This window comes from Catenovulum adriaticum (assembly GCF_026725475.1).
Classification (GTDB): Bacteria; Pseudomonadota; Gammaproteobacteria; order Enterobacterales; family Alteromonadaceae; genus Catenovulum; species Catenovulum adriaticum.
The window spans coordinates 2,536,720-2,767,405 of the sequence record NZ_CP109965.1 but is presented as its reverse complement, the minus strand read 5'-3'; the positions used below and the strand labels follow the sequence as shown (position 1 = coordinate 2,767,405).

Annotated in this window: 216 protein-coding genes, 5 tRNA genes, 2 other RNA genes and 1 riboswitch (2 of these 224 running past the window's edge); of the genes, 144 read left to right on the top strand and 79 right to left on the bottom strand. The window is 38.4% G+C overall.

Going from position 1 to position 230,686, the window contains the following annotated elements:
- The 14 genes from OLW01_RS12185 to OLW01_RS12120 form a co-directional block, all read left to right on the top strand.
- Positions 1-145, top strand: the 3' portion of a protein-coding gene (locus tag OLW01_RS12185) for a DUF3034 family protein (RefSeq protein WP_268074187.1). It extends 725 nt beyond the left edge of the window; 145 of the gene's 870 nt are visible here — the last part of the coding sequence; its start codon lies beyond the left edge, outside the window; the stop codon is at positions 143-145.
- Positions 99-581, top strand: a complete 483-nt coding sequence (locus OLW01_RS12180; RefSeq protein WP_268074186.1) for a group I truncated hemoglobin — start codon at positions 99-101, stop codon at positions 579-581. The genes OLW01_RS12185 and OLW01_RS12180 overlap by 47 nt, the downstream gene beginning before the upstream one ends.
- Positions 582-763: 182 nt before the next feature.
- Positions 764-1,921, top strand: coding sequence for an XrtA/PEP-CTERM system-associated ATPase (locus OLW01_RS12175; RefSeq protein ID WP_268074185.1), 1,158 nt, complete (start codon positions 764-766; stop codon positions 1,919-1,921).
- Positions 1,922-1,934: 13 nt separating this feature from the next.
- Positions 1,935-2,702 carry an HAD-IIA family hydrolase gene (locus OLW01_RS12170; protein ID WP_268074184.1) on the top strand — a complete coding sequence of 256 codons (768 nt, stop codon included), beginning with the start codon at positions 1,935-1,937 and terminating at the stop codon, positions 2,700-2,702.
- Between the two features lie 78 nt (positions 2,703-2,780).
- The gene (locus OLW01_RS12165) at positions 2,781-3,245 is read left to right on the top strand and encodes a hypothetical protein (protein ID WP_268074183.1); all 465 of its coding nucleotides are present in this window, start codon (positions 2,781-2,783) and stop codon (positions 3,243-3,245) included.
- A 90-nt stretch (positions 3,246-3,335) separates the two neighbouring features.
- Positions 3,336-4,259, top strand: a complete 924-nt coding sequence (gene ylqF, locus OLW01_RS12160; RefSeq protein ID WP_268074182.1) for a ribosome biogenesis GTPase YlqF — start codon at positions 3,336-3,338, stop codon at positions 4,257-4,259.
- A gap of 165 nt (positions 4,260-4,424) precedes the next feature.
- Positions 4,425-4,500, top strand: a tRNA-Phe gene (locus OLW01_RS12155).
- A 120-nt stretch (positions 4,501-4,620) separates the two neighbouring features.
- A tRNA-Thr gene (locus tag OLW01_RS12150) sits at positions 4,621-4,696 on the top strand.
- Positions 4,697-4,750: 54 nt separating this feature from the next.
- Positions 4,751-4,826, top strand: a tRNA-Phe gene (locus tag OLW01_RS12145).
- A 448-nt stretch (positions 4,827-5,274) separates the two neighbouring features.
- Positions 5,275-5,350: transfer RNA gene (locus OLW01_RS12140), tRNA-Thr, on the top strand.
- 215 nt (positions 5,351-5,565) lie between these two features.
- Positions 5,566-5,651: transfer RNA gene (locus tag OLW01_RS12135), tRNA-Leu, on the top strand.
- A 189-nt stretch (positions 5,652-5,840) separates the two neighbouring features.
- Entirely contained in the window at positions 5,841-6,518 is a 678-nt protein-coding gene (imuA, locus tag OLW01_RS12130; RefSeq protein ID WP_268074181.1) for a translesion DNA synthesis-associated protein ImuA, read from the top strand.
- Between the two features lie 13 nt (positions 6,519-6,531).
- On the top strand, positions 6,532-7,935 hold the full coding sequence (locus OLW01_RS12125) for a Y-family DNA polymerase (protein WP_268074180.1): 1,404 nt from the start codon (positions 6,532-6,534) through the stop codon (positions 7,933-7,935).
- 11 nt (positions 7,936-7,946) lie between these two features.
- Positions 7,947-11,027: an error-prone DNA polymerase gene (locus OLW01_RS12120; protein WP_268076229.1), complete on the top strand. Its 3,081-nt coding sequence runs from the start codon at positions 7,947-7,949 to the stop codon at positions 11,025-11,027.
- A gap of 125 nt (positions 11,028-11,152) precedes the next feature.
- On the opposite strand, the gene OLW01_RS12115 is transcribed toward OLW01_RS12120, so the two are convergent.
- Positions 11,153-12,448: an NCS2 family permease gene (locus tag OLW01_RS12115; RefSeq protein WP_268074179.1), complete on the bottom strand. Its 1,296-nt coding sequence runs from the start codon at positions 12,446-12,448 to the stop codon at positions 11,153-11,155.
- Between the two features lie 125 nt (positions 12,449-12,573).
- On the opposite strand from OLW01_RS12115, the gene OLW01_RS12110 reads away from it, so the two are divergent.
- The 5 genes from OLW01_RS12110 (at position 12,574) to OLW01_RS12090 (ending at position 17,070) form a co-directional block, all read left to right on the top strand.
- Positions 12,574-13,137, top strand: a complete 564-nt coding sequence (locus OLW01_RS12110; RefSeq protein ID WP_268074178.1) for a phosphoribosyltransferase — start codon at positions 12,574-12,576, stop codon at positions 13,135-13,137.
- Between the two features lie 222 nt (positions 13,138-13,359).
- Positions 13,360-14,067, top strand: a complete 708-nt coding sequence (locus OLW01_RS12105; RefSeq protein ID WP_428980162.1) for a spondin domain-containing protein — start codon at positions 13,360-13,362, stop codon at positions 14,065-14,067.
- Between the two features lie 12 nt (positions 14,068-14,079).
- Positions 14,080-14,799: a spondin domain-containing protein gene (locus OLW01_RS12100; RefSeq protein WP_268074177.1), complete on the top strand. Its 720-nt coding sequence runs from the start codon at positions 14,080-14,082 to the stop codon at positions 14,797-14,799.
- 74 nt (positions 14,800-14,873) lie between these two features.
- Positions 14,874-15,566: a response regulator transcription factor gene (locus OLW01_RS12095; RefSeq protein ID WP_268074176.1), complete on the top strand. Its 693-nt coding sequence runs from the start codon at positions 14,874-14,876 to the stop codon at positions 15,564-15,566.
- A 43-nt stretch (positions 15,567-15,609) separates the two neighbouring features.
- Complete coding sequence (locus OLW01_RS12090) at positions 15,610-17,070, top strand: sensor histidine kinase (RefSeq protein WP_268074175.1); 1,461 nt, start codon at positions 15,610-15,612, stop codon at positions 17,068-17,070.
- 12 nt (positions 17,071-17,082) lie between these two features.
- Here the strand turns inward: OLW01_RS12090 and rsmE are convergent, their stop codons facing one another.
- The 6 genes from rsmE to OLW01_RS12060 all read right to left on the bottom strand — a co-directional run bounded on the left by rsmE (position 17,083) and on the right by OLW01_RS12060 (position 23,300).
- Positions 17,083-17,814 carry a 16S rRNA (uracil(1498)-N(3))-methyltransferase gene (gene rsmE, locus OLW01_RS12085; RefSeq protein WP_268074174.1) on the bottom strand — a complete coding sequence of 244 codons (732 nt, stop codon included), beginning with the start codon at positions 17,812-17,814 and terminating at the stop codon, positions 17,083-17,085.
- A gap of 15 nt (positions 17,815-17,829) precedes the next feature.
- On the bottom strand, positions 17,830-18,489 hold the full coding sequence (locus tag OLW01_RS12080) for a 2OG-Fe(II) oxygenase (protein ID WP_268074173.1): 660 nt from the start codon (positions 18,487-18,489) through the stop codon (positions 17,830-17,832).
- A 327-nt stretch (positions 18,490-18,816) separates the two neighbouring features.
- Positions 18,817-20,106 carry a glutamate-1-semialdehyde 2,1-aminomutase gene (gene hemL / locus OLW01_RS12075; RefSeq protein ID WP_268074172.1) on the bottom strand — a complete coding sequence of 430 codons (1,290 nt, stop codon included), beginning with the start codon at positions 20,104-20,106 and terminating at the stop codon, positions 18,817-18,819.
- Positions 20,107-20,108: 2 nt separating this feature from the next.
- Positions 20,109-21,131 carry an aspartate carbamoyltransferase gene (locus tag OLW01_RS12070; RefSeq protein ID WP_268074171.1) on the bottom strand — a complete coding sequence of 341 codons (1,023 nt, stop codon included), beginning with the start codon at positions 21,129-21,131 and terminating at the stop codon, positions 20,109-20,111.
- 34 nt (positions 21,132-21,165) lie between these two features.
- The gene (locus OLW01_RS12065; RefSeq protein WP_428980188.1) at positions 21,166-21,597 is read right to left on the bottom strand and encodes a CopD family protein; all 432 of its coding nucleotides are present in this window, start codon (positions 21,595-21,597) and stop codon (positions 21,166-21,168) included.
- Positions 21,594-23,300 carry a chloride channel protein gene (locus OLW01_RS12060; RefSeq protein ID WP_268074169.1) on the bottom strand — a complete coding sequence of 569 codons (1,707 nt, stop codon included), beginning with the start codon at positions 23,298-23,300 and terminating at the stop codon, positions 21,594-21,596. Before OLW01_RS12060 ends, OLW01_RS12065 begins: the two co-directional genes overlap by 4 nt.
- An 84-nt stretch (positions 23,301-23,384) precedes the next feature.
- Between OLW01_RS12060 and OLW01_RS12055 the strand changes: the two genes are divergently transcribed.
- A complete protein-coding gene (locus OLW01_RS12055; RefSeq protein WP_268074168.1) occupies positions 23,385-24,113 on the top strand; it encodes a DUF6776 family protein in 729 nt (242 codons plus the stop codon).
- A gap of 67 nt (positions 24,114-24,180) precedes the next feature.
- A complete protein-coding gene (erpA, locus tag OLW01_RS12050) occupies positions 24,181-24,516 on the top strand; it encodes an iron-sulfur cluster insertion protein ErpA (RefSeq protein WP_268076227.1) in 336 nt (111 codons plus the stop codon).
- Positions 24,517-24,541: 25 nt separating this feature from the next.
- On the opposite strand, the gene OLW01_RS12045 is transcribed toward erpA, so the two are convergent.
- Positions 24,542-25,048 carry a TlpA family protein disulfide reductase gene (locus OLW01_RS12045; RefSeq protein ID WP_268074167.1) on the bottom strand — a complete coding sequence of 169 codons (507 nt, stop codon included), beginning with the start codon at positions 25,046-25,048 and terminating at the stop codon, positions 24,542-24,544.
- A gap of 198 nt (positions 25,049-25,246) precedes the next feature.
- Between OLW01_RS12045 and OLW01_RS12040 the strand changes: the two genes are divergently transcribed.
- Positions 25,247-25,792, top strand: a complete 546-nt coding sequence (locus OLW01_RS12040) for a 1,2-dihydroxy-3-keto-5-methylthiopentene dioxygenase (RefSeq protein ID WP_268074166.1) — start codon at positions 25,247-25,249, stop codon at positions 25,790-25,792.
- A gap of 810 nt (positions 25,793-26,602) precedes the next feature.
- Here the strand turns inward: OLW01_RS12040 and folA are convergent.
- From folA to rplU, 4 genes are all read right to left on the bottom strand, one after another.
- The gene (folA, locus tag OLW01_RS12035; protein WP_268074165.1) at positions 26,603-27,112 is read right to left on the bottom strand and encodes a type 3 dihydrofolate reductase; all 510 of its coding nucleotides are present in this window, start codon (positions 27,110-27,112) and stop codon (positions 26,603-26,605) included.
- Positions 27,113-27,135: 23 nt separating this feature from the next.
- Complete coding sequence (gene cgtA / locus OLW01_RS12030) at positions 27,136-28,305, bottom strand: Obg family GTPase CgtA (RefSeq protein ID WP_268074164.1); 1,170 nt, start codon at positions 28,303-28,305, stop codon at positions 27,136-27,138.
- A 161-nt stretch (positions 28,306-28,466) separates the two neighbouring features.
- Positions 28,467-28,724 carry a 50S ribosomal protein L27 gene (rpmA, locus tag OLW01_RS12025; RefSeq protein ID WP_268074163.1) on the bottom strand — a complete coding sequence of 86 codons (258 nt, stop codon included), beginning with the start codon at positions 28,722-28,724 and terminating at the stop codon, positions 28,467-28,469.
- A gap of 19 nt (positions 28,725-28,743) precedes the next feature.
- Positions 28,744-29,055, bottom strand: a complete 312-nt coding sequence (rplU, locus tag OLW01_RS12020; RefSeq protein WP_268074162.1) for a 50S ribosomal protein L21 — start codon at positions 29,053-29,055, stop codon at positions 28,744-28,746.
- 439 nt (positions 29,056-29,494) lie between these two features.
- Here rplU and ispB point away from each other — a divergent pair, with 439 nt between their 5' ends.
- Positions 29,495-30,466, top strand: coding sequence for an octaprenyl diphosphate synthase (gene ispB, locus OLW01_RS12015; protein ID WP_268074161.1), 972 nt, complete (start codon positions 29,495-29,497; stop codon positions 30,464-30,466).
- A gap of 117 nt (positions 30,467-30,583) precedes the next feature.
- On the opposite strand, the gene mdh is transcribed toward ispB, so the two are convergent.
- From mdh to OLW01_RS12000, 3 genes are all read right to left on the bottom strand, one after another.
- Positions 30,584-31,522, bottom strand: coding sequence for a malate dehydrogenase (gene mdh / locus OLW01_RS12010; RefSeq protein ID WP_268074160.1), 939 nt, complete (start codon positions 31,520-31,522; stop codon positions 30,584-30,586).
- Positions 31,523-31,869: 347 nt separating this feature from the next.
- On the bottom strand, positions 31,870-32,385 hold the full coding sequence (locus OLW01_RS12005; RefSeq protein WP_268076226.1) for a MarR family winged helix-turn-helix transcriptional regulator: 516 nt from the start codon (positions 32,383-32,385) through the stop codon (positions 31,870-31,872).
- A 44-nt stretch (positions 32,386-32,429) separates the two neighbouring features.
- Positions 32,430-32,894 (bottom strand): chemotaxis protein CheW, encoded by a 465-nt coding sequence (locus OLW01_RS12000; protein ID WP_268074159.1) that lies wholly within the window; start codon positions 32,892-32,894, stop codon positions 32,430-32,432.
- A gap of 114 nt (positions 32,895-33,008) precedes the next feature.
- Here OLW01_RS12000 and ectA point away from each other — a divergent pair, with 114 nt between their 5' ends.
- From ectA to OLW01_RS11955, 9 genes are all read left to right on the top strand, one after another.
- The gene (gene ectA, locus OLW01_RS11995; RefSeq protein WP_268074158.1) at positions 33,009-33,551 is read left to right on the top strand and encodes a diaminobutyrate acetyltransferase; all 543 of its coding nucleotides are present in this window, start codon (positions 33,009-33,011) and stop codon (positions 33,549-33,551) included.
- 26 nt (positions 33,552-33,577) lie between these two features.
- Entirely contained in the window at positions 33,578-34,849 is a 1,272-nt protein-coding gene (gene ectB / locus OLW01_RS11990; protein ID WP_268074157.1) for a diaminobutyrate--2-oxoglutarate transaminase, read from the top strand.
- Between the two features lie 11 nt (positions 34,850-34,860).
- Positions 34,861-35,262, top strand: a complete 402-nt coding sequence (locus OLW01_RS11985; RefSeq protein WP_268074156.1) for an ectoine synthase — start codon at positions 34,861-34,863, stop codon at positions 35,260-35,262.
- Between the two features lie 96 nt (positions 35,263-35,358).
- The gene (locus OLW01_RS11980; protein ID WP_268074155.1) at positions 35,359-36,819 is read left to right on the top strand and encodes an aspartate kinase; all 1,461 of its coding nucleotides are present in this window, start codon (positions 35,359-35,361) and stop codon (positions 36,817-36,819) included.
- Positions 36,797-37,462 (top strand): class I SAM-dependent methyltransferase, encoded by a 666-nt coding sequence (locus tag OLW01_RS11975; RefSeq protein ID WP_268074154.1) that lies wholly within the window; start codon positions 36,797-36,799, stop codon positions 37,460-37,462. Before OLW01_RS11980 ends, OLW01_RS11975 begins: the two co-directional genes overlap by 23 nt.
- Complete coding sequence (locus OLW01_RS11970; RefSeq protein WP_268074153.1) at positions 37,456-38,859, top strand: sodium/proline symporter; 1,404 nt, start codon at positions 37,456-37,458, stop codon at positions 38,857-38,859. Before OLW01_RS11975 ends, OLW01_RS11970 begins: the two co-directional genes overlap by 7 nt.
- A gap of 16 nt (positions 38,860-38,875) precedes the next feature.
- Positions 38,876-39,811 carry a TPR end-of-group domain-containing protein gene (locus OLW01_RS11965; RefSeq protein ID WP_268074152.1) on the top strand — a complete coding sequence of 312 codons (936 nt, stop codon included), beginning with the start codon at positions 38,876-38,878 and terminating at the stop codon, positions 39,809-39,811.
- A gap of 58 nt (positions 39,812-39,869) precedes the next feature.
- On the top strand, positions 39,870-40,073 hold the full coding sequence (locus tag OLW01_RS11960) for a hypothetical protein (RefSeq protein WP_268074151.1): 204 nt from the start codon (positions 39,870-39,872) through the stop codon (positions 40,071-40,073).
- A gap of 213 nt (positions 40,074-40,286) precedes the next feature.
- Positions 40,287-40,448 carry a DUF2789 family protein gene (locus OLW01_RS11955; RefSeq protein ID WP_326498601.1) on the top strand — a complete coding sequence of 54 codons (162 nt, stop codon included), beginning with the start codon at positions 40,287-40,289 and terminating at the stop codon, positions 40,446-40,448.
- A gap of 77 nt (positions 40,449-40,525) precedes the next feature.
- On the opposite strand, the gene hslO is transcribed toward OLW01_RS11955, so the two are convergent.
- The gene (gene hslO / locus OLW01_RS11950) at positions 40,526-41,410 is read right to left on the bottom strand and encodes an Hsp33 family molecular chaperone HslO (protein ID WP_268074150.1); all 885 of its coding nucleotides are present in this window, start codon (positions 41,408-41,410) and stop codon (positions 40,526-40,528) included.
- Entirely contained in the window at positions 41,407-41,823 is a 417-nt protein-coding gene (hslR, locus tag OLW01_RS11945) for a ribosome-associated heat shock protein Hsp15 (protein ID WP_268074149.1), read from the bottom strand. Before hslR ends, hslO begins: the two co-directional genes overlap by 4 nt.
- A gap of 224 nt (positions 41,824-42,047) precedes the next feature.
- On the opposite strand from hslR, the gene gspC reads away from it, so the two are divergent.
- The 13 genes from gspC to sugE all read left to right on the top strand — a co-directional run bounded on the left by gspC (position 42,048) and on the right by sugE (position 54,025).
- Positions 42,048-42,947, top strand: a complete 900-nt coding sequence (gene gspC, locus OLW01_RS11940; protein WP_268074148.1) for a type II secretion system protein GspC — start codon at positions 42,048-42,050, stop codon at positions 42,945-42,947.
- Between the two features lie 35 nt (positions 42,948-42,982).
- Positions 42,983-45,130, top strand: coding sequence for a type II secretion system secretin GspD (gspD, locus tag OLW01_RS11935; protein ID WP_268074147.1), 2,148 nt, complete (start codon positions 42,983-42,985; stop codon positions 45,128-45,130).
- 93 nt (positions 45,131-45,223) lie between these two features.
- Complete coding sequence (gspE, locus tag OLW01_RS11930) at positions 45,224-46,702, top strand: type II secretion system ATPase GspE (RefSeq protein ID WP_268076224.1); 1,479 nt, start codon at positions 45,224-45,226, stop codon at positions 46,700-46,702.
- 6 nt (positions 46,703-46,708) lie between these two features.
- Positions 46,709-47,935 carry a type II secretion system inner membrane protein GspF gene (gspF, locus tag OLW01_RS11925; protein WP_268074146.1) on the top strand — a complete coding sequence of 409 codons (1,227 nt, stop codon included), beginning with the start codon at positions 46,709-46,711 and terminating at the stop codon, positions 47,933-47,935.
- 3 nt (positions 47,936-47,938) lie between these two features.
- Positions 47,939-48,373, top strand: coding sequence for a type II secretion system major pseudopilin GspG (gene gspG / locus OLW01_RS11920; protein WP_268074145.1), 435 nt, complete (start codon positions 47,939-47,941; stop codon positions 48,371-48,373).
- 15 nt (positions 48,374-48,388) lie between these two features.
- Positions 48,389-48,982: a type II secretion system minor pseudopilin GspH gene (gene gspH, locus OLW01_RS11915; protein ID WP_268074144.1), complete on the top strand. Its 594-nt coding sequence runs from the start codon at positions 48,389-48,391 to the stop codon at positions 48,980-48,982.
- The gene (gene gspI / locus OLW01_RS11910) at positions 48,982-49,359 is read left to right on the top strand and encodes a type II secretion system minor pseudopilin GspI (RefSeq protein ID WP_268074143.1); all 378 of its coding nucleotides are present in this window, start codon (positions 48,982-48,984) and stop codon (positions 49,357-49,359) included. Before gspH ends, gspI begins: the two co-directional genes overlap by 1 nt.
- The gene (gene gspJ / locus OLW01_RS11905; RefSeq protein WP_268074142.1) at positions 49,359-50,006 is read left to right on the top strand and encodes a type II secretion system minor pseudopilin GspJ; all 648 of its coding nucleotides are present in this window, start codon (positions 49,359-49,361) and stop codon (positions 50,004-50,006) included. The genes gspI and gspJ overlap by 1 nt, the downstream gene beginning before the upstream one ends.
- On the top strand, positions 50,003-51,064 hold the full coding sequence (gene gspK / locus OLW01_RS11900; RefSeq protein WP_268074141.1) for a type II secretion system minor pseudopilin GspK: 1,062 nt from the start codon (positions 50,003-50,005) through the stop codon (positions 51,062-51,064). Before gspJ ends, gspK begins: the two co-directional genes overlap by 4 nt.
- Before the next feature lie 2 nt (positions 51,065-51,066).
- Positions 51,067-52,287, top strand: coding sequence for a type II secretion system protein GspL (gene gspL / locus OLW01_RS11895; protein ID WP_268074140.1), 1,221 nt, complete (start codon positions 51,067-51,069; stop codon positions 52,285-52,287).
- On the top strand, positions 52,284-52,748 hold the full coding sequence (locus tag OLW01_RS11890) for a type II secretion system protein M (protein ID WP_268074139.1): 465 nt from the start codon (positions 52,284-52,286) through the stop codon (positions 52,746-52,748). The genes gspL and OLW01_RS11890 overlap by 4 nt, the downstream gene beginning before the upstream one ends.
- Positions 52,748-53,503, top strand: a complete 756-nt coding sequence (locus OLW01_RS11885) for a type II secretion system protein N (protein ID WP_268074138.1) — start codon at positions 52,748-52,750, stop codon at positions 53,501-53,503. The genes OLW01_RS11890 and OLW01_RS11885 overlap by 1 nt, the downstream gene beginning before the upstream one ends.
- 207 nt (positions 53,504-53,710) lie before the next feature.
- Positions 53,711-54,025 carry a quaternary ammonium compound efflux SMR transporter SugE gene (gene sugE / locus OLW01_RS11880; RefSeq protein ID WP_268074137.1) on the top strand — a complete coding sequence of 105 codons (315 nt, stop codon included), beginning with the start codon at positions 53,711-53,713 and terminating at the stop codon, positions 54,023-54,025.
- 74 nt (positions 54,026-54,099) lie between these two features.
- Here the strand turns inward: sugE and OLW01_RS11875 are convergent, their stop codons facing one another.
- Positions 54,100-56,529, bottom strand: a complete 2,430-nt coding sequence (locus OLW01_RS11875) for a phosphoketolase family protein (protein WP_268074136.1) — start codon at positions 56,527-56,529, stop codon at positions 54,100-54,102.
- Positions 56,530-56,819: 290 nt separating this feature from the next.
- On the opposite strand from OLW01_RS11875, the gene OLW01_RS11870 reads away from it, so the two are divergent.
- Positions 56,820-57,020, top strand: coding sequence for a CsbD family protein (locus OLW01_RS11870; RefSeq protein WP_268074135.1), 201 nt, complete (start codon positions 56,820-56,822; stop codon positions 57,018-57,020).
- 424 nt (positions 57,021-57,444) lie between these two features.
- On the top strand, positions 57,445-58,950 hold the full coding sequence (locus OLW01_RS11865; protein ID WP_268074134.1) for an MFS transporter: 1,506 nt from the start codon (positions 57,445-57,447) through the stop codon (positions 58,948-58,950).
- Positions 58,951-59,040: 90 nt separating this feature from the next.
- On the opposite strand, the gene OLW01_RS11860 is transcribed toward OLW01_RS11865, so the two are convergent.
- Positions 59,041-60,384 (bottom strand): sigma-54 interaction domain-containing protein, encoded by a 1,344-nt coding sequence (locus OLW01_RS11860; RefSeq protein ID WP_268074133.1) that lies wholly within the window; start codon positions 60,382-60,384, stop codon positions 59,041-59,043.
- A gap of 209 nt (positions 60,385-60,593) precedes the next feature.
- Here OLW01_RS11860 and OLW01_RS11855 point away from each other — a divergent pair, with 209 nt between their 5' ends.
- The 5 genes from OLW01_RS11855 (at position 60,594) to OLW01_RS11835 (ending at position 63,105) form a co-directional block, all read left to right on the top strand.
- The gene (locus OLW01_RS11855) at positions 60,594-61,100 is read left to right on the top strand and encodes a hypothetical protein (RefSeq protein ID WP_268074132.1); all 507 of its coding nucleotides are present in this window, start codon (positions 60,594-60,596) and stop codon (positions 61,098-61,100) included.
- A 255-nt stretch (positions 61,101-61,355) separates the two neighbouring features.
- Positions 61,356-61,691: a DUF883 domain-containing protein gene (locus OLW01_RS11850; protein WP_268074131.1), complete on the top strand. Its 336-nt coding sequence runs from the start codon at positions 61,356-61,358 to the stop codon at positions 61,689-61,691.
- 24 nt (positions 61,692-61,715) lie between these two features.
- The gene (locus OLW01_RS11845) at positions 61,716-62,126 is read left to right on the top strand and encodes a hypothetical protein (RefSeq protein WP_268074130.1); all 411 of its coding nucleotides are present in this window, start codon (positions 61,716-61,718) and stop codon (positions 62,124-62,126) included.
- A 79-nt stretch (positions 62,127-62,205) separates the two neighbouring features.
- Positions 62,206-62,478, top strand: a complete 273-nt coding sequence (locus tag OLW01_RS11840; RefSeq protein ID WP_268074129.1) for a hypothetical protein — start codon at positions 62,206-62,208, stop codon at positions 62,476-62,478.
- Positions 62,479-62,574: 96 nt separating this feature from the next.
- Complete coding sequence (locus OLW01_RS11835; protein ID WP_268074128.1) at positions 62,575-63,105, top strand: NUDIX hydrolase; 531 nt, start codon at positions 62,575-62,577, stop codon at positions 63,103-63,105.
- 51 nt (positions 63,106-63,156) lie between these two features.
- On the opposite strand, the gene OLW01_RS11830 is transcribed toward OLW01_RS11835, so the two are convergent.
- On the bottom strand, positions 63,157-63,768 hold the full coding sequence (locus OLW01_RS11830; RefSeq protein WP_268074127.1) for an outer membrane beta-barrel protein: 612 nt from the start codon (positions 63,766-63,768) through the stop codon (positions 63,157-63,159).
- Between the two features lie 315 nt (positions 63,769-64,083).
- Between OLW01_RS11830 and hrpB the strand changes: the two genes are divergently transcribed.
- The 9 genes from hrpB (at position 64,084) to OLW01_RS11785 (ending at position 78,606) form a co-directional block, all read left to right on the top strand.
- A complete protein-coding gene (gene hrpB, locus OLW01_RS11825) occupies positions 64,084-66,597 on the top strand; it encodes an ATP-dependent helicase HrpB (RefSeq protein ID WP_268074125.1) in 2,514 nt (837 codons plus the stop codon).
- Positions 66,598-68,922, top strand: a complete 2,325-nt coding sequence (mrcB, locus tag OLW01_RS11820; RefSeq protein WP_268074124.1) for a penicillin-binding protein 1B — start codon at positions 66,598-66,600, stop codon at positions 68,920-68,922.
- A 386-nt stretch (positions 68,923-69,308) separates the two neighbouring features.
- Positions 69,309-70,571, top strand: a complete 1,263-nt coding sequence (locus tag OLW01_RS11815) for a sensor domain-containing diguanylate cyclase (protein WP_268074123.1) — start codon at positions 69,309-69,311, stop codon at positions 70,569-70,571.
- A gap of 154 nt (positions 70,572-70,725) precedes the next feature.
- Positions 70,726-71,430 carry a pseudouridine synthase gene (locus tag OLW01_RS11810; protein WP_268074122.1) on the top strand — a complete coding sequence of 235 codons (705 nt, stop codon included), beginning with the start codon at positions 70,726-70,728 and terminating at the stop codon, positions 71,428-71,430.
- Between the two features lie 23 nt (positions 71,431-71,453).
- Positions 71,454-72,113: a dUTP diphosphatase gene (locus OLW01_RS11805; RefSeq protein ID WP_268074121.1), complete on the top strand. Its 660-nt coding sequence runs from the start codon at positions 71,454-71,456 to the stop codon at positions 72,111-72,113.
- 104 nt (positions 72,114-72,217) lie between these two features.
- On the top strand, positions 72,218-74,164 hold the full coding sequence (locus OLW01_RS11800; protein WP_268074119.1) for a metallophosphoesterase family protein: 1,947 nt from the start codon (positions 72,218-72,220) through the stop codon (positions 74,162-74,164).
- A 139-nt stretch (positions 74,165-74,303) separates the two neighbouring features.
- Complete coding sequence (locus OLW01_RS11795; RefSeq protein WP_268076223.1) at positions 74,304-75,359, top strand: PepSY-associated TM helix domain-containing protein; 1,056 nt, start codon at positions 74,304-74,306, stop codon at positions 75,357-75,359.
- Positions 75,360-75,455: 96 nt separating this feature from the next.
- Positions 75,456-77,549, top strand: a complete 2,094-nt coding sequence (locus OLW01_RS11790; RefSeq protein ID WP_268076222.1) for a TonB-dependent receptor — start codon at positions 75,456-75,458, stop codon at positions 77,547-77,549.
- 307 nt (positions 77,550-77,856) lie between these two features.
- On the top strand, positions 77,857-78,606 hold the full coding sequence (locus OLW01_RS11785; protein WP_268074118.1) for a DUF5020 family protein: 750 nt from the start codon (positions 77,857-77,859) through the stop codon (positions 78,604-78,606).
- A gap of 50 nt (positions 78,607-78,656) precedes the next feature.
- Here the strand turns inward: OLW01_RS11785 and yrfG are convergent, their stop codons facing one another.
- Positions 78,657-79,328 carry a GMP/IMP nucleotidase gene (gene yrfG, locus OLW01_RS11780; RefSeq protein ID WP_268074116.1) on the bottom strand — a complete coding sequence of 224 codons (672 nt, stop codon included), beginning with the start codon at positions 79,326-79,328 and terminating at the stop codon, positions 78,657-78,659.
- A 45-nt stretch (positions 79,329-79,373) separates the two neighbouring features.
- On the opposite strand from yrfG, the gene nudE reads away from it, so the two are divergent.
- The 5 genes from nudE (at position 79,374) to OLW01_RS11755 (ending at position 82,603) form a co-directional block, all read left to right on the top strand.
- Positions 79,374-79,967 (top strand): ADP compounds hydrolase NudE, encoded by a 594-nt coding sequence (gene nudE, locus OLW01_RS11775; RefSeq protein ID WP_268074114.1) that lies wholly within the window; start codon positions 79,374-79,376, stop codon positions 79,965-79,967.
- A complete protein-coding gene (gene cysQ / locus OLW01_RS11770; protein ID WP_268074112.1) occupies positions 79,948-80,778 on the top strand; it encodes a 3'(2'),5'-bisphosphate nucleotidase CysQ in 831 nt (276 codons plus the stop codon). Before nudE ends, cysQ begins: the two co-directional genes overlap by 20 nt.
- On the top strand, positions 80,779-81,357 hold the full coding sequence (locus OLW01_RS11765; protein ID WP_268074111.1) for a YceI family protein: 579 nt from the start codon (positions 80,779-80,781) through the stop codon (positions 81,355-81,357).
- A 65-nt stretch (positions 81,358-81,422) separates the two neighbouring features.
- Positions 81,423-81,752, top strand: a complete 330-nt coding sequence (gene glpE / locus OLW01_RS11760; RefSeq protein WP_268074110.1) for a thiosulfate sulfurtransferase GlpE — start codon at positions 81,423-81,425, stop codon at positions 81,750-81,752.
- A gap of 8 nt (positions 81,753-81,760) precedes the next feature.
- Positions 81,761-82,603, top strand: a complete 843-nt coding sequence (locus tag OLW01_RS11755) for a rhomboid family intramembrane serine protease (protein ID WP_268074109.1) — start codon at positions 81,761-81,763, stop codon at positions 82,601-82,603.
- 90 nt (positions 82,604-82,693) lie between these two features.
- Here OLW01_RS11755 and OLW01_RS11750 read toward each other — a convergent pair whose 3' ends face one another.
- The gene (locus OLW01_RS11750) at positions 82,694-83,083 is read right to left on the bottom strand and encodes a flagellar basal body-associated protein FliL (protein WP_268074108.1); all 390 of its coding nucleotides are present in this window, start codon (positions 83,081-83,083) and stop codon (positions 82,694-82,696) included.
- Between the two features lie 171 nt (positions 83,084-83,254).
- On the opposite strand from OLW01_RS11750, the gene OLW01_RS11745 reads away from it, so the two are divergent.
- Entirely contained in the window at positions 83,255-83,794 is a 540-nt protein-coding gene (locus OLW01_RS11745) for a chorismate--pyruvate lyase family protein (protein ID WP_268074107.1), read from the top strand.
- Positions 83,787-84,668, top strand: a complete 882-nt coding sequence (gene ubiA / locus OLW01_RS11740) for a 4-hydroxybenzoate octaprenyltransferase (protein WP_268074106.1) — start codon at positions 83,787-83,789, stop codon at positions 84,666-84,668. Before OLW01_RS11745 ends, ubiA begins: the two co-directional genes overlap by 8 nt.
- A 118-nt stretch (positions 84,669-84,786) precedes the next feature.
- Here ubiA and yacG read toward each other — a convergent pair whose 3' ends face one another.
- The 7 genes from yacG to OLW01_RS18430 form a co-directional block, all read right to left on the bottom strand.
- A complete protein-coding gene (gene yacG, locus OLW01_RS11735) occupies positions 84,787-85,011 on the bottom strand; it encodes a DNA gyrase inhibitor YacG (RefSeq protein ID WP_268074105.1) in 225 nt (74 codons plus the stop codon).
- A 59-nt stretch (positions 85,012-85,070) separates the two neighbouring features.
- Positions 85,071-85,817 carry a cell division protein ZapD gene (gene zapD, locus OLW01_RS11730; protein WP_268074104.1) on the bottom strand — a complete coding sequence of 249 codons (747 nt, stop codon included), beginning with the start codon at positions 85,815-85,817 and terminating at the stop codon, positions 85,071-85,073.
- A gap of 87 nt (positions 85,818-85,904) precedes the next feature.
- Complete coding sequence (gene coaE / locus OLW01_RS11725) at positions 85,905-86,504, bottom strand: dephospho-CoA kinase (RefSeq protein ID WP_268074103.1); 600 nt, start codon at positions 86,502-86,504, stop codon at positions 85,905-85,907.
- Positions 86,501-87,433, bottom strand: coding sequence for a prepilin peptidase (locus OLW01_RS11720; protein WP_268074102.1), 933 nt, complete (start codon positions 87,431-87,433; stop codon positions 86,501-86,503). The genes coaE and OLW01_RS11720 overlap by 4 nt, the downstream gene beginning before the upstream one ends.
- Positions 87,433-88,680: a type II secretion system F family protein gene (locus tag OLW01_RS11715; RefSeq protein ID WP_326498582.1), complete on the bottom strand. Its 1,248-nt coding sequence runs from the start codon at positions 88,678-88,680 to the stop codon at positions 87,433-87,435. The genes OLW01_RS11720 and OLW01_RS11715 overlap by 1 nt, the downstream gene beginning before the upstream one ends.
- A 29-nt stretch (positions 88,681-88,709) precedes the next feature.
- Positions 88,710-90,407: a type IV-A pilus assembly ATPase PilB gene (pilB, locus tag OLW01_RS11710; protein ID WP_268074100.1), complete on the bottom strand. Its 1,698-nt coding sequence runs from the start codon at positions 90,405-90,407 to the stop codon at positions 88,710-88,712.
- Positions 90,408-90,828: 421 nt separating this feature from the next.
- Positions 90,829-91,248, bottom strand: coding sequence for a pilin (locus OLW01_RS18430; RefSeq protein ID WP_326498581.1), 420 nt, complete (start codon positions 91,246-91,248; stop codon positions 90,829-90,831).
- A 342-nt stretch (positions 91,249-91,590) separates the two neighbouring features.
- A riboswitch (molybdenum cofactor riboswitch) is annotated at positions 91,591-91,766 on the top strand.
- On the opposite strand from OLW01_RS18430, the gene moaA reads away from it, so the two are divergent.
- The 6 genes from moaA to OLW01_RS11675 all read left to right on the top strand — a co-directional run bounded on the left by moaA (position 91,754) and on the right by OLW01_RS11675 (position 95,425).
- Entirely contained in the window at positions 91,754-92,728 is a 975-nt protein-coding gene (gene moaA, locus OLW01_RS11700) for a GTP 3',8-cyclase MoaA (protein WP_268074099.1), read from the top strand. It overlaps the preceding riboswitch by 13 nt.
- The gene (mobA, locus tag OLW01_RS11695) at positions 92,729-93,358 is read left to right on the top strand and encodes a molybdenum cofactor guanylyltransferase (RefSeq protein ID WP_268074097.1); all 630 of its coding nucleotides are present in this window, start codon (positions 92,729-92,731) and stop codon (positions 93,356-93,358) included.
- Between the two features lie 136 nt (positions 93,359-93,494).
- On the top strand, positions 93,495-94,043 hold the full coding sequence (moaB, locus tag OLW01_RS11690) for a molybdenum cofactor biosynthesis protein B (protein ID WP_268074095.1): 549 nt from the start codon (positions 93,495-93,497) through the stop codon (positions 94,041-94,043).
- A 4-nt stretch (positions 94,044-94,047) separates the two neighbouring features.
- Positions 94,048-94,551 (top strand): cyclic pyranopterin monophosphate synthase MoaC, encoded by a 504-nt coding sequence (moaC, locus tag OLW01_RS11685; RefSeq protein ID WP_268074093.1) that lies wholly within the window; start codon positions 94,048-94,050, stop codon positions 94,549-94,551.
- 16 nt (positions 94,552-94,567) lie between these two features.
- Complete coding sequence (gene moaD, locus OLW01_RS11680) at positions 94,568-94,813, top strand: molybdopterin converting factor subunit 1 (protein WP_268074092.1); 246 nt, start codon at positions 94,568-94,570, stop codon at positions 94,811-94,813.
- A 105-nt stretch (positions 94,814-94,918) separates the two neighbouring features.
- Positions 94,919-95,425 carry an REP-associated tyrosine transposase gene (locus OLW01_RS11675; protein ID WP_268074091.1) on the top strand — a complete coding sequence of 169 codons (507 nt, stop codon included), beginning with the start codon at positions 94,919-94,921 and terminating at the stop codon, positions 95,423-95,425.
- Between the two features lie 329 nt (positions 95,426-95,754).
- On the opposite strand, the gene OLW01_RS11670 is transcribed toward OLW01_RS11675, so the two are convergent.
- Positions 95,755-96,720 (bottom strand): hypothetical protein, encoded by a 966-nt coding sequence (locus OLW01_RS11670; RefSeq protein WP_268074089.1) that lies wholly within the window; start codon positions 96,718-96,720, stop codon positions 95,755-95,757.
- A gap of 161 nt (positions 96,721-96,881) precedes the next feature.
- Here OLW01_RS11670 and OLW01_RS11665 point away from each other — a divergent pair, with 161 nt between their 5' ends.
- Complete coding sequence (locus OLW01_RS11665) at positions 96,882-97,484, top strand: HAD family hydrolase (protein WP_268074088.1); 603 nt, start codon at positions 96,882-96,884, stop codon at positions 97,482-97,484.
- A gap of 141 nt (positions 97,485-97,625) precedes the next feature.
- Here the strand turns inward: OLW01_RS11665 and OLW01_RS11660 are convergent, their stop codons facing one another.
- From OLW01_RS11660 to ppa, 5 genes are all read right to left on the bottom strand, one after another.
- Positions 97,626-98,597, bottom strand: a complete 972-nt coding sequence (locus OLW01_RS11660) for a DUF2333 family protein (protein WP_268074087.1) — start codon at positions 98,595-98,597, stop codon at positions 97,626-97,628.
- A gap of 13 nt (positions 98,598-98,610) precedes the next feature.
- The gene (locus OLW01_RS11655; protein ID WP_268074086.1) at positions 98,611-99,093 is read right to left on the bottom strand and encodes a copper chaperone PCu(A)C; all 483 of its coding nucleotides are present in this window, start codon (positions 99,091-99,093) and stop codon (positions 98,611-98,613) included.
- Positions 99,094-99,109: 16 nt separating this feature from the next.
- Entirely contained in the window at positions 99,110-100,741 is a 1,632-nt protein-coding gene (locus OLW01_RS11650) for a methyl-accepting chemotaxis protein (protein ID WP_268074085.1), read from the bottom strand.
- A 191-nt stretch (positions 100,742-100,932) separates the two neighbouring features.
- A complete protein-coding gene (locus OLW01_RS11645; protein ID WP_268074083.1) occupies positions 100,933-101,766 on the bottom strand; it encodes an HAD family acid phosphatase in 834 nt (277 codons plus the stop codon).
- Positions 101,767-102,200: 434 nt separating this feature from the next.
- Entirely contained in the window at positions 102,201-102,728 is a 528-nt protein-coding gene (ppa, locus tag OLW01_RS11640; protein WP_268074082.1) for an inorganic diphosphatase, read from the bottom strand.
- A gap of 129 nt (positions 102,729-102,857) precedes the next feature.
- Here ppa and purU point away from each other — a divergent pair, with 129 nt between their 5' ends.
- The 8 genes from purU (at position 102,858) to OLW01_RS11600 (ending at position 117,608) form a co-directional block, all read left to right on the top strand.
- A complete protein-coding gene (gene purU / locus OLW01_RS11635; RefSeq protein ID WP_268076221.1) occupies positions 102,858-103,712 on the top strand; it encodes a formyltetrahydrofolate deformylase in 855 nt (284 codons plus the stop codon).
- 132 nt (positions 103,713-103,844) lie between these two features.
- The gene (locus tag OLW01_RS11630) at positions 103,845-104,129 is read left to right on the top strand and encodes a putative quinol monooxygenase (protein ID WP_268074081.1); all 285 of its coding nucleotides are present in this window, start codon (positions 103,845-103,847) and stop codon (positions 104,127-104,129) included.
- 23 nt (positions 104,130-104,152) lie between these two features.
- Entirely contained in the window at positions 104,153-104,968 is an 816-nt protein-coding gene (locus OLW01_RS11625; protein ID WP_268074080.1) for an NAD-dependent epimerase/dehydratase family protein, read from the top strand.
- A 146-nt stretch (positions 104,969-105,114) separates the two neighbouring features.
- Positions 105,115-105,888, top strand: a complete 774-nt coding sequence (xdp1, locus tag OLW01_RS11620) for an exosortase-dependent surface protein XDP1 (protein ID WP_268074079.1) — start codon at positions 105,115-105,117, stop codon at positions 105,886-105,888.
- Between the two features lie 116 nt (positions 105,889-106,004).
- Positions 106,005-108,800, top strand: coding sequence for an XrtA/PEP-CTERM system TPR-repeat protein PrsT (gene prsT / locus OLW01_RS11615; protein ID WP_268074078.1), 2,796 nt, complete (start codon positions 106,005-106,007; stop codon positions 108,798-108,800).
- A 114-nt stretch (positions 108,801-108,914) separates the two neighbouring features.
- The gene (locus tag OLW01_RS11610; protein ID WP_268074077.1) at positions 108,915-115,817 is read left to right on the top strand and encodes a glycoside hydrolase family 30 protein; all 6,903 of its coding nucleotides are present in this window, start codon (positions 108,915-108,917) and stop codon (positions 115,815-115,817) included.
- A gap of 178 nt (positions 115,818-115,995) precedes the next feature.
- Positions 115,996-116,724, top strand: a complete 729-nt coding sequence (locus OLW01_RS11605; protein ID WP_268074076.1) for a glutathione peroxidase — start codon at positions 115,996-115,998, stop codon at positions 116,722-116,724.
- A gap of 104 nt (positions 116,725-116,828) precedes the next feature.
- Entirely contained in the window at positions 116,829-117,608 is a 780-nt protein-coding gene (locus OLW01_RS11600; protein WP_268074075.1) for a PhzF family phenazine biosynthesis protein, read from the top strand.
- 69 nt (positions 117,609-117,677) lie between these two features.
- On the opposite strand, the gene folD is transcribed toward OLW01_RS11600, so the two are convergent.
- Positions 117,678-118,532 carry a bifunctional methylenetetrahydrofolate dehydrogenase/methenyltetrahydrofolate cyclohydrolase FolD gene (gene folD, locus OLW01_RS11595; protein ID WP_268074074.1) on the bottom strand — a complete coding sequence of 285 codons (855 nt, stop codon included), beginning with the start codon at positions 118,530-118,532 and terminating at the stop codon, positions 117,678-117,680.
- A 71-nt stretch (positions 118,533-118,603) separates the two neighbouring features.
- Positions 118,604-121,225, bottom strand: coding sequence for a DNA mismatch repair protein MutS (gene mutS, locus OLW01_RS11590; protein ID WP_268074073.1), 2,622 nt, complete (start codon positions 121,223-121,225; stop codon positions 118,604-118,606).
- A gap of 25 nt (positions 121,226-121,250) precedes the next feature.
- Between mutS and OLW01_RS11585 the strand changes: the two genes are divergently transcribed.
- Complete coding sequence (locus OLW01_RS11585) at positions 121,251-121,739, top strand: CinA family protein (RefSeq protein WP_268074072.1); 489 nt, start codon at positions 121,251-121,253, stop codon at positions 121,737-121,739.
- 100 nt (positions 121,740-121,839) lie between these two features.
- Positions 121,840-122,886, top strand: coding sequence for a recombinase RecA (recA, locus tag OLW01_RS11580; protein WP_268074071.1), 1,047 nt, complete (start codon positions 121,840-121,842; stop codon positions 122,884-122,886).
- Positions 122,887-123,027: 141 nt separating this feature from the next.
- Here the strand turns inward: recA and OLW01_RS11575 are convergent, their stop codons facing one another.
- On the bottom strand, positions 123,028-123,570 hold the full coding sequence (locus OLW01_RS11575; RefSeq protein WP_268074070.1) for a carboxymuconolactone decarboxylase family protein: 543 nt from the start codon (positions 123,568-123,570) through the stop codon (positions 123,028-123,030).
- 131 nt (positions 123,571-123,701) lie between these two features.
- Between OLW01_RS11575 and OLW01_RS11570 the strand changes: the two genes are divergently transcribed.
- Positions 123,702-124,289, top strand: coding sequence for a TetR/AcrR family transcriptional regulator (locus OLW01_RS11570; protein ID WP_268074069.1), 588 nt, complete (start codon positions 123,702-123,704; stop codon positions 124,287-124,289).
- Between the two features lie 21 nt (positions 124,290-124,310).
- Here OLW01_RS11570 and ssrS read toward each other — a convergent pair.
- A non-coding RNA gene (gene ssrS, locus OLW01_RS11565) (6S RNA) lies at positions 124,311-124,492 on the bottom strand.
- A gap of 356 nt (positions 124,493-124,848) precedes the next feature.
- Between ssrS and OLW01_RS11560 the strand changes: the two genes are divergently transcribed.
- Genes OLW01_RS11560 through OLW01_RS11545 form a run of 4 tightly spaced genes read left to right on the top strand, consistent with a single transcriptional unit; the run spans position 124,849 to position 129,240 of the window.
- Positions 124,849-125,427 (top strand): UPF0149 family protein, encoded by a 579-nt coding sequence (locus OLW01_RS11560; protein ID WP_268074068.1) that lies wholly within the window; start codon positions 124,849-124,851, stop codon positions 125,425-125,427.
- A 21-nt stretch (positions 125,428-125,448) separates the two neighbouring features.
- Positions 125,449-126,795 (top strand): Xaa-Pro aminopeptidase, encoded by a 1,347-nt coding sequence (gene pepP / locus OLW01_RS11555; protein ID WP_268074067.1) that lies wholly within the window; start codon positions 125,449-125,451, stop codon positions 126,793-126,795.
- 15 nt (positions 126,796-126,810) lie between these two features.
- Positions 126,811-128,028 carry a 2-octaprenyl-6-methoxyphenyl hydroxylase gene (ubiH, locus tag OLW01_RS11550; protein ID WP_268074066.1) on the top strand — a complete coding sequence of 406 codons (1,218 nt, stop codon included), beginning with the start codon at positions 126,811-126,813 and terminating at the stop codon, positions 128,026-128,028.
- A 6-nt stretch (positions 128,029-128,034) separates the two neighbouring features.
- A complete protein-coding gene (locus OLW01_RS11545) occupies positions 128,035-129,240 on the top strand; it encodes an FAD-dependent oxidoreductase (protein WP_268074065.1) in 1,206 nt (401 codons plus the stop codon).
- A gap of 87 nt (positions 129,241-129,327) precedes the next feature.
- Here OLW01_RS11545 and OLW01_RS11540 read toward each other — a convergent pair whose 3' ends face one another.
- Positions 129,328-129,939, bottom strand: coding sequence for a TIGR04211 family SH3 domain-containing protein (locus OLW01_RS11540; protein WP_268074064.1), 612 nt, complete (start codon positions 129,937-129,939; stop codon positions 129,328-129,330).
- 319 nt (positions 129,940-130,258) lie between these two features.
- On the opposite strand from OLW01_RS11540, the gene OLW01_RS11535 reads away from it, so the two are divergent.
- Positions 130,259-131,791, top strand: a complete 1,533-nt coding sequence (locus OLW01_RS11535) for a CYTH and CHAD domain-containing protein (protein WP_268074063.1) — start codon at positions 130,259-130,261, stop codon at positions 131,789-131,791.
- Positions 131,792-131,875: 84 nt separating this feature from the next.
- Here OLW01_RS11535 and OLW01_RS11530 read toward each other — a convergent pair whose 3' ends face one another.
- Positions 131,876-132,313 (bottom strand): transcriptional repressor, encoded by a 438-nt coding sequence (locus OLW01_RS11530; RefSeq protein WP_268074062.1) that lies wholly within the window; start codon positions 132,311-132,313, stop codon positions 131,876-131,878.
- Between the two features lie 375 nt (positions 132,314-132,688).
- Here OLW01_RS11530 and OLW01_RS11525 point away from each other — a divergent pair, with 375 nt between their 5' ends.
- From OLW01_RS11525 to OLW01_RS11460, 14 genes are all read left to right on the top strand, one after another.
- Positions 132,689-134,302 (top strand): hypothetical protein, encoded by a 1,614-nt coding sequence (locus OLW01_RS11525; protein ID WP_268074061.1) that lies wholly within the window; start codon positions 132,689-132,691, stop codon positions 134,300-134,302.
- A gap of 70 nt (positions 134,303-134,372) precedes the next feature.
- Positions 134,373-137,063, top strand: a complete 2,691-nt coding sequence (locus tag OLW01_RS11520) for a TonB-dependent receptor plug domain-containing protein (protein WP_268074060.1) — start codon at positions 134,373-134,375, stop codon at positions 137,061-137,063.
- A gap of 320 nt (positions 137,064-137,383) precedes the next feature.
- A complete protein-coding gene (locus tag OLW01_RS11515) occupies positions 137,384-138,148 on the top strand; it encodes a DUF3450 domain-containing protein (RefSeq protein ID WP_268074059.1) in 765 nt (254 codons plus the stop codon).
- A gap of 11 nt (positions 138,149-138,159) precedes the next feature.
- Entirely contained in the window at positions 138,160-139,536 is a 1,377-nt protein-coding gene (locus OLW01_RS11510; protein ID WP_428980161.1) for a MotA/TolQ/ExbB proton channel family protein, read from the top strand.
- 2 nt (positions 139,537-139,538) lie between these two features.
- Positions 139,539-140,066, top strand: coding sequence for a MotA/TolQ/ExbB proton channel family protein (locus OLW01_RS11505; RefSeq protein WP_428980160.1), 528 nt, complete (start codon positions 139,539-139,541; stop codon positions 140,064-140,066).
- 78 nt (positions 140,067-140,144) lie between these two features.
- Positions 140,145-140,552: an ExbD/TolR family protein gene (locus OLW01_RS11500; RefSeq protein ID WP_268074058.1), complete on the top strand. Its 408-nt coding sequence runs from the start codon at positions 140,145-140,147 to the stop codon at positions 140,550-140,552.
- 5 nt (positions 140,553-140,557) lie between these two features.
- Positions 140,558-141,163 carry an energy transducer TonB gene (locus OLW01_RS11495; protein ID WP_268074057.1) on the top strand — a complete coding sequence of 202 codons (606 nt, stop codon included), beginning with the start codon at positions 140,558-140,560 and terminating at the stop codon, positions 141,161-141,163.
- 11 nt (positions 141,164-141,174) lie between these two features.
- Positions 141,175-142,467, top strand: coding sequence for a tetratricopeptide repeat protein (locus OLW01_RS11490; protein ID WP_268074056.1), 1,293 nt, complete (start codon positions 141,175-141,177; stop codon positions 142,465-142,467).
- Between the two features lie 175 nt (positions 142,468-142,642).
- The gene (locus OLW01_RS11485) at positions 142,643-144,124 is read left to right on the top strand and encodes an FMN-binding glutamate synthase family protein (protein ID WP_268074055.1); all 1,482 of its coding nucleotides are present in this window, start codon (positions 142,643-142,645) and stop codon (positions 144,122-144,124) included.
- Between the two features lie 189 nt (positions 144,125-144,313).
- Entirely contained in the window at positions 144,314-145,942 is a 1,629-nt protein-coding gene (locus OLW01_RS11480) for a BCCT family transporter (RefSeq protein WP_268074054.1), read from the top strand.
- A gap of 5 nt (positions 145,943-145,947) precedes the next feature.
- Positions 145,948-147,810, top strand: a complete 1,863-nt coding sequence (locus tag OLW01_RS11475) for a DUF294 nucleotidyltransferase-like domain-containing protein (protein ID WP_268074053.1) — start codon at positions 145,948-145,950, stop codon at positions 147,808-147,810.
- 5 nt (positions 147,811-147,815) lie between these two features.
- Entirely contained in the window at positions 147,816-148,544 is a 729-nt protein-coding gene (locus tag OLW01_RS11470) for a 3'-5' exonuclease (RefSeq protein ID WP_268074052.1), read from the top strand.
- A 49-nt stretch (positions 148,545-148,593) separates the two neighbouring features.
- Positions 148,594-149,211: a DUF502 domain-containing protein gene (locus OLW01_RS11465; protein ID WP_268074051.1), complete on the top strand. Its 618-nt coding sequence runs from the start codon at positions 148,594-148,596 to the stop codon at positions 149,209-149,211.
- A 97-nt stretch (positions 149,212-149,308) separates the two neighbouring features.
- A complete protein-coding gene (locus OLW01_RS11460; RefSeq protein ID WP_268074050.1) occupies positions 149,309-150,244 on the top strand; it encodes a formate/nitrite transporter family protein in 936 nt (311 codons plus the stop codon).
- Positions 150,245-150,362: 118 nt separating this feature from the next.
- On the opposite strand, the gene OLW01_RS11455 is transcribed toward OLW01_RS11460, so the two are convergent.
- The 4 genes from OLW01_RS11455 to OLW01_RS11440 form a co-directional block, all read right to left on the bottom strand.
- Positions 150,363-150,644 (bottom strand): type II toxin-antitoxin system RelE/ParE family toxin, encoded by a 282-nt coding sequence (locus OLW01_RS11455; protein WP_268074049.1) that lies wholly within the window; start codon positions 150,642-150,644, stop codon positions 150,363-150,365.
- Positions 150,631-150,852 (bottom strand): TA system antitoxin ParD family protein, encoded by a 222-nt coding sequence (locus OLW01_RS11450; RefSeq protein ID WP_268074048.1) that lies wholly within the window; start codon positions 150,850-150,852, stop codon positions 150,631-150,633. The genes OLW01_RS11455 and OLW01_RS11450 overlap by 14 nt, the downstream gene beginning before the upstream one ends.
- A 486-nt stretch (positions 150,853-151,338) precedes the next feature.
- On the bottom strand, positions 151,339-151,614 hold the full coding sequence (locus tag OLW01_RS11445) for a helix-turn-helix domain-containing protein (RefSeq protein WP_268074047.1): 276 nt from the start codon (positions 151,612-151,614) through the stop codon (positions 151,339-151,341).
- Complete coding sequence (locus OLW01_RS11440) at positions 151,611-152,963, bottom strand: type II toxin-antitoxin system HipA family toxin (protein ID WP_268074046.1); 1,353 nt, start codon at positions 152,961-152,963, stop codon at positions 151,611-151,613. Before OLW01_RS11440 ends, OLW01_RS11445 begins: the two co-directional genes overlap by 4 nt.
- 1,266 nt (positions 152,964-154,229) lie before the next feature.
- Here OLW01_RS11440 and abiEi point away from each other — a divergent pair.
- The 8 genes from abiEi (at position 154,230) to OLW01_RS11400 (ending at position 163,093) form a co-directional block, all read left to right on the top strand.
- The gene (gene abiEi, locus OLW01_RS11435; RefSeq protein ID WP_268074045.1) at positions 154,230-154,754 is read left to right on the top strand and encodes a type IV toxin-antitoxin system AbiEi family antitoxin; all 525 of its coding nucleotides are present in this window, start codon (positions 154,230-154,232) and stop codon (positions 154,752-154,754) included.
- 14 nt (positions 154,755-154,768) lie between these two features.
- Positions 154,769-155,659 (top strand): nucleotidyl transferase AbiEii/AbiGii toxin family protein, encoded by an 891-nt coding sequence (locus OLW01_RS11430; protein ID WP_268074044.1) that lies wholly within the window; start codon positions 154,769-154,771, stop codon positions 155,657-155,659.
- A gap of 79 nt (positions 155,660-155,738) precedes the next feature.
- Entirely contained in the window at positions 155,739-156,986 is a 1,248-nt protein-coding gene (locus OLW01_RS11425) for an N-6 DNA methylase (protein ID WP_268074043.1), read from the top strand.
- Complete coding sequence (locus tag OLW01_RS11420; protein WP_268074042.1) at positions 156,986-158,806, top strand: restriction endonuclease subunit S; 1,821 nt, start codon at positions 156,986-156,988, stop codon at positions 158,804-158,806. The genes OLW01_RS11425 and OLW01_RS11420 overlap by 1 nt, the downstream gene beginning before the upstream one ends.
- A 12-nt stretch (positions 158,807-158,818) precedes the next feature.
- Positions 158,819-159,520, top strand: a complete 702-nt coding sequence (locus OLW01_RS11415) for a DUF3800 domain-containing protein (protein ID WP_268074041.1) — start codon at positions 158,819-158,821, stop codon at positions 159,518-159,520.
- Entirely contained in the window at positions 159,517-160,005 is a 489-nt protein-coding gene (locus tag OLW01_RS11410) for a hypothetical protein (protein WP_268074040.1), read from the top strand. Before OLW01_RS11415 ends, OLW01_RS11410 begins: the two co-directional genes overlap by 4 nt.
- Before the next feature lie 173 nt (positions 160,006-160,178).
- Positions 160,179-161,651 (top strand): KAP family P-loop NTPase fold protein, encoded by a 1,473-nt coding sequence (locus OLW01_RS11405; RefSeq protein ID WP_268074039.1) that lies wholly within the window; start codon positions 160,179-160,181, stop codon positions 161,649-161,651.
- Between the two features lie 2 nt (positions 161,652-161,653).
- A complete protein-coding gene (locus tag OLW01_RS11400; RefSeq protein WP_268074038.1) occupies positions 161,654-163,093 on the top strand; it encodes a GIY-YIG nuclease family protein in 1,440 nt (479 codons plus the stop codon).
- Between the two features lie 200 nt (positions 163,094-163,293).
- Here OLW01_RS11400 and OLW01_RS11395 read toward each other — a convergent pair whose 3' ends face one another.
- The 4 genes from OLW01_RS11395 to OLW01_RS11380 all read right to left on the bottom strand — a co-directional run bounded on the left by OLW01_RS11395 (position 163,294) and on the right by OLW01_RS11380 (position 166,041).
- The gene (locus OLW01_RS11395) at positions 163,294-163,731 is read right to left on the bottom strand and encodes a helix-turn-helix domain-containing protein (protein ID WP_268074037.1); all 438 of its coding nucleotides are present in this window, start codon (positions 163,729-163,731) and stop codon (positions 163,294-163,296) included.
- A 126-nt stretch (positions 163,732-163,857) separates the two neighbouring features.
- The gene (locus OLW01_RS11390; RefSeq protein WP_268074036.1) at positions 163,858-164,274 is read right to left on the bottom strand and encodes a hypothetical protein; all 417 of its coding nucleotides are present in this window, start codon (positions 164,272-164,274) and stop codon (positions 163,858-163,860) included.
- An 11-nt stretch (positions 164,275-164,285) separates the two neighbouring features.
- On the bottom strand, positions 164,286-164,534 hold the full coding sequence (locus tag OLW01_RS11385; RefSeq protein WP_268074035.1) for a helix-turn-helix transcriptional regulator: 249 nt from the start codon (positions 164,532-164,534) through the stop codon (positions 164,286-164,288).
- A gap of 268 nt (positions 164,535-164,802) precedes the next feature.
- Entirely contained in the window at positions 164,803-166,041 is a 1,239-nt protein-coding gene (locus OLW01_RS11380) for an integrase domain-containing protein (protein ID WP_268076218.1), read from the bottom strand.
- A gap of 542 nt (positions 166,042-166,583) precedes the next feature.
- Between OLW01_RS11380 and OLW01_RS11375 the strand changes: the two genes are divergently transcribed.
- Both OLW01_RS11375 and OLW01_RS11370 read left to right on the top strand, forming a co-directional pair.
- On the top strand, positions 166,584-167,126 hold the full coding sequence (locus OLW01_RS11375; protein WP_268074034.1) for a recombinase family protein: 543 nt from the start codon (positions 166,584-166,586) through the stop codon (positions 167,124-167,126).
- An 11-nt stretch (positions 167,127-167,137) separates the two neighbouring features.
- Positions 167,138-167,503: an antiterminator Q family protein gene (locus OLW01_RS11370; RefSeq protein WP_268074033.1), complete on the top strand. Its 366-nt coding sequence runs from the start codon at positions 167,138-167,140 to the stop codon at positions 167,501-167,503.
- Here the strand turns inward: OLW01_RS11370 and OLW01_RS11365 are convergent.
- The 13 genes from OLW01_RS11365 to xisR all read right to left on the bottom strand — a co-directional run bounded on the left by OLW01_RS11365 (position 167,480) and on the right by xisR (position 179,669).
- Positions 167,480-167,632, bottom strand: coding sequence for a hypothetical protein (locus OLW01_RS11365; RefSeq protein ID WP_268074032.1), 153 nt, complete (start codon positions 167,630-167,632; stop codon positions 167,480-167,482). The genes OLW01_RS11370 and OLW01_RS11365 overlap by 24 nt on opposite strands.
- A gap of 1,252 nt (positions 167,633-168,884) precedes the next feature.
- A complete protein-coding gene (locus OLW01_RS11360; protein ID WP_268074031.1) occupies positions 168,885-171,770 on the bottom strand; it encodes a DUF927 domain-containing protein in 2,886 nt (961 codons plus the stop codon).
- A gap of 75 nt (positions 171,771-171,845) precedes the next feature.
- Positions 171,846-172,193, bottom strand: a complete 348-nt coding sequence (locus OLW01_RS11355) for a hypothetical protein (protein WP_268074030.1) — start codon at positions 172,191-172,193, stop codon at positions 171,846-171,848.
- A 3-nt stretch (positions 172,194-172,196) separates the two neighbouring features.
- Positions 172,197-172,838, bottom strand: coding sequence for a hypothetical protein (locus OLW01_RS11350; RefSeq protein WP_268074029.1), 642 nt, complete (start codon positions 172,836-172,838; stop codon positions 172,197-172,199).
- A 12-nt stretch (positions 172,839-172,850) separates the two neighbouring features.
- Positions 172,851-173,147: a helix-turn-helix transcriptional regulator gene (locus OLW01_RS11345; protein WP_268074028.1), complete on the bottom strand. Its 297-nt coding sequence runs from the start codon at positions 173,145-173,147 to the stop codon at positions 172,851-172,853.
- A 112-nt stretch (positions 173,148-173,259) separates the two neighbouring features.
- On the bottom strand, positions 173,260-174,156 hold the full coding sequence (locus OLW01_RS11340; RefSeq protein ID WP_268074027.1) for a DUF6387 family protein: 897 nt from the start codon (positions 174,154-174,156) through the stop codon (positions 173,260-173,262).
- A complete protein-coding gene (locus OLW01_RS11335; protein WP_268074026.1) occupies positions 174,149-174,298 on the bottom strand; it encodes a hypothetical protein in 150 nt (49 codons plus the stop codon). The genes OLW01_RS11340 and OLW01_RS11335 overlap by 8 nt, the downstream gene beginning before the upstream one ends.
- 18 nt (positions 174,299-174,316) lie before the next feature.
- Positions 174,317-175,564, bottom strand: a complete 1,248-nt coding sequence (locus OLW01_RS11330; RefSeq protein WP_268074025.1) for an integrase domain-containing protein — start codon at positions 175,562-175,564, stop codon at positions 174,317-174,319.
- Positions 175,565-175,792: 228 nt separating this feature from the next.
- Positions 175,793-176,659 (bottom strand): hypothetical protein, encoded by an 867-nt coding sequence (locus tag OLW01_RS11325; RefSeq protein WP_268074024.1) that lies wholly within the window; start codon positions 176,657-176,659, stop codon positions 175,793-175,795.
- Between the two features lie 12 nt (positions 176,660-176,671).
- The gene (locus OLW01_RS11320; protein WP_268074023.1) at positions 176,672-177,280 is read right to left on the bottom strand and encodes a hypothetical protein; all 609 of its coding nucleotides are present in this window, start codon (positions 177,278-177,280) and stop codon (positions 176,672-176,674) included.
- A 2-nt stretch (positions 177,281-177,282) separates the two neighbouring features.
- Positions 177,283-178,140 carry a TIGR04255 family protein gene (locus tag OLW01_RS11315; protein WP_268074022.1) on the bottom strand — a complete coding sequence of 286 codons (858 nt, stop codon included), beginning with the start codon at positions 178,138-178,140 and terminating at the stop codon, positions 177,283-177,285.
- 233 nt (positions 178,141-178,373) lie between these two features.
- Positions 178,374-179,474 (bottom strand): tyrosine-type recombinase/integrase, encoded by a 1,101-nt coding sequence (locus tag OLW01_RS11310; protein WP_268074021.1) that lies wholly within the window; start codon positions 179,472-179,474, stop codon positions 178,374-178,376.
- Between the two features lie 12 nt (positions 179,475-179,486).
- Positions 179,487-179,669 carry an excisionase family protein gene (gene xisR, locus OLW01_RS11305; protein ID WP_268074020.1) on the bottom strand — a complete coding sequence of 61 codons (183 nt, stop codon included), beginning with the start codon at positions 179,667-179,669 and terminating at the stop codon, positions 179,487-179,489.
- A gap of 103 nt (positions 179,670-179,772) precedes the next feature.
- Here xisR and OLW01_RS11300 point away from each other — a divergent pair, with 103 nt between their 5' ends.
- Complete coding sequence (locus tag OLW01_RS11300; protein ID WP_268074019.1) at positions 179,773-180,810, top strand: hypothetical protein; 1,038 nt, start codon at positions 179,773-179,775, stop codon at positions 180,808-180,810.
- Here OLW01_RS11300 and OLW01_RS11295 read toward each other — a convergent pair.
- The 4 genes from OLW01_RS11295 to OLW01_RS11280 form a co-directional block, all read right to left on the bottom strand.
- A complete protein-coding gene (locus OLW01_RS11295) occupies positions 180,807-181,181 on the bottom strand; it encodes a hypothetical protein (protein ID WP_268074018.1) in 375 nt (124 codons plus the stop codon). The two genes, OLW01_RS11300 and OLW01_RS11295, sit on opposite strands and share 4 nt — an antisense overlap.
- A gap of 93 nt (positions 181,182-181,274) precedes the next feature.
- Positions 181,275-182,825 carry a replication endonuclease gene (locus OLW01_RS11290; protein ID WP_268074017.1) on the bottom strand — a complete coding sequence of 517 codons (1,551 nt, stop codon included), beginning with the start codon at positions 182,823-182,825 and terminating at the stop codon, positions 181,275-181,277.
- Positions 182,826-183,118: 293 nt separating this feature from the next.
- Positions 183,119-183,485: a transfer-messenger RNA gene (gene ssrA, locus OLW01_RS11285) on the bottom strand.
- A gap of 79 nt (positions 183,486-183,564) precedes the next feature.
- Complete coding sequence (locus tag OLW01_RS11280; protein ID WP_268074016.1) at positions 183,565-185,874, bottom strand: reprolysin-like metallopeptidase; 2,310 nt, start codon at positions 185,872-185,874, stop codon at positions 183,565-183,567.
- A gap of 291 nt (positions 185,875-186,165) precedes the next feature.
- On the opposite strand from OLW01_RS11280, the gene OLW01_RS11275 reads away from it, so the two are divergent.
- On the top strand, positions 186,166-188,382 hold the full coding sequence (locus OLW01_RS11275; RefSeq protein ID WP_268074015.1) for a YgiQ family radical SAM protein: 2,217 nt from the start codon (positions 186,166-186,168) through the stop codon (positions 188,380-188,382).
- A 91-nt stretch (positions 188,383-188,473) separates the two neighbouring features.
- Here OLW01_RS11275 and OLW01_RS11270 read toward each other — a convergent pair whose 3' ends face one another.
- The 3 genes from OLW01_RS11270 to OLW01_RS11260 form a co-directional block, all read right to left on the bottom strand.
- Entirely contained in the window at positions 188,474-190,579 is a 2,106-nt protein-coding gene (locus OLW01_RS11270; RefSeq protein WP_268074014.1) for a TonB-dependent receptor plug domain-containing protein, read from the bottom strand.
- Between the two features lie 113 nt (positions 190,580-190,692).
- Positions 190,693-190,857 (bottom strand): DUF2496 domain-containing protein, encoded by a 165-nt coding sequence (locus tag OLW01_RS11265; RefSeq protein WP_268074013.1) that lies wholly within the window; start codon positions 190,855-190,857, stop codon positions 190,693-190,695.
- A gap of 184 nt (positions 190,858-191,041) precedes the next feature.
- A complete protein-coding gene (locus OLW01_RS11260) occupies positions 191,042-191,338 on the bottom strand; it encodes a late competence development ComFB family protein (protein ID WP_268074012.1) in 297 nt (98 codons plus the stop codon).
- Between the two features lie 109 nt (positions 191,339-191,447).
- Here OLW01_RS11260 and OLW01_RS11255 point away from each other — a divergent pair, with 109 nt between their 5' ends.
- Positions 191,448-192,095, top strand: coding sequence for a sigma-70 family RNA polymerase sigma factor (locus tag OLW01_RS11255; protein WP_268074011.1), 648 nt, complete (start codon positions 191,448-191,450; stop codon positions 192,093-192,095).
- On the top strand, positions 192,092-192,763 hold the full coding sequence (locus tag OLW01_RS11250) for a ChrR family anti-sigma-E factor (protein ID WP_268074010.1): 672 nt from the start codon (positions 192,092-192,094) through the stop codon (positions 192,761-192,763). Before OLW01_RS11255 ends, OLW01_RS11250 begins: the two co-directional genes overlap by 4 nt.
- Before the next feature lie 205 nt (positions 192,764-192,968).
- Here OLW01_RS11250 and OLW01_RS11245 read toward each other — a convergent pair whose 3' ends face one another.
- A complete protein-coding gene (locus OLW01_RS11245; protein ID WP_326498579.1) occupies positions 192,969-194,210 on the bottom strand; it encodes a cystathionine gamma-synthase family protein in 1,242 nt (413 codons plus the stop codon).
- A 53-nt stretch (positions 194,211-194,263) separates the two neighbouring features.
- Here OLW01_RS11245 and OLW01_RS11240 point away from each other — a divergent pair, with 53 nt between their 5' ends.
- The gene (locus OLW01_RS11240) at positions 194,264-194,689 is read left to right on the top strand and encodes an OsmC family protein (RefSeq protein ID WP_268074009.1); all 426 of its coding nucleotides are present in this window, start codon (positions 194,264-194,266) and stop codon (positions 194,687-194,689) included.
- Here the strand turns inward: OLW01_RS11240 and OLW01_RS11235 are convergent.
- Complete coding sequence (locus tag OLW01_RS11235; RefSeq protein WP_268074008.1) at positions 194,686-194,949, bottom strand: DUF1289 domain-containing protein; 264 nt, start codon at positions 194,947-194,949, stop codon at positions 194,686-194,688. The two genes, OLW01_RS11240 and OLW01_RS11235, sit on opposite strands and share 4 nt — an antisense overlap.
- Positions 194,950-195,259: 310 nt before the next feature.
- On the opposite strand from OLW01_RS11235, the gene OLW01_RS11230 reads away from it, so the two are divergent.
- The 6 genes from OLW01_RS11230 to OLW01_RS11205 all read left to right on the top strand — a co-directional run bounded on the left by OLW01_RS11230 (position 195,260) and on the right by OLW01_RS11205 (position 201,051).
- Positions 195,260-195,733: a chemotaxis protein CheX gene (locus tag OLW01_RS11230; RefSeq protein WP_268074007.1), complete on the top strand. Its 474-nt coding sequence runs from the start codon at positions 195,260-195,262 to the stop codon at positions 195,731-195,733.
- A gap of 4 nt (positions 195,734-195,737) precedes the next feature.
- Positions 195,738-196,157 carry a secondary thiamine-phosphate synthase enzyme YjbQ gene (locus OLW01_RS11225; RefSeq protein WP_268074006.1) on the top strand — a complete coding sequence of 140 codons (420 nt, stop codon included), beginning with the start codon at positions 195,738-195,740 and terminating at the stop codon, positions 196,155-196,157.
- A 237-nt stretch (positions 196,158-196,394) separates the two neighbouring features.
- Positions 196,395-197,882, top strand: coding sequence for a methyl-accepting chemotaxis protein (locus OLW01_RS11220; protein WP_268074005.1), 1,488 nt, complete (start codon positions 196,395-196,397; stop codon positions 197,880-197,882).
- A 256-nt stretch (positions 197,883-198,138) separates the two neighbouring features.
- Entirely contained in the window at positions 198,139-199,149 is a 1,011-nt protein-coding gene (gene trpS / locus OLW01_RS11215; protein WP_268074004.1) for a tryptophan--tRNA ligase, read from the top strand.
- 128 nt (positions 199,150-199,277) lie between these two features.
- On the top strand, positions 199,278-200,609 hold the full coding sequence (locus tag OLW01_RS11210) for a hypothetical protein (RefSeq protein WP_268074003.1): 1,332 nt from the start codon (positions 199,278-199,280) through the stop codon (positions 200,607-200,609).
- A gap of 1 nt (position 200,610) precedes the next feature.
- Complete coding sequence (locus OLW01_RS11205) at positions 200,611-201,051, top strand: type 2 periplasmic-binding domain-containing protein (RefSeq protein WP_268074002.1); 441 nt, start codon at positions 200,611-200,613, stop codon at positions 201,049-201,051.
- A gap of 201 nt (positions 201,052-201,252) precedes the next feature.
- Here the strand turns inward: OLW01_RS11205 and OLW01_RS11200 are convergent, their stop codons facing one another.
- The gene (locus OLW01_RS11200) at positions 201,253-202,809 is read right to left on the bottom strand and encodes a GGDEF domain-containing protein (protein ID WP_268074001.1); all 1,557 of its coding nucleotides are present in this window, start codon (positions 202,807-202,809) and stop codon (positions 201,253-201,255) included.
- Between the two features lie 251 nt (positions 202,810-203,060).
- On the opposite strand from OLW01_RS11200, the gene OLW01_RS11195 reads away from it, so the two are divergent.
- The 4 genes from OLW01_RS11195 to OLW01_RS11180 all read left to right on the top strand — a co-directional run bounded on the left by OLW01_RS11195 (position 203,061) and on the right by OLW01_RS11180 (position 208,784).
- Entirely contained in the window at positions 203,061-204,911 is a 1,851-nt protein-coding gene (locus tag OLW01_RS11195; RefSeq protein ID WP_268074000.1) for an extracellular solute-binding protein, read from the top strand.
- 127 nt (positions 204,912-205,038) lie between these two features.
- The gene (locus tag OLW01_RS11190) at positions 205,039-206,136 is read left to right on the top strand and encodes a microcin C ABC transporter permease YejB (protein WP_268073999.1); all 1,098 of its coding nucleotides are present in this window, start codon (positions 205,039-205,041) and stop codon (positions 206,134-206,136) included.
- An 8-nt stretch (positions 206,137-206,144) separates the two neighbouring features.
- Positions 206,145-207,182, top strand: coding sequence for an ABC transporter permease (locus tag OLW01_RS11185; RefSeq protein ID WP_268073998.1), 1,038 nt, complete (start codon positions 206,145-206,147; stop codon positions 207,180-207,182).
- 9 nt (positions 207,183-207,191) lie between these two features.
- Positions 207,192-208,784, top strand: coding sequence for an ABC transporter ATP-binding protein (locus OLW01_RS11180; RefSeq protein ID WP_268073997.1), 1,593 nt, complete (start codon positions 207,192-207,194; stop codon positions 208,782-208,784).
- On the opposite strand, the gene OLW01_RS11175 is transcribed toward OLW01_RS11180, so the two are convergent.
- The 4 genes from OLW01_RS11175 to zigA are packed head-to-tail and all read right to left on the bottom strand — an operon-like array spanning position 208,762 to position 211,427.
- On the bottom strand, positions 208,762-208,905 hold the full coding sequence (locus OLW01_RS11175; RefSeq protein WP_268073996.1) for a hypothetical protein: 144 nt from the start codon (positions 208,903-208,905) through the stop codon (positions 208,762-208,764). The two genes, OLW01_RS11180 and OLW01_RS11175, sit on opposite strands and share 23 nt — an antisense overlap.
- A gap of 5 nt (positions 208,906-208,910) precedes the next feature.
- Positions 208,911-209,495 carry a DUF2796 domain-containing protein gene (locus OLW01_RS11170; protein ID WP_268073995.1) on the bottom strand — a complete coding sequence of 195 codons (585 nt, stop codon included), beginning with the start codon at positions 209,493-209,495 and terminating at the stop codon, positions 208,911-208,913.
- Between the two features lie 19 nt (positions 209,496-209,514).
- On the bottom strand, positions 209,515-210,201 hold the full coding sequence (locus OLW01_RS11165) for a DUF1826 domain-containing protein (RefSeq protein WP_268073994.1): 687 nt from the start codon (positions 210,199-210,201) through the stop codon (positions 209,515-209,517).
- Positions 210,198-211,427, bottom strand: coding sequence for a zinc metallochaperone GTPase ZigA (gene zigA, locus OLW01_RS11160; RefSeq protein WP_268073993.1), 1,230 nt, complete (start codon positions 211,425-211,427; stop codon positions 210,198-210,200). Before zigA ends, OLW01_RS11165 begins: the two co-directional genes overlap by 4 nt.
- Before the next feature lie 281 nt (positions 211,428-211,708).
- On the opposite strand from zigA, the gene OLW01_RS11155 reads away from it, so the two are divergent.
- Both OLW01_RS11155 and OLW01_RS11150 read left to right on the top strand, forming a co-directional pair.
- A complete protein-coding gene (locus tag OLW01_RS11155; RefSeq protein WP_268073992.1) occupies positions 211,709-212,281 on the top strand; it encodes an anthranilate synthase component II in 573 nt (190 codons plus the stop codon).
- An 83-nt stretch (positions 212,282-212,364) separates the two neighbouring features.
- Positions 212,365-213,543, top strand: coding sequence for an HDOD domain-containing protein (locus OLW01_RS11150; protein ID WP_268073991.1), 1,179 nt, complete (start codon positions 212,365-212,367; stop codon positions 213,541-213,543).
- 17 nt (positions 213,544-213,560) lie between these two features.
- On the opposite strand, the gene mutH is transcribed toward OLW01_RS11150, so the two are convergent.
- Together mutH and OLW01_RS11140 are read right to left on the bottom strand one after the other, a co-directional pair.
- A complete protein-coding gene (gene mutH / locus OLW01_RS11145) occupies positions 213,561-214,244 on the bottom strand; it encodes a DNA mismatch repair endonuclease MutH (RefSeq protein ID WP_268073990.1) in 684 nt (227 codons plus the stop codon).
- A gap of 13 nt (positions 214,245-214,257) precedes the next feature.
- Positions 214,258-215,127, bottom strand: a complete 870-nt coding sequence (locus tag OLW01_RS11140) for a putative RNA methyltransferase (protein ID WP_268073989.1) — start codon at positions 215,125-215,127, stop codon at positions 214,258-214,260.
- 297 nt (positions 215,128-215,424) lie between these two features.
- Between OLW01_RS11140 and OLW01_RS11135 the strand changes: the two genes are divergently transcribed.
- The 11 genes from OLW01_RS11135 (at position 215,425) to OLW01_RS11085 (ending at position 229,365) form a co-directional block, all read left to right on the top strand.
- The gene (locus tag OLW01_RS11135; RefSeq protein WP_268073988.1) at positions 215,425-216,138 is read left to right on the top strand and encodes a SapC family protein; all 714 of its coding nucleotides are present in this window, start codon (positions 215,425-215,427) and stop codon (positions 216,136-216,138) included.
- Positions 216,139-216,308: 170 nt separating this feature from the next.
- Complete coding sequence (locus OLW01_RS11130) at positions 216,309-216,851, top strand: SprT-like domain-containing protein (protein ID WP_268073987.1); 543 nt, start codon at positions 216,309-216,311, stop codon at positions 216,849-216,851.
- Positions 216,852-217,094: 243 nt separating this feature from the next.
- The gene (metK, locus tag OLW01_RS11125) at positions 217,095-218,246 is read left to right on the top strand and encodes a methionine adenosyltransferase (protein ID WP_268073986.1); all 1,152 of its coding nucleotides are present in this window, start codon (positions 217,095-217,097) and stop codon (positions 218,244-218,246) included.
- A gap of 244 nt (positions 218,247-218,490) precedes the next feature.
- The gene (locus OLW01_RS11120; RefSeq protein ID WP_268073985.1) at positions 218,491-219,204 is read left to right on the top strand and encodes a hypothetical protein; all 714 of its coding nucleotides are present in this window, start codon (positions 218,491-218,493) and stop codon (positions 219,202-219,204) included.
- Between the two features lie 284 nt (positions 219,205-219,488).
- A complete protein-coding gene (locus OLW01_RS11115; protein ID WP_268073984.1) occupies positions 219,489-220,697 on the top strand; it encodes a pyridoxal-phosphate-dependent aminotransferase family protein in 1,209 nt (402 codons plus the stop codon).
- A 195-nt stretch (positions 220,698-220,892) separates the two neighbouring features.
- Positions 220,893-221,657 (top strand): pyruvate dehydrogenase complex transcriptional repressor PdhR, encoded by a 765-nt coding sequence (gene pdhR / locus OLW01_RS11110; RefSeq protein WP_268073983.1) that lies wholly within the window; start codon positions 220,893-220,895, stop codon positions 221,655-221,657.
- A 62-nt stretch (positions 221,658-221,719) separates the two neighbouring features.
- Positions 221,720-224,389 (top strand): pyruvate dehydrogenase (acetyl-transferring), homodimeric type, encoded by a 2,670-nt coding sequence (gene aceE / locus OLW01_RS11105; protein ID WP_268073982.1) that lies wholly within the window; start codon positions 221,720-221,722, stop codon positions 224,387-224,389.
- A gap of 16 nt (positions 224,390-224,405) precedes the next feature.
- The gene (aceF, locus tag OLW01_RS11100) at positions 224,406-226,358 is read left to right on the top strand and encodes a pyruvate dehydrogenase complex dihydrolipoyllysine-residue acetyltransferase (protein ID WP_268073981.1); all 1,953 of its coding nucleotides are present in this window, start codon (positions 224,406-224,408) and stop codon (positions 226,356-226,358) included.
- 76 nt (positions 226,359-226,434) lie between these two features.
- Positions 226,435-227,868, top strand: a complete 1,434-nt coding sequence (gene lpdA / locus OLW01_RS11095; protein ID WP_268073980.1) for a dihydrolipoyl dehydrogenase — start codon at positions 226,435-226,437, stop codon at positions 227,866-227,868.
- Between the two features lie 351 nt (positions 227,869-228,219).
- Positions 228,220-228,582 (top strand): antitoxin Xre-like helix-turn-helix domain-containing protein, encoded by a 363-nt coding sequence (locus tag OLW01_RS11090; protein WP_268073979.1) that lies wholly within the window; start codon positions 228,220-228,222, stop codon positions 228,580-228,582.
- A gap of 24 nt (positions 228,583-228,606) precedes the next feature.
- A complete protein-coding gene (locus OLW01_RS11085) occupies positions 228,607-229,365 on the top strand; it encodes an RES family NAD+ phosphorylase (RefSeq protein WP_268073978.1) in 759 nt (252 codons plus the stop codon).
- A 121-nt stretch (positions 229,366-229,486) separates the two neighbouring features.
- On the opposite strand, the gene OLW01_RS11080 is transcribed toward OLW01_RS11085, so the two are convergent.
- Complete coding sequence (locus OLW01_RS11080; protein ID WP_268073977.1) at positions 229,487-230,443, bottom strand: HPP family protein; 957 nt, start codon at positions 230,441-230,443, stop codon at positions 229,487-229,489.
- A gap of 78 nt (positions 230,444-230,521) precedes the next feature.
- Here OLW01_RS11080 and OLW01_RS11075 point away from each other — a divergent pair, with 78 nt between their 5' ends.
- Positions 230,522-230,686 carry the start of a LysR family transcriptional regulator gene (locus tag OLW01_RS11075; RefSeq protein WP_268073976.1) on the top strand. Its footprint extends 723 nt past the window's final position, so only the first 165 of its 888 coding nucleotides appear in the window; its start codon is at positions 230,522-230,524; its stop codon lies off the right edge, out of view.

The following is a 230,686-nucleotide window of genomic DNA, read 5'->3' as shown; positions in this document are numbered from 1 at the left end:
AGAAGACGATTGGAAAGATATATTTATTAGCTACACGCCAAACAAACATTTTAATTTTACATTGGCTTGGGCTAGCCTTGGCAATATCGCTGTTGCAGATGATCAACAAGGTATTTATTTATCAACAACTGGCTACTTATGGTGAGCGTAATTTTATGATGAAGATGATAAAATATTTAACTTTGACTTTAATTTTATTGCTGACTTCATGTGCAAGCCAGCCAGACCAAACGATTTATCAGCAATTGGGTGGTAAAGAGAAAATAACTGAAATTGTACAAAACTTTATTTATGAAATTGAATTTAATGAAACTATTTTTGAATATTTTAAAGATTCAGACATCCAAAGGTTTCATGATAAATTAATTGAACATATTTGTGTTCATACTGGTGGTCCATGCGAATATACTGGCGATCCTATGGATAAAGTACATACCGGCATGCACATTAGTGAAGCTGATTTTAATTTAACCGTTGATTTATTAATTGATGCGATGACAAAAGCGGATGTTCCTCATCCACTACAAAATAAAGTACTAGCAATATTTGCCCCAATGCGAGGTGAAATGATTTATCGCTAGTCCTTTTTAAGTATTCAATTGTTAGCTCGTCTGCTAACGTTAGGCGAGCTGCAGATTGAGCTAACATTTATGTTGTTAGTATTTATTCCAATTGTAGAGCATAAATAACCTATCGCATTTTTTACCAATAATTTGTAAGATGACGAAATAATAAAAGACTACTTAACTTTAAGAGCACCTTTATGTACGAAGCTTTTTATGGATTAAAAGAAAAGCCGTTTCACCTAACACCTGATCCTCATTTTTTCTTTGCCAGTAAATTACACACTAGAGCCTTATCTTACTTAAAATATGGGATTACCCAAGGTGAAGGTTTTATTGTGATAACAGGCGCGATAGGCACAGGTAAAACAACGATTGCAAATAGCATGTTAGCTGAAATTGATGAGCAAGAGGTTAAAGCGATTCAAATTGTGACGCCTAAATTAAATCCTGATGATTTAATTATCGTCACAGCGGAGAAGCTTGGTTTAAGTACAGAGCATAAAACCAAAGGTCAAATATTACAGCAAATTGAAAAAGAGCTAATTCGTTTAGTTGAAACAGGCCATCGAGCACTATTGATCGTGGATGAAGCGCAAAATTTGCCGGTAGAGTCAGTTGAAGAGTTGCGGATGTTATCTAACTTTCAAACTAACGGAAAACCGCTTCTTCAAAGTTTTTTATTGGGTCAACCAGAGTTAAGAAGCTTATTACAGCTACCTAATATGGAGCAGTTTAGGCAACGTATTGTGGCCTCTTGTGACTTAAAAGCCCTTTCAAGTGCAGAAACTCACGAGTATATTCATTTTAGGGTCAATGCCGCGAGTGAAACTGAATCTCCCGTTAAGCTTATTTCTGATGAAGGGATAGATAAAATTTTTCAATTAAGCCAAGGTATTCCAAGACGAATTAATACGATTTCAGACCGTGTTTTGCTGTATGGCTTTTTAGAAGACAAAAAGTACCTTGAAGCAGACGATGTGCAAGTTGTTATAGACGAAATCAAGCAAGAATCTGTAGAACAAGCTGATGCTCAGGCGAGTGGCGAGAAGCAAGAGACTAAAGTTGAAAAAGATTACGCTAAACAAGAAACGTTATTAGAAGATCTAACACCACCGTCAGCTCAAACGAAAGAAAATCAATCAGGTATACCGTCTGATATTTTAGAAGATGTCACGCATTTGCGTAATATGCTACAAGAGATGCGCTACACTTTAGAAACCTCAATTGAATATAAATTAAAAGTGAGCCGTTATATTGATAATGCAATCAACCGTAAGCTTAAACAATTAAAGCAGGTTTCAAATGCGGACGGTGAAGAAAGTAAAGCCGAAGCCAAACAAGATGTAGGCGAATAAAAAAGGTGTCGTAATGAAAAATATTATTTCAGATATGGATGGCGTTTTATACCGAGGTAAAGAATTAATTCCTGGTGCAAAAGAATTTGTTCAGCGACTTATTCAATCCAATACTAATTTTTTGTTTTTAACTAACAACTCAGAACAAACCCCGATTGACTTAGTTCGAAAACTTGAAGGTTTAGGCGTTGAAGGTTTAGAAGAAAAACATTTTATAACCTCAGCAATGGCAACAGCGCAATTTTTACATGCTCAAAAACCGGGCGCTAAAGTATTTGTTGTTGGCGGCGGAGGTATGGTTAGCGAATTATATAAGCTAGGGTTTTCAATTACCGATTCAGATCCAGACTATGTAGTAGTAGGCAAAACCACTTCATTTAATTATAGTATGATGAAAACAGCAGTGCGTTTAATTTTAAATGGTGCTCAGTTTATTGGGACAAACCCTGACATTGTTGATCCAGGCGAAAAAGGCTTTGAGCCTGCCAGCGGTGCAATTTTAGCTTCAATCGAAGTGGCAACGGGTAAAAAGCCTTATGTCGTTGGTAAGCCAAACCCGTTAATGATGCTGATCGCGAAAAATCAATTAGGTGTGCATTCTAAAGATACCGTGATGATAGGCGATCGTATGGATACTGACATTATTGGAGGCATGGAATCTGGCATGGATACAATTTTAGTGATGTCTGGGGTGAGCAACGCCAACACGATTTCACAATTTCCTTATCGTCCGACTCATGTATTTGAAAACGTGGGAGAGATTGATTTAGAAAAACTATAAGTAATACGTTTATCTGTGATTAATGATAAAAACTGCTAAAATTATTTTTAATATTGTTACATATGTAGATGTGAGCTGATGAAACAAGCCTTTAAAAAATATACGTTGGCGGGCACTGCCTTATACACTTTAGGTTTATTTATTGTGTTATTCGCTTATAAATCAGGCGTGTTTGAATTAAATATCATGCATTATTATTTATATGCGGGTGTATTGCTTGGTTTGATTGCTTACATGTTATCAAATAAATTTAGCGAGCAATTTCCAATTGAAAAGCTAGTAGCACGCGATGGCAATGTTTTAGTTGCGCAAAGTGCTTCTGGCTTTATTAATTATTCATCTACAGCGGTGCCAATTAGCCAAATTCGTGCGATCACCTTAGCTCATGGTTATATGCACATTGAACTAAAAAATGCAGAGCAGGGCGCTAAGCCCCTAGAGTTTTTTTCTGAAATTAGCAAAACAGAACAGCAAACCCACCTTTTTAAATTATTAAACGCAAGTGAGCTTAATAAAATTCAATTAAGTTTGTTAGCAGAGTAATCAAAATTTTATATCCTTAAATCAGTTAGGTATAATTGTCGCCTAAAGCTTTGTTGTATTTAACGAGCTTGCAAAATAAGTGGATAAAACATGGCAATTAACTGGTACCCGGGTCACATGCATAAGGCCCAGCGCGAAATAAGAAAAATATTAGGTGAAGTTGATCTTTTTATTGAAGTATTAGATGCCAGAATACCTTACAGCAGCGAAAACCCCATGATAGCTCAAATACGAGGTGATAAGCCTTGTATTAAAATTTTAAATAAATGCGATTTAGCCGATCCCGCAACAACTGAACTCTGGTTAGATTATTTTAGACAAAGCAAAAATACGGATGCTATCGCAGTTAGCGCTAAAACCCCAGCAAGTTTACGTAACATTATTGAGCTATGTAAAACCATGGCGCCTAATCGTAATCAACCTGGTAAACCAGTTAGGGCGCTTATTGCTGGCATTCCTAATGTTGGCAAATCAACCACGATCAATATTTTAGCAAATCGAATCATTGCAAAAACGGGTAATGAACCAGCAGTGACTAAAAGCCAGCAAAGAATCAATATAGGCGATGGTGTCATCTTATACGATACCCCTGGGATGTTATGGCCTAAAGTAGAAAATGAGAACTCAGGCTATCGCTTAGCCATTACAGGCGCAATTAAAGAAACGGCTTTTGATTTAGATGATATTGCAACTTATGCTGCAGAGTATTTAACTGAAGCTTATCCTCAAGCGCTTAAAGAAAGATATAAACTAGATGAGTTTGCGGATAATGGTTATGACACCTTAGAACTGATTGGTAGAAAGCGAGGTTGTTTACGAGCGGGTGGCAGAGTCGAGATGAATAAAGCGGCAAAAATACTACTTACAGAACTCAGAGACATGCAAATTGCACCAATAACCATGGAAACACCAACCATGTGTATAGCAGAACAAAAAGAAGTAGACGCCCGTTTAGCTGAAAAAGCAGAAAAGGATTCAGAGCGTAAAAAGAAGTTTAAGAAAAAACGTCGCTAGGTGGTTAATAAATAGACTTAAAGCACTAATTTAGGTGCTTTATTCATCAATTCATAAAATATTTGTTTTTTAATGAAAAAAAATTAAGAAACGGGTTGACTTAGACCCTCAAAATCCGTTTAATACACGCCCGCAGCAGAGATGAACTGCAGCAAAGATAGATGCGCCCAGATAGCTCAGTCGGTAGAGCAGGGGATTGAAAATCCCCGTGTCGGTGGTTCGATTCCGCCTCTGGGCACCATTTTTTGGTTTTGAAAATCCTACGTTTGTTGGATTAGGTCAATTCCACTTATGTGCTCTATTTTTAGATTTAATATCTAAATGTAAAAAATCATCAAAGTACCTTGCACAATTTATATGTGCCGACTTAGCTCAGTTGGTAGAGCAACTGACTTGTAATCAGTAGGTCGCCAGTTCGATTCCGGCAGTCGGCACCATTTTAAATTGAGTTTGAGTCACTTATTCCAGAGAAACAAAACTGGAACCTGTATGCCCAGATAGCTCAGTCGGTAGAGCAGGGGATTGAAAATCCCCGTGTCGGTGGTTCGATTCCGCCTCTGGGCACCATTTTTGGTTTTGAAAATCCCATGTTTGTTGGATTAGGTCAATTCCGCTTATGGGCACCATTTTTGGTTTTGAAAATCCCATGTTTGTTGGATTAGGTCAATTCCGCTTATGGGCACCATTTTTGGTTTTGAAAATCCCTCGTTTGTTGGATTAGGTCAATTCCGTTTATGGGCACCATTTTTGGTTTTGAAAATCCCTCGTTTGTTGGATTAGGTCAATTCTGCTTATGGACACCATTTTTGGTTTTGAAAATCCCATGTTTGTTGGATTAGGTCAATTCTGCTTATGGACACCATTTTTGGTTTTGAAAATCTATTTTTATTAGATTTAATAAATGCCATTAATGAATACCGTTTATCCCTCCAATAAATGGTTTAACTTTTCCTTTGATTGATATTAACATCAAACGAAATGCTAATTTTTTAGCAAAATTTCATTGTTTTAGTGTGCCGACTTAGCTCAGTTGGTAGAGCAACTGACTTGTAATCAGTAGGTCGCCAGTTCGATTCCGGCAGTCGGCACCATTTAAACAATAAGCTTACAATAAAAAGTGCATCTGTAATCAGTATCTCATTTTAGGTAAGCAGTTCGGCTCACACAGTCGGCACCATTTAAACAATAAGCTTACAATAAAAAGTGCATCTGTAATCAGTATCTCATTTTAGGTAAGCAGTTCGGTTATTTATAGCCGGAAATGAAAATAAAACTGAATCCACATCAGTTTAATGTAATTAGTGTCGCCCGGGTGGTGGAATTGGTAGACACAAGGGATTTAAAATCCCTCGCTCATAGAGCGTGCCGGTTCAAGTCCGGCTCCGGGCACCATTTCTTAGTTGTTTTATTGATTATCCCCTCTTAAATTTTTCGTTACGATTTAAATCTAAGTTTTCTTTTATTTCCAATCATTTACCTTTTAAAACTGAATTAATTTTCGGTTTGATGGTTTTTTATCGCTTCCTTCAGATTGCATTCAACTATTTATTAATTATACTGTGTTTATATACAGGTGTGATTATGAATAATATTATTGAACTGCTTCAGCGCCAACAGCTGATTTTTAATGCGAGTACTCAACGCCAAACTCAAAATGTAACAGAAACAGGTTACGGGGAGCTTGATCACGCTTTGAATGGTGGCTTAACTCAAATTGGTGTCATTGAATTATTAAGCCAAACAGCAATTGGTGAATTAAGGCTATTGATGCCTTCGTTATATTCAGACTCAACGAGACTCTTAGTTTTAGTTTCACCGCCAGCTCATGTAAATGCACAAATGTTTTCAGCGCAGGGGATAAAGTTAAAGAATATTTTGGTTATCCAACCTGATAATTTTAAAGATTCGCTTTGGGCTGTAGAACAATGTTTATCCAGCGGCAGTTGCCATAGCGTTTTGTTTTGGCCAGAAAATGAATTAGCAATACATCAAATTAAACGCTTTCAACTTGCCTGCGAAAAAGGCCAATGTCGCCATATATTATTTAGAGCAGAAAGACTTGAGCGTATTTCACTACCGTTGGAGCTCAGTTTATCTTTATACGCGCAATCATCAGGCTTATTAGCTAAAGTTAATAAGCGAAAATGTGGCTGGCCGAGTAAAGCGTTTAATATTGATATGTCGTCTCGGTGGCCTGAATTAATACAGCCAAGTCGGCCAAAAAATATTTTAACTTTTCCTGCCGCTACATCGGCTTAAGCAGAGGAATGTGATGCGTCTTTGGTTATATTTACACTTTCCGGCTTTACAGTTGAATACCTTATTGACTGAGTTAAAAGAACAGCCTATTGCGATTGTTCAAGGACAAAAAAATCAATTAGTGCAATTAAATCAAGCTGCTCAAAATGCAGGGCTTAAAAAAGGCATGGGCTTAGGTTCCGCAGCGGCTTTGTGTCGTGAATTAAAAGTTTATCCATATGATGATGAAAAACAAAAAAAAGAGCTGATTCAAATTGCTCAATGGCTTTATTGGGTCACCGCTGATATTAGTTTAAGCCCACCAAATGGTTTATTACTTAAAGTCAGCGCTATGCTTGAGTTATATAAAAGTCCTGAACATTACTGGCAAGTTATCCATAAGCATTTAAATAAAATAATTAAGAATTATCAGTATGCTACGGCTGATTCTCCATATGGCGCAAAATTATTAGCTCAGCATAACTTCAATAAAATATTAACTGACAAATTTAAAATTACCCAGCAGCTTAACCAATACTTTTTGAAGCAAACTGAGTTATCTAGCAAAACCATAGAAAGCTTAAACCGAGTAGGGATTTTACGAGTTAGAGATTTATTAAATATGCCTTTGGCTGAGCTAGCTAAACGATTTGATGCGGAATTATTAACTTATATCGGTCGTTTAACGGGGCAATTAACCACGCCGGTTGATTTTTATCATCCGCCTGAAACTTTTCAATATCATCTCTCGTTATTATTTGAGTTAAGCCATTTATCTTATTTGTTTAAACCCTTGTTGAAAATTTATCAGCTATTAGAGCAATTTTTAAAAATAAGAGGCAAGCAAACTCATCAAATTGAGATAGAACTGATACTTCGAGATGCAGATAATATGCAAATTCACGTGGGTTCAGCTCAGGGTGAATATAAGGCCGATAAGTGGTTAGAGCTGAGCCAGCTTACCTTTGAATCTCTCAAGTTAGCGTCGCCTGTGATTGAAATTAGTGTCAAAGCTGATCAGTTATCAGATTTGATAGCAACAGAGCATGATATGTTCGCAGCACATCAACCCGAATGTACCGCAGAGGAATTAGTGGAGCGCTTGCAAGCCAAGCTGGGCAAAACACAAGTGAGGGGTGTTAAACTGATTAATGATCATCGTCCAGAAAAAGCCAGTCAATGGTGTTTTCCATTGACTCAAACCGATAATGACATTACTCAACTGCCTAAAATTAGGCCAAGTTTTATTTTACCTGTGCCTCAGGTTTTAACTGAACAGGTCACCGTTTTACATGGCCCTGAACGGATTAATGCTGGCTGGTGGGATAATCAAGCGATTTGCCGAGATTATTACATAGCTCGCAGTGTTCAAGGCCGTTGGCTGTGGATTTTTAAAACACGCCAGCAAAAATGGTTTGTTCATGGTTTATTTTGTTAATAGGTCATCAAATGCACTATGCCGAGCTATTTTGCCAAAGTAACTTTTCATTTTTAACCGGCGCATCTCATCCGCAAGAGCTGGTTTTGCAAGCTTCTTTTTTAAATTATAGCGCCTTAGCGATTACAGATGAATGTTCTGTTGCCGGAATTGTCAAAGCGCATACAGCAATCAAGCAACACAAATTAGGCATTAAATTAATTATCGGCAGCTTGTTTAAATTAACCCCAAGTTTTGAATTTATTTTATTGTGCCCAAACCGGCAAGCTTATGCTGAATTATGCCGTATTATTAGTAATGCTCGCAGACGAAGTGAAAAAGGTGAATACCAGCTAGAGCAATGGGATTTAATGTCAGTAAAGCACTGCCTGTGCATTTGGCTGCCTGATAAAAAACCAGAGCAACAAGCAGAAAATGAAAACCGAGCACGTTGGCTACTACAATATCATTCATCACGACTTTGGATTGGCTGTCAACGACATTTAGTTCACGATGAAAAATATAGCCTTCAATACAGTTCCGCTTTAGCGGAGCGCTGGAATATCCCTGTAGTGGCGTGTGGTGGCGTATTAATGCATACCGCAAACCGCCTGCCTTTACAGCACACATTAACGTCAATTAAGCGACTTGTTCCGGTTGAACAGTTAGGGCATCAATTGCTGTCTAACTCAGAGCGTTGCTTACGTTCACTCAATAAGCTGGAAAAGTTATACCCATCAGATTGGCTTGCTGAATCAGTAAAAATAGCCGAACTTTGCCAGTTTAATTTATCTGAACTGAGCTATGAATACCCTACTGAATTAGTACCTTCTGGGTATTCACCAATGGCGTATTTAAAAAGCTTGGTTGAACAAGGCTGTAAAAGGCGTTTTCCGATGGGGGTGAGCGAATCAATTCAAGAGACAATTAATAAAGAGTTAGAGCTGATAGCAACACTTAACTATCCTTATTATTTTTTAACCATTCATGATGTTGTTAAATTTGCTCAGCAAAAAGGCATTTTATATCAAGGACGAGGCTCGGCCGCCAACTCAATAGTTTGTTATTGCCTTGAAATTACGTCGGTCGATCCTCGTCAGATATCGGTTTTATTTGAACGTTTTATTAGTAAAGAACGTAATGAACCGCCGGATATTGATGTTGATTTTGAACACGAAAGGCGCGAAGAAGTGATCCAATATATTTATCAAAAATATGGACGAAAACGGACAGCTATCGCCGCGACTGTTATTACTTTTAGACTTAAAAGTGCAATTAGAGAGGTGGGAAAAGCTTTATCGATTGAAACGGCACAACTTGAGTTTTTTATTAAAAATATTAACCGGCGAACTAAACAAGTTAGCTGGCAAAGCCAAATAATTGAACTTGGTTTACAGCCAGATTCAAACAAAGGACGCCAGTTTATTGAATTGGTTGAGGCTATTTTGGGTTTTCCGCGTCATTTATCTCAACATGTAGGGGGCTTTGTTATATCTGCCGGACCCTTGTATGAATTAGTCCCTGTTGAAAATGCTTCAATGGCAGAACGTACTGTTATTCAGTGGGATAAAGACGATTTAGAATCTTTGGGTTTATTAAAAGTTGATATATTGGCTCTGGGCATGCTCACTGCAATTCAAAAATCTTTTACTTTGATTAAAGCGCATTACGGCCAGCAGTTAAGCATTGCGGACATAACTCGAATGCAAGATGATAAACAGGTTTATCAAATGATTCAAAAAGCGGACACTGTGGGCGTGTTTCAAATTGAATCGCGCGCGCAAATGAGCATGTTACCTAGGCTTAAACCTAAAACTTATTATGACTTGGTGATTCAAATCGCTATCGTGCGTCCTGGCCCTATTCAGGGTGATATGGTGCACCCGTTTTTAAAGCGCCGAGATGGACATGAAAAAATAGAATATCCATCACCAGACGTTAAAGCTGTATTAGAACGCACCTTAGGTGTACCAATTTTTCAGGAGCAGGTTATTAAACTGGCTATGGTCGCAGCAGGTTTTAGTGGTGGCGAAGCAGACCATTTAAGACGAGCTATGGCCAGTTGGAAAAAAACTGGTGAGCTTTTGCAATTTAAACACAAATTGATTGATGGCATGCTTGCTCGTGGTTACCAACAAGCTTTTGCTGAACGAATATTTGAGCAAATCTGTGGTTTTGGCGAATATGGTTTTCCTGAAAGCCATTCGGCTTCATTTGCCGTTTTAGCTTATGTTTCGGCTTGGCTTAAGTATTATTATCCTGCCATATTTTATACCGCGTTATTAAATAGCTTGCCTATGGGGTTTTATAGCGCATCACAATTGGTGCAAGATGCTAAACGCCATCAAATTAATATTTTGCCAGTGTGTCTGAATGCTTCACAGGCAGAGCATAGTCTGGAATCTGAGCATAACAAGCTGGCAATTCGTTTAGGACTAAATAAAATAAAAGGGCTGTCAGCGACAGCGATTAAAACCTTGTTATCAAACCGACCAGCATCTGGTTACCAAACTTTGGCTCATCTTAAACAGCTTGAAATCAACCATAAAGATCTCCAACAACTTGCGAGCGCTAATGCTTTAAATTGTTTATCTGGTAATCGTTATCAAAGCCGGTGGGCGCTTATGAATCAGGATGATAACTTGCCTTTATTCGCCCAGGTCAACGAGCGTAACCATTTTGCTATTACGCCTTCTGAATTGGATGACTTAACAGAAGATTATGCCGCTACAGGTTTAACATTAGCAAAACACCCAATTCAATTATTAGATGAAGCAGGCTTGCTTAAACCTTTTACTCGTATGCAAGCACTTACTAATAAACCACATCAATCTTTAGTGACTGTGGTTGGCGTAGTAACAGGTAAGCAAGCACCAGGCACAGCGGGTGGGGTTACTTTTATTACCTTAGAGGATGACACAGGCAATATTAACTTGGTAGTGTGGGCTGGTACCGCCAATGCTCAAAAGAAAATTTTTATGAGCGCAAAAATTTTAATGGTGAAGGGGATTGTTGAGAAAGAAGGTGAAGTACTACATGTGATCGCGGGTAAATTAATTGATATGACGGATACTTTGTCTAAGTTACAAACTGAATCTAGGGAATTTCGTTAATGTTAATATAGAGCGTTTCATTAATATTAAGCCGACATCTTAAGAGATAGTAAAGTGACGACATTCAAAAACCTAATAAGCAAACATGACAGCTCCGGTTAAAGCTGTCATGTTCGCCAAGTTGATTAACTCATATGATAAATGCTGAGTGCAATCGCTAAAAACCACATAAATAAATTAACTTGTTTCCATTGGCCTGTAAGTACTTTAATCGCGACATAAGAAATAATACCAAGCGTAATACCGTGTGCGATCGAAAAAGTAAATGGCATTGCAATGACGGTTAAAAACGCAGGCACAGACTCATCAATTTTAAGCCAGTCTACATCTTTGGCACCAAGCATCATTAACGCACCCACAACAATTAAAGCCGGAGCTGTGGCTAGTGCAGGTACTGCAATAAAAATAGGCGTTAAAAATAGAGAGACTAAAAATAATAGGCCAACCACTATTGCTGTCATGCCGCTACGCCCGCCAGATTGAATCCCTGATGCTGACTCAACATAGGTAGTTACAGTGCTGGTGCCTAACAATGAACCAGCTGTTGTACCAACAGCATCGGCCATAAAAGCTTTTTCAGCGCCCGGTAATTCACCTTTTTTATCGAGTAAGCCAGCCGCTCGGCCAGTGCCAATTAAAGTACCTGCGGTATCAAATATATCTACAAATAAAAACGCGATTACTACCGTTAAAAACGCCCCAGTAAATACTTGGCTAAAATCAACGGCTAATAAAGTTTCTTTTGGGAAGCTAGGGATTGTTAAAAATTTATCTGGCGCGTCTGCTAAGCCCGTTACCCACGCAATAAGCGTTAATGCAATAATGCTGATAAGCAGTGCTGCCTTATAACCTTTGTGCATTAAAGCGGCGGTTAAAATAATGCCAAACAATGACAACAAAACAGCAGGATTATGCAAATCACCCATGGTGACAAACGTGGCTGCATGATCAACGGTTAAACCTGCGTTTTTAAAGCCAATAATAGATAAAAATAAACCTATGCCCACCATAGTCGCTATTTTTAATGTACTGGGAATTGCATTGATCATTTTTGAACGGAAACTAGTGGCGGCCAGCGCAATAAAAATTAAACCTTCAACAAAAACAGCAGCAAGTGCAACTTGCCAACTCACTCCCATACCTTGCACAACACCAAAAGTAAAATAAGCGTTTAATCCCATACCTGGGGCAAGTGCAAATGGAAATTTAGCATAAGCCCCCATTATCAAGCAGGCCACACCAGCAGCCATTGCAGTGGCAACCGCTACATCTTGTGCAGGCATACCACTAATACTAAGGAGTTGAGGGTTAATGAACAAAATATACGCCATGGTTAAAAATGTAGTAACCCCAGCTCTAATCTCAGTTGAAAGATTGGTATTTAGTTTTTCAAAATTAAAATAGTGAGCGATTTGCTCCATAACTTAACCTTTATAAATTAATATAGGGCGTGCCCTAGTTTGATCTTAAATGTTTCAGATATATTAAAGCGTTAATATAGACTATAATTGTGCCATTTAAACAACCCAAATGGTCTACTTATTTTATGCCAAAGAAATATTATATTGGTGCAGACGAATTATTGCACGACTCATTTAAGCTTGGTTTAGAAGTTTTTAAAAGCGACTTTAAACCTGACTACATTGTTGCAGTATGGCGAGGCGGTACCCCAGTAGGTATCGCTTTACAAGAAATCTTGCATGTTTGTGGTGTTACTGCCGATCATATTGCAATTAGAACCTCGTCATATGAAGGCATAGAGCAACGTGGACGCGAAGTGAGAGTACACGGATTAGACTATTTAGTAAAAACAATTAATGCCGAAGACTCGCTATTAATTGTCGATGATGTGTTTGATACAGGGCTAAGTGTGAAAGCCATTTTAGATGAATTAAAGCGAAAATGCCGCCGAAATACGCCTGAAGACATTCGTATTGCAACGCCTTGGTTTAAGCCAGAAAATAATAAAACGGCATTAACGCCTCATTATTTTTTGCATAAATCAGATCAGTGGTTAGTGTTTCCACATGAATTTGACGGTTTAACGCATGATGAAATCGTTGAAAATAAACCTGCCATTAAAAAGCTATTTGATGAGTACGGTATTTAACATTCAATCACAGTAAAGCAACTCTTGAACGGGTTGCTTTATGTTTTTTGGTGATTCGCTATTTTTACACTTCTCTATTTTGTTTTTAACCAATATCAGTTATTTATTCTTCTATTTTAGTCTTGTGATACTTTTATGAGAATTTAAGTATTTTGCTAGGACATCTTTGTTCCAAACTAAGCTCACTGAATATTTTTGTGAACCCATAAAGGAACCAAGACAATGAAATTGACTAATACATTTAAAAAATCTTTTATCGCACTTTCAACTACCTCTATTTTAATGACAGGCGCTGCTGTATCGGCAGAACTAGACATCAAATTTGTTAATACCACTCAGGGAATGGCACTGACCCCTATTTTGGTAGCTGCTCATGATGCTAATACTGCGTTGTTTCGAGTTGGGGAAACGGCTTCTGCAGCACTAGAAACTATGGCTGAAGGTGGCGATATTAGCCCATTAAAAACAGAGTTAGAGGCTGTGGGGGCTGTTAGTTTAGATTTAACTTCAGCTCCAACGCTAGCAGGCACAACTCATATGGGGAGTTTGGATACAGGTACAAATATGTATTTGTCTTTAACTGCTATGTTATTGCCAACTAATGATGGCTTTGTGGGTTTAGATAGTTGGAAAATTCCTTCACAAGCTGGCACTTATACGTTGATGCTAAATGCTTATGATGCAGGAACAGAAGTGAATAACGAATTAATTGTTCCAGGTGCTGCTGATGAGCTTGGTATACCTGGAAACCCAACTGGTATGGGCGGCGTTAACGGCAGTGGTGCAAGTTCAAGTGAAGGTAATGCTAATATTCATATCCATCCGGGTAATCTAGGCGATACTAATGCAGAAGGTGGTTTTTCTGATGTAGATAGCCGTGTTCATCGTTGGTTGAACCCTGTTGCCAAATTAGTTATTACGGTTAAATAAGAGGGCACTAAGATGAATATTATCAATCATAAATTAGCTCGAAATCCGTTAAAACTGTTGGGCGCAGCAATACTTGTCACTGGCGTTTCTGCCTGTGACATTGATTTAGATGGTGATCATTCACCGGATAAACCGCAGCAGAAAATGTTTGAAGTCACTTTAACTAATTTAACTCAAAGCCAGCCATTTTCACCGCCTGCTTTAGTTTTACATTCACAAAATGAAATGCTTTGGCATTTAGGTGAACCTGCTTCTGTTGAGCTTGAAATGCTAGCCGAAGGAGGCAATGCCCAGCCATTAGCTGATTTAGCCGTTATTAACAAAAGCCATGTTAAAGATACGCCCGTTGGCCCTGCTGGTTCAGTCAGCTGGACATTTGAACTTGAATATCACTCTGATAATACTTTGAGTTTGGCCACTATGTTAGTAAATACGAATGATGCTTTTACTGGACTAACTGGGGTTAACATTGCTGCATTTGAGATAGGAGAAACGCACGAAAAGTGGGTACCTGCTTACGATTCAGGTACTGAATATAATGATGAATCTGCTATTCCTGGGCCAGCGGCGGTGACAGCCTCCGGTTTTGACGCTTCGCGTAATACAGATGTAAATCGGGTTTATATGCACTCCGGCGTGTTAACTATGCATGAGCTTAGTAGCTCTGTACTTTCACCTGAACATAAATTTGATAATCCGGTGGCTAAAATAATCATAAAACGTATGCAATAAAAAGTACTTACGCCCGCTCTTATATAGATAAACCCTTTGGCAAAGCCATTTTACAACGGATAAGGGCGGGTGGCATGAGTGCAAAAATATTACTGGTGGAAGATAATCAAGATATCTCGAATATTATTTCGATTAATCTATCAATATTAGATCATAAAATTGATGCGTTTGATGATGGTTCTCAAGCTTACAAGCGATTAAACCAAGGTTATGATCTAGCCATTTTAGATATTATGTTACCGGGAACCGACGGTTTAAAACTTTGCAAAAGATTAAGGCAGTTGCAGCCAGAAATTCCGATTATTATGTTAACGGCCAAAAGTAGTGAATTAGATATAGTAACTGGTTTAGAAAACGGTGCGGACGATTATTTAACTAAACCTTTTTCAGTATTAGAGCTACAAGCCCGAGTTAAAGCGCATTTACGGCGCGCTCACGCTAATACTCAGCAGCATAACCAAGTTAAAACCGTATTAACTTTTAACGAATTATCAATTGACCCTAATTTATTTCAAGCGACTGTATCTGGGCAATTAATTGACACAACTGCAAAAGAGTTTGAGTTACTCTATTTTTTGGCAAGCCAAGTTAAGCGTGTATTTACCCGAGAGCAACTGTTAGCAGACATTTGGGGTGTGCAACACCAAGGCTGTGCGCATACCGTTAATTCCACTATGAATCGTTTAAGAGCTAAATTAGAGCCAGATCCAGCTAATCCCATATGGCTAAAAACCGTTTGGGGTATTGGCTACAAATTTAGCGGGTAAAACCTAATTAAGAGCAAGTTAACTTGCTATATAGGAAAATGCTATGTTTCGTTCACTATCTAACCAATTAACGTTTATTGTTGGTAGTTTATTTTTAATATCAGCGATTGCGTTAACTCAGTGGTATTTTTATAGCAGTGAACGTTTTGCTCATGAAGTTGAACAAAAGTTGCATCGCCAATTAGCAGAGCACATAGTGCATGATGATATTAATTTGAACCAAGGCATAATCGACTCTACTCATTTAGAGCATGCCTTTCACACTAAAATGCTATTAGGCTCTGGATGGGAGTTTTATGCGCTTGATCCTCATGGTCAGGTATTAGCTTATTCTGCGCCCGCGGGAGTCGTTAAATTGAGCTCAGTTGATCTAGCTCCGATTAAACAGCTTATATCTGGTAATAATTTGCCCGTGTATGGCGATGATCCACGAAACCCTCAGCTTCAAAAAATATTTTCAGCGGCTGAAATACATAATCAACAAGGGGAAGTGACAGGGTATTTATATGTCATTATTGGCGGTCAAAAATTAGATACTTTGGTCGCTAAATTAGAGTCCAGCCAAGTACTTAAAGATAACTTATTACTGCTAGCATTTACGCTGGTTTTTGCCTTATTAGTGATGGGGTTTATTGTTAAAACAATTACTAAACCTATCGTTAAACTAAATAAACGAACGCAAGCTTATGTTAATCAGGATTTTGAAAATTTAAAAACAGATCAACAGCCATTATGTGCAGCTAAAGAAATACAAGATTTGGAGCAAAGTTTTATCTTAGCAGCGCAACATATTAAATCTCAGCTTTCAAAAATTAAAACCACAGATGAATTAAGACGTGAGCTTTTATCGCACATATCACACGATTTTAATACACCATTAGCTGGCTTAAGTGGCTATTTAGAAACCTGGCTAATTAGCCCTGACGCTCAACGAAGCGATGAACTTATTAAAATGGCACTCAAAAATGCAAACCAAATGAATCATCTGGTTGAGCAATTGTTTGAGTTATCCCGTTTGAAAAACGGAGACATTCAATTTACGCCTGAACCCGTTAATGTTGTTGAATTAACTTATGATGTTATCCAACGTTTAAAGCTACAAGCAGAGCAACAAGGAGTTAGTTTACAAGTTGAAAGTGAGCATTCTGGGCTGACTGTTTATGCTGATATTGGCAAGTTAGAGCGAATTTTAGTGAACTTAATTGATAATGCTATTCGACACACAGAGCAAGCTGGGCAAGTTAAAATTAAAATTCAGGATAAACAAGATAAAGTGGGTTTGAGCGTTGAAGACACCGGAAAAGGGATTCCAGAAGCAGAGTTAAAGCGAATCTTTGAGCCTAAATTTCAAGCCAGCAATAGCGAAAAAACAGTTCAAAACCATGGTTTAGGGCTAGCTATTGTTCAGCATTTATTAAAAATGCATCACAGTGAAATAAAAGTCAGTAGCCAAACTAATATAGGCAGTCAGTTTAGATTTGAGCTGCCAGTCGGAATGAGGTGACCATTCAATGACTTACCCTAAATCGCCATAATAACTTTGTAATAAGGCGATTGCCGATAAGCCTGCTGTTTCCGTTCGCAAAACGCGAGGGCCCATTAATACATCAATAAAGTGGTGCTCTCGCGCTTGATTGATTTCATCATCACTTAATCCACCTTCAGGGCCAATTAATAATTGAACTTGTGATGAGGGCAGGGTGAGGCCAGAAATACCATGTTTAGCATAAGGGTGTAAATTAACACGAACGCCATCAAAGCTTTGATTAAGCCAACTAGACAGTTGAATAACAGGGTTCACTTTAGGAACAAAAGCCCGGCCAGATTGTTCACAAGCTGAAATCGCTATTTTTTGCCATTGCTCTACTTTTTTAGCCATTCGTTCAGCATTGAGTTTAACACCACAGCGCTCACTAATAAGAGGGGTGATTTCAGTGACACCTAATTCGACTGATTTTTGAATAGTAAAATCCATCCGGTCACCTCGTGAAATAACTTGTCCAAGGTGAAGTTTAAGCGATGATTCGCTTTCATTGGGTGTCTTATCGTGCAAGGTCACACTAACTTGTTTTTTGCTTATTTGAGATATTTCAGCCGAATAATCATAACCATCACCATTAAAAATACTGACTTTTTGGCCTATTTGAGCTCGTAATACTCTGGCTAAATGGTTACTGGCATCTGCTGATAAGTTGATGTCAGTTTGAGGTGTTAAAGTATCTGGATGGTAAATTCTGCTAATTCTCATAATGTTGTTGCTGCTTTATTTTGGTGGATCAATTTGATTGTTTATTGAGTTATTAACTCTAAACCAGCCGGCTATGCTAAAGCGAGTTTTATCTGCGGGTAGCACTTCATGGGGAAATTCTTCACTTAAAAATATGACCATTCGACCTAGCTCTGGACTCACTCGTTTAATTTCTTGCATTTGGTTAATTGGATCGTAGATCACTAACTCTCCACCAAATTCACTTTGCCAGTTTGGGTTTAGATAATAAACGGTCGATAAAACTCTGTTGGTATTACCTTTAAATGAATCTAAGTGTTTTTTGTAAAAATCACCGGGTTGATATTGTGCAAAATGGCTTTCATAGCTAAATAACCCTAACAACAATTGACGATTAAGCATAATACGCAGGTTTTCCATGTGGCTTAACCATGCTTTTTCAACTGTACTTTGGCTTGCCTCAATCCATTTTACTTGATCGCGACGAACAAAGTTATTAACCGTTTGCTGTTGCTCTCGTCCAACCCCTGCGGTTTGCAGATCGGTGCGTGGTAGCTCGATTACATGTTTAACTAACGCGGTTTCAAGCTCAATTGGTAGTGCATGCTCAATGATAGCGTAGCCTTGAGTGCGCAAGTCATCAGCGAGTGCTAGGTAGTTGGTTTGTTCAAAAAAGCTATTTGCAGTGAGTTGCATTCAGGTGTCATTTACAAAGGTATTAGTGAGCGCATTGTATGCGTAAGTTGGGCGATACACCACAAAAAATAATGCTCAATTTATTAATAATTGAGCATTAAATACTTGATAAAAGCTTAGGGTTTGTTGATGTTTAGTTAGAACCCTTTGGGCAGCGTTTGTTTGGCATTTCTACTGTGTTGTCCCACACGGATGTGGGGTAAAGTGGCTTTGCAGGAGCGTAAAGTCTTTATAACTCATTTATGTAGCCCACTACACGTCAATCGCTATGCCTTGTATAAACACTAAACACACTGCTGAAAAATTGTACCCAAAAGATAAATATACCTAGGCTAATGCTTGAAACGCTTTGCCAGCAGCTTCAATAGTGGCATCTATATCGGCTTGTGTATGCGCGGTAGATGTAAACCCTGCTTCAAAAGCAGATGGAGCTAAATATACACCTTGCTCTAACATTAGATGATAGAATTTTCTGAATTTTTCAGCATCGCATTGGGTTGCTTGTTGAAAATTTTCTACTTTACTCGCGTCAGTGAAAAAGAAACCAAACATACCGCCGATTTGGTTTGTCGTTAAACTCACGCCGGCTTTTTTAGCTTGAGTAGTAAAACCTTCACAAAGCTGTTTAGCTTGTGTGGTAATGGTTTGGTAAATTTCATCTGCGTTATTTTTTAACAACGTTAATGCGGCAATACCCGCTGCCATTGCGATAGGATTTCCAGACAAGGTACCCGCTTGATAAACTGGACCGGTTGGCGCTATATGGCTCATTATTTCAGCTTTACCACCGAATGCTCCAACAGGCATACCGCCGCCAATTACTTTACCTAAAGTGGTTAAATCAGGTGTAATATCATAATAAGCTTGCACACCGCCTAAAGCGACTCTAAAACCTGTCATCACTTCGTCAAAAATAAGAACCGCGCCGTTTTGGTCACAAATATCTCGCAAGCCTTGTAAAAAACCTTCACTAGGTGGAATACAATTCATATTTCCGGCAACTGGTTCAACAATAATACAGGCTATATCATCACCGAATTCCGTAAACATCTGTTTGACTGAGTCTAAATTATTAAATTCGGCGGTTAGTGTATGTTTAGCAAAATCTTCTGGGATACCTGGCGAGTTAGGTACACCTAACGTGAGTGCACCTGACCCCGCTTTTACTAATAAGCTATCAGCGTGCCCGTGATAGCAACCTTCAAATTTTAATAATTTGTCACGTCCGGTAAAACCTCGGGCTAATCTAATTGCGGTCATGGTGGCTTCTGTTCCTGAGTTCACCATGCGCACACTTTCCATACTCGGCACTATCGACTTTACAAGCTCTGCCATTTGAGTTTCGGCTGCAGTGGGCGCGCCATAGCTTAAACCTTTGTCTACTGCATCGTGCACGGCTGCTCGAATATCAGGATGATTATGACCTAAAATCATAGGTCCCCAAGAACCAACGTAATCAATGTAACGTTTGCCATCGACATCAAATAAGTAAGCGCCATTAGCTCGTTCAATAAAAACAGGGTCACCGCCGACGCCATTGAATGCACGGACAGGTGAGTTAACGCCACCTGGAATATGAAGTTGGGCTTGTTTAAATAATTCTGTTGATTTTGACATAGTTAAATTACCGTCTCGCTTTTGTTACTGTACCAATGTACTGACTTGTCGTATTTTGTAATGATATCTTGTACCCCTAAGGTTGTTGCAAATAGCGCCATTCTTACTAGAACGCCATTATCGGCTTGTCTAAAAATAGCTAAATTAGGGTTTAAATTAAGATCATTATCTAACTCGTTTGCATCTGCTCTGGAGTCACGTGGTAATGGATGCATAATAACCGTATTCGATTTGCAATGTTGGGTATAAATGGCTTGGTTTAACCTAAATCTTCCACGGTATAAATTGGCTTCTTCAGAGGAGGCAAACCTTTCTTCTTGAATTCGGGTTTGATAAACAATATCTGCGTCTAAATGGCCTTCTAGTTGCTCAGTAATAACACATTGGTGTCCAGCGTTTTCAACTAAGGCGATGATTTCAGCCGGCATGCTAAGTTCTTTAGGTGAGATAAGGGTTAGTTTTAAATTTTTATATAAACTTAATAATTTAGATAACGAGTGAACTGTTCTACCATGCTTTAAGTCGCCCACCATAGCGATATGCATTCCGTCTATACCAGCTTGGTGAGCATGGCGTTCTTTTTGAATGGTATATAAATCAAGTAAAGCTTGGGTTGGATGCTCGTTAGCGCCATCGCCCCCGTTTATTACCGGGACTCGGCTACCCATAGCAAACTCGGCCACTGATCCTGCATCAGGATGGCGCATTGCAATTACATCGCTATAACTACTTAATACGCGAGCTGTATCGTATAAAGATTCACCCTTAGCTAACGCAGATGAACTTAAGCCTGTTGTTTCTCGGACATGGCCGCCTAATAAATTAAAGGCTGTCCCAAAGCTAACACGGGTTCGAGTGCTAGGCTCAAAAAATAAGTTACCCAATATGGCGCCATCTAATACAGCGGTGCGTTTTTCGCGGTGGGCATAAGGCTGCATGATGTCAGCAATCCTAAATAAATATTCAATGCTTTCGCGATCAAATTGTTTGACCGAGAGAATATTTGAACCTTCAAATTTGAACATGGGTAACACCTATTCGTTAAAATAATGATGAACTTTAAAATGGTTTTACAACAGCTAAGATAATAATCGCAAATAGTAAAATAACTGGAAATTCATTAAACCAGCGATAAAAAGTGGCGCTGCGTTTGTTTTTGTCGTGCTTAAAACCGGCTAATAATTTAAAGCAATATGCGTGGTAAATATATAAAATGAAAACCAAACTTAATTTGGCATGTAACCAACCGCTTTGCTTAAACCACTCTGTTGGGTACTGAGCAATTAACGCTATACCTAAGATTGTGGTTAAAATGGCAAATGGGGTAATAAAAAATAATAGGCGTCGTTCCATTACTTTCAATTGCTGATGCACGGCATTTTCTTTACTTTGTGTATGATAAATTAAAAGTCTTGGAAAATAAAAAATACCGGCAAACCAAGAAACCATAAAGGCAATATGGAAAGCTTTAAGCCAAAGTAATAACATTATTCAAACTCCTTAAAATGTCCGTTTGTGAGTCTTAAACGAAGTTGATGCCAGCTGAGTACGCCAATAATATTATCTAGCTCTTCTTCAAAAATATAGACAGAGCCTTGACGTTTTTGCTGTAAAATTTCATAAGGTTCGGCCAGCGTATACCTTGATTCAACACCTTGAAGTTCTTCTAACCGATAAGGAACTGCATTATTCGGATCGAGCGATACATCATAGCTAACCCGCATAAATGCACAGCCATCTTGGTTTTGCTGTTTTAAAATGACAGGGTGTTTACCGGCTCTGTCTAATGCATTTTTAATCGTTTCTTCATCATCTGTTGTCACTAAGATAAATTGCTTATCCATAGCAGCTTGAACCCCAGTTTTTTGTAAAATGTCATATGTTGGCGGGATATGATAATCGAGTTTTTGTAATTCAAGTTGGAGTAAAAATAAAGAACGGTTTCTAAACAACTGATAAGAGATAACATAAGCTGACACAACCACTACCATAGCAGGTGCTATCACTTCAGGATTATAAGTCATTTCAAGTGCTGTTACTAAAGCCGCTAACGGGGCATTTAAACAAGCCGCCATTAACGCAGCTAAGCCTAATACACCATAGGTATCAGAGTATTCACCTATGTTACCGATAAAGATTGAAGCTATTAATGCCAGCAAAGTGCCAACCATCATCCCCAAGCCTAATATTGGCCCTATAATACCACCGGGCACACCTAAGCCTATAGCAAATAAGGTTAATGCCGCTTTAGCAATAAAAATAGTCATTAATAATTGAGCGTTATCTATATTCGCTTGAGCCACATAAATAGCGCCTAACCCAGTCCCTAAAGCTTGGGGAACTAAATAACCAATAATTGCAGTGATAAGGGCAGCTAATAATAGCCGAACTAGCATATTTACACTTCTAAATGAGCGAATTATTTCTAATAACTGTCGATTAAAAGCGAATGACAAGCAACCAATTAACAAGCCCATAAAGACTAAATAGGGATAGTGTTGAATGCCTAATACGTTAATTTCTAATCCACCTAAGTCATGGGCATGCCCAAAAACTAAGCGGTTAGCGAGGGCACCAGTAACAGATGCCAACATCACAGGCACGAAAATATGGGTTTTGTATTCTCTGAGTACAACTTCCATAACGAAAATAACAGCTGCCAGTGGGGTATTAAACGAAGCTGAAATAGCAGCAGCCATACCGCATGCAGATAAAGTTCTGACCGAGTTGTAAGGAAGTTTAAGCCAAGCCGCAAAATAGCTGGCAGCGCCAGCCCCTAAATGAACTGCCGGACCTTCTCGACCAACAGAAAAACCACTGCCCATTGCCATTATGCCACCAAAAAATTGATTTATGGTGTTACGAATTGGCATCATCCCGTAGAATATTTTTAGCCGGTAAATGACGAATGGAATCCCTAGACGAAAATGTTTAAACTGGGTGAATATACCGACAAGTGCAATAATGCCCGCGCCAATAAAAGGTAAGATAAATCGAATGTGGGGCTCTAGGCTGGTGAAGTCATCCGGAACGTCAAGGTATAACATTTGAATGTTATCCAGACACCAACGGAATAGAATGATAAAAGCAGAAGCACATAGACCTGCTAGCAATCCTAAAATACTCAATTGAATTGAAATTTTTGGATAAGCGAGTTGGGCTCTGAGTCGTTTTAGGTGTTTTTCTATAGGCATCAAAGGCTAATCATTGTCATAAATTAAAACCATGTGTTCACGCTTTAATTAGTGTATCACAATGCAAACAGAAGAATCAGTGCTTTGAAAAAACAAGTAATTAATAATTTTGAATTTATTCTCAAACCTAATTTAAAATTTTATACCTCAATAACCGGTCTAGCAATATTGATAATATCGTTTTTAGCTGGTTTTAGTATTGCTAAATGGTTAGATCAGCAAAAACTCAAGCAAGTTTCAGGTTTGCATCAAAAGATCGAAGCGAGAGACAATCAAATTTACAAATTAGAGCAGCAATTAAACTTTGTGCGGGTCGATTTAGAAGTTGGAAAACTAAGTCTGCAACAAATTCAACAAGACTTACAAATTGCTCAGCAAGAAAACAATAAGTTTAAAGAGCTGTTGAGTTTTTACCAAAATATTATGGCTCCCGAGCTGGCAGCAGGAGGGGTCACTATTGATCGTTTAATCATTGAGCCAACCTTAGTTGAAGATCAATTTCGTTATAAGGTCGTACTCATCCAAACCGCTCAACGCAAAAAATATGTAAAAGGCTATATTAAAATGTCATTAAACGGCATTCAACGTCAGCAACCCCAATCTTTTGAATTAAAGCAGCTATCAATTGAAGAAAATGATTTTAATTTTAACTTTAAATATTTTCAGATATTAACAGGAGTCTTTGTATTGCCTGACGAGTTTACGCCTGAACGAATTGAGCTAGAAGTAACCTTACCTAAACGTTCTGGACAGGCATTTAGCCAAACTCATCAAAACTTTGAATGGCAACCAGAACGAACAGATGCTGAATAAGTAGTTGAACGTTTTAGTCAGGTATTAGATAATAGACGCCAGTTTCCAACGATGAGGTAGATGAGTGATGGATGCAATTCCACTTAACTTTACAGATACAGCTGCTAAACAAGTAAAGCAGCTAATAGAAGAGGAAGAAAATCCGAATCTTAAATTCCGTGTTTATATTACTGGCGGCGGTTGTTCGGGCTTTCAGTACGGCTTTACCTTTGATGAAAAGGTAAACGAAGGCGATATGCTAATTGAAAAAGAAGGCGTATCTTTAGTCGTTGATGCGATGAGTTTACAATATTTAGTTGGCGGTGAAGTCGATTATATGTCTGGTTTAGAAGGTTCTCGCTTTTTTGTGACTAATCCTAATGCATCTTCAACTTGTGGTTGTGGTGCAAGTTTCTCTGTTTAAATGATAAATGCAGCACAAGCTGCATTTATTTTTTTGTTAAATCCCCAAGTATTTTTGTTAGTTTATTCTGCTGGTTTTGATTAAAGCCTAGTAATCTGACAACCTCTTTGCCTTGTTTATCTATAATAAGTAGAGTTGGTAAAGCGGATACTGCAAAAGCTGTTTGTAAATGCCCATTAGGATCAAAAAATACCTGAGTGTGAGATAAATTTAACTGGCTTAAAAAATCTTGCGCTTGTGTTTTATCTGTATCTAAATTCACGGCTAACCAGTCAAACTTTGAAATAGGCAGTGTTTTAAATTTTTGGTGGTAATAGGGTAATGATTCCAAACAAGGCTGACACCAACTGGCCCAAAAATCTATAATTAAATAATCGCTTTCAAAATCATTGAGTGAATTTTTGTCAAAATTACTGTCAAACTTAAGTTGCTCAACAGTAGCTTGTGCGTCTGGGGCATGTATGTATCGGCTGGCCAAAAATCCTAAGGCCATAGCGACGAATGAAATAACGATAAACCACTTTTTTTTCATTTAACTTTCCATATTGGCGAATATAGCTATATTGTCGTTTTATCCGTAGTATAGTCATAATCTAGGCAGAACTATATAAGCTCAGAGTTTTTAGATAATCAAGTGTTAATCCATTAATTAACCGAAAATTGATTCATCATTATATAATTATAATTAGCCAATTTTGTTTTAGAAATTTGATTTTTACATGAGGAGCGAATGAGCCGATTAACCATTCATTCAGATACTAACCCACAAATGCCTTTGTTAGATACTCAAAATTTAGCGCAAATTCAAGCTGAGCTGCTAAAAATATCGGTTCAATTTGAGCGCTGGCATTTAGATAAAGATTTGCCAGAAAATGCTGACAATAGCGCCATCATTCAAGCTTATCAAAATGAAATTAATGAGTTGATTAAAGAGCGCGGCTATCAATCTTACGATATAGTTACAATGAATCCGGACAAACCAAACAAAAAAGAATTCAGACAAAAATTCTTATCAGAACATATTCATATTGAAGATGAAATTCGTTTTTTTGTTCGCGGGCAAGGCTTATTTGTTTTACATATTGGCGGTAAAATTTTCTCAATTTTGTGTCAAAAAGATGATCTTATTTCGGTGCCTGCTAATACTAAACATTGGTTTGACATGGGGCCTAACCCCGCATTTACAGTGATTAGAATTTTTGACAACCCAGCGGGCTGGGTGGCTAAGTATACAGGAAGCATGATCGCTGATCAGTTCCCTAAACTAGAAAACTAAAATAATAGGGTTTGCTAACCAGCTGTTAATTAAATCAGAAAATGATTACAAGAGAAGGGAACGGTGGCGACCTCGGCCGCCACCCAATACTTATCATCTAACCCTGATGAAGACATGCCTTGTCGTTGGTATCCCTAAAGCACCTTGCGGTGTGTCCTAAGCATTTTTATTATTGTATTTTGCATCCAGCGGGAATCCACCCCTAAGGTCCTTAAACTCATCCAGAGTTACCCTGTTTCCTTGGTGATCTCCATTTCAATCGCTCCTGCGAAAGCTTTCCATAAACCGTCCTGGTAAATCCTATTCCTTATCCTTCCTTGAGTCCTATTGCTTTTCCTATTACAGCTCCATGCTATTTATATCCGTATGTGGTTATCCTTATTTCATCCTGAAGTTAATATCCTTGAGTCCATTTTCCATGTCCTTTGCCATTTCCCTGCTTCCGTGTCGCTCATTATCCTATTCAGATCCATCTCCGTAAGCGACAAGGTAATAGTAGTTGAGAATACAAACTTTAGATATGAGCGAGATTCAATTAAAAATATGACACTAAATTGTCACGTTAAATTATATTTATAAATGCTTTAAAATCATAATGTTAAGATTTTTTTTCTAAAAGTGTGAACTTTTTTTAAGCCTAATCTTAGAGCTACTGTGGGAAATGTCTTACATTTAAATAGCGTTTATCTGCTAACAGCAAATAAATCGCCGTTGTTCTGGTTGTGTTTAGCTGAATTTTTTAGATAACTTAAGATATTTTAGGTAATTTGCTTTATTAATCAGAATTATTTGTGGGTGTAGCGGCTTTATTTAACAAGCCGCTATTTTTTGATAGGTAATAAATTGGTGGGCTAATTTGTTTTTTTCATCAACTTCCCCAAGGGTACGCTCGACTTCTTGCCAGCTATTTTTGTCTATCTCTGGAAAGTAAGCATCACCTTCAATTTTGGTGTTTACTTCAGTTATATATAGGCGATCAGCAAGAGGCAAAAATAATTTGTAGATAACACCGCCACCAATGACCATTATTTCATTAGTATTACTATTTTTTAGCTCTGCCTGAGCTGCTTGTATTGCTTCATCGACCGTATTAACTAGCATAACGTCTGGATGCGGAGACTCTTTACCTTTACTCATGATAATATTGAGTCTGCCGGGTAATGGGCGGCCGATAGATTCAAACGTTTTACGGCCCATAATAATGGGCTTACCTAAAGTTGTTTGTTTAAAAAATTTAAAGTCGGCCGGTAAATGCCATAGCATTTGGTTATTTTTTCCAATGACATATTCAGGTGTCATTGCGGCTATCATAGATATCATCTCAGTTAGCACCTTATCTTTATTTATTTTTGATAGACAACTTCTGGACCGTCTTCATCATCTTCTTCGTCCCAGTCATCATCCCAATCGTCTAGATCTTCAGCTTCGCCTAGTACGCTATCATGGTAACTCTGCCATTTAAATTCAACTTGCTGCTCAGTTTTTTGCTCATCTAAATTAGGCTGCGGGTTAGCGACTAACCAATCACCAAGCGCTTTCATTAAATCGGCTGTACCATTTCGTTCAGCAGCTGAGATAGCAAATGTAGGGCCTTGCCAATCAAGGGCATCAAGAATTGCATCCATTTGTGCTTGAGCATCTTCTTCTAGCATCAAATCAATTTTGTTAAAAACTAACCAGCGTGGTTTTTCTGCTAATTCTGGACTGTATTTTTGTAACTCTTCTAAAATAGAAAAAGCATTTTCGACTGGGTCAGAGCCATCAAAAGGTTCAATATCAATCAAATGAATTAGAACTTGGCAGCGCTCCAAATGTTTTAAAAATCGAATACCTAAGCCAGCACCATCTGCCGCACCTTCGATAAGCCCAGGAATATCGGCGATGACAAAACTGTTGCCTTCACCTTGTCTTACAACACCTAAATTTGGTACTAAAGTAGTAAATGGATAATTAGCGATTTTAGGTTTTGCAGCTGAAACACTTGAAATAAGCGTAGACTTACCGGCATTGGGCAAACCGAGTAAACCGACATCTGCCAATAACATGAGTTCAAGTTTTAACGGACGGACTTCACCTGGCGTACCATCTGTTTTTTGGCGAGGCGCTCTATTTACACTACTTTTAAAACGAGTATTGCCTAAACCGTGGTAGCCACCTTTTGCGACTAATACTTTTTGTTGATGGCGTAAAACCTCGCCAATGACTTCGCCTGTATCTGCATCTGTTGCTCGTGTACCAACGGGAACTTTTAAGTATTTATCTTCACCGCGGCGACCAGTACAATTTTTACTTTTTCCATTTTCGCCACGTTGCCCGGCATGGAATCGTTCAAATCGGTAATCGATTAAGGTGTTTAACCCTTCATCGGCGATTAAATAAACGTCACCGCCATCCCCGCCATCCCCGCCATCAGGGCCGCCGTTTGGCACATATTTTTCACGACGAAAGCTAATACAGCCGTTTCCACCATCACCCGCGTCAACTTTAATTTCAACTTCATCGACAAAATTCATACATTACCTCTATACAGCAACTTTGGCTGCTACTTAATCTAGCTAGTTATTAGCTATTATACGCTTGTTCAAAAAATAGGCGATAACTAGCAAGACTATTTTTAAATGGAAATAAAAAACCCCGCCGTAGCGGGGTTTTAAAATTTATTGGCTCGTAAAACTTAAGCTGCTTCGATGCTTACGAATTTACGACTTTGTGGACCTTTAACTTCAAATTTTACTTTACCATCAGATAAAGCAAATAAAGTGTGGTCTTTGCCGATGCCAACGTTTGTACCTGCGTGGAAACGAGTACCACGTTGACGAACAATAATATTACCCGCTAATACAGATTCGCCGCCGTAACGTTTAACACCTAAACGTTTGCTTTCTGAATCACGACCATTTCGGGTACTACCAGCTGCCTTCTTATGTGCCATTGGTTAAGTCTCCTAAATATTAAGCGTTAATGCCAGTGATTTTAACTTCAGTGTACCACTGACGGTGACCAGCTTGTTTGCGAGAATGCTTACGACGTCTAAATTTAACGATCTTAATTTTCTCACCACGACCATGACCAACAACTTCTGCTGTTACTTTGCCGCCGTTAACATAAGGTGCACCAATTTTAATATCTTCGCCATTAGAGATTAAAAGTACTTCTGGAAATTCAATAGAAGCTCCAGCTTCAAGTTCTACTTTCTCTAGGCGAACGGTTTGACCTTCGGCTACACGGTGTTGTTTACCACCACTTTGGAAAACCGCGTACATATTTTACTCCGCTCACTATATTCTGACGTCCGGTTATTATACTCAATAAGCGAGACGTACAATTCTTTAAAACAGGGCGCGAATTCTACGCCAAGCCTTTGGAGATCGCAAGCCTAAATTAGATCAAAATTGACGAAAAACTATTCAGTTTAGTTTTTTTGCCTACGAAATGCCTAAATAATAGGGTCTGGTCAAATAAAATAGACGTAAATCATTTAGTCAAATTAATCTCGATTATATCACAGTTTCTTTTTTAGCTTGGTTGTTTTATAATTATCTGTATGATTTTTAATGTTATTTTTTATTTTTGTTAAAAGGTAATAGCATTTTAGTTGTAAAAAATAAAATCATTCTCTTGAAAAAACACCATTTAATCAAAAAATTGTGTAGAATTAGCCAATTAATAGGCTAATTCAATTTTTTATAAAATAACTAAATAATGTTGCTGACAGAGATCAAATCCCTCGCTGAGCCGGATATGCGAGCCGTAAATCAAGTAATTGCAGGGCAGCTAAAAAGTGACGTCGCTTTAATTCAACAACTTGGCTTTTATATCGTTAATAGTGGTGGTAAACGTATTCGTCCGTTGATCACAACATTAGCAGCCAGAGCGTTAAATGATAGTCACGATAAACATATCACCTTAGCGGCTATTATTGAATTTATCCATACCGCGACTTTACTTCATGATGATGTTGTTGATGAGTCAATGAAACGACGTGGCCGTGATACGGCTAATGCGTTATTTGGCAATCAGGCATCTGTTTTGGTGGGTGACTTCTTATATACCCGCTCATTTCAGATGATGGTGTCACTTGAAAATATGCAAGTAATGCAAATCCTTTCTAATGCAACCAATATTATTGCTGAAGGTGAAGTTTTACAATTAATGAATTGTAATAATCCAGACACCACAGAAGCTGTTTATATGGATGTCATTTACAGTAAAACAGCCAAATTATTTGAAGCAGCGACTCAGTTAGCGGCTGTAATTAATGATCAGCCGTTGGAAATTGAACAAGCTATGGCTGATTATGGACGCTATTTAGGAACAGCTTTTCAGCTAATGGATGATTGGTTAGATTACGCAGGCGATGCACAAGCGTTAGGTAAAAATATTGGTGATGATTTAGCTGAAGGTAAACCTACATTACCTTTAATTCATGCGATGGAAAATGGCAGCCAAAGCCAAGTTGAGTTGATTCGTCAAGTGATTGAGCAGGGTGATGGTTTAGATCAATTGGACGCCGTTTTAGCCGTGATCAAACAGACTCAATCTTTAGACTATACGTATCAACAAGCCGAAAAACACGCTCAGTTGGCTATTGATGCGTTGAGTGTTTTAGCGGATACAGACTATAAAAAAGCACTCGAAAGCTTAGCGTGGTTATCGGTTAAACGAGACAGTTAAACGACTAATATTGAGTTAAAAACCAAAATAAAAAAAAGCGGCTATAGCCGCTTTTTTTTATCTATACCAAGTGTTTGTTAGCACTTTGGGTTAATCGCTTGGTTCGACATGAACATTTTATTTGGCTTGGCCAAACTCAACGCCTTTTTCGATGTCACCTTTTAATGTTGGTAACATATCGTCTAATGCTTTTTGTTCAAATGCACTTAACGAACCGTAATCTAAAATTGTCTCAACGCCATTTTTGCCCAATTTAATTGGTTGAGCAAAGAAAGGTGCGTTATCGCCACTACCTTGAACATAGGCACATTCAATGACATCTTCGCCGGTTAAACCTTTAATTAATGATAAACCGAAGCGAGCTGCAGCTTGACCCATAGATAATGTTGCAGAACCGCCACCAGCTTTTGCTTCAACTACTTCAGTACCTGCATTTTGGATGCGAGTTGTTAAACTTGCAATTTCATCATCTGAGAATGAAACACCATCAATTTGTGACAATAATGGTAAAATGGTCACACCACTATGTCCGCCAATTACATCGACGTTGATTTCTTGAGTTGATTTATCTTTTGCTTCGGCTACAAAAGTTTCTGCGCGAATCACATCTAGCGTAGTCACACCAAATAATTTTTTAGGGTCATATACACCAGCGCTTTTTAATACTTCAGCTGCAATTGGAACTGTTGTATTAACTGGATTTGTGATAATACCTAATAAAGCATTTGGACAAGTCTGTGCAACTTTTCCGGTTAATGTTTTAATAATGCCAGCGTTTATATTAAATAAATCTGCACGGTCCATACCAGGCTTACGAGCTACACCAGCCGAAATTAAAACAACGTCAGCACCTTCAAGTGCAGGTGAGCAGTCTTCGCCACCAAAACCAGTTACTTCCACATCGGTTGGGATATGGCTTAAATCTTTTGCAACACCTGGTGTTACAGGGGCAATATCATATAGGCTTAATTGTGAACCAGCAGGCAAGTTTAATTTAAGTAATAAACCAAGAGCTTGACCAATGCCACCAGCAGCACCAATAACAGCAACTTTCATTGTATTCTCCATAGGATGGTTAAACTGACAATACCCAGTTAATTGGATATCGATTCAAAGCTATCTCATTATCGTTATTTGCTATTGATTATGTTTTAGACATAAAGCAGCTAAAAACGCAAAATAATACAGCTTAGAGTGATAGCTACAAGATAAAAGATTGCTCGACAAATAACAATCGCTTGCCGATTAATCCGATATTAATTTAGCCTATATTGACTATTTTTTGTGAAAAATAATTTTGGAGATTGTGTATGAAATATAAATCTTTGTATTATTTTACGAAGTAGGCGATTTTTTTATTTCAGCGATAGCTGATAAACAAAAATAAACGCGCTTTAGCTATTTTATTTTTTAGTGACATTAGCTGAATTTGGATATTTATCAGCCGTGTATTTGTCTAAATCACCAACCGCTAACATTGGGGCTGCATCTAAATGCTGTGCATCCATCATTTGCACTACGCGCTGCAGCGACGATAAAATCATGGTTTGTTCCCAATCTTTTAAATCTTTAAAGTGGCGGATAAAATGCTCTTGCAAAGGAAGCGGTGCATTTTGGAGTAACTCTTGTCCGGCCTCCGTTAAATAGGCGTGAACTTTACGTTTGTCTCTATTAGATCGAACTCGGTAGAGTAACTCGCGTTTTTCAAGCCGGTCCAAAATTGTGGTCACAGTTGCCTGACTTAAACTCACTTCGTTTGCGATTTCGCCGATCGTGACTTCACCCTGATCGTTAATGGCCCGCAGCAAAAGTAATTGAGGTGCTGTAATACCAGCTGTTTTTACGAGTTGTTTTGAATGTAAGTCAGTTGCTCTGATTAACCTGCGTAAGGTAATAAGCACTTCTTCAATTGGTTCTATTGCGGCCAAAGTTAAGTCCAGTTGAGAGTTAGGTATAAATGCCATTATAGCCCTTTTTGGCCATTTGAGACCACTACTTGTTGTTCGTCTTCTGAGGTTCCCTGTTGCTCAGCAAGTAAGCTGGCAAGATCGGCTACCACATATAACTGACCATTAGAATGAATTGTCCCGAGCACTAGTGAATTTTGTTGTTCACTTGTTTTTTCTATATCGACTGTTTCAAATTCGATAATTTCATCAATTCCATTGATGCTAATACCTATTAATGTATTTGACTGGTCTTCAATTACAATAATGTTATTTTTAGCATAAATGTTTTCACAACTAAATATTTTATTGCCGTCTAAAACCGTTATTACTTCGCCTCTTATGCTTAATATACCCTCAGTGTTTTCATCTGAACCTGGGAATGGATTAGCTTGTTGATACGGCAAAACCTCCTTTATATCAGAGATGTTGGCGCAAAACTTTTCATTGGCAATAAAAAAAGAAACCCATTTGTTTGTCATAAAACCATCAAAAATAATAAACTGGAAATTTACATAATGTTTAGTGTACTATATAAATAATTGTTTAGACATCAAAATAATTTTGATGCACGAAATTAAATGGGTGAGCTCATTTTGAATACAAGTAAATCAAAAGTTGATTCATCAACAACTCAAAAAAGTGATCAAATCAGTTTTAGACATCCGCAGTCATCTGATGGCTACGCGATTAACCAACTCATAGAGGCATGTCCGCCTTTAGATACTAATTCAGTTTATTGCAACTTACTGCAATGCTCTCATTTTTCTGACACCTGTGTCGTTGCCGAACTAGATGGCGAGATTGTAGGTTGGGTTTCTGCTTATTTAGAACCTAAGCAAACAGATAATTTATTTGTTTGGCAAATGGCAGTATCTGAGAAAGCGCGTGGTTGTGCATTGTCTCAGCGAATGTTGACATTTTTATTGTCGCAGCCGCAATGTAGCCATGTTCGTTTTATTGATACGACTATTACAGCTGATAATTCAGCGTCACGTCGAGTGTTTAAAAAATTAGCAGAAAACTTAAATACTGAATGTGTTGAATCTGTTATGTTTTCAAAAGAAGTTCACTTTGGTGGGAAGCATGACGATGAGTTTTTGTTTCATATTGGCCCGTTTTCAGCGAATAAACTGTAACAAAACCATTAAATAAGAGGACTATCATGAGTATTTTTACGGAAATGGAATCTAACGTTCAGTGTTATGCTAACTCTTTTCCGGTTACTTTTAACCGAGCACAAGGTGCGCATTTATATACTGATACAGGCGAGCAATATTTAGACTTTTTAGCGGGCGCTGGCTCTTTAAATTATGGTCATAATCATCCAGAATTAAAAAAAGCGTTGGTTGACTATATAATGGAAGACGGGGTTACGCACGGTTTAGATATGCATACCCAAGCTAAAGCAGAATTTTTATCTACATTACAGTCAGTTATTTTAAAGCCAAGATCACTAAGCTATAAAGCTCAATTTACAGGTCCTACAGGGGCTAATGCGGTTGAAGCTGCATTAAAATTAGCGCGTAAAGTGACAGGAAGAACTAATATTATTTCATTTACCAATGGGTTTCATGGGGTAACATTAGGCGCTGTTGCAGCAACCGGTAATCAGCATCACAGAGGCGGTGCAAGCATTCCATTATCGGGTGTTACTCGAATGCCGTATTGTGGTTATTATGGTTACAATGCAGACACAATAAAAATGATTGATAAGCAATTATCAGATCCATCTAGCGGTGTTGACGCTCCAGCTGCATTTATTGTTGAAACCGTACAAGGTGAAGGCGGCTTAAACGTAGCCACCAATGAATGGTTGCAAGGTTTGCAAGCCTTAGCTAAAAAACATGGCGCTTTGTTGATTGTTGATGACATTCAAGCGGGTTGTGGCCGAACCGGTACCTTCTTTAGTTTTGAAGAATCAGGCATTCAGCCAGATATTATTACATTATCAAAATCACTAAGTGGTTTTGGTCTACCTTTAGCAATAGTATTGCTTAAACCTGAGCTTGATGAATGGGCGCCGGGTGAACATAATGGAACGTTTCGTGGTAATAATCATGCGTTTATTACTGCGGCAACTGCGCTGAAAGAATATTGGTCTGACACTCAGTTTGAAAAAGAAATTGCTGAGAAAGCAAGTATTGTTCGTGAATACTTTCAAACCGTTGCAGACGAACTTGGCGTAACTCATGCTCGTGTTAAAGGGCGAGGCATGATGCAAGGGATTGAATTTAGAAATGGAGAAATTGCGGATAGAATCACGGCAAAAGCTTTCAAAAATAATTTAGTGATTGAAACTGCCGGCAATCAAGGGCAAATTGTTAAGTGCTTTTGTCCATTGACGATTAGCAAAACGGATTTAAAACAAGGCTTAGACATTTTATTGTCTGCTATTTCAGCCGAGTTTAATACAGAATTAAAATTAGCAAGTTAAGGTGTAAATAAATGATTGTTAGAAAATTACAAGATGCAGAAAAAACAGATCGTAAAATTGTAAGTGAAGGTTGGGACAGCACTCGCTTATGTTTGAAAAGTGACAACATGGGTTTTTCATTCCATATTACGACCATTTTCCGTGGTGCTGAGTTACCATTGCATTACCAAAACCATTTAGAGTCTGTTTATTGTGTATCAGGTGAAGGTTCAATTGAAGATTTAGCAACTGGTGAAATTCACGAAATTACCCCAGGTGTTATTTATTTACTTGATAAGCACGACAAACATATTTTACGTGCTACTCAAGAGATGAAAATGGCCTGTGTGTTTAACCCACCGCTTAATGGTAAAGAAGTACACGATGCTTCTGGTGCATATCCACTTGACGCAGATGAAGTCAGCGGTAAATAATCTATTCATAAAAAGCAGGCCTGCTTTATATAGCTCGCCTGCTACTTCTTGCTGTTATTTTAACAGTATCTAACCAATTTAAATTGAATTTATATTATGAATCATTCAAATAATCATACAGTAGAAAAAATCGGCGGTACGTCGATGAGCAATTATCCTGCCGTTCGGGATAATATTATGCTTAATAAGTTACTTAAAAATCCATATCAACGTGTTTTTGTTGTTTCAGCTTATGGCGGTTTAACTAACTTATTGCTTGAGCATAAAAAAACAGGTGAGCCAGGCATTTATGGTCGATTTGCGCTAGCAGAAGAAGATCAAACTTGGATTGAAGCTTTTAATCAAGTTCGCGACAAAATGTTAGAAATCAATCTAGATTTATTTGGTGAAGGTAAATTAAAAGAAAAAGCAGATAAATTTATTTTGCGACGCTTAGCGGATGCAGAGCGCTGCTTAGCCGATTTAAATAGCTTATGTCAGCACGGTCACTTTGAGCTTGATGATCACTTACTTAAAGTGCGTGAAATGTTAGCTAGTATTGGTGAAGCGCATAGCGCTTACAACCTAGCTCACTTATTACAAAAAGAAGGCATTAACGCTGTCTTTGTTGACTTGTCAGGTTGGGATGTTGATAAAGCAGTAGATATGGATGAGTTGATCAAAGAAAAATTCTGGTCGCTTGATTTATCTAAATGCTTGCCTATTGCAACAGGTTATTGTCACAGTGAAAAAGGCTTAATGGCTACGTTTGACCGTGGTTATAGTGAAATGACATTCAGTCGAATTGCCGTATTAACTAAAGCTAGAGAAGCCGTTATTCATAAAGAATATCATTTAAGCAGCGCGGATCCTAAATTAGTGGGCTTAGAAAAAGTAGTGACAATTGGCTTAACTAACTACGATGTGGCTGATCAGCTTGCGAATTTAGGGATGGAAGCGATTCATCCAAGAGCGGCAAAAGGTTTACGCCAATCTGAAATTCCATTACGAGTTAAAAATACGTTTGAGCCTGAGCACAAAGGCACATTAATTACGTCAACTTACGTAAGTGATGAGCCAAAAGTGGAAATTATTGCGGGCCGCGAAAAAATCTATGCATTTGAGTTATTCGATCAAGATATGATGGGCCAAGTAGATACATTTGACCGCCAAACGTTAGCGCTTATCAAAGACTTAAAAATGCAAATGGTGAGTAAAGATGTAACTGCTAACAGTATTACGCATTACATTAGCTGCAACCTGAAAAAAGCGAATCGATTACAAAATTTACTAGAAAAAACTTTCTCAGAAGCAGAAGTGAATGTTCGTAAAGTTTGTATTGTTTCAGCCATTGGTAGTGATATGCAAGAAGCTGGTATGTTAGCTCGGGCAGTAGCCGCTATTGCTGAAAAAGGCATTAGTATTCAAGCATTGCATCAATCTATGCGTCAAGTTGATATTCAGTTTGTATTAGATGAAAAACACTTTGATACAGCTATAGTTGCGTTGCATAAACACTTAGTTGAATCTGATAATGCCACGTCTGGAGTTACGCTTGATAGCCCAGCGGCAGTATAGAACAACACAATTAAAAAGTAGTAAAGATCATTTTTGGGCTTACGGTATTAATATTGTTAAGCCTAATCATGATTTAGTGGATGATATAAAAGCTGACGGGTTTACCCCTCAGCTTTTTGGATCAAAAGTTTGGCAATCAAACTTTTTGTTAATGGATATTCTCTCGAAAGCCTCGCTAAGGCGCTCGCTTAATGTGCTCGAAATTGGGGCAGGCTGGGGAGCATTAAGTGTTTTTCTAAGCAAACACTTTAAAGCCAATGTAATTGCCAGCGACCTTGACGAAAATGTGCAACCTTACCAGCAAATGCTCGCCCAAAGAAACGAAACTCAAGTCGATAGTCAAAATATTAGAATTCAAGAAATTGATGATAAGCTGCTTGAGCAAGTTGACTTAATTGTCGCGTCAGACATTTGCTATGATCTACAAACTAAAGTAGAGCTATTAAACTTAGTTGAACAAGTTGCGTGTCGTTCAGACACAGTTATGTTGTTAGCTGATATTGGCCGAAAAGCGTTTGTGAAGCTAAGCCAAGATAGTGATAACTTAATTGATGTTGAGGTAAATCCACATTCAATCTCAGAGCCAATGGCATTAGATGGGTTCATTTTAAGCGTAAACAATGTACAGGAGTTATTATGTTAATCAGCTTTATCATTTTTATGAGCTGTTTTGCTTTAATTGGGTTAAGCGCCGCAAAATTTGCGCAAAAAAATAAAGATGATTATTACCTCGCAGGACGAAGCGTAAAAGCTTGGTTAACGGGCTTATCTGCTGTTGCAACTAATAACAGTGGTTACATGTTTATTGGGGTCATTGGTTATACTTATCACTCAGGTTTTGCTGCTATTTGGTTAATGTTAGGTTGGATTGTAGGCGATATTATTGCCTCTTTTTATATTCATAAACATGTCCAGTATCAAGCTAAAAAGCACGATGCAGTGTCTGTGATGTCTTTAGTGAGTTTATGGCAAGGTAAATCGCACCCCGTTTTAAGGCGTTTACTAGCTTGGTCTGCTTTAGCGCTTATGATGGCATACGCCGCCGCACAATTTTTAGCGGGCAGTAAAGCCTTGCATGTTTTATTAGATTGGCCAATTTGGATGGGCGTGGTATTAGTTGCAATTTTGGTTGCAGCATATTGTTTTGCTGGCGGGATACGCGCGTCAATTTGGACTGATGCGGCTCAATCATTTGTGATGGTTGGCGCTATGTCGATACTGTTAATTGTTGCAACTAATGATCAAGGCGGAGTGAGCGCTGTTTGGGATAAATTGCAACAAGTGCCTGGCTTTATGAATATGCAACCGGAAGGTTTGTTAATTCCTGGCTGGTCCGGGGTTATCGCATTTACACTAGGTTGGTTTTTTGCTGGTTTTTCAGTTGTAGGTCAACCTCATGTAATGGTTCGCTTTATTGCGTTGAGCGAAGATCAAAAAATGTCGACTGTGCGAGGCTGGTATTATGTTTGGTTTACGATATTTTATTTAATGGCAACAGCCGTAGGTATGTTAAGCCGGCTAATTTTAGACAACTCAGCGACTTTTGATGCAGAACTAGCATTACCTTTAATTTCACTTGAGCTATTGCCTAGTTGGCTCGTAGGGCTTATATTAGCTGGGATTTTCGCAGCCACTTTATCAACCGCCGATTCGTTAATTTTAAGTTGCTCTGCCGCTTTTACTCAAGATGCCTTTAAAAACAAAATACAAAACACGACTATAATTAAAAGTGCCACTATTGGTATTACGTTAATCACTTTACTGATTGCCTTATATGCGAAACAAAGTGTATTTAGTTTAGTGGTATTCTCATGGTCAGCTATGGGTTGTGCGATTGCTCCTTTATTAATTGGGTTTATTTTGGGCTGGCGAGTAAATCAATGGAGCGCCATTGCAATTGTTGTAATTAGTGTTTCGAGCAGCATTATTTGGCGATATTTTGGCTTACATAATAGTATTTACGAAGGTGTAATTGGTATTTTATTAGGGGTTAGTTGTTTTGCTATCTTAAATAAAATGCAAAAGGTTACAACTGCTTAACTAAACTGGAAAAAGAATGACAAAGTTATTGCCTATTGCTGTATGTTTATTGCTTCTGACAAAAAGCGTTTTTGCACAAGACGCACAAGTAAGTTCGTCGCAAACTAGCAATGGGCAGCAATCCAATGCGGAACAAACGAGCACCCAAATGCAACAGGCTGAACAAAAAGTGAATAGCTTAAAAGAGCCTTTGTATAGCCCTTTTATTGAACGTTATGTATTGGATGAACTTAAAAGCTTGCGTCAAGATCAGCTATTAATGCGCTCAGAAATGATTGAAAAGGTTAGCCAATCTAAACTTGAATCATCTGATCGGGCGCTGCGATATACTGCTGACACCGTAAACAACGTATTTTTTATTATTACCGCAGCGGCATCTGTTTTAGTATTAATGGGCTGGCGTTCGTTAAGAGATATTCAGACTCAAATTGAAGATCACGTAAGCCAAAAAGTGAGCAAGGTGAGTGAAGAATATGAAGAGAGATTAAAAGACGTTGAGGACAAGCTAAAACGGCGCTCTGAGCAAATTATTACCGCCCAGGAAGAAATCTCCCTGTCAAACCAACTACACGCACTTTGGATGCGTGCCGGTCTTGAAACTAACCCTCAGCAGCGGGTTAAGCTTTATGATGAAATATTAGCTTTGAATAACGAAGATGTTGAAGCTATTACCTATAAAGCAGATGCCGTTATTGAGCTAGGCGAATGTGAGTGGGCATTGAGTTTATCAACCAAAGCATTGGATTTAGACGAAAATTATGCATTAGCTTACTGGCAAAGAGCTTGCGCTGAAGCAGCGCTTGGCCAAACCGAAGCCGCGTTAGCTGATATTCATATCGCACTTGAAAAATCACCGGCGTTAATGGGTGAATTGGCTAACGAAACCATGTTTGAAAGTTTGTATGAATTAGAAGAGTTTCAAAACTTATTGACCAAAGTTGCAGTATCTTAATACCCAGACTAAGCTTAAAAGCCCTAAAAAATAGCTTGTTATTTATGGTGATGGATTTATGGATATTAATTGGTCTAGGTGCATTAAAGTCGCTTGTCTAGTGATGTTATTGGTTTTGGCGTTTCAGTTAATATTTATTAGAGCCTCTCGAGTTGATTGGTTGGCCGTTCCTTTTTCTGGTGTATTGTATGTTGCGATTGTTGTTGCAATACACCATATCAAAAAATCATGGTCAAATGCCTCATCATCTAATTTAGAATGATGATTGCTTTGAACCACTTAACAGTAAGACTTGCTAAAAGCATAAAACAACCTAAGTTGTGACCATATTAAAATTATAGTACCGATAAATCATCTATACTTAAGCAGACATGAAGCAGACATTTAATTATCAGAAGCTATTTATATGGATACAGAATTTCATACCATGAATAATTTATTTGAACAATTAGGCTTAGCATCGTCCTAGCAAGATATTGAAGATTTCATCAGTCAGCATAAAGCTATTCCAAAAGATGTGCAGTTAAATCAAGCTGATTGCTGGAATGATAGTCAAAAAGCTTTTTTGACGGAAGCGATAGCGTCTGATTCAGACTGGGCTGAAGTGGTAGATCATTTAGATGCTAGGTTAAGATAATATTTATACCCAAGTGGCTTGGATATATGTTAAGCGACAGGACTTATAACTTATAAAAAGTAGCCTGTCGTTTAACATTACTGCTTATTTTGCGGTGCATTTAATAAGTGAGATAAATCAGCTTCATTAAATACATAATTGTTTAAACAATATTCACATTTGATTTCAATCTTGCCTTGCTCTTCAATGATAGATTGAAGTTCTTGCGGCTCAATTGAAGCTAATGCATTTAAGCTTCGTTCTTTTGAGCAACCGCAATTAAAACTGATGTTAGCTGGTTCAAATAATTTAACTTCTTCTTGGTGGTACAAACGATAAAGCACATCTTGGGCGTCTAAACTAAATAACTCTTTTGCGCTTAGCGTTGCAGTTAGTTGAGCTAAATGCTCAAGCTCTTGACTCATTTGCTCTCTATTCGTTGTTTGGGTTGAGTTACCTGGAATCGTTTGCAACATAATACCACCAGCGTTTTGCTGTTCGGTATCTGTAAACAGCCAAATATGGGTATCCAGTTGCTCTGATTGCGCAAAATAGTTTTCTAGGCAAGCTGAAATACTCTCTTTTTCTAACGCCACTATACCTTGATAACGTTCGCCTTTAATGGGGGTAATTGTGATAACCATGATGCCTTTTTCACCGAATAAATCTGATAAGCGATTTGATTCAGGTACTGCTTGCCAACGCGCTACACCGCGTAATTTTTGGTTATGACTGCCATTGATTGACACGTACGAAACTGGGCCGTTACCTTGAATTTGTACCGCTATATCTCCTTCAAACTTCAAGGTGGCAGTTAATAAACTAGTGGCTGCAAATAACTCTCCAATAACCTGCGCAATCACGTCAGGATAATCGTGGTTTTTAAGCATTTCTTTATAACTTTTATCTAACTGAACGAGTTCGCCGCGCACATTTGTGTTATCAAATAAGTATCGATTAAGTTGATCGCCTGTATTTATCATGAATTTGTCTTCTGTTTTACCTGTATTAATTGACGACGCTGTTTTTTATCCGGTTTAGTTTGAGGATGAGGGTTCAGCGAATGTTGTATTTTACGCATCTGCGCTACTTGTGTCCGTTTATCTATGCTTTCTTGGGTTTCTTGGTAGAGCAATTGAGCATCAGGTGCAGCTCGCCTCTGATCGGAGAGGTCAAGCACTTCAATTTGTTTTTCATCATGACCTTGAGTAATAGTCAGTAAGACCCCAATTTCAACCGTCCGACTTGGTTTGCATCTTTGTTGATTATACTTTACCTTACCACTCTCAACCATGCTGCGAGCAAGCGCTCGGGTTTTATAAAAACGAGCCGCCCAAAGCCATTTATCTAAACGTATTGCTGAATTGTTTGCACTTTTGGAACTTTTTTTAGTCATACGTTACAAATAATCATTGTATTGATAATGAACCGTACCATATTAGAACGGCGTGTTAGATGAGACCTTATTATATCGCTTTATTCACGGTAACTAAATGCGATATACTCAATTGTTGATAAATGAAGTTGCAATATTATAAAAAACGTAACATTCTGTTGCAATAATATAAAGCTTAGCCAGCGCTCTGGCTAAATATGATTTTTAATTACTGGTTTATTATTTTGCAAGACAATCTCCTGAACAGTTTAGAAAAACTAAAAAAGTTACCTCAAAGTAAAATAAGCTCCATTTTACAGTTGGTATTATTTATATACATTGCATGGTTATTAGCTCAAATTACTTGGCAATTATTTCCTAAACCTCAATTAAATATTTTAGCATCAAGTAGTGCTAATACCGTAAGTCAATCGGCAGTCAGTGCTGATACTAATAAAATTACGGGGTTAAATTTGTTTGGTGATTATCATGCTGAGCCTATTCAGGTTGAAACTCAACCAGAAGATGCCCCTGAAACAACCTTAAATTTGAAACTAACTGGGGTTGTACCTAGTAGTGAAAAAAGTTTAGCGGCAGCCATTATTGAAAAAAGTGGTTCGCAAGATGTTTACGGAATAGATGAAAAAATTGATGGAACCCGAGCAGTAATTAAAGAAATTTTTGCTGACCGTGTTATTTTAGCTCAATCTGGGCGGCGAGAAACTTTAATGCTTGAAGGACAAGACTATGACGCGATTGTGAGTGATGCACCTTCAGCGGCTGAAAATGTTGAGCCTGTAAATTCAGATGCCCCACCTTTAACCAATGAAAGTAAGGCAGCATTAGCTGATCTTCGTCAGCAAGCATTTCAAGACCCAGGCACTTTAATCGATTATTTAAAAGTTTCACCAGTAAGACGAGATGGTGAATTAGTAGGTTATCGTTTATATCCAGGCAAAGATCCGCAGTTATTTAAATCAGTTGGCTTGTCAGCTGGCGATATCGCAATTGAAATCAGCGGTTATGATTTAACAAACTTATCGCAAGCCATGCAAGCAATGAATCAATTAAAAGATGCACAAGAAGCTTCTTTATTAATTGAACGCAATGGTTCAATTAAACAAATATATATTTCGCTTTATTAATAATGAATAAAATTAAAGATACGGAGCACAAGGGCATGAGCATTCAAAAGCGCCCCGCAGTAGTTAAGCAACTTTCCGCCTTAGCATTGTCGGCCTTTATTACATTTTCAACCCCGACAACCATAGCCGCAGAATATTCTCCGAATTTTAAAGGCACAGATATTAATGAATTTATTAATATCGTTGGGAAAAACTTAGAGCGTACCATTATCGTTGATCCTAATGTTCGCGGTAAAATTAATGTGCGTAGCTATGATTTATTAACCGAAGATCAATATTATCAGTTCTTTCTAAATGTGCTGGAAGTATATGATTATGCTGTGGTTGAAATGTCTAATGGCATTTTGAAAGTTATCCGAGATAAAGATGCTAAAACATCATCGATTCCTGTTGTTGAACAACAAGAAAGAGGTGATGGTGATGAAATGGTAACCCGAGTAGTTCAAGTTTATAACGTATCAGTAAAAGAACTCTCCCCTTTACTACGCCAACTGAATGATCAGGCTGGTGGCGGTAACGTAGTTCATTACGATCCATCAAACGTAATAATGTTGACGGGGCGCGCAGCTGTAGTTAACCGTTTAGCCGAAATTATTCGACGGGTAGATCAAGCAGGTGACCAAGAAGTAGAAATTATAAAATTAAAATATGCATCAGCTACCGAAATGGTGCGCATTATTGAAACCTTGAATAAAAACTCAGCTAAAGACAGAACGCCTGATAATTTGATTCCTAAAGTGGTTGCAGATGACAGAACTAATAGTGTCATTGTAAGTGGTGAAGGCAAAGCCCGCACCCGTACCATCAAAATGATTCAGCGTTTAGACAGTGAACTTGAAAACAACGGTAATACTAAAGTTTATTATTTAAAATATTCTAAAGCTGAAGATTTAGTTAAAGTTTTAGAAGGGGTTAGCTCAAGTATTATTGAAGATAAAACAGGTGCATCAAAAGGTTCATCTTCAAAATCTAAACGTGATATCAGTATAGACGCACATCCAGAAAGCAATGCACTGGTAATTACAGCAGAGCCAGATGTGATGCGTTCATTGGAAGAGGTCATTCGACAGCTTGATATTCGCCGTGCACAAATTCAAGTAGAAGCCATTATAGTTGAAGTGTTTGAAGGTGATGGTTTTAATTTGGGTGTGCAGTGGATCAGTGAAGATGGCGGTATGGTTCAATTTACCAACTCAACGCCAATTGGTTCTTTAGCTGTGGGCGCAGAGCAAGCAAGAACGCGTTACGGTGAAGATGATATTACATACCGTACAGACGGTGATGGCCAGCCAGTTTACGATGAAAACGGTGAACGTGTTATTGCCAGTATTGTTGAAGGTGAAGAAATTCCAGGCGATTTTTCAACGTTGGCAAGTTTACTTGGTGGCGTTAATGGCACTATGTTGGGTGTGGTTAAAGATGGTTGGGGGGCTGTATTACAAGCAGTAACCACCGCGACTAACTCAAATATTTTGGCAACACCCAGCTTAACCACTATGGATAATCAAGAAGCTTCTATTTTAGTGGGTCAGGAAGTCCCAACTATTACCGGGGCAACCGCATCAAACTCTAATACTAACCCATTTCAAACGGTTGACCGAAAAGAAGTGGGTATTAAGCTCAAGGTGACACCTCAAATTAACGAAGGTTCAGCGGTTATGCTGACGTTAGAGCAAGAGGTATCCAGTGTGGCAGGTGCAACTGGTATTGATGTGAGCTTTAATAAACGTGAAATTAAAACAACCGTTATGGCAGAAAGTGGGCAAACCATAGTGCTTGGTGGCTTGATTGATGAAGATGTGCAAGAAAGCGTTTCTAAAGTGCCTTTATTAGGTGATATTCCTATTATCGGTAATCTATTTAAATCGACCAGCAATACGAAGCGCAAGCGAAATCTAATGGTTTTTATTCGCCCAACAATAGTGACTGACGGTTTAACGCAAAACGCAATGAGCCATCGTAAATATAATTATATCCGAGCTCAGCAATTAGAGCGTCGTGCAAATGGTAACTTCTTATCTTACAGTGATGAAGTGCCAGTATTGCCTCATTGGGATAGCAAATTAGAGTTACCGCCTTCATTTGAAGAATATTTAACTGAAAAAGGTGCATTAAAACAGTACCTTGAAGCGGATAAAGCACAACGTGAAGATCAAAAACGCGAAGCTGAAAAGTCGCAATAATAAGGTTGAGTGATGACACAAGAAACTCAAGATTTAACCAACGAAACCTTAATTGCAGAAGCAGCCGCACTAGCACCGGCTGAAGGTGAAGAAATGGTCGCCATTGGCGACTCTCGTTTGCCTTTTAGTTTTGCTAATCGGCAAGGTGTGTTGCTTGAAAAAGATGATGAACTTTGGACGGCTATTTGTCGTGAGTCTGTTCAGCTTGATACTTTAATGGAAGTTCGCCGCTTTTTAGGTAAAGAATTTAGCGTTGAAAAAGTGAGTGATGATGCATTTGAGCTGCGTATGACCGCGGCTTATCAACGCGATTCATCAGAAGCTAGACAATTAATGGAAGATATAGGCAATGAAGCTGATTTATTTTCATTAATTGATGAACTACCAGAAACCGAAGACTTATTAGAAAACGAAGATGATGCGCCGATTATTAAATTAATCAATGCGATGTTAAGTGAAGCTATTAAAGAAGGTGCGTCGGATATTCATGTTGAAACATTTGAGAAAGAACTCAAAATTCGTTTCCGAGTTGACGGTATTTTACGCGAAGTATTAAAACCAAATCGAAAATTAGCATCTGTTTTAATTTCTCGTATCAAAGTAATGGCGAAGCTGGATATTGCTGAAAAGCGTGTGCCGCAAGATGGCAGGATTTCACTTAAAATTGCAGGCAGAGCTGTTGATGTGCGGGTAAGTACCATGCCATCGAGCCATGGTGAGCGAGCAGTACTGCGTTTGTTAGATAAAAATAATGCTAAATTAAACCTAAAAGATTTAGGGATGACGGCTGCAAATCGTCAGATATTTAGCGGACTGATTCATAAACCTCATGGCATTATATTAGTGACAGGGCCAACAGGCTCGGGTAAATCAACCACGCTTTATGCCGGTTTAACTGAACTTAATTCAACCGATCGAAATATTTTAACCGTAGAAGATCCAATTGAGTACGCGTTAGAAGGGGTTGGGCAAACCCAAGTTAACACCAAAGTGGACATGACGTTTGCGAGAGGCTTGCGCGCTATTTTACGACAGGATCCTGATGTTGTTATGGTGGGGGAAATTCGTGATTTAGAAACTGCACACATTGCGGTGCAAGCGAGTTTGACAGGTCACTTAGTTATGTCTACCTTACATACCAATACCGCCGCAGGCGCTATAACTCGACTAGAAGATATGGGGGTTGAGCCCTTTTTGTTATCATCGAGTTTATTAGGGGTTTTGGCCCAGCGACTGGTACGAACTTTATGCCCTAGTTGTAAAGAAGCACATGAACCTGATCCTCGTGAACGTGAAGTATTAGACTTGGCTGATGATGATAGCCGCGTTATTTACCGCGCAGTGGGCTGCGGCGAATGTAATATGACAGGTTATAAAGGTCGTTCGGGCATTCATGAGTTAATCACCGTGACAGATGAAGTACGTGAGATGATTCACAACGGTCATGGTGAACAAGCCATTGAAAAACTCGTGAGACAAACATCGCCTAGTATTCGTCAAGATGGTTGCGACAAAGTACTTTCTGGCCAGACCTCGTTAGAGGAAGTGGTACGAGTAACACGAGAGGATTAATCGACGATGGCCGCATTTGCATACAAAGCGCTCGATTCCAAAGGGCGCAATAAAAAAGGCATTATCGAATCCGATACCGCAAAAGGCGCGAGAGCATTATTACGCGATAAAAGTTTAATTCCGGTTGAGGTTCAGCCAGCCGGAAACCAAGAAAAACAAACCGGTGCTCAGCAAACGTCTTTTTTCTCGTTTGAGCGCAAAATATCAGCGTCAGATTTAGCTTTAATTACCCGTCAATTATCAACTTTGTCAGCTTCAGGTTTGCCGATAGAGGAATCGTTATTAGCAGTTGCTCAGCAATGTGATATTCCGCGTATTGAAAGAATGATAATGGCGGTACGTTCTAAGGTCACAGAAGGTTACACCTTAGCCGACAGTATGGCTGAGTATCCTCATATTTTTGATAACTTATTTTGCTCTATGGTGGCTGCGGGTGAAAAATCTGGGCATTTAGACACGGTTTTAGAGCGACTAGCCGATTATACCGAGCAACGCCAAGTGACTAAGTCGAAAATTCAACAAGCATCTGTTTATCCAGTCATGCTGATGGTGGTTGCGTTTTCCGTGGTTTATTTTTTATTAACCTCAGTTGTACCTAAAATTGTCGCTCAGTTTGATCGTTTAGGCGGCGAGTTACCCGGCACCACGCGTTTGATGATTGCAATAAGTGAATTTTTAAGTGCTTACGGTCCTTTTTTACTGCTATTGATTTTAGCCTCAGGTGTGGTGTTTCAACGCTTGATGAAAAAAGATAAACCTAGGTATCAATATCATAAATTATTGCTAGATATGCCGTTAGTTGGAAAAGTATCAAAAGGTTTAAACACCGCTCGTTTTGCGCGAACTTTAAGTATTTTAACAGCCAGCGCAGTACCTTTGCTTGAAAGTATGAAAATTTCAGGTGATGTATTAAGTAACGATTATATTAAAGAAGCAATTCAAGAAGCTCGTTTACGGGTGCGAGAAGGGACAAGCTTACGAGCCTCTCTTGAGCAAACTAAATTATTTCCGCCCATGATGCTACACATGATCGCCAGTGGTGAAAAAAGTGGTGAATTAGAGAGTATGTTAGCCCGTGCCGCCGACAATCAAGACCGAGAGTTTGAAGGCATGGTAAACATAACTCTGAGTATTATCGGCCCTGCTATGGTCTTATCTATGGCGGGTGTGGTATTTTTTATCGTTATTTCAATTTTACAGCCAATTATGGCGCTTAACTCTATGGTAGGTTAGACAATGAAAATGAATCGTCGACAACAAGGTTTTACCATTTTAGAAATTATGGTAGTTCTGGTTATTATTGGTATTTTGGCCAGCATGATTGCACCGAATTTTATTGGTGAAAGTGACAAAGCTCGTGTTAAAAAAGCAGCAACCGATATAGTGACACTAGAACAAGCAATGGATATGTATAAACTTAACAACCATGTTTACCCTTCAACAGAGCAAGGCTTAGATGCTTTAGTCAATGAACCCAGCATTGAACCTATGCCTAAAAACTTCCCTGAAGGCGGTTATATCAAACGTTTACCAAAAGACCCTTGGGATAATGATTACCAACTATTGAGCCCAGGTGAAAATGGAAAAATTGATATTTTCTCAGTGGGACCAGATGGCCAAGCAGACACAGAAGACGATATTGGCAACTGGAACGTTAACGAGTTTTTATAAGCCTAGTTGATTTATATGCAAAAATATCAAACTAAGTTAAGCCGCCAACGCGGCTTTACTTTATTAGAAATCATGTTAGTCATGGTTTTAATGGCCGTTGTTTTAAGCAGTGTGAGCCTATCGTTTGATATTCGCAGTGACCAAAGCAAAGTTGAAGACGAAGCCAAAAGATTGCAAGCCGTAGTGCAGCTAGCGTCAGATTATGCTTTGCTTAATAACTTTCAACTAGGGCTGAGGCTGGATGAAAACAGCTATCAGTTTTTAGTTTATGATGGCGAAAAATGGCAAGCACTTGATGGCGACAAAATGTTTGACCAGCATGAATTGGAAGAAGGATTTGAGCTGCAAGTGAGCATTGGTGAAATTCCATGGTTAGAAAATTACGATGAAGATGAAGGTTTGTTTTTTGATTCGGATGATGAAGACGACGAAGACGGAAAAAAGAAGCTGATACCACAAGTTTATTTGTTCTCAAGCGGTGAAATTACGCCATTCAGTGTGCAATTTATTTTTAGTCGACCTTTTTCGAGTGAAGATGAAATTGTTTATCAAGTCTCAGGCGAAAGTGAACTGCCGCTTAAAGTTGAAAAACTAACTGAGGGTCGTTAGTGAAACGAATAAACAATAAACGCGGTTTTACTATTTTAGAAGTGATTGTTGCTATGGCTATTTTGGCTACAGCTGGTGTCGCAATTGTGCAATCAAGTTCAGTGCATATTAATAACCAAGACAGATTACAGCAATTAATGATAGGTAACTGGGTGGCTAATAATCAACTCAATACGTTATTAATTGAAAAAGAATGGCCAATTAAAAAAAACAAAAAAGGTGATGCTGAAATGGCTGGTACCACTTGGTATTGGCAGCAAAAAGTGGTCGAAACCAGTTTTGGTGAAGAATTAGTGGCAGTCACTATTAGCGTTTATTCAGACGCAGGTTATGAGTCATACGTAACCGAAATGACTAGCTATATAGGAAAACCTTAATGCGAATGTCTCAAAAGCCGTTGGGTTTTACCTTAATTGAAATGCTATTAGCCATTGCTATTTTTGCTTTGTTAGGCATTGCTGGCACTAATATTTTATCTAGCACAGTTAATAGTAACGACGTTTCATTAGCGCATGGTGAAAAAATGGCCCAATTGCAACGGGCGATGTTAGTGATTGAACGTGATCTTGCTCAACTGGCGGAGCGGCAAGTTAGAGTTGATGGTGAAAAACCAGCTGCTAATTTATTGTCACATGGTGAATTTATTTTAGATAGCGACTCAGAGGTTTTAGCTTTTCGTCGCTTAGGTTGGGTTAATCCAATGAACATTTTACCTCGAAGTGAAGTTCAATCGGTTGCCTACCGAGTATTTGACGGTAATTTAGAAAGAATGTATTACGATTTTCCTGATCCGGTTAAAGGTGAAGAACCAAAAGTCAGAACTTTGTTATCGGATGTGGAGCAAATTCATTTTGAATTTTATAGCCCAGCTGAAAAATCTTGGACAGATAAATGGGATAAAAACACTTTACCCACAGGAATTTTGATTCAAATTCAAAGCAAAACTTTTGGTGAGGTTACCCGAATTTTTAGTGTCGCCAGCTCGGCTTTACTGGCGAGCCAAAAACCAAAGGCACTTACATGAGAAAGCAAAAAGGCATAGCGCTTATCACGGTATTATTAATTGTCGCTTTGGTGACAATCATTGCCGCTGAAATGTCGGTTCGAATGCAAATGCAAATTAAGCGGTTGGATAACTTAAATTCAAATCAGCAAGCGTATTGGTATGCCGTTAGCGCTGAAGAGTTGGCTAAGCTCACTTTAAAAGAATCAGGTCAAGAAAACGATGGTGTTTTTAATTTAGCTCAGCCATGGGCGGTTGAAGATATGGTTTTTCCAGTAGAAGGTGGGCAGATATCTGGCAATATTAACGATCTGCAAGCCTGTTTTAATATTAACTCAGTTGTAAAACAAGGTAATAAAAACACCAATGACGAAATGAAAGTCATCCCTCAAAATACAGAGCAAGATGAACAAAATACCAATAGTCCAGATGATAAAAACGCATTAGATCCAACATCAGAGCAGCAATTTAAACGCTTGTTAGAGCTTGCGGGTATAGATGATTATAACGCAGAACAAATCAGGGATGCACTTGCAGACTGGCTTGATGTGGATAGCGTAACTAGAAGTTACGGCGCTGAAGATTATATTTATGAAGCTAAACAAATGCCCTATTTGGCAGCAAATGGCTATTTTGTTGATAAATCAGAACTTAAATTAGTACAAGGATTAGATGATCCTGCAACAGGCCAACAAGCGCTTAACAAAATATTGCCGTTTGTTTGTATTGTACCTAACACTGATAAAATGGTATTAAATGTAAATACTTTAAAGCAAGAGCAAGCTGAAGTATTGGCCGCTATGTTTGATAACAAACTCACTTTATCGGCAGCTGGCAGTGTTATTGAAGCTAGGCCAGATGATGGTTTTGACGATATTAATGATTTTTGGCAGTTATCAGAGATTAAAGCTGTTGGTAAATTAAGTAAAAATTTTAAAGAGCAGTTTAGTGTGACCACAGAATATTTTCAGCTAAAGAGTAAAACCGAATATAACGAAAGTTGGATTAGTTTGAATTCTGTTATAGCACTGGATAAACAGGGCAAGTTTGTTGTAATCGCCCGCGAAATTGGAGTTTAATTGTGTCTGAACAATTATTTATTCGTTTACCAAGCCATGCTGAGCAAAGTGTGCACTGGCTGGTTTGGTCTACAAACGAAGCACAAGTGATCGCCTCAGGCGAATTAAACAATGTAGAACAAATGGCTACCTTGCATGAGCGAGCCAACCACAAAAACGCCATTGTTTTTGTGCCTAGTAGCGACATTTTATTTAAGCAAATTGAAACCCCAGCTAAAGTCAGCCGTCAATTTATTCAGGCCCTTCCTTATATGTTGGAAGAAGAGCTAGCGAGTGAAGTAGATGAATTGTTTTTTGCGAAGGGACGTAAATTTAAAGCCGATGGACTAGATAAATTAGAAGTCGCAATTGTCCATAAAAATAAAATGCAAACGTGGTTAGACTGGCTAAACGAAGCGGGTATCCATTGCCAAAGATTAATTCCTGATGCATTGGCGCTGCCAGACGATGATAAAATAAATTTAGTGCAATTAGGGCAGGAATGGTTGGTTCGTTATGGCACTTTTGGCGCTAGTAGCTGTCAGGTAGAGCATCTTAATTTTTGGTTAACTCAAGTTGCCAAATATCATCATGATGCTGAAATTTGCCAGTATTCTCCATTGCCAGAAGCTGTGTTAGCGAACTTTGAGCAAGTTCATCAAGCTGATTATGTTATGCCATTAGAGCTTTTGGCCAAACATAGTCAGGACTGCCAATTTAATTTGCGCCAAGGGCCATATCAATTTAAAAAAGACAGTGCCAAATATATTCAAATTTGGCGTAGTGCTGCTATTGTTGCCGGTATAGCTTTAGCTGTTAATTTGGCTCATAAATCGGTACAAATTTATGATTATGAGCAGCAGGCGGAGCAGTTAGAAAAACAAATTAGGCAATCTTATGTCTCAGTTTTTCCAAATGGTAAAAACTTATCTGTGGGTATCATCCAAAAAGAGCTAAAACGTAAAGTAGCTAAATTAGGTGGTGGCTCTCAACAAGTGACTTTTTTAGGGCTAATTGATGCATCATCTGCTGCGTTTTCAGCGGTGCCTGATTTAAAACCTGACAGTTTACGCTTTGACTATCGACGCGGTGAAATTAGAATTAACGCCAGCGCTAAAAATTTCCAGAGTTTTGAAAAGTTTAAATCAACAGCTGAGCAAAATGCGTTAAAAGTTGATCAAGGCTCTTTAAATAACCAAGGGTCTAATGTGGTTGGTGCGATTAGTATTAGGGGTGAATCATGAAACAATGGTTTGAAAATTTATCCGATCGCGAAAGGCAACTTGTTATAGGTGCCGGCGTTGTACTGATTATTGGCTTGTTTTTCCAGCTTATTTGGGCGCCTATTAATAATCGCCTAGAAAAAGCTGAGCAATCAGTAAAAAATAAACAGGTTAGTTTGCAATGGGTAAATGAAAAAATAACCGAGTACAAACAGCATCAAGGTGCTGATAAATCAGTTGCCCAAGGTTCGTTAAGCCAAATTATGAGTAATGCCGCCCGTCGCTCTAATATTTCTTTAGCCCGAATGCAGCCTCAAGGCGAGACGTTACAGGTACAAATTGAGCAAATTGAATTTAATGCATTAATTCGTTGGTTGGCTCAGTTAACACAAAATCAAGGGTTAACGATTGAAGCTATCGATGTGAGTGAAGCAGATAAAACAGGCGCCGTTAGAGTTAGGCGTTTGCAGGTGAGTAAATAATGAAGCAGTGGATTAATCGTATTATTTGGGGGTTATTCTTTTATCTTATTTTTTTGATAGTCACTTTACCCGCATATTTGTTGGTGTCTCGTATTGAATTAGGCGATCAAATTGAACTAGGTAATGTAAGTGGTACTATTTGGTCTGGTCAAATTGATCAGGTTAGAGTTGATAAAACCATTTTAAAAGACGTGCACTGGGCGTATAACTTTAGCCAGTTATTAACGGCTCAGCTCGCGGTTGATGTTACTTTTGGTCATCCTCGAAAAATTTTAGAGCCACAAGGCTCTGCTCAATTAAGGTATGGTTTAAACGGCCCTTCGCTGGCGGATGTACAAATTAAATTACCAGCGGATTTAATTGTCCAGCAATTGGATATGCCATTTAAAGTTGAAGCGTCTGGTTTGCTTGAAGCTAATATAGAACAAGCTCAGTTAGGTGAACCCGTTTGTCAAAGTTTATCTGGACAAGTTGATTGGAAATTAGCAGGCGTAAATGCAATGAAAACCAACTTTAGCTATGGTGACATTGGCGCTAATCTTAGCTGTGATAATGGTGCCGTTGTTGCTAAGGTTAACGGCAACCCTGAGCAATTAATTTTAGATATTAATGCACGCTTAAATACGTATCAAAGCTACTCGGTTGAAGGCTATATTTCAGCCGGAAGCAAAGCTAGTAAAGATCTACAAGCTGCCTTAAGTTATTTAGGTAATCCAGACAACCAAGGTCGCTACTTAATAAAATTTAAGCAATAAGTTGCTTGGTATGAGCTGTAATTGAATTTGGCGAGTATTTAAGTATACTCGCTTTAGATTTTAGATTTTAGATTTTAGATTTTAGATTTTAGACAGAAGTGATAGCTTCTTTTTAAAATGAGGACGACCTCCGCTTTGCCCCCGCTAATGCGCCAAAATCAATTTGGGACGACCTAATTCATTTAAAAATTAATGATAGAGGTTGTTATGAGTTGGTTGATTATTGTACTTGCCGGCATTTTTGAAATTGTTTGGGCTTTAGGTCTTAAATATAGTGATGGCTTTAGCAAGCTTTGGCCAAGTTTAATGACGCTTGTTGCATTGCTAATGAGCCTGTCTTTATTGTCATTCGCGATGCGAACTTTACCCTTTACTACTGCCTATGGAGTTTGGGTGGGCATAGGCACGATAGGTACTGTGATAGCCGGCATAATTTTGTTTTCTGAGCCCATTCATCCGCTTAAAATTATTAGCCTAGTATTTATTGCTGTAGGTATTATTGGTCTTAAACTGAGTCATTAACTCGAATTTTCCACTGCCTGTAATAAAACTCAATCGCTCAATTAACGAGAGCGACTGAGTTGCTTTACTCGGTGTTATTTATCATTAACCTCTACTTCAAAATTAGTATCAGGCCATTGCCAATTACTGATGTTGTCACTGTCCATTCCGTAAGTATGTGCGTGATTTAAATGGTCGCTAATGGCCTGTTGCATCTTGTTTTTTAATCCATCAGCAGCACCCTCTAAATTAGGTACACGGTTGAGTACATCTAAAACCAAATTAAATCGGTCAATTTTATTTTGAATTGCCAGCTCCAATGGCGTGTTTATATTGCCTTTTTCAATATAGCCACGTACATGTAAGCGAGCACTCGCATTATGTTTGTAAGCTAACTTGTGAATTAACCAAGGGTAACCGTGAAAGTTAAATATAATAGGTTTATCTTGCGTAAATAGCTGCTCAAATTCAGATGTAGACAAGCCGTGAGGGTGTTCATCACTTGATTGAATTCGATATAGATCAACGATATTAATAAAGCGTAATTTTAGGTTCGGTAAATACTCTTTTAAAATAGCGGCAGCGGCTAGTGCCTCCATGGTAGGAATGTCACCACAGCAGGCTAGTATTACATCAACACTTTGAGATTGTGTATCAAGTGCTTCGCTATGGCTTGCCCAATCCCAAACATCTATGCCTTTTTTACAGTGCTGTTTGGCTTGCTCTATGGTTAAATATTGAAGGTGTTTTTGTTTATCTGAAATAATTAAATTGATGTAGTCAGTGCTTTGCAAACAATGTTCGGCCACTGACAATAAGCAATTGGCATCAGGTGGAAAATATATCCGGCTAACATCAGCACTTTTATTGGTGACTAAATCAATAAAACCGGGATCCTGATGTGAAAACCCATTATGGTCTTGGCGCCAAACCACTGAAGATAATAAAATATTAAGCGATGATATAGGTGCGCGCCATTCAACATTGTGCTTACAGATGTCCAGCCATTTCGCATGCTGGTTAAACATAGAATCAATCACATGCGCAAAAGCTTCGTAAGTATGCAATAGCCCATGGCGTCCCGTTAATAAATAGCCCTCTAACCATCCCTCTAAAGTGTGTTCACTTAGCATTTCCATGACTCGGCCATTAACGGATAAATTGGCACCATCACTATCTTCAGGCTTAGCATCAGCCAGCCAAGTTTTTTGGGTCGATTGGTAAACCGCATCTAATTTATTTGAAGCAGTTTCGTCAGGTCCAAATAGTCTAAAATTGTTCGGATTATCCATAAATATTTGATTTAAATATTCACCTAATACACTGGTGTTGGATATTTTTAGCTTTCCAGGGGCATCAACTTGCGCGGCAAATTGAGCATAGTCTGGCAGTTTTAGTGGCTGTCTGACAATACCCGCATTGGCAATTGGGTTTGCGCTCATTCGAGACTGCCCTTTAGGCGCAATGGCTTGTAATTCAGGTATTAGTTTACCATCATGATTGAATAAGGTTTCAGGCTGGTAGCTTTTTAGCCAAGATTCTAATTGGGCTAAGTGATCTGGGTTTTCTTTAACGCCAGCTAAAGGGACTTGATGTGCACGCCAAGTGTTTTCAACTTGGTGGCCATCAACGGTTTTAGGACCAGTCCAGCCTTTTGGCGTTTTTAGAATTATCATTGGCCATTTCGCTCGCCCATTTTTATCTTCTACCCTGGCTTGGTGCTGAATATGCTTAATTTGATTAACCGCATGTTCTAGGGCATGGGCCATTTTTTGATGCATAACCTGTGGCTCAGAACCTTCTACCAATATAGGCTCATATCCATAGCCTTTAAATAAATTAAGTAACTCTTCTTCACTAATACGTGCCAAAATAGTTGGATTAGCAATTTTATAGCCATTTAAGTTAAGTATCGGCAGTACTGCACCGTCTGTTTTTGGATTTAAAAATTTATTTGAATGCCAAGCGGTTGCCAGCGGACCTGTTTCTGCTTCACCGTCACCAACTACGCAAGTGACAATTAAATCAGGGTGATCAAATGCCGCGCCATAAGCATGGGATAAACTATAACCTAACTCACCACCTTCATGTATTGAACCAGGTAACTCTGGTGTGCAGTGGCTGCCAATAAAGCCGGGGAATGAGAACTCTTTTAAAAACTTTTTTAAGCCGTTAATGGTTTCTGATTTTTCCGGATAATACTCAGAATAAGTGCCTTCTAAATAAACCGGAGCAAGCACGCCTGGGGCACCGTGTCCAGGTCCTGCAATAAATAAACTATCGAGTTGGTATTTGTTAATGAGACGATTCATATGAATATAACAGAAGCTTAATGCGGGTGATGCGCCCCAATGACCTAACAAACGATTTTTAATATGTTCACTTTTAAGTGGTTCATCTAGTAGGGGATTATCTTGCAAGTAAATCATAGCAGCAGCTAAATAGTTACAAGCGTTCCAGTATTGACTGATTAAGGTTAATTCGGTTTTGTCTAAAACTGTCTTGTCAGGTTCAAAGGTGTACATATTGATATCCTTATATCATTTGAAGCTCATTAATTAGAATTGCGATGGTTAAATTAGAATTTGTGCTTTTACTTTAAGCTTTTAATTTAGAGGAAATGCAATAAGCCTGCCGTGATTTAAATCAATTATTTTTGAGTTTGTTCTCTGTATTTTGTGGTGATTTTTTATCGCTGATTTTTACTGGTATGCGTTTTGCAGTGATTAGTTTGGTGTCTTGTTAAATAAACCTAAATTAACGAGACAAACTTAAGTATGTTGAAATTATTATATCTATATCTATGGAGGATGAGATGAATTGGGAACAAATCGAAGGTAAATGGTCACAATATAAAGGGAAAGCTCAGCAAAAGTGGGGCAAATTAACAGATGATGACTTAGATGTAGTAAAAGGCAATCAAAAAGAGTTATCTGGTCGTATTCAAGAGTTATACGGCATTAGCAAGGATGAAGCGGATAAACAAACCAGTGATTTTTCTCGAGAGCTGGGTTAATACTTTATCCATATTGATTGAGGCTCAGTTTAGCGGCTGAGCCTGCTATTTTTAGCCTCGAACTTTAATTTTATACGCACGCCCTGAGTTTATACCCACCTATTTTATTTACGCTTGTATTACTTTTACTGAAAATTTAACGCTCATCTATTTTGTTACTATAATTTTTGCAGTTCCAATATGACTAAAATTTACATGCTTTAGTGTGTAAATCTTTCTATTTCACTTTGATTTATGCTGCTTTTTTGCGGAACTAAAAGTCATTTTTTTAGAGATTTAAAGATACATACGTATGCATTTAATCTAATCACTTTGTTGCATAGATTTGTCGCTGAAAAACGTTATGATTAAGTTATTATTTTGTTTTAGGTAAGCTGAATTTATAGCACATCCTAAGATATACCTACTAGAAGTGAGAAATTAAATGAAACAACCTAAACTTTCGTTTTGGCAGGTTTGGAATGTCAGCTTTGGTTTTTTAGGGGTGCAAATTGGCTTTGCACTGCAAAATGCTAACGTCAGCCGAGTATTATCTGATCTAGGTGCAGATTTACATTCGTTGTCTTTATTTTGGTTGGTGGCGCCTGTTATGGGGTTGATTATTCAACCTATTGTCGGTAGTGCATCAGACAGAACTTGGACTCGATTTGGTCGACGTAACCCTTATATTTTAGCTGGCGCAATTGCTGCTGCTGTGGGCATGTGTTTAATGCCTAACTCTCCTATATTTGTAGCTTTTATCGCGCCTATGTTATTTGGTGGTTTAATGTTAGCTCTGATGGACGGGGCATTTAATTTAACCATGCAGCCATTTAGAGCTTTGGTCTCTGACATGGTGCCCGCAAAACAACGAAATCAAGGTTATGCGGTTCAATCTTTAGTTATTAATATTGGCGCAGTTGTTGGTTCTATATTGCCTTTTGTTTTAACTAATGTCATTGGTTTAGAAAACAGCTCAAAAGCGGGTGAAGTCGCGCCTTCAGTTATGTGGGCTTTTTATATTGGTGCGACTGCTTTACTGGGCTCAGTTTTATGGACAGTGATTCGTACCAAAGAATATCCGCCTCAAGAATACAGCGCATACAAAGGGTTAAATTACGAAGAGGAGCAGCGCTTAAATGCAGAGAAAAAATCGCTAGCTGAAAAGCTATCCGGTTTCTTTAAATTATTTATGAGCATGCCTAAAACGATGAAGCAATTGGCGATAGTACAGTTTTTCTCTTGGTTTGCGCTTTATATTTTATGGGTTTATACCATGCCAGCGATTGCGCAAAATGCGTGGGGTTTAGATAGTAAATGGTTCGATTCAAGTTATTTATCTAGTCTTGAGCAAATCCCAGCACATATCGCCCAAGCTAAAGGTGCTGCTGGGGATTGGGTCGGGATTTTATTTGCAGCCTATTCATTGTCAGCGGCTTTGTTTTCAATTGTATTATCAAAAATTGCTGATACATTTGGCCGTAAATTAACATATTCGTTGTCGTTATTGGCGGGTGGTTTGGGCTACATAAGCTTTATCTTGTTTGATGATCCACAAATTATGCATGTGAACTTGTTTATTACGCAAGTTGATGTGCCTGTGGGTGCGCTTGGTTTACTGATTCCCATGATAGGAATTGGGTTTGCTTGGGCTGCTATTTTAGCTATGCCTTATGCAATATTAGCTGGTTCTTTACCTGCGAATAAAACCGGTGTGTATATGGGGATATTTAACTTTACGATTGCTGCACCGCAAATTATTTGTGGTGCTATGGCGGGGCAAATTTTACTGCATTGGTTTAATAATCAAGCAATTTACATTATGATTTTAGCTGGTGTTGCTATGGTATTAGGGGCTTTATCAGTGGTTTTTGTTAGTGATAATACAGATACAAACAAAGAAAACTTAGCTGAAGAGCTTGAACACGAGGCTCATCCCCAACAATCGTAAGTTGGCAAAAACGAATATAAAAAAGGCTACTTCTTGTGAAGTAGCTTTTTTTGTATAAATTTAATTGGTTTTATTGTTTAAGCGAGTCGCTTATTGATGCACAGCAGAATATTTTTCAAGCTTGTTATATAAGGTTTTCACGCTAATCCCAAGTTGAGCTGCGGCTTCTGTTTTATTTCCTTGGTTATCTTCAAGTGCTTGTTGTATAGCAATTTTTTCAAGCTCATCTAAAGACATACCACTCGGTACCCCTTCAGCGTTTTCAGTTTCTTGTTGTTCAGAATCAAAAATTAAATGGTCAACATCAATTAAGTTTTCAGCTAAAATAAATGCCCGTTCTACGGTATGTCTGAGTTCTCTAACATTACCTGGCCAAGTGTGACTGGCTATTTTTTCAAGAGCGTGGTCCGTTATCGACTTCACACAGTTTTCTTCGCTGCTACGGTATGCTAAAAAATGTTTAGCGAGCTCTATAATATCATTTCCTCGAGCCCGTAACGGCGGCACTTGTAGCGGAAATTGAGCTAACCTGAAATAAAGATCTTCTCTGAAGATACCCGTTTCAATTGCTTGTATTGGATTGCGGTTGGTGGCAGCGACAATTCTGACATCTGCAAATTTTACTTTTTGACTACCAACAGGGCGAAACTCACCAGTTTCAAGCACTCTAAGTAACTTAACTTGTTGCTCAAGTGGCATTTCAGTCACTTCATCTAAAAATAAAGTGCCACCTTGTGCTTGTTCAAAAATGCCTTTGTGATCTCGGTTTGCACCAGTAAATGATCCTTTGAGGTGACCGAATAGTTCACTGTCAATCAGCTCAGGGGTTAATGCGCCACAGTTTACTGCGATAAAAGGTTTTAAATTGCGTTTACTTTGGCTGTGAATGGTATGAGCGACTAACTCTTTACCGACACCGCTTTCACCTTGAATCAGCACATTACTTTCGCTACCTGCTACACGCCGAATTGTGCGGTAGAGTTTGCGCATTACTTGCGATGAGCCGGTTAATAAACCAAATTGATCTATATTACTGGATTGGATTTTTTCAATATCGTGATTGTTTTCGGTTAACTCAGCAGAAAAATCTACTAATACTTCTTTTACCTGCTCAATATCAACTGGCTCTCTGAAATGGTAGCCAGCGCCTTGGCGCATTAATTCATCTAGCGTTGGGTTAGGTTCACCCCGGCTGACAAATATAAAGTCTTTATAAAAATGTAAATGTGATTTAAGCAAACTGTCTAATAAAGTGTTGTTTTGTTCGTTAATTTGAATAAAAAATACATCGGTAGGATAGCTTGCTAAATCTTTATCTGATTTGTTTTGCAAATCTAATTCAACACTTTGGTAGCCTGCATTGTTTGCAATTTTTTCTATCTGTAATGCAAGCTTTTTATCTGATGCTTTAACCAGCAAGCTTGGAGTTGCCATTATATTTTGCCTCGTTAAATTTTAGCCATGCATACAACATTGGTGTGAATCCTGCACGGTTAAATGGGTAATTTGTATAAAACATAACTGAGCTTTTGAACATAAAATACAGGTGAATATATCAACAAACGAAAAATATACGTTTAAATACTCAATTTTTACTTGGTTTGTTTTGCTATCAGTTAGGTTAGTCTAATAGTTGGAGCAATATGAATAATCAATCATATAGTGTGGGCAATGTCATGTTAAATCAAGAGAAAAATGTTATTTATGAGATCTTAAGCATATCAGAGTGTGCATTAGCGTTTTATCGCCAGTTTATTCCAGGACTTAAACACCATAATCAAGTGGCGACTTCAAAAACTTTATATCAACGCCATATGCGACTCGCACTGCGTTGCCAGAAGGAAATTGGTTCAGAAAAATTTGAATTATCAAGTGATGCGAAAGCGCTTTGCCAAGCTTATTATCAAAGCCGTCAATCAATAGAACCAGTAGAACAATTTGCCTATACAGGCGCTAATAAGATAAAAAATCAACACTTGCTAACACATGAAGTTGATTGTTTAAAATTATTAAAATTGAATGCATCCAAACTTAAAAACTCACGGTTTAAACATGAACTTTCGAGTGAAATTGCTTGGTTACAAATTGAAATGGATGACTGTATAAGAGCCTTTGATTTGGTGAGCGATTTAGATTTTCAACTCGTGTAAATATTACGCTTTTGTTATATCCAAAGTGTAATTACTACCGAGTACTAAAGTTTATTGTATGAGTAAACTAAAAAATCATTGAGTGTTGGTTTGTTTTAAGTTGTTGAAAAGTAATTATTTATTTTTATTTTTTTTGGGGTTGGCACAATAGGTGCACTACTCATTTTAGTACTTTAAGTAACTAAATGAATTTAAGCAGTCGTTTAGTAGAGGTAACTAACGGTAGATAAACCATAAAACGAAGGAGTCCAATATATGGCCGCTACAAAAGAAAGTTCATCAAACTCAAATTCAAGCACTTCAACAGCAGCAGCTAACCAAGCTGCAATTACAGAAGCTGCAACCGCTGCTGCACATAAAGCAATTGAAGCGATGGCAGATAAAGCCAGAGTTGCGGAGTCTGCTACTCGTCAAACTGCTTCTGAATCATCAGAGGCACTTGCCGAGCGACGCAGACAATTACAAGCCCAAGCACAGCTAATGTCTGAAAATGCACAGGGTTTTGTACAAAAACACCCATTAGCGTCTGCGGGTATTGCATTTGCTGCAGGTGCGCTTATTGCTTCATGCTTTTCGAACAAAAAAAGCTAATTGTTAGTGGTAGCAATTTAAGTTATGTCAAAACAATTTGACTCGACAGAATCTGCGCCTTCAGCTGATGAGAATTTAGCTGAAGGCGCAGACGTGTCTAGCCCAACGTTTTCAGAATCGGTTAATGTGTTAGTGCTGCAGTATAAAGCATTATGGCTTAACTATTTGGCCAGCGCAGCGGAGCGTACTGATACAGCCCTAAAAGCAGTTTTTATTATATTAGCGCTTACTTTGTTGGCGGTTATATTAGTTGCGGGGGTCTGGTTTGGCTTAGTGGCTTTTTTAGGTGTAGGCTTGGTTCAACTCGGACTAAACTGGTGGATGACGGGCGCTATTTTACTGGCACTTAATTTATTAATCATCTTACTTGTGATCCGCTCATTAAGAGCCGCATTTAAAGAAATTAAACAAGCTGTTTTTTCTACAGAAAGTTAGTTTTAACCGATTAAAGCTTCTTTTTATCTCAAACAAATAGCATTGCTCAAGCGTAGTTAAAACACGATGGGAGGAGATTATGCTAGTAAAATGGTGTTGTCGTAAAAATCATAAAAAATTAGCTCAATTGAAACAACAAAGAGCGCTACTGAAACAAGGTGTACATCAATCTCAAAATAATTTATTGATGAAGACCGAGCAATTTGCTGGCAGTCGAACTGGTCTGTTAATTTGCTTTGGGTTGGGTTTATTTGCTGGACATAAACCATTAAAAACGGCGAGTAGCTCATTATTGCATCTTGCATTGCCTTTTATCCAACAACAAATTATTTCAAAAATTAAGCATGACTAGGAGTCTTAACGCTGCGTTTGATTAAGTGTAAGGCTGTGTGTGGTTTGTAATGGAATCATGTTACAATCTCGGTTTTACTCTTGAACCGTTTATGTTATGCGCCTACTTAAATCTGCTTGCCATCCTAAAGTTAACTTAGCCCAAGATTCAACTTTTAAACGATTAGCTGCCCGAGCAATTGTGTTAAAAGGAGACTTAATTTTAATGCTGTATACCCAAAGGTATCATGATTATACCTTACCAGGTGGAGGTGTTGATGATGGTGAAGATATTCGAGCCGGATTAATTCGAGAGTTACGGGAAGAAACCGGCGCACAAAACATTACTCAAATCGAAGCTTTTGGCCTGTACGAAGAATACCGCCCTTGGTATAAAGATAATTACGATGCCGTGCATATGCTGTCGTACTGCTTTACTTGCCAAATAGATGAAAAACTAGCTAATACGCAGTTAGAAGATTATGAAATTCGAAATGGTATGAAGCCGGTGTGGGTTAACATTCATCAAGCAATTGAACATAATGAGCAAACGATGGCCAATAGTGATAAAAAAGGATTATCGATAGAAAGAGAAACTTTTTTATTAAAGTTAATTGCAAAAGAGCTACTAACAACTGAGCCAGCCTAAACCAGCTCAGTGCGGTTATTTAACAGATGATAATGAGCGCAGAACTAAAGATTAAAAACGGTAATGAGCACCGATTACAATAGCTGTCGATCTGATCTCGGTCTTATTGTTAGCACTTAAATCGGTTGGATAAATCGCTTTCTCACCAAAATTAGAATACACGTATTCAATTCTAAAACTCATTTGAGACTGATTTAATAAATCAAAACCTACTGCCATTTGGTAACCGTTTAAATCGCCGGTTGAAATGTCGTTTTGATCGCTTGTTGGGTTCACTGACACTTCAGATTTAACGTTTGAAAATCTTAAATTAAAATCGACATTTTCAGCATAATGGTGTTTAAGTAATATGCCAATAGATGCATTGTAATCCATTGTCGCTTGTAACGATTGTTCATTAGCTGAATAAGCTAACATATGATCTCGATTCATATATTCAGCCTCTATCGCTGCTGAAAACGCAGGCGAAAACTTAACTTGGTAACCTAAATAACCGCCTGTAATGGTTTCATTGTCGTTTGCCGAATCATAGCTAATATTAGGGGTTTGATGCGCTTGTACGTATTCAACGCCTAATTTACCCCCTACATAAAAAAAGTCATCGTTAGCATGAGCAAGCGGAGCTGCTGCAAGCGAAAGTAACAAAATAGTTTGTTTAATCAAAATATTTCCTTTTATATATTTAAATTGAGCGCTAAGCCTTACAGTAGAATAAGAATCTAAAAAACTCTAACTAAAAAAGCGATAGGGTACAATTCAATTTTAAGTCATTCAGAGGCAGGTCTTAGAAATTTGCTCTGGTTGTTTTTAGCTTTTTATAACTTGGTTTTTCATACGCCTACATGGAGCTAGGTGCACGGCAGAACAACGCACGCTACACTTTATTTTCATTTTATTGCTTGTTAATACACAGCTTAGATTGTTGTCTGACTCCAGCCGTTATACCATGACATAAATTAACTTAATTGCATTTTACTTGTGTTACCAATAAACGCTGTTTTACCTGAAATAAAAGCTGCACTGGCTTCAAATAATAATCTGGTTATTCAAGCACCACCCGGCGCGGGTAAGTCAACCTTATTGCCACTTGAATTACTTAACTTATATTCTGCAGGGGCAAAAAAAATACTTTTGCTAGAACCCAGACGTGTAGCAGCCAGAAATATTGCCAGTTATTTGGCCAAGCAGCTTAATGAAGCTGTCGGCCAGAAAATAGGGTTGCGCATGCGGGGTTTATCAAAAGTTTCAGCTAACACTCAATTAGAAGTTGTGACCGAAGGTGTGTTGACGCGAATTTTGCAATCTGATCCTGAATTAAGTGACTACCAGCTGATTATATTTGATGAATTTCATGAGCGTTCACTCAACGCTGATTTTGCATTTGTATTAACTCAGCAAGTACAAGAAGCGCTCAGAGATGATTTGCAAATGTTAATTATGTCGGCCACTTTAGATTTAACTATGTTAAAGGCTGTGCTGCCTGATGCGCCAGTCATTGAAAGCTCAGGACGTTTATATCCAATAGATTATTATTACCGGCCGTTGAATTTAAATAACAATAGTCAGCATAAATCGAGAAACCCAGTTGCTAATTTAAGTCGTCATATATTATCGGTTGTTAAGGAAGCTCTAAATTTTGATGGTGACATTTTAGTTTTTTTACCTGGTATTTACGAGATAAATCAAGTGGCTTCGGTTTTAGAGCATGCCGAGCTATCACAACTTAAAATATCAAAATTACATGGGCGTTTACCATTAGACGAGCAGCAGCAAGCATTAAAAGTCGATGTAAATGGCAAACGTAAAATTGTATTATCGACCAATATTGCAGAAACCAGTTTAACGATAGAAAATATTCGAATTGTGATTGATTCAGGTCTGCACAAAACCGCACAATTTGATCACAAAACTGATTTTAATCAATTAATTACAGAGCGAATATCTAAAGCTTCCTCAATTCAGCGAGCAGGGCGTGCAGGCCGACTTGATTCAGGTGTTTGTTTTCGGCTTTGGACAGAAGACGAGCAGAACAGGTTAAGGGAACAGTATCCGGCAGAAATAGAAAAAGCTGACTTGTCACAAATTTTATTTGAAACTCGGTTATGGGGCGAAAATGACATTTATGCATTCAACTGGCCGACCAAACCCAGAATAAGCCAACTCAAAGCAGCGGAGCAAAAACTCATTAATTGGCAATTAATGAGTAAAGAAAAGCAATTAACTAAAAAGGCGCGTCAATTAACATTAAGTGCTGGTGATATAGCGTCATCGTTATTAATTGAGCAAACAAAAGGGTCAGCGTTAGCTTATTTGATTGCTGCTTACTTACAAGAGTCTCAAAAATCTACGCATTGGGATATGCGTAATGCTTTATTAGCGGTTTTAAAACAAGATAACTCAAGTATAAAGCAGCAAGCGCAAAAAAATTTGGGCCGAAAGCTGAGCCTGACAGAAATTGACAGCCAACTTTCAACTTTAGCTGAATTGTTGGTACCAATTTGGCCGCAACGCATGGCCAAACTAAAACATCACTCTGAACAAAGTGCTATTTATGTTATGGCATCAGGCTCTGCAGTTGAGCTTAGGCAGCTCGAATCGCTTAATCCTCCAGAGTATTTATTAGTGATGGATGCAGGGTTTCAAAACCAGAAAGCAAATGGCATTATTTACAGCGCCGTACAGCTTGAAAAATCAGAGTTTGAGAAACTAAGTCTAACTTATCGGTCGTCAAGTATTAGCTTGGAGATAGATTTAAAGTCAGGTCAGCTTAAGCTATTTGAACAAACAAAATTGTTTAACATTTTGCTGGCTAAACAAGCTTTAACCCAAAAACCGACAGGCAAGCAATTGCAGCAGGCTTGGTTAACTGAACTACAGAGTAATTATCAAAATTTGTTGAGCGAATCGCAAAAAAATTCACTTAACCAATTTATTGCTCGCTGGAACTTGGCGTCGCAAGTTAAAGCCGGTACACGGCTTGTATCGGCAAACGTGGCATTTAACACGCTACACTTGTCGGATATGTTTGCACAAGCGGACGAATGGCTTGCGCTTTATTTGACTAATGTGAGTGCTTTGTCTCAGTTTCAAAACCTAAATTTAGTTAAAATATGGTTAGATCAACAAGCGTATCAACTGCAAACTGAACTAAATAATTTATGCCCTGTTAGTTATCAATTGCCAGATGGGCGTCAGGTTAAAATTGATTACGTGGCGCCTGCTGGTCCTAGTATTAAAGGTTTTATGCAATCTTTTTACGGGGTCGCTCAGCATCCTAGTATTTTGGCTGGACAGCAAGCTTTAGTGGTTGAATTGTTATCTCCGGCAAAGCGGGCAATTCAAACAACTCAAGATTTAATTGGTTTTTGGCATGGCAGTTATCCGCTTGTCCAAAAAGACATGAAAGCAAATTATCCTAAACATTATTGGCCTGATGATCCGGCAAATGCATCGGCAGGTACTGCAACAAAACGACAAAGGCAAAGTGGTTAAATGAGTCAACCTAAAAAAAATAACAAATCAAAATCAAAGCAAGCAACTAAAAAACCTTGGGTATTAAAAACCTTAATTAAATTGTTTTTTGTTTTTGTTGCACTCTTTATTGCAGCTGGTATCTATTTAGACGCTCAAATAAAACAAAAGTTTGAAGGGAATAAATGGCAGTTACCTGCGCTGGTTTATGGGGTTGAACATAATTATCAAAAATCGGATGCGCTCAGTCGCACGGCTTTAATAGAGCATTTAAAATTATTAGATTACCGGCAAGTTAGGCAGTTAAGTGCGCCGGGTGAGTTTGAACCAACGCGTACTGGCGTACGATTTTACAGACGAGCCTATTCTTTACCTCATAGTGAAGTTGATGCGCAAAAATTAGAAGTTTCATTTTACAAAAATAGAATTGATCGTATTGCGAAACTAGCAGGAAATGACACTCAATCTGCGTTTTCACTTGAGCCTTATTTAATTGGGCGCTTACAAGCAAATAATTTAGAGGACAGAATTTTAGTTAAACTGCATCAAGTGCCTGATTTATTAATTCAAACTTTATTATTGGTTGAAGATCAAAATTTTTATAAACACCATGGTGTTGCGCCTTTATCAATTGCCCGAGCATTATGGGTTAATATTCAAGCTGGTCGCACCGTACAAGGGGGTAGCACGCTCACTCAGCAGTTAGTTAAAAATATGTTTTTAACTAATGAGCGAAGCTTATGGCGCAAAATAAAAGAAGCCTATATGGCTGTGCTACTGGATGCCAGATATAACAAGTCTGAAATTTTAGAAGCTTATTTAAATGAAGTTTATTTAGGTCAAAACCATAGCCGTTCTGTAAATGGAATGGGACTTGCTAGCCATTATTATTTTGCCAAGCCACTAGATGAATTAGCACCCAATGAAATAGCACTGCTGATTGGTATTATTAAGGGGCCATCTTATTACAATCCAAGATATAACTTAGACCGTGCACTGAAGCGCCGAGATTTAATTTTGCGATTAATGACTGAGAGCAATTTAATCAGTGCCGAAGATTACCAATACGAAATAACCCGAAACGTGGTTATCCAAGATAAAAATGCAATAGCTAAACGGCGTTATCCGGCTTATTTGGATCAAGTACAAGCGGAATTAAAACGAGTATTGCAATTAAACCATAAAGTTGAAATGCACTCGGGGTTAAAAATATTTACTCATTTTGATCCACTTGCGCAAAACCAAGCACAAACAGCAATTAGTAATGGCTTAACTCAGCTTGAACAACAAAGAACTTTAGAAGGTTTGCAAGCTGCTAGCTTAGTCATTGATAGTCATTCTGGTGGCATACAAGCGATAGTGGGCGATCGACAAGCTAATTTTGATGGTTTTAACCGAGCCTTGAATGCTCAGCGTAATATTGGTTCTTTAATAAAACCAGCAGTTTATTTAACCGCGCTAGAACAAAATGACTACCATTTAGCGAGTGTGTTAAAAGACGAGCCGATCAAATTAACCAACTCACAAGGTAAAGAGTGGGCCCCTAAAAATTATGATAAACAGTTTTTAGGCGACGTTTTACTGGTTGACGCTTTGGTTAATTCGCGAAATGTACCAACCGTTAATTTGGGGATGACGTTGGGTTTAGACGCAGTCGCTAATACTTTAAATGATATAGGTTTGACCCGTGATATTCGTTTATATCCATCAATGCTATTAGGCTCTGTAACTTTATCTCCTTTTGAGGTTGCGGATTTATATCAAGCATTTTCCAATGAAGGTAATAAACAAAAAATTCATGCTATAAATACGGTTAATTCTATGGACAACCAACAGCTATGGCAATTTAATCAAGCGCCGACAAAAGTGATTGATCGTGCTGATGCTTATTTAATTAATTATGCAATGAACCAAGTGACTCGTAAGGGAAGCGCTAAGTGGCTGGGTAGCCAATTTAAACGACATCAGTTTGCCGGTAAAACGGGTACCACTAATGATTTATTAGACAGTTGGTTTGTTGGTTACGACCAGACTCAATTAGCCGTGTTTTGGATTGGTCATGACGATAACCAATCAACAAAATTAACGGGCGCAAGCGGCGCGCTCAAATTATTTGGTGAATACCAAAAACTTAGAACACCTTCTAGTTTGGTAATGGCTAAACCAGATGGTATTGAAATGAGATACTTTAACCGACAAACAGGACGACATTCTTTACCTGGATGTGGTGCTTTAATTATGCTTCCTGCCAAAGTTGAGCATTTAGCTAAACCACAAGAATGTGAACAAAGTAAAGACTGGGACAAGCCAGAGAAGTCTTGGTTGCAAAAATTGTTTGATTGGTAATAACGGGGTTTAATCGTATAAAAAATAGCTGCTCTTTCTTTATTTTTAGACAGCTTACGCTATGCTTAATGAATGTTATTCAGTTGATTAATTTCAAAACTGACTAAAAAGTTAGCTAGGATATTGAATTTATTTGGTTTAAAGTTAATTTAATGAATTAGAAAACAATAATAACGATTAATAAGTGTTATTCATTGTTTATGGTTGTTTAGGCTTGGATGAGTTTTCAGCAGTTAAATACCCGTGTAAACATGGAGTTGTAAAGCAGAGTACTTTTAATTTAGGGCTTAATTCATATTGGAGATGATGGTTAGCATAATTTATACGGCGTAAAGCAAATATCCAATATTAAATGTGGATGTAAACCATAGCAAAGGCTGGTTTTTATGCGCTGTGCGTTACTGGTTTTGGGCCTGGCTGAGAAGCAGAATCTGTGTTTATCTGAACAGCTCGCTGGCGCAGAATTTAAAATTGAAGTTATAGCATACAAAAATGCTAATAACCTGACGAATATATTAAAAATGGTCAATGTTGACTGTGTCTTACTGTATCATCAAGCAGGACAATTTGACGCATTTGAACCTCTTAAGATTATTCAAAACTTGGCCCCCGACTGCGGCACCGTTATTTGTGTAGACGATTGCCAACCAAACTTTATCCGCCAAGCCTTTTTAAAGGGGGTTGATGACTGCATCATTCAACATGAGGGTGTTGAGTTACCCAAACGCATCATTCAAATTGTTAAACAAAAAAAACGAAAAAAGTTATCTCGTACGATTAACGCTGAACTCGAATTACTCAGAGCAGTGATGGACAATACGCCCGCCTTAGTCATGGTTTGCGACGCAGAAACCAGTTTATTTATCAGTTTTAATCAAGCGTTAAACCGCTTTTTAGACTTATCCAACGAGCAAATTAAAAGTCGCTCGTATTTTCATATATCCGAACAATTTGAATCGACCAGTGACTGGTTTAGGTTTGTTGAGCAAGTTAAAAGTTCAGGCCATTTAGCGTATGAAGCTTATCTTAAAAATCATAGCGGTGAATCGATTCCATTTGAGTTTGACTGCTCAATGACACAAATTAATGAATCTAATTATTTACTCTTTAATGGTATGGATATTAGTCGATTAAAGGTGGTGCAAAACGAATTAGTTGAATTAGCTAACCGAGACCCGTTAACTAAGCTGCGCAACAGGCGAGGTTTAGCTGATGAGTTTGAACGTTTAATTAAAGCCAGCATACGCTCCAAAAATTGTTTATGTTTAGCTTTATTTGATCTTGATAATTTTAAAAAAATTAATGACCAATATGGTCATGACGTAGGGGATCAAGTTTTACAAGATTTTGCCAGCGTTTTGTGCTCTATTGTGCAAAGGCCATTAGATCTTGTGGTGCGAGCGGGTGGTGAAGAATTTATTGTAATTATGCTAAATGGTTCAGAGGCGTCATTATTAAATTTATTAAATAAAGTCATTGAAAAGACGCCTTTATCGACTCAACCTATTACCACAGTTAGTGGCGGTGCAATTTTTCTTTCTAGTATTGATATTAGTTACGAGCAAGCATTTAAATTGGCCGATAACAATTTATATCAAGCTAAAAAGCAAGGTAAAAACCAACTTGTTACCCAATATATTCAAAATTAATTTACAGGTTGCTTTTTAATTTAAGCATAGCTACACATTTTTATGTATATCAGCCCAAATCACTTAAATGAGCGTAATTGCTGTATTTGCCAGTCTACTTTAATGTTTAAATTAGGTATAATCTGGTTAAAATAGAGCTTTAACAGGAATAACAATGCGCTTAGATAAATACGCGTGCGAAGCGGTTGACTTAACACGCAGCGAAGCTAAAAAAGCGATTAGCCGAGGTAGCTTTACCGTCAATGGTGAGGTGATCAAAAGCCCCGCATTTAAAGTCCCTCAAGATGCTTGTGTTGAATACCTTGAACAAGAAGTTGAACTGGTTGGCACTCGTTACATTATGATGCACAAACCGGTTGATACACTTTGCACTACCTCAGATACTGAATTATATGAATCTGTTATTTCATTAATGGACATTGAAAAACCTGAACGCTTGCACGTTGCAGGACGATTAGATGTAGATACCACGGGTTTATTACTAATTACCGATGATGGTAAATGGTCACACAGAGTGACGTCACCTAATTACCATTGTAAAAAAGTGTATATTGCGCAATTAGCTGATGCTGTAGAACCCGCTGAGCAAGCCATTATGATTGAACAAGTGGCGCAAGGCATTATGCTTAAAAACGAAGATAAACCAACTTTACCAGCGCACTTAAGTTTTAGTACAGATAACTGCGCCCAACTAACAATATCAGAAGGGCGCTATCATCAAGTAAAACGTATGTTTGCGGCGCTTGGCAATAAAGTTGTAAGCTTACATCGACAAAAAATAGGCCATTTAGAAATAGACTCAGATCTAGAGCCGTGCGAGTGGCGTTACCTAACCGCTGAAGAAGTCGCTTTATTTTAATAAAATACCGAGAAGGAAAAATAATGTTAACTGCTAATCAAGCAAGCACTATGTTAGCGCTGCAAGATAAAATGAATGCGAAAGTTAATCCTGATTGGGTTAATGTTCGCTCACCATTTTTGCGTGCCGTTGTGATTGAAGGCGCCGAAGCAATTGAACACCATGGCTGGAAGTGGTGGAAGAAACAAGATTGTGACTTGGCTCAATTACAAATGGAATTAGTTGATATTTGGCACTTTGTATTATCTGCCATTTTAATCAAACACGAAGGCAGCCAAGTAGCAGCATCAGATGACATTTTTAACCACCTGACTGCACAAAAACTGACATTTGACGGCCAAGATTACGTTTTTTCACAATTAAGCTTATTGGATAAACTTGAATTGCTAATTGGTTTAGCCGCAGCTAAACGTTATGACATTGGTTTATTCTCAGCGTTATTGCAAGATTGCCAAATGGATTGGGATGCTTTATATGCACAGTATGTTAGCAAAAACGTACTTAACTTCTTTCGGCAAGACAATGGTTATAAAGAAGGCACCTATATTAAAGTCTGGAGTGGACGAGAAGATAATGAGCATTTAGTTGAGATAATGGAAAAACTAGATATTAAAGCACAGGATTATCAAGATCAGTTATACCAAGAGCTTAGTAAAAGATATTCGCTGTTAGATGTAACCTAGCTCACAAGCTAATTCACAACCTAACTTAGGTTAACCTCCCCTGATGAAATCATAAAAGTGAGTTTGAACGCCTGTTATCAAACTCACTTTATAACGAGGATGTTATGGATTTTTCAAATGATTTAGTTATTTTATCAGGCCCTATCTTACGTAAAGTAAGCTGCCGTCAAATGACGATTTGGCTGGCCACTTCACAGCCAGTCGATATTCAATTAGAGTTAAAGGTGGGTGAGCAGGCTGTTCAAAGTTATTTACTCACAGATCCCACGAAGCCTTATTGTCAAACCATTAGCGCTGCCGAACATTGCTATTTTCAACTCATTAATGTGCCATTTGAGCAAGATTTACCGCAAGATACTTGGGTTCAATACCAGCTATATTTTAAATCTAATGCGAGTCGTGCAGACAACAAAACGTGGCAGGCTTTAGATGAGTTAGTTGAAGGCATTTATTACCCTAATCAAGACACTTTAGGTTTTGTCATTAAAAGCCGGTTAGATAAAATATTGCATGGCTCTTGTCGTAAGCCCCATCATGACTGCCCAGATGGTTTAACCTTCGCCGACGACTACCTCAAAAATCATATTGAAGAGCTCGACAACTGGCCTGCCGTATTAATGCTTAGCGGCGATCAAATTTATGCTGACGATGTTTCGATGCCTACCTTAATTGCGATCCATCGTTTAATCAAAAAATTAAATTGGAAAAACGAGCCTTTTATTCAAGCTAATTTGGCCGATTCATCCCAACTGCAACAAAGTAGCGAATATTACAACCACCGAGAGTTGGTCTTGCCACAAGATAAAGTGGGCGGGCAAGTCAAAAAATTACTCTTCAACTCAGTTAAAAAACCAATTTTCACCTCTGATAATGCACATAATCATTTAATTTCGTTAGATGAAGTACTTACTATGTATTTACTGGTTTGGTCTCCAGAAGCTTGGCACTACACCAGTTTAACTATGCCTGACAATATTTTAGCGCAAGAACAGCCAAGTTATCTTGAGCAGCAAAAACGGGTAGAAGCGTTTAAATCAGGCTTACATCAAATTCGCAGAATGATGGCGCATTTGCCTTGCGCTATGATTTTTGACGATCACGATGTAACCGATGATTGGAACTTAACCGCTAGCTGGGAAAAGGTTGCATACCAAAATGATTTTTCTAGACGTATTTTAGGTAATGCCTTAATTGGATATTTTATTTGTCAGGGGTGGGGTAATGCACCAGAAAACTTTCCTGATGAGTTTATCACATTGACCCAAAAAATCTTTAACCGGTTGGGTAAAGATGAACATGAATTGCTTATTAAAAAGTTGCTTAAATTTGATTCTTGGAATTATGCTTGGCCCACACAGCCAAAGCTCCTAGTATTAGATACCCGCACCCAAAGGTGGCAATCTATTTCTAAACCTGATAAACCATCCGGTTTAATGGATTGGGAAGCACTCACCGAATTACAGCAATCATTACTAGAACATGAAGCCGTTGTATTAGTTTCCCCAGCACCTATTTTTGGCGTTAAATTAATTGAAGCTGTACAGCAAGTTTTTACCTGGTTTGGTAAACCATTGATGGTTGATGCAGAAAACTGGATGGCCCATAAAGGTGCCGCTTATTATTTACTGAATTTATTTCGTCATCCTAAAACACCGCAACGTTTTGTGATTTTGTCTGGCGATGTGCATTATTCATTTGCTTCGAAAGTGAGTTTGAAAGGTCGTAAAAATAGTCCAAGTGTTTGGCAAATTACCAGTAGTGGGCTTAAAAATACCTTTCCTGAGAATTTATTAAATTGGCTTGATCGCCTGAATCGTTGGTTGTATGCACCTTGGTCACCATTAAACTGGTTTACTAAACGAAAGCATATGCGAGTTGACCCCATCAAACCTAATTTAGCTTCCAAAGGTGAGCGTTTACTAAACCATGCTGGTATTGGTTTGGTTGAATTAGACAAAACTGGTGAGCCGATAAAAATAGCACAGTTAATTGAAAACGGCCAAGCTATTGAGTTTCCGCTAAATAAGTCGACTCAGGACAAATCTAAATAGGCTGAATATTATTTAGGCAATAAAACAAATAACAATTGGTAATACTAACTGTTCTTATTTACAATATCCGTTTTGTCAGCATATAAATGGCTATTGTTCAGTAGAGGTACTCAGTTTGGTTAAATTGTATTTGAGACGGATGCATTTAGTGATCGCCCTATTCGCAGGGGTGATCTTAATCGGTCTTAGTATTACGGGTAGCCTGCTCATATATGCCAAAGATATTCAAACTTATTTTCAACCTGAATACTGGACGGTTGCACCTCAAACTAAGCCGCTCCCGCTGGATGTGTTACTCAAGAAAGTAACATCCCAAACCGGCCAAACTGCAACTTTAGTTACCCCTGAAACTAACCCAAATAAAGCGTGGCAGGTGCAACTAAGCAACAAAATGTATATTAGCGTAAACCCTTACACAGGTAAAAAGCTGCATCAATATAATTATTATCAAACTTTTTATGGCTATTTATTAGGGTTTCATCGTTGGTTATTGTATCAAAATGATGCCGGTGGTTATCCACTCAGAAATATAGTTTCGTTGGCTAGTGTTTGCTTAATGTTAGAGCTTCTATTGGGATTTTATTTATGGGTAAAGCCTAAAAAACGGCTCAAACGGCTTAAAGTAAATCCAAAAGCCAAACGCAAAATATTGTTTTACCAGCTACATACAGTGGTTGGCGTTTATGTTTTTATTCCATTGTTTTTAGTTGCTTTTTCAGGAATGGCTTTTCATTGGAACACAATAGCGCAAGGCACGGTTGAAGCGGTCACTTTTGCCAAGGTGGAGCCAAGACCAGAAGCGCCAACTATTAATCCACAATCACAAGTTAAAATCAACGAAGCACTTAGTAATGCGCGTTTGGCCTTACCCGAAGCGAGCCTGTATCGAATTTATTTGCCCAAAGCTGAAACTGAACCTATGGCGCTTAGAATGCAAATGCCGGGTGAAACACATGCCTATAGCTGGGTGTGGGTTGACCCTTTTACCGCAGGCGTTTTACAAGTGTACGATGGCTCAAAAGCGAACTTTGCGACCCAAGTGTGGAACTTTAGATATAAATTTCATATTGGCGATTTTGCTGGAGGACTAGTACAGGCTCTGTGGTTGATATTGGCTTTAACGCCATTGTTTTTTGTAGTCTCTGGTGTGTATTTATTTTGTTTGCGTAAACAAAGAAAACAAAAAACCACTTGAATTTGATAATTATTATCATTAACATTCTCGCCAGTTTTTACAAATTTAGGTTAAATGGAAATGAATCAAGCTCGCTATAATCCCCTCGTAATTGCAATGCTAAGTGTGTTTGCATCACCGCTTGCAATGGCTCAGCCTCAAGAAATGGAAAACATCATAGTGACAGGTAGTCGAGTGGTCGAGAGCATTGATGAGGTGCCGGCATCGGTTACCGTTATTAGCCAAAAAACAATTGAACAGCATTTAAAAATCACTCCAGAATTGCAAAGTTTATTAGCTATGTATGTGCCGGGTATGGCACCTAGCACTGGCACATCAAGTAATGCAGGACAAACGCTGCGAGGTCGAAGCCCACTAGTGATGATTGATGGTGTGCCTCAGTCAACCCCATTGAGAAATGGTGCACTTGGCGTTAAAACTTTAGACCCTAGCGCTATCGCCAGAATTGAAGTAATTAAAGGGGCAACCTCTATTTATGGTAATGGTGCAGCAGGCGGTATTATTAATTATATTACTAAAGATGCGCTAAGTAGTGATTCTGTTGCTGGCAGTGTAAGTGTATCTAGCCGCTTTAGCGCCGTTGATATTGACGAAAGTGTCGGTGGCAGACTTGAAGCCTCAGTGAATGGAAAAATTGATAAATTTAGCTACTTATTAACTGCAAGTTACGAAGAAAATGGCGTTCAGCGTGATGCTGAAGGTGACATTTTAGGCTTGAAATATGGCTTGTCAGATTCTGAAACACAAAATTATTTTGCTAAATTGGGTTATCAGTTTGATGAAAATAAGCAATTAAAAGCCAGTTTTAATTTTTATCGCTCACAGCAAAAAACGGATTTAGCCGATATTGAAGGTGATATGAATGACGGTGATAAAACTTACGCTGTTCATGTGCCAAAAGAGCAGCAAATACAAGGCAAACCTCAAGGTCAGGAAGGTAATACCAACTTTACAGTTAAATATACTGATTATGACATTTTTACTAATACCCAATTAACTTTAGATTATTACCAGCAAAATATTGAAAATACTTTTTTCTACTCATCTACTTTTGCCAACCCAGACGAAGGTTATGAAGGCGGCCAGTCTGTTATTAAATCTGAGAAAAAAGGCGCGCGAGCAACCTTTAATACCCAAGTTGACTTTAGTTTTGCAGATGCCTCGTTTATCTATGGGGTTGATTGGTTAAATGATATTACCTCGCAACCATTAGTCGATGGCAGAATGTGGGTGCCAGAAATGGACATGCAGAATCTTGCTGCTTTTCTACAAACTAAATGGATTATCGCAGATGATATTATTGTAAAACTAGGTGTCCGCGATGAAGAAATTGAGCTGGCTGTTGATGATTATCAAACGCTCAAACTTTGTAAAAGTGACGAACAGTGCCAGGCTGCGGTTGATGTAAAAGGTGATACATTAAGTTACCAAGCGACTACCTACAACGCTGCAATAAAATATAACTATACGCCATTGTTTAATCCTTTTATGAGTTATTCACAAGGCGCTGATATTTCTGACGTGGGCCGTTTATTACGAACCGCAACCGTTAATGATATTGCATTAATTCATACTGAAGCTTCGATTATCGATAACTATGAAATTGGTTTTAACTCGCAAATAACGAATAACTTAAATTTTGAATTTGCTGGTTTTAAAAGCACATCTGAATTAGGTACGAGCAATGTGTACGACGAAGAAACTGGCGTATATTTACCAGTACGTGCACCGCAAAAAATTTGGGGTTATGAGGCGTTAGTTAATTATAAAATTAATGATCAATGGCAAACCACAGCGACTTATAGCTATGTTGAAGGCAAAAATACCCAAGATGATGTTTATTTAGATGCTCGCCAAATAGCGCCGCCTAAAGCAACTATTTTTCTTGGGTGGACGCCAACCAATGATTTATCAATGAACTTAAGCTACTTATATGTAGGTGATCGCAAGCGCTTTAACCCAGATGAAAACGGCGGCTTCGGCGGAGCAGAAGGGCCTGTTGAAAGCTACCAAATTGTTAATTTAAATGGCCAATATCAAATTAAACAAAATTTATCCGCATTTATTGGTGTTGAAAACTTATTTAACAAAGATTATTTTCCAGCTAAATCTCAGTCGTATCGTTACGGCGGTTATAACATTAAAGGTTTAGGTACAACGGTTAACGTAGGCATGGAATTTAAGTTTTAATTAATTTAATTCAGGCATTAAATATGTTCACTAAAAACCGCTTGGGTATAAAACCAAGCGGTTTTTAGTTTCTGATGAGGCTACCTTTGAATAAATCTCATAGCCATATCATCAAGTTGAAGCTAAAATTGGTATACTTTTTGAAAACTAACTTTAAAAATATTTGTTGAAAGCCACTTTTTTTAAATAATAGATTTAGCTCGCTTTACCTATTATTTCGCTTTAATACTGCGGGTTGTTTGATTGAATGTTTAAACATCAATAATCCCAAGCTAATGTTAATTATATAGATTTATTTAGGAATACCATGAACTTTAAACCCTTGTTGATTTCTGCAATCGTATCAAGCGCTTTTTTTAGTGTAGCTGCTGTAGCCAAGCCAATTTGGAGTGACAATAGTATCTCGTTTTTGCACGGACAAAATCACTCAGATTTTTACAGTGACAACAGTGAGCAAAACGTAGTGACATTAGAGCATGTATCTGGTTATAACTGGGGTGGTTTGTTTTTGTTTGTTGACCGAACAGAAAAAAAAGACACCCCATCTGGATTTCAAACTTATTCTACTTACGGCGAAATTGCCCCTGATATCAGCTTAAGTTATTTAACGGGTAGCGAGCTTAAATGGGGTGCGATTAAAGATGTTACGCTATCTGGTACTTATGAATTTGGTGGTCAAATAGATAACTATTTATATGGTGTGGGTGTTGATTGGGATTTACCTTATTTTAACCGTTTTTCTAGCAAGCTGTATTATGCTTCAAATGATGTAACCAAAAACGATATTCAACTGACATTAACTTGGGGTTATCAGTTACCGATAGATTCAGTTGAAGTTACTTTCGATGGTTATTTAGACTGGTCCTCAGCGAGAAGCGATCACAAATCAGACTTTCATTTTAATCCACAATTATTAGTGAATATAAGCCCTATGGTGGGGTTAACTAACTCTAAATTAGAAGTTGGTTTTGAATATTCGTATTGGAATAATAAATACGGGTTAGACATTTTAGAAGATGAAAGTGTATTTAGTTTAATGGCAAAATATCACTTATAAATAATTAACAAGGCGGCTTATCTCTTTATCAATTTTGCCGCCTTTTTAGTTCATTGGCCGGATAGTTGTTCTATCATTTCCCAGTAATCCTCAATTGCATTAAATTCATTAATTTTTCGGCTAGGTTGTTGGCTATCTGGGTTGGCCACGGCAACTAAATGCTTAATCCCAAATGTTTTCGCAGCCTGTAAAATTACTAAACTATCATCCACAAACAGCGTTTTACTTGATTCAAAATGTAAATCTGTTTTTAATGCTTGCCAAAGTTTTTGTGATTCTTTGCTATAACCAAATTGGTGGGTTGAATAAATTTTGTCAAAATAACCCGCCAAGCCTGTCTTATCCAGCTTTAACTTAACCCCATCTGGGTGTGAATTTGTTAGCATGACGACTTGCTTACCAGCTTGTTTTAATGCGGTTAAAAATTCCGGTACGCTTTCTCGTATTTGAATTAAATGAGCAACTTCATGTTTGAGCGCCATAATATCTAAGTTTAATTTTTGCGCCCAATGATCAAAACAGTACCATTTTAGTTGGCCTTGCAATGCTTGATAGTCGCTATCAAGTTGTTGTTTTATCGCGGCAAAATCTTTCTGATGAATTTGCGAATAGCGTTTTGGTAAATGGGTTAACCAAAAGTAGTTATCAAAATATAAATCTAATAGTGTACCGTCCATATCTAATAAAACAGTATCTATATCTTGCCATTGCAGCTTGAGCATATTTAAGGTATTTTTTTGACTTAGTTGAGAATGAGTATATCAAAAATGACTAAAAAATTATTGCCTGAAAAAACATTGCCGACCATTTTAAATTGTGAAGTGACCGCAAAAAGCCGTTTATTTCAGGTTGAAGCCTTAGATTTAGAGTTTAGTAATGGCGAGAAACGTCAATATGAAAGGTTACGGGGAAACCGAAGTGCTCACCCAGGCGCAGTTATGATGGTGCCTATGTTGGATGCCGAAACTTTTATTTTGGTTAGAGAATATTCGGCTGGTACTCATGATTACCAGCTTGGTTTTCCTAAAGGTTTGATTGATCCGGGCGAAACGCCTGAGCAAGCCGCGATACGCGAATTGAAAGAAGAGATTGGCATGGGGTGTCATACCACAACCCGATTAAAAAAAGTAAGTTTAGCACCAGGATATTTTGGGTCCAGTATGCAATTATTGTTAGCTGAATCGCTTTATCCTGAAAAACTTGAAGGGGATGAACCTGAACCATTGGATATTATTCCTTGGTCAGTTCATAATATAAATGAGCTGCTAGCGCGTGAGGACTTTTCTGAAGCCAGAAGCGTTGCCGCATTATTTTTAGCCCAAGCTTATTTTAAGAGAACCAATGAAGCCGCTGCCGATTGAGCTGTTACCAGCTGTAAAAAAAATTGCCTGTTTAGCAGGCGATGCCATCATGCAAATTTATCAACAAGGTGATTTTAAGCTATATCAAAAGCAAGACGATTCACCTGTCACTTCTGCCGATTATGCCGCTAACGAAGTTTTAATGGCAGAACTTAAAAAACTCACACCTGAGATTCCGGTGATTTCCGAAGAAGCTGAATTATTAGGATTAGCTCAGCGTGAAAATTGGTCGCGTTATTGGTTGCTAGATCCTATGGATGGCACACAAGAGTTTGTTGCGCGCAGCGGTGATTTTGCAGTTAATATTGCTTTGGTTGAAAACGGCTGGCCGGTTTTAGGCGTGATTTATTGGCCGACTCAAAAAATTTGTTACTATGCGACTAAAGGCAATGGTGCATTTAAACAAGACCAACAAACGACTAAAGCGATACAAGTTAATCAGCATCAGCACACTGATTCGCTGATTATGGCGATATCACGTGTACAAAAAGCCGAAACAGTGGGTCGTTATTTAACCCAGCCTAATACCTATGACACTGTTCAGCGTGGTAGTTGTTCACTTAAAAGTTGTTTAATTGCGGAAGGTGGAGCTGATTTTTATTTACGAATAGGCCCTACGGGTGAATGGGATACAGGGGCTAGCCATTGTATTTTAAATGAAGCGGGAGGTAATATTGTAGACGCTGAGTTTAACCCTTTAACTTACAATCAAAGAGAAACCTTATCCAATCCTGACTTTTTAGTACTTGGAGATCAGTCAATAAACTGGCAAGATATTATCATTCCGCATAAAACACGAAGGACTTTATAAATGAAATTTGCATCCAAGCTATGTTGTGTTGTCGCAGGTTTAATCTGTAACAGTGCAATTGCCGGCTGGCAACTAGATAATGAATCGTCACAGCTTAATTTTTTATCGACCAAAAAGTCACAAATTACCGAACTGCATAAATTTAATACGCTATCAGGTAGCATTTCTGATTTGGGTAAAGTATCAGTTGAAATCGATTTATCATCAGTTGATACCAAAATTCCAATTCGTAACGATCGAATGCAACAATATTTGTTTGAAATTGAAAAGTTTGCGAAAGCCAACATAAGTGCTCAGCTTGAACCTTCTTTTTTACAATCGATGGATTCAGGTTCTAGTCACAATTTATCGCTAAATGCAGAGTTAGATTTACATGGCCACAAGCAAAGTTTGCCAATTGAAATCACTGTGTTTAAAGATAAATCGGGCAAAATAAGTGCAATCAGCAGACAGCCAGTATTAATTAATGCAGCTGATTTTAAACTGGTTAATGGCCTTAATAAATTACAAGAGCTAGCAGGTTTACCTTCGATTACCCATGTTGTCCCTGTCACTTTTTCGCTTACATTTTCTCAGTAAGTTATAATTAATTATATTTTTTATTGAATTAAAAGGCTGCTTAATAGCAGCTTTAGGTATTTAAAATGTCTGAATTTTCACATTTAAGTTGTCAGCAATTGGTTGAACTGCAAGCTAAACAAGCCGTTGCAATTGCTGATATAAGAGACGAAGCTTCGTTTAACGCAGGCCACATTGAGGGCGCTTACCATTTAACAAATGGTAGCTTAGCCCAATTTATGCAGCAAACTGAATTTGACCAACCTGTTGTGGTTGTTTGTTATCATGGCAACTCAAGCCAAGGTGCAGCTCAATATATTGCTGAACAAGGTTTTGATACTGTTTATAGTATGGATGGTGGTTTTGAAGCTTGGCGCCGTGAGTTTGACTTTGTTACCTTATCAACAGATAGCTAAGCGGCCTAATGCAAACTTTAGTCATACTCGGTAATATTCGCGCGGCCAAAGCACTTGCTGACTATTTACATCAACACAAAATTGAAAGCCATATTCAAAAAGAAGAAGATGGCTTTCATTTAATGTTTGATGAGTCGAGTGATATTGAAACGGCCAAAAAATTGATTACCGAATTTGCTGAAAACCCAAATGATGATAAGTTTTGGACAGCGTCTTGGAATCGAAATGAAGTTGACGATTTATCATCTGAGCAAACTCAAGCAGAACCTATTATTAGCAAAGTTTGGCAGCAAACAGGCGTTTTTACCCGCGTACTAGGCGGGATTATTTTAGCCATATTTATTGCGCAGTTAGCGGGCTACTCACGTTTTTTATTTTTGCATTTGGGTTTTCCCGAGAATCTAACTCAATTGAGCTTTAGCGAAATTTACCGACTTGTTACGCCAGCGCTTATGCATGGCGATGCAACGCATTTAGTGCTTAACTTGTTTTGGTGGGTGTGGTTAGCAGGCCAACTCGAAAAAATTAAAGGGGCACCTTGGTTGTTAAACGCATCCCTGTTTACCGCTTTAGCCGCTCACTTATCTCAATATTTAATGGTGAGCAGCAGTTTTATCGGTTTATCGGGTGTGGTTTATGGCTTATTAGGTTATGCATGGTTAGCGGGCCGTTTAGGACGTTTACCTGAGCTAAAACTACCTAGCGGCATTATTATTATGATGCTGTTATGGTTAGCAGTTGGTTTTGCCGAAGTATTAAATTTGCGTATGGCAAATTGGGCTCATTTAGGCGGTTTACTTTCTGGTTTATTAATCGCGCTATTTGAAGCTAAATGGGCTAAAAAAGCTTAACGCTGTGGGTAAAGTGTTGGGATTCGCTTCGTTTGTTCCAGGAAATTGTTGGGATTCGCTGCGCTCGTCCCAACCTACACGGCTTCAGGGTTAATGATATAAATAATTGGTGAAAAGCACGTCCCGAATAATTTCATTGCCGGTTTCTTTTTTCAGGAGCTCTTTTACTTTTTGAGCGCACATGGCTCGCACTTCTTCTCGCCCTTTAAGCGACTTTACTTTTTCTTCAGGTTCTTTGCCTAAAATATCCACAATCGCATCTCGTAAAAGGGGTGAATGATGCTCTACTACCTCAATATAAGCGGCATCTTGCAGCATTAGCTCTACTGTAATTCTCACATAACCGGGCTTTTTCTTGCTGGTAATATAATTAGTGATGATATCTGGCTCAAAGCCAAAGTAAGCAAAGGTATCTTCTGCTAATGTTTTTGTGCTGGTTAATAAAAACAAAAGGGGTGTTATTAAAATTAATTGTTTCATTTATCTGTTGTTACCATAATTTTTACTGCAAAATGTAATGAATACAGCTTAGCTGAGTATCCATGTGTTATCAGTTTAACTGGGATTATAAGTCATTTTGGGATACTGCTATTACTTGTTATCATATAGCCTATTGTAACTATAACAACGAATTAGAGCTTAGACTATTTTATGCACTCTTTTTTTCCAATAGGTGAACAAGCTCATTGGCAAACAGATATTGTTGCCCAACCTGAGATCAAACAGTGGTTGTTTGATCCTATGTCACTGACTGCAAAACTCAAGCAGGTATCTTCTCAATTTAAGTTAGAAGTATTAGGTCAAGCTTGGTTTACCCCAAAAGATCATACTGAGCTTAATTTTAGCGAACCTAGCTTAATTCGTGAAGTTTTATTGTATAGCCAAGGCCAAGCTTGGGTATATGCACATACTCAAGTGCCTAAATCTACCATAGATTCGGGTAATCAGAGCATAGCTAATTTAGGTGAACAGCCTTTAGGCGAAAATATTTTCAAACATCCAAATTTATCAAGAGCTAATATTGAAGTCGCGGCTTTTGATTTATCTAGTCGAGTATTTAAGCTGGCGCAAAGTTTAAATCAAAAAGCTTTGCCTAGTACCTTATATGGGCGACGTTCGTTGTTTAAGTTGGCAGATAAGCCATTAACCGTCACCGAAATTTTTTTAGCAGATTGTGAAATATATGATTAATAAACAAAAGCTTAGTTTTTCTCAGCGCTGCTTTGCTTATATCCAATTAATGCGCTTAGATAAACCTATAGGCACTTATTTATTGTTGTGGCCAACGCTATGGGCGTTATGGATTGCCAGCGAAGGTGTGCCCGAGTGGTCAATTTTAGCTATATTTGTAGCAGGCGTTATATTAATGCGCGCAGCGGGCTGTGTGATTAATGATTTTGCAGATCGAAAAATAGATGGACATGTAAAGCGCACTAATCAAAGGCCTTTGGTTTCAGGTGTAATAAGCGCCAAGCAAGCCATTATTTTGTTTTGTTGTTTGGTTTTATTATCGTTCGCTTTGGTTTTAATGCTTAACTGGCAAACGGTTGTCTTGTCGTTTGGGGCCCTCGCTCTCGCTTTTTCGTATCCTTTTATGAAACGCTATACCCATTTACCTCAGGTGGTTTTAGGTGCCGCTTTTAGTTGGGCTATTCCTATGGCATTTATGGCGGTACAAAGCCAATTACCTATGATTGTATGGGTATTATATTTTTCAAATTTAGCTTGGACAGTTGCCTATGATACTTTGTATGCCATGGTTGATCGCGACGATGATTTAAAAATTGGGGTTAAATCAACAGCCGTTTTATTTGGTCGATATGATAAATTAGCGGTTTTAATACTACATTTGTTAACGGTAGCAGGTTTATTTTTGGTCGGACAAATGGCTTCGTTAGGGGCTATTTATTATCAATGTGTTGGGCTGGCACTGGCGTTATTTCTTTATCAGCAATGGCAGGTAAAAAGTAGAGCGCGTGAGGTGTGTTTTAACGCGTTTTTGCAAAATCATTATGCGGGCTTATTAATTTTAATTGGCCTGATTTTAGATTACGGCATAGCTTAAACGATTTATACTTAAAACATTTATAGCCGCGTAGGCGTGCAGCTTGCGCACGCGATGTGCTAAATTAATTCAATTTTTTGACCTTAGTTTATATTGTGCAGCTTGCGCACGTGATTTTCTAATGCCTAAAAAAAGAATCGTCTGCAGGTGGTAAATCTTCTGAAAACTCATCAATTTGAGCCGTCAACTCTTGCTTTAATGACTGCCCTTTAATCACATGGCTTTCACTGGCCCATTCACCCAAATCAATTAAACGACAGCGGTCGCAACAAAAAGGTTTGTGCTTATTTTCGGGTTTCCATTCAACTTTGGTTTGGCAGGTAGGGCAGTTTACTTTTAACATTTTCTATCTCTATCGCTTTTTGATTTGAGCCTAAGTAACCTTAACTTAGGCTTTAAAAATTAACACGCAGATAATAAGAACGAAACTTGTTGTTGGCAAGCTGATTTCACATGTTCGCGGCTATTTTCCATAAAGCGGATTGAGAAGCGGCTTTTATGTCCACTGACCATTGGGTAGTAATAACTTTCGACAGGCATTTTTATTTGCAGCAACTCAACGTTTTCTACGGTATCAGTGTACAAGCCGTTTTCGGCTAATATAGGGGTAAATTGACCACGTTCGCGAATCATTTTAAGGTCAAGCTCAATAATAGTTTTTAAAATGTCGAGTTCTTTTAGCCATCTTTGCTGATCGGCCACAATAATATCCGCATCTTGGTGCTGCCATTGATGCAAATGAGGTAAGTCAAAACAGCAACTGCCACCAGGAATTGAAAATCTTTGTTTGAGCGATGATAAAAATTTATCGTCTCTTAATTTTTGTCCTAGTTTATTGGCGCTGGTGAGTTTACCAGAAAGCTGGACAACCGTTTCTAACAGATCTTGTAATGCTGAGTTATTAATACTGGGGTGTTGTGACCATGCAACCAGTTGTTTTTCGTGTTTTTCTAAATCTTTTAATAAATCTGATTTTAAATCGCCACGTTCAATAATGTCGACAATAGCAAATAAGCCACTTAAAAAGTCTAGGCTCGCCCATGGGGTAGTATCACCTAACTGATATGTTAAGCGCGCAAGTAAATTTTCGATTCGCAAGTAAGTGCGAATTTTTTCATTGAGTGGGAATTCGTACAAAATATCTGTCATAGTGACAATGCAGTTCTTTTATTATGTTTTATATCAATTTGATAATTAGCTTAACTCACTGGTTAAAATTTAGCTAATTTTTCGGCGTTAATTGGCTAACTTTAAATAGTTTTGGTGCAAATTTTCACAAATGGCTCTAATTTGCGTTAAAATTAACTCGGTATTAATTATATCGTCAGCGTAAGTGATTCGAGTTTCACGGTCAAGTTGGGCCGCCATAATCTGTTTGATTTGCGCAGCTGAATTTTTATCTCTGTGACTGGCTCGTGAAATTTGCGTATTGGTATTGCAATCTGTGACCAGTACTCGGTTGACTAAAGATTGCAGCTTGTTTTCTAATAATAGAGGTACAGCAAGAATACAGTATTTAGACTGAGCTAAATTACATTGGTTGATCATTTGCGCTCTAATCAAGGGGTGCAGCAATTGGTTAAGCCAGTTTTTTTCGTTTTCGTTTTTAAAAACGATGTCTCTCAATTTTGCTCTGTTTAGGCTCGAATCTTTATTTAAAATATTTGGCCCAAAGTGCGCGCTAATTTTAGCTAAACCGGCGCTATTTGGCTCAACTACTTCGCGGGCGATAATATCAGCATCAACTATATCAATGCCTAAATCTGCAAACATATTAGCCACTGTTGTTTTTCCGCTACCTATTCCCCCAGTTAAACCCACAATAAATTGGCTCATGAATAAACCCAGTTTTGTAAATAGTACTGAGTAATTTCAGTGCGCCAATAAAAAGCGACAAAGCCAGCAATAGCTAAATAAGGTCCAAATGGAATGGCAGTTTGGCTGTCTTTGTTTTGAAATTTAATTAAGCTAATTCCAATTATGGCACCTACAACAGACGACAATAAAATGACAATAGGCAAAGCTTGCCAACCCATCCACGCCCCTAGCGCAGCTAACAATTTAAAGTCGCCAAACCCCATACCTTCTTTATTAGTGAGTAATTTAAAGCTTTGAAATACCACCCATAACACTAAATAGCCAGCCACCGCACCAATTACAGCATCTTTTAAATCAACAAACTGGCCGTTAATATTCGCCAGTAAACCTAGCCAAATTAAACTCAGTGTGAGTTGATCGGGCAACAACATAGTATCTAAATCAATAAAGCATAAACAAATTAAAATAAAGCTAAACAGCATTGCCCATAGCGCCAAACTCGAAACACCAAAGTGATATGCTGCATAAGCGCCTACTAAGCCAGTAAACAGCTCTACCAAAGGGTAGCGAATAGAAATAGGTGCTTTGCATGAATGACATTTTCCGGCTAATGCCAACCAGCTAAAAATAGGGATATTATGCCAAGGTTTAATGGCCGTTTGGCAGTGAGGACAAGTTGAATTGGGTTTTACCAAGTTGAAACTAGTTTGGTGATTTAGGGCGCTTTCATCTAAATTTTGTACGGCTAACGCATCTTGCTTTTGTGAGTTGAGCGGTTCAGTTAATAAGATTTCACATTCTGCTTTCCAGTCGCGTTCAAGCATAATCGGGAGTCGGTAAATAACAACATTTAAAAAACTACCTATTAATAAACTAATCAGAAAAGCACAGCCATACCAAGCTAGTGGATAAAGTTGAAAAACGTCAATTATATTGTCAAATAGCATTAGCTAACAATTTTCCCCATTTGAAAGATAGGTAAATACATGGCAATAATTAAACCACCAATTACTACCCCTAAAACCGCCATTATCATAGGCTCGATTAACGCAGACAAGCCGTCAACAGCATCATCTACTTCTTGTTCATAAATATTGGCGACTTTGTTGAGCATATCATCTATTGCGCCAGACTCTTCGCCAATTTGTACCATTTGTATTACCATATCAGGAAACAACTTAGTATTGCGCATAGCAACATTTATTTGCATCCCCGCAGATACTTCTGATTTGATGTACTGAATCGCTTTGCGGTAAACAGCGTTGCCGGAGGCACCAGCCGCTGAATCTAGCGCTTCAACTAAAGGCACACCGGCTGAAAATGTAGTCGCTAAAGTACGAGAAAACCGAGCCAATGCTGCTTTATTTAAAATGCCACCAAAAACAGGTGCTTTTAATAATATAGCATCTACTTTATCACGTAATTTTCGTGAGCTTTTATAGGCACGTGCAAAAATAAAAACACCCACCCCAGCTACTAATGCCATGATAGGGCCCTGCGTTTGAATTAAGTTAGAAATATTAATAATTAAGCGGGTAAATACAGGTAACTCTGCCCCAAAACTGGCAAAAATTTGTTCAAATTGCGGCACCACAAAAATAAGTAAAATTAAAGTAACGATAACTGCGATAAATACCACCGCAATAGGGTAGGTCATGGCTTTTTTTATTTTTGATTTTAGCGCTTCGGTTTTTTCTTTATAGGTTGCAATGCGATCGTAAATGCCTTCAAGTGCACCCGACTGCTCGCCCGCTTTAACTAAATCACAATATAGGTCATCAAAATATTTAGGGTGTTCTCTCAGTACCTGATTTAATGGCGTGCCCGATTGAATGCCAGCGCCAATTGTGGTTAAAAGGCGTCTGATATTTGCGTTTTCGTTACCTTTACCTATTAATTCAACTGATTGCACTAACGGCACACCTGCGCCTAACATAGTAGCAAGTTGACGGGTTATTACTGCAATATCTTTGGCAACAATCTTTTTAGGGCCGCGACCAAACAAAGGTTTGGGTTTCTTTTTAACACTGGTCGGGTTTATCCCCTGACGTTTAAGCTGCTCTTTGGCATGTTTTAAGTTGTCGGCTGCAGATTCACCATTAACTTTATCACCGCGGCGGTTTACCCCTCGCCACACATAAAAATCTTGAATTACGACAGCATCTTTCTTTTTTTTCTTGGCTATTGCCATCATTCATTCCTTAAATTGAGCATGAAAAGTGGTTAATTGCCGCTAGTTACCCGGCTTACTTCGCCTAAACTAGTCGTGCCTGCTAATGCTTTTATAATTCCAGATTGGCGCAGGTTATTAATTTTTTCAGTTTGTGCTTGTTTTGCAATTTGCAGTGCGTTCCCTTCTTGCATAATTAAATTTGCCATCTCGCTTGAAATAGGCATAACTTCATAAATACCAATGCGGCCTTTAAATCCGCCTGAGCATAATTCACAGCCCACAGGCTCGTATAAAGTTAAATTGTTTAACTGATCTGGGGTAAAGCCAAACTCAAGCAACTCGTTATCGGGTGGCGGCGCTTCAACTGGTTTTTTACATTGGTTACATAATCGGCGGGCTAAGCGCTGAGCAATAATTAAACTAACAGAGCTGGCAATATTAAAGCTGGGCACGCCCATATTTAATAAACGAGTTAAGGTTTCGGCGGCAGAGTTGGTATGTAAAGTTGATAAAACTAAATGACCTGTTTGTGCTGCTTTAATTGCGATTTCGGCTGTGTCTAAATCTCGAATTTCACCTACCATGACAATATCTGGATCTTGACGTAAAAACGAGCGTAAAGCGCCGGAAAAGTCTAATCCAGCTTTAGGGTTAATCTGAACTTGATTAATGCCTTCTAAGTTGATTTCAACCGGATCTTCTGCGGTTGAAATATTACGTTCAGCGGTATTTAAAATATTTAACCCAGTATAAAGCGATACAGTTTTACCGCTACCGGTAGGGCCAGTGACTAAAATCATACCTTGTGGTTTGGCTAAGGCATTTAAATAAAGCTGCTTTTGATGCGGTTCATAACCCAAAGCATCTATGCCTAACATAGCGCTGCTTGAGTCGAGTATCCGCATTACAATTTTTTCGCCCCATAAGGTTGGCAGCGTTGATACTCGAAAATCGATTGATTTTTTGGTGGTAATTTTAAGCTTAATTCGGCCATCTTGTGGTTTGCGTTTTTCTGCAATATCAAGCCGAGACATCACTTTTAAGCGTGCCGCCATTCGAGTAGACAAATTAACGGGTGGTGAGGCGACTTCGTGTAATATACCGTCGATTCTAAAGCGAATGCGGTAGCTGTGCTCGTAAGGTTCAAAATGTAAATCAGATGCGCCGCGTTTAATCGCATCTAATAAAATACGATTAATGTACACCACAATAGGGGCATCGTCTTTATCTGGGGTGTCTGGCTCTTTGTCTTGAGTGGCGTCTTCTGCCACTTCTATATTGTCTAGCGATGAGTCGTCAAAGTCTGACAACGTTAAATGGGCTTCGTCACCTTCGTGTTTTAAATCAATCGCTTTTTGTAACTTGCTTGCTTCAACACAAACATATTCAACGTTAAAACCTGAACTAAATTGAAAATCTTCAGCGGCGCTCATTGAAGCAGGATTTGTCGTTGCTAAAAATAGGGTACGACCCCGTAAAAATAGCGGTAGTACTTTATGTTTATCTGAGAGCCTTTCTTTGAGTAAATCATCGGGAATGCAAGCTAAATCAAAAAAGCTTAAATCTAGATAAGGAACATGAAAACGCTGAGCGATTTCAGTTAACATTTCTTGCTCGGTAAACCAGTTATTTTTGGCAATATATTGCTGAACCTCAAGATGAGATTTAAAGCTTTGCTTCTTTAAATCATCTTGCTGGTGTAAGTTTAATAATCCGTTAGTGTAGAGTCTTAGATCAGGTGCAGCCATGCTCGCTCGGTATAGTGTTATTATCTTGTTTTTATTGAGTTTAGCATAATAGTTAAGTATGTGAATGGGGAAGTTAACTTAGTGGGTAATATCTTGGCTATATAGATTCTCACGCGATTTAAATATGCGCGGTGGGAGAAGGTTTATTGCGGTAATAAAAATAATGAAAAAATCCGTCATTATGCACAGCGAGCTACGAGCGTGATGCGGAATCTCATGTAAGCTAGCGTTTGGGGTTGCATGTTAAAATGTTGGGATTCGCTTCGCTCGACCCAACCTACAGTTTATGTTGGGTGGGGATGTGTTTAAATGATGGCGCTGAATTTGAGTGTGGTTAATGTGGTTTAGGCAATAAAAAAGCGAACCTAAATAAAGTAATAAAGGATCGCTCTTATTCTATTTTTTATGATTAATTTTAAGTTTAGCTACCAGTCGTTTGTTCTCTTTCCCATGTGATTTGGTTATCTGCTGCTACATATGTAGGTGTGAGGGTAATTATCGCTTTATCGACTTTATCCGTACCAGTAACCGTAATTTTACCATTTAAAACTTTAACAGATGCTATATTATCAGAGCCATGGTCAGTGACATCTACTGGAATGCCTTCTTTACCTTGATCGCAGTTGCTTTTGGTGTTTCCAAGAGCAACTTGCTTTAAGATGCAAGATGCTACTAAGCCTTTTAATGAGCCAGCAGCCGTTTCTAATTCAGCTACTTTTGCATTCTTCATATAATCCGTGTAAGCCGGTACTGCTACTGCTGCTAAAATCCCTATGATAGCTACTACTATCATTAATTCAATTAAGGTAAAACCTTGGTTTTTGTTTTTAGTTTTTTGCATAGTTTGTATCTCCAAAATGAATATAAAGTAATCCTAATTTACTTAACAACTGCCGATGTGACCTCTGATCGTGTTTTAGTAATTCCGATTTGGTTAAAGGCATTAGCTCTAACATTAGTCGAATCAATAAAGTTAGACAAGTCTTAATTGTTAATTTTTTATATTATTTTTTATCCCGAATAAACCCACATTGGTTGATGGCCATTTAGCGCATTTGCTCATTTAATTTTAGCCATAATCACAGGTTAAAGACGGGTATGCATATTGGCTGGGTTGAATATTACCAATAAATATAAAGCCTATCAGTGCAGTCAATTTGTATTTAGATTATGATAGGTTTGATTTTAGTGAAAACTCCGAGCCTGTCTGGCTAAGTTTAGCGGTTTATTATAAACCGTTAAATAAGTTTGGCAGGCCGCAAATACTACTCGCGTTTTTCATTGTGATGGTATTTGCCAGGGTTGCGGCAGAAATAACGCAGCCTCCCGAATTTGGAAAGGTGTTTATGTTACAAGATAAAATGGGTCGGCAATTTCATTATTTGAGATTGTCGATTACTGATGTGTGCAACTTTAAGTGCACCTATTGCTTACCCGATGGGTACCAGTGCGATAGCTCGCGCGATTTTTTGTCTTTGGACGAAATTCGCCGGTTAGTCACAGCGTTTGCGCGCTTGGGTACCAGTAAAATACGTATTACCGGCGGCGAACCTGGACTTCGTAAAGATTTACCGCAAATTATTCAAACCTGTAAATCAATTGATGGCATTGAACAAGTTGCCTTAACCAGCAATGGGTTTAATTTAGAGCAAAAAATTAATCAATGGGTTGATGCCGGGTTAGACTCGCTTAACATTAGCATTGATAGCCTAAAGCCTGATATGTTCAGATTAATTACCGGCCACGATAAGTTAGAAAGCATTTTGCGTGGATTAGCCCTAGCTCGCCAAGCTGGATTAAAAGCAATTAAGGTTAATACGGTTTTAATGCAGCAATACAATGCTAATCAACTGGATGAATATTTAAGTTGGCTACAAGATAAAGCTTATACCTTAAGGTTTATTGAGTTAATGCAAACTGGCGATAACCAATCTTTTTTTAACCAAAACCATGTGAGCGGCGAAAGCATTAAACAAAAACTGTTAGCCGAAGGCTGGTCAGCTGTTATTAGAGATAAAGCCGCGGGCCCAGCTCAGGAATTTTATCATCCTGATTACCAAGGCAAAGTTGGTTTAATTATGCCTTACAGCAAAGATTTTTGTGTGAGTTGTAATCGCTTGCGAATGAGTGCTTTAGGTAAATTGCATTTGTGTTTATTTACAGAACATGGCATTGATATGCGTAGTTTACTTAAGCGGGATAATCAGCTGAATGAATTATGTGATGCACTGCAATTAGCTTTAGCTGATAAAACGCCCAGTCACTTATTACAAGAGGGTGAAACGGGTGGCACCTCACATTTGGCAATGATTGGAGGTTAAGTGGTTGTTTATCCAGAAATTCACTCAAACCTTCACTCAAATGTCCAGTCAGCTAAACTAGATAGCCTTAAAAAAACGGTTGCCAGCCTTATTTTAGCAGGTGGTTTGTCGTCTCGTATGGGGTCTGATAAGGCTAGCTTGGTAGTGGATGGCGTTAGTTTGCTGAAAAAAAATCAAGATTTATTGGCTCAGTTAAATCTTGAGACAGTTTTAGTTAGCGGTGCAAAAGCAGGGCAAATATCCGATAAAATTAAACAGGCAGGGCCGGTTGGTGGCATTTTTTCTGCGCTGGATTTTGTTAAGCCCGAGAGTGCCTTATTGGTTTTGCCAGTTGATATGCCAAACCTGAATACTCAGGTTTTACAGCAATTGATAGATTACGGCATGGCCAACCAAACTAGCTGTTATTTCGACCATTATTTTTTACCTGCTTTTTTTTATGATGTGAGCCGTCTACAACAAGCAAGCAATCAATTAATAACTCAGCCCGGAAAAGCCTGTTCGATTAGAGCTTTGTTGAATAAGGTTAATGCGCGAGCTATTTTTATTGAGGCACCTTCACTTGAAAAATGCCTAATAAATGTTAATACACCACAGCAGTGGCAAACTTATATTAAACAGCAGACATAAGCTCATTTTTTAATTTACATGGTTAGGTGACGAGCTTAGCTTACCCAGCTCGCAGCAACTTAAAACATCATGATTAATCCGGTTGTAGGCGATTACATCCGGCTTTTAAATTTTTATTACAATGAAAGAGATTAAAATGGCAAAGCAAAACAAACCCTTTCAACCATTAAATATTGCGGTGTTAACTATTTCGGATACACGTGATGAATCAAACGATACCTCGGGTCAGTATTTAGTTGACGCGTTACGAGATGCCGGCCATATTTTGGCTGATAAAAAAATTGTTAAAGACGATATTTATCAAATCAGAGCAGTGAGCTCTAACTGGATTGCATCAGATAACGTGCAGGTTATTTTAACCACGGGTGGCACCGGATTTACGGGGCGAGACAGCACACCCGAGGCGATTACCCCATTATTTGATAAAACGGTTGAAGGTTTTGGTGAATTGTTTAGGCAAGTATCGTTAGCGGATATTGGCACCTCAACTATTCAATCAAGAGCCGTTGCGGGTATGGCAAATAAAGTGGTTATCTTTTGTTTGCCTGGTTCAACGGGCGCTTGCAAAACTGGTTGGAATGATATTATTAAATCGCAAATTGATGCCAGTGTAAAACCTTGTAATTTTGTTGCTCAGCTCAAAGTCGTTGATCAGTCTGTTGACGCTTGTGAAAGCCGAGGTTAAATAAATGTCTGATCATAACAAGTTTGATTCAAAACAATTTAGCCATGTTAATGCACAAGGCGAGGCGAATATGGTTGATGTATCTGAAAAAGCCGTTACTACGCGCACCGCGATAGCTCAAGGTTTTATTAAAATGTCGGCCGAAACTATTAACATGATTGTTGAAGGCGGCCATGCTAAAGGCGATGTATTTGCCGTTGCTCGTATTGCGGGCATTCAAGCGGCCAAAAAGTGCGCTGATTTAATTCCTTTATGTCATCCATTAATGTTGAGCAAAGTTAAAGTTGAATTTGAAGTGCAAGCTGAACAAAATCAGGTTCGAATAGAAGCTATGTGTAAATTGGCTGGTAAAACCGGTGTTGAAATGGAGGCGCTTACGGCCGCATCTGTCGCAGCTTTAACTTTATTTGATATGTGTAAAGCCGTTGACCCTAGTATGGAAATAGGCGGTATTCGAGTTCTGGAAAAGCAAGGCGGAAAAACAGGCCATTGGCAAAATCAATCATAATAGACAGATAAATTAGATGATTAAAATTTTATTTTTTGCAAAATTACGAGAGCAACTTAATTGTGAGTTTATTGAACTGGAAATAGATCAAGTGAGCGTTGCTGAGGTTAAAAGTAGCTTGATTAAACAAAACCCACAATGGCAATCCGTATTAATGGGCAACAAAGTATTAGCCGCGGTGAACCAAGAAATGGTTAACCAAAATACCATTGTGCAAAGCGGCGATGAAGTCGCATTTTTCCCGCCGGTAACCGGCGGTTAACCACAAAAAAACGGTAGGTTGGGACGAGCGCAGCGAATCCCAACATCTTTGGTTTAACAAACAATCTCTTCTATACTCAAATTGAAATAACTTAAGGATGGAGTTATGCAATATAAAAGGTGTTTTGTCCCGGGTGGATGTTATTTTTTTACCCTTGTAATACAACAACGCAATAAACCTATATTAACGGATAATATTGAGCTATTAAGGCAGGTTTATAAAAAAATGATTATAACCCGCCCAATAGAAACAATCGCTATGGTTGTGTTGCCAGATCATTTACACGCTATATGGCAATTACCGGAAGGTGACTTTGATTACTCTCAGCGTTGGCGGCAAGTTAAAGTAAATTTTTCAAGGCGGTTACCACAAACCGAAAGCTTTAATGCCAGCAGAGCTCATAAAGGTGAAAGAGGCATTTGGCAACGCCGTTTTTGGGAGCATTGCATACGAAATGATGAGGACTTGCACAGGCATATAGATTACATCCATTATAATCCAGTCAAACATGGCTATACAAAAAGACCATTTGATTGGCCTTATTCGAGTATTCATCAATATATTCGAAAAGGTATTTTAACGCCGGAGTGGGGCGTAAATGAGCACTCATGATTTATATTGTTGGGATTCGCCATAACATTTTGAATTAGATACAAAAAAACCGTGTAGGTTGGGACGAGCGCAGCGAATCCCAACGGGTGTTCAACCATCACATTTTTGAATTAGATACAAAAAACCATGTAGGTTGGGACGAGCGCAGCGAATCCCAACGGGTGTTCACCATCACATTTTGAATTGGATACAAAAAACCATGTAGGTTGGGACAAGCGCAGCGAATCCCAACGGATGTTCAACCATCACATTTTGAATTAGATACAAAAAACCGTGTAGCTTGAGACGAGCGCAGCGAATCCCAACGTTTTATATTTATGTGCGGTTTTTTATAAGGCAATGCTTGCAAGGTAAATAGCGCATTTATCTTGCTTTTTAATTGGCTTATCCCCATTTTTTAAAATTCTGTGTTGTGAATAATAACTAACATACACCTTGCCATTCTCTTCAATCATGGCGGGGTAGCTATTATCGCCTGCGGATGGCAGTTTAAATAGCGGGATTAATTTTTTGTCAGCTAAATTGAGTTCAAAAATCCAAGTGCTTAACCTAAACGGCCATTGAATACGTCGTGCGGCGATAATAATTTTTCCATTGCCTAGTTTTAAGATGGCAGGTCCACCTAAATATTCATTTAAGTCAAACCATTGCCATTGTTGGTAGCTGGTGTTTGAAATACCCAATTGTGCGGTGAAGGTGTCGGCATCGCGCCTAAGAATACATATGGCTCGGCCGTCATCTAAAAAGCATATATCGGACTCGTTTGGGTAGCCTTTGCTATTTTGTTTTAAGCTAAATAAATCGTCTTTTTTTAATAAAAAGCCAGCTAATGGGTCGCCCTGATAAAGTTTGACTCTATTTTGAGCTCGATTATAGGCGATGCCTAAAGCGGTGTTGTTATGCCAGCGAATTCGCCATAGCCACCAGTTTTTTTCTCCTATCATTTTGGCTGATGACCAAGTTAATCCATTTTGGCTAAATTGAATGCAGTTTTGATTAATAATATTTTTACCTAAGCTATCAAAAACTTTATGGTAATAGCTTAATAGTAATTTTCCTGAAGGATGAATGGTGAGCTTAGGATCTCTTAAATCTGAATTGGTGATGACAATTTTACTCGCAATTTGCCAGCTGTTTAGCGACTCAGATTTAAGAATAATAATAATGCCATCTTTACTGACATGGTTTGTTGCTTGGCGAAAACAGCAGTAATAAATACCGTTAAATTTAATTAAATCGGTAAAAGCATTGTGCTGTTGGTTGCCCCATATTAATTGATGGCTGATTAGTTGCATAATGATGTTGGTTTAGCCGTTTTGAATTGCATGTAATCAGTATATGATCTGGGCTTTAATTTGTTTAGTGATTCTTTTTATTGTTTTGGCTATTTGCATCAATAGGTTTTCATTATTTAAATTTTTTACTTTAATTTTTTTAGCGAATAAATAGAGGCAATATGTATACAGAATATGAGGGTATTATTTTTGATATGGACGGCACTTTAGTTGATAGTGGGCGTTTACATCAAAATGCTTGGACACAAGCGCTTAATCAATATCAGATTCCGATTAACTTTGCGTTAATGCGTTCATTAGCTGGCGTTCCGACTAAAGAAACAGTGGATATTTTGGTTAAACATTTTGATTTAAATATTCAGGCAAGTAGCGATGAAATTAACGAATTTAAAGAAGCCATTGTTAAAGAAACCATTCATCAATATGTAAAGCCGACTAAGCTCGCTGAATTTGCACGCGACAATGCGGGTAAAAGGCCTATGGCCGTTGGTACTGGTGCTTATACAGCGGAAGCAAAACACATTTTGGAAATATGTGGGCTAACTGAATTAATCGATCATTTAGTCGGGGCTGATCAGGTAAAAAATCCAAAACCAGCGCCAGATACTTTTTTGCGTTGTGCGGAGCTCATGAAAGTAAAACCAGAAAAATGCATTGTGTTTGAAGATGCTCCAGCTGGTATGCAAGCAGCAAAATCAGCAGGTATGTTTGTGGTGGATGTTTTAGAGGTAATGCAAATTAAAAACGATTATTTTTTAGAATAAGGCTTTTATAGGTTTATTTGTGCGCGAGGGGTTAATAACCTTAATTCAATTAATTTAAGCCAAGGTTAAGTAGATTATGAAATTAAAATAACAGAGCAGGTGGCTCTGTTATTTTAATTTGCTTGCGTTAGTTGAGCCGATTTAACCTTGTTCTAATAGCTCTCGTAAATCAATTAACGCGGCATTGGCCCGCGAAACATAATTAGCCATCACTAAACTATGGTTGGCTACAAAGCCAAATCCACCGCCATTTAAAATGAGCGGACTCCACACTGTTTCTTGTGTGGCTTCAAGCTCACGGATAATTTGGCGTAAACTCACAGTTGCATTTTTCTTTTCAAGCACGTCTTTAAAATCTATTTCAATTGCTTGTAAAAAATGGTGCAGTGCCCAACATGCGCCTCTGGCTTCGTAAAAAACATCATCTATTTGCCACCAGTTGGTTTGAACTCTGTTTTGCTGTGGCGTTTGAGTTGATTGAGCCGCGCTTGAATCGCCTGCTAGATTTATATTAAATTGGTTTTTTCCGACACTAGCACTAAGTTTTTGTGAGGTTGAACCCAGCCGTTTTTCAACTTCTTTTAGCCAGTCACTTAAATTATCAGCCCGAGAATAAAATTGGCCATCAGCCTGATTTTGATCAATTAAACGGGCGCGATAACTATTTAATGCTGCAAGCGCATTTTCGTATTCACCCTCGGCACTTGGCCAAGCCCAATTTTTGTGGTCAATATTTAATTGAGGTTGGGCAAATTTTAAATCTTGATCTTCCGCAGATTGAGATTGTGATCGACTAAAATCTTTTCGCATTGCCAGTGCTAAATCTCTTATTTGTTCAAGCGCGCCAAATTCCCACGCTGGCATGTTATCCATTAATACCGAAGGAGGCAGCACATCGTTAGCGGTAAATCCGCCGGGCTTATTTAACAAAGTTTCTGTTACTTGAATAAGCGCCGTTGTGGTTGCGTAACCTGAAACTTGGCTGTGTGCTTGGCTGGCTTGTTTAATTGATTTAAGTTCTGGCTCTTGGCTCCACCAAATTGCGATAAACCAAAAGATGATTATGAGCGCAATGGCAGCTGCGCCAATTCCTTTCACCGCTTTATTATTCATAAGTACCTTTGTATTAATGATTATGGCTGTGTTTCACTTTAGCAGATTGCGGTTTTATTGCTTCAATAGGGGCAATAAAACGATAGGTTTTCTGCTTTTTGCTGGTTAATTCAAATTCAACTTGTCTGACTTTTACCCAGTCTTTTTTTAGCTTCATCAGCATTATATGTTTGCCGCTAGGCTGCAAATAAACACTTTTATGTGCTGGAATAACTAATTGATCCATTTTATGCATCATGGCCATGCCATCTTTATTTAAATGGGTGTGAAATTCTGTTTTTTCACTAATGTTGCTACTGGCTTCAATTAGGCTAATAGCGGTTTCACCCGTGTTGGTGATTTTAACAAATGCTGCTGTATTTTTTTGTGTTGTGGGCATTAGCCTAACAGTTGCTTGCTCAAACTCAAGGTTTGCTTGAGCACTTAAGCTAGCGGTTAACCCTATACAAGCCGCAATAAAAGGTAATAATATCTTCTTGGTACGTGTTAAATTCATTGTTATAAAACCTTAGTTACACTTTAAATTTGCTAGATGTCGATTTTAGTTTATCTGCTAACGCGGCAAGTTGATAACTTAAATCAGCTAGCGAAGATGAATTTTGCTCTGTTTCACTGGTTTTTTGATAAATATCATCCGTATGATTAACAATGTCATTGGCCAAGTTGGTTTGCTGCTCTGTTGTTTGGGCAATGTGGTTATTCATTTCACTAATTTGAATAATGGTTTGGTTAATTGAGCTTAAGCTTTCACCTGCGGTATTAGCTGTTGCGACACAATCTTTTGCACTTTCGGTTCCTTGTAGCATAGCCTCCACCGCTGAGTTAGAAGCTGTTTGTAACTGGGCAATGGTGTCGTTAATTTGTGTTGTGGATTCTTGAGTTCTAGAAGCTAATGTTCTGACTTCATCGGCTACTACGGCAAACCCACGGCCTTGCTCGCCGGCTCGAGCGGCTTCAATGGCGGCATTGAGTGCCAATAAATTGGTTTGCTCTGCAATCGCACGAATCACATCTAGTACGACACTAACTTGCTCACAATCTTGTCTTAATTGTTGAACAACCGATGATGTTTGCTGCGAAGATTCGGACATGGTCTGAATCTTTTTAACGGTTTCATTAACCACTCGTTGCCCTTGCTCTGCAGCTTGTGTGGCTTCTTCAGTTGCTTTTGCAGCATTGGCTGCTGAGCTGGCAACATCGCCTACCGAATGTTGCATATTGGCAACTGTATCTTTGGTGTAGCTAGCACTTTGTTTTTGGGTGGCAACGGTTGTTTTAGTTTGCTCTGCTAAATTTTGTAAAGTTTGGGCGAGTTCAGCTAACGGCATTGCTGAATCTACAACTTGGCGAATAACGGTTTGTAATTGTTGCATAAATGAATTAAACCAATATACCAACTGACCAATTTCGTCATTTTTGTCAACTTTAATACGGACGGTTAAGTCACCGTTTTCTTCAGCAATATTACGTAAACTATTAATCACTTGTTTTAAATTTTGAGTTAGGCTTTTTGATACTAAATAGGCCGGAATGGCTAACAAAGCAGTGACTACAAATGCCATTAAAATACCTATGTTTATCAGGGTTGAGGTGGTATCACTTGAGGCTTTAATTGCGGCTTTAAAGTTGTCTTCTCGTTGATCTCTAAATTGCATCATGGCTTGCTCTAATTCACCATATATTTGGTTCGCTTTTTCAGCGCGCGCGCCTATGGTGGCAAAATCTGCGGTATTATTGACCATTTCTTCACTAATGCGACTGGCTTGTTGGTAGTAAGAATCAAATTGTTGAGCAAAACTTTGAGCTTTTGTTTTATAAGCTGGGTTATATTGAGCTAATGATTTTATTGATCTTGAAAGGTTTTGTGCAGTTTGCTGCGCATTATCTAACGTATCTTGATCGCCAGTTGTGACTGCGCTGCTTAGTTGCTCTTTTATGCTATCTAAAGTTTCTAAGTTTTGTTCAATAAGCTGTAAACTAGGAAAGTGGACATCTCGTACTTCTTCTAAAGTTTTTACATTGTTTGTGGCTTTTGAATAAATAACCGCTACGTAAAATAAAAAACCAATAGCGCCTATGATAGGGATTAGGTAAATTTTATTGGCAAGTGACATACTGGGTTTTTGAGGTATATGTTGCGACATAGAGCGATTACCTTGTAATTAATTGAGTCTTTAATTTTTTACGAGCGACGTTTTAATTAGTTATTATAGATTTAAAATTGCGATTTCACGCAGTTACACATGTAATCTCAAACTAACCAGAAGTCAGTTATTTAAACGGTTATTGCGCCATAAAAATTTGTCAGGTTATTGATATATAATAGCATTTAAATTCAATATCCAGTTATATTGTTTTTAATTGATTTTTCCATGGTATCACGCCACCCCCCATAAACAGGGTTGGGTATTAAAAACCATCGATTGCCCCACATTTCATCATATTGTGACGTTAATTTTAAACGGGCACTGGCTGGTAAACTAGATGCTTTGGGGATCATTTGATTTATATCATCTCCAACGATCATTAGTATTCGATAGCGTTTAGCTATAAATTGGCGTCGGCTACTTTGATCTTGATTCCAATCTGCAAATTCGCCTCTGAAAAACATTTGGTCTTTAGGAAAAGCGAGTGAGACTCGGCTGAGTACTTTTGAGGTTTTTGTTTTAATTGGGCAAGGATCTCTCGGATTTGGTTTGCATACCCGATCAGAGATTAATAAAACGCTGACGCCCAATGTTGAAGCTTTTTTAATTAATTTCATGACATAAGGTACTAAATTTACTCGTTCATGTTCAACCCAACGATTGAAACGGCTCTCGCTATGTTCGTCATTATCTAATGCGAGCTCCCCGCGATAAGGCATAGTGCTGATAAGCGTATCATCTAAATCTAAAATAATAGCATTGGGTAGTTGGTTCATGCCTTCTTGACCGAACTGTTCTATCGCGGCCGTCCAATTATTATCAAATACGGCTTTTTCTAATTTTTGTGATGCATTTTCAAAGGTTTGAGAGGCAATGGCTTGAAACTCAGCTGATTTTTGTAACCAAGCAATGGCGCCAAGTGATTCATCCGCTAACGCGAATTTGGGGGGGAGTATGCAAGCACAAATGAGCAAAGTGCGTAATAATTTGAATTGAATTTTATTTTGAATATGTTTAAGCATAATGATAGTTCGTTATTGAGCATTTAAACGTAAACGCATTAAATTAGTTATCGGCTGAATAATTAAAAACTAAAATGAGTATAGCTGATGACGTGAATAATAGTGTTGAGCTAAAAAACATTTATAGGCGAATTATTATTTTAATTCAGAGTATTTGGGGCAGGGGGGTTATTTAGGGACTTATGGTTATTTTCGAGTCGACCGATCCGCTAGATTTAAGCAGGACTAATTAGTTAATGGTCTATGAGCGGACATTGTAAATGCAGGTTAAGTCAATGTGGGTTTAAAGAATGCTTTTGCTTACCGCATATTGGTTAAATTATTAGCTAAGTTAACAGCTAAATCAATTGACTAAATTTAAGATTACAAAAATTAAAAGCGATAAAAACTCAGTTTTTATCGCTTTTTGGCTGTTAGCTTGAAATTAAAGTTCTTTAAGCTTTGGCGCGCTCAAAAGATTCTACAATCTCTTTTTTAGCTGCTGCTACATCTTCCCAGCCTTCTACTTTTACCCATTTGCCTTTTTCAAGCTCTTTGTAACGCTCAAAAAAGTGAGTGATTTGAGCTTTTAGCAACTCATCAATGTCATTCACGTCTTGGATGTGATCATAAATTTTTGTTAATTTGCTGACAGGTACAGCAAAAACTTTAGCATCTTCACCAGACTCGTCACTCATTTTTAATACCCCAACTGGGCGGCATTTAATCACAGAACCTGGTACTAATGGATGCGGGGTTGGTACTAATACGTCAACTGGGTCGCCATCTAATGATAAAGTGTCATTTACGAAACCATAGTTGCAAGGGTAAAACATTGGTGTTGACATAAAACGGTCAACCCATACTGTGCCAGTGTCTTTGTCTACTTCGTATTTGATTGGGTCAGCATTTGCTGGGATTTCAATGATTACGTTAACTTCTTCTGGTAAGTTTTTACCCGCAGGTACGTTAGATAAGCTCATTTTCCTTCCTTTAAGAGGTTTGTTTTAGCAAATTTGCCCATATTATAAGACTCAGAACTAAAATGGCGAGTAAATTTATTAAGACTTTGATAATCTCGTCTAAATAAAAGCAGATTTTTTGGTATTTGAATAATGAAAAGTTATCGTTTAGTCATTGATTGTCCGGATCAAATTGGCATAGTTTCAGCTGTCAGTCAGTTTTTAGCTGATCACCAAGCCTCTATCGTTGAAGCAAATCACCATAAAGACAATCAGGAAAATTGGTTTTTTATGCGCAATGAAATTGAGGCAGAGTCATTTGCGTTAACGCTAGATCAATTTAAACAAGAGTTTTCGCCTGTAGCCGAGCAGTTTAAAATGAATTGGCATATTGTTGATTCGTCTCACAAGCCAAATGTTATTTTAATGGCGAGCCGGGAGTCACATTGTTTAGCCGATTTATTGCACCGCTGGCACAGTGGTGAGCTCGATTGTAATATTGTTGCTGTGATTGCCAACCATGAACATTTACGACAAATGGTTCAGTGGCATGGTATTCCTTATCACTATGTGCCCTTTCCTAAAGAAGATAAAGCGGGTGCCTTTGCGCAAGTTAAAGAGCTAATATATGAGTATGAAGCCAATACCATAGTGTTAGCACGTTTTATGCAAATTTTTCCGGATGAACTTTGCAAAGAATTTGCTGGGCAGGTGATTAATATTCACCATAGTTTTTTACCCTCTTTCGCGGGTGCAAAACCTTATCATCAGGCGCACAAACGTGGCGTTAAATTAATTGGGGCGACGTGTCATTATGTGACTGGCGATTTAGATGCAGGCCCAATTATTGATCAGGAAATTATGCGCATTAGCCACCGAGATAGTGTTGACGACATGGTAAGAAAAGGGAGAGAGTGTGAAAAACAGGCTTTAGCAAGAGGGCTTAGAAACCATATTCAGAATCGCGTTATTATAAATGGTAACAAAACAATTGTATTTGATTAAACTTGTGCCATTTTGAACTTATAACAAGCAAACTCGTCTATGTTTAAATTGGGTGATATTTAATATTTACTGTTATACCTAATTCAAAAAATCACCTAGGGTATATTGGTAAACCATGGAAATAAAAAGAATATGTATATAGTGACCGTTGAGTTTGTAATTCATTCTGCTTATTTACTGCCTTTTTTAGATGCAGTATTAGAACATGCGGAATCTTCTTTACATCAAGAAGATGATTGTCAGCAATTTGATGTTAGCCAAAGTCATGAGACACCTACTCATTTCTTTTTATATGAAACCTATAAAGATGAGCAAGCCTTTCAGATGCATCTTGAAAGCCAGCATTATCTAACCTTTACCAATACAGTAAAGGATTGGGTAATTAAAAAAAATATAAACACTTGGTATGCTTGTTAGATTTGTAATTTTACTAGGAGAGCATGATTAACATTTCTGTGTTGGGTGCTGGTTGGTTAGGCTTACCACTTGCATTGTCGCTTAAGCAAGCTGGAAATAAAGTAAAGGTCAGTCATAGTTCAGAGCAAGCGTGTGAAAAAACTCGATTGCAGGGCTTAGACGCTCACGTTTGTAAATTGGGCGATACGTTTAATATCACCCAAAGCCAAGCTTTATTTGAATCCGATATTCTTATTGTTACTATTCCGCCTGGGTTCAGACAAGCAACACAAGGAAAAGACTTTTTAATTAAATGGCGTCAAATTATTAATTCTGCAAATGCATCTGGCATACAAAAAATAATCATGACGAGCTCTACCGGTGTTTACCCTGATAACAATCAAATGATGCGTGAAGAAGATGCCTGCGCTCATAATGAAAAAGCTAAAATTTTATTATCTGCCGAACAATTATTGCAAAGCGAATTTAAAGGCGAGTATCTAGTAGTAAGATTAGGTGGTCTGTTTGGTGGAAATCGGCACCCAGCTCGTTTTGTTAAGCATATGAAAAAATTAAACTCTGAAGCGATTGCAAATATGCTGCATTTAGATGATGCTGTTGGTGCTATTTGTTATCTGATTGAGAAACAAGCCACAAATCAAATTTTTAATATTGTCTCGCCGAAACATCCAACAAAGGCAGTTTTTTATCAAACAGCGATACGGTATAATGATGAAAATTTAAACATGCCCCAAATAATGAATGGTGATAGTGGAAAATGCATTTCGTCTGATAAATTATTAACAATAGGTTATTGTTTCATTTATCCCAATCCATGTTCTGTCTATCAGATTATTTAGTGTCAATATCCTTTACAATTCATTCTGTTGTTTATTGAGTTTTTATTTTAAGCTTTTGTTTTTATATTAAAAATTTATTTTGGCCCTGATTTTGCTTGTATTTAACTATGCACTGTTTTAATCCATTCTAATGTCGGGAAGGACTTATGAATAAAATTATTTTAACTGTTTTTGCACTCTTGTTTTCCGGAGCATCATTTGCTGCGAACCAAACTTGGGATTTTAAAAACACAGATTCTAACTTAAATAATAACTCAACTGGAAATACCTGGAGTGATTCTCAGGGTGGGGTTGACTTAGCTGCAACAGCTTGGGCTGATACTGATGAAGAGTATGACTGTTCTGGGTTGCAGTTCGGTCTTTGGTGTTCTTCTGGTTGGAATGTGACAAATCAAGTTGAATCAGCACGTATAGATACTAATAGCCATGGTTTATTAGCATATAATCAAAATATAGATGCTCACACGATTGATAATTTCATTGACTACGACATGATATTATTATCTTTCTCTAAAGATGTGAACTTAAGTGGTATTACTTTAGGGTGGGCTTTTCCTGATAGTGATATAACTGTTGCTGCGTTTGATAGTGAACCTAGCTTGTCAGGTGAAACTTGGGATGCTGTTGCCAGCTCTGCTTCTGACATCTGGACCTTTGAAAATGTCAGCGTGAACTCTTATTATGACTTTAGTGCGGATACTGCAGGTGTTAACAGTCAGTACTGGTTAGTAGGTGCGTATAACGCTTCGTTTGAATATTTACATGATTGTATTTCTGACGCGATAAAAATTGCCGGTATTACAACTTCAACAACGACTTCAGGAAAGCCAGTGCCTGTGCCAGAACCAGCTAGTATTTTGCTCTTTTTAGCGGGTTTATTTGGTGTTATGTTAAAATATAGAAAGCAGACTAAATACTAAATTTAATTGTAGGTTTTTACCTATAGTTTATTAACTTAAATTTAAAGGTGGCATTGCCACCTTTTTTTTCGTATAAACAAACTTAAATCAAATTTAATTTTAGCGACAGGGATATTATGCGTTTAGCTTTACCCATATTTGTATTATTAGCCAGTTTAGGAGTTACCCCATTCGCATTTTCAAACGACAACAATAAAACTTACGAGGATGCTCTGGCTGCGTTTAATCAGCAAAAATATGATATAGCTTTTATTCATTTAAAAAACGAATTACAAAGAAATTCTAAAAATTTATCTGCGAAGTTGCTATATGCAAAACTATTGCTTGAAACTAATAATTATGATCAGGCAATAGACACTTTTAAAGATTGCTTGGAGTTAGGAGCTGATCCTAACCTAATCGTAATACCACTGACCTATGCATATATATTCGATCGCCAATACCAAAAGGTATTAACCCTAGCCGACAACTGGCAGTTGATTGATTCAAACGAGTTTGAATATTTACGACTTAAAGCTTCTGCTTTAGTGAGCTTAAATCAGGATGTAAAAGCTGCAGAGCTATATCAAAGGTTAAGTTTTAAATACCCTGAAAATGTTCAAGTACTAAATGGGTTTGCTTCGTTGCAGCTAAAACGGAAAAGATTAAATGACGCAAGAAGTTTGGTTGAGCAATCTTTTTTAGTTGATGAAAAAAATCCAACAACTTGGCATTTAAAAGGACGATTAGCGTTAATGCAGGGGAGTACAGAGACTGCAATACAGGCTTTTAAAGAAGGTCTTGCTCTAAGTAAAGATGACAGTGTTTTACAGCGTTCATTAATCAGTGCTCTCATAAAATCTAAACAATATGACGAAGCTCGTACCGTATTGGAAGATTTGCTCAATAAAAGTGAAGAAGACCCAAATGCTTTATTATTGATGAGTAGTTTGTTACATAAAACAGAACAATCGGATAAAGCCAGTGAAATGGAATCTGAGCTATTAAACAAATTATCTTTGTTGCCAGCTGAGCAGTTTGATGAATTACCTGAATTAAAGCTTGTAAATGGGGTGGTATCGTTTAGCCAAGGGGATTTTGAAGCGGCAAGTCGAGCAATTCAAAGTTATCTTAAAGAAAATCCAACTGACCCTAATGCGATTGCAATACTGAGTAATACTTTTATTAAATTGGATAAACCCGTTTCGGCAATGAAGCTTCTGTCCGAAAATGAACATATTATAATCAATCACTTAGATTTATCTTTACAACTCGCTCAACTTTATTTACAGCAAGCTGTATATCACAAAGCAGAATATTGGCTAGCTGAGTTAGGTCGGCTGCATCCGGACAATAACGATATTAAATTGTTGTTTGCTAAGCTTTACATGGCAAGAGGTAAAAGCGAGCAAGCTCTTGATGCATTGAATAAAATTGAATTAGATATGGAGCTGGATAAAAACTCAGAACCTTATTTATACGCAAAAGCGGTACTTATGCTTCAAAATAATAATTTTCAGTTGAGTTTAGACTTAGCCGAGCAGTTGTTGTTTATAAAGCCAAATGACTTGGATTATCTGTTGCTCAAAGCTGCAATTTTAATCAAATTAAAAAATTACCCCGATGCGAATGATTCCTTAGATTATATATTGAGTAAACAAAGTAACCATTTTTCAGCTTTGTTTAACAAGGCTAGTCTACTTAGACTTAGTGGTAAGCTTGAATCGGCAAATCAAATTATTGAACAGCTATCTAAACGCGATCCAGAACATTATCAAGTTGCGTTTTTAAACGCAGTTATTAAAGCCAACCTAGGCGAAATAGAACAAGCTATCGATATATTAAAAAGTGTTTTGATTGCAGATAAGTCTAGACTTGATGCTAGAGAGTTGTTGGTTAAACTTTATATTAAAACCAAGCAGTGGGATGATGCTTTGTCTGAAATTAACAGTTTAGACAAATTAGCCCCCCTCAATTATCAATATTTAATTGATAAAGCACTTGTATTAGTGGCTAAAGGGAATTTGACTATGGCTAGAGAGCAATTACGAGTACTGGTTGGATTGTCATTAGGGTCGGCTCAAAAATTATTTGAAATTGCGCGTTTACAAGTACAGGCTGAAGACTTTGAGCAGGCAGAGACCAGCTTTAAGCGAGCTATTTCAGCTGAATCGGATGTGCTCATTGTAAAGTTAGAGCTCGCCAAATTGTATTTAGCCACAAATCAAATTGATAGCGCTAAGACTTTGATTGAAAAGCTTTATAAATCTAAAAATGATGATACAAATGTTTTATTATTAATGGGTGATTTAAATAATTCTTTACAACAGACAGAACTGGCGTTTGAGTATTATAAAAAAGCGATTATTCAGGATCCGCAGTTTTTACAAGCTTTAGTTAAGTTATATCAACTCGCTAAATCGCGTGAGTTCTACGATAAATATGAAGCTTTCATGCTTGATTTATTGAAGCAAACCCCAGATGATTTGATAAAAAACAAACTGATTGCTGATTTTTATGTAGAACATCAAAAAAGTGAAAAAGCGAAATCACATTATGAATTTATTTTATCTAAAAACACAGACTTTCAGCGAGCGGCAATTTTAAATAATCTCGCTAATATCTATTTGAATTCCAATTTAGAGAAAGCTTTAGTTAACGTTGATAAATCCTTAGCTGTCGAACCAAAAAATCCATACAGTTTAGACACTAAAGGATGGATTTTAGTAAAGCAAAATAAACTACAATCAGGGTTAGAATTGTTACGCGAAGCTTATACGGTTAATTCGGCCAATCCATCTAATTTGTATCATATTGGTTTCACCCTAATACAATTAGAAAGGCAAGCGGAAGCAAAGCAATACTTAAAGCAAGCACTTAACTTAAATGTGGAATTTGAAGAGAAAGAATCGACAATTAATTTACTTCAATAAATAGCAAGCTGGTTTAACATTTTAAATTAGCGAATGATAATCACGGATCTGGCATTAAGTTTGATTTATAATTAACTAAACTTTCCCATTTGTGGTTATATTTTGGAGCTCAGCTTGCGTCGTTTTATTAATTGCCTATTTTATAGTTTTGTTTTTGCTACGCTTTGTGCTTGCGGCGGCTCGGGAGACTCAGCAGCAGACACTGATAACGGTGGTTCAGGTGGTGGCAATATAGCGCCTGTTTTGCAACCAAATTTGATATTCAGCGGCAACCAGTTGCCTGAAATATGCGAATTTGATGATGGACGGTTACGTAATTTTGCGCAATGTGATTTAACATTTGAGATTCAATTAGCGCAAGGCAATAAAAATGATGCGAGTTTTGCTGGCCAAGTATCAACAAATGGTGGTGATACATGGCAGAACTTATCCACTTCAACTGATTTAACCTTTAGTTTACCCGTTGCTCAATATAGTGGAGGCGTGCAAATTCGCGCCACTATGAGCTACCAGCAAATGAGCAGTCAAACTCAAGCTTTAAACTTTACCTTACTCGCCAATTCAATCAATATGTTGGACTCAGGCGATTTCGCGCAAGATAAAGCGATTTACCTTGACCCGCTAGATTTTGACGCCACGCATATTAGCCTGACATTGCCTACATGCGTGAATGAACAGCAAGATTTAAGCAAAGTGATTTTGCACAAAAATAATCGTTATTTTGTTGAGCAAAAAGCAGCAGCTCAAATTAAATTACAACGCAGTCGTTTGGCTGACAATGATACTTTGACTGCGGTTTGTATTGATGATGCGAATGCAGCAGTACAAGCGCCAGGCCAAATTCAAATTCGGTTGCAAGCTGATCCCAGCATTAACCATCCACCTATCGTGAGTTTTTCTGCTTTACCTCAAAATGTGCAAAAATATCAAAGCTTGATTCGGGATGCTCAATCGTTTGATGTTTGTATTCAAGCGTCGGATGAAGACAATGATGAATTAGCGGTATCCTTACAAGCGCAAACCGCGAGCAAATCAATAGACTTAAACTTAAATGATGAATATTGTGCGACGTTAAATACAGAAACCTTTGCCGGCGAAAATTTAAGCTTGTTTGCGACCGCCAACGATGGCACCGACACGGCTCAAGCCACTTATGAGTTGGGCCAGATTTATCCAGACACTTTGCCTGTTATCAGCGCCAATAACTCGAGTTGTCAATTAGAGCAGAGTGAACAAAAGGTTAATCTTGATTTACCTAGAGATACTGAATTTGATGATTATCAGGTTCAGGTGGTTAATGTTAATAATGGACAAGTGTTGCGTGATTTAGGCCAAGTGAATTCAGGCGAAACCACTTCAGCACAACTTAGCTTTAGTTGTGACCAACTGGGTCAAACTCAATATCAAATTGTGACGCAAAGCCGGGGTAAACAAGTGAGTAGCCAAACTTATTCACACTCAGTTACCGCCCAAGTTAATCAATTACCCGAGTTGAAATTTGAGATTGACGGCGATGTGTTAACACTAAATGAACAAGCAATTCAATACCGAGATAATCAACTGATAGAAGTTTGTGTCATCGCAGAAGATGCAGATAATGACGTGTTAACTTACAGCGTAAATTATCAGTGGGCACAAATGGATGAAATGCCATTATTGCTGAATAATGACTGTGGCCAAATTGATACGCAAGGACGAGGCGGGCAGCAGCTTAAACTGATTGGTCAAGTTGATGATGGCAGTGCTGAAATTCAAAAAATAACTGATTTAGCTAAAATTCATTCAGATACCATTCAATTTGCGGCGAGTCAAAGCCAAAGCTGTACGGTAGGCGACCCAGCGGTGAGTTATTCAGTTAATGTTAAGCCGGATTCTGAAGGTGACAATCACCAACTCACTGTGATAAATGCCGATACACAAGCCGTTATCAAAAACTTAGGCTCAGTGACCTCCGGCCAATTTGATTTGGCTTGTGATGAAATTGGCTCAACGGCTTTTCAGCTTAAAAACCAAAGCCGGGAACTAACGGCGATTTCTAACCCATATTTACATACAGTAACCGCAAGCCCTAACGAAAAACCGACACTTGAGTATCAGATCTCGGGCACTAAATTTAATGAGCAGTTTAGAGATAATAGTACGCTAGAAGTTTGTCTTGAATCTAGCGATCCTGAAGGTATGCCGGTTGAATTATCTGGTGAGATTATTTTTAAGCACCCAAGCAACAGCAATTTAGACGTCTCTCAAGAGCTGGCATTAGATAGTCAAAACTGTATGCCAGTGTCGACTTTTAATAAAGGTGGTTACGAATTAATCGTTGATTTTTTTGCATCAGATGGAGTGACTGAGGAAGGCATAAACGAGTCGCAAGGTTTTATCCATCAGGATCAAATTAATATTGCGAAAAGTGATAATGGAGAGTGTACCGAAGGCAGTGGTTTTATCGAGTATGTCATTAATATTGAGCCGGATATTGAAGGTGACAGTCATCAACTAACCGTCATTGATATTGCAGATAATAGCGTGATCGCCTCATCACCTGTGACAGATACGCAAGCTAGTTTCAGTTTGTCTTGCCAAAATATAAGCCATTCAAAAAACTTTTACATTAGAAACGACAGTCGTGGGTTATCCACTTATTCACTGGTGTATCGTCACCAAGTTGACCTTAAACCGAATACTGCACCTGAACTTGAGCTTAACCTAATTCAGCCTGCACTAGTTGGAGATAATATCCGAGATAATCAATCCTTTGATGTGTGTTTAGCAGCAACAGATGCTGATGGTGATAACTTAACCCTCTCACTTGCATATCAAATTGATGAGCAAGCAGAGCAGACAGTCACGCTTAATAATGGATGCGGTACGGTATCTACGTTTGGGGCGGGTGGCAAAACATTAGTCATTACTGCAACCGCAAATGACGGCCGAGCAACCGCAACAGCCAATCCAAATTATCAAATTCATGCTGATTCAGTTCAATTTGCCTTTACCTCAAATCAAAGTTGTGCAATTGGAGACAGCGCCAGAGTTTATCAAATTAATCTGGCTGATGATCTGGAAGGTGACGAGCAAAATGTCACTGTTTATCGGGCGGATAACACAGTTTTGCGTAATCTGGGCCAAAGCCGCAGCTTTAGTTTAAGTTGTAATACCGGTGCGGTAACCGAGTTTTATCTGGTTAATGAGTCACGTGGTTTATCCACTCGTTCATTAAATTATCAACATGTAGTGAGTAATCAAATTAATACTCGGCCAACGATTAATTTATCGGTTTTGCCTGCCCCCGGAAGTGCGGATATAGCGAGATTTGGCGGACAAATTAGAGATCAACAAAGCCTGCAAATTTGTGCCGATGTGAATGATGCCGAAACGCCAGATGATCAGCTAAATGTGCAAGTATTTTATCGATTTGATAACCAAGCGCTGCAAACGTTAAGTTTAAACCAGCAGTGTGGGTTGATTGATTTAACCAATCGAGGTGAACAAAATTTAGTGGTACAGGGTTTTGCTGGTGATGGCACCGAAACCGGCAACCAAGATTTAAATCTAGGCACTATTCATAAAGATACTATTCAAGCCGCAATCAGTAACAGTGGCACTTGTCGGGTGGGTGACGAAAATAATGATTTTATTGTTAGAGTATCGCCCGATTTAGAAGGGGATGAATATAATTTAGATGTGATTGATTTACAAACAGGCGATGTATTAGTTGAATTAGATCAAATCACAGCCGGTAACTTTAGCCTGCCTTGTAATGAATTAGGGTCGACTAATTTTGTTATTAGAACCACTAGCCGAGGCTTAACTCAAAACTCAATTGTTTATAGCCATGTAGTTGATAATACGCTTAATTCTAACCCACGATTGAGCTTGAATTTAGTTAATGCGCAAGTATTTGGCGAGATTATTCGGGATGCTCAAACGTTGCAGGTGTGTTTAAGTGCCACAGACTCAGACAATGATCCTATTACTTACCGAGCCGTATACCAATTTACCGGTGAGCAACAAAAGAGTTTAAGTTTAAATGAACAGCAATGCGGATTTATTGACCTAACCAATCGCGGCAATGATAGTTTAATCATTCAAGGCTTTGCAGATGATGGTATTGCCGAAAGTTCCCAGTTACTTGAAATTAATAGCATTCACCAAGATACGTTAGCGACGCCACAAACGGTTTCATCTAGCTGTAGTATTGGCGAATCGTCCCTTATTTATAGTATTGATTTAGCTGATGATGCCGAAAATGATTTACGTCAAATTCAAGTTAAACAACAACCCAGTAATAACTTAATTGCGCAATTTGACGAAAGTGATGATTTGAGCCAGTTTGATTTTAGCTTACCTTGTGAAGCCGTTGGTGAAACTTTATTTACCTTAACCGCGATCAGCCGAAATTTAGAAGTTGAATCAGACATTTATTCTCATAAAGTGAACCCTAGCTTAACCAATGTGGTGCAAGTTTGGATGACCACAGCGGACCAAAGCCAATTATTGGCACCACAAGCTGATTTAACACTCAGAGCCGGTATGGGTACAGCGACAAACCAAATTGATGTGAGTGACAGCATGAGCTATCAAAACATTCAAGGCTTTGGCGCTGGATTAACAGACAGTGCTGCCAGTCTTATTTTTGAATCAGAAAATAGTCAGGATATTGTCAGTCGTTTATTTGAGCCAGAGCAAGGCGCTGGACTTAATCGAGTGCGAATATCTTTATCAGGGTTAGGTGAATATGTGGCCCGTGCGGCACAAAGTTATGATGATATGCCATCAGGCTTAACCGATCCTGATTTGACTTTCTTTTCAACTGAAGCTGATGACGAATACTTTATCCCCGTATTGAACTCTATTTTACAGCAAAATGATGCGATTAAAGTGGATGCTGTATCTTGGAGTGCACCGGGCTGGATGAAAAATACTGACAGTTTAAATGGGGGCAGTTTACGGCTTGAATTTTATGATGAATATGCAAAATATTTATCGAAATCATTACAAGCTTATCAAACCAAAGGCATAGAGATCGCGAGTTTTAGTTTGCAAAATCAGCCTCATTTAGAAACAAATTATCCGTCAATGCTGTGGGATAACACAGATTATCAAATCTTCTTCGAAGATTTTTTATTTCCACAATTTCAAGTAGACGATATTAATAGCGAGCTTTGGGTTTGGGATGGTAATTGGACTGATTACGATAGCCAGCAAGAAGCAGATATCGCTTTATTTGCAACCGATGCGCTCAATAATGATTTTATTTATGGTCGAGCATTTGGCGTCGCTTTGCAATGTTATCAGGCAAACAACGGCTCGGCTGATGTTGCAAAAGCCATCACTCAAATTACGAGTTTAACACGGGCACGTCCTGTTTATCTGACTTCATGTCGAAACCAAAATAATGGGCGCACTTTTGCTCAGTATTTAACAGATACCTCAGCCGATATGATAATGCCATTTTTTGAAGCGGGCGCAAGCGGCATTATGTTAGATAACCTGATTTTAGACTCTGATTTTGGCCCTTATCAAAACGGCTGTACCAATTGTCGTGCCCTGTTAACTAAGCAAAGCGATGGTGAAATTACTGAAAATGCTGAATTTTATGCGTTTGCACATTTTAGTCGTTTTATTCAAACAGGCGCTAAGCGAATTGAATCAAGCCAAATTAATGGCGTGATCCGCACACAGGCGTTTAAAAATCCAGACAATAGCATTGTTTTAGTCTTGGTCAATCAAGCAAACAGTGAGCAGCCCATTGACATAAACTGGCAAGGGCAAAGTACCTTGCTTCAGTTACCGGCTTTATCTGTCGCCACGTTAACGTGGAATGCGGATAATTCGGGGGTTGCTGATTTACAAAAAATTCAACAAGCCAGCCAGTTGGCGCAAGATAGTTTAAGCTTGGTTAATGCAATGCGCACAACCTCGGGTTTATATGCTGAACATTTAAATTTTGATTTGGGGAATATGACGGCTGGCGCGATCTCACCCGCAGCGACCGGCGTTGGATTAGTGGCGCTTTCAATTGAGCACCAAATGCAGTGGAATACTAATGCAACCAGTTTAGTATTAGCAACGTTGGAGACCCTGTTAGCTGAAAATGATGAAATCACGCCTGCGCGGGATGATTTTGGTATATTTGCTAAACGTTTGGCAGCCGACGGTAGCGAAATAAATGATAATTACAGTATTTTAGAAACTGCGTATTTATTAGCGGGCGCTAAATTTGCACAAAATGTATTTAATAACAGCCAAATTAATGAAAAAGTCGATTTATTGTTTGAATCTGTTGATTGGCAAGGTGTGATTGAAAGTGCTGAGCAAGGTATTGTGATTGTTGAGCGTGATTTTGCGCAACAAACACTTGCCACTCAAGGGGTGTACGATCAGCAAATGTTGGTGGTTTGGTTAGCCAAACAAGCAGGGCTGTTGCCCGCAAAAACACTGTGGGATAATTATTATGCTAATGGTGAATTGGCCAATAAAGTCTTTTTTAATGACTTTGCAATGCCAGCAGATAATCAAGGAGAAAGCATCTCAGCCACCATTCATCAGTTAAATTATTATCTAATTAACCCAGTTTTAGCGTCGGCTAACTATCGTCAATTATTTGCAAGCCACGCACAAGCTGAGCAGGATTATTGGCTAACTGAGTATAACCAAGCCTCTTATGTTTGGGGATTTGGCTATGGCACTGATAATTCACAGGCTCAACCACAATTTAACAGTTTAACTTTACACAATACAGAAACGGCCCATGCGCCAACAATAGCGGGGTTTATACCTGCTAATAATGATTATTTAGATGATCTTCTCACATGGCAAACGAATGATATTGGTATATTAACCACATCACTTAACAATGTTGAAGTGCCTTGGCGCTACCAAATTAATGATATTAACTGGCAGGCTGAACGGCTTGATATGTTATCTCTTGCACCATTGTTTATGGGGATATCAGCGCACTCAGGCTTATTAGATATTCAGTTTTATCGGCTTAATAACCAAGTCGATCTTAATTAATTTCAACTCAATGCTTTTAATCGCTTAATTAAAAGCATTGTTGTGGTCAAATCGGAAAAATCGATAACCTCAACCTGATTTAATTAATTTACCTATTTCACTTATTCGGCAATACTATATTTGAAGTCAGCGGCAGATGCCCGACAATTAATAACTTTTCCAAAAGATGGAGTGATACATGTTAGAGAATAAAGAAGGTCAAAACGTTCCAAGTGTTGAGTTTGTAGTTAAAGCTGAAGAAGGATTCAACAAAGTAAAAAGCGATGATATTTTTAAAGACAGAACAGTTATCGTATTTTCATTACCGGGTGCATTCACCCCAACTTGTTCATCAACTCATTTGCCGCGTTACAACCAACTTGCAGACGTATTTAAAAAGCAAGGCGTAGACGAAATTGTTTGTATGTCGGTAAACGATACTTTTGTTATGAATGCTTGGGCTCAAGATCAAGAAGCAGGCAATGTGACTCTAATCCCAGATGGTAATGGCGAATTTACCGAGCAAATGGGTATGTTAGTTGATAAAGCTGATTTAGGCTTTGGTAAGCGCAGCTGGCGTTATTCTATGCTGGTTAAAAACGGCGTAGTAGATAAAATGTTTATAGAGCCAGAAGTTGCAGGCGACCCGTTTGAAGTGTCGGATGCCGACACTATGCTTAACTATATTTGTCCTGATGAAAGCGCGCCTAAATCAGTTAGTTTATTTACTAAACCAGGTTGTCCTTTCTGTGCAAAAGCGAAAGCGTTATTAGCAGAAAAAGGCTTAGCATACGAAGAGATTTTATTAGGTAACGGCATTGGCATTAATAGCTTGCAAGCCGTTTCTGGTCGCGACACTGTGCCTCAAGTCTTTATTGATGGTCAGCACATTGGTGGTAGTGACGATTTAGAAAAATATTTTGCTTAATCACTTTATTCTCTAAATCGTATTAAACTTAAAAAAGCCAAACGGTTAACGCTGTTTGGTTTTTTTGTTTTTTCGTTAATACCTTAAAGCTTAAGGCAGTAACAGTGAAACTAAAACTTTATCAAGTTGATGCATTTGCGAATCAAGTTTTTTCGGGGAATCCGGCAGCCGTCATTCCGTTAGAACAGTGGTTGCCAGATGAAATGATGCAGCAGATTGCAGCCGAAAATAACTTATCTGAAACAGCTTTTTTTGTTAAATCAGACTCGAGTTTTCATATCCGTTGGTTTACCCCAACCGATGAGGTCGCACTGTGTGGTCATGCAACGTTAGCTAGTGCATTTGTTATTTTTGAATATCTGGAAGTTGCACAAACGCAAATTGAGTTCAATTCTCTATCCGGCTCACTTAGCGTAACAAAAAGTGGTCAATTTTTAACTCTAGATTTTCCAGCCCAACAAGCTCATTGCGTTAATTCTCCAGCTGCTTTAATCAAAGGTTTGGGTAAAACACCACAAGTTTGCATGGTCGCAGAAGATTATTTAGCGGTATTTGAAAGCGAAGTTGATATATTGTCGATTACGCCAAATCAAATCGAACTTTTAAAATTAGATTATCGTGGTGTTATTGTCACAGCGCCTTCTGAACAGTACGATTTTGTCGCCCGTTTTTTTGCCCCCAATGTTGGTATAAACGAAGATCCCGTGACCGGCTCAGCTTTTACTCAACTGATGCCTTACTGGGCAGAAAAATTAGGAAAAAATGCATTAACTGCTAAGCAGGTGTCGTTACGTGGTGGCGAATTAAATTGCGAGCTTAAAGGCGACAGAGTATTAATATCTGGCAAAGCCGTATTGTACTTGCAGGGCGAGATTACGATTTAATGGTACCTGACAGGTTTATGGTTGGATGCATTAGCTGATGGTTTCAAATTAAACCATCAGCTAAACAAGCTACTTTTCGTTAGTTTCGCAGGCTTGCAAAGTATTCGCGATTAAGGTAGCCACTGTCATTGGGCCAACACCACCTGGCACAGGCGTGATATAGCTAGCTTTTTCAGCAGCCACTGAGTATTCTACATCGCCTACTAATTTACCCGATTCCATCCGGTTAATGCCTACATCGATTACCACAGCGCCCGGTTTAATCCAATCGCCCGGAATAAATTCAGGTTTACCGACACCCACCACTAATAAATCTGCACGTCTTACATGGCTTTCTAAATCTTTAGTAAAGCGATGGGTTATAGTTGTTGTGCAACCAGCTAATAATAACTCTAAGCCCATAGGTCGGCCAACAATGTTCGATGCACCTACAATCACAGCATCTAAACCTGTCATTTCAATGCCAGTGCTTTCAATTAATGTGACGATGCCTTTTGGTGTACAAGGTCTTAAAGTTGGAATGCGTTGAACTAAGCGGCCAATATTATAAGGATGAAAACCATCTACGTCTTTGTCCGGAGAGATGCGTTCAATTACAGGTGTACTGTCTAAGCCCGCTGGTAGCGGAAGCTGCACTAAAATACCGTCAATCGTATTGTCGTTATTGAGTTGGTCAATTAAATTGAGTAAATCTTGCTGGCTGGTATCTGCAGGCAAGTCATAAGATTTAGATACAAAACCAACTTCGTCACAGGCTTTTCTTTTACTGCCGACGTACACTTGTGATGCCGGATCTGCTCCAACTAATACCACAGCTAAGCCTGGTGCTCTTTTGCCATTAGCTGTGCGTAGACTTACCGCGTCTTTAACTGTTGCTCTTACGTTTTTTGCAATTTGTTTGCCATCAATAATTTGTGCTGTCATACCACTTTGTGTCTCTTCAACTCAATACTGCGACTATTGTCGCATGAAATAAAACTTAATAAAGTGCAAATTTAACTTTGCGCCTGCTTTTTTAAGTCGTACAGTAAATCTAACGCCTGACGTGGGGTTAATGTATCAGGGTCAACTTGTGTCATCGCTTCAATTAATGGGTGTTGCTGGCTTACCCAATCGAGTTGCTCTTTTTGATGAGAATCCTTCATTGTTTTAGCGGTTGTGACTGAATCTAAATCGATATCGCTGGGGGCTTGATGATGTGTACTTTCTAATTCATTCAGCTTATGTTTTGCTTGTATAATTACCCCTTTAGGTACACCTGCAAGCGCGGCTACCTGTAAACCAAACGAGCGATTTGCCGCGCCTTCTTGTACCGCGTGCATAAAAGTAATGGTGTCACCGTGTTCTATTGCATCTAAATGCACATTGGCAACAGATTCAATTTGCCCTGCCAGCGTGGTTAACTCAAAATAATGGGTCGCGAATAAAGTTTGTGCTTTTAAATTAAGTGCTAAGTTTTCAGCGCAAGCCCAAGCTAAAGATAAACCATCATAAGTGCTGGTACCTCGGCCTATTTCATCCATTAACACTAAACTTTTTTCTGTGGCGTGATTTAAAATATTAGCGGTTTCTGTCATTTCAACCATAAAAGTAGAGCGGCCACTGGCTAAATCGTCAGATGCGCCTATTCGGGTAAAAATTCTGTCTATTGGTCCTAATACAGCTGAGTCAGCTGGCACATAACAACCGACATAAGCCATAATGCAAATAAGTGCGGTTTGGCGCATATAGGTAGATTTACCACCCATATTAGGGCCGGTAATGACCAACATTTTGCGATTTTGGTTTAATTCTATAGGGTTAGCAATAAAAGGTTCAGAACTTAATTCTTCTACCACAGGATGGCGGCCTGCATTGATATGTATGCCTACCTCATCGCTAAACTCAGGGCGGCAATAATTTAAAGTTTCCGCCCGCTCGGCAAAATTGTTCAAAACATCTAATCGGGCAATATGATCAGAAGCTTGCTGAAGCTGAGCGATATAAGGTTCAAATTGATCAAATAGTGCTTCGTATAGTTGTTTTTCAAGCGCGAGTGCTTTGCTTTGAGCGCTCAAAACTTTATCTTCTAACTCTTTTAATTCGGGTGTTATATATCGCTCGGCATTTTTTAAGGTTTGGCGACGTATGTATTCAACGGGTGCTTGCGCAGATTGAGCTTTGCTTATTTCAATAAAAAAGCCGTGCACTCGGTTATAGCCCACTTTTAAGGTGGATATGCCGGTGGTTTCACGTTCTCTTTGCTCTATTTGTTCTAATATATTTTGAGCCCCTTGGCTTAAACGGCGTAGCTCATCTAATTCTGGATTATAGCCTTGCGCTAATACGCCTCCGTCACGAATAACCACTGGCGGATTATCAACAATCGCCTTGACTAATAATTCACATAGCTCACTAAAAGTATCAATTTGGGTTTGATCTTCAATTAGTGCTTTTTCTTCACTACTTTGTAGTAATTCTTTTAATTGAGGTAAACAAAGTAGGGCATTACGCAAGCGTGAAAAATCTCTAGGTCTGGCTGAGCGAAGTGCAATACGTGAAATAATACGCTCAATATCGCCTATGTTTTTAAGCTCTGATTTTAACTCAGGCGACAAGCCACTGTTGATAATACTGTCAATAACTTGATGGCGCTGAGATAAAATTTGCTTATTTAAAATAGGTTGTACTAACCAGCGCTGTAATAATCGGCTGGCCATAGGAGTAGCGGTTTTATCAATGACAGACAATAAGGTTTGTCCGGTATGGCCAGATAAGCTTTGGTTGAGCTCTAAGTTGCGAATTGAAATCGCATCTAAAAATAAGTTGTCGCCAAGTTGAAGCGTTTTAAGCCCTCTAAGGTGAGGAATCGCTGATTTTTGAGTATCTTTAACATACTGTAATACAGCGCCTGCTGCGCTAATTGCAGTATGATCGGCGTTAATCCCAAAGCCGGTTAAGTCTTGAGTATTAAATTGTTTGCAAAGCTGGCGATAAGCACTGTCTTGTTCAAAATCCCATTCCGGTCTGCGTTTGTTAGCCGGATTGTTATTAATTAAATGCATTGATGCAAAGTTTTCAGGGTAGAGTAATTCAGCTGGTTGTTTTTGCTGCAAAATAGCTTGCAGGCTTTCTTGATTGTCCACTTCTGCTATTTCAAAACGCCCTGAGGTAATATCTAAGCAAGCTAAGCCATATTGATTGTTTGGCGATTGGCAAATCGCCATTAATAAATTATCTCGCCTTTCTTCTAATAATGACTCTTCAGTAATGGTTGCTGGTGTAATGACTCTTACCACTTTTCGCTCAACGGGCCCTTTGCTGGTTGCCGGATCGCCTATTTGTTCACAAATGGCAACTGACTCACCTAGTTTAACTAATTTTGCCAAATAGGTATCAGCAGCATGATAAGGTATACCCGACATAGGAATGGGTTTACCCGCTGTTTTTCCGCGCTGAGTCAAAGAAATATCAATCAGCTCAGATGCTTTTTTTGCATCATCAAAAAATAGCTCGTAAAAATCCCCCATACGGTAAAATAATAAAGTATCTTTATAATCAGCTTTTAATTTTAAATATTGCTGCATCATAGGGGTATGTTGACGTAGCGATTGTTCTGAATAAATATCTGAAGTCATTAAATAAACCTGAAACGGAAAAAATATGTATTGGACTGAAATTGAAAACCAATCAAAAAAACTGGGCGCTATTTTAACCCAAAACCAGCAGACAATTGCAACCGCTGAATCATGCACTGGCGGTGGAATTGCGTATGCATTAACGGAAATTGCAGGCAGCTCTGCTTATTTTAACCAGTCTTGGGTCACTTATAGTAATCAAGCTAAACAAAGCCAGCTTAACGTAAATGCTAAAACTTTAGAACTGTTTGGTGCTGTGAGCGAACAAACCGTTATTGAGATGGTAGCAGGCTGCTTACATAACGCACAAGCTGATATTGCACTGGTAACCAGTGGCATTGCCGGACCTGGTGGGGGCAGTCCAGATAAACCAGTTGGTCTTGTATATTTTGCCTGGCAATTAGTTAATCAGCCAGTGAAAGTTGAATCTATTGTATTTAAAGGAACCCGAGCGGAAGTAAGAGAACAGGCAATTTTGCATTCTCTTAAGCAAGCGATAAACTTACTAAGTTAAAAATTTAAAAAAAACATTGATACTGTATGAGTAACCAGTATACTTTATTGCATATTGACGAATTAGCTTAACTTAATTTAAGAACAAGCCGGAGAATTTGATGAGTGATAATAAACAAAAAGCATTAAGTGCTGCATTAGGACAAATCGAGCGCCAATTTGGTAAAGGTTCGATTATGAAATTAGGAGATAACAAAGCACTTGACGTTGAAAGCATCTCAACGGGTTCACTGGGCTTAGATATCGCCTTAGGCATAGGCGGTTTACCTTGCGGTCGAGTTATTGAAATTTATGGCCCTGAATCTTCAGGTAAAACAACATTAACACTGCAAGTGATCGCGGAAGCGCAAAAGAAAGGTAAGACTTGTGCGTTTGTGGATGCAGAGCACGCGCTTGATCCTGTATACGCAGGTAAATTAGGCGTTAACATTGATGAGTTATTAGTTTCACAACCAGATACAGGTGAACAAGCTTTAGAAATTGCAGATATGCTTGTTCGTTCAAATGCAGTTGATGTGGTTATTGTTGACTCAGTTGCTGCATTAACCCCTAAAGCTGAAATTGAAGGCGAAATGGGTGATCATCATGTTGGTTTGCAAGCCCGTTTAATGTCGCAAGCTTTACGTAAGTTAACTGCTAATATTAAAAAATCTAATACCTTATGTATTTTCATTAACCAAATTCGGATGAAAATTGGGGTTATGTTTGGTAATCCTGAAACCACAACGGGTGGTAATGCATTAAAATTCTATGCTTCAGTTCGTTTAGATATTCGTCGTACTGGTGCGGTTAAAGATGGTGATGAAATTACCGGTAATGAAACTCGAGTTAAAGTGGTTAAAAATAAAGTGGCACCGCCGTTTAAACAAGCCGATTTTCAAATTTTATATGGTCGCGGTATTTCAAAACAAGGCGAGTTATTAGATTTAGGTGTGAAAGAAGGCCTAGTTGATAAATCTGGCGCTTGGTATAGCTACAATGGCAACCGAATTGGCCAAGGTAAAGCAAACTGTATTAAATATTTAGAAGAACATACTGAAATTGCGGATGAAATTGAAAAAATTATTCGTGAGCGTTTATTAACAGCTGAAAAAGTAGCTGCTGAAGCGCCTGTTACAGAAAGTGAAGCTGGAGAAACTGGCGAATAAAGCTAGTATTAAAACTATTTTAGTTTTTTAGCTCATTCGTACTAATTTTAAAACTGACCGGTTTTAATAATAAATAAAAAACCTGATACAACTCAGTTGCATCAGGTTTTTTTAGTTTTATTAATCTAATTTTAAGTTAACTTATTTTTCAAATTTTTTGAATGGCTGATCAACAGGGGTATCAGCTAAATGGTTTGTATAATTACTCATTACTTTCTGCGAAATACCTAAGACAATTTCAAGCACTTGTTGCTGTGCATAGCCTGCATCAAAAAATTTATTCAGCGCCTGCTCAGACAAGACACCTCTGTTTTTAACTAATGCCAATGTTGTTTCTCTTAGCACTTCAAGCTTTTCATTCTCTAGCGGCTTTTTATTTACCAATGCATCTACTATCGCATCATCTACTTTCATTGATGCCGCAATTGCACTATGTGCAGGTATACAATAATGGCAGCTATGTTCAACATTTATTGACTGCCATACAACGGTAAGCTCTTCGGCGTTAAAAGATGTCTTTTGAAATAACTCGTGTAGAACTTGATAGCCTTCAAGTAATGTAGGTGCCTCAGCCATTACCGCATGTAAATTGGGTAACATACCAAAAGCGGCATTTGATTTTTTAATTAATGGCTGTGCGGCTTCTGGTGCTGTCTCTCCTGTATGTAATTTAAACTGGCTCATATTAACTCCTAATTTAGTTAATTTAATTTGATACCTCAGTTGAGGTTTTTCATAATGTTGAAGCTATCATAGTTGTTATTGAGCGACTGCTCAAGTTAAAATTGAGCAGTCGTTCAAAAATAGAAGTGATTATGGCTAATAAAAGTAAATTTAATCGTGAACAAGTGGTTCAGTCAGCATGCCAATTATTTTGGTTAAAGGGGTTTAGTGGTACTTCAACCAGAGACTTACAAGAAACGATTAACATGCGTCCAGGCAGTGTGTATGCGGCTTTTGGCTCAAAAGAAGGCTTGTATGCAGAAGCACTGAAATGTTATTCCAACGAAATGAAAGCTAAATTGGATGAATGTCTTCAGGCAAGTGAATCTAAATTAACGGGTTTACAATTGTTTGTAGAAAAAATTTTAGTATTAGAAGCTGAATCGACCCCAACCGACGTTTGCATGTTAGTGAAAGCCAGTTCAGAGTTTTGTGATGACAATGTCAATTTGAAAAAGCTGAGTTTACGCTTATTAGAAGAATTTGAATTATATTTAACTCAAATTTTTCAGGCTGCCCAGGATAAAGGCGAGTTAAAGCCATCGATTAAGGCTTGCGAATATGCAAGACTTTTTCAAATTCAATTTATTGGAATTAGAAATTATTTAGTAAGGGTGGAAGATAAAAAAATTCGCCAGAATCTAATAGAGCAAATGTTTAATCTTTTAAAAACATTTTAGAAATCGGAAAGCTGGAATAGGAAGTTCCCCAAAATGCCGCTGTGGGTAATGGCCCTCGAACCGTAAAGTTCAAGGCGGAAAATAACACTTGACCGTAGGCTTCTCGGTACTTGCCGAGCTTGCTCAATAGCCAAGATGGTATCTTCCTAAAGTATTAGTATCGGCTCAGGGACTTAACCCCTAGACGAACACCTCAGGGAACAAAACTGAAATTTAATTCTATCGAGTTTAGTTTTTATCTGCAAACAAGATTCTTTTCAAAATTTGCACAGGTTCAAAGATTTGCTCAGTATTCTGTACACTTAGCTTTAATAAAAACTTTATTCGATTTACGGCTTTGCTAAAGCTATTATTTAAACGCTTTAGTGGCCGTTGATGGCGCGCACTATAAGCATGCTGCTCATGCATTGCAAGTGTGTTTTCTATAATTATAGCTTTGTTTGCTCTACTTGCTGGTTTTTCATTCAAATAACGAGGTTTTGAATTATCGCTGCTGGCTGATACAAGCTCACGGTGGTAGGATAAGTCACAATTTTATTTCAAGACAAATTAAGACATTATGGCGGATACAAACTTACCTGATTACGACCAATTTGAGTTTTTTTTACATCAAAATGATCTGACCAGTACGGCAGCAGAAATTCATGGCGTGATTGCCGGCTGTTTATGTGCAGGGATGAAATATAAACAAGCTGAGTGGTTAGATTTAGTGAGCGAATTTGTATTGCAAGGTGCCGATATTCCAGATAATGCAGACTCTAAATTTAAAGACCTATATGAAACCACGTATCTGCAATTAATGGATGATGCATTTGCCTTTCAAATCTTTTTACCTAATGAAGACGATGTTCGTTTAGCGGAACGTGCGCAAGTTTTACTTGAGTGGATATCAGCCTTTATTTCAACATTCGGTAGTGCGATTGGAGATAAGTTTGTTAATTTAGATCCTCAAGTAAGAGAAGCATACGAAGATATGCTTGAAATCAGTCAAATGGATACTGAAATGGAAGATAACGACAGTAATTTAATCGCTTTTGAAGAAGTGGCTGAATATGTGCGTATGACTTGCATTTTATGCTTTGGTGAGTTGGGTGATAAAAGTGGTGAAACAGGATCAGCTAGCCCAATGCTACACTAAATTAAAATATGAAGGATTAGCATGATAACTCAAAGCGAATATTTGGCCCGTCGCCAAGCCATCTTAGAGAAAATGCAAGATAAAAGCATTTGTATTGTGATGGCCGCCAGTGAAAAAACACGTAGCAATGATACTGAATACCTTTTCAGACAAGACAGTGACTTTACTTATTTAACTGGGTTTAATGAACCAGATGCTTGTTTGTTACTTATTAAACCCGATCCGCAAAGCGATAGCCCAACGCAAAGTATTTTATTTTGTCGCGAAAAAAACAAATTAGCCGAAATTTGGAACGGTCGTCGAATTGGCCCAGACCTCGCGCAGCGTACGTATGCAGTTGATCAAGCCTTTTCTTTATCTGAATTAGAAACTCAATTAGTGAGTTTTTTAGATGGTCAGGCTGGTGTTTATTGGTCGCAAGGTGCGAGTGAAGCGGTTGATAAAAAAATCCTCCATGTGATTCAGCAAATCCGTAATAAAGGTAAATTAGGTTTACCGCCGTATCAATTAATGGATTTGCGCCCAATCATTCACGAATTACGTTTGATTAAATCAGCAGCTGAATTAGCAATTATGCAAAAAGCGGCAGATATTAGTTGCGATGCGCATATTAGAGCAATGAAAAGCACGCAAGCGGGTAAATTTGAATATCAGATTGAAGCAGATATTTTACATGAGTTTGCATATCAGGGCGCTCGATTTGCAGCTTATAATAGCATTGTGGCAGGCGGTGATAATGCTTGTATTTTGCACTACACCGAAAACTCAGATGAATTAAAGCAAGACGACTTATTATTGATTGATGCCGGGTGCGAATTATCTGGTTATGCGGCAGATATTACACGTACATTTCCGGTAAGTGGGCAGTTCAGTGAGGCTCAAGCTCAGTTATATCAATTAGTTTTAAATGCACAAACTCAAGCGATTAAAACCTTAAAACCCGGTCAAACTCTAGCTAATGCAACCCAAATTGCGGTCGATGTTATTACTCAAGGGTTAATTGACTTAGGTTTATTAACAGGCACTTTAGCCGAAAACACCCAGCCGCAGGACGAGAAGCCACCAGCATATCGACAGTTTTTTATGCATGGATTAAGCCATTGGCTAGGACTAGATGTACATGATGTGGGCGCTTACAAAATTAATAAGCAAGACAGACCTCTAGAGCCGGGTATGGTGATTACCGTTGAACCGGGTTTATATGTAGCTAATGATGCTGATGTGGCTGAAAAGTGGCGTGGAATCGGGATTAGAATTGAAGATAATATTGCGATTACAGCAGATGGTTATTTAAACTTAACCCAAGCTGCACCTAAAACCATCAGCGACATTGAAGCCATTATGTTTAATAAAGAAGCGGTTAAATAAAAATGGCAAAATAAAATGCAAGCAAATACAGAGCAGTTTGATATTGTTATTGTTGGCGGTGGTTTAGTAGGTTGTAGCATGGCCGGCGCACTGAAAGCGCAAGCAGCTGGACAAAATTTAAAAATCGCTATTATTGAATCCAGCGTTAAGCCAGAATTATCTGCAAGTCATCACTCATCTAAAAGCAGTTTTGATGGTAAAGCAATCGCGCTTTCTTATGGGTCTGTTCAGCAGTTAGATAATTGGGCCCTGTGGCAAGCCGTTAAGCCATTTACGCAAGCCATTAATAAAATTGAAGTGAGCGAACAGCATACGGCTGGTTTTAGCTTTATTCATGCGCCTAAGAACGTAACCGCACTAGGTTATGTCATAGAAGCACAAAATATTGGCGCACAATTATTAACCAAGTTAAATCAATTAGATTTAACTTGGTTTCAACCCGCGCAAGTTACAACCTTAACTCAGCAACAAAACCACATTGAGTTAACCTTAGATTCCGGCAAAAGACTTTGTAGTCAGTTAGTATTAGCTTGTGATGGTGCCAATGGAAAAATGCGCCAATTATTAAAGCTGCAACCTAAAGCCGATGATTATGGGCAGTGGGCAATTACCAGTAACGTTGAAGTAGATTGTGCACATCAAAATATTGCTTACGAGCGGTTTACTCAAAACGGGCCATTGGCCATGCTACCTATGAAACATAACCGTTTTGGTTTAGTTTGGTGTACTACACAAGCTAAGGCTGAGCAGTTAAAGCAGTTAAACGACGATGAGTTTATCGCTCAACTTCAGCAAGCTGTGGGTTATAAAGTTGGTAAAGTAATTAAAGTGGGTCAGCGCCAGACTTACCCGCTGAAGCGCAGTTACCTTGAGCAAAATGTGCATCACAGATTAGTTTTTTTAGGTAATGCATCGCATACTGTTCATCCTATTGCCGGGCAAGGTTTTAACCTTGGCATTAGAGATGTTGCTTGCGCCGCTAATTTAATTGCTCAAAAATTAACACAAAAACAAGATGTCGGCCTTAATTGGCATTGTTATTTAGCCGAGCGCCAAAAAGATATTCAGTTTATTTTGCAAACAACAGATACATTAGTTAATGTTTTTTCAAATAACCAAACATTGCTAAAAGCAGCGCGAAATATTGGCTTACTCGCCTTTGAACTATCGCCAATTGCTAAAAGTGCATTTGCCAGTCGAGCAATGGGGCAAATTAACCTAAATGATAGGTAATAAATCGTGATAGATAAATTTGATGTAGTTGTAGTTGGCGGCGGTATTATAGGACAAACTTGCGCACTTGCGCTTGCTCAGTCTCAAATTAAAGTAGCGTTAATCGACCCTAATATCGATAGTGAAATGACGGCAACTCAAGCTTTAAGAGTTAGCGCAATTAATCAGGCCTCAATTAACGCTTTTAAAGCGCTTGATATTTGGCATCAGTTATCTCATAGTCATAAAGCAGCTTATACTGGAATGGAAGTTTGGGATAAAAATAGTGCTGCCAATATTTCTTTTTCCAGTCAAGATAATCACGCTGATGCATTAGGTTACATTGTTGAAAATAGCCAACTAGAGCAAATATTATTAGAGGCATTAAAACAGCAAACAAGTAGCCATTTATATACAGATAAAGTCACTCAGCTTAATCAAGATGATGAGCAAACGTTATTGCAACTTGCGAGCGGGCAATTAGTTCAAGCTAAATTATTGGTTGTGGCAGATGGCGCAGAGTCTCAGCTTCGAAACTGGTTAGATATTCCGCTTAGTTTTTCTGATTATGGGCAAAAAGCGATAGTAGCGAAAATTAAAACTCAGCAACCACATGAAGGGATTGCACGGCAAGTATTTACGCCCAGTGGTCCGCTAGCTTTTCTCCCCTTATCTGAACCCGATCGCGTTTCAATTGTATGGTCACAAACGAGTCAAGTCGCAGATGATTTGATGAATTTAGATGAGGCATCATTCAATAAAAAACTGGCTGCGGCTTTTGATTGTATTTCAGGGACAGTTGAGCTTGAGTCTGAACGTTTAGCATTTCCACTGAAAATGCGCTACGCGCAAAGCTTTATGGCAGGACCTGCAGTTTTAATTGGCGATGCGGCACACACCATTCATCCGCTTGCTGGGCAGGGGGCCAATTTAGGGATTTTAGATGCATTAGCGATTGCTGAAAATGTTATCCAAAACCTAAATCAAACGGGTCAAATAAATTTAGTCTCATTAAAACAAGTGACACGCTGGCGACAAGCTGAAGCTATGCAGCGTATTGTAGCAATGCAAGCGTTTAAGCAAGGGTTTGGCAATGAATTTGCACCTATTAAGCTACTGCGTGGGCTAGCAATGAATTTAGTAGATAATACCCCTTTTATTAAACAACAGTGTGCAGCTTTAGCAATGGGAACAACGGGTAAATTACCTGAATTAGCACAAGCCAGGTATTAAATAAAGCTGGGTAAGATTCATAAAAAAATGGCGCTCTAGCGCCATTTTTTTATTTTAATAAACTTTAGAATATATGGTTGCTTGTGATTAAGCCCACTCGCTTTGACGCTTTTTACGTTTTGGCATTAAGGCTAAAATATAACCTAAAATTAAACTGCCCAACGATAATAAACCGCCTCTCACTAACCAATCCATTTTTGCTTTTTCTAAACTTTCTGTTTCACTCAATTGCAGCGACGTTAACTGGCTTTGCGTTTTTTCTAATTTTTGTTGTAATGTTTGAGTGGTTTGTTGATTACGCTTTAATTGGCTCTCAAGCATTTCTTTTTCACTGGCTTGATTACTTAAATTATCTTGTTTTTGGTTTAATTCAGTTTGCAAGCTTTCTAAACGGGCTTTTGCTTCTTTTAACTGATTTTGAATGCTTTCACCTTGCTGGATGTATTGTGTTTCAACCCAACCTGTTTTGTTGTCATCAAATCGTATTTTGCTAAAGCTATTATCTTCTGAGCGCTCTAAAATTGTAATTTTGCTACCTGCGACAACAGTATCGGTAATTCGGTAATTACGGGTGGGCCCAGTATGAACAAAAACGGTTAACTGATCCGAAATATAATTGTATTGGCCGTCGTCTTGCGCTGAAAAAACATGGCTAGAGGCTAAACTTAAGCAGATAGCGGCTAGTATGTGGCGTTTCATGGAATGCTCCAAATATGGGTGACAAACTAAAATAAATGTATTTTAGCGAAAAATTTAAGAATTATTATATATTCAAACAAGCTGAATGAGCATTCTTCAGGTCATTTGAGTATAACCCTATTAAAAACTGTATTGTTTTAGATTGCTAGTCATTAAAGCGTTATTTGTTCACATTTAGCTATATTTCTTTGTTAATTAGCCAATATAGCTAAAATATATGGGCTATATTGAGTCAAAATAAGCACAGCACTTGAACAATTTTATAGGCTCATGTATTTTCTCATCTCTTACCTAATTTTAGCGCGTGAATCGCACCTATATGGATACTGAGATAGAGCTTAAATTTGCCGTTGCATCTGAAGCATGTGTAACAAGCACTGAAGTAAAAAAACAACTCGATACATTATTATTGCCATTTATTAAAACAGATGGTTATAACTGTAAAAAACTCATTAATACCTATTTTGATACCCCAACTCAATTACTTAGATCTTACGATTTTGGTTTACGTATTCGTACGCGCGATGGCGCGTCTGAACAAACACTAAAAACGGCGGGACGAGTGGTAGGCGGTTTGCATAAGCGACCTGAATATAATGTAGATATTGAGCAAAATAATAAACCAGATTTAAGCTTATTCCCTGATCAAGTATGGCCAGATATTAACCTGCTTAATGATTTGCAATCGAGTTTAACGCCTTTATTTACAACTCACTTTACCCGCCATACTTGGTTGGTTGATTATCAAGGCAGCGTAATTGAAGTGGTATGTGACTCAGGCGAGGTTAGCTCAGAAGATAAATCATTAGACATTCGAGAAATTGAACTTGAATTAGTTGATGGCGATATGCGCCAGCTATTTGAATTAGCAGACTTACTAACCGAAGTATTACCGCTTAGGTTATCAAACGATAGTAAAGCGGCCCGCGGATATCGACTATTTTTAAACACTGAATTGAGCAATCAAGCTGAAATTGGCATGTGCGAATTAGACTCAAACATGACAGTTGAGCAAGCTTTTCAGCGCGCGATTGAGCATGGTTTGGCTTACTGGCAATTTCACGAAGAAGTTTATTGCCACTCGCAAAGTTTATCTAGCTTGCAGCAAGTACTAAAAGGCGTTTATTTAGTTCGCCATACTCTTAACCTGTATCGCGAATTTATTCCTAAAAAAGCCGCTACGCAAATTTGGCAAGAAATTAAATGGTTAATCCGTGAGTTTAGTTGGTTAGATGAAGCTGTGCATATTAAGCAGTTAACTTCCAAAAAAGGTAATTACCGTAAAAAAATAGCTGAAGATGAACAGCTAATTAGTTACCTTGAGGCGAGCCGTAAAGGTTTGCAGAAAGAATCCGACGTACTTAAGTTATTTTATAGCAAAGAATATAGCCAACTGATTTTAAAGCTAATGCGCTGGTTAGTTGAGCGAGGTTGGCGTTGTTACTCTGAAATAGATGAACCCAAAATTACCCAAAACGTAGGGGTTATTGCTGCTAAGCTTAACCAGCAAGATTGGGAAAAATTAAAAAATATGATGCCCGCTAAACAAGATTTTGATGCGCAGGATTATATATATTTTGAGAAATATATTGCCAGAGGATTATTGTCGGGGGCGAGTCTAGGTGACTTATTTGATAGTGAAGACAGATCTGACTTTAGAGCGCCTTGGCTAGATATATTAGAAGGGATATTTGAGCTTAAAACATTAGCTTTATTTGATGAAAACCTGACAAATTATCAAGGGGATAATGGTCAAGATTTAAAGGTTTGGAGCGAAAATAAAGTGAAAAGCTTAGTAAATGTGTTGGAGCAATCCCGAAAATCCGCTTTCAAAATGACCCCATATTGGTAAGTTTTAGGTTTTCTTTAGATTTTAAAGTTAAGATTTAAAAATTAAGATTCAAAAGGTAAGGTTTACTTTTTGAATCTTAAAATTTTAATTTTGCTGGCATTTTTTGCATAATCCGTGAGCCTCAATTGTAGGTTCTACAATTTTAAAATCACGCTGCTTTGCGGCCGTTAATAACGCTTTGCTAATCGCACTGCTATTCATTTCTTGCACATCACCACAGCTATCACAAATTAATAATTGCGCTTTATGATGCTCAGCAAAATGATTACACAAAACATAGGCGTTTTGTGATTCTACCTTATGAACAAACCCATGCTCTAATAAAAAATCCAACGCCCGATAAATGGTTGGCGGTTTGGCTTTAGCATCGGTTTTTTGTAATTGGGTTAATAAGTCGTAAGCACCCATAGAGCCATTTGAATCTGCAAGTAAACTAAATACTTGCTCTCTGACTGTGGTAAATCGAACGCCTTTGTCCTGACAAAGCATTCTTGCTTGCTCTAATAACAGTGAATCACTCATCTTTGAATGCCATCTAAATTAAATACCATATAGTAATTGTACTCGAATTTACTTAATAGCTACAAGTTAGGCTATTGCTTAATAGCATAAAGCAAACTGAGTAAAGTTCAATTGTCATAAAGTGTTTTATGCATAGGTTTAAACTAAAAAACAGTTACTTTGGGTTTTGATGCTAAGATGGTTCTATAGTTTTTATCTTTTTGATTTTTAAGTTAAAAATTATTTTTTGGCAAGCTCTCGTTACGATTTTTAGCTAAGTTTCAATTGGGTTTTGTCATCTAACTGTCATTTTTCTGGAATCTAGTTGTCATTTTTGATGCGTAATCTTCGCCGTAATTATTAAAAACATTCTTATTTTAACAAACGGTGATAACAATGAAATTAAAACAATTATTTTCTTTAACAGCAATTGCAGCATCTTTAACTTTAGCCGGTTGTGGTGGTGATATTAATATTACCCCAACTTCTGTCGACAACAGTGTTGATAACAGTACTAATAACTCTAACAATTCATCAAATACAAATACTGGTGGCTCAGGTAGCTTTGAGTGTGCGTCATACGAAGCTGACGGTGTAACAGTTGAAGGTGAAGCTGAAGGTAATAACTGTGTGTACGATGGTGACTTCGTAAGCGCTGCTTCTCCAATTATGGCTGATATCACATTAGAAAAATTAGCTAACGATGGTGTTCATTATTTCCAAAGCTCACTAGTTATTGGTCAAGATTGTGATTTAACTCAAGGTACTTGTACTGTAGATGTAGATGGCCCAACCTTAACAATTGAAGCTGGCACAACACTTGTTTTTGATAACGCTTCATCACGTGTTCAAATTAACCGTGGCGCAAATATCGAAGCTGCTGGTACATACGCAAATCCAATCACTTTTACGTCAGCTAATGCAATTTCTAGCTTAAGCGTTCAAGACCCAGAACCACAGGACTGGGGCGGAATCATGATTAACGGTTTAGGCATCACCGACCAATGTACTGATGCTGAACGCACAGCTAACACCTGTAGCGCAAATACTGAAGGTGCTGTTACTTATTACGGCGGTAATGACAATAATGATGATAGCGGTACATTGAAATTTGCTAAAATTCATTATGCAGGTGGTTTACCAGCAGGTGCAGAGGAAGGTAACGACCTTAACTCACTAACATTAGGTGCTGTTGGTTCAAGTACAACTATTGAATATATTGACATTTACGCGGGTTACGACGACGGTATTGAATTATTTGGTGGTGCCGTAAACCTTAAGTATATCGCAATTACTGATACTCAAGACGATAGCATGGATATCGATGCAGGCTGGCAGGGTAATGCACAGTTTGTATATATTAAACACGGCACAGTAAAAAATGCTGCTGGCGAGACTATCAACATGGGTAACGGTGGTTTTGAATCTGATGGTATTAAAGTTAAAGGTACTAGTGTAGATCCGTCTAGCCCTAACATTGCTAACGTAACCGTTGTTACAACAGATGAAGAATCAGCGCGTGATGGTGCTGCTTCAATCGCAATTAAATTAGACGATTTCATTCAAGCTAGCTGGTACAACACTATTTTGATTAAAGACGCAGCAACTCAAACTTACTGTATCGACTATAAACCAGAAGAAGCTGTTGATGAAATGATTGCACAACAAGTTAGCTTAGAATCTTCAGTAGCGGCTTGTGCTCAGCTAGCTGCAACAGGTTCAGAAACAGTAACTGGTACAGACGGTACATCAACTATTACTGTAGAAGAATGGTTTAAAAACGGCGACAAAAACGAATTGCTTAATGCTGGCGCAACCATTCTTGCTGATAACGGTTTCGCAACTTTACCAAACGCTGATTCAGACGTAACGGTAACAGCGACTGATATGTCAACTGTAGATACTTTCTTTGAAACAACTGACTTCATTGGTGCTATTTCGACGACTGATACAAGTTCAGATTGGTATAACTGGTTAAATGACGCTTATACCAATGCAAATGACGAGTAATTAATTACTTATCTATTAATTAGGCGTACACCAGTTACGCCTTTTTTTGTATTGGCAATAGGATTAAGCAATGAAAACTCAATATAGAGCGAATAAAATTTCGTTAGCTGTAGCTCTAAGTCTTTGCTCTGGCGTCGCTTATTCACAGCAAGAAGATGCTGCAATCGAAGAAGTTGTTGCTACTGCAAGTCGTTTGCAAGGTACAGCTGCAGCGGTGATTGAAGAGCGTAAAAACCAAGCTTTTGTGGCCGACATATTAGGCTCAGAGCAAATCGCTAGAACCGGTGATAGTGACGCAGCTTCAGCATTAAGACGAGTAACGGGTTTAACGTTAGTTGATGGTAAATTTATTTATGTACGTGGTTTGGGTGAGCGATATTCAAGTGCTCGCTTAAATGGTGCGGCTATTCCCAGCCCGGATTTAACGCGTAACGTTATTCCAATGGATATATTTCCGACCAGTGTAATTGAAAGTTTATCGGTACAAAAAGCTTTTTCACCAGATATGCCAGCAGCGTTTGGCGGTGGTAGTGTTGATATTCGAACTAAATCGACACCTTCTGAATTTACCGCAGGTATTCAGTTAGGTGCAGGTTATAATTCAAATAACACAGATGGTTATACATACGACAGAAATGAAAACGGGTTAAACCAAGCCGTTAAAAATGCAATTGTGCAATACGATGGCGATTTTTCATTACGTGGTATTACTTCAAAAGATCAAATATCAACGGATGAAGCTAGAGTTGTTAATAAAAACTTACTTAAGTTGTTTCCGCGTGATATGACGTTAGAGCAAGAATCGCTCGACCCAGATTATTCTTTCCAAGCACATATTGGTAACACATTTGACGAAGACCTTTTTGGTGGTTCAATTGGGGTTTTAGCAACCGTATCGTACGATAATAAATGGCAATATAGTCAAGGGGTTGATGCGGTTATTAAACCAGAGCCAGAAATTCCTGAAGACTGTACAATTGATTATAGTACCCTTGAAGAAGTCGGACGTGCTTGTCATGAAACTCGTAGTAATAAACGAGTGACAACTGAAAACGAACGTTTAAATGGTCTTTTAACTTTGGGTTATAGATTAGGTTCTCATAACGTTAGTTATACTTACATCAATATCGAAGATAATGAAGACGAATCGGCAATCGGTGTTACCGAAAAGCAAGAAGGTAACGCAACTATTCCTGAAGGGGATGCAGATAGATCTCATACTTTTCAATTTGAAGAGCGTTCATTAGAAGTTGACCAATTCCGTGGGCAGCATACTTTTCTTGATTACTGGGGCGTTGGCGTTGATTGGCAATATACCGAGTCACAGGCAACTACCGATATCCCATTAAAAGCTACTTACAATTATGCTGATAACTTTAGACATGATGACGGAGCTAACCATTATTCAAGTTCTGAAGTGAGCGGTGGTAATGGCCAAGTAAATTATGAATTCATCGAAATGGATGATTTTATGAAATCTTGGGGTGGTAATGTTAATTTACCGCTAACAATTGGTGGTTACGAAATTGAATTAAAAGGTGGTTGGGACTTTATTGATAGAGCTCGTTATTACACGACCTCAAGCTTCTTCGTAAATAACCCAGGTAATCCAATTACGGTTAATGAAAAAACCGAAGACACGCAAAATATTAGTGAATATTATAGCGATAGCTTAGGTATCACAAATTATTTAACCGACGACTTCATTGACCAAAATAATATTCTTTTGGCCTTTAACGAGCCGGATCTTGAACAAGCAGATGATTATATGGCAGCTCAAAAAATTGAAGCTGGTTATGGGTCATTTGATGTGTTTTTAAATTCAGCTTGGCGTGTTAGTGGTGGTCTTCGTTATGAATCTTTTAAACAGGTTGCTTTAGAATTTACCAGTTCTAATCTTTCTGAGAGTGCGATTGATAACCTATTTAATGAAGATAAAGTATTCGACAGAACCATCAATGAAGATGACGTTTATCCTGCATTGAGTTTGACTTACATTAGTGATGACTACCAGTTACGCTTTGGTTACGGTGAAACGGTTGTTCGCCCTGATCTACGTGAAGTTGTACCTGTTACTTATAGTAATCCACTAACTGATATCCTAACTCGTGGTAACGTATCGCTTGTATCTAGTACCTTGAAAAACTACGATGCTAGATACGAATTATATTTCGATAATGGGGATAACTTAGCAATATCGGCTTTCTATAAAGATATTAGCCAGCCCATTGAGTCAGTTCTTCGTGTTGGTGATGCAGCGTATAGCGCTACGTTTACTAATGGTGACTCAGGTGAATTATACGGTGTTGAAGCTGAATGGTTATTTGATTTAGGCAGTATTTCAAATGGTTTATTTACCACTGGTAACGTTACGTTAAGTGATTCGGAAGTGACTATTGCAGCTGAAAATGCAGGTAGTTTAACGAATGCGACTAAACGAATGACAGGCCATTCACCTTACGTGATTAATTTACAACTAGGTTATGATTCTGCTAATGGCGAACATAGTGCCTCGTTTGTATATAATGTGTTTGGCGAGCGAATTATTGCATCGGGTATCGGCTTACGTGCTGATGCTTATGAGCAACCTTTCCACTCTATCGACATGGTTTATACATACTATCCTGATTTCAGTTCTACGATTAAATTTAAATTACAGAACTTGTTAGGAGAAGACCAAGAAGTAACGCAATCTGATATTGTCGTACGTGGTCGAGATAGAGGCGTTGGCGCAAGCATATCATATCGTTATGATTTCTAATTACGATCTACTTGTTTAAAAAAGCAGCTTCGGCTGCTTTTTTTATTTTCTCCACCTATCAAAGCTATACCCGCAGCGTTTTGCTAAATGGATAGCTTTGCTTATTTAGTTAAGGGACTAGCGGCTGTTTATTTTTCGAGTGCAAAGGTTGTTCTAACTGAGCGCTTTCCAACGACGGCGAGAGCGCTGTAATTAAAGCGTTTTTTCAGCTGATTTTCGATTGTCACATTCCTGTCATCTTTGGTTAATTTTAGTGTCATATAAACGACATATAGTGCTTTCAATCTTTTAATGGTATCAATTAACAGGAAGCTTACCTTATGAGCCTTTCTCGATTATTTAAAATGTCTGTTGTCGCTTCAACTGTTTTATCAGTATCTGCGTTTGCACAGACCGAGAGCTTAGATCCTGCTATTCAAGCAGGCAAAGAAATTAACCAGTCTGCTGAACAGTCTCAACAGAAAATCGACAAAATTAGCGACGATATTCAAACGAGATTACAACAATTTAAAACCATCAATAAAGAAATTGACGGTTTATTAATTTACAACAAGCAGCTTGATAAGCAAATTGCTAATCAAGAATCTGAAATGTCAGATATTAACGAATCAATTGACAAAGTGTCAGTGGTTGAACGCCAAGTGACCCCTTTAATGATACGTATGATTGACGGATTAGAGCAGTTTGTAAATTTAGATGTGCCATTTTTACCGGCAGAGCGTGAAAAGCGTATTGCTGATTTAAAAAACATGATGGACCGAGCTGATATTGCGCCATCTGAAAAATTTCGTCGAGTACTTGAAGCTTACCAAGTTGAAGTAGATTACGGCAAAACAATTGAAGCTTACACAGGCACATTAAATGTTGATGGTGCAGAGCGAGATGTTGATTTTTTACGTGTAGGCCGAGTTGCGTTAATTTATCAAACGCGTGACGGTAAATTGAGCGGCGCTTGGGATACCAATCAAAACGATTTTGTTGCGTTATCACCTGAATACAGAACATCTATTACTAAAGGTTTACGTATAGCGCGTAAGCAACTTGCCCCAGACTTATTGACCCTGCCAATTTCGGCTGCGGAATAAGAGGTTACCACATGAAATCAATTTTTAAACGTTTATTAACCGCAGCTGCATTGTCAACGACCATGACAACTTCAGTATTCGCAGCACAAGAAAACACAGCAGTCAATCTTGACCAATTGTTAACTCAATTAGAGCAAGGTAAATTATTTCAAAATACACAAAACGAACAGCGTGAAAAAGAATTTTTAGCTAAAAAAGCGCAGCAAGTTCAAATGTTAAACGAGGCGGATGCAAGACGCACTCAATTAACTCAGCGTAGTGAATCGTTAGAAACCACATTTGAAAAAAATGAGATTGAATTAGCTAACCTAAGCGAAACTTTAAATAACAGAATGGGTTCGTTAAAAGAATTATTTGGTGTATTGCAGCAAGTTGCAGGCGATATGCAAGGTAAATTTGAAAACTCAATTATCTCAGCTCAGTACCCTAATCGTGGTGTCTTTTTAGATGAATTAGCGCAAAAAATGGGTCAAAGCTCTAAATTAGCATCGGTTGAAGAAATTGAACGTGTTTGGTTTGAACTACAGCGTGAAATGACAGAGTCTGGCAAAATCACTCGTTTTGATGCGCCTGTAATGAATGCAGATACCGGTACCAAAAACCAACAAGAAGTGGTTCGAGTGGGTGCGTTTAACCTAGTTTCAAACGGCAAATTTTTAGAATACGTTAAACAAACGGGTTCGCTTGCCGAATTATCTCGTCAACCTTCTGATCGTTACCTTTCAACTGCATCAGCCGTGCAAGAGCAAAAAGGCGAGTTAGTTGAGTTTGCATTAGACCCAACAGGTGGTTCAATTTTAGGCTTGTTGGTACAAGCGCCAAATATGACTGAGCGTGTAGAGCAAGGCGGCACGGTAGGCTACGTGATTTTAGCGGTTGGTTTAATTGGCTTACTTATCGCGATTGAACGCTTTATTAGCTTAACCATTATTGGCGGCAAAATAAAACGCCAGCTTAAACAAGCAACCCCTAGCACCAACAACCCGTTAGGCCGCGTGATGAAAGTTAAAACCGATAACCCAACGGCAGACAGCGAAACGTTAGAGCTTAAACTAAGTGAAGCCATTTTACGTGAAGTACCAAAACTGGCGCGTAACCTAACCTTTATTAAAATCATCTCAGTTGTGGCACCGTTATTAGGTTTACTTGGTACGGTAACAGGTATGATTAATACCTTCCAAGCCATTACGTTATTTGGTACGGGTGATCCTAAATTAATGGCGGGTGGTATTTCGCAAGCGCTTGTTACCACAGTATTAGGTTTGGTTGTCGCTATTCCAACGTTATTGCTTTACACAGTATTAAACACTCGAAGCCGAGGTTTAATTTCAATTTTGCAAGAGCAAAGCGCAGGCATTATTGCTGAACGTGCAGAGCAAGGAGAATAAAAGTGTACGCTTTTTTCGAAATGATGGAAGCAATTCAAGCCTTTATGGAAACGGGCGGTAGTGTCCTTACTTGGATTGCTGCACTGATATTTGTGATGTGGATCCTGATCTTCGAGCGTATTGCTTTTATCAAGTTTGGCTATAAAAAATACGAAGCAACAGTTAGAAAAACTTGGGAAAAACGGAGTGAGCGAAAATCTTGGAATGCGATGCAAATTCGCGAAGCCATGATTTCACGAGCTTCGAACAAGTTAAATGAAAACTTACTGTTGCTTAATGCCTTAGTTGCTTTGTGCCCTCTACTGGGGTTGATGGGCACAGTAACAGGTATGATTGAAGTATTTGACGTGATGGCAATTAGTGGTTCGGGCAGTGCCCGCTCAATGGCTTCAGGTGTATCAAAAGCCACTATTCCTACTATGGCTGGCATGGTGGGTGCACTTTCAGGTGTATTTGCCTCAACCTGGTTAAGTCGAAGCGCCAAACGTGAAGCAGAATTGCTTGAAGATCACTTAACAACGGATCACTAATTCGTTGCTAAATATGATGAAATTAATTTGGTTTGTTTTGCAGTATTAACAAGCCAACCAATTAAAGAGTATTAAAAAATGCGAGCAAGCCCATTAAACAAAGTGATGGAAGAAGAAGAGCAAGGTATAGATATGACGCCCATGCTGGATGTTGTATTTATTATGCTTATTTTCTTTATTGTAACAGCATCATTCGTTAAAGAGTCGGGGATTGATGTTAACCGCCCAGACGCACCTACAGCTGTTAAAAAAAGCAGAGCAAATATTTTAATTGCGATTAGTGATTCGGGTGATGTTTGGATAGACAAGCGCCGAGTTGATATTCGTGCTGTTCAAGCTAACGTAGAGCGTTTAAAAGCTGAAAATCCGCAAGGTTCTGTGGTGATTCAAGCTGATAAAGCTGCCGACGTTGATACCTTAATTAAAGTGATGGATGCCTCACGCGCTGCAGGTGCGTACGATGTTTCTATTGCCGCAAACGATTAAAGATTATGCTTAGATATATTATTGCTATTGGGTTATCAGTTGCGATTACTTTTTTACTCTTTTTTGGCATGCAATCGCTTATACAAAGTGGGGAAGGGGCATTAACCGAACCACCGCGTGGGAGTGTGCTTGATTTTGTTAGAGTTAAAAAAGAGTCAGCACCTGAGCAAAAAGACAGAAAGCCACAAAAGCCACCTAAGCCACAAGAGCCGCCCCCGCCAATGGAAGCGCCGCCGATGGATTCACCCGATCCAAACGCAAATGCAGCCAGTACTGATTTTGGTGCAGATATTGAAGCCGATGTTGGGTTAGAAGGTGGATTGTCGTTAGAGTCTGGTGATGGTGAATACTTGCCGATTGTTAAAGTACAACCTATTTACCCAAGGCGTGCACAGCAACGTGGTATTGAAGGTTACGTAATTGTTGAATTTACAGTTAATAAACTGGGTGCGGTAACAAATCCAGTCGTGGTTGAAGCCGATCCTGAAAATATATTCGATCAGGCTGCACTGCAAGCGGCTTCAAAGTTCAAATACAAACCAAGGGTTGTAAATGGTGAAGCGGTTGAAGTAGCAGGCGTGCAAAACCGAATTACCTTTAAGTTAAATTAATGGGTAGACAGATGAAAAAATTCTCGAAAACGATTTTACTTTCTGCTGTGTTATCTGCGTTTACAATGATGCCTGTTTCATCTGCGTTCGCAGCGAATGAACAGGCTAGTAATAAAGAAACCGTTAAAGTACCGGCAATGCGCTCAAAAGTATATGAGCAACTAGCACGAGCACAAGGTTTAGCCGACGAAGGCAAACCTCAGGAAGCCATTGAAGCGCTAGATAACGTAAACGGTAAACGTAGCTCAATGAACAGCTATGAAATTGCCATGATGCATAACTTTTATGCTTTTGTTTACTACAACATGGAAAACATGCCAAAAGCGATTGAAAACTTTGAGCTGGTCGTGTCAGAGCAGGCAATACCTGAAAGTTTACGTTTAAGCACACTTTATAGCTTAGCTCAGTTGCATATGGCTGAAAGTAATTACGCTAAATCAATTGAAAAACTAGAGCAGTGGTTTGCCAGTGGTGGCGATGCAGATAATGCCAATGCCTTGGTATTGTTAGCTCAAGCTCAGTATCAGCAAAAAAAATACAAAGCCGCACTTAAGCCTTTGATTAAAGCAATCAAAATAGTGTCAGATGCAGGCAATGTACCTAAAGAAAACTGGTTTGTTTTACAACGTGCCATTTATTATTCGCTTGAAATGTCGGCTGAAGTGGCTGATGTGACAGATACGCTGGTTCGTTTATTTAATAAGCCTGAGTACTGGTTACAACTAGCGGGTATGTACGGTGAACTTGGTTTAGAAGATAAACAACTGGCGATGATGGAAGTTGCATATCAGCAAGGTTTTGTTGAAAATCGACAAGATATTTTAGCGCTAGCACAACTATATGTTTATCACCAAGTACCTGTAAAAGGCGCTTTGTTGCTAGAAAAAGCAATTGCTGATGGTAAAATTAAAGAAGATGTAAAAAACTTAAAGTTTTTAGCTCAAGCTTATACTTTGGCTCGTGAAGAGAAAAAGGCTGTACCGGTTTTAGCAAAAGCCGCTAATTTATCTGAAGATGGAAACTTGGACGCGCAATTGGGCCAAACTTACCTTAATTTAGAGCAATGGGACAAAGCAATCGCCTCTACCCAAACGGCTTTAGATAAAGGCGAGTTAGATGACCCAGGTAAAGCTCAGCTCGTATTAGGCATGGCTTATTTTAATTTGAAAAAATTTGATGCCTCACTTAAAGCGCTGCAAATTGCCAGTGAGCATTCAAGCTCTAAAGCGATGGCTCAACAATGGAAAAAATACGTCGCTAAAGAAAAACAAAACGCTGAAGCAATGGCTGCTATATCGGCATAATTTGTTTATCCAAAGTGTTCCCATGCTATGTATGGGAACCTAACTTTTTAATCTGTTTACCTGCTGTTTAGTCTTCATTCACCCCGCTTGTTATTTTTCTAATACAAATTCTCCCTAATGATCGACGCTATATGTTAGATTATTAAGATAATTTTTTGTGGGAGTTAAAATATAAATGCAAGATTCTGTTGTTTTTAATGTCAACATTGCATCCAGTATATTATTGGCATTATTTGTGATTATTGTATTCGTGCTGACTTATTTTTATATCGTTGATAAACGACAATATAAACACGCAATTAGGCACAATTATCCGGTTATCGGTCGACTCAGGTATTTTCTTGAAAAACAGGGTGAATTTTTTCGCCAATATTTTTTCGCAATGGACAGAGAAGAAATGCCGTTTAACCGCGCTGAGCGTAGTTGGGTTTATCGGGCTGCTAAAAATGTTGATCATACGATAGCGTTTGGCTCAACTCGTAATTTAGATCCGGCAGGCACTATTTTATTTATGAACTGTCCTTTTCCCACATTGGATAAAGATGCTTTGCCAATAGAACCCATGATGATAGGTCCGTATTGTGAAACGCCTTATCAAACAACTTCTATATTTAATATTTCAGGCATGAGTTACGGCGCAATTTCAAAACCTGCAGTTCGAGCTTTAGCTAATGGCGCACAAAAGGCTGGCTGTTGGTTAAATACGGGCGAGGGCGGGCTAACCCCCTATCATTTAGAAAGTGGAGCTGATTTAGTGGTGCAAATTGGCACCGCTAAATACGGTGTCAGAAACGAGCAAGGTTTATTAAGCGAAGCTAAGTTAAAAGAAGCGGCTCGTCATCCACAGGTTAAAATGTTTGAAATTAAAATGAGCCAGGGGGCTAAACCCGGCAAAGGCGGTATTTTGCCCGGTGATAAAGTAACACCTGAAATAGCGGACATTAGAGGGATTCCTGTCGGTCAAGACTCCATTAGTCCAAATGGCCACCCGGATATTAGAAGTGTCAGTGACTTATTAGACATGATAGCCGTGATTAGAAAAACAACAGGTAAGCCTGTTGGGTTTAAAGCCGTTATTGGTGCGTACGCATGGATTGACGAGTTATGTGAAGAAGTGATTAAGCGCGGTGAAGAAAGCGCACCTGATTTTATTACCATAGACAGTGCAGATGGTGGCACAGGGGCTGCTCCTCAGCCATTGATGGATTATGTGGGGATGACTTTAAAAGAAAGCATTCCAATTGTGGTACATAGTTTAACCAAGCATAATTTGCGTGACAGAATTAAAATTGTTGCCTCTGGTAAATTAGTAACACCATCTAAGGTTGCTTGGGCCATTGCGCTAGGCGCTGATTTTGTAACCTCAGCCCGCGGTTACATGTTTGCTTTAGGTTGTATTCAGTCGTTACAGTGTAATAAAAATACTTGTCCAACAGGCATAGCAACGCAAAATATAAAGCGCCAAACGGGTTTGGATGTAACCGATAAATCAGTCAGAGTTGCCAATTATAATAAGTTTATAAATTATGGTTTAGGTATTTTGGCGCATTCTTGTGGCGTGCAAAATATTCGACAACTGCGTTCAAAACACGTAAGAGTTGTAACAGAAAGCGGTTTGTCAGTTTCGTTAGATAAACTGTATCAGCAACACGAATAAAATAAACAATCTTCAATTTATACTTTAAACAAGCGGTGCAGCTAACGTTATTAGGCAAGCATCGCTATAATCTTTTCATTACAAAGCGTTTAAATTATTAAGGTATTTTTCTTAGCTGAGTCTCATCTTCATAAGTTAGGCTACACTTTATAATCTAAACACTTTTTATTTATGCACGGGAGCTTATCGATGTCAGAAATTAAAGATCCTATGATTCCAGATGGTAAAGTTAATCCGATAGAAACCGACTACCAAGTCGGACAAGATAATATTGTGGTTAACGTTGGACCTTTTGGGTTAGATATTCATAACCGAGTTTTTGCAATATCAGCGGTCAGCATTATCGCTTTTGTCGTATTAACCTTAGCGTTTAAAAGCGATGTTGAACCTGTGTTTTCATCGCTTAGGGGTTGGTTAATTAGCCGTTTAGATTGGTTTTTTATCGGATCGGCTAACATTTTTGTTTTAATCTGTTTTGTTTTGGTTGTCTCCCCTTTAGGTAAGGTACGTTTAGGCGGTACGCAGGCAAAACCTGATTATAGTTATCTTGGTTGGTTTTCTATGCTATTTGCCGCAGGGATGGGCATTGGGCTAATGTTTTTTGGGGTGTCTGAGCCGTTATCTCACTTTAATAGTTCACTTGGTGGAATAAATATAGAAGACGGTGTTAGGGTTGATTGGGCGCCACTTGACGGAGCCAGCGGCGATATTGAAAATGCTAAACGTTTAGGCATGGCGGCCACTATTTATCATTGGGCGTTACACCCTTGGGCAATATACGCCGTTATGGCCTTGGGACTGGCGCTGTTTTCATTTAATAAAGGTTTACCATTAACTATTCGTTCTGTTTTTTACCCTATATTAGGTGAACGAGTTTGGGGGTGGCCGGGCCATTTAATTGATTTATTAGCCGTACTGGCCACTTTATTTGGTTTGGCAACGTCGCTAGGTTACGGCGCATCTCAAGCTGCATCAGGTTTACATTATTTATTTGATGTACCAGAAGGCACTACAACACAGGTTATTTTAGTATGTGGCATTACCGCAATCGCGTTATTTTCGGTGGTAGCGGGGTTAGATGCAGGTGTTAAAAAATTATCTGAAATTAATATGATGCTTGCGGTTGCACTGCTTCTTTTTGTGATCTTAGTTGGCCCGACACTCATTATATTAACGGGTTTTGTAGATAACTTTGCTGCTTATTTACAATATTTGCCCGCATTATCAAACCCACTAGGGCGTGAAGATGTTAATTATTCATCCGGCTGGAGTGCATTTTACTGGGCTTGGTGGATCTCTTGGAGTCCATTTGTGGGCATGTTTATTGCGCGTGTCTCTCGTGGTAGAACCGTAAGAGAGTTCATTATTTCAGTGTTATTAATTCCGTCAACAGCCTGTATTTTATGGATGAGCGTATTTGGCGGCACCGCAATTGAACAAGTGGTATCTGACGGTTATCAAGCGGTCGTTGACGCTGAGTTACCTTTGCAATTATTTAATATGTTAGATGTATTACCTCTTGCTTCTATAACATCATTTATTGCGATTATTTTGGTGATAGTATTTTTTGTAACTTCGTCAGATTCAGGCTCTTTGGTTATTGATGTGATTGCAGCGGGTGGTAAGGTAGATTCACCTACACCACAACGTGTATTTTGGTGTGTATTTGAAGGCTTGGTTGCGATTGCGTTAATTGTTGGAGGGGGCTTAGTTGCACTTCAAGCGATGGCGGTTTCAACGGGTTTTCCTTTTACCATTATTTTACTCATTGCGGCTTTTTCAATGGTGAAAGGGTTAATGTCTGAGCCCAGAGGATAATGTGAATGCAATCTGCAGAAAAAATTGAAATTATTAACTTTCTGCGTGAGCTACCGCCTTTTGAACAATTGCCAGATACAGCAATAGAAAAAGCGGCATCAGCCATTGATGTCGCTTATTTTAAAGCTGGAACCCAAATTGTAAATTTAGGCGTGCAGCTTGATACTTGGCATATTATTAGAAGCGGATCCGTTGAGGTATTTAGACGAAGCGGTGCTTTATACAATAGATTAAGCGAAGGTGGGTTTTTTGGCGAACTGAGTTTATTACAACACAGGCCCAGCCGCTTTCCGGTTGTTGCACTGGAAGATTGTTTAATTTATTTATTACCAGAATCAATTTTTAGTGAGTATTTTGATCAGTTTGATACCTTTTCAGATTTAGTTGAGGTTGAAGATAAAAGCCGTTTACGCCAGCTCAACTCCCGGCGTGAAGATGCTAATCAATTAATGACAGCACAAGTTGATGTATTGCTTGGTGGCGACCCTATTACCTTACCCGATACGGCAACTGCGCATCAGGCATCAATTAAAATGAGTGAGGCAAGCAGCTCCAGTTTATTAGTGTTAAATCAAAACCAACAAACGTGTGGCATTGTGACTAATACTGATTTGCGCAATCGCTTATTAACGCCGGGTTTGCCTTTTAGCACCCCAGTTACCGAGATAATGTCGACACAAGTTTTTTCTGTTGAGCATACACAGCAAGTTTTTGAAGCCATGTTATTAATGTTGCGACACAATGTGCATCATTTGCCCGTGCTTAAACACGACGCTGCAATTGGTATTATTACCTTGCCCGATATTATTCGTTACGAAACTCAAAATAGTTTATTTGTGGTCGGGCGAATTTTTAAAGCTCAGAATATTGACGAATTAATGGCAATAAAAAGTGAGGTTCGTGCCAGCTTTGTTCGCATGGTACGCGAAGATGCTAACTCGCGTATGATAGGTGGTGCAATGGCGGTGATCGGTCGCAGCTTTAAACAAAGATTACTTGAATTAGCAGAAGAAACGTTAGGGCCACCACCCATTGATTACTGTTTTATCGCAATGGGCTCTATGGCCCGCGAAGAACAGCTAATAGTTACTGACCAAGATAACGCATTAGTACTAGATGATAGCTACGACGAAGCACTACACGGCGATTATTTTGCGCAATTAGCTAAAATAGTATGTGACGGACTTGCCGCTTGCGGATACAGTTATTGCACTGGCGGCATTATGGCAACAAATCCTAAATGGCGACAACCACTCAGGAAATGGAAACAATATTTTACGTTATGGATTGATAAGCCTAACCCTGAATCTTTATTACACTCAGCTATTTTTTTTGATTTACAGCCAGTTTATGGCAAAACAGGTTTCGCTAAACAACTCAACCAGTTAATACGACATAAAGCGAAAAACAGTACGCGCTTTTTAGCTTGTATAGCCCGCAACGCTTTGCTACGCACGCCCCCACTTGGATTTTTTCGGGAATTTGTGATGGAAAAAAGCGGTGAACAATCAAACTCTATCAATATAAAACGCCGAGGCACAGCACCGCTGGCCGATATTATACGGGTTCATGCACTGGCAATAGGCTCTAAATCGCACAACTCGTTCGAACGATTAGACGATATTATAAAGCATAAAATTTTACCAAACGGGCGCGGCGAAGATTTAAGAGATGCGCTAGAGCTTATCTCAATTATCAGAATTAAATACCAAGCCAGTGACTTAGAAAAAGCCATAGAGCCAGATAATAATATAGAGCCAGAATCCTTATCTGACTTTGAGCGAAAAAATTTAAAAGATGCTTTTCAAATTGTCAGTGATGCACAAAAATTTTTACGGTTTAAATATCAGCCCGGCAGAGCGAACTAAACCCCATGTTTTATTTAGAAAAAAACAAACTCGATCAAAAAATAGAGCATTGGCCAAAATTTTATGAAGAACAAGCAAAAACTTGTAAAAACGAAATACTTAAAGCTTATTACCAAGCCGGAATTGATCCCCCAACAACGCAGCTAAAACAGGCTAATTTAGTTGCATTAGATTTAGAAACCACAGGTTTAGATGCACAGCGAAACTCAATTGTGAGTGTGGGGGTTGTGCCTTTTAGCGCGAGCCGTATTTATTTAAGCCAAGCTAAGTACTGGGTAGTAAAGCCCAGAGGCCAATTAAATGAAAGCTCTATTGTGATTCATGGCATTACCCATTCTGAAATTGAACAAGCGCAAGATTTTAGCCATATCATGGCTGAGTTGTTTCAGGCGATTAGCGGCAAAGTAGTTGTTGCGCACTGTGCCTCAATTGAAAAATCTTTTTTAAATAAAGCGCTGCAACACAGGTTAAAAGAAGGGATTCAATTTCCAGTTATTGATACCATGAACCTAGAAGCAAAAATAAGCCAATATAAACCACTTAATTTTTGGGATAAATTTTTAGGACGCGAAGCGATCTCGCTTAGGCTAGGCGATGCAAGAAATCGGTATCACTTGCCTTACTATAAACCACATCATGCATTGTCTGACGCTTTAGCTTGTGCTGAACTTTTACAAGCGCAAATCGCATATGCTTATTCAGACAACACAGAGTTAGCTAAATTGTGGGAGTAACAAGTACAGTACTCAATCATAAAAATAAATGAATAAGGTAAAAAATTAGATGAAATTTATATTTCAGTCTTTACTTAAAGGGCTTGCCATTTTATTACCCGTAATCGTCACTATTATGTTGTTGCACTGGCTGTTAGTAACGATTGAGGCTTTATTAAGCCCAGTATGGAAAACACTGTTAGGTGAGCAATATTATGTACCCGGGCTCGCTTTTTTAAGTTTTTTAATACTCGCAGTGCTAATAGGGTTTACCTCGCGTTGGAATTTTCTTGATTTTATCTGGCGTTTACCCGGCAGAATTATGAATAAAATGCCGTTACTACGAAATTTATATGGCACCGTAAACGATTTATTCGACATGATGCAAGGCAAAGACTTTGCTGACGAATCTGTTGTGTTAGTGACCATGCCAGGCAGCCAAATGAAATTTATAGGTATAGTGACTAAACGTCGTGATCAAGATTCAAATAAACAAGATAAACTGACAGGCGTTATGCCAGATGATCATGTATCAGTATTTTTGCCGATGGCTTATAACGTAGGTGGTTATATGATTATAGTGCCAATAGATTGCGTAGAGCCTATTGATATTAAACCTGCCGAAGCCATTCAAATAGCCATTAGTGCGGGCTTAGGAAAAGGGCAAGGTAAACCCGATAAACTGTAAGTTTTTATAGTTGTCGTTTGGCGTTATCTTATTGTATCAAAGCTAAACATAATGCTAATTTTAAACCTTAAACTGGCCTAAAATCTGGTGAGATAATATGAATAACATACCCGAGCATGATAACGTACAGTCAGATTCTGAAAAAAACATTGTCTCAACTGATGGCGAGATTTTACAAAGTGGCCCTCAAGTAGAGCGCAGCAAAGAGCGAGCCCAAGAGTCGCACGATTATACCTCTGTCATTATTAAACGCATCGATGAAACCTTTAGACACCCAGACGACATACTGCAAAAAGCGATTGAAGAAGGGCAATTGCAATACGCACGGCCTTATTTGTCTTTAATGTTATCATCGGTTGCTGCCGGCATGATTATTTGCTTTACCGTGATGTTGGTTGGCATTATGGCGTCTATAACGGGCGATTTAAAAACCGGGTTTAATAAAGTATTTATCGCTTTAGTTTACCCGCTAGGGTTTATTTTGGTTATTTTAAGCCGCTCACAATTATTTACTGAACATACCGCCACCGCTTTTTATCCGGTATTAGACAGAAAAAATAGCTATTTAAGTATGTTTGGTCTGTGGGGTGTGGTGATTATAGGTAACTTGCTGGGCGGTATGATTAGCGCCAGTATGCTGGCGATGGCTGAGTCATCTATTCACGCCAGTGAAGGTTATGCCATTATCGCCGAGCATATTGTGCAATTTTCATCGGCAACCTTACTTATTAGCGCTATTTTAGCGGGCTGGCTAATGGCCTTAGGCGCATGGTTAACTTTATCAACGCATTCAACCAGCAGCCAAATGTTATGCATTTATATCGTTACTTTTATTATTGGTTTAGGTGGTTTGCACCACTCGATTGCCGGAACCGTTGAGCTTGCAGTTGCTTATATGACCACAGAACAATTTGAGTTAATGAATATCATTAGAGCCATTGGGGTTATGCTAATAGGCAACGCCATTGGGGGAAGTATATTTGTCGCCCTATTAAATTACAGCCATATTCGTAAATTAGAAAAAACAGATTAAGTTTTTGAGTCTGCCACATTGCTATAGAAAAGATTTTTACAAATTTTTCTATAGCAATTACTTGTTTGAGTAAATATCCGTCATAACAGTTGGGGTAGAAAGATAAAACGCTAACCTTTCAAATCCCGATAAAGTTTTCATGTGAGCCTAAGGTTATCAATTCTAAAACAATCGAACCATTTTCATAGCTATAGCCGAGTAAAGTAAGTCGCTTAACCATTTTGAATTTATAAACACGTAAAAAAGCCAAATCGCCTTTCTTTTGTTGACCCAATAATGGGTCATTTACCAAGGCTTTTACGGCTTTGTTCAAGTCTGATTTTTGATTTGACTTTAGCTTTTTAACCGCCTTTTTAAAGGTTGGTGTTTGTAACGTTTGGGTTGTTTTAGTCAAACTCATAGGCCTCTAATTTACCGGCTTCTTTTTCAGCTTTGGCAATTAGGGCTTGTTTAACAAATTCGTAAGGTAAATCCGGGTTATCTTCCATTATTTCCCCAATTTTCGCCCAGTGCTCAACTTGCTTTGATGTTGAGCGGCTTAAAGCTTTTGCCATTATACTGGCCCTTTCTACCAACTCTTCGTCTAAACGAACACTTAAAGTGGCCATGGTGATACCTCTTTGCTTAATATTTACACAAACTGTATCACTGCGTTCTAATTGATGCAATTCGCATCAGTTGTTTGGGTGTGTTTTTTTTGTTTGAAAAACTCCATTGAGTAATACTTCTTGGTTTAATTTCTTGGCATAATCAAAGTAACCATTTAAATTTTACATAACCGCTTAAATATCTAAGTAAATGCTTAAAATACCATGCAGCTATATGAACAGTACTATGACTACTCAATACATTTTTTGTAAGTTTTAATAACCACTCACCAATCAATAGGCCTATTTTATTTATAATCCAAAGCGGGTTTTGCTTTGGCTAAGCATTTGTGATGCAAAGGTATGGCTGGGTTGGTATGGGTTGCTATATTCAAGATTGGATTTTTCAAGCGATGATACCCCGGTAATCCCCCCAACCTCATTTATTTATTGCAGATAGGTTATGCCAGCGAGTTTTATCTTTTCTACTTTTATTTCGACTTGGCGTTATTTAAGTTTTATTCCCATTTTCATCCCCATAGGCTTTAATACCTTGCTGATGGTTTGCAATGATGGATTTCCCGTATCGGTTTCAATTTGTTGTAAGCTACGGCGGCTAATTTTTATCAAACTTGCGTATTGGGTTTGAGTTAAGTTTGTAAGCTGCTTTCTAAATTGTGCAACCGCTTCACCTAAAGTGATTTGATTGTTATCGAGCTGTTGTAATATCTGGCTTCGTATTGCCTCGCGTTGGCTGGGTGTTAAATCGATTTGCTTGCTCATACACTGGCACTCCATTTTTCATGTTTAAGTTGCCAATGTTTAAAATGGTTTTTGGGATGCTTGATAATGCTTTCAGGGCATCCAGCTTGTACTAGTATTTCAGGCAAATTTTCAAACTTTTCCATCGCGTTCTTAAAAATGTAGGTTAACTGGGTTTTATCGCATTCAATTTGTTGCTGTGCGCAATATTCAGCTAGGTTTTCAATGATTGCCTGCCATTGATACTCACCACCTAATTCGAATGGATTACCCCAAGTTATAGTGCGCCTAATATCTTCAGGGTCGACTCTCATTGGCGCAAAATCATATATAGGTGAGAGTTCTATTTTATTTTTTATTTTTAATAAAGAGCTATTGCGTGCATGATTATCTGCATTGCCGAATATGACATTTAGTAAATCTCTTTCAAACCAGTGGCAGACAAATAAAGCGGGATCAAATTGTGTATCTGTATCTTCTATTGCTTGTTGAATATTACTAATTGTTTGCTTAATCACGTCAAAGTGATTTAACGGAACACCTGATGAGCCTTTAATAACAGATAGTATGCTTTCTAATCCATAACGAACTTCTTGATTATGAGCGTAGATAAAATCGAATCTTGGTAACCATAAAGAGGGAGTATTAACGCCTTCTTCCAGTTTCATCTGTTTAGTGTCTATAGTGTTATAACCAGCTTGAGTTAGAACTTGATAGTAACTATATTCTGCGCGCAATATATCTTTGTCGATATCGGTGCGTTGTCCACTCGGGAATTTAACTAAATACGCTTGATCGGCTGATTGTGTATTTTGGAAACAGTCAATCCATACTTGGTTACTTTCATTTTGTCTTAATAGCAGTTTAGGTGCTTCGCCGCCTGCGCCAGTCGCCCCGCCTGTTAACGCACCTCTTTCGTGTGCATAGCTTAAAAAATCAGAATCACGGTTTATTATGTCTTCTACAGGGAAGTACTGAATTGCAACATTAGAATCAAGCTTTTCAACCGCTGATTTAACTCTAAGGTTACCAACAGGTGAAATAGCCCCGTGTGTTAACAATGCAAACTCAATATCTTCTGCTTGCTTGATTTCATCTTGTTCTAGCCATTTTCTTCTAGCTGCGCCAGCTGGAATAATATCGTCGATAAATCCAAATATTTTATCTTCGCTGTAAATATCAAAAGTAACAGGATAATTTACACCACAGGCTTTTGAAGAAACATCGCCATAACAGTTAACTTGATGCTGCGGCGAGTATGAAAATTTATTCGTTGAATTAAGGATTTTTTGATTGCCTGTAAACTCGACTTGGCAAATGACTTGCCAAGTACCGTTTAGATACATTTCAATATTTACAGTTCTCATCATTAAACCTTGTTAGTCACTCATTGCGCATTATAGTATGCATTTAAATACTAATCCAACATAAAAGCTTTTTATAATACGCTTTTTGTTTGTTTTTAGCTATAAAGGTGTATTATATTGCGCTCTATTGAATAATCCATTTCCCATTAGTTTTGATAATTATTCACCAATCAATGTGCCCCATTTGATTTGCCACCCATAGCAGATTTTCATCTTGGCTTAGCATTTTTGACGCAAAGGTGTGGTGGGTTGGATATGGTTTTTTGTACGCTAGCGTTGCAATGAGCTAATTCAAGGGGGAGAGATTTATAGCTTACAATGAGCGAGACCTTAAAGGTATAAAAATAACCCAAAAAATACAAGTGACATTGAGAGCAAAGCAAAAGTTAGAATATGCCAAGCTTATGGTCGAAGAAGGTTGCAGCAACTGGTAGAGAGAAAAATGTTTGGTGCAGATTACTCAGCTATATCACGCTCAAAGCAATCATATTTTGTAGGTAGAGCGTCAAGGAAAAATACCGACAAATTCAAAAGTGTTAACACCAGTGCACACTTTGCTGCCATTTTATTTTTGGTTTTTCTTAAGCTGTTGATTTTAAAGGGAATATATTGGTGGGTCCGGGGGCGTCTGAATTTTTGCTTTAACCTTTTGATATTTAATATTAAACTTTGGTTTGGTTTTTCTGGATGTTACTGCTGATGTTACTAAAAAATAATGCCACCTATTTATGCTAATTTTATATAAATCAGTAGTTTTAGTTATTTAGTTCGATAATTATCTTAATTGTATGTCGATGTTCGGCATATTTTACAATTAGAGCAAAATCGCTTTGCTAATTCAATTTAAGTTAGTGGTATTATTCGCGACGCGCCAAAGTAGTCATTTATATTTGATATTGTCATATTTTTTACTGTGCACGTATAACTTCAATGCACACGTTTCTGAGTTTCTTTGTGCATATATAATGGTTGATGTTTACTTGTCAGTTACATACTCGTGTATTTATCAGGCTTGATTGAAATTTTAATACATGCCAGTTAAAGGTGTATCAAACAACTAGTTGCCGTTTAATGCTGCTTAACTTTGTTGGTATATGCTTTAATTAAAATTAGTTTCTTCAATCTTTTATCTCTATTGATCGTCATCACTGTTTTATAAAGGTCTACAAAATAATACTTATTAGGTAATTTTTTGTATACTTACTTTGCTATTATCTATGGAGAGGTCTACAATAAATAACCTTATTGGTTGTTTACTGTAGACCTAACATGACAAAAACTGACAAACTTCTCTCCGTTTTTGCTAGCTCAGTTAAAACAGGTGGCGGTATTCATACTGCGTCAGAGTTGGCATTTATGCTCGGGGAACCTTGCAATACAGCATTTTTAAAATTGTTGGCTGATGGTGTTAAAAAAGAAAAATTTAGAAGAGTTGCGAAAGGACTATATGAAAGCACACTTACACCACCAGAGCCTGAGAGCGCTATTTATAAAATAATCACTAAATTACGTAGCAATGTTCTTAATTATATTAGTTTGGAGAGTCAGTTAAGTCATACCGGTGATATTTCACAAGTGGTGATGGATAGATTGACTGTTATCACCAAGGGACGAAGTGGTACGTTTGCAACACCATATGGATTGATTGAATTTACTCATACTAAAAAAACCATTGAACAAATTGCCCCTAATTTATATTTTGATCCCGATATTAAAATGTATCGAGCAACAACAAAACAAGCGATAGAAGACCTTAAACATTGTAACCGCAATTTGCATATGCTGAACCTTTAATACAAGGAAGTGAGATGTTAAAACAACAAATACGCCAAATAATCCAAGCTAATCCAGAATATGCCGCGATTACTCCAGTAATAGAAAAAGAAATACTGCATCATGACATTATGAATGTACTTATTAAACAAGGTGCAATGCAGACCTTGAGCTTTATTGGCGGTACTTCATTAAGAATGTGTTACAACAGCGCCAGACTTTCCGAAGACCTTGACTTTAATGGTGGACATGATTTTAAACCGTCTGATTTTGATGGTTTAGAAATTGAAATCCAAAAGTACATTCAAAAAAAATATGAGACCGATGTTTGGGTTAACAAACCAGCTGAAGATAATCAAGGTAATACTGCATCGTGGAAAATAAGTATTGAAAAAGAAGCTAACCGGCCTGATTTACCTAGGCAAAAAATGCATATAGATGTTTGTGCTATCCCTTCTTTTGATATTGAAAAACGGCCATTGCTTAATCACTATAATATTGTGGTGCCAACAGAAGGCATACTTGTTCCAGTACAATCGCTACAAGAGATTCTAGCAGATAAATTAATCGCATTAGCCTATCGTTCAAGACGAATTAAACCCAGAGATATTTGGGATATTGTTTGGATTAAACAGCGCGGAATGAGTTTATCAAGAGAGCTAGTTGAAAAAAAACTAGCCGCCAGAAACAAACCATTGGATGATTTTCGTCAAGCATTAAGCACTCAACTAAATAAATTGATGCAAAATACGGAAGTAAAAGATGATTTTAATATGGAAATGAGCCGATTTATCCCTCAGAAAATTAAAGAAAGAACTTTAGATAACCCTGAGTATTGGGCTTATGTGCAAGCAGAGGTAAATGAGATAGCTTCCGCTCTTCTGCGTGATAACGCATCAAGAAATAAGTTTGATATGGGGTTTTAGCTAAATCAAAATGCTATTATCAAAACCTTACAACATAGCTTGCCCCAATTGCCAGGCGAAACATACATACTGTCGAATAATGAGTATTAATGATATTTGGAGTGAACATTTTTCTGATGGTTACATTTCATTTTTTGATGTTGGTACGACCAAAGTTTGCACGCATTGCCATTTCCTTATACATAAGTGCAATGAATTTGAAAGCTTGGGAGCTGTAGAAAATCAATATGATAATTTTAATTCAGTAGTTGAGCATCCAAGATTAGCTTGGCCAAAGCTGCAAGATTGGATGATTGCGTATCGAGCAGAAAGTTCGGATATGCAATTTAAATCTTTTTATGGCGAACAAGCGATGTGGATGTACAACCAATTGAAATATAAAGCTAATCAACTTACTGATAGTGAATTAGTCGAGTTAGATTTTTACAGTGTTGAATTTAATAGCATTGAAAATTATTTCACTGAAAAAGCAAACTATGTTAAATCGGGCGACGACTACCAAATACTGCAAAAGCAAATACACGGTGTAGAAAAAAAGCAACTCCCGCACTTACTGTGTACGACTAATATGATGCTTCATGGTATTGAGGTACCGGTACAAGTTAAGCACGGCAATACCCTAAATAAACCGCTTTCAAGCTGGGATGACCAAGTAGATGTCATCATCACCAACCCACCATTTGGTGGCACCGAAGAAGACGGCATAGAAAAAAACTTCCCAAGCGACATGCAAACTCGCGAAACAGCCGATTTGTTCTTACAGCTCATTATAGAAGTGCTCAACACGAAAGGTCGCGCCGCAGTTGTATTGCCCGACGGCACTTTATTTGGTGAAGGCGTAAAAACCAAAATTAAAAAGCTATTGGTAGAGGAATGTAACTTACATACTATAGTACGCTTACCCAATGGTGTGTTTAACCCGTATACCGGCATTAAAACCAATATTCTGTTTTTTACTAAAGGCACGCCAACAAAAGACGTGTGGTTTTACGAGCACCCCTACCCAGCAGGCGTTAAAAACTACAACAAAACCAAACCTATGAAGTTTGAAGAATTTAAAACGGAGCTTGAATGGTGGGGCAATGAGGCAGACGGTTTTGCCAGCCGTACAGAGACCGAGCAAGCGTGGAAGGTATCAATCGATGATATTATTGCCCGTAATTACAACCTAGACATTAAAAACCCCCATGTAGGGGAGGTAATCAGCCACGACCCGCAAGAGTTATTAGCCGACTACACCAAGCAGCAAGCCGATATACAAGCACTACGTGACCAGCTTAAAGGCATATTGTCAGAAGCCCTTTCAAAAGCTACTGAGGGCAAGTAATGACTGGTACTAAAACATCAAACACAAACGCTGATCAGTTAATCACCGAGCACCTTGATATTTGGACGATAGCCATCGAGCAAAAATCGTCATCAGGTCGCGGCTCATCTAAAAAGTTTTCACTTCACGGTATTAAAAAACTGCGTGAACTTATTTTAGAGCTCGCAGTGCGTGGCAAGTTAGTGCCACAAGATCCAAATGATGAACCCGCCTCAGTATTATTAGAGCGTATAGGTGCTGAAAAAGCGCAGTTGATTAAAGATAAAAAAATCAAAAAGCCTAAAGTACTGCCAGAGATTAGTGAGGATGAAAAGCCGTTTGAAATATCTGAAGGTTGGGAGTGGGTCAGATTAGGTGAATTAGGCAATACACAAACAGGAGGGACCCCCAGTAAGAATAAACCTGAGCTTTTTGGAAGTGACGTTCCATTTATAAAGCCAGGTGATATTTTGGAAGGAAAGGTTTGTTACAAAAATGAAGGGCTTTCACTTCTTGGGGCAAAATCTTTAGGGCGTATTGCCCCTGCGAATTCATTATTAATGGTTTGTATAGGTACCATAGGAAAATGCTCGTACATCGATCGTGATTGTGCTTTTAACCAGCAAATTAATTCTATAACCCCTTATGTAAATATTATTAAATATTTACATAAAGTTACATCAACAGCATATTTTCAAAATTTAGCCTGGGAGCTTTCTTCAAGTACAACTATAGCTATCATAAACAAAGGAAGGTGGGAGTCTATTCCAGTTGCTTTAGCCCCGATAGCAGAGCAGGAGCGAATCGTCGCTAAAGTCGACGAACTGATGGCATTGTGTGATCAGTTAGAACAACAAACCGAACAAAGCTTAACTGCACACCAAACCTTGGTTGAAGAATTACTAAAAGCCTTAACCGACAGTAAAGATGCTGGTGATTTGACCGCCATGGATGGTGGAAATGAAGGAATTGCAGGAGCAAATTCCTTCCAAGCCAGCTGGCAGCGTATTGCTGAGCACTTCGACATTCTGTTCACCACCGAACAGAGCATCGAACAACTAAAACAAACCATCTTACAACTCGCCGTAATGGGCAAACTCGTCCCACAAAACCCAAGCGACGAACCCGCAAGCGTACTACTCGAAAAAATCGCCAAAGAAAAAGCCCAACTGATCAAAGATAAAAAAATTAAAAAGCAAAAGCCACTACCCGCAATAACAGATGAAGAAAAACCGTTTGAACTGCCGAGTGGGTGGGATTGGAGCAGACTGCAAGATATTACTTTATTAATTACCGACGGTAAGCATGGTGACTGCAACAACCTTGATAACTCAGGTTTTTATTTTTTGTCCGCCAAGGATATACAAAATGGTAAATTAGTATATGAGCATGGTCGTCAAATAGTGCCATCTGAGTTTGCTGAAGTACACCAAAGAACGAACCTTGAATGCGGGGATATTTGTATGGTTAACACTGGAGCTACAGTTGGCAAAATGGCTTTAGTTGAAGACAATCAATTTACTAGACAAACAACATTTCAAAAAAGTGTTGCTGTAATCAAAGTTGCAAAGACCTATGTTCATAATGAGTTTATAGCTTTGTTCCTACAATCTGAAACACCTAACTTGCTTAAAAAATCCGGTGGTAGTGCTATTAATAACCTGCTGCTAGGAGATTTAAAAAAGAAGGTTACACAATTACCACCACTACCCGAACAACACCGCATTGTCGCTAAAGTCGATGAGCTGATGGCCTTGTGTGACCAACTCAAAGCCCGTTTAACCGACGCACAAACCACTAAACTTCACTTAACCGACGCCATAGTCGAACAGGCATTGTAAGTAGGAGACATTATGAGCCAAACATATAACGTTTATTGTGATGAGTCTTGCCACTTAGAAAATGACAAACAAAAAGCGATGGTGCTGGGCGCAGTATGGTGTGCTACAGATAAGCGACGAGAGGTTGCTGAGCGCATTCGTGAGATTAAACAAAAACACGGCTTATCAAAACAATTTGAGATTAAGTGGACTAAGGTTAGCCCCAGTAAACTGGCGTTTTATTTAGATGTGATAGACTATTTTTTTGATGACGATGATCTACATTTTAGAGGCGTAGTTGCGCCAGATAAAAATATTTTAGAACATGGTAAGTTTGGTCAAAGCCATGATGATTGGTATTACAAAATGTACTTTGTAATGTTAAAAGCGATTTTTAAACCACAATCAAAATACCGTGTTTATATTGATATTAAGGACACACTTGGCGCAGAAAAAATAAGTACGTTACATGATGTACTTTGTAATAACGCTTACGATTATTCACGGAAAATGGTCGAGCGCATTCAACAAGTTCATTCAGACGAAGCAGAGCAATTACAGCTGGCAGATTTATTAATTGGCGCTTTGTCATACCTCCACCGAGGCTTAAGCGAAAGCACCGCCAAAAATGCCATTATTGAGCGTATTCGAAAACGTAGCGGATATGCGCTGTTAAAAAATACCTTACAAATGGAAACCAAGTTTAATTTGTTAATTTGGGAGCCAAGAGCATGACAGCTAATATACTCCCAGAGTGGTTGCCAGATCTCATTTTATTAGAAGATTTTAACGGTGACTGGAATGCCTTTTTTGATTTTATATATGATTGCTTTGAAAAAGACTTTGTTTTGACTAAACCTGTTTATAGAGGTAAGCGATTAGGGCTAAAAAGGCACCCTGAGTATGATGGCAAGTCAGCAACGTTTTGGCATATGATGAGCGAAGGCAGTAATGAAGCAGAAAGAACACCAGATATGCGCCGCTGTGAGCGGATCTGCTGGCCAAAGCCAATTATTGACAATAGTACTGACCCTTCTCTCAAAGTATGGTCAGAAAAGCGCGGTAGTAGCCAACGAATCCATATTTGGTTTGAAGCTGAGGGCTATTTAGTTGTACTCGATGACAGAAAAGATTTTATTTTACCCTGGACTGCTTTTTATATTGAATATGAGCACCAACGTAAAAAGTACAACAAGCGTTGGGAAAGGAATAAATGCTGAATAGGGGGAGGGGAAAGCTAGTCTCGCCTTCCGAAGAAGGCGGAACCGTAACTCCTTCTACACTTATACGTAAACGCTGGTAGATGAGATAATGTGATCATACGGTCGAATTACCGATTTATCAAGTTTTTCTTTATTTATAAATGAATGTAAAAGGCTAAAAAAGAACAATTATGGGTAATAATAAAAGCAAATATGCGTCATGGTTAAGCGAATACACATTTGAAAATTGTAAATTGAACCGTGGAGAGTATGGCAAGTTTTTAGCAGATTATATTACCGGTGAGCATGACGGTTTTGTACTGAATTTAAATGGCGCTTGGGGAACAGGTAAAACTGAGTTTTTACGTCGTTTGTACACTGAGCTTGTTAATCGAAAGCACCCAACCATATATATCGATGCTTGGGAAAGTGACTTTTCGCAAGTACCACTAACTGTTGTGGCGAGTGAATTATTGACTCAAGTGAAAAGTTTTCTCGAGGTCAGTGGGGGGGATTTAGACATGCTTAAACATTACTTGGGCAAGGCTATAAAAGCGGCAGTAGTCGGCGGTGCTGGTTATATCACTAAAGAGTTAATGGACGATGCTGGCACAGGCAGGGAAGTCGCGAAAATTTTGTTTGAAAGTGAGCCAGAAGGCTTTCTTAACCAAGTAAAATCAGGACATGAAGAGCAAGTTACAGCGATAATTGAAATTAGAAAGTCACTTTCCAGATTGGCTAAATCTTTGTCCGAAGGCTCTCATGACAACTGTATCCCTGTTATGGTGCTGGTGGATGAACTTGATCGCTGCCGCCCCAGCTATGCGATAGAAATGCTTGAAGTGATTAAGCATTTCTTCACAACGCCAAATTTTGTTTTTGTGGTAGCAACGGATACCAAACAATTACAAACATCCATTAGAGCCGTGTATGGTAATGACTTTGATTCTGCCACTTATTTAAAACGCTTTTTTAATCGCACCGCGGAATTGTCAGAACCGGATATACTAAATTATTTGAATACTAAGCATATCGAAATCGATTTGAGTAATACGGCAGTCAAACTCTACCCAGGGCTCAACTATCACTTTAAGAAAGAAGACTTAGTGAAATTTTTAACTTGGTGTTTTGAGGCTTATGGTTTGAGTGTACGTGATACTGACCAGATAATCGCAAAACTCAATGCGTGCTTGCGATATATTTATAAACCCTCAAAAGACAAAAATTCACTTGTGAATGCTTTCGCTTTGGTGTTAGCGATTATTGAACATGACCTAGCCATCCCTCAGTTTTATAGCCGAACTAATGATAAAGCTGAAACTTACAGTACCGAGCTGACAAATATTTATGAGCAATCAATGAAATTGAAAAACCCCATTGTTGAGAATAGATATGAAAACGTACATCTCTTTAAAATTATTCAGTTCATCCATGAAGTATCTGTTTATCATACTAGAGATTTACGTAATGAGTTGGATGATATTTGTGAAGAATTAGGATATTGCCGGTTTAAAGTTGAAAGCAATCCAGCAACCGTGCTCACTGAAATACAACGTTCAGTTCAAAAAATTTTTGATGGGGTTAATAATCAGCCGAATAACTACAAAATTTGGCTTTGGGACGACTATAGAAAGTTAGTGCTATTGGCGGGGCATATCGATTAGTCATGGATATTGAAATTAAAGCTGCTATTGACGGAATAGACTGGTGCTATAGTAAAGAACTAATTCAAACTGAAACCCTGAAAGCCAAGTACAAAAAAGGCACTCGAGTTTATATCGTAGAAAATCAAACCGATGGTTTGTTAAAAAACATCAAAACTAATTCTGGACGGGTTTTAATTGGCTTTTTACCGGATGAAGCTATTGATTGGGTCACATGTCAAGAAGCAACAGGTGAAACTGTTTATGGTGTTATTCATAAAGTTGAAGGTGTTTTTCCTTACCTAAAGGTTGAAGTTAAACTCTCTATAAACCCCATTGAGATACCAAAGGCACAACAATCGTCCCGTTCAGCTAAAACTCCTATTAGGCAAACCAAAACTTTAACACCAGTTTTAAAACCTGCCAATAATAAAGCAAAACACCCTATCACCAATAAAGCTTTTGCAACTAAGTCGCTCGATAAATTTATCAAAGATAATCGCGGGGTATGCGGAATTTATTGTATTTACTCAAAGGAGTTTGCAACTTACATAGGTCAATCAGTTGATGTTGGAGGGCGGGTTAGAAAGCATTTTTACGAGCTAAAAAGCAATAAGCATCATAATACTCAAATGCAAAAGGACTGGAACGACAGGGCTGAACGTTTTTTTACATACCATTTAATTAAAAGTTGTGATGTCGAAGAATTAGACGAACTGGAAGCTTTGTACATCGAAAAATATCAAACTTATCGCTATGGTTACAATAGCACGCCGGATGGTCAAAAAAGCAGATATTATGTCAATGAAGTTACGCCTTACGAAGTAAGCTATTCACAGAGCTTGAATGATAATATTATCTGCAATATTGATGAAACTATAAGTAAAGATAGCGTGATAGAAGATCAGTCAGAGACACATAACCGATATGGTTCAAGCGAGAAAAGTTCAACATATTCAGATACAAGTGTTAAACAGAAAAAGTTACCTGAGCAAGATGGTTATCGTTATAAACAACACACCGGCGGTATAGCTGAAAAGTTTGCTCATACCCCAAAAGAAAATGACTCTGGCGCCAGAGCAAACAGCGATAAGCCAGCTGACAATCAAAAGTCACATTTTAATACTTCTGCTTATAGGGAAGATAAAGAAGTCACTAGCGATCAAGATTTTTCATATACAGCTGACCGGTTTGAACGAGCGGATTATGAAAAAATATTGAATTCATTAACCGCAAAATTTGAAAATGAAGCCAATAATCTCAGGTTGATGGATGGTTGGCTCATGGTGACTTTTAAAAATTCCAGAAGGTTTTCTGGCCGAAATGCGAAATCAATTAAACCGTTTAAGATAATTCGGTTATCGTTACTAGCTGAAATTAAACGCTTTGACAAAAAGCTGGACATTTCGAGTTTAACAGAGCTACTGAAAAAGATTGATGATTATATCCACCACTATACTTAAATATTGATTTCTAGTAACAGCTAGCAGGCTTTTGGATTATGTGATTGTATGGTAATAATTAAAGCTGTCCGACTATCGGATTCTGGTCGGCATTTTATCACTCTATAGCTGACCGATTATCGGTGTGTGGCTTTACTAAATTGATTGAAATTTATTCGCCAGCGTCCGTTCATCGGTGTAGCCAGCGTCCGACAAGCGGTTCAAGCAACATTTTTATATTCAGCTAAGAAGTTGATATGAGGTTTGATTGTAGGCATTACATCAAGCTTGCCTCCGCACTCATCAATGGGTTGCCAAGCAATGGCGTATAAATTAGGTAGGTTCTGGCCGGTCCGGTAATGTTTGCCACCTTGTTTGGTACGAACGATGAGCTCTTGCTCTTCAAGCATTTTGATCGAACGGGTGATGGTATCTTGGCTATTAAACCCTTTTTTACGCAATATAGATAAAGTGGCGCAAAGATCCCCATTGTTGTAACCACGGTACTGCGCAGCAAGATAATTTAGCAATACCTTTGCGCAAGGCGTTAATTTTAAATACCGATAGTTTTCTAAAACAGCGTTTGGCAGTACTGCTACACCACCATTTATTAGTGAATAATAGTTAACCTGATGTGGTTTTTTATTTTTCTTGCTCATAATGATATGCTACTTTTTGAATACTGGTGGGTTAGGTCGGCAAACTTGTTCCACCAGCATGATTTAATCAGGCCGCTTTGAACTAAATTTAAAGCGGCTTTCTATTTTCTGGGCAGCGTTTTTTGTTTATATATCATCTTGAAATATTTCCCGTTTCTTCAAATAAATTTCAATTTGTTTTTGATATTCGAGTTGTAATTGTTTTCCTCTTCTTTTGGCTAGCTGTATCAATAGTTTAATCCCCTCAATTCTTGCATCTCCAATTAATTTATATCGAGTGAATATTACTAAAACTTGATTGCCTCTCATGTGGTGGTGTTTATCTCGAATAAAATTTAATCCGTACCTGTTATGTAAAGTGCTAATCGTGCTGTGTAAGCAAGTTTCACCATAAGTGTTAAATGCTTCTAGCTCAAATAATCCTGCGTTACCACGCTTGATCAATTCGAATAAACAATTTTCAAGTTTTGTTGGATGTTTAGTATTTGTATTTGATTCTAATTGAATTAGTTGACCAAGAGAAAGGATATGTTCGTCAGTCATTGTTTTACCCCTTAATGTGAGCGGCTTGAATGAAGCTCAGTAACTATATTTTTGAGTTCTTCATTACTTTTACCAGCAACGATGGCGTTGAAAATAGTATTTAAATCGCTCTCTAGCCAAGCAACGGCTCGATCACCAAGTGAGCAAGGTTTTGGAAATAGACCGGAATTAATACGGTTATACATAGTGGATTTAGAAATGTTAAACCGCTCTAAAATTTCAGGTTGTTTTATAAAACGGTTTGGTGTTTGAATGGACATAATAGCCTCCAAATATCGGTTAATGGACTCGCTATTATTATCTACACAACTTTTTAAAATGAGCAAATGCTCTTTAAAACAATGGATTAGGCAAGTTTCAGCAAGTTCCAGCAAATTCCGGCAAAAAAAATAAATGTAGAATAAGTTATAATTAAATATTATATTAAACAGTGGGATTTTAGATAGTTGATTGAAATAAGTTACGGCTATTGAATAATTATGTCGCCACATTAACGGAGTATTAATTTAATGGACAATGCGATTTTTATTATTCATTAACGACTTTTAATCCTTCTAAGCTGTTTTCAGGTAATCCTTTTTCGGATTGTTCAATAAATTTAGACCACCACTTCATAACAGGTCGTCGGCGATCTAAATAATCTGTTCTATTGTAAGCCCGTCGAACTTCATTTTTGTCAACGTGAGCTAAACAGGCTTCAATGACATCTGGATCAAATCCTTGTTCATTTAGCGCTGTACTAGCGATAGAACGCAAGCCATGTGCAACTAGTAAACCTTTAAAACCCATTCGTTTAATGGCCGCATTCGCTGTTTGCTCGTTGGCATGTTTTTTGGGATCTCGATCGGCAGGAAATAAAAACTCTCTATGTCTGCTAATGGGTTTTAAAAATTCTAGGATTTCTATAGCTTGTTCAGTTAGCGGAACTATATGAGCACGATTTTTTTTCATTGTTTCTGAAGGGATATGCCATAGCTTATTTTCAAAATCAATTTCTGACCATCTTGCTTTAACTGCTTCACCTGGACGGACCATTGTATGTAGTTGCCATTCAATCAGGCAGCGGGTGACCTGCTTAATACTGGCTCTATTAAGCGTTTTCAAAAAGTTTGGTAAATCGTCCGGTGTAATAGAAGCCATATTTTTAGTTTTAGGTTTTAGAAATGCGGCCTTAATTCCAGCTGTTGGATTATGGTTTAAAATCCCTGTATTTACCGCGTAAGTCATAATTTCATTGATACGCTGGCACAATCTTTTAACGGTTTCCAGATTACCTTTGGCTTCGATTGGCTTCAAGGTTTCTATCATTTTTTGCGCGGTAATAAAATCTATAGGTTCTTTACCTAAGCTAGGCAGCAAATGTAGTTTTAGTGATCTCCATATATCGTCCGAATAATCCTTGGTGATGGTCGTCTTTTTTACTTCAAACCATTTGATTGCCACTAACTCAAAAGTGCTTTGTAGTTTCTGTTGTTTTTCGTTATTTTGAGTTTCTCTAGCACGTTTAGGATCTATTTTTTGTTGAATCAGCTTTCTAGCTTGCGCTCGTAGTTCTCTTGCTTCTGATAAGGAAAGCTCTGGATATGAACCTAAGCTAATTGAGGTGCGTTTTTTTGTTTCTGGATTAATATAATCGAGCAACCAAGTTTTAGTACCGTTAGGTCGGATGCGCAATTGAAGACCATCGCCATCGGCAAGTTTAATAACTTTTTCTTGTGGCTTCGCTTGTTTAATTTGAGTGTTTGTTAGGGGTTTTACTTTCGCCATAATGTAGTACCAATTCATGTAGTCCCAATGGGTACTACAAACTGTACTACATAAAATACTGGATGTCAGTAATCCTCAAAAAGCTTTAAAAGGCTGACTAAGTGCTGTTTATATTGATTTTTAAGGTTTTTTTTGTCTTTATTGGATGTTGTGAGAAGTGTAGGTGGTGGGCCGGGGGAATTAAAACGGGCTTTATATGCAATTGTTTTAATTGTGTTATTTAAGGGTATAATGTTATTAGTGTACCTTTTGGTGTGCCTACGGGGTTTTTTATTCTAAAAACCTACAATGGGGAACTGAACTCCCGTCCGGATTTTTAATTCCACATTTCAGATGCGGTATTAAGTGCCTGCTTTTTTTGCATTGTGAAAACAAACTTTAGTTGTTAGTTATGGTGTGCTGTTTTACCTATACCCAAATCGGTACACTAAGCACGAGTACAAAAACCTACATTATCCGTATTCATTTAACTTGATTTTTATTTATCGGTACATTAAGATGACAACATCTTAGACTTAAATCGGTACACTTTGGGGCACATAATGGCAAAGGTTGGTTATATTCGGGTTTCGACAGTTGAGCAAAACACAGACCGTCAATTAGCAGGTTTAACACTGGATAAAATATTTGAAGATAAATGCAGCGGTAAAGACACAAACCGCCCAGCATTAAAGCAATTACTTGATTACGTGCGTTCAGGTGATGAAATACACGTACACGATATAAGCCGCCTAGCTCGTAACCTTGAAGATTTATTGAATATTGTTAAATCAGTTAATGATAAAGGTATAGCTATTCATTTTCATAAAGAGAATCTGGCATTTACTGGGGAATCAAACCCTATGCAAGATTTGATGCTTAGTCTATTGGGCAGTGTGTACCAGTTCGAGCGATCAATGTTAAAAGAACGTCAACTAGAGGGCATAGCGCAAGCTAAATCTAAAGGTAAATATAAAGGCCGACCAAACAATAAAGAATTACATGATAAGATTATTGAACTTAAAGCGGGTGGTTTATCACTTCGTAAAATAGCGGATCAATGCGGCTGTGCATTATCAACCGTTCAACGTGTAGTTAATACATAAAGGGGCAGAATATGAGCTTTGTTTATACTGAAAGACTTTTAGACGCTTGGGGCAGTTGGAGCAAAACAAAAAATAACCTCGGTTATTCATCTGTTATGGGGGCTATTGCCGATATGGCGCAACCGGCCACCCGAAAAATAAAACGTACCTTTTATATAACCGATGACCTGGGGTTAGCGGTTGATCGGGCGGTAACAGTACTTGAACAAAGAAACGAGCAATTAGCCCAAACAATAAAGCTTTATTATCTGGCTGGCTTATCTTTTGAATCACTAAGCAAACAAATAAACGTTGGCCGTGAAAAGGCCAGTAAGATGCTGAAAGAGGCGGTAAGCTGGCTTGATGCCTTTTTATTATGCCTTGGCATTGCCAAGTAGCCCACTAGACAAGTGATGGCAATACCACATTTCAAATGCGGTATTGCCAAACTCAAATAGCCCACCAGCTAAAGGATCGCGTTTGAAGCGCTGCCCTTTCTGTCTATATTCACACAAATCTATACCCATCCACGATAACCATCAATTTGTTAGACGGTTGGCACAAATCTTTGCTAATCCAAGGTGAGCACCGTTTTCTAAAACGGTTTACACAAACCTTTACCAATCCACGATAACCATCAATTTGTTAGATGGTTGTCACAAATCGGTGCTGTTCTTCAAACCGTGCCCTTTCCTCTGAATGTTTATGCAAATCTTTGCTTAACTACCTTGGTGCTAAATTTGTTTAGCGGGTGGCTTAAATTGTAGGGTGTGTGGACTGTGTTTTATATCAAAACTCGTAAAAAAGTGGTGATTTTGACACATGGTAATTTTTAATAAATGACCAATATTTAATCAAAAAAGCCCGTTTTGTCCCCAGTATTGGCTTTTGTCCCCAGTCGCTTGGGTCTGTGTCCCAGTCTGTTGGTTTGATTATTTTTATTATTATTCAATGGTTTACGTGGTTTGTCCCCAGTGTCCCCAGTGTCCCCAGTCAAAAACAGGCTACCCCCTAATATTAGGGTATAAATTTATATGAGTTTTGAACTAATAAAACCCACTCCCTAAGCATCAGTTGGTTAAGCGGCTGTGACCAGCCATGACCACCAGATAGGTAAGGTTTAAATGTTTATTTATGCATAATTAGTGAATAAATATAAACTCAAGGTTATACAGTATTGGTACTGTATAACCACTCTATACCCCCATATACTAGGTTCTTCCCTATTCCTATTGATACACGGGTAAGCGCCTCGCACAAAAACCCAAGTGATATAAGCCTAGAGGGGGTTATAATAATATTTATATATCAGTAAGTTAGGTATTATTTGTATTGTATTTATATAAGCCTAGGGGGGGTATTAAATCCCTATACCTTTCAAGCCTTAGTACCGCCGCCCTAGTTTAATTCGTGTAACTGCCAAAACTAAAAACTTTTTTTATGAATAAGTATGCATTTTTACGAGTTTTCAGACTTATTATTAGGGTGCTTATTACTCTGTATCCCTTGCCCCGTCTGTCCTGTACGCTGTTTTGATGTTGTAATTTGTCCTAGAAAACTCATGTTTATTTTTAGCTAAAACCCAGTACCCCCTTATTTTTACTGGGGACACTGGGGACACTGGGGACAACCTAGGTTAAGCTTCTGTTTTATAATGATTTTATTATGTCCCCAGTTTTTGAAATAGCGGTTTTTCAACTGGGGACAAAAGCCAATACTGGGGACAAACTGCCCCCTTGGTTACTGAATCGCTGGTTTAATTTTGTGGTGGGGGTTGGGTTAAGCGGCTATTTTCGCTAGTTCGTCATCATCTGATAATTGTGATCCATCTATCCTATATACTGATATACGTTTTTTACCTGAACCCGGCACTCTGGTTTTTGTTTTTAAGCGTCCCTCTTTATGCTCACTATCAGTCAATACCAAAGCGCCTAAGTTTTTAAGTAAACGAGCCACCCGCTTGTGGTCATAACCACGGCAAACCACCTGCTCAAATACAGTCGGGTAAACATAATATTCAAAGGCCAGCGTATCACCGTCTAATGTGCTTTTTTCCACTATGCTACGTTTAAAGCCCCATTGTTCACTTGTTCGGGGCACGTGGGTATCAATCACCGTGCTGGGTTCGTCTGACATGGTTTTTACCTCGTCCCAACGAGTAAAGCGCGCCTCTCCGTTTAGTTCAAATTGCAAACGTACATGCTTAATAATTTCGATGACTTCCATGTTACCCTCACCACCACGGGCATTAAGCCAATGCATAAATAGGGTATAGGCCGATTCTATTGCTTGCTCTTTTGTCCAGCCTGTAATGTTAAAGTTACTAGCTAATACACCAGCCGCAGCCACCAGCGCAAACTTTTTAGCTGCTCGTTTAGCTTGGCCTGATGCTTGTTCACTCACCACCTGATCAGTAAAGCCTTTGATAAATTCGGCTATATAGGTCTGCATTTTATTAATATCACTTGCAAGTAAAGCCTCAATAAATGCAGGGAACGCACAGCCGTGATAATGGCGCATTTGTTCGCTTAAATATTCGGCCAGTTTTGAGCCGTGATCGAAGTTGTGTAATTCGTTTAATGAACCCATTTTCTTTTTAATGGTTTCATCTTCATGTAAACAAGCGTGTAACTCTATAAGCCTTTGCGCTTGCCCACCTGTAGCTTTTTTGCCTATCTCGGCTAAGCGCTGGGCTAAAGTATGTTCACCACTGGATAAAAACGCTAAATGCCATTTACGAATATCACTAGAGCCAGCCCCATAAGCTGCGGCTCTGGTTTTTTCCTGACCATTACCAAGCATATAAACGATGCCGCCTAGCTGGTTTGGGTCAGCTTCGTGTATTTCATCCAGTGTTAAAAACAGGCTGTTACGGTCAGCGGCTAACATTTCAAGGCCGTTGTCTGTGCCTCTGAACGTGCGGCCATAGTTTTTTGGGTCACCATAAACGGAATTACCAATATTAAGCGATGTTGATTTGCCTAAGCTTGAATCCCCAAATAAGTGAAAGCCCATCGTTTCAAAGCCCATGAGTTCAACCAGTGGCGCAGCTAAAGCCAAGCTAACCGAAAACGTTAAGAACGGGTTGCCGATGCAATACCGGCTTACATTTTCCCGCCATTCTTCCAGTGTCCCTTTACTGCTTAAATCAGTTTTAAAAGGGCGTTCACTGTAAAACATTAAGTTAGCTTTGTTATCGCCCAATACTTTGTCATGAAGTACAAAAGCACGGTATTTATCATGCCACCCGCGCGACTGGGTCAGCTTCATTCGTTTTGTGGGTTTGCTGGCCTCTAAATATTCCAGTACCTGTTTTTTACTATTGCGCCTTGGTTCAAACTCAAAACCACGGTCTAACAATTCTTTTAATATGGCTTGGCCGCCATTATCATTAAACAGCTTGTTGGGAATATTCCATTGCTTACTCTGTTCGTCAAAGTCGCTAAACTCCACCAGCTTACCCCAGTTTAAACCATCTCCGTTTGCGTTGCGGGATAAGGCCAATACATGAATAGGTTTTGATATATAGCTGTAGCTTTCCGTTTGCGGGTTAAAGGCATACAGGCCATTATCATCTATCTTAAAGCCTTTGGGCATCCATTCGGGCTGATCTTCGTCAATTGCTTCTACAGCTTCGTTTTCATCTGGCTGAATGAATACCCCTTTTTTAATTGCTGCGCTAATATGCTTTGCGGTAAACCCCATTTGCACGGCTTCAAAAGCGTCTGCCTTTTCCGGCCATTCACCACCGGCAGATAAACCTTTATCAGTGGGTTTATAGCTGCTAAAAAAGGCAAGGTTAACCACGTTAAACGATTTAACCTTAACCGATTCTAAAACGGCTTTTAGCTTGTCGATTATCTCTTGTCCGGCTTCATCATTGTCCGGCCAGAATAAAACGTTTTTACTCGCTAACGGGCTAAAGTCAGTTTTAGCCACGGCTTTAACTGCGCCAGACCACGTACTAGCCACATAATCAGTAAATAAGCTTTTTGCGGCATCTGCGGCTTTTTCGCCTTCAACTAATACCACGTTTTCACATTGGCTACTTACCGCTGGCAGATTGTACAAGGGGCGATTATCTGGCAACTGTTGCCAATGCCATTTTGGCGCTTGTCCTTTTTTAGAGCCATAAGCTAATGGCCGATAGGTTTTATTGCCATCTGCTGAATCAAAGCGCATAACTCGGATAATTAAAACGCCTTTAGCGTTTGTATAATTCCAGATTTTAGACGGTGTACCGTTTTGATAATGTTCGGTCGGGCATAGGTTCGCAGCGCTTGCGGGTGGCGGCACTGGAATAAAAGCGGGTGTATTAGGTTTATTAGCCGGTAGTTTAGCTGGGGCTTTATTATTTACACCACCAGCTGAACTATTAACACCTAAAAATTCAGCTAAGCGCTTACAGGCTGCGCCTTTTCCGGTGTTTTCAATATAAGCCACCAGGTCGATAAAATCGCCCCCTTTGTCACTGGTTGAAAAGTCAGCCCAAACACCCGTATTTAAGTTAATTGAAAAACTTCCCTTTTTATTATCTGACCGTGTTGGGTTGAGTGCTAACCATTCATGGCCTTGCCGTGTTCCATTGGGGGCATAATGAGCCGCTACTTGCTCAGCCCTTGCTAATGCAGCGTCATTCACTGCTTTAAAGTTTAATTTTTGCATAAGAAAGCCGCCCTACATGCGTATAAGGTTAATTTATATGTGCTTATGGGTGGCCTGTATTCAGGCCATTAGGGGTTAATCAGGCATCGGTATCTTAAAACCGTATAAACATACCAATTGTTTGCAAGCCATATACATATTATTAGGATGGCTATTAATGCTATAACGCTTGCATGGGCTTTTATGGCCTTGATAGCCAATGACCACTTCTGTTTTTCGTTCAATAACCACGCCTAAATCGTTGCTAATCTTAGATATAGTTGAATTTAAACAGTGATCATGTAGTTGTTCTTCTGCTTCGAATCGGTTTAATGTGCCGCCTTGGTACAAGTGATATAAAACCCTGCCTACTTTGTTCATGCGCTTAGGGTGTATTAGCTCAATTGAAGCGTTAGAGGCATCAATGTTTAGGTTATTGCTCATAACTTACCCCTCAAATAATTTAACGGCTTTTATCATATCGTCACAAGCAGTCTTTTGGATGCTTGCCCAATCTCCTATCAATCTAAGGGTTTGAATTATCTTATCGTGAGATTGTATATGTGGTTTAACTTGTATTAGGCTATTATTTGCAGATCTAGCCAAATGCAAAAAAGCATTTGTAGAGTTATACGCACTGTCTATTAAACATGAGGTTATTTTATCTCCTGCTTTATTTTGCACGCTAATATATTCAAGAAATGATCTGTAATCGCTTTTTATGTAGATCTTATACATAGCGTCCAGTTCATTTGTTTTTACTTTAAAAATAGCTAAAGCGTCATTTATTTGATCTAAAACGCTTTGAAATAAGGCTTTGGCTTTCGGGGTTTCCTCATTGTTGAATGATGTTGTGTTTAACCCTAGCTCTATCATTTCTTTGCTGTTTTCCAGCAAAGAAATAAAATAAGGTAAGTGATTATAATCAAAGGGTAAGTTTAATTTAGGGATGTTATCGCCACCAGCAAAACGGTTTACAAAGGTTTTTAGCGGGTGGGCAGTTGGCATAATATCGTCCATAGAGGTAGACTTAGTACTAGTGTTTGTACAGGCATTCGGCTTTGGTTGGGTGTCTGTTTTTTTATTCATGGTATTAACTCCCTAAGCCGCTTGATTTGTTTCTGTTGGGTTACGCTCAAGCCATTTACTGGCGTTTTTGCGGTCGGCCTCTAACTCACTGACAATGATTTTTATTTCATCGTTTGATTTACCCTCTACAATCGCAGCGGCTACGCTGTCTACTTCGTGTTTAAGCCATCCCACAGCATTACCACCTAAGTTAATAGAGCAGGGCATAAGCTTGTTTTTAATACGGTCGTATAAGGTTGAATTGGTATAGCCAAAACGGGCTAATACTTCGTTTTTGCGGATAAATTGAATTGTGTCTGGTTTGGTCATCTTAAAGCGTCCTATATGTATCTAACGGATTCAGTCGTATTGACGCTTTAAAGGTTATTTATTTAGGTTGGTTAAAAATACCCTTATATTTTTCATAAAAATTAGGATTGAACTAATCATTGAAATCTGATAGCTGCCCTAAAAATTGTTTATTGAATATCTTTTTTACAAGTGGGATTGTATGTTTTTCAATGGTGTATTGCGTGCCATCGTGCTGTGTAAATAGTGCATTGTTAATCAAATTTCTTGGAATTTTTTCTTGATATAAGATTTCGTGAAGCATCAGATCAATATAGGGTAGAACTTTGTATTTAGCACAAGCTTTTAATAAAGCTTGGATATTGAATTTATTGCTTTCTGGTACACCTCGCTTTTCCTTGAGAGCTTTTATTTTTTTTGAGAAGCTAGCCAATAAAACACTTTCGGGCAAAGTGTAATCAACAATAAATATCTGTTCGTTTTTATTCAAGTGTTCAAGGGGGTCATTATCTGGATTTTCAGATAACGCATGTAAATTTAAAGGATTACTCTCAACTGCTGTACCCAATAAGGATTTAACAAAAACAAGTTCAGGCATTGATTTATGTAAAGCCTCCTCCACTTGTTCAAAGCAATCTACCATATCACCATTTTCTAGGAGTTTATTTTCGCAAAATTTACCTAAGCTTATTGCTTGATCAAAATACATTTCACTAATCCCATGGCAAGTTTCATCTTTAGAATTATCCGCAATGTTAAATTGTCGTGGGTTATTCCCAACGTAACTACCCACGTAAACCTCAAGGACTTCGAGCAAGCTTTCAATCTCATGTTTAAATGTATCTAATTTTTCCTTAGATATTCCTGGCTTGGCTGCAATATCGGCCAGCTTAAATAACCTATCTAGCGAAGCAAAATATCTATATCTCCAACTTAGCTCGATACTCCAGTCATTTGACCTTAGCTTGTTACACTCTGAGTAATTACCCATATTAAACCACTCAGGCAGATCTTTAACGCGCTTAGCCATTTTGCTTGACCATAATCACTAGTTCTCTTGGGGGGATACTCATTATCTCCCGAACCTCTTCTATTGTTACTTTACCTGAATTAATTGCTAACTCTAGTTCAAGCATCAGTTCATTAATTTCGTTATCTGAAAGTTTATTCATCGTATCTATTCCGGTTAATTAACTATTTACAGCCCTTAGCGCTTTACGTGCTACCCCTTGGGTAAAATGCCCGGTTGAGGCATTAACGATATATTCAGACCACCAAGCCATTAAAACCCGTCTGCGCTCTAAATAATCTGTGCGGTTATATGCTCGTCTTACTTCGTTTTTATCAACGTGGGCTAGTGCGGCCTCTATTACATCGGGATCAAAGCCATGCTGATTTAAGGCGCTACTGGCGATTGACCTAAACCCATGCGCTACTAAACGGCCTTTGTAGCCCATACGTTCTAATGCCCGGTTAGCTGTTTGCTCGTTAGTATGGCTTTTCGGGTCACGGTCAGCAGGAAATAAATAATCACGTTTACCACTGATCGGCTTTAAGTATTCGAGTATGGCTAAGGTTTGCTCGGTAAGCGGTACTATATGTTCTTTTCGCTTTTTCATGCGCTCGGGTGGAATAACCCAGGTGTTATCATCCCAGTTTATTTCGTCCCACCTTGCCCCGGCAGCTTCACTTGGTCGGCTCATAGTGTGCAATTGCCATTCTAATAAGCATCGGGTGACTATTTTTATGCTGGCCATGCTTATTGTTTGCATCAGTTCCGGCAGTTCTTCCGGCTTAATGGCTGGCATGTGCTTTTTTTCGGGTGGTTTGAAGGCGGCTCTTATTCCTATGGTGGGGTTATGCTCTAACATGCCTAAATTAACAGCGTAGGTCATTACCTCGTTAAGTCGTTGGCATATTCGTTTAACGGTCTCAAGCTTGCCTTGGCTTGCCAATGGTTCAAGTGCTGCTATTACGTTTTTGGCTTTTAGTTCATGTAGCGGAGTAGCGCCTACCGTTGGGAATATATGATTATTAAGAGAACGCCAAATATCCTCAGCATAAGCTTTTGTTGTTTGGGTTTGTTTTATTTCAAACCATCGGCTCGCCACCCGCTCTAAAGTTTGGCTTTTAAGTTCTTGTACTCGGTTGGTTTCTTGATTTTTATATGCTTTAGGGTCATAACCCTGAGCCAAAATAGCCCTTGCCTCTGTGCGCTTTTCTCTTGCTTGCGCTAAGGTGACATCTGGGTATTGTCCAAATCCTATGTTAGTTCTTTTTTGTGTTAGGGGGCTAAGATAGTTAAAAACCCAGTTTTTAGAGCCGATTGGTTTAATTCTTAAACTTAAACCTTGTCCATCGGATAAATTATATTCTTTGGGCTTTGTCTTAGCGCGTTCTATCTGAGTGTTTGTAAGGGCTTTCGTTGTATTTGCCATATCAATGTAACATCAAGTTAGTGTTAATGTGCTGGTGTTAAGTTTAGTGTTACATTAAAACGTGGATTTTACAATATTGCCTAGGATGGGCTAGGACTAGAAAATAGTCAAATTGTTGATTTTAAAGGGATAAAAAGATTATTTTGGATTGGTTGGGATTGGTCAGTGGTGGAGCCGGGGGGATTTGAACCCCCATTTAATCTTTTCATTTCAATCACTTGTGCCTTATTAATAACATAAATATTGAAAATTAAACTCAGGCATTACATATGCGTTTGCGAATGTAAATTCATCCAAAGTGGAAGTTAGAGATAAAATTAAATTTTCTGGGAATGTTTGCTCATCTAAACCATTGACATCGTCGGAGATTTGTAAGCAATTAATTTCAGGATACTCAGAAAATTGACGAACCATTTTATCAACTTCTTTCTCTATTATATCCTGTTGCGCTGCGCCAGCATCCGTTAACAGTACACATATAGAAAAATCATATTGAGCAGCTTGTTCTTCTTCAGGCTCTACATAAAACCGGATAGAGTGAATATTATCTTGATTGTTAAGTAAGAAGCCATTAAACCAATTGTCAGATTCAGTAAAATACTTCCAAAGTGCAGTATTAAAATTATGCGGAAATGGTTCCCTTAAATATGTTAATAATCGCCAATCTAACACAATTTTTTTTGTTCTTGGATCAAGGCTTGTATCGATAATTATTGAGGTCTTTCGAATATACTCTGAAATAGTGTCTTTTTTTACCTTGGTAATTAAAATTTCCGACAACTCATAATATTCACTACCCTGTTTCAAGATAAGTTTGTTGTAGTCTTTACCAAGTATGATGTGTTCTATCTTACTTTCATCTTTTACTTTTGCCTTCTTTAGTTGAGCTAACTCAATATACTTGTTGCTTTTGCTTGATATGTTGCAATCTTGCGTTAAAACTAAGAATTTACAGTTATCGGGGACACCTTTATTTTTTATGTCACCTAAACGACCACTTTTTACAATCTCAAAAAGCGCATTAGTACCTTTCACCTCTGAGTTTGTAGCTAAAATACATCCCTGTCGCACGTTTAATTCAATTAGTTCTTCCAACTTTAAACTCCATTAAGCTAGCCGGCCAATTCCACTAAGTCGTATCTTTGACTTGGAGTTGTCAATTTGTGTCTTGTCTATTTTTATTTTTGAAGATTTTTCAACTGCATACTCTATGTATGGAGTTACGGCTTCTAAGTTATCTTTGTTTTTTATCAAATGCTGTACGAGTGTTTTGCGCTCAATTAAAATATTTCTTAGCCCAAATTTAGCTGCATTACCAAATTTAGCTTCTACTTTTAAGACGAAATTATAGGCTTCCTCGTAGTTAGTTAAACTTTTTAGATTCGCTCCTTTTCTATGTAGGTCAAGCGATGCTCGTGAAACACCAACAAGTTTGGCAATTTCGTTTATCTTTAATCCTAATATCTCTTGGCATTTTTTGACACAATCATCTACTGAAAAAGTAGAGTCTTCTGAGGCTGTTGTAAAAGACTGAGTAAGGCATGACCTTTTTAATACAATAGAAGAAGAGTTAGAGCCAAATGTCTCATATAGTGAATACTCTTCTTCGTCTGTCACTATACTAATAGGTAAACATCGAGAATCAACATCAGCATACATAACAATTTCGCTAGGCGCTATGCTAGTACTACCAGCATACATATCTAAATAATCCATATTTATACCTTTGTTTTTACTTTCCAGATAGACTCACAAACGTTGCTTTTGATCATGTGATCAAATGTTTGTCTACTCTGTTTGTATAGCAACTCAAACGCTTGTCGTAAATCTTCACTCTCGTTACCCACTAATGTACTACATGAAGTGTGTACGATAGCATAATTCAATTTACTCTCTTGATTTGGAAAAAAACGTTCAGTATCAAGCGGCATAGATAATTTTTCATCGGGTTCAATAAGCCCATCTGGAAGATATTTTCTTCTATTGAGATCTAAATCCGATAGCTGCTCTAAATTTACACTTACTTTCGTCTTTCCTGATTTTAATATTCGTGTAGACTGGATTGAGCCTACTACTAAGCGGTCAGTGCTATCATTGTAGAATTGCCCATTTGGCAGTGCTACGCCATTAAACATCTGTTCTAATTGAATTGAACCTGTTGGTACAAAAAGGTCTACATAGTGCAACTCTATTTCTTTCAATTGATTTCCAGATGTTACTTCACACTCTCTACATTTATCAAGAAGTAGAATAACTTCATCTAAAAACGAGCTGTGATTTGTATATTTACTTAATCTAAATTCAATAGAACTCTCATCGATTATGGCACATTTCATTTTGTCAGAAGAAAAATAGCCAACGCGATCGACATTTGATGGCACCGCAGTGAAAGTGTTATTAGCTTGCTTTAGCTGGATGCCGGTAACTTCACTCTTAGTATAGCTATTGAAGCCTACATCTTCCAAAGAGCTTAATAATTTTTGATATTTTGTATTAATATAATTACCAATGCTCTTACCGAAGTTTAATTTAGCAACTGTATATACTACTGGTGGTTTTTCATATTTTACTGACATCTATTAAGTTCCGTCATTAGACATAAAATTAGACATTTTATTAGACGATATTATGATCTATTAGTTCAGTCTTTTCAATTTATATATTTTGTATTTGTATAGATATTTTACTTTATTAAATTAATTATGAAGTAGGGTAAAAGAATTCTAACGTTTTTATGTGTTACTTTAATTGGCTGCGCATGTTCTAAATTATAGCAGCTAACTTGTATTTTGATTGTATGTATTTTAATTCAATCATTTCTAATCCACTTTCCATAGGTTTTGATAATCATTCCCCAATCTATATGCCCCATTTGATTTGCCACCCAAAGCGGGTTTTTACCTTGGCTAAGCATTTGTGATGCAAAGGTATGGCGGGTTTGGTATGGGTTACGGTATTCAAGATCTGCTTTTTCAAGTGCAGGTATCCAGATTCGTTTGCGTATAGCTGATGTATCATGCCAGTGACTTTTATTTTTTAAGTCAGGAAACAGGATATTTTCAATATTTAAATTTAAGGCTTTTTGCTTGTGTAGGGCTTGCAAAGCTCTGTCATGCAGTTCAATGGTTCGGATTCCCGATTTGGTTTTGGTTGATTTTAGATGTTTGTAAACCAGTGCTTTATCAATGTTGAGTCTTTTGTTTTTAAAATCCACGTCTGACCATGTTAGCGCCATATATTCTGACGTTCTTAATCCGGTATAAAACGCCAGTTCAATCATATTACGGTCTGATTCATTCGGTATAAATGACAAAATTGAATTAATTTCGCTTTCGGTAAAAGGTTTAATATCAGGTCGTTCGAGTTTTAAATTTTTCACTCTATCCATTGGATTTTTATCAATGACACTATCCAAATAAGCGCGTTTATAAGCATCTCTTAATGGGGTTAAAATATTATTAACTCTTTTCGGTTTTGTGCCATCACAAATTAAATCAGTCATCCAGTCTGTAACCATAGTTGGTTTAAGCTCTGCCAACTTTAAATGACCAAATTGCGGTATTAAATGATAGTAAATTACCGATTTATATCCGCGAATTGTGCTTAGTTGGCAAACTTTACGCTGGCGTTCAAACCAGTCTGTAATTAGCTGCTTTATGGTAATTGCATTCGCTTTATTACTGCTCAATTCAGTTGCTTTTTTGCTATTCGGGAAATGCTTTGCGTAATCAAAAATCCCTAATGAAATTTCATACAAAATGGCCTCGCGTTTTCTGGCTAGTTCTTGCATACGGGTTTTAGTTGGCGTGCATTTTATGGTTTCTCTGCAACGCACATTGTTATAGGTAAACTCAATTGCAATGCTTGACTTGTTCGGCTTTATGCCTGCGTAAGTTGGTAAATTTATCATGTGGCTTGCCTCTTAGCTTGCTGATTCTATCCAAAGGTTAATTTGTTCAAAGTCGAGCAGAATTCGCCCATCCGGTGATTTGCGGTAATGTTGATTGAGTACCCATTGGCCTTTTTTAATTTTTGAACGAATTGCTTGTTCTGAATAAGCGCCTAGTTGTGCAAATGCTTTAACTGAAATATATTTAGGTTTCATAATTAGCCCTTAAAGGTTTAGTTTGTCTGTGTTGGGCTTAATGATTTACTTTTGAGTAACATTGAAACAGGGAGTAAACGGGTTTGTACCTGTAAAACTTTAAATGACTGATAATCAATTAGATATAACGGAATTTAATTTGGTCTGTAATCAAACACTTGCGTTTATTGAGAGGGTAGATAAAAATAACCTAAATGGAGCAAAGTATTTTGCTCAATTTGTTGAATACGCCAAAAACGAAATCCAGAAAAATCATAAAAAACTAGATGATATTAAGTTTACATACCTTGAGTGTTGGGGAATTTACTGTAGCGCTTTAAAGCCAAACAAAAATCTTTCTCCTGATGATGAGTACGAAAAGAAAATTCGGAACTGTGAAAAATTATTGAGTTTATTTTTAACCGACCCTAAATTTAAGGATGAATATTTAGTGTGGTTGAAAAGGCAAGGTTGCAGGCATTATCTCAAATTCGAAAGTTCCAACACCGAAGGGGGAAACGGGAATGCCAGTTTACGTTATTTAATTTTAAAGCCGATTAACGAAATTGAGAGTTTTAATATTGGCGATCCTATTACAGAAATTGAGTATCAATTAATCCAACTTCCTAAATTATGGTGGTTACCAAGAATCTTGTCGTCAATTAATTTAGTTGGATGGAATAAGTGGGTGTACGTTAGTGTTCCTGCGCTTCTTTTTATAGAAGCCTATGCGACTTTAACCTTATATATGCACTTCCATTTGTATGCTCTTGGATCCATTGCATTGCTGGTATTCATATGCAACTTAGTCGTATTTTTCCCTTTTAGAACTTATTTTAGCCTCACGAATTCGAGAGTTGCAATTGCTCCTAGCTGGATGGTGCCGTTTAAAATTAGAGAAGCGCAGCTTGTATCAATTGCTGAAGGGGAACACCGCAAAATCGAGATGAGAGTTTACCAAAGTGAGTGTCCAATTTGCGGGGCCGAAGTTGATGTCGTTAAAGGTAAAGGTGAATTCAAAAAGCGTTTAATCGGCCAATGTTACGAAGCGGGAAACGAGCATATTTTTAGCTTTGATCACGTGACTAAAAAAGGTGTGCCGCTACGCAGTAACGGCTATTATCGGGTACACAATTTTTCAAAGAGCGAAGAAACGAATTAAAAATCCATATTCAATAGAGCAAAGTTTTTAAAAAATGTGGATTTTCTGAGTTGTAATAAGCCTTTGTCGTTGGTCTTTAGAATAATTTCGGTTTCGTCATTTAAAACCAGCATACCAACGACAATGGCAATATCTTCCGTGTGATAGTTGCCTGACTCGGCTAATTCGACATATACCGCATGACTATTTAACAGCCCAAAGGCTTCCTCGTTGCTGAATGTATCCAATTCTGGCGGAAAGCCAAAGGCAAATACATTAGGTGCAATCTCTGTTTCATCATCAAATGTAAAATCATTTCCGCTGCTTGGTCGGTTTACTGGTTTAGTTTGTTTTTTCGCTTTTTTGCGTCTGGTATTTTTGCTTACTGGCATCTTTTGGCCCTCTTATTTAGTTGCTGTTTTTCAGTTAGATTCTAAATTTTTAAAAGTTCGGTACAGTTATTTACACAAGTCCAAGGACGGCCTTTACAGGCCGTCATAATGCAAACTTTCGTAGTATTGAAACCATCTTTCTTGCTGATCTGTGTAAGCATCAAATTGACTGGCAATTTCATCAAAGTCTGGAATGCTAGCGCGGTGCATCACGCTGGCTCCGTGCTTGCTGCTACCGCCTAGCTGCTCGGCAAATTCATTGATTTCGGTTCCCGAATTCACCGAATTTACCGACCCTGATATTGTCCAGTTATGCTTGCGGGTAATAGTGACGTGATCACCAGCTGAAAGGCCTTTTAATTTTTTAACTATGTTAGGTTCGTCTATAACTTCTCCGGTGTCTGTATTGAAAACCAGATTTATTTCTTGTTCTTCATAATAGGGTTGGATAGGTCGGGCAGAGCGTGGCAAGTTAACGCCACCCATAGATAGGTTGTAAGCCGCCCAATCACTGCTATCAGCCGCTTTTCTGGCTTGTTCAATTATCGGGTTATCTACTGGATCTCGTAGTTTTCTCAGTTCTCGCCAGATTGTTACCGGAGCGCCACCAATTTGCTGAAATTGACGAATGCCCCAATTAGACGCCCAAGCTTCAATTTTTTGTGCTGATTCGTTTGCGTCCTTTCCGTCTAAATCTTTATCTAAGCCATGACCATCAATATTTTTAGAAATGTATTTAGCGATATATCCAGTGGCAGAACCTTTTTCTGAATCTATGGTTACGCATTTTATTCTATGTTTTAGATTGCTTTGGTTGGTGTCTGCATCTTGCAATGCGTAATGCTGAAAAGTCTGAATCAGGCTTTTTGTATCATCAGGATGAATGAATAATAATAAATGCCAGTGCGGGGTACTGTCGTGATGTGGTTCAACCACTCTAAAGCCATACGGATTAATTTGTTTTTTATGAATAGCAGAGCGGATTAACTTCCATTCGTCATTTAAAAAATGGTGTGCTTCTCTCGGTGTAGCGCCATTAAATTTAGGGTTAGCTGTACCATTGGCTTTAATTTGATGGAAACGAGATGGAGTGGTTAAGGTGATAAATAAAGCTTGGTGATGGTTGTATTCAGCCAGTTCTTCAAAGCCTTTTGCTCTAACCATAAGCTCGGCACGTCTGATTGCCGGATTAGACACATTTTTATCGTAAACTTCGGCAAGCGAAAATTCGTCACCCAGTTCATTATTGATATAGGTAGATTCTAAAAATTGGCGTGAAAGTGATTTTTCTTGCTGTCTGCGGTTGTTCGTGTAGTTGCTGACATAACTTGATTTATGTTTATGGACAAGCTCTAAATCTCTGGCCATTTGTTCAAGTTTACGTTTTTTTAGCGTTTTAAATTGTTTAAACCACCAACTATCGCAGCCAAATTTTTTAAGTTGTTCGGTTTCATCGGATGGAATATTTTCAATACCGTAAATTAGCGCATCATCAGCGCAGCCGCTCAGAATTCGCGCTCGCGCTGATTCTTGCGCTAATTTTACGAGTCTTGCTTTTTCTCTGGCTAAATTTTTTAAATTATCCAGTGATTCTGAAAGGTTTAAATCACCTATTCTTAACGCCTTATCAATGTTATTCAGCATTAAATTGGCGTGTTGAATGCCTAAGTTATCGCGTATTTTTTGATATTTTTTATTTATTTCATGGCTGAAAGTCGGGTGTAAGTCGTTGAATACAGCATGATAAAGCTGGTCTTCAAGTGGGGTAAAATCGGTCTGATTTTTTCGTTGAAAATTGTCATTTTCGTCAAAAAATGGGTATAAATAAGCCCATTTGAGCCTAGTGGAGACAAAAATACGAGAAATCTGATTGAGCGTTAACCCATTGATTTCATTGGGCTTAAAGGCTCTAGAGTGGTCTGTGTGGTTGAGGCTTGTGGTGGAGCCGGGGGGATTTGAACCCCCGTCCGAAGTACCGCCGTCCTCGGTACTACATGCTTAGTTTGTCTTTAATTTCACTTAAATGCTGCGGACAAACACGCCACACTTAAGCTATCCTGAATTAAATTTCGTGGTTCAGCTCTCAGGCGGGAGCATCCGCACTATCCAAGTTTGGGTTTGAACTTCTGTTGATCCCCGTCTTACTGGCGGAAGCTAGGGCAGAAGTGCTAAGAGCAGGTTATTAAGCTGCTAAAGCGTAAGTTTCGTCGTTTGCGACTATTTTTTTGCGGCTTTTTACGTGGCCAACCGCCCCACGGCATGCACCTTAGAGTTTGTGTAATTCGTCGAATCCTAATCGGCCCCGATGAGCATAACCTTGTGCAAACCCAAAGTCTTTATCACAATCTCAAGTTTCTAAATATACGCGCTTTAAATATTATATTCAAGTGACTCTAGTTTGTTTATTTTTGAGTTTTTTGCGAAATCGAACAAAATTTAATAAAAATATCAAACAAATAGAGCTTTTATATAAAACGCCGCCTTTTTTCATATCAATTTCAAGTTCAGGGTTTGCTGTGGTTGCTGTTACTTGTACGCTTATATTTGCGTTATCAGTTATTTGGCCGTCGGAGATGGTGTAGCTAAAGGTTTCTGTACCCGTAAAATTAGTGGCTGGCATGTAGGTTATTTGGTTGTCGTTAATGATTACACTGCCATTGCCTTGGTAGTTTGTTTGGGTTATTAGCAAAATGTCGTTGTCAGCATCTGTGTCGTTATTTAATACATCTAGTATTAGTGTGTCGTTATTAGATGTATTTAGGGTAAATGCATCATTTTGGGCGCTGGGTGCTGTGTTGCTTACGGGGATTATTTCAAAGTTGCCCGGTGATAAGTTAAAAAATATGTTGTCGTTACATATAACCATTATTTTTGCTAATAAGGTGTCTATATTGGGTAGGGTTATTTGAGCCGAACCGGTGTTTTCAACGGCGTTGGCTAATGTGTATTTAAAGGTTTGGGCATTGTCGTCAGACAATAAAATATTGACTTGTGGGCATAGAGTTTGAGTTTGATTGACTTCCCAGTTGATATTAATGTTTTCTTGTCCGCTAAATAAGCTGTTATTGGTGGGGGAGGTTACGGTTAAAGGGCCTACATTGGCATCAACTGTTATTTGGGTATCGTCGGTGCCTATTCCGCCTTGTTGATCTCGCACAGCTAACTTAAATAACATGGTTCGGTTAGTTGTGGGTAAGAGCTCGGCCGGGGTGTTTCGGTTGTTTGCTAGATCATCTATTCGAGGAAAGAATCTTTGCGGACTGGTGTCTGGTAGCCAGTTTCGAAACAAAGGTCCATTGCCGTTATTTGCCCAATCAGAGGGGGCGCTGGTTGAATCGCCTAAATCTATTTGCTCCCACGAATAGGTGAGTGTATCGTTTTCAATATCGGTTGCCGAACCCGTTAATACAAAAGGGGTATTTTGCGCTATGGTGTAGTTTTTTCCTGCATCTGCAACTGGTGCTTGGTTATTGGCTGCTTGTGTTATACCGCAGCTGCCGGTGGTTTGGTTTGAGTTAATCGTTTTGTATATCTGCTCTATGTTTTTACTGTGAAAAACCGCCATGGTGCGATTGGCAATGTTCTCATCGTCGCAAATGCCGGCATAACCCATAATAGTGACGCCGCTTCCTAATTCATAAGCATTGTTGCTTGATCGGCTATCGCCACAAAAACCACTGGTGGCGTTAAATGAATGGGTGGCTCCAAATTGGTGACCGATTTCGTGGCTGACTAAATCAATATTAAATCCATCGCCTGTTGGGTTTGGACTCCCTGAAGTGCCTTGGGCTTTAAATCCGTTAAAACAGATAGAGCCAACTTGCGCAATACCGCCAGGGTTGGTTGTAAATAAATGGCCTATGTCGTAATTATTGCTGCCAATTATATTGTCTACGGTGGTTTGTGTGCTATTTAAATCTGCTTCGCTATCCGAATTGGTAAAGGGGTCTTCGTTGGGGTTGGTATAAATGAGCTCGTCGTTATTTGCGACTAGCTCAAGCCGAATGGCTAAGTCGCGTGCAAAAATGTCGTTCACTCTATTAATCGTGGTAACTATTGCATTTAACACATTTTGCTGGCGGTTGATAAAGTAGTTTGCATATTCGCCTGTGGTCGCAACAGCAAGTCGATAAGTGGTGAGTTCTCTTTGGCCTATATCGAGTGAGCCTTTACGTGATAGTTGAGGCTTTGCGTAATTTAATATGGTTTCATTAACTTGGGCTTTATTTTGATAGGGATATAACTCAAACAAATTATCGCTGGTATGTTCATCTAAATAATATCTAACTTGGTCGATTTGGTAGCTTGCATAAAAGCCATTTGGGCCTAAATCAAAGCGACCTCTTTGGCTTTTATCACCTTTTTTATGGCCTTTAAACGTTAAAATATCCGCGTGTTTTGCTGCAAGCTCATTCGCCATAATGGGAGAGTATTGAACAATATAGATGAGCTGTTTATCATTATGTTGTGGCAAGCTCAGCTCGTATTTAATGCCTGTTTTAGCAATTTGTTTTAAGTCATTTTTAAACCGTGTATTTAGTGACTTTATCAAAATTGCATTATCATGCAAAAGTACAGATGAGGTTAAGTTTGCATTGCTTATTAATTGGGGCGTTATAGGCTGCCAATTGGTATTTTGTGCATAACTGCTATAACTTAATAAAGCACCAAATAAAAGCGAAAATAACTTCATAATTTGTTCTCTGTGTTAATAAGCCTGCTAAATTAACTAGGCGAGTGTCAGATTAAAATTGTAGTTTATAATTAACATTTATTATACGAAAGGGTAAAAGTTTTTATCGAATATATGCGCTTATCTAACGTTTGCCGCTTTTATCTTGTTGGTTTAAGTGCTGGGTTAACTAACCTGTACATTTGAATAAAAAACAAACAAATAAAGATGGCTAATTAGGCTTGTTTGATTCCTTTCGGTAAGCTAATTTGCTAGAATCGCGCGCCCTTTATTCAATCACCCAAGGTTATTATGCAAGCAGAGCGAATGCGAGCCGACAAAGCGTTATTTTCTTACCCTAGTTTTAAAGCAAGGCCAGTCAAAAGCGCCCCCTTTTTACCTATGTCAAAAAAGGAAATGGCCGCATTAGGTTGGGATAGTTGTGACATTATTATTGTGACCGGCGATGCTTATGTTGATCATCCAAGTTTTGGTATGGCGGTGATTGGTCGTATGTTGGAAGCTCAAGGTTTTAGAGTCGGGATTATTTCACAACCAGACTGGACCAATAAAAAAGACTTTATGAAGCTAGGACAGCCCAATTTATTTTTTGGGGTGACTGCTGGCAACATGGATTCTATGATTAACCGATATACAGCAGACCGTAAATTACGACACGATGATGCTTACACTGCGGGTAATGTGGGCGGAAAAAGGCCAGATCGTGCGGTAACTGTTTATACTCAACGCTGTAAAGAAGCTTACAAAGTACCTGTGATTATTGGTGGAATTGAAGCCAGTTTACGCCGCATAGCGCATTATGATTATTGGTCAGATAAAGTACGTCGCTCTGTTTTATTTGACTCAAAAGCAGATATTTTAGTGTTTGGTAATGCTGAACGGCCATTAGCTGAGGTAGCGCATCGTTTAGCAAATGGTGATGACATTAGTGATATGCAGGACATTCGCGGTACTGCTGTTTTACGTAAAGAGGCTTTACCAGGCTGGTTTGGGGTAGATTCAACTGATTTAGATGTTCTAGGCAAAATTGATCCAATTCCTAACCCTTATGAGATGATTGAAGAGTCAAGCTGTGATTCCAAAAAAGATGCCGTAGAAGAGACAGCAGCCCAACCTATTTTAGTTCAACCCGCTAAAAAACGCCGACCATGGGAAATGACCTATGTTACTTTACCTGCCTATGATGTTGTACGCGCTGAAAAAACATATTATGCACACGCCTCTCGAATTTTACATAAAGAAACAAACCCAGGTTGTGCCCGTGCTTTAGTGCAGCGTCATGGCGATAGAATTGTTTGGATTAACCCACCCGCATTCCCGTTAGAAACCGACGAAATGGATGCGGTATTTGATATGAAATACGCCCGCATTCCTCATCCAGCTTATGGTAATGCAAAAATACCAGCGTATGACATGATTAAAACCTCAGTTAATATTATGCGTGGTTGCTTTGGCGGGTGTACCTTTTGCTCAATTACCGAGCACGAAGGACGAATAATTCAAAGCCGCTCAGAAGAATCAATTTTAAATGAAATTGAACAAATAAGAGATAAAGTGCCTGGCTTTACTGGCGTTATTTCTGATTTGGGTGGGCCAACAGCAAATATGTATAAGCTGCGGTGTAAGCATCCTAAAGCTGAGCAAACTTGCCGCCGTTTATCTTGTGTGTGGCCTGACATTTGTGGCCATATGGATACAGATCATAGCCCTACTATTAACTTGTACCGTCAGGCTCGTAAAATCAAAGGTATTAAAAAGATTTTGATAGCGTCAGGTGTGCGGTATGACTTAGCTGTTGAAGATCCTCGATATGTAAAAGAGCTAGCAACCCATCATGTGGGTGGATATTTAAAAATTGCACCTGAACATACCGAAGAAGGCCCATTAAGTAAGATGATGAAACCCGGCATGGGGACTTATCATAAATTTAAAGAGCTATTTGATAAATACTCGAAAGAAGCCGGCAAGGAACAGTATTTAATTCCGTACTTTATTTCATCGCATCCAGGTACAACCGATAAAGATATGGTTAATTTGGCTATTTGGCTTAAAAACCAAAAGTTTAAATTGGATCAGGTACAAAATTTTTATCCGTCTCCTATGGCGAATGCAACCACTATGTATCACTCAGAAGCGAATCCGATACATAAAGTAACGCATAAAGGTGAAAAAGTATTTGTTCCACGTGGAGACAGACAACGACGGTTACACAAAGCTTTGTTAAGGTACCATGATGAAAAAGGTTGGCCGATGATCCGTGAAGCATTACGAAAAATGGGATTATCTAAATTAATTGGCAATGGTCCAATGCATTTAGTGCCGCCTGAAGGCAAACATAAGCGACAACCCGACCATGGGCGTTATCAAAAAGGCTTAACTCGTTTTAGCTCAAATCAAGGGTTTGATAAACCAGTTAAGGGCAATACAGCTAAAATTAACGTAAAATCTAAAAAGTCTAAGTCGAATTCATCTAAAAAAATCGGCTCTAAAAAGCCAATCGCGTTATAGTCAATTTAATCAATTATTGATATAAAAAGCCGAATTTATATTCGGCTTTTTTGTTTTTTATCTTTATGAAACGAGCAACATGAAGCGAGCGCTAAAAATAAAACTCACTACCAATAAACCATTGACGGCCTCGGTTTGGCACGCCCATTTCGGTTGTGTTGCTAATGGCTGGTGTTGTGAAATTTTTATCTAATAAATTTTTTGCTTTAGCAAACAAATTGATTTTAGGCGATAGCTGGTAGCTTATTTTTGAGTTAACTAATACAAAACCATCTAATTTAACTCTGTCACTAAATTGCCCGCCATACGTGACTGTTTCTTTTTCGCTTTGGTAATTAAGCGAAAGATTATAATTCCACTGGTTATGGTGATAATTTGCAATTAAATAGGCTAGTGTGTCAGATGCTTTAAATTGGTCTTCTGCTAAATCAAAAAAGTGAGTGGCTCCAAACCGTAAGTGAAAATGATTGCTTGGCGCGTAAGCAACTTCAAGCTCCATCCCTTGGGTGCGTTGGCTCTCTTGGGTATTATTAGTGAGTCTAACTATGTTATCTACAACCAAATCGATAATCGCATCTTCAATGGTATGAACAAAATAAGTGGTCGAAAAATTCCAATAATTATGTTGGCTTAACCAAATAACATCGAGTGATTTAATGGTTTCTGGTTTTAAATTAGGATTGCCTTCAAATAACGGAGTATTGATTAATCCAATTTCGTTAAATTGCGGGGCTCTGTACGCTTCACCATAATTTACTTTTACCGTATTTTTTTGGTCCACCCGGCTAACCAAACTGACTCTTGGACTGGTATTTTGTCCAATATCATTGTAATCATCGTACCGAACGGCAACGGTGAGCTCGGTATCATCTGTAATTTCTATTTGAGACTGTATAAAAGTACCCCAAATATCTCGGTTTGTTGCTGCTACAAATTCAGCGTTTGCTTTATATTCACCGCCAAAATAACCAATGTTAGGGTGTTCGTCTGGTTTAATTTGTCCGCCAGATTCAAGGTATGTTAAACAAGGGACGTTTGTTAAGCACTTTTCGTAGTCTAAATTAGTATATGAACGATTTTCAGTTAATTCACTATGACGGTATTCAAAGCCCACACTTAAATCTACTTGTTCATTTAAATGATAAAAATTATTTAATCTAATACCGTGCGCATCTTCATTAAATGGAGTTTTGGCTAATAAAGGTTCGGTTGTTGGCGGTGTGGTAATCTCGGCAAAAGTGAAGGGTGGTGTACCCTGTATATAGTGATTTGAGCGGGTTCTTCGATAATCTAACCATAAATCACTATTAAATTTATCATTCCAGATGAAATTGTGATTTAAGGTTGAAAATAAGCTTTCGGTATCTGTTTGGTTAAAACCTTTACTAATATGCCCTTGTACATAATAGTCCTCTGACTTTTGCTCACTGTAAGCAATGTTAAGGGCGGTCTCACCAGAGCTGATATTTAAAATGACCTCAGCATGGCGGTTAGGATCTGAAATATCCAGTGTAAGATCAGGATTGTAACTATCTTTAACGTTTGAGTAGTGGTCGCCGTCTGTTTTACCGTAAGCGGCGGAGGCATGAATATTAACCTTACCTATTGTTGTGCCACCTGAAGCTGATAACTCTACGCTGCCCATATTGCCTGCAGCAACATGAAGTTCTGGCGTGTTATTGCTTTTGGTTATAATGTTAATTACACCTAAAAACGCATTCGAGCCATAAATTGCTGAGCCTGTACCTTTGATTATTTCTACTTTTTCTACAATAGCGAGCGGGATTTTGGGTAATGTGTAATCGCTATTGCCAGAATATTCACTATTAACACGTTGGCCATTTAATAAAATTAAAATTTCTCGGCCACCAGTACCCGCAGAGCGACCTCTAAAAGAAGTACGTTTGAATAATGAATTTCGGTCAGATGCATTACTTTGAATGCCTGTAACAAAATTTAGTAATTCATCAAGGCTATCCAGCCCTATTTGTTGAATATCTTGTGCTTCATATACAGCAACACTGGAGGGCACTGTGAGCATGGTTTCATTGGTTAGGGTGGCGCTGGCAACTTTAAGTTGTAGTAACTGTTCTATGGGCAGAGAAAACAGATCTTCAGCAGCGTTGGCGACGGTGCCTAAACTTAAACTGAGCAATCCAGCCGTCAGTAGTTGGGTAGATAATCTTTTATTGTCCATGGCCTAACTTATTGTTTTTTATTTGTAAATGGCTAGCTGACCAGTATATTGGCCAATAACCTATTAAAAAGCAATCTCTAGTTTTACAGTTTAGTGTATTTTTTTAAGATTGCTTAGGATTCCGTTTTATTTATGTTGTTTCCTAATTTGTTAAGGTAATCTTGCTCAACGATTTTGATTGCTTTTAAGACATCGTTTGGGTCTACGTTATTGTCCTCTAACAACATGATCAGATCGACTGCAACTTGAACATGTGTTGGCGCCTCTTTTAGCGACATTTTGTCTAACCTATTATTAAGCTTATTAATTTAGCCTCATTATATGCGTAATTATATGTAATCCCAAACCTGAATGATTAACATTTAAATTTATTATAAAGGGCGAGCAACCTTGGCAACCCAAAATGAACGCCAGTTTTTAGTTTTAGACCTTAACTTTTATTAGTGAGTTAACACTAAAACCTTAATCGGTTGAGGTTTTAGCCGATGCGTTCTGTTGTTGAGTATCTGCTAAAAATTTGATCGAGGTTTGAATGGCGTTTGCTACATTCATTTCCATTTGTAAGCGTTCTGCTGGTGCTAAATAAAAAGCCATGTCAACTTCATAACGTATGTACCGCGGAGGTAGCTGGTTTAACACTAAACAACATAAATCGGCTAAATAATTAGGGGTTGAAGTGGCTTCGGTTATGTCCATGCTGGTTAATTTATCAATCACTAATTTTTCGTAATAATTATGAATATCGTTATCTAATTTCATGGTGCCTTTCCCTTTACATATTGATAAGTGACTTGTTTTTATTGTAGGTGATCCAAACAGAATTGCTTAACGTATTTATTAAAAATAATTGTAAAAAGAGTTGATTCAAATGGATATACTCGGTCAAGATAGCTTGCAATCATCAACGCAAGTTAATTATACACGGACAGAGATGGCAAAATCTGGATCATCGTCAGAATCACCTAACTGGGCAGCTTTGTTGCAACAAGTTGCGGAACATCGTGATAGACGAGCTTACACTTTGATATTTAATTATTTTGCCCCGAGATTAAAGTCATTCGGGTTAAAATTATTAAAGCAAGACGCGTTAGCCTTAGAGATGGTTCAAGATACGATGCTGAATGTTTGGCTTAAAGCGCATTTATTTAACCCTGATAAAGGGGCAGCTTCGACTTGGATTTACACGATAGCACGTAATGTAAGATATGATATTTTACGTAAAATATCGCAAAAAAAAGAAGATAATATTGCCGATGAATTATGGCCCGTTATTGTTGAACATGATGAGCCTTTTAACGAGTTTACTCAATTGGAAAATTTATTATTGCAAGGGCAGCTAGAACATTTTTATCAGCATTTATCAGCGCCCCAGCTCGATGTTATTCGACAAGTCTATTTAGACGAAAAATCACATCAAGAGGTTTCTGATAATTTATTAATTCCGCTTGGTACGGTTAAATCGCGGATCCGTTTAGGGTTAGCTAAATTGAAACAAGCGATGGAGCAAGATGTATGATTAATTTCCATCCCTCAGATGAACTTTTAGCTCGCTATGCTCGCGCTGATTTGTCGGCAGGTTTGAGCTTAGCGGTGGCAACACATTTGGATTATTGTTCTATATGTCGTGCTAGTGTGGCTGAGTTTGAACAAGCAGCCGCTGATGACTTGCTCGAACTAGAGGCCGCCAGTGAAGATATGCCAGCATTCGATACTATGTTGGATGATATTTTACAGAGTGAGCCCCCAGAAAAAACAGGCAAAGCGATAGATAAAACACAAACGTCTTTTATTAAAGTAAATGAGCAAAAATTTGTGCTGCCGCAAACGCTAAGTCACTTTTATTCATCAGACGGACGGTGGCGTAAATTTGGTGGTGTACATAGCAACAAGTTAGGCGCGTTTGATGACTTTAGGTCTAGTTTAATTTATATCGAAGCGGATACTCAGGTGCCTAAACATACTCATAAAAGTTTAGAGATTACCATAGTGCTTGCGGGTGATTTATGTGATGAACAAGGACACTATCAGCCCGGAGACTTTATTGTTCTGGATAATAACGTGACTCATATGCCAACAACTCGGCCTAATCAGTCTTGTTTGTGTTTAGCTGTGATGGATGCACCTGTACAATTTACCCAAGGTGCTGCACGTTTATTAAATCCATTTGCTTCGTTAATGTATTAGATTAACCTCAACTTGGTTAAATTAATATTCAAAGTTAAGTCGCCATTTTTGAATCTTTCATTATGATCGCGACTTAAAGTGGTAGACGTGAAGCGGTATTTATTAACCTGAATTCAGGTTAATAAATTGCTTTATAGTGTGATATCGACTCTCATTTAAATTAAATAAACTTATATTTCAGCCAACTTTTTATCCAGAGTTTAAGTTAGTTAAAAAAGCTTAAAGCTTGAGTTAAATCATTGATAATATCTTGGGTGTCTTCAATTCCTACTGATAATCTAATCATGCCTTCGCTGATTCCCATTTTTTTGCGATTTTCTATTCCCATTTCATAATAAATTGTGGGGGCGACAGGAATAGCTAAGCTGCGGTTATCGCCTAAATGAGTTGAACATAAAATTAATTTAAGTTGATCAATAAAATCTAAGCAGTCAATTGAGTCAATTAAATCAAAGCTTAAAATGGCACCTGGGTATTTAAATTGCCGTTGTGCAATTGCATGTTCAGGGTGAGTGGCCAGCCCTGGGTAATATACCGTTTTAATTTTATGATGTTGGTTTAAAAAAGTGGCAATTTGCAAGGCAGAATGACAACTTTTATCCATTCTAAGTGCAAGTGTTTCAGCGCCAACACTTAATAAGTGTATTGCGTCTGAACTTAAACAAGCCCCCATATCACGCAACCCTTTTTTCTTAATTTGGGTGATAGCCCAAGTTTTTGAATCACCTTGTTGATAGGTTTTTAGAATATTAGGGTAATTTTGCCAATTATAATTACCGGTATCAATGACTGCACCGCCAAGTGCATTGGCATGCCCACCAAAATATTTGGTTAGTGAACAAATTAATAAATCAGCACCAGCCTGTATGCCATTAAAAAGGTAACATGGGGTCATGGTATTATCGACGGTTAACACTATATTTTGTGGTTGGCATATGTTTTTTATGGCTTTAATATCCGCGACTTGGGTTACCGGGTTTGCGATGGTTTCGCAAAATAGCATTCGGGTATTAGGCTTAATACTTTGCTTAATTTGAGTGTGATTGGTGATATCAACAAAATCGACTTCTATTCCGAATTGAATGAGCGTTTTGGCAAAACTGCTGGTATTGCCAAACACAAACTGGCTCATTATTAAGTGGTCGCCTGCTTTTAACAAAGTAAGCAAGGTATTACTTAACGCGGCCATACCACTTGAAAACACTAAACTAGACACAGCGCCTTCTAATTGGGTTAAGGTATTTTGTAACACATTTACACTAGGCGTTGATTGACGCGCGTAAGCGTGATGCTTACTTTTACCCTGAAAAACATTGACTAAATCTTGGGCTTGTTCATAAGCAAATAAAACAGATTGGTGCAAGGGCTGGTGGACTGCCCCTGATTCAATATTTTGTAGACGCTCGGCATGTACAACTTGAGTGGTAAAACCTTTTTCTTTCATCATGATTTATTGTGTGTCAGTATTCAATCCCCTAAGAGTGTAAATATAAATGAGATATGTCAATACAAAAACTAAATCTACGTTGGTGTCAAAAGCGGCAATTTGAAGGCACAGGCAGTAATGGCAAAAAAGTTTTATTAGATGGTCCAATTGAGGCAGGTGGTGAAAACCAAGGTATCAGGCCTATGGAAATGGTACTTTTAGGTTTAGCTGGTTGTTCAGCGTTTGATGTGGTGTCTATATTAGAAAAAAAGCGGACAGGGCTTAGCCAGTGTGAAGTTGAAATTGAAGCCCAGCGCGCGGACCAGATCCCTGCGGTATTTACTCAAATTCATTTGCGCTTTTTAGTTAGCGGTGAAAAACTAACAACTAAGGCTGTAACCCAAGCGGTTGAGCTATCGGTTGATAAATATTGTTCAGTGGCCGCAATGTTATTAGCCGCAGATGTTAAAATAACCCATAGCTTTGAGATAATCTCTTAAAATAAATCAAGTTGTTCGGCTTTAATTTGTGCCAGTAGCGCTTCTTCTTGCTGTTTAAGCTTTTTATTTTTAAGCTTTTTCTTTCTCATTTCGCATAATGAAATAACTTTAATTTTTTGCTCGGATGAGAGTTTTTCCCAGTAAAACCTTTCATCTCTGCTACGCAAACAACCACGGCAATAGCCTCTAGCGCCTGATTCACAAATACCAATGCAGGGGCTTTCTATATTGTCTATTTCAAAAAGTTTGGTTTGTTGCATTAAGCACTGCTGTTGTTTAATGAATACATGCGATAGTAAAGACAGTATATAACGAAACTTTATCTAGAGTGAAATTGGCTAACTGGAATTTATTTTTTAAATAAGCTCAAATATTTATGCGTTGATCATTTATACTAGATCTTAAGTTGCAATCTTAAGCGTTTAATTCGTTTGAAATTTGTACAATAAACATTAAAGCGTATCAGATCACAAAATCATTATCATTATTTGCATTTACAATTTTATTAATTATCGGCAGTATGATTAAAAATTTATTTAGCTTTTAAAAGGATACATAGTAGGAACTCTTATGAATGTAGAATTCATTAACCCGTTTTTATCTTCATTGGTCAACGTGGTTAGTACCATGGCTATGCTTGAGTTAAAGCCGCAAAAGCCAAGAGTCAAAAAAGACGAAGTCGCTCGGGGCGATGTGTCTGGCCTAATTGGTATGGTTGGTCCTCAAACTAAAGGGTCATTGTCAGTTTCATTTGAAGCAGGTTTAGCGCTTGATATTATGCAGAGAATGCTGGGTGAAAAACCAGATGCTATCAATGAAGAAGTAACAGATATGGTTGGGGAAATTACCAACATGGTCACAGGTGGTGCTAAAAAATTATTGGCTGAAAAAGGCTACGATTTTGATATGGCAACCCCAATCGTGGTTTCAGGAAAGGGTCATACCATAAATCATAAATCAGACGGGACTATCATTATTATGCCGTTTGAAGCTGAAGCTGGAAAAGTTCACATTGAAATCTGTTTTGATAAAGTAGCAAGTTAATTATATGTGGTTACAAAAAACAATTCGCTTAACGCCTCAAGCTCGTGGCTTTCATTTAGTTACATCAGAGATTGAATCATTATTACCTGAAATTCACCAGTTTAAAGTGGGTTTATGTCACTTATTATTGCAACATACGTCGGCCAGTTTAAGTATTAATGAAAATGCAGATCCCACTGTTCGCACTGACTTTGAATCTCACGTGAACGTAATGGTGCCAGAAAACCAGCCTTATTATCGCCATACCTACGAAGGCGATGACGATATGCCTGCTCATATTAAATCCAGTTTATTTGGTGTGAGCTTGCAGCTGCCTATTCAAAATGGTCAGTTTGGACTGGGTACATGGCAAGGGATTTACTTAGGCGAGCACAGAGATTATGGCGGTGAACGTCGAATCTTAGTGACTATGCAAGGTGAATAACCTAAATTAATTCAAGAGTATGAATATAGGCTTGAATTTGGCTTTAGATTATTTTGTTGATTATTATTTAAAATTACGATAAAACCCTGTTAAAAACTATTTATTTTTCGCAGACTCGATTCTGCTTAATATAAAATAAGCGTCAATAATAAAGTTATAGTCATTAATGATGATATGTACTGTGCAGCTGTAAACGGGCTGTAACAGACAGTCGTATGTTTAGAGGTAAATTTTAAAATGCAATCTATTGCCAGAAAAGTGCTTGTCGTTTTATTGTGTGTAAATTTAGCTGTATTGGGACTTGTTGCATTTGGCACTATGTCAATGCAAACCAGTAGCGAAAATGAACGCTATGAAAACAATAAAGAAGCAATTGTTAAACAGCTTAAAGTAATATTGCAAGATCCTGTTTTTTCGTATGATTTTCCTTTAATAAAAAACATTATTGACGCTTACATGCCAGATCCTATTATTGCGCAAGTAGAAGTGACAGATCACCGTGATAAAGCAATGGCTGAAACCAAAATGAAGCAAGATGTTGCGCTTGACGGGACAGCACAGTGGTATGAAATTTCAGGTGCCGATGGCAGCATGATTGGCAAGGTTAAAATTGCATTTTCACGTAGTGGCGTTGAAAACCGATTAGCTTCTCAATGGTACGAAAAGCTTATTTCAATGGCAGTTTCACTGCTGGCGCTGAGTGTATTACTTATTTTGTTAATTAACAAAGTGGTGGTGCGGCCTTTAACTAATGTTAGCCAAGTATTAGCTGACATAGCTCGAGGAGGCGGTGATTTAACCCAACGAATTCCAGTAAAAACAAATGATGAAATTGGTACTTTAGCTCAAAACTTTAATCATTTTATTGAAAAAATCCAAACTATTATTGCGGATGTTGCGCAAGGGGCCAATGGGTTAAGTGATTTATCATCTTCTATTAGTTCTGTTTGCCATAAAACGACAGTTAATACACATGAACAAAAAGAACAAACCGAACACTCGCTCAGTTATTTAAAGCAGTTGTCAGAAGCAACAGGTGAAATTGCACAAAATGCAGAGTTAACCGCTTCAAGTACCACAGAAACATTTGATTTAGCCGCACAAAGTAGAACAGATGTTCAAACCAATTTAACCCATGTTCAGCAGTTGGTCGATGAATTAGAAAATAATGCAAAAGTTGCCTCAGACCTGAAAACAGCCAGTGAAAATATTGGGGGTGTGTTAGATGTGATTAAAGGGATTGCAGAGCAGACAAATCTATTGGCACTAAATGCAGCAATAGAAGCCGCTCGGGCGGGTGAAACGGGCCGAGGTTTTGCGGTGGTGGCAGACGAAGTGCGCTCGCTTGCCAGCAAAACACGCCAATCTACTGAAGAGATTGAATCTATTATAGTATCGTTACAAAGCAAAGCTGATGATTCTTATCAAGCATCTTACCGTAGTAAAGAGTTAGTGAGTGAAACGATAGAATCGACAGAAACAACAGTAGGTGCTTTCGCTGCAATTTCAGATAAGTTAAGCAATATTAATGATATGATTATTCAAATTGCGAGCGCAACTGAAGAGCAATCTGTATTAACTAAAGAAGTAAGTCAAGGGATGGAGCACTTGTTAGATGGCGCCACTAAGCTCACTAATGAGACCAAAGGATTAGAACATAACACCCAAGCTATGATTGATGTTGAACATAACTTATCAGAGCAAATTAAACAGTTTAAATATTAATAAAATCATGTTTGATTAGGGCGTATTTATTTTTGTTGATACTTTGAGCTGATAGACAAATTGTCTTAAGTAAGGCGGAAATAATGAAAGCAGCCTATTGCTCAAAATAACACATAGCTTCACACGCCCTAAAGGCAAGATAATATCTTGCCTTTTTTGTGTTTATTTTAAGAATATTAACATTTTTACTTGAATTATCACCCCAGATCGCGATCATTGCAGCTAAATTTAGCATAAACATTTTTTTGAGGATAATATGAGCAAACCCATCGTTTTTAGCGGCGCACAGCCTAGTGGAGAATTAAGCATAGGTAACTATATGGGTGCATTACGCCAATGGGGCAATATGCAGGACGATTACCAATGTTTGTTTTCATTAGTTGATTTACATGCGATTACGGTTCGCCAAGATCCTGAAAAATTGAGAAATGCTTGCTTAGACGGCTTGGCTTTATATTTAGCGTGTGGCATTGACCCTAATAAAAGCATTGTATTTCTTCAGTCTCATGTGCCGCAGCATGCCCAGTTAGGTTGGATTTTAAATTGTTATACCCAGATGGGTGAGCTGAATCGAATGACTCAGTTTAAAGATAAATCAGCTAAAAACGAAAATAACATTAATGCTGGCTTATTCACCTACCCAGCACTAATGGCTGCTGACATTTTATTGTACGGCACCAATCAAGTGCCTGTGGGTAACGATCAAAAGCAACATTTAGAGCTAAGTCGTGACATTGCAATACGATTTAACAATGCTTACGGCAATACGTTTACAGTACCTGAGCCTTATATTCCAGAAACAGGCGCTCGTATTATGAGCTTGTTAGAGCCGACCAAAAAAATGTCTAAATCAGATGATAACCCAGGTAATTTTATTGGTTTGTTGGAAGAGCCGAAAAAAATTATCAAAAAAGTAAAACGTGCGGTGACAGACTCAGATGAGCAAGCTCGAATTTACTTTGATACCACAGAAAAACCAGGTGTTTCAAACTTATTAACCTTATTATCTTGTGCGACCGGTAAAAGTGTTGAAACTTTAGTGCCAGAGTATGAAGATAAAATGTATGGCCATTTAAAAGGTGATACAGCAGAAGCTATTGTGACTTTATTAGAGCCAATTCAAACACGCTTTAAAGCGCTAAGACAAGAGCAAGCCGAGTTAGAGAAAATAATGCTAATGGGCGCAGATAAAGCCCAAGAGCGAGCTCAAGTTGTGTTAGATAAAGTATCTGAGGCCATTGGTTTTATACCTAGACCTAAAGCTTAAGTTTGAGGCATATTAACCAGCGGGGAAATCTAATAGCCCCCGGTTAATATCGTGCAGCATAACCAATTGGCAACTATAATTGTCGTGTAAGTGGCTGGTATTTAGGTTAAAAACTTAGGAGCTATGATATGAGTATTAGGCGTAATCTAGCCTTTAAAATGCAAAATAAGTTAATGAAAGTAGCGTTAATGCTTTGTAGTAGTTTGGCATCAAGCTTTGTGTATGCACAGCCGAATGATTTTCATTTTAATGGTTTTTTAACCGTAGCTGGATACCATGGCTCAAGTAATCAAATTGGCTATAAATCTTCTATTTTAGGCGAACAGGCGAGTCACCGCGGAGAGTGGGTATTTGATGACTTAAGTTTATTGGGCGGACAAATTAACTATAGCGTTAATGACCAATGGCAGCTTGTAGGTCAGGCCGTTTTAAAAAATGAACTAGTAGATACTGATTTTGATCGAATAAAAATAGCAACTTTAAATTACCGCCCGAGTTCAGCCTGGCTATTTCGAGCAGGTCGTTTTTACCCACGAGGCTATTTAATCAGCGAAACTAGGCTGATAGGTTATGCTCATAATCAAGTCTTACCAGTACAAGATTTTTACGCTCAGCTTCCGTTACCTTATGTTGATGGTATAGACGCCACTTATACTCAGCGAACTGATTTTGGTTTATTTAGCGCGAACCTGTATTTTGGCGAAACGAATATCACTGTAGACTTAGGCGGTGATGAACCTGTGACAAGCGAATTTAAAAATTTAGTGGGTGCTAACCTTGAATATGAAAGCCGGAATTGGTTGCTAAGAGCCGCCTATTCACAAGTGGAGCAAATTGAGGGCTGGGGTATTATTGATGAAATTGAAGATTTTTTTACACTATTAGCTCACCCTGCACTATTACAAACAAAAACGCAATTTATGCCTTGGGCTGAAGGTGCCGCGTTTCTTCAAAGTGACAAAGCCAAAGATGGTGTTTTTAAGTATTATACTTTAGCGTCTGAACACAATAAAGGTGCTCTCAGAGTGAGAGCAGAATTAGCGCACTTGTCTTCTGGCAGTTTTTTATTACCAGATACGGACTCAGGTTATGTTAACTTTGCGTATACACATGGTGAAGTCACTCCTTTTGCGACGCTTTCTTTTATTAACTCAGATAAAGATAAACCATTTAGCACTCAGCCAAGCGGTGATTTATTAGATCAGGTCGACCAAGTTCTAGGTATAGATTCTCGAGTTACGTTAACTGTTATCAATGGCTTTTTAGAACCCGTTTATAAGCAAAAAAGTGCAACTTTAGGAATGCGCTGGGATTTTGCGCAACAACAGGCTGTAAAAGTGCAATTTGAACGAAAGTGGGTGGATAAAAATAGTGCAGGTTTATGGCGTGTAAACCAATTTAGTCAAACCCAAGCAGAACAAGTGGATGTTTTTTTAGTTAGTTATGACAGGATGTTTTAAGATGCGACTACCTCGTTTTTTTTATAGTGTATTGTTTATTAGTTTAGGGTTAATGAGCAAATGTGCTTTTGCTGGGGATATTTTAGTTATAGTGCATCCGGACAACCCGACACAACAGTTATCTAGTGGCAACGTATTAGATATTTATACCGGTCGGTTGGTGGCTTTTCCTGGCGGCACGACAGCTTTGCCCGTCGATTTATCAAATGAAACCCAAATCAAAGCAGATTTTTATCAGCAGTTAATGGGAAAAAGCTTATCGCAGATGAGTAGTTATTGGGCTAAGTTGTTGTTTACTGGCCGTTATAGCCCACCTGTTGTGCTTGATCCACCCAGTGAAGTTATCGCTTTTGTAAGTGAAAATTTATATGCGGTTGGGTATATTGATGAAGCTTGGTTAACCGATGATGTTAAAGTTGTTTACCGATTAAAATCAATTTAAATACAATGAACTAGGCGAAATGATATATTTAACCTCAATTCGGTTTTATGAATATGTTTCAAGTGGTCTTTTTTGACGAGCACTGCGTTAAATTCATGCAAAAAATCTCGTTAGAAACCATGCAGAGCGATAAGATTAAATCGTTCAATTAGTTAGAATACACCTTAACCCGAGTTAAGGTTATTTAAAAAGCATTGTTATTTAACTATGAACTTGATAGCTATTTTTACCTTGCTTTTTAATTTGATACATAGCGATATCTGCTTTTTCAAATAATTCATCAAAGTCTTCCGCTGAATCCGGGTATATGGCAATGCCTATACTCGCACCTAAATTTACATTATCTTCCGAAGAGACATTTATAGGCACAGATACCGCATGAATAATTTTATTGGCTAGTGTTTTTGCTTCATCAACTTGGCTGTAGTTAAGCGCGATAATAAATTCATCACCCCCCCAGCGCGCCAGAATATCTGAGCGTCTGGTTAAATGTGATAAACGTTTTGCTATTTCAACTAGGGCAACATCGCCAGCATCATGTCCATAAGTATCATTTACTTCTTTAAAGCCGTCTAAATCAATCAATAATAATGCAATCTTAGAGCTGTGATCGGGTGTTTTCATCATATGATTTAATAGTCGCCTAGCCGAACGTCGGTTTTTAAGGTGTGTTAACAAATCGTGGTCAGCTTCAAATTCCGATTGTAATAATTGTTGTCGTTTTGCTGTTACATCACTGATAAATATAAATGTATTGAGTTCGCCTTGCGCGTTTTCTGCCTTAGCAAAAGTTAAGTCAAACCAAAGGTTTTCACTATTTTTTTGTTCAGGGCTATGTTTAGTCTCCACTTCAATTGTGGTAGCTGTTTTGAGTTGCTCGCTTTGAATGATTTTCTGTTTAATTGTATCTGCATTTTCAAATAATAAATTGACCCACTGGTGGTTAGTTGTAATGTTTTCTTGTGAAACATTGTTACTCCACACTGACTCAAATTCTGGATTATGGGACAACAAGTTAAGTTCAGTGTCTGTTACCACGAGTGCATTTTTGGATAAGTTACAAATCATGGTTAAGTTTTCTGAGAGTTTTTGAGTTTGATTTGTCAGCGCTCTTTCTTTATTTAAGCGCTCATCTAATTTATTTAAAAGTTGGTTGATTTTATAACCAATGCGACCAATTTCATCACGTCGGCCAGTATGTGGATAGCGCATTGTTTGTTCGGTATCTAGTTTGACTGTATCCAGCCAAGAGGCAAGTTTTTCTATAGGGTGTGATACCAGCAAGTAAGTCGTGATTAGGGTAAAAAGAATACTAATAGTAACAACTACGATGACGCCTTGGATTTTATTATCTGCAATTGAAGAGGCGATATTTTGAACTAGCACATGGTTTTTTACAATTTCGAGTTGACCAATTTTCTCATCTTGAGAAAACGGTGAATATAAGGTTTTGGTGTATTTATGTGCTTTTTGGCAGGCTCCGCCTGTTGTTTGCATTTTATCGGTTATAATGGCAGCGCAGACAACTCTTTTATTTTTGAGTAAACCCGTTATCACATCATTTGCTAAAGCTTCATTATTTAAATAAGCTGAGATCGCCGCCGTATCATAAACGGTTGCCGCTAAAGATTGAATAATACGGTCGCTATCTTGATTGCTCGATTCAAGAATATTGTCGTAAGATGTGTAGGATAAAATAAGGGTTGCAATTGAGGCGATAATTCCAACATAAATCGTTAATTTTACATTGATTTTCATAATGATGCTGCAACTTTTTAAGCTCAAAAATGTCAATAATAAAAGCAGATTGACTAGGTGTTAGTTTGTTATTTAAAGCTAATCTAATAGACAAAGCTAAATTTGTTTAAAAGTATAGCACTCGATTCGCTAGAAGAATACGCCTCTTTTATGCTTTAATGCAATATATTGTATTGTTAATATTGATAAAAAATTAAAAATGAGCAGTTTGTATCGGCTTAATTTTTGTGATTTCAGGGGATAAAATAACAATGAAAAATATGCCAAAGTTTATTTGCGCGATCGGTTTTACACTTTGTAGTTTTTCCAGTTTTTCTAACGAAGATAATAGCGGGAAAACCAGTGCGTCTGTTAAAACTATTATCTCATCATCTGTTGCATTAAGAGGTCAACCACAATATGACACTGCTCAGTTTAAACACTGGGATTATGTGAATCCAGAGGCCCCTAAAGGCGGTCAAATAACATATGGTATGCAAGGTACCTTCGATAACTTTAATCGTTATGCTCAGCGTGGTACATCGCCCGCTATGATTGAAGATATTCTTTACGATAGCTTAATGGCTTCAAACCTAGATGAAATTTCTGTTTATTATCCCTTGATAGCGGAGAAAATCGAATACCCAAGCGATCATGCTTGGGTGATATTTCATATTGATCCAAAAGCTCAATTTTCAGATGGTAAGGCAATTACTGCCAAAGACGTTGCTTTTAGTTACAATTTGTTTTTTGAGCAAGGCGTTCCCCAGTTTAAAAAGTACTTTGCCGGAGTGACTGTTGAGGTTGTGGCGCCAAATAAAGTTAAATTTAAATTAGCGCGGCCAGATAAAGCTTTAATGTTGAGTCTTTGCGATTTAACAATATTGCCAGCTCATTATTATAAAGATAAAAAATTCTCAGAACCTTTTGATAAACCGCCATTAGGTAGTGGCCCTTATAAAGTAAAAAGCTACGAAATGGGGCAACATATTATTTACCAGCGAGACCCTAAATATTGGGCCGCTGAGCATCCTACCAAAGTGGGTCGTTATAATTTTGAGCAAATTCGCATTGATTATTATTTAGATGAAACTGTATTAATGGAGGCCTTTAAAAAAGGTGAATATGACTTTAGGTTAGAAAGCATAGCAAAAAACTGGGCGACTCAATACACGGGTGAAAATTTTGATAAAGGTTATATTGTTAAAGAAGAAATAGCGCACCAAACTCCAACGGGTAATAGTGCTTTTGTGTTTAATGTGCAAAAACCTCAATTTTCAGACCGTAAAGTGAGACAAGCGCTTAATTTACTATTTGATTTTGAATGGACCAATAAAAACTTTTTTTATGGCGACTATCAAAGAAACGATAGTTATTTTATGAACTCGGAATATGGTTCATCTGGCTTGCCGACGGGTCGTGAGCTTGAAATTTTAAACCAATTTAAAGATCAGTTACCAGAAGCCGTTTTTAACAAACCCTTCAAACTGAATAAAACCGATGGCAGCGGGAATATTCGCCGTGAGATACGACAAGCCTTAAGCTTGTTTAAGCAAGCAGGTTATAAGCTAGTTGATAATAAATTGGTTGATCAAAAGGGTAAACAATTTGAATTTGAGTTGCTGATTTATCGTCCGTCAGAAGAGCGGTATTCAATTCCATTTCAAAAAAATATTGAGCGCATTGGCGCCAAAATGAACATACGTTTAGTGTCGGATGCATCGCAATATATTAACCGAGTACGCGAACGTGAGTTTGATATGATTAGCCGCGCTTTTTCAGGGTTTCCAAGTGAAACGCTTAAAATTCAATGGCACTCAGATTATTTAAACTCATCTTACAACTGGGTTGGACCCAATGATGAAGTGGTTGATTATTTGGTGACTAAAATTGCTGAAAATCAGGAAAACCAAACTGAGTTAATGGCTTATGCAAAAGCATTTGATCGCGTTTTACTGTGGAATTATTACTCTATCCCGCAGTGGCATTTATCCAAATATAGAGTGGCGTATTGGAATAAATATCAGCGACCTAAACAAATACCAAAGTATGATTTAGGACAAGATACTTGGTGGTTCGATGCACAAAAAGCAGCCAAACTGCCAAAACAACACAGAAATTAAATCGCTAATATGATGGCTATGGTAATAGCTATGATTGAGTGCAAGTTTAAATCGCGTCAGTTAATAACTTGTACTCAATATTAAAATTGTCCAATTGATAACCCAAATCAGGAACTAAAATATTTAAATGATCGCTTATATCATCCGGCGCTTGTTGCTCATTATACCCACCTTTTTTGCAATTATTGCAATTAATTTTTTTATTATTCAATTAGCCCCCGGTGGGCCGGTTGACCAATATATTGCGGCTCAGTCTGGTTTAGCGGCAACGAGCGTAATGCAAGAGCGCTTGGCGGCTAGTGGCAGTGAAGTCAATCAAGCGCGAGATATTAGTGCGCAAGAAGCGAGTGGATATCGCGGTGCAGGTGGCTTAACTAAAGAAGAAATCGCCGAGATTGAAAAGCGGTTTGGGTTTGATAAACCCATTGGTGAGCGCTTTTGGGAGATGCTAAAAAACTATTTGCAATTTGATTTTGGTGAAAGCTTATTTCGAGGCAAAGGGGTATTTGAGCTGATAGTTGAGCGTTTGCCTGTTTCTATCTCATTGGGGCTTTGGTCGTTATTAATTGTATACGCTATTTCTGTACCATTGGGGATACGAAAAGCCATCACCAATGGCTCACAGTTTGATGGCTGGACAACCACTGTTATTTTGGCGGCTAGTGCCATACCGGCTTTTTTGTTTGCGGTTTTATTAGTGATTTTATTTGCAGGTGGCTCGTTTTTTGACTGGTTTCCGCTTCGTGGTTTAACGTCAAATAATTGGGAATCATTATCTGTTTGGGGGAAAATTACGGATTATTTTTGGCACATGACCTTACCTATTTTAGCCACAGTGATTGGTTCATTTGCCGGTTTGACTATGCTCACTAAAAATTTATTTTTAGATGAAATAAACCGCCAATATGTCATAACAGCAAGAGCCAAAGGCTTAACTGAAAATGCTATTTTGTATAAACATGTGTTTAGAAATGCGATGTTGCTGATTGTTTCAGGTTTTCCGGCGGCGATTATTGGGGTCTTTTTTGGCAGCTCACTCATTATTGAAATTATATTCTCACTTGATGGCTTGGGGCTGTTGTTTTATGAAACCACAGTGCAGCGTGATTACCCCGTGATATTTGCCACTTTGTATGTATTTACGCTAGTTGGGTTAATTTTAAATATCTTAAGTGATGTGATGTACATGATTATCGATCCAAGAATTGACTTTGAGTCGAGGTAAGTTGTTTTATGGCACCCCGAATGATGGCTTTGAGCCAATTAAACCAAAAACGTTGGACTAAATTTAAAAATAACCGAAAAAGCTACTATTCGTTATGGTTGTTTTCGATTTTATTTGGGCTTTGCTTATTTGCTGAAATAATTGCAAACGACAAACCCTTACTCATTAAATATCAGGACTCACTATATTTTCCGTTGATAACTGAATATTCAGAAACCGATTTTGGTGGTGAATTTGAGCTCGCGGCTGACTATCGAGACCCTTATATGAAAGAGCTCATAGAAGCTGATGGCTGGATAGTGTGGCCGTTAATTCGATATAGCTATTCAACCATTAATTATGATTTACCAACCCCAGCGCCGAGTGCGCCATCAGACGAAAATTGGTTGGGAACAGACGATAAAGGACGGGATGTCGTTGCCAGAGTTATTTATGGATTCAGGTTAAGTGTGTTATTTGGTTTTGCGGTGACTATAGCGTCAGCTTTAATTGGAATTGGACTCGGCGCCGTGCAAGGATTTTACGGTGGTTGGGTTGATTTAAGTTTACAGCGTTTTATGGAAATTTGGGGCGGTTTACCTCAGCTATTTATGTTGATTATTTTAGTTAACTTTATTACTCCTAATGTGGCTTGGCTGGTGCTCATTACCACTTTATTTGGTTGGATGGGCTTTGTGGGTGTAGTGCGCGCCGAGTTTTTGCGTTGCCGAAATTTTGAATATGTGATGGCTGCAAAAGCAATGGGAATGTCTGATTCAAGGCTCATGTTTAAACATATTTTGCCCAACGCTATGGTCGCAACCATGGCAATGATGCCATTTGCTTTGTCAGGCTCGGTTACTATTTTAACTTCGTTAGACTTTTTAGGCTTTGGTTTACCACCCGGGGAGCCATCACTGGGTGAATTATTGGCTCAAGGCAAAGCGAATATTCAAGCACCTTGGTTAGGTTTTACTGCATTTTTCTCGCTTGGCATTATTTTGATGTTGCTGGTGTTTATTGGCGAGGGGATTCGAGATGCTTATGACCCAAGAAAAAGTCATTAGGAGTGTAGGTTGAGTCATTTAGTAGAAGTAAAAGAATTAAGCGTTGGGTTTAACCAATCAGGCCAAACTCGGCAAGTGGTGCATCAAATTTCTTTTGGTATTCAAAAAGGCGAAGTTTTGGCATTGGTCGGCGAAAGTGGCAGTGGTAAATCTGTCACTGCCATGTCGATATTACGCTTATTAAATGAGCCACCCGTTGAATATAGCTCTGGCGATATTTATTTATCGGGAGAGTCCGTTTTAAAAGCTTCAGATTCGCAGTTAAGACGTTGGCGTGGCGACAAAGTAGGAGTGATCTTTCAAGAGCCTATGATGTCATTAAATCCACTGCATACCATTGAAAAGCAGCTGGGAGAAACTTTATTTATCCATCAAGGGTTAACAGCAAAACAAAGTCGACCTAAAATTATTGAATGGTTAAATAAAGTGGGCCTTAGAGATGCTAAAAACCGATTAAAGGATTTTCCTCATCAGTTTTCAGGTGGCGAAAAACAGCGCATTATGATTGCAATGGCGCTTATTAATGAGCCTGAATTACTCATCGCCGATGAGCCCACAACCGCATTGGATGTAACGGTACAAGCGCAAATATTAAATTTGATTAAACAGCTGCAAAGCGAACTCAATATGGCTGTATTATTTATTAGCCATGATTTAGGTGTGGTTAAGCAATTGGCTGATCGCGTAGCTGTAATGGAGCAAGGTCGCTTGGTTGAAATAAACGACTGCCAGTCTTTATTTTTAAACCCGGAACACGCTTACACTCAAAAATTAATTAATGCTGAGCCACCTAATCAATTTTGTATTGCAGACCCAAAAGCCAACAATTTATTGGAAGTGAACCAACTAAAAGTTTGGTTTGCTATTCAAAAAGGGATTTTTAGAAAGGTAGAGGGTCACGTTAAGGCGGTTGATGGGGTGAGCTTTTCGATAAAAAAAGGCAGTGCTTTAGCCGTAGTGGGAGAAAGCGGAAGTGGCAAAACAACCTTATCTAAAGCTTTGTTGAGATTAATTAAAAGCCAAGGTGATTTTACTTTTAATGGTCAGTCGATTAATCAATTAAATAAACAGCAGCTAACAGCACTCCGTCGCGACATGCAATTTGTCTTTCAAGACCCTTACGGTAGTTTAAGTCCGCGAATGCTGGTGAGTGAAATTATTGGAGAAGGTTTAACGATTAATAATATTGCAACGCCACAAGAACATGAACAAATGATTATTGAGGCGATGCGACAAGTAGAACTCGATCCGAATATCAGGCACAGATACCCGCATGAGTTTTCAGGTGGGCAACGCCAACGTATTGCTTTAGCTCGTGCTTTGGTGATGAAACCTAAATTTATTATTTTAGATGAGCCGACTTCATCATTGGATCGCACGGTTCAATTTCAGGTTTTACAATTATTAAAAAAATTACAGCAAACTCACGATTTAACTTATTTATTTATCAGCCATGATCTTAAAGTTGTTAAAGCGTTATGTGAGGAGGTTGTGGTGATGAAAGCGGGGAAAATAGTAGAAGCGGGTAGTTGCGAAAAAGTATTTACGAGTCCTGAGCATAGTTATACGCGGCAACTCATTAAAACTGCATTTGTAGCTTAGCCTGAATAAGCTCAGACTCAATTAAACCTGCAAGTACCTGTTTTCTTTTATCAGTTAAACGGGTGCTGTGGGATTGGCAATGTTGCTCTGCGTGCTCAATTGTGTCCTTTAGGTCTGTCACTGAAATTACCTAAACATAAGGGTTGAGTTATCTGCATTAAGTTGTGATGCCCCTTGTTTTGTTTGTGTTACCCACATGGCTTGGATTTGCTCAATACCAGAAAAAGTTTTAAATAAACCAAGCTGAATGGATGATAAATGGGTTAGATTCTCACACTTAAATCGATACTCTACGATCACTTCGCTATGACTGTCATTGTGATGTCGTTTATCGTGGCCATGCGCTTTGTCTTGAGTGTCGATTAAGCTTGAGACATCGACATGATTATCAATCGGTGTGCAACGAGCACCTGCAAATGCAAAAAGTTTTTCAGGTTGATTTAAGACTTTGCTTAGGTTTTCGATTTTGGCAATGTCTTTTGCATTTGTGGCTTTATGTTCAAAGCCCACCAAATTAATGGTTGGTGAACTAAATTGAATTGCTAAATGATCTTCTTCTAGTACCAGCATTAATTCAGCCAAGCCATGAACATGTGCCGCATCGGTTGAGGCTGTAGCGTGAGTAGGGGCTAGCAAGGTTGCGATAAAACTAATTTTTAAAATAAGTTTTATCGCAATGAATAGGTTTTTAGCATTTAGCAACTGACGCATATTTTTCTCTTTAATTTAATTAATCATTAATAAAATCAAGCGTTAATATCAATCGACGGTTATCACTCGTTATTTGTGGTGAACGATGAATTAGACCCGCGCCTTCGTTGTTTTGCCAAAGCTCACCTTTTAGTAATGCAACATCACCAGCCGTCATTTGTTTAATATCAGTTTGATGTTTATATAATCCCGATTGTTCATCAGACTTGCCTATGCTAGCAGCCCCCAAACGGCTGCGATTAGCAAGATGATGAGGAAGCCATTCAGTCGCAATGCCTTTGTATGTAGAAACTAAACGACAAGGTACTTTATCAACATGAAATTTTGGACACATGGCACGATCTAATGCGGTTATTCTTAATCCCGCATGGTTGAGCTCAAACAAACAGCAAAACATATCCACTAGCAATGTAATATCATCGCTCAATATATCGGTAGCCGGTGAAGGCGATGTGCAAAGAGCTTCTTTTATAGCCGCTCTGGTATCTTGTGGGGCAACTACCATAGATAATTTTAGTGTCGGCCTATTTAGCAGTATTTCGTCCACTGCTTGTTGAAGCTGACTATTAAGTGTACGCTGCCAAATAACCATGTTGGTATTTTCTTGATATACACTGGTTAATATCTCTGGTTGATTGTCTTGTATTGCTTGCTTCGATTGAGCTGTGGTTATGGGATTTTCAGCTATTGTCGCTACTGCACTCATGCGGTTTCTCCCATTGCTTGTGAAGAATTTTCTGCTTCCCATGTTTGAAACGGGTCGTTTAACGTGAGCCAGTATGCTTTACCTTTAAGTAATTCGTTTTCAGATAGCAGACAGTTATCAAGCGCTTGGCTTATCGCATTTTGGTTAAGGCCTTGGCCAATAAACACTAATTCTTGACGCATATCACCAAAGGGTTCAACCCAAGTTTTTCGTATTTCTTTAAGTGATTCTTCATCCGTTGGCCAGCTGTCTTGTGGAACAGCTTTCCAGAACATGCCCGCAAAACCATAGCGGGCAATACCACCAGCTTGGTTCCACTGTCCGACAAATTGCGGGCGAGATGCCAGCCAAAAATAACCTTTAGATCGGATTAATTTGCCAAATTTTTCAGTGCCATGTAAAAATTGGTGGAATTTTTCTGGGTGGAACGGGCGACGCGCGGTATAACTAAAGCTACTAATATTGTATTCGTCTGTTTCTGGTAGGTGCTCGGCACGCATTTCTTTTAACCAGCCAGGGGCTTGCTGTGCGCGTTCAAAATTAAATAACCCAGTTGCCAAAACTTCATTAATGGGCACCTGTCCTTGACTAATAGGGATGATGCGAGCATGTGTATTAAGGGTTTTAAGAATGGCGGTTAACCGCTTTACTTCTGCCTTGCTTGCTAAATCTATTTTGCTAATAAGCAATACATCGGCAAACTCAACTTGTTCAACCAATAAATCAGCAACGCTGCGTTCATCATCTTCCCCGAGCGATTCGCCTGCGGCTTGTAAGTCTTTTGCTTCGTCGTAATCTTTTAAGAAGTTAACTGCGTCAACTACAGTGACCATGGTATCTAAGGTAGCAACATCTCCTAAAGACACATCATCTTCATTTGCAAAGGTAAAGGTTTCTGCAACTGGCAATGGCTCTGAAATACCAGTCGACTCAATCACCAAATAATCAAATAGGCCGTTTTGTGCCAGTTTATTGATTTCTAACAACAAGTCTTCGCGTAATGTGCAGCAAATACAGCCATTGCTCATTTCTACTAACTTTTCTTCGCTGTAGTTAAGTGATACTTCGTTTTTGACCATAGCCGCATCAACGTTTATTTCGCTCATATCATTTACAATAACGGCGACTTTTTTGCCTTGCCGATTATTTAAGATATGGCTGAGAACTGTGGTTTTACCAGCGCCTAGAAAGCCGGACAGAACAGTGAGGGGTAATTTTTGTGTCATTAAAAAATAGCTCCCTTAAAAATTGACATTAGCTAACTTTACTTAATGTTATAATGTAACATTTTAATTGTCTAATGTATTTTTAGTTCGTCAAAAAATATTCAAATGAAATAATCGTAAAAGCGTATATTTATAACCGACAAAATTTATTCGGTAGCCTTTCAACAGTAAGAATAAATTCGATAAGAGAGTCCTTTGTTCGAAATAACAAAGTTATCTATCTCGATGTAATCTAAAGTGTTATTATTTATAGCGTAAAAAATAAATAAGGTAATACTTTAATGCTGTTGATAATCGATAATTATGATTCTTTTACTTACAATTTGGCGCATTATTTTCAGGAGTTAAACATTAAAGTAAAAGTGGTTCGTAATGATGCAATTAGCCTTGATGAAATAGAGCAGTTAAAACCAAGCCACATATGTATTTCGCCTGGTCCTTGTACGCCTAATGAGTCAGGTATTTCATTAGCGGTTATTAAACATTTCACGGGAAAACTGCCTATTTTAGGGGTTTGTTTGGGTCATCAATGTATCGCTCAGGTATTTGGCGCTAAAGTGGTAAAAGCAAATAAAGTGATGCACGGAAAAACTTCGCTAGTGGAGCATAATAGCCAAGGGCTATTTAAAGGCATTGATCGAGATTTTTTGGTTACCCGTTATCACTCGTTAACGATTCAGCCAGACTCTTTGCCTAGTTTTTTAAAGCCGACCGCTTGGTCTAACGAAATTAGCGATAAGCTTATTATGGGCATTGAGCATATTCAATATCCGGTATTTGGCGTTCAATTTCATCCCGAATCTGTTATGTCGGAATTTGGTCACCATATATTAAGAAACTTTTTAAATAGCTAAAGGTTATAATAGGAAATAATTTGCTAGGCTTAATGACGACTTTACAAGGTTACTTTCTAGATTTAGGTTTGTCGCGGTATTGAATGTCTAAACAATCTTATTCTGACTTATTACATATTAGATTTCATGACTTATTAATTAGTTATGACTTTGCACGTAATCATAATGGTTTGGATTTAAATTTTGATGAAGAAATTGAACTGGATGGCGATCCGCAAGCTCGCGAGTTATTAGAAGTTGAACAACAAGCTAAACTGGAAAGAGACAACGCTGAGCAAACTAAAATACAGAATCAAGCACAACAATCTGTTATTTTGAATCAAACAGTCGCCCAATTAGTGTCAGAAAAACTCCAAGATACGACTTTTATTTTTAATGAGGTATTGCAAATTCAAGATGCGATTCCCACCATTTTGGATATTTTATCGGTTCGTGCGGCTTCAATTGGCCGAATTGATCCCTTAGTCTCAAATTTACCTTGGTTATCACTTGATTTGATTAAGCTGGTTAATTTACCTGTTTATCGCAAACAAGTGCATGGCGAAAAACCAATTCGAGTTGATCGCAGCAAAACAGCATTGAGTTACATTGGTCTTGATAATTTAAAAATGGTGATTCCAAGTTTTGCGTTACGCAAATGGATACCACATAGTACTGAGCCGTTTCGATTAATGAAACGTAAACTTTGGGAATCGTCGCTAGGGGCTGGTATTGCCTGCAAGCGACTTGCCCAAATGTATGATCAAGATCCCGGTGTGGCTTTTGCGTTGGGTGCGTTTCATGACTTGGGCAAATCGGCGATAGCTCGACTTTATTTACATACCTTTGATACCGAATGGAAACGACAACTTAAAGCGGCACGCGATCAAAGACAAAAGTCACTCCATGATGCTCTGGTAGATCTGGAGCCAGACCCCAACACCTTACGTGATTTAATGTTAGCGCATTCAGCCGATTTAAGTGTGCGCTTAGTGGAGTGCTTTAAGCTTAAAAGGCTTAATTTAGCTTCGCCTTTAAGAGCTTATGTTCACGGCGATTCAGATGATAGTCATGGCGCTAACGCCAGCCATGTAGCTATGGTACAAATTTTACAAAAAGGTATTTGTTACGCTCGATATAAAATTTTACAGCGCCATGGTCTAATTGCAAAACATGAAGCTAAAATCTTTTTTAAAGAAAACGGACTTAGCAGCTCTGATGTGGTTCAACTAAACAAATTAAGCTTGGTTAGGTTAAATTTACGTTTGGTTCAGCAAGATTAACTTATTTTACGCTTGTGCTAAGTGTCATCTACAATGCTTTGTAAAATCTGTTTGGTAAAATTCTTTTTTAGATAAAACCCACGTGGTAAGGTTTCAATTGGCTGGCCATCTTCGCCAATTCCTTTGGTTCTGACCCGACTATTTGCCGCTTTGGGTCTAATTTGCAAAAACTCTCCGGTCTGAGCGGTAATTTGGCTTACTTTCCCCAACACTATCATATCCATTAATTCTTCCCAGTCGGCTTTTAATGCTTGGTCTTGCGCTTCGCTGGGTGACCACAAAATAGGATAGCCAATCAATCGTTGAGCGATGGGGATTTGTCTTTCAGCCAAAATAGGGATCCACAAAACTCGGTTTAGTTTAATTCTAATCGGGCTTTGTTGCCATTGTTGGCCTGCACAATTAGTTAAGGGAGCAACACAAACGTAGGTGGTTTCAAGCGGCTGGCCTTTACTATCAATTGGAATGGTTTTTAGTTCTATACCCAAATGCTCAAAGTCGGGGACAGGTTTTGAACCAGCTGTAGCGCCCAAATGCCATTCTAATAATTGACCTGTCCAACCTTTATCATGATTTAAATTTTTGGGTACTTCGACAGTCGCAGCTTCAGCTAATTGAGCTAAATTTAAACCAGCCATTTGCATGGCTCTATCCATCAGTTCAGCTTCAGTTTTAGGGGCGTGGTCGCTTATTAATTTCATCAGGTTGATCTATTTATTCAGCTGAGTTTTTTGTTAAAATTCGGTAATTAATATCTATTGTGATATTAAGTTCAGATAAATTTTCAAGTGCTTTTTTTTTCTCATGACTGGCTTTATGTATATGCGGTGTCATTAATAGCAGGTTTGCAAGTGCTGACTTGTCTAGTAATTGTTCATAACAAATATTATCTTGTTTATACCAACTTAAACCGGCTTCGATAGCGTCAGGATAAGGGTTTTGTTGGTAAGCTTTAAGACTGGGATAAATTTTGTTTCTTAATTCGATTAGATGTTTTTCGCCGCTTTCAACTAAAATGAGTTTGCCATTTGGTTTTAATTTTTTGGCAAACTCAGCAAAACAAGGAAACCCAAAAGCACAGACAATAATATCAAAATGCGCGTCTAAAAGCGGTAAATGTTTATTCGAGGCTACTATATATTGACTTTTTTTGTCTGATTTTGCGGCCGCTAAAATAGCAAATTTAGCAATGTCGACACCGAAAGTTTGCACATTGTTATGAGCATTGGTAAGCGCTTGATTTAACCGAGCTAAATAATAACCTTCACCACACCCGGCGTCTAATAGGTTAAATGGCGCTGAGGTATCGGTTATGTTTACATTTGATTCAGCCAAAACTAATTGATTTAAATGATCGCTAATGCCCTGATAAGCGGTAGTGGTTAAAAAATCACGTCTTGCTTGAACCATTTCTTTCGTATCACCCGGTGACCTTGAACGTTTAAATTGAACAGGTAATAAATTGACATAACCTTGGCGGGCAATATCAAATTGATGGTTATGTTGGCAATGCAGGCTATTTTCAACACGCTTGAGTATTGAACCATCCATTGGGCAAATCATTAAATCTGAAGTTATAGACACGGCAAATTATTCACAATATAAAATTATTCGCTATTCTACCATCGATAATTATGAATGCTATTCAGGTTCAATTGTATAAGCTTGGTTGGTAACAATTTATACATTGTGGGGGTATTTTGTTCGGATTGGCTAAAAAACATGCTGTCGTTTACGTTAAATTTACTTTTTATTCAATTAGTACTTGATTTGTTTGCCGCAATGCATATCTTTGATGTTACTTTTATCTCAATTGGTTTACAGTTGGGGTGAAATCGGACACACAGTCAAAGAATATAATTAGATATCCGGAGAACCCTAATGTTTAAGAAACTGGTTCCAGTTAACTCAAGCACACATAAAGACCTTAAATTAAAACGCGCACCAAATTACAATTTTGCAAAAAATGTACATGTTGCTCCTTTGCTTGCGCATGAATTTCCTCAAGCATCTTCTAGCTTTCCAATTATTTTTCATAAAAATGACGAAAAAGGTGAATTTCACCCGTTGGCTTTGTTGGGCTTGAAAAAAGAAGAAAATTTAATTATTCAAGATGGCCGTTGGACAGCAACTTATGTACCAGCCGCGATCCGTCGTTACCCTTTTGCGGCAGCATCAGTGAATGGTGATGACGACAACATGGTTGTTTGTTTAGACGAAGAAGCCGAAATGTTTAACAAAGATGACGGCGATGCTTTATTTAACGAAGATGGCAGCGAAAGCAAAATTATTGAACAAGTGAAAGAGTTTATGAATTCTTTCTTGGAGCGTGAAGCTTCAAGCCGTGCGTTTGTTAAATATATTGCAGAAAAAGATTTATTAGTGCCAAGAACCGTTGGTTATACAAAATCTGATGGCGAGCGTGTCAACATAGGTAGTTTTTTTGCCTTTGACGAAGAAAAATTCAATCAATTATCAGATGAAGAATTTTTAGAAATGCGTAAACGCGGCTATTTAGCTGTTTGTTATGCTATTTTAACGTCAATGCAGCAAATGGATAATTTATTCCGTTTACAGCAACAAGCTGCTGCATAATTACTTAAATGCCCAAGTATCTTGGGCATTTATCTGAAAGCCGATGCCTCGGCTTTCTTGTTTTGTTTTAACTTAGTTTTAATCTCATTCCATTTTTTAATTCATATTGATTTAGCCACCACATTCATTACACTGCGATTAATTCTGATTAAGAGCTTTGATAATATCTGATGGACTTAACCGCTAAAAAACAAATCATTCTTGATTTATTTACTCAGCTTCAACGTAGCGACGCTCCATACTCTGCGATTTTACAGCAATATAAACTGGTATTTACGCAAACTAAAACCCAGTTAGGCAGTTGCCATTATGGTAAAAAGCAAATTTCAATCTCACAGCATATCTTGGCTAATAATGATATCGAGATTCAAATTGATACCCTTAAACATGAGTGCGCACATGCATTAGCTTTTGCACAAGGGGACCGAGGGCATGGCAGCGTTTGGCGTCAATGGGCGATTAAGTTAGGGGCGACACCTAGAAGCCGGACGTCTGAAAAGATAAAAACACAGGCTAAGTATCATTTGGTACGAATTCAGGGGGCCTCATTGCAAGTTTTACAGCGCACTTACCACAGACGCGTCAGTTTAAAAGGCAAATATATGCGGCACGATAAAAGTAGTTTAAATCAATTGTATTTAATTCCACTGGCTGAACTAGATGCCTACAAGGCTGGCGAGCTAACTGTTAATCAACTTACCTTATTACAATAAAGTATATTTTGGGTGTTTAGACGTCTAGACGTAAAGACTTGCAAAAAAATAAATAATCACTACACTTGTTGCCAAATTGTCTGTATTTCGTCTTGCCGTTAGTTTATTCGTTAGGCAGGCAAACGATAATCTCCAATACAAATGCATCTAATATTCGCATAATTTGAAGTTGCGCAGGGTCAAGCTGTATTTGCTTATAATGAGATTTAATAGTTTATTGCTGTGTTAATAGGAGTCATATAAATGGCTAAACATGTTTTTACTTCTGAATCTGTATCAGAAGGTCATCCGGATAAAATAGCGGATCAAATTTCAGATGCGGTACTAGATGCCATTTTAGAACAAGATGCCCATGCGCGTGTTGCTTGCGAAACTTATGTTAAAACAGGCATGGTGATGGTGGGCGGTGAAGTCACCACTTCTGCTTGGGTTGATATTGAAGAATTGACTCGTAAAACCATTCGTGAAATTGGTTACACTCATTCAGATATGGGTTTTGATGCAGACTCTTGTGCAATTTTAAATACGATAGGCAAGCAATCGCCCGATATTAATCAAGGGGTTGATCGTGCTCGCCCTGAAGAGCAAGGTGCCGGCGACCAAGGTTTAATGTTTGGCTACGCTAGCAATGAAACGGATGTTTTAATGCCTGCGCCTATTACCTATTCGCACCGTTTAGTTAAACGACAAGCAGAAGTTCGTAAAAACGGTACTTTGCCTTGGTTACGCCCAGATGCAAAAAGTCAGGTGACGTTTGCTTATGAAAATGGCAAGCCAGTTGGGGTTGATGCGGTTGTTTTATCAACTCAGCACTGTGACAGTATTTCAACTGAAGCGTTACGCGAAGCGGTAATGGAAGAAATTATCAAGCCAGTTTTACCATCTGAATGGTTATCAGCCAGCACTAAGTTTTTTATTAACCCAACAGGCCGTTTTGTGATTGGTGGCCCAATGGGCGATTGTGGTTTAACCGGGCGTAAAATTATTGTTGATACTTATGGCGGTATGGCTCGTCACGGTGGCGGTGCGTTTTCAGGTAAAGATCCGTCAAAAGTAGACCGCAGCGCAGCTTACGCGGGTCGTTATGTCGCTAAAAATATTGTTGCGGCGGGTTTAGCTGACCGTTGCGAAATACAAGTTTCATACGCGATTGGGGTTGCAGAACCAACCTCGATTAGCATTGATACATTTGGTACAGGTAAAGTAGCTGAAGACCGTTTGGTTGATATTGTACGTGACAATTTTGATTTACGCCCTTATGGCTTAATCAAAATGTTAGATTTAGAACGCCCTATTTATCAAGCGACAGCGGCTTACGGTCATTTTGGCCGCGAAGAGTTCCCATGGGAAAAAACCGATAAAGCAGACGATTTAAAAGCGGCAGCTGGTTTGTAAAAAGCGCTGAATAAACATTATTTTAAAAGGCCACTTTGTAGTGGCTTTTTTTATATCTAAAATTCAAGATTGTCCGAACATTTTACACTTGGTGATTTTCGAATAATGTTGATCCAAGCAAGTGTATGATTTAACGCCTAATAATGAATCTGGCTTGAATTTCGCACGATCACGCTAGCCATGAAAATTAGGGCTGGTGAGCGAGTTTTACATCGGTTTGGAATTTAAACTCAAGGATTTTAGGATGAAACATGTAAACTTTATTTTAGCTTTTTTAATGTTATCTATTAAGCCTGTTTTTGGTGGAATGATTACCGACTATTCATTAGATGAACCGACTAACGTTGTTGTTAACAAAGAAACTGGGCTCGAGTGGCTACAATGGGATGAAACAATTGGTTTATCTGTGGCGGATATTATTCTAGGAAACAATAATGCGTATTTTGAACAAGGCTGGCGTTTAGCAACTCACGTTGAAGTTAGCGATTTATATAATACCTTTTTTTCTGCGACACAGTGGGACACCGACGAAAATACAACACAATCTTTGTCACTACTCACGCCTTTAAATTCAACGACCGATGCAGCTAGCGTTTTTATTTATTTGTTTGGTGATACTTACGCTGCTGCTGGCAAATATTATGATGTCGGCGACCCTGTTCAAATGGCGGCAGCTTGGATTGGAGAAGATACCGATGCTGACCAAGATTATACTTATACTAGGGTTCGAGATGAATATAATCGATTTGATGGGTTTTTATACGAATATTTAAACGGTAGAGTCATGTTGTTAAAGGATGAATTGAATCCTTACGATAGCTTGCCAGATACTGGAATTGCTTTGGTGCGAACGACTCAGCCGACAGCGATATCTGAACCAAATACAAATATGTTACTTTTATCTTGTTTGGTGGCTCTTTTTATTCGTTGTCGTCGAGATAAAAGTCGATTGGCCTAATTTGCCCATCCCTACATGAATTGCCAATTAACCTGATTTTTTATCGTGTTTATTTTGGCGGAAAGGGCAGTCGCGGTCTATTCAACGAGACAAATGCCTTGCGGGCCTATTTGTGTATGATCTGAAGATACAAAAACGTGCATATTTTTATAAAATGCCTGATATTTACGCTTTAATGATTAAAATATTAATGACAGCTTAATGAAATTATTGCTATCTTAATCAGCTTATTATCCAAAACGTTTGCTAAAAGCGCACTGATTATTGAGGTTTTTTAATCCACTATGCTCATACCCTCTCCCGAATTGATTTCACTTGACGAAATTTTGCCGAACGAACCATTATTAATGATGGGGGCAGGGCCTGTACCTATCCCCGAGCAAGTGGCTAAAGCGAACTCAATTGTGATTAATCACCTTGGCGAGACAATGGCCAAGATTATTGATCAGGTAAAACAAATGTCTCGTTATGTATTTCAAACGCAATCACCATGGATTTTAGGGGTTGCAGGACCGGGTTCCGCAGCAATGGAAATGGCGGTAACTAATTTAGTTTGGCAAAATACGCGAGTACTGAGTATTAGCAACGGCTTTTTTAGCAGTCGGTTAGCTGAAATGGCATCGCGAGTGGGGGCTGATGTTAAAACTCTTCAGGTTGAAGAAACTAAAATTCCCGATCTAGCACAAATTAAACAAATTTTAGACACCTTTAAGCCAGAGGTATTAACGCTTGTCCAAGGTGAAACATCTAATACTGTGTGTAATAAAAACTTAGCTGAAATTAGCCAATTAGCGCATCAATATGATTGCTACGTGATTGTAGATGCCGTTTGTACGTTAAGTACTATGCCATTAAAAATGGATGAGTGGAAAATTGATGCTGTGATAACAGGTGGTCAAAAAGGGTTGTCTTCAATACCTGGCGTTTCTTTAATTGCATTTTCTGAGCGTGCTTATCAACGAATGCATGCAAGACCATCCAAATGCCCACAGTGGTGTTTAGATGCACAACTTGCTGAGCAGTTTTGGCATCATGGTTCGTATCATTACACAGCGCCAGTTTCTGGCATTTTGGCGATTCATGAAGCGCTAGCTTTGATTTGTAAAGAAACATTAGAAAGCCGCTTCGCTCGACATTTACGATGCTCACTTGCATTGCAACGAGGTATTGAAGCTTTAGGTTTATCACTGTATGTTCCTGAGCAAGCAAGATTAAACTCAGTCATTGGAATTAATGTCCCTGAAGGCATTGAACAAAAAGCTTTATGTCATCATATTTCAAATCAATATAGGGTTGAAATCGCGGGCTCGTTTGGGCTTAATATTGTTAGAATAGGGCAAATGGGTGAGCAAAGTCGGGCGCATCATTTATTTAGAACTTTGCATGCATTTGGTTGTTCTATTCGTGATTTAGGGGGGCAAATTGATTTGCCTACTGGTATGGCTGAATTAGAAAGAGGTTTACAAGCAGGCGTTGCGCAAACCAATAATTAAAATATCACGCAAATTACTTATAATTATTTATATTTGAAATAATACTAGTTAATGCGCTAAAACAGCCGCTTTGCATGAAAAAAGCGGCTTAGTCTTGATATAAAACAAGCTTAGTTAATTTACAGAGTAACTAGGTTCTGGTAAGGTATTGCGTCAAATGAATTGGTATTACCAATTATCCTAAGATGGAAGTGAATGAATTATCATAAGGTTCGCCAGCCAAAATTAGCTGATGCAATTTTACAACAGTTAGAAACCATGATTCTGGAAGGTAGTTTGTTGCCGGGGCAAAAGTTGCCGCCTGAGCGAGAACTGGCTAAACAGTTCGAGGTGTCACGGCCGTCTTTGCGTGAAGCAATTCAAAAATTAGAAGCTAAAGGTTTGGTATATCGTCGTCAGGGCGGTGGCACTTATGTTCATAATCAGTTGCAAAGTGCGCTGGCCGATCCACTTTTCCAGTTAATATCTTCCAAACCAGAAACTCAGTTTGACTTGCTTGAGTTTCGTCATGCATTAGAAGGCATTTCAGCGTATTATGCTGCGTTAAGAGGTACTGAAGCTGATTTTAAGCAAATACAGCAAGGCTTTAAGTTAACTCAAGAGAAAGCTCAGTCACAGATTGTTGAGCAGGTAGAAGCTTTATATGAATTTTATTTAGCGATTGCAGAAGCGTCGCACAACTTGGTTATTGTACATTTAGTGCAGGGCATGGCGGTTTTAATTAAGAAGAATATCGCGCAAAATATAGAAATATTATCAGCTAAGCCTGAAATATTGCCAAGTTTAGATAAACACAGAGATTCACTGATGGTTGCAATATTAGCTAGAGATCCTGAAGCAGCTCGTATGGCATCACATCATCATTTGTCCTTTATTGAAGAGTCGTTACTTCAGTTAGGGCAAGAAGAAAACCGATTGCAACGAGCTATGCGCCGTGTGCAAAAAGAACTAAAACACTAGATTGGCTAAGATGAAGCAAAAGCGGTTTTAGCTTTGCGAGCCTAACGATAAAGGAAAACTATATGTCTGACGTCCTTAATCACGATGTAGATCCAATCGAAACACATGATTGGATTGATTCGATTGAATCTGTACTTGAAAATGAAGGCCCAGAACGAGCACATTATTTAATCGAGCAGATGATCGAAACATCTCGCCGAAATGGTGCTCACTTACCGTTTGATGCTACGACAGCATATAAAAACACAATTCCAGCAGGGCAAGAACCCGCTATGCCAGGTGATCCTGAGCTAGAAGCGAGAATTCGAGCTGTTATTCGCTGGAACTCAATGATGATGGTGGTACGTGCTTCTAAAAAAGATTTAGAGCTAGGTGGCCATATCTCAAGTTTCCAATCATCAGCTATGTTATATGATGTAGGCTTTAACCACTTTTTCCGAGCGCCAAATGATAAAGACGGTGGTGATTTAGTTTATTTCCAAGGTCATATCTCTCCGGGTATTTATGCGCGTTCATTTGTTGAAGGCCGTTTATCTGAATCTCAATTAGACAACTTCCGTCAAGAAGCATTTGCCGACGGTTTATCTTCATACCCGCATCCTAAATTAATGCCTGATTATTGGCAGTTCCCGACAGTATCTATGGGCTTAGGTCCAATGCAGGCTATTTACATGGCTCGCTTCTTAAAATACTTAACAGATCGCGGTTTAAAAGACTGTTCAGAGCAAACTGTTTATTGTTATTTAGGTGACGGTGAAATTGATGAGCCAGAATCATTAGGTGCTATCGGCCTTGCTTCACGTGAAGAATTAGACAACTTAGTTTTTGTTGTTAACTGTAACTTACAGCGTTTAGATGGTCCTGTTCGTGGTAACGGCAAAATTATTCAAGAATTAGAAGGTACATTCCGCGGCGCAGGTTGGGATGTAACTAAAGTCGTTTGGGGTCGTTACTGGGATCCATTATTCCAAAAAGATCACGATGGCTTAATGCAAAAGTTAATGGATGAAACCGTAGACGGTGAATACCAGAACTTTAAAGCTAAAGGCGGTGCCTTTACGCGTGAACATTTCTTTGGTAAATATCCTGAATTAAAAGAAATGGTTGCGAACATGTCAGATGATGACATTTGGCGCTTAAACCGTGGTGGTCATGATCCAGTTAAAGTTTATGCAGCCTATGCAAAAGCAAAAGCGACTAAAGGTCGTCCATCAGTGATCTTAGCCAAAACCGTAAAAGGTTATGGCATGGGTGAAGCAGCTGAAGGTAAAAATATTGCTCACGGTGTGAAGAAAATGGACTTGGATGCGATTCGCCATATGCGAGATCGTTTTAACGTACCGGTTTCAGACGAAGACTTAGAAACATTACCTTACTATCGTTTCCCAGAGAACAGCCCTGAATATAAATATATGATGAGCCGCCGTGAAGCATTAGGCGGTACTATGCCTAAGCGTCGTGAAAATTCATCAATCCAGTTAGAAGTACCTGAGTTAGAGGCGTTTAAAGCGACTACTGCTGGTTCTAAAGACCGTGAAATTTCGTCAACTATGGCGTTTGTACGTGTATTAACTGCTTTATTAAAAGACAAAAAAATTGGCAAAAACATAGTGCCAATTATTCCCGATGAAGCTCGTACCTTCGGGATGGAAGGTTTGTTCCGCCAAGTGGGTATTTATGCACACGAAGGCCAAAAATATACCCCACAAGATGCTGACCAAGTTGCTTACTACCGTGAAGATAAAAAAGGTCAAGTTTTACAAGAAGGTATTAACGAGTTAGGTTCAATGGCTTCTTGGGTTTCTGCTGCGACATCATACTCGCATGCTGATTTACCTATGATTCCTTTTTATATCTACTACTCAATGTTTGGTTTCCAACGAGTAGGTGATTTAGTTTGGGCGGCTGGTGATTTACAAGCACGAGGCTTCTTAATTGGTGGTACAGCCGGTCGTACAACATTAAATGGTGAAGGTTTACAGCACGAAGACGGTCATTCACATTTACATTTTGGTACTGTACCTAACTGTATTTCTTACGATCCAACGTACGGTTACGAAATTGCGGTCATCGTTCAAGACGGTATTAAACGCATGTATGGTGACAACGAAAATGTGTTCTATTACCTAACTGTGATGAACGAAAACTACGTTCAGTTACCTATGCCTGAAGGGGTTGAAGACGGCATTCGCAAAGGTATGTATAAGTTAGAAACCGTTGATGTTAAAAAAGCGAAAGCAAAGGTTAATTTATTATCTTCAGGTGTTATTTTAGAACGTGCACGTGCAGCGGCTAAAATTTTAGCTGACGATTACAACATTGCATCAGACGTTTATTCAGCAACTTCATTTAATGAGCTAGCGCGTGACGGTTTAGATTGTGAGCGTTGGAATATGTTACATCCTGAAGCAGACGAAAAAGTCGCTTACGTAACTCAGCTGCTACAAGATAGCAAAGGTCCAACCATTGCTGTAACTGATTACATGAAACAATATGCCGATCAAATTCGTGGTTTTGTTCCGACTGATTACCGAGTTTTAGGGACTGACGGTTTTGGCCGTTCAGACAGCCGTGAAAACTTACGTACTCACTTTGAAATCAATGAGCACTACATTGTAGTTGCATCATTGTATGAATTAGCAAAACGTGGCGAGATTGAAAAGAAAGTTGTTGCCGAGGCGATTGCTAAATTCAATATTGATCCAGAAAAACTTAACCCACTTTACGCTTAATTAGGGGATAGTAACAATGGCAATTAAAGATGTTTTAGTCCCTGATGTGGGCGGCGAAGAAGTTGAAGTAATTGAGCTTTGTGTTGCTCCGGGTGACACGGTTGAAGCTGAAGATTCACTGATTACAGTAGAAAGCGACAAAGCTTCAATGGATATTCCAGCACCTTTTGCTGGAACCGTAAAAGAAATTAAAACTGCGGTTGGCGATAAAGTATCTGAAGGTACTTTAATTGTAACGGTTGAAGATGCTAGCTCAGAAGCTGCAGAGCAACCAAAACAAGAAGAAGCCAAACAGGAAGCGTCGACTAAACAAGAAGACGCTCCGGCAAAAAGCCAATCATCGGGTTCAACGTCGACTGTGGAAGTAAAAGTGCCTGATATTGGTGGCGATACTGATGTTGAAGTCATTGAAGTATTAGTCGCTCAAGGCGATAAGGTTGAAGCTGAAGAAGGCTTAATTACCCTAGAAACTGATAAAGCTACTATGGACGTACCTTGCCCACAAGCTGGTACAGTTAAAGAATTAAAAATTTCAGTAGGCGATAAAGCTTCTGAAGGCACATTAGTGTTAATTCTTGAAACTGAAGGTGGCGATGAAGCTTCTGCTTCAGACGGCGACAACGAAAGTGCGCCAGCACAAGCAGCGCCTGAGTCTGAACCTGCAGCTTCTGGTGCAACTGAATTAAAAGAAGTTAAAGTACCTGATATTGGCGGCGACGAGAACGTTGATATTATTGAATTATTGGTAGCCGTTGGTGACGAAGTAAACGCTGAAGATGGTTTAATTACCTTAGAAACCGACAAAGCGACAATGGATGTACCTGCGCCATTTTCAGGTACCGTTAAAGAGCTTAAAGTTGCCGTAGGCGATAAAGTTTCTGAAGGTAGCTTAATTGCCATGGTAGAAACCAAAGGCGAAGCACCAACAGCAAAAGCAGACTCTAAGCCAGCTGAAAAATCAGCACCGGCTGCTAAGTCAGCGCCAGAGAAAAAATCTGAAGCGCCAAAATCAGAACCAACAGCTAACGTACCAGCCGCTGCAAACGGTAAAAAAGTACATGCTTCGCCATCTGTTCGCCGTACAGCGCGTGAATTTGGGGTTGATTTAGCATTAGTACCGGCAACAGGTCCTAAAGGTCGAATCTTAAAAGAAGACGTTCAAAAATGGGTGAAAGCTGAATTAGCTAAGCCTAAGTCATCTGGTGATTCGGCTGGCAATGGTGGTTTTGAAGTGCTTGCAGCACCAAAAATTGATTTCAGCAAATTTGGTGAAATTGAAGAAAAACCATTATCACGCATTCAAAAAATCTCGGGTAAAAACTTACACCGTAACTGGGTAACCATTCCACATGTTACTCAATTTGATGAAGCAGATATCACAGCGGTTGAAGAGTTTCGTAAAGAGCAAAATGCATATCATGCAAAAGTGCAAAGCGGCTTAAAAATTACGCCACTTGTTTTTGTAATGAAGGCAGCGGCCAAATCTTTAACTAAATTCCCAACTTTTAATTCTTCACTATCTTCAGATGGCGAAAACTTAATTCTTAAGAAATTTATCAACATAGGTATTGCGGTAGATACACCAAATGGCTTGGTTGTTCCTGTGATTAAAGATGTGGATAAAAAAGGCATTGAAGAATTATCACGAGAGTTAATTGAAGTTAGTAAAAAAGCGCGTGATGGCAAGTTAAAATCAGCTGATATGCAAGGTGGTTGTTTTACTATTTCAAGTTTAGGTGGCATTGGTGGTACTGCGTTTACCCCAATTGTGAACTGGCCAGAAGTTGCTATTTTAGGGGTTTCAAAAGCTGAAATGAAACCTAAATGGAATGGTAGTGAGTTTGTTCCTAAATTAATGTGTCCGTTAAGTTTATCTTACGATCACCGTGTAATTGATGGTGCTTTAGGTGCTAAATTCTCGGTTGATTTAGCGGCTAATTTATCAGACATTCGTCGTTTAGTGCTTTAAGCTGCGCTGAACTTCTCATAGACAAATTAGGGTAAAGTCAGGCTTTACCCTAAATTAATAAAAACTGGGGATTTTTATGAGTAATGAAGTCAAAACTCAGGTCGTTGTATTAGGTTCAGGCCCTGGCGGTTATTCTGCCGCTTTTCGTGCAGCCGATCTTGGTTTAGAAGTTGTCTTAGTTGAGCGTTATAGCAGTTTAGGTGGCGTTTGTTTAAATGTAGGTTGTATTCCATCAAAAGCATTATTACATGTTTCAAAACATTTAGTGGATGCACAAAACATGGAACACGAAGGGGTTACTTTTGGTAAACCTGAAATCGACTTAGATAAATTACGTGAGCACAAAAATAAAGTTGTGGGTCAGTTGACTGGCGGCTTAGATGGCATGGCTAAAATGCGTAAAGTTAAAGTGGTGAATGGCTACGGTAAATTTACCGGTGCTAACAGCCTAGCGGTTGAAGCTGAAGATGGTTCAGTTACCACTGTTAACTTTGACAATGCGATTATCGCAGCGGGTTCACGCCCAGTAAAATTGCCTTTTATTCCACATGATGATTCACGTGTTTGGGATTCAACCGATGCATTAGAAATGCCGTTTGTACCAGGTAAAATGTTGATTTTGGGTGGCGGCATTATCGGTCTGGAAATGGGCTCGGTTTATAGCGCATTAGGTTCAAAAATTGATGTTGTTGAATTTATGGATCAATTAATTCCAGCAGCAGACAAAGACATCATTAAAACTTTTACCAAATCAATTGGTAAAAAGTTTAATGACATTATGTTAGAAACCAAAGTAACTGCTGTTGAAGCCAAAGAAGACGGTATTTATGTCAGCTTTGAAGGTAAAAAAGCACCAGCAGAGCCAGTTAAATATGATGCCGTATTAGTGGCTGTTGGTCGTGCGCCAAATGGTGCGTTACTAGACGCTGAAAAAGCAGGCGTTGAAGTAACAGATCGCGGTTTCATTAATGTTGATAACCAACTGCGTACTAACGTACCGCACATACATGCAATTGGTGATTTAGTGGGTCAGCCTATGCTTGCTCATAAAGCCGTACATGAAGCGCATGTGGCTGCAGAAGTGATTGCTGGCAAAAAGCATTACTTTGAACCTAAAGTCATTCCATCAATTGCGTATACTGACCCAGAAGTGGCTTGGGCAGGCTTAACTGAAAAAGAAGCAAAAGAGCAAGGTTTAAACTACGAAGTTGCTGTTTTCCCTTGGGCGGCTTCAGGTCGTGCGATTGCTTCAAACGCAACAGACGGTTTCACTAAAATGATCTTTGATAAAGATGATCACCGTTTATTAGGCGGCGCTATGGTAGGTAGCAATGCAGGTGAGTTACTAGGTGAAGTTTGTTTGGCAATTGAAATGGGTGCAGATGCGGAAGATATCGCGTTAACTATTCACGCGCATCCAACCTTGCATGAATCTGTTGGTTTAGCGTCTGAAATTTATGAAGGCTCAATCACGGATTTACCGAACAAAAAAGCAAAAAAGAAAAAGTAATTTAACGAATATTAATCTTGGTTGTTTTCGCAAAAACGCGGTGAATACGTCCATGTAAGCTTGGATTTTTCATCCCTGAAAAATACATTTTGCTTAAAACAATCAAATTAATAAAAAAGCCTGAGTTAAGCAATTAACTCAGGCTTTTTTGTTTTTATTCTGCTTTAAGGAAAAGTCATCTCCGATTTTTAAATTCATCGTTGTTTTTTTTCATTATGCTAAACCATATATTCTTATAAATGCAACTTAACATTGCTATCTCTATATGCAATTTTTAGCTGGTATTTATTGCAAATGCAATAAATTGAGTTATCATAAATCATAGATTGATTTTTAATCAATGGAGGTTTTATGTCAGCTGTTATCCAACCAGATGCCGCTCAAATATTAATGAAAGCCTATGTTAATGCCTACAAAGCTTTAGCTGTACCTTCACATCAGGCCAGTAAAATTATAGGTGTTGACCCTTCTACTTTATCGCGCAAATCAAATAAAGGCTTTGCTGTAGATTCTAAACAAGCAGAGCTGCAAATGCATTTTATTCGTCTCTATCGCTCACTTTATGCGTTAGGGGGGGGCGACACTGAGTTTATGCAGCATTGGTTTTCAACTTATAACAAAGTGCTGAAAGGTACGCCAAATGAACTTTGTTTAAAAATTGATGGTTTGCTTAAAACAAATGGCTATTTAGATGCAATGCGTGGCAAGGTATAAACTTAGATTCAATGGGTTAACTAAATGGATTTATTAAATCAATGCGTCGAAAAAATTGAGTTTTATAGTCTATATCAGGCACAGGTTTATCGTTTTGTTGAAAGTCAGGAGCAGGTGGCTACGACAAGTTTGGTTGATAACTTAGACGAACAAGCTTTGTTAGAAGACTTACTAGAACAAAATAAACCTAAATTAGAAGCTGAGTACCAGCCGTTACATTATTTGATATCTACCCCTTTTCGTTATCCTCCTTTAACCCATGGTTCAAGATTTGGCCATCAATTTATGCCAAGCTTTTTTTATGCCAGCGAAGATAAATTAACCGCATTAGCCGAAGCCGCGTTTTATCGTTTTGCTTTTTTATTAGCGATGCAAAAACCTTATAATCAAGCAGTTAAATCCGAGCATTTAATGTTTTCAGTCAATGTTAAATCAAAAAAAGCGGTCGATTTAACAACTCATTCATTAACTGAATTTATACCGATATTAACCGACCCAGTTGATTATCGTTTTAGTCAAAAATTAGGTGAGCACTTAACAGCACAAAAACAGGTTGAGTTAATTCGATTTTATTCTGCGAGGGATAAATTGAGTGATACTAATCGAATCAATCTAGCCATTGCTCAGGCTAAAGTTATCTGTTCAACAGAGCCCGAACAAATGGTTAATTGGTTATGTCAGTCATCTGAAAGTGAAGTGAGCTTTTACAGTAGAAATGAAGCTGTATACCGTTTTTCAGTGAATGATTTTATGGTGGATGGCCAATTTCCATTGCTGGCCTGAATCACCTTTGAGTGCTATTTGTATAAGTTCTTTGAATAAGGCTCTTGCTATAAAGTTCTGTGGATAAAGCTCTTTATATAAAATAAGCATGATTCAGCGAACGGGCGCTTATGCGGCTCATTTATTTTGATTTTGCACTGAGTTTCATCCAGTGTCTATCGACGGTATGCACTTCATGTTTGGCCCATTTTTTAAAATTTTTGATATAAGTTTCACCGGTTGTGCCTGCTTCACTGCCAGCTACTACTTTGTATTTAAGCTGCGTTCTGCGAATTTCAATGACTTGCCTGACACTCCAGTACTCTCCTAGTCCTGCATTACTGTAACAATGATTGAGTGTGATACTAAGGCGTTTTTGGGGGCGATTTTGTTGAGCGTGCGCCATCGCTTTGCTGAAAATTTCGGCGAGTTCTTCTGAGCTCACATCAATATAAGAATTTTGCTGGCGAAGGGCTGCCATAAAATCTTCTTGGCTGAGCTGATAACTGCTGGGAGCCGACGATTTAGCGGTAAAGTTTAAGTGTGCAGGATAACGTCGCCAGTAAAAACAAAAGTTAAAGGCAAAAGCAATCAGCATTAACCCTGTTAAATTGAGCAACAGTGGGCTAATAATAAAGCTAAAGCCTAATTGGTGTATCTGTTCGCCGCCCATTACACAAAATAAAGCGGTAGCGCCGCCGGGCGGATGCAAACAGCGGCAATAATGCATAGCACAAATAGCAGCGCCCACTGCTATAGCACTTGCCAGAAACGGATGCTGAATATATTGCTGAGCTATGATCCCAATAATGGCTGATAGTATATGTCCTGCAAATACATTCCAAGGCTGAGATAAAGCCCCGTGAGGTAAGCCAAACACCAATACCGCAGTCGCCCCCATAGAGCCGACTAATAATAATGCCGAATTAGGATCAAACTGACTTAACGATATTTTTAACGTGAATAAAATGCCAACAATCGCGCCAATACCTGAGATTATTTTTTCGGTATGTGAAGTGGCGTCTGGCGCTAAGCCTAATAAAAGCCTAGCTTCACTAAAAAAGTGCTTAGTTTTGATTTTTATATGATTAACAGGCATTTATTGAACAGGTAACTCAAGCTGTGAAAACGGCCAAAGATAATAGAAGGGATTTATATTTGTGTATAATGAATAATAATGATATTTAAGTGCAATAATTTTGCACTTAAATGGGGCGGTATGGATATAGAACTGGCTAAAACTTTTTTAGAGATTATGAGTGTAGGCACTTTTAATGAAGCCGCTGAGCGTTTAAATGTGACTCAAACCACAGTAACGGCAAGGGTTAGAGCGTTAGAAAAG

Excerpts from the sequence above, each read along its gene's own strand:
- OLW01_RS12180 (WP_268074186.1), top strand. The coding sequence starts at position 99 with ATGATCAACAAGGTATTTATTTATCAACAACTGGCTACTTATGGTGAG.
- OLW01_RS12175 (WP_268074185.1), top strand. The coding sequence starts at position 764 with ATGTACGAAGCTTTTTATGGATTAAAAGAAAAGCCGTTTCACCTAACA.
- OLW01_RS12170 (WP_268074184.1), top strand. The coding sequence starts at position 1,935 with ATGAAAAATATTATTTCAGATATGGATGGCGTTTTATACCGAGGTAAA.
- OLW01_RS12165 (WP_268074183.1), top strand. The coding sequence starts at position 2,781 with ATGAAACAAGCCTTTAAAAAATATACGTTGGCGGGCACTGCCTTATAC.
- ylqF (WP_268074182.1), top strand. The coding sequence starts at position 3,336 with ATGGCAATTAACTGGTACCCGGGTCACATGCATAAGGCCCAGCGCGAA.
- imuA (WP_268074181.1), top strand. The coding sequence starts at position 5,841 with ATGAATAATATTATTGAACTGCTTCAGCGCCAACAGCTGATTTTTAAT.
- OLW01_RS12125 (WP_268074180.1), top strand. The coding sequence starts at position 6,532 with ATGCGTCTTTGGTTATATTTACACTTTCCGGCTTTACAGTTGAATACC.
- OLW01_RS12120 (WP_268076229.1), top strand. The coding sequence starts at position 7,947 with ATGCACTATGCCGAGCTATTTTGCCAAAGTAACTTTTCATTTTTAACC.
- OLW01_RS12115 (WP_268074179.1), bottom strand. The coding sequence starts at position 12,448 with ATGGAGCAAATCGCTCACTATTTTAATTTTGAAAAACTAAATACCAAT.
- OLW01_RS12110 (WP_268074178.1), top strand. The coding sequence starts at position 12,574 with ATGCCAAAGAAATATTATATTGGTGCAGACGAATTATTGCACGACTCA.
- OLW01_RS12105 (WP_428980162.1), top strand. The coding sequence starts at position 13,360 with ATGAAATTGACTAATACATTTAAAAAATCTTTTATCGCACTTTCAACT.
- OLW01_RS12100 (WP_268074177.1), top strand. The coding sequence starts at position 14,080 with ATGAATATTATCAATCATAAATTAGCTCGAAATCCGTTAAAACTGTTG.
- OLW01_RS12095 (WP_268074176.1), top strand. The coding sequence starts at position 14,874 with ATGAGTGCAAAAATATTACTGGTGGAAGATAATCAAGATATCTCGAAT.
- OLW01_RS12090 (WP_268074175.1), top strand. The coding sequence starts at position 15,610 with ATGTTTCGTTCACTATCTAACCAATTAACGTTTATTGTTGGTAGTTTA.
- rsmE (WP_268074174.1), bottom strand. The coding sequence starts at position 17,814 with ATGAGAATTAGCAGAATTTACCATCCAGATACTTTAACACCTCAAACT.
- OLW01_RS12080 (WP_268074173.1), bottom strand. The coding sequence starts at position 18,489 with ATGCAACTCACTGCAAATAGCTTTTTTGAACAAACCAACTACCTAGCA.
- hemL (WP_268074172.1), bottom strand. The coding sequence starts at position 20,106 with ATGTCAAAATCAACAGAATTATTTAAACAAGCCCAACTTCATATTCCA.
- OLW01_RS12070 (WP_268074171.1), bottom strand. The coding sequence starts at position 21,131 with ATGTTCAAATTTGAAGGTTCAAATATTCTCTCGGTCAAACAATTTGAT.
- OLW01_RS12060 (WP_268074169.1), bottom strand. The coding sequence starts at position 23,300 with ATGCCTATAGAAAAACACCTAAAACGACTCAGAGCCCAACTCGCTTAT.
- erpA (WP_268076227.1), top strand. The coding sequence starts at position 24,181 with ATGGATGCAATTCCACTTAACTTTACAGATACAGCTGCTAAACAAGTA.
- OLW01_RS12045 (WP_268074167.1), bottom strand. The coding sequence starts at position 25,048 with ATGAAAAAAAAGTGGTTTATCGTTATTTCATTCGTCGCTATGGCCTTA.
- OLW01_RS12040 (WP_268074166.1), top strand. The coding sequence starts at position 25,247 with ATGAGCCGATTAACCATTCATTCAGATACTAACCCACAAATGCCTTTG.
- folA (WP_268074165.1), bottom strand. The coding sequence starts at position 27,112 with ATGATATCTATGATAGCCGCAATGACACCTGAATATGTCATTGGAAAA.
- cgtA (WP_268074164.1), bottom strand. The coding sequence starts at position 28,305 with ATGAATTTTGTCGATGAAGTTGAAATTAAAGTTGACGCGGGTGATGGT.
- rpmA (WP_268074163.1), bottom strand. The coding sequence starts at position 28,724 with ATGGCACATAAGAAGGCAGCTGGTAGTACCCGAAATGGTCGTGATTCA.
- rplU (WP_268074162.1), bottom strand. The coding sequence starts at position 29,055 with ATGTACGCGGTTTTCCAAAGTGGTGGTAAACAACACCGTGTAGCCGAA.
- ispB (WP_268074161.1), top strand. The coding sequence starts at position 29,495 with ATGTTGCTGACAGAGATCAAATCCCTCGCTGAGCCGGATATGCGAGCC.
- mdh (WP_268074160.1), bottom strand. The coding sequence starts at position 31,522 with ATGAAAGTTGCTGTTATTGGTGCTGCTGGTGGCATTGGTCAAGCTCTT.
- OLW01_RS12000 (WP_268074159.1), bottom strand. The coding sequence starts at position 32,894 with ATGACAAACAAATGGGTTTCTTTTTTTATTGCCAATGAAAAGTTTTGC.
- ectB (WP_268074157.1), top strand. The coding sequence starts at position 33,578 with ATGAGTATTTTTACGGAAATGGAATCTAACGTTCAGTGTTATGCTAAC.
- OLW01_RS11985 (WP_268074156.1), top strand. The coding sequence starts at position 34,861 with ATGATTGTTAGAAAATTACAAGATGCAGAAAAAACAGATCGTAAAATT.
- OLW01_RS11980 (WP_268074155.1), top strand. The coding sequence starts at position 35,359 with ATGAATCATTCAAATAATCATACAGTAGAAAAAATCGGCGGTACGTCG.
- OLW01_RS11970 (WP_268074153.1), top strand. The coding sequence starts at position 37,456 with ATGTTAATCAGCTTTATCATTTTTATGAGCTGTTTTGCTTTAATTGGG.
- OLW01_RS11965 (WP_268074152.1), top strand. The coding sequence starts at position 38,876 with ATGACAAAGTTATTGCCTATTGCTGTATGTTTATTGCTTCTGACAAAA.
- OLW01_RS11960 (WP_268074151.1), top strand. The coding sequence starts at position 39,870 with ATGGATATTAATTGGTCTAGGTGCATTAAAGTCGCTTGTCTAGTGATG.
- hslO (WP_268074150.1), bottom strand. The coding sequence starts at position 41,410 with ATGATAAATACAGGCGATCAACTTAATCGATACTTATTTGATAACACA.
- hslR (WP_268074149.1), bottom strand. The coding sequence starts at position 41,823 with ATGACTAAAAAAAGTTCCAAAAGTGCAAACAATTCAGCAATACGTTTA.
- gspD (WP_268074147.1), top strand. The coding sequence starts at position 42,983 with ATGAGCATTCAAAAGCGCCCCGCAGTAGTTAAGCAACTTTCCGCCTTA.
- gspE (WP_268076224.1), top strand. The coding sequence starts at position 45,224 with ATGGTCGCCATTGGCGACTCTCGTTTGCCTTTTAGTTTTGCTAATCGG.
- gspF (WP_268074146.1), top strand. The coding sequence starts at position 46,709 with ATGGCCGCATTTGCATACAAAGCGCTCGATTCCAAAGGGCGCAATAAA.
- gspG (WP_268074145.1), top strand. The coding sequence starts at position 47,939 with ATGAAAATGAATCGTCGACAACAAGGTTTTACCATTTTAGAAATTATG.
- gspH (WP_268074144.1), top strand. The coding sequence starts at position 48,389 with ATGCAAAAATATCAAACTAAGTTAAGCCGCCAACGCGGCTTTACTTTA.
- gspJ (WP_268074142.1), top strand. The coding sequence starts at position 49,359 with ATGCGAATGTCTCAAAAGCCGTTGGGTTTTACCTTAATTGAAATGCTA.
- gspK (WP_268074141.1), top strand. The coding sequence starts at position 50,003 with ATGAGAAAGCAAAAAGGCATAGCGCTTATCACGGTATTATTAATTGTC.
- OLW01_RS11890 (WP_268074139.1), top strand. The coding sequence starts at position 52,284 with ATGAAACAATGGTTTGAAAATTTATCCGATCGCGAAAGGCAACTTGTT.
- OLW01_RS11885 (WP_268074138.1), top strand. The coding sequence starts at position 52,748 with ATGAAGCAGTGGATTAATCGTATTATTTGGGGGTTATTCTTTTATCTT.
- sugE (WP_268074137.1), top strand. The coding sequence starts at position 53,711 with ATGAGTTGGTTGATTATTGTACTTGCCGGCATTTTTGAAATTGTTTGG.
- OLW01_RS11875 (WP_268074136.1), bottom strand. The coding sequence starts at position 56,529 with ATGTACACCTTTGAACCTGACAAGACAGTTTTAGACAAAACCGAATTA.
- OLW01_RS11870 (WP_268074135.1), top strand. The coding sequence starts at position 56,820 with ATGAATTGGGAACAAATCGAAGGTAAATGGTCACAATATAAAGGGAAA.
- OLW01_RS11865 (WP_268074134.1), top strand. The coding sequence starts at position 57,445 with ATGAAACAACCTAAACTTTCGTTTTGGCAGGTTTGGAATGTCAGCTTT.
- OLW01_RS11860 (WP_268074133.1), bottom strand. The coding sequence starts at position 60,384 with ATGGCAACTCCAAGCTTGCTGGTTAAAGCATCAGATAAAAAGCTTGCA.
- OLW01_RS11855 (WP_268074132.1), top strand. The coding sequence starts at position 60,594 with ATGAATAATCAATCATATAGTGTGGGCAATGTCATGTTAAATCAAGAG.
- OLW01_RS11850 (WP_268074131.1), top strand. The coding sequence starts at position 61,356 with ATGGCCGCTACAAAAGAAAGTTCATCAAACTCAAATTCAAGCACTTCA.
- OLW01_RS11845 (WP_268074130.1), top strand. The coding sequence starts at position 61,716 with ATGTCAAAACAATTTGACTCGACAGAATCTGCGCCTTCAGCTGATGAG.
- OLW01_RS11840 (WP_268074129.1), top strand. The coding sequence starts at position 62,206 with ATGCTAGTAAAATGGTGTTGTCGTAAAAATCATAAAAAATTAGCTCAA.
- OLW01_RS11835 (WP_268074128.1), top strand. The coding sequence starts at position 62,575 with ATGCGCCTACTTAAATCTGCTTGCCATCCTAAAGTTAACTTAGCCCAA.
- mrcB (WP_268074124.1), top strand. The coding sequence starts at position 66,598 with ATGAGTCAACCTAAAAAAAATAACAAATCAAAATCAAAGCAAGCAACT.
- OLW01_RS11815 (WP_268074123.1), top strand. The coding sequence starts at position 69,309 with ATGCGCTGTGCGTTACTGGTTTTGGGCCTGGCTGAGAAGCAGAATCTG.
- OLW01_RS11810 (WP_268074122.1), top strand. The coding sequence starts at position 70,726 with ATGCGCTTAGATAAATACGCGTGCGAAGCGGTTGACTTAACACGCAGC.
- OLW01_RS11805 (WP_268074121.1), top strand. The coding sequence starts at position 71,454 with ATGTTAACTGCTAATCAAGCAAGCACTATGTTAGCGCTGCAAGATAAA.
- OLW01_RS11800 (WP_268074119.1), top strand. The coding sequence starts at position 72,218 with ATGGATTTTTCAAATGATTTAGTTATTTTATCAGGCCCTATCTTACGT.
- OLW01_RS11795 (WP_268076223.1), top strand. The coding sequence starts at position 74,304 with ATGCATTTAGTGATCGCCCTATTCGCAGGGGTGATCTTAATCGGTCTT.
- OLW01_RS11790 (WP_268076222.1), top strand. The coding sequence starts at position 75,456 with ATGCTAAGTGTGTTTGCATCACCGCTTGCAATGGCTCAGCCTCAAGAA.
- OLW01_RS11785 (WP_268074118.1), top strand. The coding sequence starts at position 77,857 with ATGAACTTTAAACCCTTGTTGATTTCTGCAATCGTATCAAGCGCTTTT.
- yrfG (WP_268074116.1), bottom strand. The coding sequence starts at position 79,328 with ATGCTCAAGCTGCAATGGCAAGATATAGATACTGTTTTATTAGATATG.
- nudE (WP_268074114.1), top strand. The coding sequence starts at position 79,374 with ATGACTAAAAAATTATTGCCTGAAAAAACATTGCCGACCATTTTAAAT.
- cysQ (WP_268074112.1), top strand. The coding sequence starts at position 79,948 with ATGAAGCCGCTGCCGATTGAGCTGTTACCAGCTGTAAAAAAAATTGCC.
- OLW01_RS11765 (WP_268074111.1), top strand. The coding sequence starts at position 80,779 with ATGAAATTTGCATCCAAGCTATGTTGTGTTGTCGCAGGTTTAATCTGT.
- glpE (WP_268074110.1), top strand. The coding sequence starts at position 81,423 with ATGTCTGAATTTTCACATTTAAGTTGTCAGCAATTGGTTGAACTGCAA.
- OLW01_RS11755 (WP_268074109.1), top strand. The coding sequence starts at position 81,761 with ATGCAAACTTTAGTCATACTCGGTAATATTCGCGCGGCCAAAGCACTT.
- OLW01_RS11750 (WP_268074108.1), bottom strand. The coding sequence starts at position 83,083 with ATGAAACAATTAATTTTAATAACACCCCTTTTGTTTTTATTAACCAGC.
- OLW01_RS11745 (WP_268074107.1), top strand. The coding sequence starts at position 83,255 with ATGCACTCTTTTTTTCCAATAGGTGAACAAGCTCATTGGCAAACAGAT.
- ubiA (WP_268074106.1), top strand. The coding sequence starts at position 83,787 with ATGATTAATAAACAAAAGCTTAGTTTTTCTCAGCGCTGCTTTGCTTAT.
- yacG (WP_268074105.1), bottom strand. The coding sequence starts at position 85,011 with ATGTTAAAAGTAAACTGCCCTACCTGCCAAACCAAAGTTGAATGGAAA.
- zapD (WP_268074104.1), bottom strand. The coding sequence starts at position 85,817 with ATGACAGATATTTTGTACGAATTCCCACTCAATGAAAAAATTCGCACT.
- coaE (WP_268074103.1), bottom strand. The coding sequence starts at position 86,504 with ATGAGCCAATTTATTGTGGGTTTAACTGGGGGAATAGGTAGCGGAAAA.
- OLW01_RS11720 (WP_268074102.1), bottom strand. The coding sequence starts at position 87,433 with ATGCTATTTGACAATATAATTGACGTTTTTCAACTTTATCCACTAGCT.
- OLW01_RS11715 (WP_326498582.1), bottom strand. The coding sequence starts at position 88,680 with ATGATGGCAATAGCCAAGAAAAAAAAGAAAGATGCTGTCGTAATTCAA.
- pilB (WP_268074100.1), bottom strand. The coding sequence starts at position 90,407 with ATGGCTGCACCTGATCTAAGACTCTACACTAACGGATTATTAAACTTA.
- OLW01_RS18430 (WP_326498581.1), bottom strand. The coding sequence starts at position 91,248 with ATGCAAAAAACTAAAAACAAAAACCAAGGTTTTACCTTAATTGAATTA.
- moaA (WP_268074099.1), top strand. The coding sequence starts at position 91,754 with ATGTTACAAGATAAAATGGGTCGGCAATTTCATTATTTGAGATTGTCG.
- moaB (WP_268074095.1), top strand. The coding sequence starts at position 93,495 with ATGGCAAAGCAAAACAAACCCTTTCAACCATTAAATATTGCGGTGTTA.
- moaC (WP_268074093.1), top strand. The coding sequence starts at position 94,048 with ATGTCTGATCATAACAAGTTTGATTCAAAACAATTTAGCCATGTTAAT.
- moaD (WP_268074092.1), top strand. The coding sequence starts at position 94,568 with ATGATTAAAATTTTATTTTTTGCAAAATTACGAGAGCAACTTAATTGT.
- OLW01_RS11675 (WP_268074091.1), top strand. The coding sequence starts at position 94,919 with ATGCAATATAAAAGGTGTTTTGTCCCGGGTGGATGTTATTTTTTTACC.
- OLW01_RS11670 (WP_268074089.1), bottom strand. The coding sequence starts at position 96,720 with ATGCAACTAATCAGCCATCAATTAATATGGGGCAACCAACAGCACAAT.
- OLW01_RS11665 (WP_268074088.1), top strand. The coding sequence starts at position 96,882 with ATGTATACAGAATATGAGGGTATTATTTTTGATATGGACGGCACTTTA.
- OLW01_RS11660 (WP_268074087.1), bottom strand. The coding sequence starts at position 98,597 with ATGAATAATAAAGCGGTGAAAGGAATTGGCGCAGCTGCCATTGCGCTC.
- OLW01_RS11655 (WP_268074086.1), bottom strand. The coding sequence starts at position 99,093 with ATGAATTTAACACGTACCAAGAAGATATTATTACCTTTTATTGCGGCT.
- OLW01_RS11650 (WP_268074085.1), bottom strand. The coding sequence starts at position 100,741 with ATGTCGCAACATATACCTCAAAAACCCAGTATGTCACTTGCCAATAAA.
- OLW01_RS11645 (WP_268074083.1), bottom strand. The coding sequence starts at position 101,766 with ATGCTTAAACATATTCAAAATAAAATTCAATTCAAATTATTACGCACT.
- ppa (WP_268074082.1), bottom strand. The coding sequence starts at position 102,728 with ATGAGCTTATCTAACGTACCTGCGGGTAAAAACTTACCAGAAGAAGTT.
- OLW01_RS11630 (WP_268074081.1), top strand. The coding sequence starts at position 103,845 with ATGTATATAGTGACCGTTGAGTTTGTAATTCATTCTGCTTATTTACTG.
- OLW01_RS11625 (WP_268074080.1), top strand. The coding sequence starts at position 104,153 with ATGATTAACATTTCTGTGTTGGGTGCTGGTTGGTTAGGCTTACCACTT.
- xdp1 (WP_268074079.1), top strand. The coding sequence starts at position 105,115 with ATGAATAAAATTATTTTAACTGTTTTTGCACTCTTGTTTTCCGGAGCA.
- prsT (WP_268074078.1), top strand. The coding sequence starts at position 106,005 with ATGCGTTTAGCTTTACCCATATTTGTATTATTAGCCAGTTTAGGAGTT.
- OLW01_RS11605 (WP_268074076.1), top strand. The coding sequence starts at position 115,996 with ATGTTAGAGAATAAAGAAGGTCAAAACGTTCCAAGTGTTGAGTTTGTA.
- folD (WP_268074074.1), bottom strand. The coding sequence starts at position 118,532 with ATGACAGCACAAATTATTGATGGCAAACAAATTGCAAAAAACGTAAGA.
- mutS (WP_268074073.1), bottom strand. The coding sequence starts at position 121,225 with ATGACTTCAGATATTTATTCAGAACAATCGCTACGTCAACATACCCCT.
- OLW01_RS11585 (WP_268074072.1), top strand. The coding sequence starts at position 121,251 with ATGTATTGGACTGAAATTGAAAACCAATCAAAAAAACTGGGCGCTATT.
- recA (WP_268074071.1), top strand. The coding sequence starts at position 121,840 with ATGAGTGATAATAAACAAAAAGCATTAAGTGCTGCATTAGGACAAATC.
- OLW01_RS11575 (WP_268074070.1), bottom strand. The coding sequence starts at position 123,570 with ATGAGCCAGTTTAAATTACATACAGGAGAGACAGCACCAGAAGCCGCA.
- OLW01_RS11570 (WP_268074069.1), top strand. The coding sequence starts at position 123,702 with ATGGCTAATAAAAGTAAATTTAATCGTGAACAAGTGGTTCAGTCAGCA.
- OLW01_RS11560 (WP_268074068.1), top strand. The coding sequence starts at position 124,849 with ATGGCGGATACAAACTTACCTGATTACGACCAATTTGAGTTTTTTTTA.
- pepP (WP_268074067.1), top strand. The coding sequence starts at position 125,449 with ATGATAACTCAAAGCGAATATTTGGCCCGTCGCCAAGCCATCTTAGAG.
- ubiH (WP_268074066.1), top strand. The coding sequence starts at position 126,811 with ATGCAAGCAAATACAGAGCAGTTTGATATTGTTATTGTTGGCGGTGGT.
- OLW01_RS11540 (WP_268074064.1), bottom strand. The coding sequence starts at position 129,939 with ATGAAACGCCACATACTAGCCGCTATCTGCTTAAGTTTAGCCTCTAGC.
- OLW01_RS11535 (WP_268074063.1), top strand. The coding sequence starts at position 130,259 with ATGGATACTGAGATAGAGCTTAAATTTGCCGTTGCATCTGAAGCATGT.
- OLW01_RS11530 (WP_268074062.1), bottom strand. The coding sequence starts at position 132,313 with ATGAGTGATTCACTGTTATTAGAGCAAGCAAGAATGCTTTGTCAGGAC.
- OLW01_RS11525 (WP_268074061.1), top strand. The coding sequence starts at position 132,689 with ATGAAATTAAAACAATTATTTTCTTTAACAGCAATTGCAGCATCTTTA.
- OLW01_RS11520 (WP_268074060.1), top strand. The coding sequence starts at position 134,373 with ATGAAAACTCAATATAGAGCGAATAAAATTTCGTTAGCTGTAGCTCTA.
- OLW01_RS11515 (WP_268074059.1), top strand. The coding sequence starts at position 137,384 with ATGAGCCTTTCTCGATTATTTAAAATGTCTGTTGTCGCTTCAACTGTT.
- OLW01_RS11510 (WP_428980161.1), top strand. The coding sequence starts at position 138,160 with ATGAAATCAATTTTTAAACGTTTATTAACCGCAGCTGCATTGTCAACG.
- OLW01_RS11500 (WP_268074058.1), top strand. The coding sequence starts at position 140,145 with ATGCGAGCAAGCCCATTAAACAAAGTGATGGAAGAAGAAGAGCAAGGT.
- OLW01_RS11495 (WP_268074057.1), top strand. The coding sequence starts at position 140,558 with ATGCTTAGATATATTATTGCTATTGGGTTATCAGTTGCGATTACTTTT.
- OLW01_RS11490 (WP_268074056.1), top strand. The coding sequence starts at position 141,175 with ATGAAAAAATTCTCGAAAACGATTTTACTTTCTGCTGTGTTATCTGCG.
- OLW01_RS11485 (WP_268074055.1), top strand. The coding sequence starts at position 142,643 with ATGCAAGATTCTGTTGTTTTTAATGTCAACATTGCATCCAGTATATTA.
- OLW01_RS11480 (WP_268074054.1), top strand. The coding sequence starts at position 144,314 with ATGTCAGAAATTAAAGATCCTATGATTCCAGATGGTAAAGTTAATCCG.
- OLW01_RS11475 (WP_268074053.1), top strand. The coding sequence starts at position 145,948 with ATGCAATCTGCAGAAAAAATTGAAATTATTAACTTTCTGCGTGAGCTA.
- OLW01_RS11470 (WP_268074052.1), top strand. The coding sequence starts at position 147,816 with ATGTTTTATTTAGAAAAAAACAAACTCGATCAAAAAATAGAGCATTGG.
- OLW01_RS11465 (WP_268074051.1), top strand. The coding sequence starts at position 148,594 with ATGAAATTTATATTTCAGTCTTTACTTAAAGGGCTTGCCATTTTATTA.
- OLW01_RS11460 (WP_268074050.1), top strand. The coding sequence starts at position 149,309 with ATGAATAACATACCCGAGCATGATAACGTACAGTCAGATTCTGAAAAA.
- OLW01_RS11455 (WP_268074049.1), bottom strand. The coding sequence starts at position 150,644 with ATGAGTTTGACTAAAACAACCCAAACGTTACAAACACCAACCTTTAAA.
- OLW01_RS11450 (WP_268074048.1), bottom strand. The coding sequence starts at position 150,852 with ATGGCCACTTTAAGTGTTCGTTTAGACGAAGAGTTGGTAGAAAGGGCC.
- OLW01_RS11445 (WP_268074047.1), bottom strand. The coding sequence starts at position 151,614 with ATGAGCAAGCAAATCGATTTAACACCCAGCCAACGCGAGGCAATACGA.
- OLW01_RS11440 (WP_268074046.1), bottom strand. The coding sequence starts at position 152,963 with ATGATGAGAACTGTAAATATTGAAATGTATCTAAACGGTACTTGGCAA.
- abiEi (WP_268074045.1), top strand. The coding sequence starts at position 154,230 with ATGACAAAAACTGACAAACTTCTCTCCGTTTTTGCTAGCTCAGTTAAA.
- OLW01_RS11430 (WP_268074044.1), top strand. The coding sequence starts at position 154,769 with ATGTTAAAACAACAAATACGCCAAATAATCCAAGCTAATCCAGAATAT.
- OLW01_RS11425 (WP_268074043.1), top strand. The coding sequence starts at position 155,739 with ATGAGTATTAATGATATTTGGAGTGAACATTTTTCTGATGGTTACATT.
- OLW01_RS11420 (WP_268074042.1), top strand. The coding sequence starts at position 156,986 with ATGACTGGTACTAAAACATCAAACACAAACGCTGATCAGTTAATCACC.
- OLW01_RS11415 (WP_268074041.1), top strand. The coding sequence starts at position 158,819 with ATGAGCCAAACATATAACGTTTATTGTGATGAGTCTTGCCACTTAGAA.
- OLW01_RS11410 (WP_268074040.1), top strand. The coding sequence starts at position 159,517 with ATGACAGCTAATATACTCCCAGAGTGGTTGCCAGATCTCATTTTATTA.
- OLW01_RS11405 (WP_268074039.1), top strand. The coding sequence starts at position 160,179 with ATGGGTAATAATAAAAGCAAATATGCGTCATGGTTAAGCGAATACACA.
- OLW01_RS11400 (WP_268074038.1), top strand. The coding sequence starts at position 161,654 with ATGGATATTGAAATTAAAGCTGCTATTGACGGAATAGACTGGTGCTAT.
- OLW01_RS11395 (WP_268074037.1), bottom strand. The coding sequence starts at position 163,731 with ATGAGCAAGAAAAATAAAAAACCACATCAGGTTAACTATTATTCACTA.
- OLW01_RS11390 (WP_268074036.1), bottom strand. The coding sequence starts at position 164,274 with ATGACTGACGAACATATCCTTTCTCTTGGTCAACTAATTCAATTAGAA.
- OLW01_RS11385 (WP_268074035.1), bottom strand. The coding sequence starts at position 164,534 with ATGTCCATTCAAACACCAAACCGTTTTATAAAACAACCTGAAATTTTA.
- OLW01_RS11380 (WP_268076218.1), bottom strand. The coding sequence starts at position 166,041 with ATGGCGAAAGTAAAACCCCTAACAAACACTCAAATTAAACAAGCGAAG.
- OLW01_RS11375 (WP_268074034.1), top strand. The coding sequence starts at position 166,584 with ATGGCAAAGGTTGGTTATATTCGGGTTTCGACAGTTGAGCAAAACACA.
- OLW01_RS11370 (WP_268074033.1), top strand. The coding sequence starts at position 167,138 with ATGAGCTTTGTTTATACTGAAAGACTTTTAGACGCTTGGGGCAGTTGG.
- OLW01_RS11365 (WP_268074032.1), bottom strand. The coding sequence starts at position 167,632 with ATGGGTATAGATTTGTGTGAATATAGACAGAAAGGGCAGCGCTTCAAA.
- OLW01_RS11360 (WP_268074031.1), bottom strand. The coding sequence starts at position 171,770 with ATGCAAAAATTAAACTTTAAAGCAGTGAATGACGCTGCATTAGCAAGG.
- OLW01_RS11355 (WP_268074030.1), bottom strand. The coding sequence starts at position 172,193 with ATGAGCAATAACCTAAACATTGATGCCTCTAACGCTTCAATTGAGCTA.
- OLW01_RS11350 (WP_268074029.1), bottom strand. The coding sequence starts at position 172,838 with ATGAATAAAAAAACAGACACCCAACCAAAGCCGAATGCCTGTACAAAC.
- OLW01_RS11345 (WP_268074028.1), bottom strand. The coding sequence starts at position 173,147 with ATGACCAAACCAGACACAATTCAATTTATCCGCAAAAACGAAGTATTA.
- OLW01_RS11340 (WP_268074027.1), bottom strand. The coding sequence starts at position 174,156 with ATGGCTAAGCGCGTTAAAGATCTGCCTGAGTGGTTTAATATGGGTAAT.
- OLW01_RS11335 (WP_268074026.1), bottom strand. The coding sequence starts at position 174,298 with ATGAATAAACTTTCAGATAACGAAATTAATGAACTGATGCTTGAACTA.
- OLW01_RS11330 (WP_268074025.1), bottom strand. The coding sequence starts at position 175,564 with ATGGCAAATACAACGAAAGCCCTTACAAACACTCAGATAGAACGCGCT.
- OLW01_RS11320 (WP_268074023.1), bottom strand. The coding sequence starts at position 177,280 with ATGGATTATTTAGATATGTATGCTGGTAGTACTAGCATAGCGCCTAGC.
- OLW01_RS11315 (WP_268074022.1), bottom strand. The coding sequence starts at position 178,140 with ATGTCAGTAAAATATGAAAAACCACCAGTAGTATATACAGTTGCTAAA.
- OLW01_RS11310 (WP_268074021.1), bottom strand. The coding sequence starts at position 179,474 with ATGATAAATTTACCAACTTACGCAGGCATAAAGCCGAACAAGTCAAGC.
- xisR (WP_268074020.1), bottom strand. The coding sequence starts at position 179,669 with ATGAAACCTAAATATATTTCAGTTAAAGCATTTGCACAACTAGGCGCT.
- OLW01_RS11300 (WP_268074019.1), top strand. The coding sequence starts at position 179,773 with ATGACTGATAATCAATTAGATATAACGGAATTTAATTTGGTCTGTAAT.
- OLW01_RS11295 (WP_268074018.1), bottom strand. The coding sequence starts at position 181,181 with ATGCCAGTAAGCAAAAATACCAGACGCAAAAAAGCGAAAAAACAAACT.
- OLW01_RS11290 (WP_268074017.1), bottom strand. The coding sequence starts at position 182,825 with ATGCTGAATAACATTGATAAGGCGTTAAGAATAGGTGATTTAAACCTT.
- OLW01_RS11280 (WP_268074016.1), bottom strand. The coding sequence starts at position 185,874 with ATGAAGTTATTTTCGCTTTTATTTGGTGCTTTATTAAGTTATAGCAGT.
- OLW01_RS11275 (WP_268074015.1), top strand. The coding sequence starts at position 186,166 with ATGCAAGCAGAGCGAATGCGAGCCGACAAAGCGTTATTTTCTTACCCT.
- OLW01_RS11270 (WP_268074014.1), bottom strand. The coding sequence starts at position 190,579 with ATGGACAATAAAAGATTATCTACCCAACTACTGACGGCTGGATTGCTC.
- OLW01_RS11265 (WP_268074013.1), bottom strand. The coding sequence starts at position 190,857 with ATGTCGCTAAAAGAGGCGCCAACACATGTTCAAGTTGCAGTCGATCTG.
- OLW01_RS11260 (WP_268074012.1), bottom strand. The coding sequence starts at position 191,338 with ATGAAATTAGATAACGATATTCATAATTATTACGAAAAATTAGTGATT.
- OLW01_RS11255 (WP_268074011.1), top strand. The coding sequence starts at position 191,448 with ATGGATATACTCGGTCAAGATAGCTTGCAATCATCAACGCAAGTTAAT.
- OLW01_RS11250 (WP_268074010.1), top strand. The coding sequence starts at position 192,092 with ATGATTAATTTCCATCCCTCAGATGAACTTTTAGCTCGCTATGCTCGC.
- OLW01_RS11245 (WP_326498579.1), bottom strand. The coding sequence starts at position 194,210 with ATGATGAAAGAAAAAGGTTTTACCACTCAAGTTGTACATGCCGAGCGT.
- OLW01_RS11240 (WP_268074009.1), top strand. The coding sequence starts at position 194,264 with ATGTCAATACAAAAACTAAATCTACGTTGGTGTCAAAAGCGGCAATTT.
- OLW01_RS11235 (WP_268074008.1), bottom strand. The coding sequence starts at position 194,949 with ATGCAACAAACCAAACTTTTTGAAATAGACAATATAGAAAGCCCCTGC.
- OLW01_RS11230 (WP_268074007.1), top strand. The coding sequence starts at position 195,260 with ATGAATGTAGAATTCATTAACCCGTTTTTATCTTCATTGGTCAACGTG.
- OLW01_RS11225 (WP_268074006.1), top strand. The coding sequence starts at position 195,738 with ATGTGGTTACAAAAAACAATTCGCTTAACGCCTCAAGCTCGTGGCTTT.
- OLW01_RS11220 (WP_268074005.1), top strand. The coding sequence starts at position 196,395 with ATGCAATCTATTGCCAGAAAAGTGCTTGTCGTTTTATTGTGTGTAAAT.
- trpS (WP_268074004.1), top strand. The coding sequence starts at position 198,139 with ATGAGCAAACCCATCGTTTTTAGCGGCGCACAGCCTAGTGGAGAATTA.
- OLW01_RS11210 (WP_268074003.1), top strand. The coding sequence starts at position 199,278 with ATGAGTATTAGGCGTAATCTAGCCTTTAAAATGCAAAATAAGTTAATG.
- OLW01_RS11205 (WP_268074002.1), top strand. The coding sequence starts at position 200,611 with ATGCGACTACCTCGTTTTTTTTATAGTGTATTGTTTATTAGTTTAGGG.
- OLW01_RS11200 (WP_268074001.1), bottom strand. The coding sequence starts at position 202,809 with ATGAAAATCAATGTAAAATTAACGATTTATGTTGGAATTATCGCCTCA.
- OLW01_RS11195 (WP_268074000.1), top strand. The coding sequence starts at position 203,061 with ATGAAAAATATGCCAAAGTTTATTTGCGCGATCGGTTTTACACTTTGT.
- OLW01_RS11190 (WP_268073999.1), top strand. The coding sequence starts at position 205,039 with ATGATCGCTTATATCATCCGGCGCTTGTTGCTCATTATACCCACCTTT.
- OLW01_RS11185 (WP_268073998.1), top strand. The coding sequence starts at position 206,145 with ATGGCACCCCGAATGATGGCTTTGAGCCAATTAAACCAAAAACGTTGG.
- OLW01_RS11170 (WP_268073995.1), bottom strand. The coding sequence starts at position 209,495 with ATGCGTCAGTTGCTAAATGCTAAAAACCTATTCATTGCGATAAAACTT.
- OLW01_RS11165 (WP_268073994.1), bottom strand. The coding sequence starts at position 210,201 with ATGAGTGCAGTAGCGACAATAGCTGAAAATCCCATAACCACAGCTCAA.
- zigA (WP_268073993.1), bottom strand. The coding sequence starts at position 211,427 with ATGACACAAAAATTACCCCTCACTGTTCTGTCCGGCTTTCTAGGCGCT.
- OLW01_RS11155 (WP_268073992.1), top strand. The coding sequence starts at position 211,709 with ATGCTGTTGATAATCGATAATTATGATTCTTTTACTTACAATTTGGCG.
- OLW01_RS11150 (WP_268073991.1), top strand. The coding sequence starts at position 212,365 with ATGTCTAAACAATCTTATTCTGACTTATTACATATTAGATTTCATGAC.
- mutH (WP_268073990.1), bottom strand. The coding sequence starts at position 214,244 with ATGAAATTAATAAGCGACCACGCCCCTAAAACTGAAGCTGAACTGATG.
- OLW01_RS11135 (WP_268073988.1), top strand. The coding sequence starts at position 215,425 with ATGTTTAAGAAACTGGTTCCAGTTAACTCAAGCACACATAAAGACCTT.
- OLW01_RS11130 (WP_268073987.1), top strand. The coding sequence starts at position 216,309 with ATGGACTTAACCGCTAAAAAACAAATCATTCTTGATTTATTTACTCAG.
- metK (WP_268073986.1), top strand. The coding sequence starts at position 217,095 with ATGGCTAAACATGTTTTTACTTCTGAATCTGTATCAGAAGGTCATCCG.
- OLW01_RS11120 (WP_268073985.1), top strand. The coding sequence starts at position 218,491 with ATGAAACATGTAAACTTTATTTTAGCTTTTTTAATGTTATCTATTAAG.
- OLW01_RS11115 (WP_268073984.1), top strand. The coding sequence starts at position 219,489 with ATGCTCATACCCTCTCCCGAATTGATTTCACTTGACGAAATTTTGCCG.
- pdhR (WP_268073983.1), top strand. The coding sequence starts at position 220,893 with ATGAATTATCATAAGGTTCGCCAGCCAAAATTAGCTGATGCAATTTTA.
- aceE (WP_268073982.1), top strand. The coding sequence starts at position 221,720 with ATGTCTGACGTCCTTAATCACGATGTAGATCCAATCGAAACACATGAT.
- aceF (WP_268073981.1), top strand. The coding sequence starts at position 224,406 with ATGGCAATTAAAGATGTTTTAGTCCCTGATGTGGGCGGCGAAGAAGTT.
- lpdA (WP_268073980.1), top strand. The coding sequence starts at position 226,435 with ATGAGTAATGAAGTCAAAACTCAGGTCGTTGTATTAGGTTCAGGCCCT.
- OLW01_RS11090 (WP_268073979.1), top strand. The coding sequence starts at position 228,220 with ATGTCAGCTGTTATCCAACCAGATGCCGCTCAAATATTAATGAAAGCC.
- OLW01_RS11085 (WP_268073978.1), top strand. The coding sequence starts at position 228,607 with ATGGATTTATTAAATCAATGCGTCGAAAAAATTGAGTTTTATAGTCTA.
- OLW01_RS11080 (WP_268073977.1), bottom strand. The coding sequence starts at position 230,443 with ATGCCTGTTAATCATATAAAAATCAAAACTAAGCACTTTTTTAGTGAA.